Raw genomic sequence first — 230686 nt, forward strand, 5'->3', positions numbered from 1 at the left:
AACTCGAGTTCCGCTTGTTCGCGTTGCGTACAATTGCCGGCACCCTCGTCGGCGGCACACTCGGCATCGTCCTGGCAATAGCCGGTTTCGGCGTGTGGAGCATGGTTTGGATGCACCTTGCAAAAGCGGTTGTGGAAACCGCTGTTCTTCTCCTTGGCAGTTCCTGGCGGCCCGGCCTTACCTTCTCCTATGCAAAGGTTCGTGACCTGTTAGGATTTGGCGGCCCGCTTATCGTCCAGACGTTTTGGAATTTTTTGAACGAGGAGATCCCAAAGGTCCTGCTCGGTACGTTCCTCGGCCCCCATGCGGTCGGAATCTATGCTCTGGCCCGTCGTCCGCTCGACCTTCTGGTGCAAGTATTCCTCAGTCCGCTGATGGCTGTCACCATGCCCACCGTGGCACGGATTCAAGATCAACCCGAAAAGATCGACCGTTTCTTCAACACGACCGTCCGCATGGCCGGGATAGCGGGATTTCCTGCATTCATCGGGTTTGCCGCGATCGCACCGATCGCGGTTCCCTTTATCTTCGGCCCGCAATGGGCCAGCGGGGTCGTCGCTGTCCAGATTCTCATGCTGCTTGGCCTGCAACGCACCATTGACAGCCTCTGCGCGTTTACGATCCTTGCAATGGGTCACTCCAGGTTGATCCTGGTGTTGAACATAGCCTACACTGTTGTCGCAACGATGCTGTTGTCCATCACTGCGCAGATCAGCCTTGAGATGACAATGGTGGCGCTCGTAGCCTGCAGCCTGGTCCTGCTACCAATTTTCCTCTTCTACGCTCAGCGCATCGCGCGTATCGACGTGCTGAGACCGCTTGAGATCTTCCCACGACTGGCACTCGCCGCCCTCCTGATGTTCGGCGCCGTCAGCGCGTGGCTACGCAACGCGCCTGAGCACGCCGCCGAAGAGACACTCCTTATTGGCGCAATTGTCCTTGGAGCCGCTGTCTATGGTACGGCTCTCTTCGTGCTGGTGCGCTCTGAGCTGTTCAATGCGCGAGACTTGTTCCTCAGGCTTCGCGGCTAGTTTGCCCTCGGGCGCGGCCTGCAGATGCGGGATTTCGAGGCCCTGCAGCCGCTCCATCGATCCACCGACCGGAACGGGAAGATTGTTCAAGGCAGGCGGCTGCGCTCCGCTTGCCTCAGACTTTCATGCGCGGATTTCAGCTGGGCCCGCGTGTACATCAACGCGTGCGACGCCAGGTCGTGGCCATCTTCCCAAAGGTTGCGCCAGATGCCCAGAATGCCTTCGAGCGGCTGACCGACAACGCGCGAGGAAAAGCTCTCGAAGGCGATCGGGCCTTCGTAGCCGGAGGCCACGATGGCGCGGAACACTTCGGCGAGGTTGATGCTTCCGGACCCCATATAGCCGCGATGCGAATCGCCGGTATGAAAGTAGCCGAGATAGTCGCCGGTCTCCTTGATTGCCGACGCGATATCGGATTCCTCGATATTCATATGGTAGACGTCGAGGTGAACCTTGACGTTGGGAGCGCCGATGCGCTTGCACAGTTCGACACCCTGGGACGCCGTGTTGAGCACATTGGATTCGTAGCGATTTACCACCTCAAGTCCGAGCGTGATGCCGCTCCTGGCGGCCGTTTCGGCGACCTGCGCCAGTATGTCGGCTGACATTGCGACGCCGGCGGCGGTGGTCGGCACCGCGTTCTTCTGAAAAGCCGAGTGGAGGATGCCGCAGACATGCGTCGCGCCGACATCGCGCGCGACGCTCAGCGCCTGTTCCAGCCTCGCCTTGCCGCGGGCGGCCTTGGCCTTGTCGCCGCTCGAGATGTCGGTATCGGCGTCCAGGCCCAGCGAGAGGTTGATGCCGATGCCGTTCTTCTCCAGCTGGCGACGCGTGAAGTCGACGTCGATGGAGCTCGGATCGAGCGCCGGCGCCTCGATGAAGTCAAACCCGACCTCCGCCGTTTTTGCAACGGCACGCGCGCACTCGTCATGGCTCCAGCCCGCCTCCCAGACCAGCGCATGAACTCCCAGCTTGTTCATCATCGTCCCTTTCAACGTTCGTACACGCATCTTTGAGGCTGACACCGCTTCGAGCCCATAGCGAGCCCACGGGAAAATGGGCTTCTGCTCGGTGTTGGAGATCATATTGCCCAAGCGATCGCGACAAGCAACGTACAGGAAGCGCGGGCGTATCGAGATCATCTTGGGCAGGCGCAAGGACTAGCGCCGCATTGCCAGGCGCTTCGGCTATTGGCCCTTCTCAATAAGGCCCGAGCCTGCTCGATAGCGCTCCATCGGCATCAGCGCGCGCCAATCGCGACGGACGCCTTCCATTTTAGGATTCCAGTGTTGTGTCGTCGGGGCGATCAGGATCCCGCTCACTGGATACGGTTCTGGGGCTGTTAAGAGTCTGAGTTAACTCATATGCATGAGTCATTGTAAACAAAGGATTATCCGGTGCTCTGCTTCAAATCTCCACCGCCCCGGCGACTGTTTTCAATCTCGAGTCTCCTCAAAAGCCGTCCGCAGGTTTCGTTGGAATTGCTCCCGAGCTATTCGAAAGAATAGGTGAAACCTCCTTCGGAGGCTCCGACAGTCACCTTCGTCATCTTTTGGCCCTCGAGCGACCTGTTCAGCACCCCCCGGCTCAATTCCGGCAGAAGCGTATTTGTCAGGATGGCATCGATCATGCGCCCGCCGGATTCGATCTCGGTGCAGCGGGCCTTGACCAGGTCCATGACGCCGTCGCCGATCACCAGCTCGGCATCGTTGCTTGAACGCAGCCGGCGGGCGATCTTGGCGAACTGGTGGCGGGTTATGGCTTCGATCATCGAATCCGACAGCGGGTAGTAGGGAATGGTCACCACCCGGCCAAGGAAGGCCGCCGGGAAGACCTTCAACAGCGGGGAGCGTAACGCTGTGTCCAGATCGTCGAGCCCCGCCCGCAGCGTGCCGTTTCTGGTCCGGTCCATGATGACCTCAGAGCCGACGTTCGAGGTGAGCAGGATCAGCGTGTTCTTGAAATCGATCCGCCGGCCCTCGCTGTCGTCCATCATCCCCTTGTCGAAAACCTGGAAGAAGATCTCGTGCACGTCCGGATGCGCCTTTTCGACCTCGTCGAGCAGGATCACTGAATAGGGCTTTCGCCGGACCGCCTCGGTCAGGATGCCGCCCTTGCCATAACCGACATATCCGGGCGGCGCGCCCTTCAAGGTAGAGACCGTATGCGCCTCCTGGAACTCGGACATGTTGATGGAGATGAGGTTCTGCTCGCCGCCGTAGAGCATCTCGGCCAAGGCGAGCGCGGTTTCGGTCTTACCCACGCCCGATGGACCGCAGAGCAGAAAAACCCCCACTGGTTTTTCGGGCGCGCCGAGCCCGGCGCGGCTGGTCTGCACGCGCTTGGCGATCATCTCCATGGCATGATCCTGGCCGACCACGCGTTCGGACAGAGTGGCGGCGAGCCGCAGCGCCTTTTCGGTCTGGCTCGACAGCATCCGTCCCGTCGGGATGCCGGTCCAATCCTGTACCACGGCAGCCACGGCATTGCGGTCGACTGACGGCAGGATCAGCGGCGTCTCACCCTGCGCCTCGGCCAGTTCGGCCATCAGTTCGCGCAGTCGCGCGAGATCAGCGGCCGGATCGGGTGGAGACGGACCCGCAGTGGCCATTGCCTCGGCATCGGTTTCAGGTGTTTCGGTTTCAGGTGTTTCGATGGCAGTTGTTTCGATCTCAGGCGCATCGGCGCCTGCTGTTTCGGCGACCGCCTCCGAAGTCTCCACAGCGTCGAGCGGCACACCCTCGCCGCGCAGCCTGGCGCGCAATTCGAGTATCTCGCCAACCAGCGCCTTTTCCCGATCCCAACGTTCCTGCGCGGTGGTGAGCGCGAGTTCGGTCTCGGCGAGCCCAGTTTCGACACGAGCCTGCCGGTCGGCCACGTCGATGCCGATCGCCGCCTCGCGGCCGATGATGCCGCGCTCGACCTCCAGCGCCTGGCGGCGGCGCATGATATCCTCGACCTCGGCCGGGGTGGCATGCTGCGAAATGGCGACACGGGCGCAGGCGGTGTCGAGAAGGCTCACGGCCTTGTCCGGCAGTTGCCGCGCCGGGATGTAGCGATGAGACAGGCTGACCGCCGCCTCGATCGCCTCATCGAGTATCTGCACCTTGTGGTGCTGCTCGAGGATACCGGCCACACCACGCAGCATGAGAACGGCGACCGCTTCGGACGGCTCATCTATCTTGACCACCTGGAAACGGCGGGTCAGCGCAGGGTCTTTCTCGATGTGCTGCTTGTATTCGGCCCAGGTCGTCGCGGCGATCGTGCGAAGCTCGCCGCGCGCCAGCGCCGGCTTCAGCAGATTGGCCGCGTCACCGGTTCCGGCCGCGCCGCCGGCGCCGATCAAGGTGTGCGCTTCGTCAATGAAGAGGATGACCGGCGTTTCGGAGGATTGAACCTCATCGATGACCGCCTTCAGCCTTTTTTCGAATTCACCCTTCACGCTTGCGCCGGCCTGCATCAAGCCGACATCGAGCATGCGCACGCTGACGCCCTGCAGCGTCGGCGGCACGTCGCCCTCGGCGATGCGCAATGCAAAACCCTCGACGACCGCGGTTTTGCCAACCCCGGCCTCGCCGGTCAGGATCGGATTGTTTTGCCGGCGCCGCATCAGGATATCGACGATCTGCCTGATCTCCGGATCGCGACCGACGACCGGATCGATCTTGCCGTCGCGGGCGCGCTGGGTCAGGTCGGTTGCATACTTGGCCAGCGCCGAATCCCCGCCTGGAGCGCGCCGCGGCGTTTCGACGGCGGGAACCGCAGCCGAGGCGCCAGCTTCGAGTGAGCCCTCCACCACATCGGCGAACCGCGCAATGACGGCGTCGGCATCGATCTTGTCGAATTCGCCGCTGATCTTTGACAGCAGGCCTTCCAGCACCGGCGTCTTCAGGCAGGCGAGCAGAATATGCGCACTGCGAACTTCCTCGACGCTGAATTCCAGCCCCGCCAGGCTCCAGGCCTCCTGGATGGCGTGAAAGATATGATCGGAAAATTCCTCGATCGAAGTGGCGCCATAGGGCAGCTTGTCGACGGCGCGGGTCATATCGGCCGTGAGCCGGCTCGCATCCACCCCGGCGTCCGCCAGTATCAGCTGAACATCAGAGCGCTCGGAAAGCACCAGTTGTTCGACGAAATGAACGAGTTCGACGTAGGGATTGCCGCGCAGTTTGGCGGTGTCGGCCGCAGCCTTGAAGGCGCGCAAACAGACGGGATTCAGCTTGCCGACCAGTTCCTTGCGTTTGAAGCTTTGCGACGACCGGCGCTGTTCCATCGAACTTGCTCCTGGGATCTGCCAGTCCATAAACTGCCACATAAGCAGCGACTTGACAAAGCGTGTGATTGACAGGCGCCCAAGTGTCCGATTGGACCGACTTTGTACGTCCCGGGCAAAAGCCCATGCCATCGGCCGCAAACAGCCATGGAATGCCCATCGCTTTTGCGGTGAATTCACATTCAGGATTCGACAATTATGACGCCGATATCGAGCGCCGGACTCGGCTGGCAAGCTTCCATTAAGATTGAGCAGCAACTGAATTGTGGTAAAGTGACGCAGTGTGATAACGTTGGGTCACGCACGGCACAGGGGCCGCTTGCTGGGGGTTGGTGTGATCGATCTCGCACTCTGGCTGAATCCGCTGGACGGTGAAAATCCGTCAGGGGAGGATTTGCGCAACGATCCAGCCTTTCATGAGCTGGAGCGCCTCACGGAACCGCAGGTCAAGGTCGTCCACGACGGCAACAACAAGGCCTCTTCGCAAAGCACCGTTCCGGTCGACTGGCCCGCCGTTCTCGACAAGGCGGAGCAATTGCGCGCGCATGGCCGGGACCTGCGCCTGCTTGTCATTGTCACACGGGCGCTGGCCAATGAGCAGGGGCTCGCCGGGCTCGCGCATGGTCTGACCCTTATTGCGCGGACCTTCGATCAGCATTGGGACACCATGCATCCGGCACTGCGGCCCAATGCTGCGCCACGCGACGCCGCCTTGCGCCGTATCAACGCCCTGCTCGACCTCCAAAATGGCCAGGACGGGTTACTGGCGAACTTGCGGCAAATGACGTTCTTTGCACCGCGCGCGATCGGACCGATCAGCGGACGCGATCTGGAGCAAGGCGCGCTCGACGAACGGGTCATGCTTCTGGAGGCGGCTTCAGGATTGAATGCGGCCGAAAAGGCGGCGCTGGTCAGCGCGCACAGTCAGCTTCTCAATCGGGTGCGCAGCGGATGCGCGGCGCAGGCTGATCAAGCCAATGCGGAGATGACGTCGCTCATCGCCGACGCGCAAGCGGCGATCACGGCTCTTGATGCGGTCGAGACGGCGCTCAACGTTCGTCTGGAGGACGGCGGCGCCGCCGTCCCGGAATTGAAACGCTTTCTGCAGCGTTTGCTGTCGACCCTCGAACGGAATTCAACAATCGGCGCGACGACGAACGGCGCGGCGAAGCCAGCCCCCACGACTGCAAGTCCGGAAATGCCTGTTCGAAACGGTCACGGAGCCGATCCTATGGCAAGCATGGCGAGTTACGCGGAACCGAGCACGGGGCTGCCTGACCGGATTTCCTCGCGCGACGACGTCGTCAAATGCCTCGACCTTGTCGTCGCCTTTTACGACCGCACCGAGCCGTCGAGCCCGATCCCGCACCTGGCGCGGCGCGTGCGCCGGATGGTGCATATGGATTTTGTTGAACTGATGGAAGATCTCGCCCCGTCGGGGCTGAAGGAATTCCGGCTTCTTGCCGGCGTTCCCGACGCCAAGAAGACGGCTCAGAAGGATGAAAGGTAACAAGCCATGCCAGCCGAAAGCAAAGCGAAGGTCATCGAACGAAATCGCGCACCGCGCGTGCAGATCGCCTATGACGTGGAGACCTATGGCAGCCCGACGACGATCGAACTGCCGTTTGTCATGGGCGTGTTGGCCGATCTTTCCGGCGCTTCACAGACCAAGGAAGCGTCGAAATCGGTGCTGGACCGCGCCTTTGTCGAGACCGACGCCAACCGCTTCCCCAAATTCATGGAGGCACTCGGGCCACGCGTCAAAGCCCGCGTGAAGAATACGCTGCCGCAGGCTGAAGGCGCCGAGCGGGACGAGGAACTGGCGCTTGACCTCACCTTCACCAAAATGGGTGATTTCGCGCCGGACAAGATCGCCGAGCAGGTTCCGCAATTGGCCGAAATCCTCAAGATGCGTCGTCAGCTCGAGGAACTTCTCGGCTTCATGGACGGCCGTGTCGACGCCGAAAAGCGCATCGCGCAGCTTCTGAACAACGAGCCGCTTCTCGGCAAGATCGCCAACCAGGCATTATCCGACGACGAAAAGGTTCAGGAGTAGATCATGGCCGAACAACAAAAAACCGCAGCCGTCGCCGCTGAGGCGGAAGCCATCGACCTGGGAGAATTCAGCGGGCTCCTCGAGAAGGATTTCAAGGTCAAGAAGGACGACAGCGAGAAGCTGCAGCAACTCGTGCGCAATCTTGCGCTCGCGGCGCAGTCCCGTTCCGACACCACGACCATCTCGTCCAACGCGATCAAGTCGATCAAGTCGCTGATCGCGGGCATCGACAAGATGCTGTCGGAGCAGGTCAACGAGATCCTGCACGCGCCGGAAGTGCGCGAAATGGAAGGCACATGGCGCGGCCTGTGGTATCTCGTCAACAACACCGAGACGGATCAGAAGCTGAAGATCCGGGTGATGAACATTTCCAAGGAGCAGCTCGCCGACACGCTTGAAGACTATGAAGGCCAGATGTGGGACCAGAGCCCGATCTTCAAGAAAGTCTATACGGACGAGTATTCGATGCTGGGCGGCGAGCCGATCGGCTGCCTGGTCGGCGCCTACGAATTCTCCAACCATCCGCGTGACGTCGGCCTGTTGCGCAACATTTCGGGCATCTGCGCCTCCGCCCACACGCCGTTCATCGCGGCCGCCTCGCCACGCCTGTTCCGCATGGACAGCTGGCAGGAACTGCCGAACCCGCAGGACCTGCAGATGATCGTCTCGAACCCGGCCTATGCTTCGTGGCAATCGCTGCGCGAGAGCGAGGACGCGCGCTACATCGGCCTGACCATGCCACGTGTTCTGGCGCGACTGCCGTATGGCTCGGAAACCGTTCCGGTGAAGGGCTTCACTTTCGAGGAAGAGGTGCAGGCCGATCACAACAAATATGTCTGGATGAACGCGGCCTTCCCGATGGGCGTCAACATAAACCGCAGTCACAAGCTCTACGGCTGGGGCACGCAGATCCGCGGCGTCGAGAACGGCGGCACAGTCATCAACCTGCCGGTGCACTCCTTCCCCACCGACGACGGATCGATCGCGATGAAATGTCCGACGGAGGTTGCCATCGACGACCGGCGCGAGGCGGAACTGGCCAAGCTCGGCCTGATGCCGATCCTGCACCGCAAGAACACCGATCTTGCAGCCTTCATCGGTGCGCATTCGCTGCAGGACGACGAGACACGCGCCGGGCGGCTGGTCGATCCCGACGCCCAGTCGAATGAACGGCTGAGCGCCAACCTGCCCTATCTTTTCCCGGTTTCGCGCTTTGCGCACTACCTCAAGGCCATTGCGCGCGACAAGATCGGATCGTTCAAGGAACGCTCCGACATGCAGATCTGGTTGACCGAGTGGATCAACCGCTACGTGCTGGCCAACCCGGCCTTCGCCGACGACAAGGCGCGCGCCAAGCGCCCGCTTGCCGCGGCCGAGGTCCAGGTCGACAGCGTGGAGGGGCGGCCGGGCTATTACAACGCCCGCTTCTATCTGCGTCCGCACTACCAGCTGGAAGGCATCAACGCCTCGCTCAGGCTGGTGTCGGAACTACCGTCCGTGAAGACTTGATTCGCAGCAACCACATCTTGTTCTGTTTTAAAAGCGGTGGAGAAAGACAATGCCAGTGAAAATTGATGGTTTTCTAAAGGTTCCGGATATCAAAGGTCCAAGCGTTCGAGACGGCCACGAGGATGAAATCGAAGTCCATGGGGTCGATTACAAGATAATCGCGCCGTACGATCCGAATTCGCTTTCACGCCGCGGTCGTGTGTCCCTGGGAATGATCAAGTTCACCAAGCACTATGACAAGTCCTCGCCCTATCTGAAAAAGGCGCTGTTCGACAACAAGGCGCTGGACGAAGTCGTGTTCTCCGCCCGCCGGACCATCGATGGGGAGACCAGCGACTATCTCGTCGTTACCCTGACCGACGCCTCGATCATGGAATACGACATGTCGCAGGCCGAGGACGAGGAAGACCTGATCGAGGAGGAGGTCAGCTTCGCCTACAAGAAGATCAAGTTCGTCTATGACAAGGATGACGAAATCGAAATGGATGTCTATGTCGGCAAGTGAGGCGCGGCGGCCCGGCGCCGACAAGCTACAGATCACCGGCAGTTCGCGAGCGAAGCGCGAGGCGGTCCAGCCCTCTCTTTGGGACCGCCTCGTCAATGACCTGCCGGGCGTGACCTCCGAGATCGACGGGCTGCGCCAGACCTTACAGGACGAACTTGGCGCGGAGCGTCTGGATACGCTGCTTGCGGGCAGCGCGCGGCTTATCGATGCCGACGCGGAGCTGACGTCCGATCAGAAGCGGCGCCTGCACCGCCTGGTCTTTCAGAGCCAGCACCGCGCCGAGATCGAAAGCCGCGGCGTGGTCGTATCGGCCCGAGTGCTCAGGGAAGCGGTGCGGCGCGACATCGAGGCCCTGTTCAACACCGAGCGTTTCGAAGCTGTTCCGCTTCTTTCCGATCTCGAGGGCGAACAGGCCACAGACAATCCGCCATCGCTAGCCGATTTTCCGGAGGTGCGCCGAAGTGTGGTCAACTACGGCGTGCCTTCCTTCTCGGGCCGTTCGTCCCGCGACTTTGATCGCGAGGCCCTGGCGCGCGAGATCCGCTCGGTCCTTGCCACGTTCGAGCCACGTCTCAAGGAGAGCGCAACAAAGGTAACGGTGACCCTTGGTGACAAGGTGGGCCTGAAGATCGAGATAGATGCTGTGCTGATCATGACGCCGACACCGGAACGCATGCGCCTGCGCACCACAATCAATCTCGACAACGGCTTGGCGCGGACCGAATTCAGGGAAAGCTGAGATGGATCGGGTCTTCGTAGAATATTACGAGGAGGAACTGACCCATATCCGCGGACTGGCGGCGGAATTTGCCGACATGCATCCGGCGGTGGCACGCAATCTTTCGCTGGATACCGTCCCCTGCCCGGATCCGTATGTCGAGCGGCTGCTTGACGGCGTCGCTTTCCTGGCTGCGCGTACCCGGTTGAAAGTCGATGCCGAGCGTTCGCGGTTTTCACGCAGCGTCCTGGATGTCCTTTATCCCGATCTGGTCACGCCGGCGCCGGCAACGGCGATGGCGGTGCTGAAACCCGGCCAGCAGGTCCAGTCGATGATTGCCGGCCATGTCGTCAAGCGGAACACGCGGCTGGTGTCCAGCCTGCAACCAGGCCTGTCGACGCGCTGCACATTCACCACCGCCCAGGACATGACGCTGTGGCCGATAACGATCACGTCGGTCAGCTACTTCCAGGATCGCAGCGGGTTGGCAGCGGCCGGCATAACACCGATCGGCGGCGTGAGCGGCGAGGCGGCGCTGCGTATTGCGCTGGCTCGGACCGGAAAAGGCAAGCTCGACGAACTGGCGCTTGACCGGCTTGATCTGCATTTTGCCGGGCGCACCAAGGCGCCATTGCTGTTTGACGCGATTTTCGGTGCCTGCTCGGCCGTTGGTGCACGGGCGGAGGGCAAGGCCAATCCGCTATCGCCTTTGCCGGGACCCGAAATGGTCGGCATCAGCGACGACGAGGCGTTGATGCCTCGTACCCGTCCGACATTCGAAGGCTACCGTCTGCTGCGCGAATATTTCATGATGCCCGAGCGCTTTCACTATGTGCGGGTTTCAGGACTGCAATCGGTCGTGCGCAGATGCCAGGCCGGCATCGAGATCATCTTCATGTTCCGGCGTCCGGTGCCTGAACTTGCCGATGTGACACCGGCGGATTTCGAACTTTTTGCAACGCCGATCATCAACCTCTTCGAGCGTGACTGCAACGTCATCGAACTCGATCCCCGCAGGACGCGGCAAGTGCTGCATGCCGACCGCACGCGGGCGCGGGATTTCGAAATCTATCGGGTGACCCGCGTCGAGGACGCCGACACGGAAGGCACCGACGCCGAAATTCCGGAGCTCTTCAGCCTGGGCCAGAACCGCAGCAGCGGCTGGGTCTATTCCACCGAACGGCGCCCTCGCCGGGCCACCGAAGATGAGCGGCGCGACGGCTTAACCCGCACCTCATACACCGGAGACGACGTTTTCCTGTCGATTTCACGGCCGGTGGGAAGCCCGGCCAACCGGCCGCTGAAGCGTGTCGACATCATGGCGCTTTGCACCAACCGCGATCTGCCGATCCTCGACGACACCCCTACCTTGACGCTGGAGACAGGCGACCCGGTCGAAGCGGTCCGGCTTCTCGGTGCGCTGCGCCCGCCGCAGCCGGCCATCCCGGCCGCCCTGCCCGCGGGCGCCGAAGGCGAATCCCGAGCCGACAATCTCGCCTGGCGGCTGGTGGCGCAGCTGGCGCTCAACTTTCTCAGCCTTGCCAAGGACGGTCGCGGTGTCGATCCGCTGCATGCGCTGCTTGATCTTTATGCCGACCGGGGAGATCCGAGCCTCGCCCGCAATGTGCACTCGATCGTTCGCATCGACTCGCGGTCTGTCATCGAACGGCTGCAGATTGATGGGCCGATGTGCTTCGGACGGGGCACGGAAGTGACGTTGCATGTGGACCAGTCGGTCCTGGCGGGGCAAAGCACATTGCTGCTTTCGGCCTTGCTTGCGCGGCTGTTTGCCCGTCATGCCGGAATAAACGGCTTCGTGCGGACCCGCACGCGGCTGCTGCAGAAGCAGGAGGATGTGCCATGGCCGATGACGCCCGGCAATCGCTACCTGATCTAGACAAACCCGACCTGGACCGGGTCGAAGGGCTGTCTGATGCATTCGACTTCTTCGAACTGTTGCGCCGGCTCGAACGGAGGGGCGGGCTGTTCGGCTATTCAGGCCAGGCGGATCGCGAGCCGGCAAGGCTGGGGCAGCATGTGCGTCTTAGCTTTTCGGCAAAGGACGTGGTTGAGTTCCGCGAAGCCAAGGACAAGACGCCGGGCAAGGACAAGTCATCGGGCAAGGACGGGGCACCGGCCCGGGTCACGGTCGCAAATCTCGGGCTGATGGGCCCGGAAGGTCCCATGCCGCTTCATTTGACACGCTGGGTGCTTGATCGTCTGTCGCAGCGCTGGTTCACCGGCGCTGACGCACAGCAGACCAGCGACACGACGTTCGTCGATTTCGTCAATATCCTTCAGCACCGCATGATCGCCCTGTACTATCGGGCCTGGGCGGATGCGCATCCGGCGGTACAGGTCGAACGTGCAGTCGGCGGCCGCGTAAGGGCCATGCTTGAAGCCATGGCGGGGATCGGACTTCCTGGCACCCACAATCCCGACCTCGACGCCGTAAAGCTGCGCCAGGCAGCATCGCTCGCCAGCCAGGTCGACGGTCCGGAGCGGCTGACGCTGTTCCTGGCGGAAGCGTTCAAGGTGCCGGTCCAGATCAAGGAGTTCGTTGCCACCTGGATGACCATACCGGCGACGCTGCAGACCCGCCTTGCCCAAGCTTACGCGGTGCTGGGCCGCGGGGCGACGATCGGCCCGCGCGTTTTCAGCCGCCAAAGCAGGATCGAACTCCGCGTCGGCCCGCTGGGGTATGAGGAGTTCAAGGCGTTCCTGCCGGGCAGTCAGCGTTTGAAAATGTTCAAACAGGCCGTTCGCGACATGGTCGGGGAATCGCTCGACGTCGACCTGCGGATCGTGCTCGCGCGAGACGCAGTGCCGCAGCCCCTTCTCGGGGCAGTACAGCTTGGCCGAACCACCTGGCTTGCGCGGCCCGCTGAAAGGGGCGATGCTGACGATATGCGGCTGCGGACAATTGTCGGATGGCGGCCGGAAATGGCGGGAGTCGCGGCATGAGTCTGCTGCTGACGCTGGAGCAAGGGCCACGCACCCAGGCGGTCCGGCAGACCCGGCTGGACGAGGGTGAGCTGGTGATCGGCCGCAGCGCGGACGCAGGCTGGCAGATCGACGATCCCGACATGTTCGTTTCACGCGCCCATTGCAGGATCAGCGGCGGGCGGGATGGATATTTCGTCACCGACACATCAAGCAGCGGATTGTTCATAGACGACTCCGACAGCCCGCTTGGCGCTGGCACGTCGGTGCGTCTTCAAAGCGGCATGCGGCTGAGGCTGGGCGACTACATCGTATGCGTCGACCTGCAGACGCCGGTCGCTCAAGCACCGGCTGCCAACCAATCGGTCCCGGAACGGTCGCCGCCGACGTCACGAGCGCCTCTCAGCATTGGCCGCGATGACTTCTTTTCAGCCACGGTCGAAGAAGAGCCGCGACGACCGCGTCCCGCCGATCTGCCGGACCCGTTCGAGCAGCCGGTCCCTGGGGCGTTCGAGCGGGCCAACCAGCGCAGTTCGCCTGCCTTCGACGACCCATTCAGCCTCGACCCGGTATCAACGCCCGCGCAGAAAGGCGCTTCCTATCCCGAACCACGTGGTGCGCCGGGCGCGGCGGACCCATTCGGCCTCGATCCGGTGCCTTTGCGCAACGGTGAAACCGAGGCCGCTCCAGGAAAATCATCCGAATTCGATGATTTCGGTTTCGGCCCGGCCGCATCGCCGGATTTGAGAAACGGCGCCGGCTCGACAGATCAGCGCCAACACATCGCCGGAAGACCACAGTCGGCCAATCCCTGGGATTTGCCGGCACAGGCGCCAGATATCCCTCCTCCGCCACGTGCGGGCGCTGCTCCCAAACCTGCCCCCTCCCCGGCTGCGGCGCAACAGGCGAACATGGCGCTTCGTACCGCGTTCTTGCGTGGCATGGGCATTGAGGAGGCCGATTTTCCCGGACGCGACAGCGTTGCGGAAATGGAGAAGTTCGGGCGCGAGTATCGGCTGATGATGGAAGGCCTGATGCAGCTGCTGCGCAAGCGGGCCGAGGAAAAGGGAAACGCTCGCGTCGCCCAGACGGTGGTCGGGGCCTCAGAAGTCAATCCGCTCAAGTTTCTGCCGACGGTCGACGACGCCATCGTGACCATCATCGCGGAGCGCAGCCCCGGATTTCTGGCCGGCGACGCGGCGATCGCGGACGCGGTCCGCGATCTTGCGCAACATCACGTGCGCGCCTGGCGAGGCGTGCAGTCCGCCTTGCGGCGGATGATCGACCGTTTTGACCCGGCAGCAATCGAGGAAGAGCTGAAATCGAGCTCCGCCATCGGCACACTGCTTTCGGGCGGGCGCAGCGCCAAGCTGTGGGAGCTATACCAGAAACGCCATCGTGAAATCGCCCAGAGTGCGGAATCGAGCTTCCTTGGCGAAATCGGCGCTGATTTTCGGGATGCATATGAGGAGGAGTGAAAAAATGATCGATCGGCGCGAATTTATCGTTGCCCTGGGCGCAACGGGGCTGCTTGCGGCCTGTCAAAGCGGTCCGCCAAAACCATCGGCGGTCACCGTCAACCTGACCGGCGCTGCCGGCATGAACCCGGGGCCAGGCGGCGGCGACCGGCCCGTGACGGTCCTTGTGATGCGGCTGCGCAGCACCGGCAAGTTCAATTCGGCAGACTATTTCGCGCTGCAGGGGGATGCCGGCTCCGCACTCGCAGGCGATCTCATCGGATCCGACCAGATCTCCGTCGGACCGGGAAAGACCGCATCCAAAACCATCACGGTCGAGCCGGACGCGGCTGCGCTGGGCTTTGTTGCCCTCATTCGCGAGCCTGGCGGCCGGACCTGGCGCACGACCAAGTCGGTGTCGGCGGGATCGAAGGTTACCGTCAACGTCACGCTTGGCGGCAGTGGCATTTCCGCCTAGCGGCCAGGACAAGAGGTGCTCGATGCAGAAAGTAGCGGCATGAGCGAAGCAAACAGGGTGCTGTGGTCCGAAGGCCTGTTTCTGCGGACCCAGCATTTTCAGCAGCAGGATCGGTTTTTCGAGGCGACCGTGCGCGGCGCGTTGCAGGCCGGGCAACTGCATACGTTCGGCTTTCAGCAACTGACGCTGGACCAGGCAATGCTCGATGCTGGCCAGGTCTCCATCCTGTCCGCACGGGGCATCTTTCCGGATGGTACCCCGTTCTCCATCCCAGACATGATGGATGCGCCACGGCCGCTGCCTGTCACCGCCGATACGGGCGCCGGACCGGTGCTGGTCGCATTGCCGCTCGAACCTGCCGGCGGTGTCGGCTTCGATCCGGCCCATGCCGCATCCACCGGAGCACGCTATCATGGGCGGATCGTTTCGGTCCGCGACGCCGTCCAGGGCGGTTCAGATCCTGAAGAAATCGAAGTCGCCCGCCCGCAGGCGCTGCTGCTTGCACCAGGAAAATCGGTGGGCGGCTACACCGCCCTGCCGATCGCCGACGTCAAAGGGGTCCGGGCCGATGGCGGCGTCTCCCTGGATGAGACGTTCCTGCCGCCGACCCTGGTTACCGGAGCAGTGGCCTGGTACCGGCAGTTGCTTTTGGAAGTTGTCACCGGCCTCGACCAGATCGCCGAGGCGCATGGCAAGATGGTCATGGGCGGGCCAGGGCGCAGCGTCGAAGACCTGCTGATGCTCAATCTCGCCAATGCGGCGCGTCCGCGACTGGCCCATATGCTGGCGCAGGATGTTTTCCATCCGGCCGAGCTTTACCTCGAGCTTGCCGGCCTTGCCGGTTCAATGGCGACCTATGGCTCGAGCGCGCGACGGCTGAGCGAATTGCCAGCCTACGATCACATGGCGCCCGGCCCGGCCTATTCGGCGCTGGCGGACGCCTTGCGCTCACTCATCCTGAGCCTGCGTTACATCGAGCCGAAATCACGCGCACTGCCCGTCATGCGGCATTCGACCAATGTCTGGAAAATCCGCATCGACAACCCGAAGCTGCTGGTGGCCAGCCGGATCGTCATCCGGGTCGGCTCCGAGCTGTCGGAAGACGCCTTGCGCAAGATTTTCGTCAACCAGGCGACTGTCGGTTCGGCCGATCAGTTCGAGGGCCTGTGGAAATCCCGTCTACCCGGCATTCCGCTGAAACCGCTTCATTCCCAGCCGCGCGAAATCCCCTACGATGGCGATCGGCTATGCCTTGAGCTGGATCAGAAGAGCGAGCACTGGGCTTCGCTGCTCGATGCCCCCGGCTTCGTCATTGGCGTGTCGGGAGTATTGCCGAGCGAGCCGCAGGTGGACTGCTATTCGGTAAACAGGTGAGACCATGAGCCGGGATGATCCTTTCGGACTGTCGGAGGATCGTGAACGTACTCGCATACGTCTGACCGGCGCGCCGATGCCGCGACCGATGACGCCACTCTTGTCGGGCGCACCGCTGAAACGGTCGCGTACGCATCCCAACACACTTGTCAACGCATTCGCGCCCCTGCTCGAGTTCGCGCCTGAGCTTGAAAGCGCGCTGCCGCCGGAAAACCCGGAGGCTCTGCGCACCCGGTTGCTCGACGAACTGGTTCGGGCACGCGATGCGGCAATGTCGGCGGGGTCCTCGCTGGAGCGCGCCGACCAGGCGGCCTGGGTGGTGGCGGCGTTGCTCGACGACCTGGCCTTGAACACGCCATGGGGTGGCGCCAGCGCATGGCCGCGCCAGCCGCTTGTGGTCATGCTTCGAGGCGATGTCGATGCCGGCACGCAGTTCTTCACGCGTCTCGACGAACTGGAGCGGCATCCGAACCGGGATCGCGAGCTGCTCGAACTGCAGTATCACTGCCTGGCGCTCGGCTTCCGCGGCAAATATCGTGTACCAGGCCGGTCGGGCGACCGCTCGCTCAATGCCGTTCGCGTTGCTGCGGCGCGCTTCCTGCGCGATGCCGACGCCGACGGCGCGCCGCTGTCGCCGAACTGGAAAGGCGTGATCGCATCCGACGAGCCGCAGCGCTTCATCGTTCCGATCTGGGTGATGGTGCTCGCCGCCGCTGTTCTTGCCACCGCAATCCATATCGGGCTTTCGATGGGGTTGAGCAGCCAGGCGGTCGAGCTTTCCACGCTCGTTCGCGCGCTGCCGCCGCCCACGCGCAGCGATATCAGCCGCGTCTCGCCACAGGTCGACGCACCGCCACCGGAGGCGGTGGATTTCGCGCTGTTGCCGGAGTTTCAGGCCGCAGCGCCGGCAAATCTCCAAGCCGCGCTCCGTGGCACCGAGAGCGTCTCGTTGGCCAAGCTGATCATCCAGGCCTCCAACCCCGAACTGTTCCAGTCGTCGCGGCCACAACTGACGGAAGGCTTCGAGCCACTGATCGGATCGATCGCCAAGGTGATCCTGGCCAACCAGGAACTGATCGGCAACATCACGGTGGTCGGCCATACGGACAGTGTTCCTCTGCAAAGGTCCAACCCGCTCTCCACCAACCAGCGGCTGTCGGAAGCGCGCGCAGCAACCATTGCCGAGATGCTGATCCAGAACGGCGTGCCGCAGGACCGCATTCGTTCCGAAGGCCGCGCAGCCACCGATCCAGTTGCCGACGACAGCACTCGCGAGGGCCGGGCCTTGAACCGCCGCGTCGAGGTGCTGGTCGAAAAGAGGCTGTGAGATGTTCATCCTGCGCTTCCTGTGGGCGGTTCTGACATCGCGCTGGCTGTGGACGCTGATCGGCATTGCGCTGCTGTCGCTGGTTATCTGGGTGTTCGGCCCGATCGTGAGGGTCGGTGCTTACGAACCCTTCGCCTCGGAAACTGTGCGCATCGTCATCATTGCGCTGCTGGTCATCTTCTGGCTGATCTGGCTGATCGTCGCGCAGCGCCGGGCGATCCGAGCCAATCGCATGTTCGTCGCCGAAATCGCAGCGCCGGCTATCGAAAAACCGCTGAGCCCCGGCGAAGAGAACGTCGCCGCCGTCGGTGCCAAATTCGCCGAGGTGATGGCCGAACTGAAGCGCCGCAAGCTGGGCGGACGCAAGTTCCTGCGCGAGATGCCGTGGTACGTGATCGTTGGACCGCCGGCCACCGGCAAGACGACGGCCTTGCGCCAGTCCGGCCTGAACTTTCCGATCGATCTCACCGACGACCTGCAGGGGATTGGCGGCACGCGCAACTGCGACTGGTTCTTCTCCGAGAACGCGGTTCTGATCGACACGGCGGGCCGCTATGTGCAGCAGGAGAGCCAGCCCGACGTCGATGCGGCGGAATGGCTGGGCTTCCTCGACCTCTTGAAAAAGCACCGCGGCCGCCGGGCGCTGAACGGCGTGATCGTTGCGTTGTCGATCGACGTGCTTTCCGAGGGCGACGAAGCCATCAAGGCTCATGGCCGCAAGATCCGTCGTCGGCTGGCGGAGCTCAACGACCGGCTCGAAATCCGCCTTCCGGTCTATCTGATGCTGACCAAGGCCGATCTGATCAAGGGGTTCGAGGCTTTCTTCGGCGGTCTGTCGACGGCCTCGCGCGAGCAGGTGTGGGGGACGACCTTTGCGCTGGATGCGCGTGTGGACGCAAAGACCATAGAGCGGGAAATCGCCACACTTGCGACGGAACTCGAGCGGCGGCTGGTGCCGCGCCTGGAGGACGAGGACAAGCTCGCCACCCGCGCCGAGATCTTCAGATTCCCCGCCCAGCTCACAAGCCTGTCCGAGCCGATCCAGGTGCTGATCGAGGCGATGTTCGGCGAAAGCCGGTACGAGGAAGCTGCCTGGCTGCGCGGCCTCTATCTGACGTCGGCAACCCAGGAAGGCGCGCCCATCGACCGGCTGACCGCGGCGCTGTCTTCATCCTTCGGTCTTCCGCCGCGGCGGGCCATGCCGGCGCCGCGCGTTGAAAAACGCAGCTTTTTCCTGAAGAACCTGCTGACCGAGGTCATCTTCAGGGAAGCGGGCCTGGGAACGTTCGACCCGCTGGCGCAGCGCCGTCGCGCCTGGATCTGGCGTGGGGCGGCCGCAGCATGTGCCGCCGTGGCCCTGTTGGCCGGTGCTGTGTTCACCTGGTCCTACATTGACAACCGAAATGCCATCACCGCGCAGGCGAGCCAGTTCGAGGCGCTGCAGGCGCCACTGACCGCGGCAGCGGCAAGTCCGGCATCGGTGGAGCAGCCCGCCATCGACGGCGCGCTCAATGCGATGGCCGAGGTCGTAAATGCGCGAACGGCACCGCCGAGCAGCGCCCAGGATGTGCTGGGGCCATCGGCCTCGGCGGAGCTGCTGCGGGCGCAGGCCGACACTTACGACCACGCCCTGCGCAACATTCTCGAGCCGCACATGGTGGCTCTGCTCGAGGCGACGATGTGGCGGCAGATCCGCGACCCGGATTTCATGCTGGGAGCGCTGAAAACCTATCGCATGATGACGGGCCTGTCGCAGATGGATGCCGATTTCGTCCAGAACTGGTGGGTCAACGACTTGCCCGAATTCGCACCGGCGGCGCCCTTTCCGACCACCGACGCGGAAGAGCACCAGCTTGCCGCGATCCGTCGAATGGCGGTCGACGACAGCTACACCGCCCCGGATCAGGCGCTGGTTGCCGAGGCGCTGAAAACCGTTTGCACGATTTCGTTGCCGGCACGCGCCTACAGGCAGTTGCTGGCCGACCCGGCGGTGGCCGAGCTCAAGGAATGGATCCCCGCGAATTTCGCCGGTCCCAACGGCGCCAAGGTTTTTGCACGGCGTTCCGACAAGACGCTGCGCGTCGGCATTTCGGGCGCATTCACCTATTCGGGCTTTCACGATGCCATTCTCGACCGGGTCGAGGACGTCGCGGCGCAGGCGGCGCTGGACCGGGCGGTCTTCGCCGGCGGCTGCTCGGAGAATGCGGAAACCTCCGTCTCGGCGCTGTCCGAGGATATTCTGAAGCTCTATTACGAGGACTATATCGCGCAATGGGACAGTTTCCTGCGCGATATGAGGCTCGCGCCGTTGTCCGACCTGAATGTCGCCAGCGAGAACCTCAAGGATCTTTCAAGCGCCGACTCCGCGCTGAAGCGCCTGCTTACGGCAGTCGTTCAGGAGACCGAGCTTACCCGATCCGATGAGGCGCCGGCCGATAACAAGGCAGCGGCCAAGGGCGGCTCGAAACTGCTCGGCAAGCTCGGCAAGCTTGGCAAGATCGTGAAAACGGGGGCAAAGCTGCTGCCGCGCGCAGGCTCGGCCAGCGAGGTGGATCTTACCGGTAGTCTGGTGGCCGAACACTTCAAGCCACTCAAGGGCGCCATCGCCGAGGTTGACGGCCAGCCGCCGGCACTCGACGCCGCGGTGGTGGCGCTGACGGCACTTTCGAACGTGCTGCAGACGGTCACGGCCAATCCCGACCCTCAGGACGCCATCAAGAAGCAGGGTGGCCTCGCCGAACTGACGGGAGCAGTCGCCAGACAAGCGCAGATCCTGCCCGATCCGATCGACGACTGGCTCGGCGGCATCGCCGGCGACACCAGCGGCCTGACACAGAAGGCAGTCACCTCGGAGCTCAACGCCATCTGGCGCGCCGATATCCTGCCGTTCTGCCAGGCGGCGCTGAACGACCGTTATCCTTTCAGCCCGGAAAGCGCGGTCGACGTCAATGTCCGCGATTTCGCCCGCCTGTTCGGGCCGGCCGGGATGATCGACGCCTTCATCAACGACCACCTGATCAGCTATGTCGATACCGCCAGCCAGCCGTGGAAATGGCGCGCCGACTTCGGCCTTGACCCGGCGGCCCTGGCGGCGTTCGAACAGGCGAGGCGCATCCGCGACGATCTCTTTCCAGGTGGTACGGGCCCGGTGATGAGCTTCACGCTCGAACCCAAGGATCTGTCTCCCAACGTCACGCGCGTGACGCTCAATCTCGATGGCCAGAACCTCGTCTACTATAACAACGCGACCCGGCCGCAGCCGATGACCTGGCCCGGCAAGGACGGCACCGGCGTCATCTCGCTCGCCTTCCAGCCGATCGACGGCTCGCCAGAAATCATGCTCAACGAGACCGGCAGCTGGGCGTGGCTGAGGATGCTGCGCAGCGGCCGTTTCACCGGCACTTCGCTGACGGATGTCTACAGCCTGCGATTGGGAACGAAAGGCATGTACGCCGATTTCGAGCTCAAGGCGGCCAGCGTCGAAAATCCCTACAATCTGGAGATGTTCAAGAAATTCTCATGTCCACCGCAGATATGATCCTGCCCGGCTTTTACGGCAAAATGCCCGCCACCGGCGATTTCGTCACGCGGCGGCTGCCGGGGGATTTTGTCCGCGCCTGGGACCGCTGGCTCGCGCAGCATCTCGTGCCGCTGATCGGCTCGGAATCTTGGCCGGGCAATATGGCGTTGCGCTTCCTGGCCGGCCCGGCTTCTTTCGGCTCCTCGGCAGGCATTATTCTGCAGAGCGCCGACAGGGTCGGCAGGCAGTTCCCGCTGAGTGTCGTCGCGCAGCTTCCTGACGCATCCGTTCAGCTGGCTCGCGCCGACGGATGGTTTTCCAGGATCGAAGAGGCTGCCATCGCCGCCCAGCAGGGCGAACTGACGCCTGACGAACTGGATACCGCTTTGGCCGCATTGCCGTTGCCGCCGGTCGAGCAGGACGGAGACACTATCGACGAAATGGTGATGTGGACTGCCCGCTCCGACATTTTCGACATCGATCCGCAATCTCCGCAAGCGACTTTGGAGCAGATCTTCGCCACAAGCTGGGAGACCAGCTGATGCGAACGAATTTTGACGACATGTAATTTTGAAGGCCCGCTGTTTCACCATCGCGTAAGGATGCGTGTTTTCAAATGTGGATCCTGTCCAATCAGACACCATTCGCCGCCCAGGAAAGCTGAACGCGTGACGAACGCGGCCACGAGGTCTGGCTGGTCGCAATCAAGGCGCCTTCCAGCTTCCGGGAAAGGCCTTCCGCAATCATCCACACCACGCGCGCGTAGACCTTCGCGCGCCCTTTGTCGTGGAGGTCCTTGGCACGTCCGAGAAGCATGTCGAGCGTCAGGTGGCTGGCGCGGATATGCTTGATGCAGGTAGAAATAAGCTTGTGATAGTGTTTGATCACGACAGGCTCCAGAGCCATGGTGATCTCATCGTAACTTTTGCCGTCGTTGAGCAGATCCTCTCGGATCTCGAACTCACGGCCGACATGATGGTCACTTCTTCTTCCTTTTGGGCGCTATCTGTTCGAGCGCATCCTCTTGGGAGACCGCGAGGTTGCCGCTCATCTCGACCGACGACAGGCGCGGGTGGACGAGGGAGCCGCAGCCTTTGCCGCCTCGAACCGCGCTGCTACGTGGCCATCAGTGTCGCGGAGGATTGTCAGCATGGACTCGAGCGGCGTCAGGCCACTCTCTCGAATTACCTTGCGCTGGGCCGCCGTGTTCTTGTTCAGAGAACCGGCAAGTACATTGCCGCCACCACGCCGAATGCTGAAGTCGTCGTCGTTCGCGGTTTCCCGATTCCGATTGACCAGCAGCGACAGGATGGTTTCGACAAGGGTATTGCCGGTTCCGGCGTCAAGATCCTCGACCGCCAGTTGGGCAATTGAAGCCGCGACGACGCGTTCAAGGTGATGCAGGACTTCCTGACCAAGTATCCGAAGATCGACGTCGTCTGGTGCCAGGACAACGACATGGCAGTCGGCGTGCTGACATCCAGTATGTCATCGCCGGCGTCGGCTCCAAGGACATGGTCAAGAAAGCCATGGACGGCGACAAGATGATCCCGGTCGACGTGCTGTATCCGCCGGCGATGGTCGGCACCGCGATGGAACTCACCGCTGCCGCGCTCCTCGATCAGGTTCCGGTCAACGGATCCTCGATGCCACCCTGGTCACCAAGGACAACGCCAAGAACTTCTCCTTCCCGGATTCGCTGTTCTGATCCGGCGCACACGCACGATCTGAAGATCTAAAGTCTCCGATGTCGGTGATGGAGCGAAGGCGACTTCGCTCCATCAGCATTTGTCACCGGCTCACATCGCTCGAACATGCTGATTTATGTCGAACGACAGCAAGAGCGCGCCTGTATGCACGAGTTCAATTGCAACGGGGCGAGGTCGTGCGATAGGGTGTGACGTCCAATCGGGTAGACGTCGCGATGTCGGGTAACTCACCGCATAGTTGGCAGAGCGAAAAGAGACCCGCGATACCGGAAATCGTACGCGGTCATATCGAAAACGGGGCAAGTCTCTGGGTCCAATATCAGGAACTACGCGAAGCGCTTCCCGAAGATGACATCATCGTTCAGCGCGCCTGGCGCCGGTTGTCCGCGAACCTGCGTGGCGCCGAACTGTCCGGTGATCTTGGATGGGAACTGTCGCTCGCCCAAGCCGAAGATTTTTCGGAGGCTGGCGAATTCTTCATTCTCACATGGCTGGCCCTGGTGGTTTCCGACCGTCAGCGGCTCGGCAAGGTAATCGATCTGGTCTCCGACAATCCCGAATCGATTGTCGGTGTGAATGGTGCGGTCACCCTCGCACCGGCAAAATGGCTTTCGCCTTTCGTGCAGGGTTGGCTGGAATCGCCGCAATGGCCTGCGCGAGTGGCGGCGCTTGCCGCATGCGCACGGCATGAGCAAGATTTGGGCTCCAGACTTCCTGTTCTGCTTTCGGACCGGCATCCGGAAGTCAGGATGCATGCAGTACGTCTTCTCGCCCGAACAGGCGCTTTCGAGCCGCAGTTGCTAGCCGAGTTGAAGATCGACAAAAATCTGAACGTTCGGCTGGAGGCAGCTCTTTTGCTCGCTGAGTCCGGTGATCGCGAAGGGGCGCTGGAGGTCCTCAAGGCATTGGTCGAAGATCCGAAGACTGTGGACGCTTTGGCGCAACGGGCTCTCGACCGGGCGGCAACGCTGGCTGACGATGACGAAATCCAGGAATGGGTGCGCACGATGCTCGCGAAAGGCGATCTGGATGCGCAGGCCATTCGTGCCGTCGGGATCCATGGCGATGCCGCGTCATGGCCGTGGCTGATCAGCCAGATGGAGAACGGGGCGACAGCCGAAATCGCGGGATTCGCCGCCTGCGACATGCTGGGTTGCGAGTTGACCATCGGCACGTTTTTCACGGACGATCCTATGCGGGTCTCCGATGAAGTCGCCGCGCAATGTGATCTGGATTTCGCCATCCTTCCGGACGTCCAGCAGTTTCGGATCGCGCTGGCCACCGAACGATTGTCGCCTCTGCTTGGCGAGGAGCGATCGCTGCGGGCGCGGACCCTCGATCGCTACCGCGCCGAAGCGCGTAGCGCTCCCGCCTGAGCGCCTGACGTCATGTGGATCCTTAACAACAATACTCCGTTCGCCGCCAACCATACTTTCCTTGCCGGCCGCGAGGGCGCGGACAATTATGTGCTCTGCGTCAAGGCGACCTACGACGTCGACGATGATGGCCTGTGCCAGCCTTCAGGGGTGCAGGTGCCGCCCGACTATGCTCCGCGACACCTCGACCCGTCGAAGCCTTCAACTATGCTTGCCGACACCGACTTCGACTTCATGAAACCCGGAACCGACATCCTGGTGATCGGAAATGCGGTCAATCCCGACCCGGAGTCCCGCCGGGAGGTTGATATCGGCTTCAGCGTCGGGTCGGTCAGCAAGCGGCTGCGGGTTGTTGGCGAGCGTATCTGGCTTCACGGCGCGGTTTCTCCCGTCCTGTCTTCGCCAGCGCCATTCAGGGAATTGCCTGTAGTTTGGGAAAACACCTTTGGCGGCATCGCATGGCCGGAGGACGGTAGCCATGTCGATTCACGGAACCCGATTGGCACTGGACTCGCAAGCGGAACCAAGGGAATTGAAGGCCTGAAGGCGCCGTCGGTTTTCGTTCCAGGCGAAGCTTACTCGAGTTGGAACCATCGGCCGCGGCCTGCTTCCTTCTGTGCCGTCGAAAGACATTGGATGCCCCGCCGTCAGTATGCGGGCACATACGACGATGACTGGGTCAAAAATCGCGCGCCGCTTTGGGCAAGAGATCTCGATGACCGCTACTTCATGGCAGCACCCGCGGACCAACAATGCTACCCCTACCTCAACGGCAACGAAGAGGTCCGGGTCATCAACATGACCACCTCCGGCTTCCTGGGCTTCAAACTTCCAGTTTTCCGCCCCTATGCCGACCTCACCATCAACAGATCCACCAAGCAGATGAGGCTGCATATCTCGACGCTTACGATATTCCCCACGCAGCGGCGATTTTCCGTCAGTTGGTCAGGATCGCTGGACTGTCAGGGATACCGCGAACGCATCTTGAGCATTGACGTCTGGGATAAGCCCGTCGTTCGTGCAATCTCCGTTTCCGGGAGCCGTTCTTGAGCGAAATCGTCGCCATGGGAGCCTGCACTCCTATCGGTCTTTGGGCAGAGGCCGCCGCCGCTGCGTATTTCAGCGAGATTTCCGGTATCCAGCTTCACCCTCGCTTCATCGATGCTGGTGGAGAGCGCGTCAGCATGGCCTTCGTCGAGGCAGTCGAAAGCACACGCGAGGCGGATAGAATGGCGGAACTCGCCCTGGCCGCCATTCGCGACATGCTCACCCAACCGGATGCGGGAGGTCAGGAAGCGGACCTGCTTTTGTCTCTGCCTGCCTACCGGCCCGGATTCGGTCCCGAAGACGCGCGTGCGCTCGTGGAGAAAATCCGAGGCTCGGTCGAATCTGCATTCTCGCTCGGAGAAGTGGTGACGGGCCAATACGATCAGGCTGGCGGCGTCATGGCGATCGCCACGGCAATGAACCGGATCGCCAACGGCGGCCGGCGCCATTGCATCGTCGTCGCCACAGACAGCTACATCGGCGCCGACGCGCTGGACTGGATCGAGGCGCACCAGCGTCTCAAGACGGATACCAACCCCTTCGGTTTGATACCAGGCGAAGCGGCGGCCGCGATGCTTGTGGGACCCGCGACATCGCGGAACCGCGTGCAGGTAATCGGCGGCGGGCTGACACGGGAGATCGCAGATGAGTCGCCGGGACCCTATCTCGGCCGGGCATTGTCGCGCGCCTTGCTTGATGCGACAGCCCCCCTTGCCCAGCGTGAAACGCCGATCCGACATCTGTTTGTGGATTTGAACGGCGAGATCTGGCGTACGGACAGTTTCGGCAACGCTCTTATGAGAGCTTCTTCGCGGTTTGCACTGGACGAAAGCTTTAATGTCACGGCAAATCGCGTTGGCGAGACCGGTGCGGCCTTCGGAGTGCTGGCAGGGATCCTAGCTGCAGTCGGCCGCAGGACCGGTATGCTTGAGGGACGTTTCGCCTGCATTTGCGGATCTGCAACGTCCGGCGGCGCAAGAGCCGCTGTTCTGCTGGACCTGGGAGAAGGACCAACACAATGAGCGTGACAGTCGCGATCAACAATCTCAGCCTTGCGCATAAGGGCTCGAACGGCATTGCGATGGCCACGGCGCCCGATGTCTGTAAGACCCCCGCGCCTCCGGCACCTCCCGTTCCCCTGCCCTATCCGAATATTGCTCGGTCGGACTCGCTCAGCGGCGGCACGACGACCGTGAAGGCGGATGGCGGCAACATGTGTGCGCATCAGCCGTCGAAGTATGCAAGCAGCAATGGTGATGAGGCCGGCACCCTCGGTGGGGTTGTATCCAACGTCAACATGAAGGCCGCCGAATGGATATCCTTCTCGTTCGACGTGAACCTCCAAGGCAAGGGCGCGTGCAGGCTTTCGGACAAGATGACCAGCAACAACAAGAACACGGTCTGCCTCTAGGACGCTTCGATGCCAAACATACAGATTCCTCTTGCAGGCATGACCGGGGAACAGATGATAGCATGCGTTATCTCATGCTGCGACGAGAAGGCATATCCGTTCAAAGCAAAACGGGACGCCGCAGCAAGCTGCCAGCGAATGGCGAACAGAAAGCATTCCTGCGTTGCTCACCAGCTGCGCGAAAAGACGGAGTCCGGCAAGCTGACGACCAAAAATCGCGCCGAGGACAAGGTGCGCGCCTCGCCCCGGCAGAAAATCAAAGGGAAAATGCGCATCCCCGACACCGCGGTGAAGAATCCCAAGACCGGAAAATGGGACATCGTCGACGCCAAATTCCCGTGCGACTCTAAAGCGCTCAACAAGAAACTGGATCCACAAGGCACCGGTCAGGCAGGCCGCGCTACAAAGTTGTCAATGAAATCCATCGGCAAATCGGGAAAATCGATGATGACCGCAAAAGAAAAAGGCGACTACAATGACTTCAAGGTCGACGGCACGAAAGTAGACAAGGTGCGTTGTATGACGCCGCAGGATGCGCAAGCCAAAAAGGGCAATTGTGACTGCACCAATGTATAGTCTTTGCGGAAGGACGTAGGCGTGGAACCGTCAAGTTTGGAACTTCAATCCGAAGGGCTGCACGAAGTGCGCCACGTATTGGCTATGAATTTTTTCATTGCCGGTCCGTTGCGGGAACAGGCCTCCGCGTTCCTCGCCGCCTACCGGCGCTGGATTTCGGTCGTCGGCGAGAAACGCTTTCGGTTTTACGCGACCGAGACGATGAGCAAGCATGCCAAGGTTAACGCCAAGACCCTAGAAATGCTGCCTTCCTGGCTAGCGGAAGCCGGCGCCACGCGAGAATTCATATCGATCGAACTGAAGGATGGCGAAGCCTACAATGATACGCCGCGCTGGATGTTCAAGGTGCACTCGGAGGAAGCGCAATTTGCCGACCCGGAATTCGACCGGCTTGCGCTTCTTCAACTGACCGTGCCAGCTGATGAAGGGCTGCATGAAGTCATACAGGATTATTTTTTCGACACGTGCCATTCGCTGCCGGTTCGATATGCCGCTGCTGGACATGCTCTGCAGACGTCGCCTTATTTCGAAGAGGAGAGCCAGTCCTTCGCGTGGGCCAAATCGATACGCCATCCTGGTCTCGATCTGCTAGTGGGAATCAACGATCTCTGGGCAGTTGGCCGCGATGGCGTCAAAACTGTGAACTGGCTGACCATGATCGACACGGAGTTGGCCGGTGAGCTTGGGGGTACTCCCACGCTCGCCCGATCCGTTTCCAATCCGGTATCCGTGACCGAGCTTCCAACGGGGCTGGTGTTTCGAGCCGACAAGCTGCCGCAACTGGGCGACGTCAATCGGGGTGACACTCTTCCCGGCTACAAACAGGTGGATCAGCTGCTGCGTCCGCTCATCGAGCGCGCTGAGTCACTTGCGAAGAGCTTCGACGTGGAAACCGACGACGGCACCGCCACAGAGCGCTGGTATAACCGGTTCAACACGGCAAGCTGATGCGCGCCATTCTCCCCGGTCAGCCCGTATTGGACGGACGTTTCCTGTTTCAGGCAACCGCCGCTGAAGCCGTCGATGGCGCCGAGATCCTTGAGATGTTGAGCGCCGTTGCCGACATCGGCGCTCGGGGTGGTTTCACTGCGGGAGCGATTGCGCCAAAGTTCGTCGTCCACAGGACGAATTTCGATACGCACACGTTTCGAGCCGATCTCGAAATGGCCGCCATCGACGGTCGTTTCCTGGAGTGCCTGCGTTCGAGCTTGGTGGCGTCCGGAAAAACCGATGCGTATATCGCTCTGGAATTACTGGCCGCTGCGAATGGCAACCGCCACGAATTGCCGTATCCCGACGAGGTTGACGGTCGCCCGGTTTACCCCGCGCGTCGGATTAGGCTCCAGTTCGTGTTGACGATCGACGCTACGATAACGTCGCGAATGCGCCGTCTCGTGCTGACAATGAGAGGCCCTCAGTCCCCTACCGACATAGCGGCCGTCGAAGACTGGATAACTCCATGGGCCAACGCTTTAGTAGACGGAGCGTTTGTACTGCCGCATATTGATCCGGAGATTGCCGCCAATGTGTTCGGCGGCGTCCAGCTCTTCGAAGAAGACTCAATTGAAATCGTCGTAGACAGGTTCGACTCCTCCAAGGAGGCCTTCGATGTGCTGATCAATATGCTCGATCGCTTCGCGAGGGATCACGCGGCCATTCGGCGCGTTGATCTATACTGACGTTGCGTAATGCCGAGATTGAGCGGCTATGTCTTCATGGTGGCGTGGCATGATGGAGTTTTTTACCCTTTTGGAGGAGCGATTGGCATGATCGGACCTGCCTTTTTTCTCCGCGCTCCATCAGATTGGCACATCTTCAACAGGGGTCACACCTGTTTTCCAATAAGCCAAGGGCTGCGGCCATCGGCCTCGCAGCCACTCTGATGGCAGGCGCGTCAGTGCATGCCGAGCCGGTCAAGATCGGCAGCAAGAACTTTACCGAGCAGTTCATCGTCGCCGATATCTACGCGCAGGCGCTGGAAAGGCCGGCATCGAGGTGGAGAAACGCCTCAACCCAGGCGCAACGCAGATTGCCCATACCGCGCGGACCAGCGGCGAGATCGATCTTTATCCGGAGTACACCGGCACCGCGCTCGCCGGGTGAAGGGCGAGCTGACCAGCGATGACGACCAGATCTACAGCACCGTCAAGAAGTACTATGAGGACAGCCTGCAGCTGACGCTGCTGAAGCCGACCGCGATCAACAACGGTTACGCGATCATCCTGCTGCCGGAGAAGGCCGAGGAGTTCAAGCTCAAGACGCTGAGCGATCTCGGACCCGCCTCCAATCAACCCTTCGGATGCGCGTGAGTGCAACGAATTTGTCGCCGCCTATAAAGCTTAGTTAAAAGCGTGTCGCGATTAATTTGCCTCATATCCGGCAGCTTTGAAGAAGTTTCTGCATTCGGCCGGCTCGAACAGGAGGCAGATATCGCCGAGAGCCTCGCAGAGTGCGTCGAAGGTTCTGGCCGCCTTCAGGCGCCCGATATTTGAGCGGTGCACGCTCACACCACGCACTTCAAGCTCAACGCAAAGCTCATCCAGCGTTAGTTCGCCAGTCTCGGCCAACCGCAAGCGGACAAACTCGGCATGCGGCTCAAGCTAGCCGCCGCCCACATGACCCTGCCGGCGCGCTTCAAGCGAGCCGGTCTGCCTGCGCAGCTTGATCAGATTGTTCACAAAGCGAGGCGAAACGCGGAAATGGCGTGCAGCCTCGCGGTGGCCATGTCGCTCTTCGACACACGCAGCAACACGCCTACGCAACTCAAGCGATAGCGGCTTGCCCATCGCGGTCTCCCTTCAACCGCAATGAATCACGAACTCAAATCAAGGGGAATCTGAATTCTCTAAATCGCGACACGCTTTAGACGAGCTTCACGATAGGTACCGTTCCTGTCTCGCAATAGTTCATCTGTGCCTGTAAATCAGTGGGTTCGTGGATTTCAGTGCACGGTCGTCGCCGCGGTGAATGTTCCGCCTGCCTGCGTCATATCCAGTAACGACTGGGACTGTCCAGGTGCTGAGTACGGAGAGCCTTCGAACCAATGTTACCACCTTGCTAGTGATAATGAGCGTCGGCGCTTAGAGGCAGACAGCGCTCAGATGTACGACTCGCCCCAAGGCGTAATGAAGGATACTGCCGCTGGTGTGCCTGGAGCGGCGGGTTTTGCGGGTCGCAAATTGGCCGATTGGTGGGCAAGGCAGAGTAGCTCGTCGGCAAGGCACTAATCCAATCCGGTCGGCAAAGGTGTTTGGGTACGGTAGCAAAGCATCTGCAAGAATGTATTAGACACGTCAAAAGACCCCAACGAACGTGCTGAGCTACTGGCGCTGCTATTTAACACGAATGGGAACTTGATATCACGGCAGATGACAGCGGTAGCAGTGCGAGGGGTGTCACAAGCGGGCCGAGAGTTAAGTTAACATACTAGACAATGAGCTGCATCGGTTCTCCACCGCGCTTCCGCTACGATGAACGGCCAAGCGGCAGGTCCAGCGATCCACAGGCCAGGTCGGGTACTATTTGCCGCCCCGGCGCGCCTTCCGTATTCGGCTTCTTGGCTGCGGCCAACATCAGTTGAGGTCGATCGATCCGCCACGGATACGATTGGCGGCGCTCGCCTGGCTGGTGACAAAGGTGCCACGAATGGTGATGCGACCGCCCTTTTCCATGAGGATCGTCGCCTTGCCGCAACGCAATTCGATGCGCTCCTCGCCGATGATGCGAATGCGCTCGCCGTCGCGCACGACCTGCGGCGAGGACGCCTTGCGAGCCGGCTCTACGATGCGGCCGACGATCAGCGGTTTGATGGGGTCGCCCTCCTGAAACAGCAAAGCCACCTCTGAGCCGACCATCTCGGACGTCAGTTCGGTTAGACTGCGCGCAGGCAAGGCTGTCTCCTCAGGGTTGCCGGGGAATACCACCATCGGCAACGCGGCGTCGTCGAAACCAAGAAAGATGCCGATCACCACACCGTCAATGCGTTCGCGAACGTCACTCATAGCTGCACCTCAATTCTCGCTGATCTTCGAGCCCTTCATCGCGATATCGCTCGACGCCTTGATGCTGATCTTGCCCGACGCCTTGACCGAAATATCCTTGCCCTCGATCGCGATCGTGCCGTCTTTCTTCATCATGATCTTTGCCGATCCAGTCTGGATCAGGATCTCGTCCCCTGCGTCTATGACCAGCTTCTTGCCTACCTTGATCGAGCTATTCCCGCTGACGCTGATCGAACTGTCCTTTGCGACACTGAGGGAATGAGCACCCCCTACGCTTGTGGAATCGTCGGCCGCGATGCTGGCGCTACGGGCGGCGCCGACGCTGAAAGTCTGGGCGCTGCCAACGGTAACACTCTGGTCGGCTGCGACGTTGACCGTTTGCCCCGCACCGATCGCCCAGCTGTCAGCGGCGGCGATGTTGTGGGACTGTGCCGCGCCCACCGTCACCGAGCGCGAGCCGCCGATAGTGTTGGTCTGCACCGCCCCAACGCTTCGGGTTTCAGAAGCGCCCACTGAATCGATGCGCGCCGCACCAACCGTGATCGTCTGGACGATCGCAACGGTCTGCATGTGGTTGGCGCCGATGGTCTCAGTAGAGTTCGCGCCAATGCCGATCGTCTCGTTTGAACCTACCGTCAGAGAGCGATTGACACCCACCGTCTCGGTGTCGTTGTTGCCGATATCCGTGGTCTGGTCGACCCCGACCTTGACCGTCTTGTTGTTGCCGACGTCCTCGTCGAGATTGTGGCCGACGGAGTGCTTGGCGTCGTTGTCGATGCGGTCCGACTGGTCGTGCTGCACCAGCTTGGTGCGGTCGTTCTTGATCAGAAGGTTATGATCCTTCTGCGCCTGGAAATTGACCAGTTCGGATCCGGCCTTGTCCTCGAACATCAGCTCGTTGTAACCGCCGCCGCCTTTCGACGAGTCCGACTTCCAGCCGGATTGCGTGGCGCTCCCAGGCAGCCCGTAAGGCGGCATCTGGGAGGCGTTGTAGACGCGGCCCGTGATGATCGGCAGATCCGGGTCGCCCTCGATGAAATCGACAATCACCTCCTGGCCGATGCGCGGGATTTGGATGAAGCCCCAGCCGCTGCCGGCCCAGGTCTGCGAGACCCGCACGAAGCATGAGCTGTTCTGGTCCTTCTTGCCCAGACGGTCCCAGTGGAACTGGACCTTCACCCGGGCATATTTGTCGGTGAATATCTCCTCACCTGAGGGGCCGACCACCGTCGCCGTCTGTGGGCCGCGCATGATCGGCCGCGGGGTGATCCGCGGCGGACGGTAGGGCAAGGCGGTCGGGGCCACGCCCAGGATCACCTTGAAGTTCTCGCTTTCGACGTCGGCAAGGGCCCTGTAACCCGGATCGAACAGCCGGTATTCGGCGCTGACCACCAGATACTCCTGGTTCTGGTCCTCGCGCGGAAAGCCGTCCAGGTTGAACGTGCAGCCCGAATACAGGCCACGCACGGTTCCGACTGCGGCGATGCGCTGGTGCACGGCTTGAATTTCCTCGCGCCGGATTGCCGCCAGGCTGTCGCCGCGTCCCACTTCGAGATGCGCGCCGGGCTGGCGGTAATTCTCGCCCGCCGCCAGTTTGTGGCCGAACGGCTGGGCGGACTTGGCCATGAGGTCGGCGCCCGGCTTCTCGAAATCATAGTCGGTATGGACATAGGCACCTGGCCGCACCGTACTGCCTGGAATCCATTCGGTGATGTATTCGACATCGCGCCGCGAGCCCTGCCCTTCAAAGTGATAAGGCACCTTCTCATAGCCGGGCGCCGGCTTGAGTTTGCTCATGGCATCGGCGAGCACAAGCGTGTGCTTGCCCTCGTCATGCTCGAAGAAATACAGGATGCCTTCGTGCTCGAGCAGCCGCTGCACGAAATCGAGGTCGGTTTCGTCATACTGGACGCAGTACTCGCGCGGCGGGTAAGACCCTTGCAGGCGTTTCTCGAATTTTGCCGTGCTGTATTTCGAGAAGACCTCCTCGATGATTTCGATGACGCTCATGTTCTGGAAAATGCGGCAGTCTGTCGTATTTCCGAGAAACCAGAGCCACGGCCTGACGATTGCTTCGTAATATGCCAGACGGTCCTCGATCCGGGTCAGCCGAAACTCGGACACCAGGCCACTGAACCAACGTTTCGGATCGGATTCACCTTCGATCGAAACAGCACCGCCCAGCATCTTCAGCGGATCGACATCGGGGCTGCTGCTCACGAAGCCGACCGTATAGGCCAGGCAACGGCTGATCTCATCACGCCCGACAAGGTGCGTGAAGGTCAACAGGTCAGAGCCAACCGGCGTCTGCACAACCGTGGCACGTTCGTTCGGCATGGGTCGTGCCCCTCCCGCCGCTCGTTTCTGACTGAGCCTAGCACATGTCTTGCAACGACCAAAGGGGACCGCTTGGTGGGCTGCAGCGTGGTTAACTTTAGAATCATCGGCTTGAATGCCTCTGTGCCGCGCGCTCGCAAATTGCTGGTATAATGGAGTATCTTGGGCGAGGTTGCCCGACAGGCGATCGACGGCGATTTGAATGTTCATCAGGCTGCAGATCAACAATGTCGACTCGGTGCCCGCCGGTATGTCGACCGGCTACTCAGCTCGTGATCGCAGCTTCGAAATCGGCCGCGAGGCCTGTGACTGGACGTTGCCCGACCCGGACAAGTTCATCTCCGGCCGACACTGCGACGTTCGCTACGAGGCAGGCGCGTTCTGGCTGCACGATGTCTCGCGCAATGGGACCTTCATCAACGGATCGACCCATCGCATCGCCGGCCCGCACCGGCTCGGCCATGGCGACCGCCTGCTGATCGGCCGCTACGTCATCCTGGTATCGATCGACGACGAGCGCGCCACGACAGGCGCTCAAAACAGGCACGGTTCGACGCAACGAGAAATGCCGGTCACGACAGGCCGCCCGCTGGACTTCGGAGACGAGCCCTTCTTCAATCCGCTAGAGCAGCGGCCCGGGCAGCGACAACCGGCACCGACGTCTTCGCCGCCCACGCCCCTCCCGAGGGACGAGGTGCTGCGGGAAATCGCGATCGCAGCCGGCATCCCGCCGGAAATGCTTCAATCGCGTGATCCGAATGAAGTCGCTGCCGAAATCGGCGCGGTGCTGCGGACGGTGGTCGAGGAACTGGCCTTGCTGCTGAAGGCACGTGCGGCTGCGAAAATACTGGCCAAGAGCACGCACCGGACGATGATCAGTGCTGCGGATAACAATCCCCTGAAGTTCGTCCCGGGAACCGACGACATCCTTGAAATCATGTTCGCACGGCGCAGGGCCGGCTATCTCGATGCCAGGCACAGTATCGAAGATGCCTTCCGCGACCTCAAGACCCACGAATTCGCCACCTACGCAGCCATGCAGGCTGCGCTCTCCCGGCTGCTTGACGACCTGTCGCCCGAGGCGATCGGCAGAAAACTCCCACCCACGTCATTCACCTCGAAGAAGAGCCTGGCTTGGGACGCCTTTGTCGCCAAATGGCGAACCATGGAGGAAGCGCACGAAAACGGAATGCTGGACATATTCCTGGCCTATTTCAGTGAAGCCTATGCCAAAGCCGACAAGCAAAAATAGGCCGGGAAGACAGAACCTGGCGCATGCCTTGGAAATCGGACCGGTTTGCCGGACTGACCTGGGGCTGCGGAACGGATCATTTACCAAGTGGAAAGTATTAGAGCGTCCTTTGCGAGCCCAGGCGACGCAGCGCTGTAATTGGCGAAGAAAAATCCTTTCGCCGCCCGGCATCTGGTTCCAATCGACCGTTTCTGAGCTTAGGATTACATACGACAGTTCGCCAGCGGGTTAGGCTGATTGACCTGGGGGTCTGCGGCACATGTCATGTTACGGCGGGATAGTTTTTTGTAGCCGACCTTCCTCCAGACACTGCCCTCGTCAGCAGCGCCTGCGTTTCATGCGCGTGGCCAGGGATCGTTTTGCTTGCCTGTGGCGCAAACGCAGGAACCGGGCGTGGACGGACGTTTGGCGATGAGCTCGAAGGACGATCCTTTCGGCCCGGCGGGCAAGACCGTCATTCGCGCACCGCGCCGCGCGGAAAAATCGGCGCCAGCTCCTCAGGGGCCTGTTCCTGACAGCGGACAGCGTCCCTCGCCGGTCAAGGATTCAACGGTTTTCGATCCGGGTGTCGGTCAGCATATGCCGCCGGGCTGGACATCCGGAACCGTAATTTATCAGGGTGCCCAGCCCGGCGCAGTGACGGAAAACGGCTCCTTCGCGGCGACACCGAAGCCAGGCATTGAGCAGGAGATCCTGCTCAATGCCACGGACAGCGTCAGCTATTGCGCAGCAAACCCGATCCTTGCCGCAGCCGCACCTTTGCTGATGCTGTTTGGCCAGCTCAGGCTCATGCCTGTCGAAAGACAAGCGTTACAACTGTCGGAGCATGTGGCCGAGGCGATTGAAAAACTGGACCGGACAATGGCGAAGTCAGGCGTTCCCGAAGAAGATGCGCGGATCGCAAAATTTGCCCTTTGCGAAACCGCTGACGATCTCATCGGCAACCTGCCTTGGCCCAAGAAAGACGCCTGGGCGCAGCACAGCATGCTGTCGCAGTTCTTTCATCTCGCGCCCACCGGAACGGGCTTCTTCGAAGCGCTGAACAAGATACTGGCCAGCCCGGAAACACACTACGATTTGCTCGAACTGATGCATGCCTGCCTGTCTCTGGGATTCGAGGGCCAGTATCGGGGCCTGGCGCGCGAAGACAACAATCTCGAACGCGTTCGGCGCGACGTCTACGAGACGCTTCGCTACTTCAGGGCGCGCGCCGACGAAGACATCTCGCCCCACTGGCAAAGCCTGGCGGTGTCAAGCGCACAGTCGCCGGCCCGGCTGCCGCTGTGGGTCGTTGCGGCCGCAGCGTCGGCGCTGCTGACGGCGGCATTCTTCGCTTTGCGGGCCTTCATCACCAACGAGGGCGAGGCGCTTGCCCGCGGGTTGCTGGCGCTCGATCCTTCGACACCGATCGCTATCGAACGCGCCAGCGTGGTGCCGCTGGCTGAGCCGATGAAGGTTGCCCCGCCCGCCACCACCACCCAGATCGATCGTATCCGTACAGCACTGGCCAAGGATATCGCGCGCGGTGGGCTGGCCGTCGGCACGCAGGGCAGGTTCATTGTGGTTGAGATCAACAACGTCCTGTTGTTCCAGTCCGGCAGGGCCGAGGTGAACCCGGAGTTTCAGCCGATTGCCGCAGACATCGCCGCCGCGCTGGAGCCCGAGCCCGGACCGATCTCGATCGTTGGCCATACGGATAATGTGAAGCCGCGAAAATCGAGCGCATTCAAATCCAATTTCGACCTTTCCGTCGCCCGAGCGAAAGCGGTCGAAGCAATGATGGCGCCGCGGTTCAGCGACCCCTCGCGAATAATGGTCGAGGGCAAGGGCGAAGACGAACCGATCGCCGACAATGCGACACCGGAAGGCCGCGCCCAGAATCGCCGTGTCGACGTGATGATCCCCAAGGAGGAGACGTTGTGAGCACGGCCATTTGGGAGCGCCCATGACGCGCTGGCTGCTGCGGATTTTAAGCGCCATCGCCTTGGCCGGTTTCGCGGCAGCCGTCTGGTTTGCCGGCCCATTGATCCGTTTTGCCGACAGCCGCCCGCTCGGCCCCGTCTGGCTGCGCGCGACGATCATCGGGGTGATCGTGGCGATCGTGGTGCTGTTTTACGGCGTGCGTTTCTGGCAAATACGAAAAGCGCAAAAGGCGCTTGAAACGGCCGTCGCCCACAGTGACGGGAACGGTGGCGATGCGCAGGTGCTCGAGGCGCGTATGAGTGAAGCCATCGCGGCACTCAAGCGATCGAGCGGCAGGCGCAACTTCCTTTATGAGATTCCCTGGTACATCGTCATCGGCCCGCCTGGTGCCGGCAAGACGACGGCGCTGGTCAATTCGGGCCTGAAATTTCCGCTTGCCGGTTCGGGCAGCGCGCAGCCGGTGGCCGGCGTTGGCGGCACACGCTCCTGCGACTGGTGGTTCACCGACGAAGCCGTGCTGATCGACACAGCCGGGCGTTACACGACACAGGATTCCCATGCAAAGAGCGACAGCAAGAGCTGGCTTGCCTTCTTGTCGCTGCTCAAGAAATACCGCACCAGGCAAGCGATAAACGGCGTCATTCTGGCCATCAGCCTTGCCGATCTGATGAGCCTCGATGATCAGCAGCTTGACGCCCATGTCGTTGAAATACGCAGCCGCCTGCGCGAAATTCACGAAACGCTGAAAATCCAGTTCCCGGTGTATCTGCTCTTCACCAAGGCCGACCTTGTCTGCGGCTTCATGGATTATTTTGGCGATTTCGATGAGCAGCGCCGCCGCAAAGTATGGGGCGCGACATTCCAGACCGCCGATCGCAGCAAGAACATGGCCGGTGAGGCGCCGGCCGAATTCGACGCGCTGGTAAAGCGCCTGTCGGAGGAGATGGCCGACCGCCTGCAGGAAGAGGCCGATCCGCTCGCGCGCATATCCATCTTTGGCTTTCCAGCCCAGTTTGGCGCGCTGAAGGGGCGTATCGCCAGCTTCATCGCCGGCATATTCGATCCGGCCCGCAGCCAAGTGAAGGTCAGCCTGCGTGGGCTCTATTTTTCGTCAGGCACGCAGGAGGGCACGCCGATCGACCAGGTGCTGGGCGCGATCGGTCGCAGTTTCGGCAGCGCTTCCCACGCCCATTTCTCCGGTACGGGCAAAAGCTTCTTCTTGCATGATCTTCTGACCGGCGTCATTTTCGCGGAATCGGGGTGGGTGTCATACGACAGATCGGCTGAAAGGCGTGCAGCGATCGCAAGATATGGCGGCCTTGGCGCAATAGCTTTGATCACTGCCGCAGCTCTGGGCACCTTGGCCCTGAGCTTTACAGCCAACAGGTCGCTGATCGCTTCTACAACGCAAGCTGTAGGCCACTATCGCGAGGCGGCGGACCCGCTGCTCAAAAGCACGACGGTCGCCGATGTCGATCTCGAAAACGTCATTGGCCCGCTCGACCAGCTGCGCAACCTGCCGGCCGGGTTCGAGACCAGTGACTTGCCGACACCGATCGAGGAGACGTTCGGCCTCAGTCAGCGGGAAAGACTTCTCTCGGCATCCAAAACGGCTTACCGGCAAGCGCTGGAACGAACATTCCGCTCGCGCCTGCTGCTACAGGCCGAACGGACGATCCAGGCCAAGATGGCTGATCCGGCCGCGCTCTACGAACCGCTGAAAATCTACCTGATGCTTGGCGGCAAGGCACCGAAGGTCGATGACGAGTTGATCGTTTCCTGGATGAGGCAGGATTGGGAGCAGAACCGGTATCCGGGCGAAAACAACCGCGCGGGACGGGCGCAACTCGAAAAGCACCTGCGGGCCATGCTTGCGTTGGACGACGCCTATGATCCGGTTTTCGAACTCAACCAGCCACTCGTCGAATCCGCTCAACGCTCGCTTGGACGCATGAGCCTTGCCGATCGTGCCTCCGCACTGGTCAAGTCGGCGGTCTATGCGGCAGCGCTGGATGATTTTTCCGTATCCGTGAAAGCCGGCCCGGAAGCGCAGCTGTTGTTCGAGCGGGTCGATGGCGGCGAGCTGTCGGGCTTACGCGTTCCCGGTATCTACACCTATAACGGCTTCAACAACTTCTATCTCGGACAACTCTCGCGCATTGCGCAGATGCTTGTCGATGACCATTGGGTTCTCGGCGGCGGCGGTGAGCAAGGTGGCATCGATCAGGAGTTGCTCAAGCTTGGTCCCGAACTTGTCGAGCGCTATGCAAGGGAATTCTCCTCGGCGTGGAACGGCGTTCTCGACAAGTTGAAATTCAAGGCGATGCTGAAGGACAAGCCGCACTATATCGCTCTGTCCGCCGCTGCCTCCCCGACCTCGCCAATCGACCAGCTTTTTACGGCGATCGCCGACGAAACAGCCCTGACGCGAGAAGCTGGTTCCGACAAAGGCTATGGCTCCGAGGCCGATTCCGGCACGCTTCAAAGCCAGCCACAGAAGGCTGAAGATGTCGCCAGGGGGTTGGCGCGTATCGGCATTCAAATCGCCACTGGCAAATCGCAAAACCGGGCCGGCATAGGGTCCGCCGGCGCGCAAAACGCGACTCCTGGGGCGAACATCGAAGCGCAGTTCAGGCCGTTCCAGGCTCTGGTGAACGGTCCTGCCGGACGCCGCCCGATGGATGCATTGACCCAGAATTTCCGCGACATCTACCAGAGCCTGCAACTGGCGGCCGACGTCCCGTCGCAAACGGAACGCGTCAACATGAATCTGCAGCTGCAGATATCCACCCTTCGCGCCAATGTCTCACGTTTGCCCAAGCAACTCGCCCGAATGGTCACCGCGACCGCCGACGAGTTTGAGGGCAACGTCGCAGCAACCTCGCTAGCGAATTTGAACCAGATGCTCGACCAGACGGTCACGCGCGCCTGCCAGGAGGTGGTTGACGGCCGTTATCCCTTCGCCAGCAATGGCGCCGAGGATGTTGCGATGGCGGATTTCGCGAAACTGTTCGCTCCAGGCGGACTGATGGACCGGTTCTTTGCACAAAACCTCGCATCGATGATCGACATGACCGGCCAGGACTGGAGCTGGAAACAGGATGTCCGCTTCGGGCGCGACCTGTCGAAATCGACCCTGAAAAGCTTCCAGATGGCTGCGGAAATCCGCAACGCCTTCTTTCCCTCGGGTGGTTCGGTGCCGTCGGTCAACGTCACCTTCACACCGTTTTCACTGCATGGCGATGCCGATGCGGCGGTACTCGACGTCGATGGTCAGATTGTCCAAAGCAACCAGGCGGGCAACGCGCCGAGTACGCTGACCTGGCCGAGCGGCATGGCTTCCGCGTCCGCGAGCCTGAGCCTCATGCCGGAAATGCCGGGCCGTGAGTCCGCGCTCAAGTTCGACGGCCCGTGGGCGCTGAAACGGCTGCTGGACAAGGCCGCCATCAACGGCACCGGCGGCACCACTGAAGCCCGCTTCGTGATCGGCGGCCGCGATGTCGCCTACACGATCCAGGCCAGTTCGGATCCCAACCCCCTCTTTCTTCCTGCGCTTTCGGGGTTCAGCTGTCCAAAGGCGTTTTGAGATGACCTTTTTGCTTTCCAGCACGGCGAGGCCGTCCATCGGCAGCAGGCGCACGCACGTTGATTTCGATACTCTAATGTTCGAGCCTGTGGCAAACTGGCGCGAGCGAGCGGTGACAGTGCCGCAGAGGACGCTTGAGAAGCGCTTGGTGGCAAATTGAACAATGTCGCCCTTTCCTTTGAGAGCTTCGGCGTCAGCCACAGAGGCTGTGTCCGTGAGCTCAATGAAGACAGCTATCTGGTCGAGCCGGAAACTGGCCTGTGGGCGGTGGCCGACGGGATGGGTGGCCATGATGCTGGAGAAGTCGCCTCGGCCAGCATCATCGATCATCTGGCAACGATCGGCATTGCAAGCTCTGCGCCGGATCTTCGCGCGCGCTTCGAGGACCGGCTCAGCCGGGCCAATGCCGAAATCCGCAGGATAGCGGAATCCCGCGGCGTAACCATCGGCTCCACTGTCGCCGCCCTTCTGGCGATGGACGGGCGGTTTGCCTGCCTGTGGGCGGGTGACAGCCGCGTCTATCTGATCCGCAACGGATCGATCTCGCAGGTTTCGAAGGACCACACCGAAGTTCAGGAACTCCTCGACCGAGGCATGATCAGCGCAGCCGAAGCGCTCACCTGGCCGCGCCGCAATGTCATTACGCATGCGGTCGGTGTCAGCGACGACATCGTCATCGACTTCCAGCAAGGCGAAATCCTGCCGGGAGACGTTTTCGTGTTAAGCACCGATGGGCTGACAGCGCACGTCACCGACGCCGAGATCGAGGCAGCGGTGGTGTCGGCGACACCGCAGGCGGCAGGCGAAGACCTGCTGCAAACGGTGCTGGCGCGCGGTGGCACAGACAATGTCACGATTGTGCTCGTCAAGATCGGGGACGGGCGCAACGGGCAATCGCTCCGTCCGGATCTGTCGAGAGCGGAGGGTTGAGGCCGATGAGCGCCGACGACAAGACGCGAATATCGCCGAACTTCGCCAACACGGCCGTGGGCACGCAGCTCAGCGGCATCTACGAACTCGACGAGCGGATCGCCTTCGGCGGCATGGGTGAGGTCTACCGTGGCCACAATATCCAGACCGGCGACCACGTCGCGATCAAGATCGTCCTACCCGAGTTCGCCCGCGATCAGACGATCCTGTCCTTGTTCCGCAAGGAGGCGTCGATCCTCAATCACCTGTCGCACGACGCGGTCGTGCGATATCACGTCTTCACAATAGATCCCGGGATCGGCCGTCCCTATCTCGCCATGGAATTCGTCGACGGCCAATCGCTGTTTGATGTCATGCGACGCGGCCCGATGCCGACGGAAGACGTGCGTAAGCTCTGCCACCGCCTCGCTTCCGGCTTGAGCGCCGTGCATCAGGCTGGCGCAATTCACCGCGATCTCTCCCCCGACAACATCATCCTGCCAGGAGGCCGGGTCGAACGCGCAAAGATCATCGATTTCGGCATCGCGCGGTCGGCGACCATCGGCGGAGAGACCCTGATCGGCGGCAAGTTCGCGGGCAAGTACAACTACGTTTCTCCCGAACAACTCGGGCTGTACGGTGGCGATGTCAGCGAGCAATCCGACATGTACAGCCTGGGGTTGGTGCTGGCCGCTGCTTTGCGCGGGAAGCCGATCGACATGAGTGGCTCCCAGTTCGAGATTGTGGAAAAACGCCGAACCGTTCCGGACCTGTCCGACATCGACGCCGATTTTCGCGGAATTGTCGAAGCCATGCTGCAGCCGGATCCACAAGACCGGCCGATCAGCATGGCGGACATCGCCAGGATGACACGTGACGACACGGACAGCGAGGGGACAGCGCCGCCACCGTCGACCATCCCCCGCGAGCGGACGGGTTTACCGCGGGCGGGGGGGACGCTGGCGCCTGGCCCCGGAAGCCAGCCTCCGGCGGCTCCCGGTGATCGGGTCTTCGTCCCGCATGTCCGCCCGGCGCACCTGTCCGAACCGAGGCCTTCGGCAGTTGCCGGTCCTCCTCGGGCGGTTTTGCCAAACGTCCCTGGAAAGTCCGCCAAGACCCGATCCATCGCGATCGCTGCCTTGGCGACATTAGCTGTCACGGCCGGTGCAGGGATTTATCTGAGCGGCGTGATGACGCCTTCCACGCCGCCCGCCGGAGAGACAAAGCTCTCGCCATCAAAGCCGGCCCCGACGGACAGTGTTGTAAATTCGCCGGGTGATGAGCCAGCAAAGGCGGTTCCACCGCAGCAGCCACAACGAGAGGCCACTGCACCGCCAGTTGAAGATCAGGCAGGTGCCGCGGCCGATCAATTGTCGGAGCCGACAGAGCCTCCCGAAGTCGCCTCACCAACCGAGAAGATTTTGGAGCAGTCGGTAACCGAGACGCAGCCGCCAGCTGAAAATCAGGCGGATGCCAAGGCGAAGGCTGAAGCCGAGGCAAGAGCTGAGGCCGAAGCGGAAGCGGAGGCGCGGGCGCGGGCTGAAGCCGAGGCGCGGGCCGAGGCGGCGAAGACCGAAGACGAGGAACGCCAGAAGGAAGCGGCGATGCGGACCGCTTCGGAAGAAAAGGCAAGGCTCGACGCCGAACGCAGGGCGGCCGCGGCGCAGGCGCAGAAGGTGGAGCCCACGCCTCAGCAGTCGGCCGCAAAAGCCTCGCCGACGCCAGCGGTCCAGCCCGACGTCATCGAGAGCCAGGAACCCGAGCAATTGGCGAGCCAGCCGGCAGCACCCAAGGCGGCCGTGCAGATGCCCGAACCCGCTGCAGGCCAGACGGATGACGCGAACGCAAAGGGGCAACAGGACGAACCGGCGGCAGGCAAACAGCCGGACGAAGCCACCGTCGCCTTGAACGTGCCGAGACCGGAATTACCGCCGGAAATTGCTGTCGACGGCGCTGCACAACGGGTCTCCTGGGTGCGCGACTTCAACGGCGGCGACTGTTTCTATGCGGCGTTGACACCGGCATCCGGCAAGGCTGCCGCGATCGAGGGATTTGGAACGGAGGTCCCGCCGTTCGAACGAATGATGTACGATTTCCAGGCAAGATTCCAAGTCGAGCCAGACATCAGCCTCCGCCTCATTGAACCAGCCCAATGCGAAGTCACCAAGTTCCTTCGCTTTCTGGACCGGACAGCGGCCGACAAGCCGCAGCTTGTTCTCGATCAAACGACGGTGCCGAGCGGTTCGCCGATCGGCGGCACGCTGGTGACGCATGGCGGCCTGATCTCCAGCTTGCTGTTGATCGACCACAGGGGCATGGCATTCAACCTCGACGATCGTATCTCGGTGCAATCGGACAAGGCCACTTTCAACATTCCGATCGATCTCGGCGCAGCCGACAAGGCGGCCGGCAAGGTCTTGCCGCAGATCATACTGGTCATCACGGGGCCACGGGAAATTCAGGCTGCGGCGTTTCCTGTGCCAGCACCAGCCTCGCAACTGTTGCCCAAGATTCTCGAAGAGATCGAAACCAACGGATCTGAGTTCTCCGCGACTGCAAAGTACTTCCGGCTCGGCGGGTAGCATGGACGCCGATGAACCGCCGCCGCTCGCGTTTTTGCTTCGTGACCACTGTCCCGCCCAAAAATCGGCGTGACGGGCTTCGCACGCCGCCTGTCCTGAGAGGCGGTATCAAACTTGCGGCTATGTTGGGCGCGACATTGCTGGCTCTCCTGTCGTCCCACGAAGCGCGCGCTGAGTTCACCGTCTGCAATCAGACGCTCGACGTCGTCAATCTTGCCGTCGGCCAAAAGGTCGACAATGCGGACCAGACCGATGGCTGGTGGACCATCGGCGCAAATCAGTGCGTGAACGTCATCCGCGAGGAACTCACGAACCGCTACATCTACATCTATGCGACGGACGTTTTTGGTCATGCGACGCTGAGCGGTTCGACCGAAATGTGCATCGACCGGCGGCGCTTCTCGATACGCGGCATCGATGAATGCTGGCAGCGCGGCCATATCGCGGCACGGTTTCTCGAAGTCGATACGCTTGAACAGGTGCGGTGGACCTTTTTCCTGACCGGTAGCAACCCGTGACGCACAGTATCGACACAAGCTTCAGGCTGAAAAAGCAGGCGCGGGCCGCCCTGCGCAGACGCAGGCTCTGGCGCGGGCTGCTTGCCGGTCTTGCCGTGATCGTCCTGTCGTCGATCGCCGCCGGCTTCTATCTCACCGCGGACCATTGGTCGTTTGGCGACGAAGACGAGGAGTTGCAGGCGGTCGAGGGAACCGACGACGTGCCGGCCGATGCATCGGTCTATGTGCCAGCCATCATCGACCTCGCAGGGGACCCGATGTGGATCACCCTTTCGCCCGACGCCGGCGCCGCAATAAAAAGCCAAGCGATCGCGCGCCCGGCAGAACTCGATCAGGCCGGCGTTTCGCCCCAGATCGAGGTTCTTTCCGACGTGATGCTTAGCGCCAGCGAAAAGTTCATGACAACGATACCGTCCACGCAAGAAGATTTCGCATTCTTCCAGGCACAGCGACAGACCGCGGCGGTGCCATCCAGCGATCTGCAAAACGATCTTGAGCCACCAGCCGTTGCAAACGAGGCTCCGGCTGCTTCGGACCTGCAGGCGGACGCCGAGGATTCCGAAGCAGGTTGGGGCGAGACGATCGATGCGGGCGAGGCAGCCCTTCCCGCCTTCCGCAAGACCCAGATCGAAAACAACACGAGCGTTGCAGTTGTCACGAGCGAGCATCAAAGATTCGAGGCTACCGAAGACACGTTCGTAAAGATTCTCAACGATCGCAGCCTGGACAGCGTCGCCCTGGATGCGCATTTCTCCGCCGAGGATGCCAAGCTGGCAGGTGAAGCCCTCAAGGCGCTTTTCAGCCGGGAAAGCCTCGAGCCGGGTTATGTCGTTGCCATGCGCGGTTTCAGGCCGGCGCGGGCGACGACAACCATGTCCCTCATGCAGGTTTCGATCTACGCCAAGAACGTATTTGTCGGTACGCTGACGCGCAATGCCGCCGGTGCGTTTGTGTCTGGTGTCGACCCCTGGGTGCGTGAAGATCTGTTCAACTACTCAGGCGCGCAGGCGCAGGGCACCCACAAAAGGCAATACCGGCTCCTCGACGCAATCTACTCGACAGCGGCACGCAACAAGGTTCCGACCGGCGTGATCGGGGAAGCGATCATGTATCTGTCGCGAGGACAGGACCTGGATGCGTTCGCCAGCGAAGACCAGCGTCTGGTGCTGATCTATTCGCAAACGCCGCGCGGCAAGCAGGAGACGGCCGGACGAGTGCTCTATGTGGGCGTCCAGGGTGCCGAAAAAAGCCTCGACTGTTTCGTCTTCCAGCAGACCGACGGCCAGTTCGCATGCGTTGGCGGCGACGATCAGGTTCGATCGCTGACGGTCACCAACGGCATGGTCACTCCGGTCAACGGGGTCATGACGTCCACCTTCGGCCCGCGCAAGCACCCAATCCTGGGAACTGTTCGCATCCACAAGGGCGTCGATTGGGCAGCACCTTTGGGCACGCCGATAGCGGCCGCCTTCGACGGCGAAATCGTCTTTCAGGGCGATGGAGGCGGATACGGCAATCTGGTGAAGCTTTCGCACGAAAACGCACAGGAGACGCGCTATGCGCATATGCAGAAATTCGCGATCAAGGGCGGTGTCGGCGCGAAGGTGAAGGCAGGCGATATCATCGGCTATATCGGCACCACCGGCCTTTCGACTGGGCCGCACCTGCATTTCGAGCTCTATCGGAATGGGCAGGCGATCAATCCCCTGGGCACGGTTACGGCGATCGCAACGGATGCTTCCGCTGTCGCAACGCTGACCGACCGTATCGTTCAAGTCGAAAGTGGCGGCAGCGCGCGCGCCAAGAACCCAAATTCTTCGGCGACGGGCGCTGGTCAGTTCATAACGAAGACGTGGATCAGGATGATGAACACCTACCGCCCCGAACTTGCGCGGACACTGTCAACCGCCGACCTGCTGGCTTTGCGATACGACGCCACCATATCGCGCGAGATGGTCAGCAATCTGGCGCGCGAAGGCGAAGCCTATCTTCGGGCGCGCGGCCACCAGATCACAGCCGGCCGACTCTATCTCTGTCACTTCCTGGGAATGGAAGGCGCCCATCAGGTACTGTCGTCGCCGGGTTCGGCGCAATTGAGCGCCGTGCTCGGGTCGGCCGTCATTCAAGCCAATCCGTTCCTCACCGGCAAGACCGCCAGTTATGTCGTGGGGTGGGCCGAAAGGAAAATGGGTCGGAAGCTGAGTTCTACAACGACTGAGGTAAGCCAGCAGACAACGACGACACAAGTCCGCCAGACATCGCCGGAGTTCGAAAAGTACAAGCAGGCAATCACGGCCCTCATAGGCACGATGCAGACTACGCTTTGAACCTGCTTCTCGCGGCGTGCGAGTTCTGCCGTGAGACCATTGGTGTTCCTGCTGCCAAAGTGTTACTATAGGCAACTTTTTTTGGGCGCCTTGTGAACCATAATAGTGGTCGAGATCACATACACCCAAGAGCCATTTTGGCGGAAGCGACCATGTCGCTGATGAAACTTAGCATGCGCAGGCATCAATAGTGCGCCCATCGGGGCGGAGGGCTGGTCCATGAAAGCGTTTGCCGTCTTTCTGAGCGGGTTTATCCTGTTTTTCATCGCCTCGCTTGGCGCCGAGGCTGCCGCGCCTGACGCCAAACGCGTGGCGCTGGTCATCGGCAACAGCAAATATGCCCATGCCGTTGCCTTGCCCAATCCTGCCAACGATGCGCGCCTCATCGCATCCACACTGCGCAATGCCGGCTTCCAGGTGATCGAGGGGATCGATCAAGACAATGCAGGCATGCATAGCCTCATCAGTCGGTTTACAGAGCAATCCTACGATGCCGACCTCGCCGTCATTTTCTACGCCGGCCACGGCATGCAGGTCGACGGCAGGAATTTCCTGATTCCGGTGGACGCCGAGCTGACATCGCCCGTTTATCTCAAGACCCGCACCGTTCAGATCGACGACTTCATGGCAGCGTTACCGGCCGAGCCGGCGATCGGTGTCATTATCCTCGATGCCTGCCGCGACAATCCGCTGGCCAGGACGTTGGCCGCCTCGATGCCGAAAAGCCGTTCGGCCTCGTTTGGCACCGGTCTGGCACCGATCGAGGCAAAATCGGACGGTGTTGGAACCGGCGGAATCTTGATTGCGTATGCAACCGATCCCGGCGCCATCGCTTTCGACGGCAATGGCGTCAACAGTCCCTACTCCGCGGCGCTCGCCAGGCACCTGACTGAACCCGGCGTTGAAATCCAGAGCGCGCTGACGCGTGTGCGGGGCCAGGTGACCGAAACGACACAAGGTCGTCAGAGACCCTGGCACAACGCATCACTGGGACGCGAGGTCTTCCTGGGACAGGCCGTAGCGGAAGCGGCGCCTGCCACAAGACCTGTCGTTGTTGGCGCATCCGGCGCGGCGACATCGGCCCCTGCCCCGGTAACCAACGAACCTCCTTCCTGGGAGGTGGAGCAGCGCCTGTGGGATGAGGCTTCCAAGCGCAATTCCATTCCATTCTACGATGCCTATCTCGAACAGTTCCCAACCGGCCGCTTCGCCACGGTGGCGCGGCTGAACATCGACCAGTTGAACGAACCGAACGCCGACAGTCGGCAGGTCGCGGCAGTCGATGAGGACGAGGCGAACGCAAGTTCCGGCTCAGCCGTTCGCACCTCGATTGGCGTTTCGGACGAGGTCAAGCAGACCCCCGGCACAGAGTTGACGGAAAGTGCGATCGGTCTCGATCGCCAGGGCCGTATCGATCTGCAGTTGCGCATCGAAGCCTTGGGCAACGAGCTTGGTCGCATCGATGGAAACATAGGTCCAAAGACCCGCCAGGCGATCGGCATCTGGCAAGCGAAGAACGGCCTGCCGCAGACCAGCTTTTTGACGCGCGAGCAACTGACGTTCCTGGTGATCCAGACCGATCCCATGATGGAATCGGTGCGCGCCAGATATGCTGCCGATCAGGCTCGTGCGGCAGCACAATCGAAAAAACAGGTGCAGAAGGCCCGCACAAAAAAGCCGGTGGTGGCACAGCAGCCCCGCAGGCAGCAGGTCGTTCAACAAAAGCGCACCCGCGAGGTGGTTCGGCGAGACGACCCGCCGCCGAACAACAACGACTTCCTGACCAAGGCGCTGATCTTCGGCACCGGCGTGGCCGTGGGGGGCGTGCTCAACAACGACAACTGACAAGCGTTTGAAGCCTGTCGACGCGAGACGTGCCTGGACGCCGAGGCCCTACTCAGTCCTTATCCGCATCTCCACCCGGCGGTTTTCCGGATCGTATGGGTCGGGGGTGCGCGGTTTCGTTTCGCCCAGGCCCGTCGCTTTGATGCGGGCAGGGTCGATGCCGTTAGAGGTCAGGAAGGTTGTTACCGATCGGGCTCTTCGTTCCGACAGTCCATCGTTGTACTGAGCCGGGCCGGAAGCATCGGTGTAACCTTCAACGACGAAGTTGAGAGCGCTCAGTCGGCTGTCCTTCAGCGCTTTGGCGAACTCGTCGAGTTCTGCGCGCGCAGTCGCGTCGAGTTCCGCGGAATCCAGGCCGAAACTGATCAGCATATCGAGGCTGGTCTTGTCGGCCGGCGCGTCTTTCTGCTTGCTGTTGCATTCGTCTTCGGTGCCGACGCAAATTCCGCGCGAAGCGCCGAATTCGCTTACCCCGGCAAAAAACTTCACGATGTCTTCTGACTTCTGAGTTGGGTCGGCGAAAGCGTGAGTTGGAAAAAACGCGACCGTCAACACGAAGGCTAAACTGCCCAACTTCATAGCGGCACTCCTGTTTTGAGCATCCGATTTCGGCGGCTGCGGATTATACCAAATCCCGAAGCGATTGTCTGTCAATAAACGTCGAGCATATGAAGAGTATACGGCAGTTTCATCTTGCCATGGCCTGAGACTTGACCAGCGCCTCGTCCAGGGCTTCAGTGTCGATTGTTCCCTGGGTGAAAGCGTGGCGGCCATGGCCAATGAGCTTCGATTCAAAACGGCGCGGGATCTTTTCATGGCCTGCCCTGCTGTCTCCAGGCACATGGTGGCACTTCCGACCGAACAGCCCTCAATCGAATTTTGCCGCGCCCTCCTTGCAGGACGGGTGCCCGAGGAGGCGGTCACATTCTGTGCCTATCTGCTTCCCGAGCGGGCAGCGGTGTGGTGGGCGCATGAGTGCCTGCGCCATCTGACCGACCTGCTCGACAGCAGGGATCAGGAGTTGCTCGCGCTTGTTCGTGACTGGGTCGGCGAACCGGACAGTCCTCATCATAGCGCGGCAGTGAGCAAGGCCGCTGCAATGCCGCCGGCAACGCCGGCTGCCTGGATTGCCCTGGCTGCGGGATCGCGCGGCACCGGTTCGGCCATGGAGGCGTCAGCATTACCGGCCCTGCAGCCACTACCTGCCGCCCACGCTGTGAGTGCGGGAGTTCTGGCCGGACTGGCACGTGTTGCACTGGCGGACCGCTTTTCGGTGCTTTGCGCGTTTGTCGAGATGGGGATCCAGATGGCAGAGATCGAGGCGCTGCATCAATCAGCGGACGCAGATTAGAGCGTCGTCTGTGCCGTTGACCGAGTTTTGGTAAAGGCGAAACGGAAATTGGCTCACCGGCGGCCAAGATATGGTCGCTTACAACCCGCCGCTTTTTATTTGGTCAACTTCATCCCCAGCCGCCTCCGCCTCCGCCGTTCCCGCCCAAAGGAGGTTTGATCACAGGAGGTGCGGTAGCAGGCTCTTCCTCAACCGGCTGAATCACTTTCTTGGCGGCCGCTGGTTTGGCAGCGGGCTTAACGATCTTTTGCGGCGGAGGGGCTCTGCGAACGACCTTCGGCGCCGGCTTCGGCGCGGGCGTCGCCAGCAGCGGCGTCGGTCGCAATTCGGGTGGCCAGGAGGACGTACAGCCTACGAGCCCCGGCAGGGCGACGGACAGAGTTATTCCGATGATTGCCTGCTTCCAGTTCCTGCTCACCATCACCTCCCGCTTGATCAAAACACGTCCCGACGTGGATTAGCTTCTTCCCAGACCCGTCTGGCCGCGTTGACCAGTTGATCGTCGAGCGAACCGGACGCAGGAACCTTCGACTTGAGTTCCCGTCGCAGCTGCTTCATCGCTGTCGTTTTCACCTTCGCGCCGAAATTTGCGAGGTTCGTCCGAGCTTCGGGCAGTTGGTTGCGAAAATCCAGCGCGGCTGCAAATGCAAGAAAACGGACGGCGATGGCTTGGTCGGCCTTTTCGCCCTTTTCCATTTCGAGAACCGCGCGATCGAATGCGCCGTACTCATCGCCGCGCATGGCTGCCATCTCGAACAGCCTTTGCGCCTCCGCCGGGTTGCGCTCCACGCCCACGCCGTCGCGATACATGCGCGCCAGATTGCTTGGAGCGTAGGGTTGGCCAAGCTCGGTGGCCTTCTCAAACAGCGCCAATGCCGTCTTCGGATTTTTCTCGACGCCCGCACCGCTCAGATAGTTGCGGCCAAGCAGGTTCATCGAATACATGTCCTGCCGCTGGACGCCGGCCTCCAGGAAGGCAACGGCGCGGGCCTGATCGGCGGTCACGCCGTTGCGGCCTTCCGTGAAGATCGCGCCGAGATCGTTCATGGCATATGTGTGCCCCATCGCTGCCGCCTGGAGCAGCAGGTCCAGCCCCTTGGCCGTATCGCGCTCGACGCCGGTTCCATGGAACAAGGCTCGGCCCCACGAGGTCATCCCGTAAGGATCGCCCTTGTCGGCCGCAGCCGCGTAGAAGGTGTTGGCTTTTTTCCGGTCGACCGCCACGCCCGTTCCCGTCGCGTGGAGGTAGCCGAGTTCGAACACGGCGCGCACGTGTCCCCTGTCGGCAGCCTGTTGTATGGCTTTCCTGGCCTGGTCCACCTTTCCGGCTGCAAGCAGCGCGCGCCCCAGTTCGTAGCGGAAGCGGGCGACATCGGGATACGCCTTCACCGCAGCCTCGCAGAGCCTCACCGCGTCGGCGCCGATTTCATTTGGCAGCAGGCCGGGGACGACGCCTTGAAGATCGAGAGGTTCGCCGGCAGCCGAGTCGCACGGATTGACGATTGGCGACAGTTTCATCGTGGCAGGTTTGGATACTCCGCTGTCCGCCCGAATTTCGAAGGCGACCTCGACCGGTGCGCTGGCTCCGATCTGGGGTTCATAGCGCAGCACCTCGACTTCACCGACTATCAAGCTCGATTCGGGCGACAGCGTTCGATCCGGCAGAGAAAGAATTCCCGTTCCGGGATAGTCCGAAACTTTCAAGCTGATCGCCGAATCATCGGTGGGGAGATCCAGGTTCAGCGCAACCGGGCCTACGCCAACCGGAACGTCGATCTCGCGGCTCTCGATGGCCTCGGCGGCACCAGTGACATGAATGCCGCGCTGCAGCACCTGCTGCTTCTGCTCGGCTTCGAGCGAGGCCATGATCTGTTCGCCCTGGGGTCCTTCAGCGCTTTTGACCCGGAACACCAGCATGCCCCTGGCTTCGCCGCCCCAGTCGTCGCGTGCGGCGTAAGCCAGCATATCCATCTCTTCCGGCTCGCCTATCCCCTTGGGGACATCCATCTGCAAACGCGGCAGATCCTTGCCTTGGATCTGTTCTCCCGCCTCGATGACCTTGCCGTCCAGCATCAGGCGTCCGAGCGTGGGCGGTCTTTCGATGCTGACGGTGATTGTCCCGCCGTCGACGTCGACGGGTTCCGGGAGATCCAGATCGACGGGGCCTGTCCCCGACAGCACGACCTTCTCCAGCACCGGCGGCAGCGATGGCCGGCTGCTGCGCCGCATCAGAACGACTTCGTCGATCAGCGAAGAGTTCTCCCAGGGGACCTGCAGCCCCTTGGTTGCCTCAACTACGTCCCTGCGCACGGCCGACATGACCGTGCGGATCTCCTGGTTCGGGGCGAGCGCGCGACGAGAAAACGCCAACGAAAAAGGACTGAGGTCGCCGGCGCCGTCATAGGCAACCGCGCCGGGTTCGGTGGCAAAGGCGATCAGCGTGTTCAGCGAGCTTTTTACTTGCGCAAGGCCGGTGCCGGTGGCAGCCAAAAGCTGGTCTCTGAGCCAATAGTCCTTGCGAGGGAATGGATTATTGCGGCAGGCGTCGAGGATGATCACCTGGATCTTCGATTTCGAACGCATCTGCTGCAGCACATCGTTCAGCTTGATTGCCTGGACCTCGACGTCCGCCGCATCTTTCAACGAGGCATCGACCGGGATCAGGAAATTTTCGCCGCCGATCTGAAAGCCGTGACCGGAATAGTAGACGACAGCCACATCCGCGCCGTCCACGGCGGCAAGATAGTTGCGGAACTGGTCTTCAAACTGGAGCTTTGTTAGATCCCTCGCGACGAAAACGTCGAAACCAGCCGCTCGGAACGTGTTGGACACGTCCACCACGTCCTTGGCCGGGTTCTTGAGGGCCGAGATTTCCTGGTAATCGGAGTTGCCGATTACAAAGGCGACCCTTCGTTCGACGGCAAAAGCTTCGAAGCTCGTGAAGCTTGCGAGCAGGACGGCTGCTACGAATCCGCAACGTCGGAGCATGGCAAATCCCTTAACCGCTGTTACCTGGCAACCACAAGAACACAGCTTGCGGTGCAAGGTCCGTTAGAGAGCATGCAATCTGCCGAGACAGAAAAGAGAAAAAAGCCGTCGCGACAGCGGGCATATTCCTCATGTAATCGAGTTCTAAATTACATCAGAGGCCGGGTGTCCGCAATGATTGTCAAACGGTCTCTCAAACTGCGCCCGGTGTGGCGCATCGATGGCCGAGTGACGAGACCTGTCCTGGCTGGATCAGCTGCCGGTTCGCTATGAGGGGACTAGAGCGGCTCAGCGTGCGCGACGCGTCAGTGATGCCGTCAATCGTGAGCGGCCAACACCAAAATCAGCCAGAATCGTCATCCTGGATCGTTGGAATGGACGATATGCGAAAGGGGTACCGGATGACTGCAACGGCGATCGGCCTGCCCGAGCGCCGCCTCACTCGGTGCGTGGCACCCGGCGCAGGCACCCGGCTCGCGCGATCTCGAGGAGCTTTGTCGCGGGCTGCGGCGGCGAGCTTCGGTGGCAACGGTCCGTACCAGACGCTTGGTGCCGCCCGGCCAGTGGCCGCCCGCAGGGTCCGGGCGAGGCCAGGCAAAAACGTTGGCCTCGTTGCAGATGATCGAGGAGCGTTGGGCGTCAAGGCCGAGGCGCGTTGGAATCTCGATCGCCGTCAGCGGGTCGGCCGGCGGGCTATGGGTTACCGGCACCACGACCGCAACGATGCGATCGCCGTCGCGCCGCGTGGCCGCTACCAAGGCACACGGCCGGTTCTGATCCCCTCTTCGTCGCCGCGCCGATGATCCGCCCTTACTTCCGGAATAACTTGCCCAGGCAGGTGTAATGCGACGGTAGGAAACGTTCCATCCTGCCGCCTCGTCCTTGTTAAGCTGAGCTGTGATTGTTGCCTCGAATTCGTCTGCCGGCAGCTTTTCTCCCCCAAACGGTCAGAGTCGCATCGTCGTGCTTTCGAAACGAAGTTCCCATCCCGTTCTTCGCTGTCCCTTCAAGCGTAAAGTCAGGCGGCACATCGAAAACGAACCCTCCCTATCTTACCCCGAACAGCTGCCAGTTCTGTGGGTCGGGATGGTCCGCGAAACGAAGGTCATAACGATCAATGTGAACAATACGTGCATGGGCTGCACTCTAGTTGGCGGTTGGCTTTAAGACTGCGCGCCGGAGTGCCCGAGGCCCTTGCTCCGCTTTTCGCAGCATCGCTACAATTTCGTCTGCCGAGACCAGCAGCCGTTCAGCGATCTCAAGTTCAATCAATCCGGGAGCGGTGGGTTGTCGGTATTGCAGGCAAACGGGCGCGTTCGCGGGCCCGCCTGCCGCTTGCTGCTGAAACGGTTATCGGACGACGTAGACGATCTGCCTTGTCTTGGCGTCGACGAGCACAGGTTGGCCGTTCACGTAAACGTACCGATATTCGTAATCCGGTATCTCGCGCAGTTCGACTGTCTCCGGCAACCCGGCGCCGACCACGACTTCGCCTTCAAGATAGACCGGATCAACCTTGTTCGTGGTGATGTAGGTCCGCACTTTCTCCGGCGGATCAACGACCGTACCTGCCGCGCCGCCAGCAACAGCACCCGCTGCTCCACCGACTGCGGCCCCGGCTGGACCTGCAATCAAAGCTCCGGCGACGGCTCCTGTGACACCGCCAGCAAGGGCGCCTGCGTCTCCGCCACCCTTGTCCTTGAGCACCATCACGCCTGAGTCAGCGGGACGTTCGGTCAGGACAACTTGTTTACCCCCAAACTCTCCGGTGAGGTATTCCGAATACACCCAGCCCTCGCCACTCGATGTGGTGACCGAACACCACTTCGAACCCTCGAGGCAGCCGTTGAGGGTGGTTGTCTGGCCGGCGCCGATCACTCCGATCACCGCGTGCCCGGGACCAGGTCCAGCCCTCACATTGAGATCGGTTGTCGCGGCCACCGTGCCCTGCGCATCGGCTGCCCCTGCGAACATTGCGATTACAGTAGCGGCTACGGCCGCCCTTCCAAGTTGGTGGGCCATGATAAGCTCTCCGCTTAAATCCCTTCGCGCGATAAACGAAGGCGAAGCCTGGGGGTTCCAGCATCGAGCGATGCAGAGAATGCAGGTGGTGCGGTCGAAAACGGTTATTCCTGCCCACGGCCCGAAGCTGCCAAGTCCCCAACTTCTGCCTCCATGTCCGTCATGGAGATGGCCTGCTCTTTGGTTCCTTTAGGCAACGCGAGACCAGTTGCCTGGCCGCCGCAACGCTGAGTTCACCCAGCTGTTGGTTGACGACGTTGTCGTCCACCCATGTACGCCTCCGAGGAGGGCCGCCTTGCGGGCGAAGAGAGGATATGTCGGTATGGATACTGACAGTCGCCAAGTCACTCGTCTCGAGATTGTTGACAATGGCCGCCGGCGCCGCTGGTCGGAAGAGGGTCGAGGAGAGCTATTCGGCTCCGCGGCAAGCATCCGCGACAGCGCGGCGTCACGGGATTCCAACCCACTGCTGTTTGCTTGGCGGGGACAGGGATGTATTGCTCGCTGTCCTCGACGTCGTCAGGCAATTCTTCGAATCGTCCGCCCAATCGGAATGCCAGTAGATCTTGCCTGTCTCCTTGCGCAGATAGGCCGTGTTTTCGCCGCCTCCGCCGGAGTTCACGAATTGCGACGCTTCAAGAAGCTCGCGCAAGTTGACTGCCTCTCTCGCTGCGCATGAGCCTGTCGTCGCCCTATATACCCGACCTGATCGGGCGCGGCCACGCCCCGAACCGGCCGGCATCTGAATCCTTCCGCACGAAAAGACATCGCCATTTCAGATAGTTCCATCGGAACAAGAAAGCAGCACGGGACGTTTACTCGGGGTCGGGGATGCCGTCACGAGTAACATATGGCCGCAGCGGCGGACACGGCTGAGCACTTAAAGGAACGAACCACCGGCGAGCTCAGGTCGTTTGCCAAACGCAATTCGCAACGATGGAACCGCAGTTTGAACGCCAGCGTCCTCGGCCCCACCCCGAACACCAGATTGCCCGGCCGAACAAGAGGCTCCGAAACGGCTGGCGAGAACCCCTTGAAACTGGAAACCGGGGCTGCCGATTGGTGGACGGTTCATCGTGGCTTGTCGCCTGTCCTGGGTACGGCCATTCACAACGGTCATGGGGTCCGCAGCGCCGTCGAGGCGTTGCTGGCGATCTCCGACGACGACCGGTTGCGCGAGGAAGATCCGTTCACCGAGTTCGTTATTCGAGATGTCCCCAACCGTATCGTCTTCCACCGGTCGCGTTTCGAGGTCGACCTCAACCGCGCTCGCGAGGCGGCGGTCTACCTCTCGCCCGAACAGGCCTGGGGCATGGACATCTGGAGCGACAAGCCGGCGCCCGAAACGATCGAGGATTCGCTTCGTGTGCATGACGACTATTATTCAATGCTAAGACAGGTCTTACGCGGGCTTGAAGAACGCCATGGACGTTTCGTCGTGCTCGATGTTCACAGCTACAACCACCGTCGCGGCGGGCCAAACGCGGCGCCATCCGATCCGGAGACCGCGCCCGATATCAACATCGGCACCTTCTCCATGGACCGTGAACGATGGGCACATCTCGTTGAACCGTTCATTGCCACGTTGCGCACGTTCGAGTTCCGCGGGTACCGGATGGACGTGCGCGAGAATGTCGCCTTCGAAGGCAGAGGCGAGCAAACCCGGTTCATTCACGAAGCCTTCCCGGAGACCGGCTGTGCTATCGCCGTCGAGTTAAAGAAAATCTTCATGGACGAATGGACCGGATTGCCCGATCGGGCCGCGCTGGTGGCGATGCGTGCTATGATCCGTTCAACGCTGCCGATCCTGGAGGATGGACTGCAAGCGACGAAATGAGCAAAGCGCGAGCAAGCGACCGGCCGGCGAAAGCGCTCGACAAGGCGCTTGTAGAGGATGTTCTGGCCGATATCGACGCTGGGAAACCGGTTCGGCGAGATCTTGAAGATGGCGGGCGCCTTCACATCGATCGCGCGCTTCCCTTCCTTTGCGTCCATGTGAGCGACGAGGACGACGCGGCGCGGGATGTGGCATCGTCCAACGCGTCGTACCTCATCACCCCCGATCTGAATGCCGCCGTGCCGGTAATCGAAGCCCTAGGCACCGCCATGGCGAAACGCTTCGGCGCCTTCATGCTGCTGGACGTCGGCGAGTTGGAACGGGACAGGCTGCTCAGTGATGACGCCCCGTTTCTTCCGCCTTTCGAGATCACGCTTTCCGCTACCGATCAAGCAGCGGCCCGCGCCGCCCTCGACAGCTTTGTTTCGGCAGTCGAGAGCGTCGAGGTCAAGTTCCGCTCTCCGCGTCTCGATAAACGTCGTTCGGCGGACGACCCGCACGCGCGCCTTGCTGCGCGTCTCATTGGCCTTCCCTGTCTCACCGTGCGTTTCGCGCCGATCTATCGACAGCCCGACTCCGACGAGATTTATCCCGATCTGCGCGCAAGACTGATCGCCAATATCCTCGATGCCGGACTGCAGGCCGTTGCCGCCTTCGTCAAAGCCGCCGGCATTATGAGCCTGCCGACGCACCGCGCGCTCGGAAGGCAGGCCTTCGTCGACGCTGTCAGCCGCGCCGATCGGAGCATCGACGACATCGCGGCGACTTTCGACTTGCTTCTGGCTGTGACACCGATCAACGCCGACGCGGCGTGGCGGGAATTCGAGGCCAGCGCATTCCAGCATGCGCCAAGGTTCCTCTATCGGCCGCTGGCCGTTCAGGTGGATGTCGAGAAGAGCAAGCTCTTCTCGATCGACTTCGATCGCTTTGAGGACCCCGTTCTTTTCAACCTGTATCGCGAAAAACAGCAGGAACTCGATCTGCAACTTTCGATGCTTTCCGCCCGGGAGACGACACGTTTCGTCGAGTTAGGCCGCGCGCTCTACGGGCGTGTCGAGCCTGCATTGCTTGATGCTGCGAAAGATATTCTAAGGAAAACGGCGAATGCGGGGGAGAGCCAAGTGGAGGATGGCGAGCACGGCGAAAACGCCGATTGCCTTTTCGTGGCGCGCCGGGCGCAGTCGATGATCGAAATCTACCGCAGGCAGCATCCCGGATTCGAACCGATGATCGAATTGCGCGACGATCTGCCGGCTGGCCTGATGGTTTCAGGTTCCCGCCTGCTGATCTCGCGCAGTACAAACATGGCGCGCCACAGGGTCGAGGCGTTGCTCAGCCATGAGATCGGCGTCCATCTGCTGACCTACTTCAATGGCTCGGCTCAAGGACTGCGCCTCTTCCGAACGGGCCTCGCCGGATATGAAGGCGTGCAGGAAGGGCTCGCGGTCTTCGCCGAGTATCTGGCAGGCGGTATGACAAGAGGCCGTGTGCGTCTCATCGCCGCCCGCGTGGTTGCTTGCGCGGCCATGCTGGAGGGTGCATCGTTCGAGGAGACTTTCCTGGTTCTGGTTCGCGACTACGGCTTTACCGAGATTGGCGCTTTCAATGTGGCCCTCAGGCTATTTCGTGGTGGTGGACTCGCCAAGGACGCGATCTACCTGCGCGGCCTGTTCGAGGTGCTCGATCATCTCGGAAAGGGCGGCGCGCTCGATCCGTTCTGGATGGGGAAAATCTCGGCGTCGCATTTTGGTGTCATGCAGGAATTGAACATGCGCGGCCTGCTCAGGGCGCCAGAGATAACGCCCGCCTTCTTGTTGGATCCGCAGGCCGAGCGGCGCCTCGAAAGGGCACGATCGGGGCTCTCGCCGGTCGAAATGATCGCAACCTCAAGGGGCTCTTGATGCGCATTGCATTCTTTGTCAATTCGATCGAAACTGAAACACCCAACTATACGACCACCTTGCTCGCACTGGCGGCGCTCAACCGCGGTCACGAAATCTCCTATCTGACGCCCGACGATTTCGTGCTGCGTCCCGACGACAGCCTCATGGTCCGCGCGATCACTTTGCCGAGCTCGACTTACAAGAAGCCGGAGACGCTGTACAAGGATTTGCAGAGCGACAGGACCGAGATCAAGACGATCGACGTTCGCGAGATCGACATCATCTTTCTGCGGAACGACCCCTCGCTGGACGCCGCCGATCGCCCGTGGGCAGTGAATGTCGGCGCGATCTTCGGGCGCCTTGCCGCCGAGCGCGGCGCGCTCGTCGTCAACGATCCGGCTGGGCTGACCCTGGCTCAAAACAAGCTCTACTTCCAGGGCTTTCCCAAAGCCGTGCGACCGGACACGCTGATTTCCAAGAGCATCGAAGAGATACGCGCCTTCATCAAGCAGCAGCCCAAAGGCGCTATCGTCAAGCCACTGCAGGGTTCCGGCGGCAGGAACGTCTTCAAGATCGACTCGGCAAAGGACGCCAACCTCAACCAGATCTTCGAAGCGGTCAGCGGGGAAGGCTATCTGATCGCGCAGGGCTACCTGCCCGAAGCCAAGGCCGGCGATATCCGTCTCTTCATGATGAATGGAAAGCCGCTGGAGCGCGACGGCAAATATGCCGCCTTTCGCCGCGTGCCTGCAAAGGGCGAGGTTCGCTCCAACATCCACGTCGCGGGCACTGCCGAGAAGGTGGAGGTAACGAACACTATGCTTTCCGTCGCCGAGATGGTGCGACCGAAACTGGTTCAGGACGGGATGTTTCTCGTTGGGCTCGATATTGTCGGAGACAAGCTCCTGGAGATCAACGTGTTCACTCCGGGCGGGCTTTCGGGCATGTCGGAAATGTACAAGACAAATTTCGTCGAGAGCGTGATCATCTCGCTCGAAAACAAGCTTTCGATACGCGCCGCCTATCCCGCCTCGATGTCGAATCGAGAACTCGCGGCATTGTGAAATCATGACGCTTGAGTGACCTTCGTGCCATCCACCTGTCGCATATACGCAGCACCCTCCCGGGTGATACCGGACTTCGGGTCTGTTGGCCCCTCGCTCGGATGCGGTCGCTTCGCTGCCGTACCGAGCGATTCTCAGATCGCCTCCCCTAGGTGCCTTGCGACGCTGCAATGCCAACGCTTGACCTGCCAGGCAGGATTCTGCTGTTGCCAGCGGGCGATTTCGGCCTGGCTCGCGACAATACAAGTCATTAGCGATACGTCGCGGGCATCATAGGCCAGACGGCTTTCCTTGCATTCACCTGTCGCTAGGCAGGCGGCGATAACGAGCTCAATCACTGGCTTGCTCCATTTTTGCTCCGGCTCCGCCAAGATGACGGGCGGCCCGGCAATGAGCGTGAACCCGGCGTGATGTTCTTGTAACGAGAACGGCGCGATCGACGGACGAAATCAGACGAAATCTTCCCGATGTCCTCTAGAAATACTATCGGATGCTGGAACTGAGGCGGGGCCTGCGGTAGACTGTCTAAGAGACCTGACGGCCTTGCCTCGAGGGATCGTTCGCATGGACAGCCCGGCGTCGACGCCGCTTCGCCTGAACGACCGCACGGTCGACCTTCAGCGCGGGTTGGTGACGGATGCGTCCGGCCAAGCAGCGACGTTGCGGCCGCAGGCGGCGCAAGTCCTCACGCTGCTCGCTGCGACACCAGGCAAGCTTGTTACCAAGGATGAACTAGCGCAGGCCGTGTGGGGCTCGATAGCGGTCACGGACGACAGTCTGGTGCAGTGCGTTACCGAGATCCGCAAGGCGCTCGGCGACGCGAAACATGAGCTCGTCAAGACGGTGCTCAAGCGCGGATACGTGCTCGAAGTGGCACCTGCGGAAAAGGCCCGCACTCCTACATGGAGGCGCTGGGTTGGACTTGCGGCCGGCGCGTCGGGCTTGGCGGCGCTGGCGGTCGTCTCCTTGTGGCCGTTTGCGCAGTCTGGCGCAGAGCCGCCGGCGATTGCCGTGCTTCCGTTCCAAAACTTCAACGGTGACGAGAAGTGGGCGCGCTTCGCCAACGGTTTGACCGACGACATCATCACCGACCTCGCTCGCTTCCGGGACATTCCTGTGATCGCGCGAACCTCCGCAGAGGTCTATCGCGACAAGGCGCTAGACGTCCGCGAGATCGGCAAGGCGCTCAGCGTCAAATACGTTCTGGAAGGCAGCTTACAGGTCGACGGCCATCGCATGCGCGTGACGACACAGCTTATCAATGCCGAGACTGGCGCACATGTCTGGTCGCAAAACTACGATCGGCCCGCTGCCGAACTGCTTGAGGTGCAGGACGAGATTACGCAAAAGATCGCGGCAACGCTGACAGGCTGGCAAGGGCAGATGACGGAGGCGGAGCGTGCAACGGCGCGGCGAAAGAACTCGACCGACCTCAACGCCTATGACTACTGGTTGCTCGGCATCGAGGCGAAGCACCGAATGACGCCGCAGAGCCAGGTCGAGGCGCGCGCCTATTTCGATAAGGGGCTGAAGCTTGCGCCAGACTTCATGCCGCTGGTGCGCGACATGGCCGTCTCTTACGCCGTCGAAATAGATCTCGGCTCGGCCATCGATTATCCGGCAGCGGTCGATGCTCACTGGAAATACGCTGAAAGGGCCTTGGCGCTCGATCCGAACGACGCCACCGCGAACTTCATGATGGCGTTGGCTTATGCCAATCGAGGCGATGAGGAACAGGCCGAGCGCTACCAGCAGCGGGCGCTGCAGCTTGGCCCCAACAATGCCGATGTCCTGATGCAATTGGCCTGGTCTTGGGGTGGCTGGCAGACGGAACGTGCGATGGAACTGATAGAACGGACGCAGAAGCTTAATCCGCGCTATCCCTCATGGTGGAATTTTCCGGTCGCACAGGCCCATTTCGCTGCGCGACAGTTTGACAAGACCTATGCTGCTGCAAAGCAGATCGGGGAGTCGCCCAACCAGGCCGCCTATCTCGCCATGAGCGCATCCCAGATTGGAAAAAAGCAGAAAGCGGCCGAGGCCGCCGCCAAGGTGCTGGCGATGCATCCGGACTGGACAGCCGAGAGCATGTTCCCGTATCAGAATTTCAAGGACGAGACCCTCCTGACCGAGGGGGCAGCCGAGGCGGGGCTGCCGGTCTGTATGAGCGCGATGCAGGTCGCCACCAGTTCCAGCCGATACCGCTTCAAGCACTGCGAGGAACAGCGGGCGCGAGCGGCGGCGAACTAGCGCGCCTGCGAGTGCATGGATCGTCAACGGCTCCTGTTACAAGAGGCCGGATGCTTCAGTGCCAGGCGGGACTGCCGAAAGTTGGACGAGGCAAATTGGTTGCCTGTCATCGGCGGTCATGGCGATCGCGGTCCGGCCGAATGTCCGCAGCAGGCCTGTTTCTTACCGTCCCCTGGTGGAAGTGCGAACGCCGCTCTGGCGCGACCGAGTAGGCCGGCACATCGGCTCGGATCATACCGCCGATGGAGCGTTCTACGTTGCAATCAAGTGGTTTGTTGCCGAATGTCTCTTCCATCGAAACGAGCGCCGATTGCCGACCTTGCCAGCGACGCTGGGAAGGTCCAAGTCTCGGCCCCCGCGCTGGCGAAGGAACCCTCCCTGTGTTCTAATCTTCTGCCGCGTCTGATTGGCGCGTACCAGGGAAGTCCGGCGCGGTTTGAAGCGACCGTTCGGCCCGAAACACTTCAAGCAACACTGGCCGCGGCCGAAAGTTGCTTATTGGGGCTGCATTCGACTTCCCCAATTGGTGGCGGAACCGGAAGTCCATCCGCGCTGGCCATCAGTTCCAAATACCGCTGAGCCGACGCGGCCCACTGAAATCGGGCTGCCCTTGCGCGACCACGTGCGATCAATTTGGTTCTGAGGCCTTCCTCGTGGACCAGGCGCATGAAACAATCGAACCATGCATTCTCGTCACCAGGTGATGCGTACAAAACCGCATTCCCGCCGATTTCGGGCAGACTGGCGCGATCAGACATGACCACCGGACATCCCAGCGCCATGGCTTCGAGCGGCGGCAGTCCAAACCCCTCAACCAAGGAGGGGAAAGCGAGACACAAAGAATCGCGCAAGAGTGCGGCGAGTTCCGCGTCCGACCTTCTTCCCAGCCAGATGACGTTCGGCGACGTCTTGTTGCCGACGCTGCCGAAGACACGCGGCGTTGATGCGCCGACGACAACAACCTGCAGCCCCGCCGCGGCAAGTCGGTCGTGCATGCCGATGATCAAACCGACATTTTTGTGCGGGATAGAACTGCCAAGCACGACGATCGTACCAGGACCGGCGACTGCCAGGGTTTGTTGCGAATGGCACAGGGTCCATCGCAGCGCATGTTCATGGCCGTTGCTTACAACCTCGACCTTTGCCGCCGCACACACGCCATGACGCGTCAGCTCGCCTGCCGAGTATTGCGACACCGTTGCAATCCTAAGCGCGGTCCTGCCCAGGGCCGGGACCAAGGTGCGGTAAAGAAGCCGAAACGGCAGTGAATAGCTCTGCGGGCATGTTCTGGTATTGACATCGTGAATGCACAGGACCTGCCGGCGTACGGTCAGTGGGCCCGTATTGCAGAGGCTGAGCAGGCCGCCGCGAAGATAGGCCGGAAGCACAGCTTGTTCCCACGCATGCCCGCCGAAGCTGCCGACAGTCCGGACACGGATTGCGGCCAAGGGCAAATTGTCAAGCGCGCCTGGCGGAACCAGCAGCTCGACGGCCAAATCCCGCGCCAGGGGAGCCTGGCCGACGATCAGGGCATCGAGCGCGGAAACGATCTCGCGTGCATAGCGCTGAACTCCGGTGGTCGGCTGCGCGAGAAAACGGCCGTTAATCGTCCAATGTCGTGTCATCGCGAACCCGCGTCCGGGCGACATTCGGTCGCCAGCGCCATGCATCAGTTCTGCGACTTTGGATGACCGGGACGGCTGGGTCATCTTGGTCTTTGGGACATTACCGGGCGTTTTTCCAAAAGGCTTTCCGGCAGCTCTCATCCGAATGGCGTGGCAAATGCTGGGCCCTTACGCCAAATGTTTGAGGTTCCGCTTGGCGCGGCAATGGTAGACTGCATTGGGCAGTGCGGCAGATCCAGAAATCGTCGTGCTTGGATGGATGTCAGGGCAGCAGCGGATGGAGTTAAGCCACATGATATCTGGTGCAAGACAAGCAAGTTCGAGCTAATGCAGTGGCAGGCCAATCGATCGCGACCAAGTCCAGTTGGACGGGTGGTCGCCGCGACCAGGTGTTTGTGGACAACCGTGGCATTTCTGCTGGGCATGACAGCCTCGGCCCCGGCAGACCTCCTCTGGGGGGTAAATGGCCACCCCTTCAACGCCTACCCCGGAATATCGATCGAACAGCAGCTCGACTACGTCCGCGACCTCGGCATGAAGTCGTATCGCGTCAACATTTCCAGCGCCGACAGCGCCGCCAAACTTGCCGAATTGGTGAAGGCGGGCAAGGAGCGCGGAGTCCAGATCCTGCCGGTCATCACGCCCGAACTGGACCTCGACAATGGAAGCGTCGATGACCTCTATGCGCAGGCCCATGAACTCGCAACCACACTCGTATCCCGCTTCAAGGACGACATCCGCGTCTGGGAGCTTGGCAACGAGATGGAGAACTTTGCGATCTTGATGCCCTGCGAGATGCAAGACAACGGCATACAGTACAACTGCTCCTGGGGACCTGCCGGCGGCACATTGACATCCGACTATTTCAGTCCGCGCTGGGCCAAGGTGAGCGCGGTGCTGCGCGGTCTATCGGATGCAACCATCGCGGTGGATCCGACCATCAGAAAAGCCATGGGGACGGCTGGCTGGGGTCACAGTGCAGCGTTCACCCGCATGCTCCAGGACGGCATCCGATGGGATATTTCGGTCTGGCATCTTTACGAGGGTGACCCGGAGGAAGCGTTCAAATTCCTGGCGACATTCGGCCAACCCATCTGGCTGACAGAGTTCAACTACAATGGCGGCAGCCAACGCGGGGAAAAGCAGCAGGCCGAAGGCCTGGTCCAGACCATGACGCTCCTGCGCAGATATCAATCCCTATATGGATTGGAAGCTGCCCATATCTATGAACTGCTCGACGAGCCGTACTGGGCGCCAAGCTATGAGGCCTTCATGGGGCTCGTGCGCCTGAAGAAGCGCGACCATGGGCTATGGACGCCGAGCGGGCGAAAGCCGGCATATGATGCCGTAAGGAAGGTCATTGCCGACGGCAGCGCAGAACCCGGTTCGCCGCCGGTCCCCACAATGAACTCGCCGGCTCCGGACCAGGCGTCGGTGCCCCCCGTTGCCGATGCCGGCCCATTTCACCCCTGTTCGCTCGATGCGTTCGACAAGTCTGCCTTCAATCACGCCAATCAGGTTGCATATGCTTACTGTCTGGTCTTGCGTCGCATGCCGTCGCCGACCGAGCAGTGGCGCGAGGTCCTTGCGATGAAGAAGGATCCGGCCGTATTTCCGCTCCTGACGAAGCTGTTGCTTTCGGTTGAATTCAGGACTGAGAACCAGCCGGTTGGGCTTGGAAACAGGCGATACGTGACCCTTCTCTATCGGACGCTGCTGGGACGGGAGCCGGACAGTAACGGGCTTTCGGTCTACGTATCGAAACTGGAAATGGACGAGGCGAATGGCCAAGAGATCGTGGCGGAATTGATCCATTCGTATGAGTTTCGCTCCAGACATGCGGTTCTGTTTCCCAGCGAGCCTCAGAAGGCGGTTCAATGAACGCTTTCGGCCGACAGGTCGTCGGCGGAACTGTTTGGTTGTCGAGAGGTGGGGCCGACAGATCGCCATGTTCGGCGTGTTTGTGATGCCGCCTCGCCACCTTGGCGCGGCAGTTTATGCGGCAGCTTCCTGCGTACTGGCGCGCCCCGACCTGCTCAACGCAGGCAATTTTGTATCGAGGCTGACGGCTCGATGAAGATCGTAATCCTGAGCCAGCCTTTTGATACGGTCACGCCCCCGATCCAGAACTCGATCGGTATTTGGACGTATGAAGTCGCGCGGCGGCTGGCTGCAGATTGCGACATGACCATAGTCGCCCGGCGCCTGCGCGGGATGCCGGCCCAGATGGAAATCGACGGCATTCGTTTCGAGCTGCTCAAATGCGCGCCGGCTCGCGTCTGGAGCATGGCATCCCACCTCTGGAGCCGTGTCTGGCCGCGATCGCCGCTGGTCGCGCAAAGTCTCTATGCCTTCGACTATCTCGCCCAGGCCATTCGCACGATACGCCGTCTCTCGCCCGACGTGGTCCACATCCAGAATTTTCCGCAATACGTGCCGGCCATTCGACGGGCGGCGCCGCAAGCAGCAATCGTGCTGCACATGCATTGTGACTGGCTTGCCGAACTCGACCGCAATGCGATGAAACAAGCGCTCGCCGCCACCGATCTCGCCGTCGGGTGCTCTGAGCATGTCGTGGCCTCGGCGCGCGCGCGCTTTGCTGAGATGGCCACAAATTTCGCAGTCCTGCCGAACGGAGCGCCCGCGAACCAGGACGTCACTGCCGTCGCACGAATACCGGGAAAGGTTTTGTTCGTCGGCCGTGTGTCATCCGAAAAAGGCATCCACACGCTGATCGAAGCCTGGCAGAGCGTTGTTGCTGCCTGTCCTGAAGCCCGCCTCGAGATTGTCGGCCCGTCGGCAACTCTGCCTCGTGAGTTCCTGATTGACCTGAGCACGGACCGTGACGTCCGGGATCTCGCTCGCTTCTACCGGGGCGGTAGCGCATACGTTGGTTCCTACGAGGCCGCGCTGCGTGCGATGATCACACCAGCGATCGCTCCCACCGTCAGTTTCGCTGGCACGCAACCCTACAAGAAACTGGTCGAGCGATATGCCGAAGCATCGCTTGTCGTAAATCCCTCGCTCAGCGAGTCCTTCGGAATGAGCCTGATCGAGGCGCTGTCCAATGGCACTCCTGTCGTAGCCACGCGCGTAGGTGGCATGACGGAGATCATGGAAGCCACAGGCGGCGGCGTTTTGGTTGAGAAGAACGACCCCAATGCACTAGCAGCCCAGATCATCGGCCTTCTTGGAGATCCAGCGCGAGCGGCGAAACTGGGACGCCGGGGAGCCGCGCGGGTCGCCGATCTTTATGCGTGGGAAAAAATAGCCCAGTCGACCCGGAACCTCTATGACAAGGCCATCGCCACCCACAGTTCACGGCTTGGAAAGCGAAACCGCTCTTTCGCTCAGCGCCTGGCCTTGAACGAGGTGAACACCGAGCCCGTGTCATCTCCCCATTCCCAGTTGACGGCGAGCCCGACCCGCAGGATTTGAAGGGCAGCATCGTCGGGATAGATGTCGGTCAGGCTTCGCTGCATCACCAGTTCGTCGTCGATCAGGATTGCAAATCGATTTCCGTCGAATGCAGCGCGCATGCGAAAGCATTTTCCCCAAACCACTTTGTCCGCCACATTGGTCCAGACCGCGTCATAAAGTTCCTCAAAGCCGAGCCGCTTGATGAACACCGAAATCGAGGCCCCCTGGTAGACATCGTCGAGCCAGGTCGTGACACAGACGTAGTTGTCGCTGTCTTGCCAGAAAAGCAGTCCTGCCCGGCCGCGCTGATCTTGGCCTCGACGCTCCCCAGGAGGCTCGATTGTAACCTCAAGATCGCTGAAACCCGGTAGATCCCAAGGCAGCGAATAAAATGTCCGACCAGGGTTCGGTCTGGCCACGCTCGCGCGCACATGGGCGCTGCCCAGCCCATCGACGTCAATGACCCCGGTTCCCAGTGTTCTTGCCCATTGTCCACCGCCGAGCTCCGTCGTGCGGCGATCCAATTCGCCGGCGCTGCCGGTAAAATCGTCGGCGTAGGACAGGCTTGTCCCGAGTTGGTTCCAGCATGCCTCCAGAGGCGCCATCAACGGGATGGGGACTTCGCAAGGGTGAGCCTCGAAACCATGCCAACGCGGCTCACTGTCGGCGCTTGTCCATACACCTACCCCGGTAGCATCCTCGGCTGAACCCGCCGCAGCGGGCAGGTCGAAAAGACGAGCCCCATCCAGAAAGCAGCTCACCTGACCGTCCCAGTCGAGAATCTGGACCGAATGGGTGGAACGCTCGCGCAAGGCATGTGCCGGATCCGTCGCGATCGTCGTTTCTTGGCCCGATTGCCTGCTGACCAAAGTGCATCCGAGCGTCGAGAGTTTCAGCAGCCAGAAATTGTGCTTGTCCCGAAAGCGCCAGACGAGACCACATACATCCGAGTCCGCGCTGATCTCCAGCAGCGCATGGATCAATCCCGAAGGGCCGCCGGGATCGACGACGGACAGATTGTCGCCAGCGTCCTGCAAGAAGCGCCACCGCCCTCCGGTTTCGGCAGTCTGCCCCGGCAAGCCTTCCATAAGTGCATCGGCAGCGTGGGCGGTGCCAAACCTCTTAGAAAATTCAGGCAGCCGCCCGACATGAACTGCCTGGACGCGTGTGTCGACGCGAAACCCGATCTGGCCAAGCGCTGACTGGTGAACGCCCGCAAACAGCTTTTCGTCCTTGTTGAAAGGATCGATCGCAATCGGACGCATCATCGGAAAAGCAGCGAGCCCATGGGCTCTCTGGTCGGCGGCCGCATAATAGACAGCGCCCTGCTCCCGCAACGCCACGACATAGTAGACATGAAGGTTCTTTAGACGCCGGAACGCACTCAGGCATTGCTTTCCCACACGAGCCCACAGCTCGCCATTTTCACCTTCGGCGGCGTGCACGACAAAGCCGCACCCCTCTTCCACGGGATTGACCGGCGCCTCGCTGGGGAACCAACCGACAGCCAGGTTCTCGTTGATGTTCGGCCCGCGGTAGGTCCTGGAGGTGCTAAGCACCCACCACCAAAATCGGCGAAGGGTAAGCCTCTTGCGTGGCGCACGCATCAACGAAACCAGACGGCCGGGCCATGGGTCGATGCCCGGTCCCCGCAGCCAACGGTAGACCCGCCTGGCGAGATCTTCAGGCAGTGGCGATCCCTGTGATGTGTTGTGACCGTTGGTGATAGAGACCAACATCACCAGACCAGCCTCTCGCTGAAAGGGACCATAGGAAATCCCTTGCCGGCCCCAGCCTGGCCTGACGAGCGGCTGGAAACGAAGTGCGCCGTGATCGATCGCGATCTGGCGTTCGATGTCGCGTCCTCGCCTGACCCCTCCCTTTGTCGCCAAGGTCCCTATCACCGTGCCGGGGGTGCGATCGTCCTGAAAACTATCTGCGACGAGAATCTCCGGTCCGACAACGCCGGACTCGGTCTGTTCAGCAGGTGCTGCCCAGTCATGACGGTGCAACAATTAAGACCTCCTCACGTCGTCATTGGCTGCGCGAAAATCGAGCGAGACTTGCCAAGGCATCGATGACGTATCGCCGGCCCAGCAGAAGTCGCGCACCGCCTCTCTTGTCCGTCTTGATCGCGCTTGCTGTGCCTTTGCATGGGATCGCTGTGATGGCTCCACCGAGATCACTCTCAAGTGTCCATCGGTTGTGCGAGGACGTGTTCGACCTGCCATTCCCGATTGTCATAGGAGGCTGGCAGCGATTCCAATGCGTAGCCTGCGGCAGCCAGGAATTCCGCGATCCTTCGGGCCTTGCGGTCAAGCCCCTCGCGCGTTGCGTCGTCGACCTCGTAAATCAGCTTCGGGCGGTGCCTGCGCAGCGTTTGCGTCATACCGCCCAGGACGTCGATTTCGGCACCCTCCACGTCGATCTTGACCAGTGAGGGCGGCCTGAGACCTCGGCGGGCGATGGCATCGTCGATAGCGACTATGCCGACTTCCAGGCGGCCACTCATATCCGGCGGCGCTCCCGCCGTGGCAAGCGTGGCGCCGCCGATGTGATCGGCAAGGAGAAGCTGGCCACGGCCGGTTGTCGCCCCGGCGGCTTCGGCGAACACCCGTATCGTGTCGAACCCGCTGAGCCGCGCACTTTCTGCGACAGCTTCGGCGTTACGGGGGACCGGTTCGAACGCATAGACTTGACCGCGCGGCCCGACACGGCGCGCGGCGATGAGACAGAAGAACCCGATATTCGCGCCAATGTCGAAAAAGGCATCCCCCGGCGCCAGGTTGGCCACGATCGCCTGCTGGATGGGCGGCTCGTACGTGCCGCGAACAAAGTTCGGGTCGGCGTTGCGCGTCATGAGCTTGAGGCCGGCGGCCTCTCCCTTGGCTATGACGCGCGCATCGCAGAACATGCCGAGGAACTTGGCCGTCGATCTCACACGCTCTTCCCCATTCTGTGACGCCCTCGGACGCCGGCCAGCTGTGCCGCTCGCCGCAAGGGTGGCAGATTGTGCGCCCGGGATCGACCCCGACAACGGTGGCCGCCTGCTACTTCCTCCGGCTAATCGCTACTCCGATTGTCTCATTCTTGGGTACCTGCCCGGCCTGTCAGCGCGATGGGGCAGCGGCATCGTTGCGCCAGACATGGATCGCCTCGGCAGCATCCCACCCGATCGAAACGATGTCGCGATCGCCATCGAGGTCGACCGCGCAGGCGCCGAGATGGTTCTCGAAACCGACCAGCTGCTCGACAGATTGCGCCAGATCGAAAGGCGCAATGCGCCGTGGTGCTCGCCCATGAGCAGGTCCGGCCGGCGATCGTCATTCAAATCGGCCACCGAAAAACTGTCGAGAGGTGATTTCCTGCTGCTGCCCGTTTGACCTGATGTCGCCGGGGTTGCGCTTGCGTCGCCGGTGGTGGCCGCAAGGTCAAGCAGGCCGTTGCCGTCGATGTCGCCGACAGCTTCACATCCCCGGAATGATCGGCGATCTCCCGGCGATCAAACGGTGAGACCGTTCTGAGACTTTGGCTCCTTGCCGCCAGCGGGATCGCGACGAGTTGGCGTCACAGGTCGAACATCGGCTTCGTATCGTGCGAGCATCTCGTCGTCGGCCAGCAGACGCGCGACGGTGCGGGTCACGGGCAAACTTTGCGATCGCCACCGGTTTGTTATCTCACGAGCCTTTGGACTGTCTTGGATGGGACGACGGCGCCTCCAAAAATGGACCGTAACAAAGGTTTAGCCCCGCCACCGCCGCCGCGTTCCTCGACGAGACGGTTCAGGCCCGACGCTTGCGCGGAGATGGCCTATTAAAGAGAGTCAGCTTTCGCGTTAAGCTCGTATCGCGTGAACATCTCGTGGTCACCTCAGCAACCGCTTCAGAAAATCGCCGCCACCTATGTCCGCCAGGGCAGGCCAGTCTTCTTGTCCCGCCGGCCGCTCCATCTGCGACCGGAGCGCTGCCACCGACGTTTCACATCGACAACGTCGCCGACATAGGCATTGGAATTGAACATCCTGACGCCGCGCAAGCCGGCAAGAGTCCGGACCGTTTGCCGCAATGCGGTGCGATTGAGCCCAAGCGCGTCGTCGTGCAGACGAAGGCACGGCCCCTGACACCAATACCAGACGGGATATTCGAACACGGTCACGCGCCGGCCATACTGTTGAACCGCGCCTCGAACGCCAAGATTGGTGGCAACGTGGTCTGCAGGCGGCTCCTTTGCATGCCGACATGATGCTTCGCCATGCAATCGGGAACTCGCAGAACCTCACCTGGTCGGCCGACCCGCCCAACCGGCAAACCGCCTCGATCGCTTCGCCCTCACGGGTGATCCCGCAGTGCCTCCATATCAACCCGATTTGAATGGGATGCCGAAACATCGGCAACGAAAATAAACCGGACGTCGGCGCGCAAGTTGAGCTTCTTGCTGGCGCCCCCCCCACATCCCAATGTCTCATCATCGGGATGGGGTGCGATGATGACCGCCGGCGCCTGCCAGTCGGCTACGTCGAATGGATAAGACCCCTTACGATCGCTTTATCGAGCATAGCGCCAATCGTATGCCTGACGTCGCGCATCGATGGTTGCGATCATCCGTTCTTCGGTGTGGTCCAGCCCCACCACGCATGCTAGCAAAAACGGTACGTGGTTGGGGTGAGAACAATGAAAGTAGGAATTCTTGCCGGTGGATTGGGAACGCGGCTAGCGGAAGAAACCGAGATCCGGCCGAAACCAATGGTCGAGATCGGAGCAAAGCCGATCCTTTGGCATATCATGATGCATTACTATGCCTACGGCCACCGCGATTTCGCCATCGCGTTGGGGTACAAGGGCGAATACATCAAACGCTGGTTCAGCGACTATGTCGCATTCGATGGCAGCCTGACCGTCAACGCCGCATCGGGAAGCGTCAAGCGCCACTCAAGCTCGCTGCCTGATTGGTCCGTCGACCTTGTCGAGACAGGACTGAATACGCTCACCGGCGGCCGCATCAAGCGCCTGATCGACTGGATGGGCGACGAGACGTTCATGCTCACCTGGGGCGACGGCGTTTCGGACGTCAACCTTGATGACCTGATCGCCTTTCACAAATCGCATGGCAAGCTCGCAACGATGACGGCGGTGCGTCCGCCGGCACGCTATGGGCACATCGAATTCGACGGCAATCGCGTCGTCGACTTCACCGAGAAGCCGCAGGCCTCGGAGGGTTGGATCAATGGTGCCTTCTTCGTGCTCGAGCCGGGCATAAAGGACTATATCGACGGCGACGATGTCATGTTCGAGCATGCGCCTATGCAGCGGCTCGCGGCTGACGGCCAGCTGATGGCATATCGCCACGAATCCTTCTGGCAATGCATGGACACCATCCGCGAGAAGCATCTCCTTCAGAAATTATGGGACAGCGGGCAGGCGCCCTGGAAAACATGGGATTTGATTGATGAAAGTTCTGGTTACAGGCCACCTCGGCTACATCGGTTCCGTCCTAACTCCGATGCTGCTTGAACGCGGCCATGATGTCACAGGTCTAGACAGCGACATCTTCCGGTCATGCACCTTCGTGGGAACGTTGGCCGAAGTGCCGACGATCGAAAAAGACATCCGTGACATCGAAGTCGACGATGTCGCCGGCTTCGACGCGATCATCCATCTCGCCGGACTTTCGAACGATCCCTTGGGGGACTATCGGCCCCTGCTTACCGAAGAGATCAACTGCGGCGCTTCGGTAAGGCTTGCGCAGCTCGCCAAGACCGCCGGTGTCCAGCGGTTCCTGTACGCCTCCTCTTGCAGCAATTACGGCGCGGCAGGCGACAGCTTTCTGACTGAGGATGCTCCCTTCAACCCGGTTACGCCATACGGCGTCTCAAAGGCGAATGTGGAGCGAGCGGTCGCGCCGATGGCCGATCAATCGTTCAGCCCGACATTCCTGCGTGCCTCCACTGCCTACGGCCTCTCGCCTCGCATCCGTTTCGATCTGGTGGTCAACAACCTGACCGCCTGGGCTTACACAACCGGTCTGGTCTACCTCAAGAGCGACGGCTCGCCATGGCGCCCGATCGTCCATGTGGAGGACATTGCGCTGGCCTATACCGCCGTCCTCGAAGCCGAGCGGGATTTGGTCCACAACGAGGCATTCAATGTCGGCTTGACCACGGAAAACTATCAGATCCGCGAGATCGCGGCCTTGGTCCAGGCGATCGTTCCCGGCAGCCGCGTGGAGTTTGCGCCCGACGCCGGGCCAGACAAGCGGTGCTATCGTGTCGACTGCGCCTATATCGGTCGCCGCCTGCACGGATTTAAGCCGCAATGGACGGCGCGGCGCGGCATCGAACAGCTCTATTCCACATTTCGCACAGCAGGCCTCACAGTCGAGGATTTCGAGGGCGAGCGGTTCAAGCGCATCGCCCATGTGCAAAAGCTGATCCGGAACGGCGAACTGGATGCCGATCTGCGCCGCACGCCGCAATTGGCGATGGCGATTTGAGCAAACACAGTCAGGAGCCAAGGCCATGATGATCGCTGGTGCGGCGTCGGTAACCGAGCAGGTCTGCCGATCTTGTGGCGGAAGCCACATCGATACGTTCCTGAAGCTCGGCACGACGCCGCTTGCCGATCGGCTTCCATCGAGCATCGACGATGGCGAGGAGGAGCCGGTCTTCCCGCTCAATGTCGCCTTCTGTGGCGATTGCAGCCTGGTGCAGATCACGGAAACCGTGAACCCCAGGATCCTGTTTGCCGATGCCTATCCCTACTACTCCTCGTTCTCGCAAGCGCTGCTGCGGCATTCTCGAGACAACGTGCTCGATCTGATCGAACGCCGCGGCTTGAACACTGGCAGTTTCGTGATCGAGCTGGCAAGCAACGACGGTTATCTGCTGAAGAACTATGTCGAGGCGGGCATACAAGTGCTCGGTATCGACCCCGCCGACGGGCCTGCCGCCGCCGCCACGAAGGTCGGGGTGCCGACACGCCTAACGTTCTTCACGCGCGAACTGGCCGAGTCGCTTCGCCAGGAGGGCATAAGGGCCGACGTGATCCACGCCAACAATGTGCTTGCCCATGTGGCCGACACCAATGGTTTTGTTTCAGGCATTGCACGGTTGCTCAAGGACGACGGCGTTGCGGTGCTCGAAGCGCCGTATGTCGAACCGATGATCGACCATTGCGAGTTCGATACGATCTACCACGAACACCTGTGCTATTTTTCAGTGACGGCATTGGACAAGCTGTTTCGCAGACATGGTCTTTATCTCAACGAGATAAAACACTTGTCGATCCATGGCGGTTCTATTCGCCTGTATGTCGAAAGGCAGGAACGTGTCGGCGAGAGCGTCACGAACCAGATCGCGCATGAAAAAGCCCGAGGGATCGATTCCATCGACTACTACCGCGATTTTTCCGCGACGGTCGACACGTTGAAAGTCGAGCTCTCCGCACTGCTGCACCAGCTCAAAGCGACCGGCGCCTCGATCGCCGCCTACGGGGCGGCGGCCAAAGGCGCCACCTTGATCAACACGGTCGGCATCGGACGCGATCTCATTGATTTCGTCGTCGACCGCAACACCCACAAGCAGGGCAAGTACATGCCCGGTCAGAAAATTCCTATCCGCTCCACGGAGGCTCTGTTGGAGGCGCAGCCGGACTACGTGCTGGTGCTTGCCTGGAATTTCCTCGATGAGATCATGGCGCAGCAAACAGAATATCGGGCCAGGGGCGGAAAATTCATCGTTCCCGTGCCGACCCCGCGGATCGTGTGACCGTGCTGGTCGAAAGCGCTGCCCGCGCCGAAGCGCGTGACCCGCTGACGAATTCGATGCGGCTTCGCGTCGATTGTCCGGTCTGCCGGCAGCAGGATTTGCTGCATTCCGTTTCCTTCGACGCCCTGCCGGTGTCGTGCAACTCGCTGCACCCTGACGCGAACTCGGCCGTCGCCGCACAGAGCGGCAAATTCGCGCTGGCGTTTTGCCGCAGTTGCGAACATTTTTTCAACGCCGCCTTCGAAGACGACCGGATCGGCTATACGCAAGATTACGAGAACTCGCTGCATTTTTCGCCGCGCTTCGCCGCCTTCGCGCAGGACCTCGCGGAACGCCTGTCCACTGCTTACGCCCTTAAGGGAAAATTGGCCGTGGACGTCGGTTGCGGCAAGGGTGATTTCCTCAAGCGGCTCTGCGCGGCCAGCGGCGCCAGGGGGATCGGCTTCGACAGGAGCTTCGAAGACAATCGTGGTGAGAACGTCGCCGGCGTGGAATTCATCAATGACTGGTTCGGCGATGCCTATCCGGACGTCAGGCCCGACTTCGTTTCCTGCCGTCACGTCCTGGAGCACATAGCTGAGCCGATCGCCTTCCTGCAGGGGCTTCGGTCCCATCCAGGCGTTGAGCCCAGCACCGTCTTTTACATCGAGGTGCCCAATGCGCTCTATACATTGCGCGACATGGGAATCTGGGACCTGATCTACGAGCACATTTCCTACTTTACGCCGCACTCGCTGCGCGCGGCGATGGAGGCAGCAGGCTTCGAGGTGCTGGACGAAGGCGCGTCGTTCGGCGACCAGTACCTTTTCATCGAAGCAAAACCTCGCGAAACCGGGATGACGGCCGACTTTTCAGAAACGGGGAAGATCGAGGCGTTGGTCCGCCGCTTCGATCAAACCTATCGCGACAAGGTCGCCTGGTGGCACAATTACCTCCTGGAACGGGATCCGGAGCAGACTGTTGTGTGGGGCGCGGGATCAAAGGGGGTCACGTTCGTCAACGTCGTTGCCGGAGGCGCGCGGATAAGCGCTCTGGTCGACGTCAATCCGCACAAGCAAGGGCGATTTGCTCCAGGCACCGGGACAGCTGTGGTTGGGCCGGAGAGCCTGCGCGGCAGGCCCTTGCGGTCGATCATCGTGATGAATCCGCTCTATCGGGACGAAGTTGCCCTGGCGGCGAACAAGCTTGGATTGACGCCCGACATCATCGTGGCATGAGCTGGCGAACTGCCCCTTGCGGCTGACGGCCTGGCTTTCCGGGACCATCGACGTCGATCCGCTGCAGGTTGAGCGGCCTCAGCCAGCAATGTCGCGTATAATCGGTCGCCCGACGCATAAACTGTCGCCAATCGATTGGCGTCCTGAACAGCGCCCGCCAAAGCAACAGCGAGTTAAGCCCGATCAAGAAACGGGACCGTATGAGCTGCCCGCTCCGGTTGACTGCCGCATAGGTTACAAACCCGCGAAACGTAGCGCCGAACCTCTTCAACACTGCCTCGACCTGAACGTCGTAGCGCTCGTTGGCTGCGAAGCCCTGAAGCGACTTCGTCGTCCCGACCGGGCGTGTGTGTCTAACAACGACGTCGTCAACTATGGCGTAACGCAGCCAAGGCATGTCAGTCAGGCGGGTCCACAAAAGATCTATTCCCGTCTCGTAGCCGAGCCCGAACAATGTCAACGCGGCCTGCAGGGACCTGGCGCTGAACACCGGACACATCATTTCGACCGTGTTGGTGTATCGCAACACGTATCGCCTGCCGCTGACAAGCGTCGCGGCATAGGAGAAATAGCTATCCAATGAAAGTGCTGGCTGAAAAAGATCGAGTTTATATCGTCGACCGATTGCGAACAGACGATTCAAATCCAGTTTCGTGGTCTCGATGTCATCGTCGATCAACGCGATGAGATCATATCTCGTCACAATGTCAGGGTAACTTTGAAACAGGGCATGATACCCCGCGATCTTGCGCCCGGGCAGAAATACGCTCAAATCGTTCTGGCCATGGGAAACGCCAGGCTCGTAGGCGGCGACGAGAAGATCGAAATCGGCTTCGCCCGCCCCCTCGGTCCAGCCGGCATGCAAAGAGCCACGCCCCGCCCGCACGATCACCAGATTTCTCTTGCCCGAGCCCTGCGGCAACGGCTGGGAGGCGGACGCTTCCACGGCTGCGGGCGCGGCTTGGCGACGGTTCATTCAAAGGCCTCCGGCCGATCCTCGCACCAGATCACTCGTTTCTAGCTTGGAGAGCGGCCCGAGACGGCATGAATGCGTCTTAGGGCTCCCAGGCCGGCGCCGCGCAGCTTGCTACGAAGCTGCGGAGAAACAACGCCCACAGCTTCCAGGCAAAATCTCGCGACGAGCAGTGGATCCAGTATCCATGCAAGCAGATGAAACAGTGTGCTGGCGAGCGGTGCTGTGCGCCTGTGCCGATAGGCGATCGCGGCGAGGTGTTTTACCCGCGTCGACAATTCGAAAGCGTTCGCGGTGGAGCCATCCGGATTTTGCCAGGCCAACCGTTCGGAGCTTGGCAATCGCACCGAACGCGTCGGATGGTCACGGCTGTAGAGTATCGCGTTGGGCGCCTGGACAAACGGCCCGAGAATGGCCATCTCGGCCAGAAGTGCACAATCAGAGCCGTAGTAGGGCTCATGCAATGTCGTTTTGAGCAGAGCATCTCGGCGCCAAAGGCCAAACATCGCCGCATCCCATCCGTGCGCGGCAACCATCAGCCGAAAGCGGGACGCGGGCGAAGATCCTCCCATATCCGGCAGCACCCGTTCGATATAGGAAGTCTGCTGTCCGGTCTCGTCGATTCCCAGCAAGCGCGGATAGGCAATGACGTGGCTGGCGTTACCGTCGAGCGCACGCACGCAGTCCGTCAGGAAACCACGGTCCAAGACGTCGTCGTGCGCGCACCATTTGAAATAGGCGCCAGAGCTCAATTCGAAAGCTCGATTGAAATTGGCCGCGGCGCCCAGGTTGCGCTCGTTTCGAACATAGCGGATGCGCTTGTCCCGCAGCGCGAATTCCAAGCATATATCGGCTGTCGTGTCTGTCGAAGCATTGTCGGTGATGACGAGTTCAAAATCATCGAAATCCTGCTCGAGGATCGACTGGATCGCCTCGGAGACGAAATTTTCGCCATTGTAAACGGGCAGACCAAGGGATACTCGGGGCGACTTGGAATGTTCCATTTTCCGGCTTCTTCTTGACGAGAGTGCGATCAGACCGCGATGATTTCCGGTCGCAGGCCCAGCGCATTCAAGGATTGCGTCACTTCATTGACGTATATCGGGTTCATGACGATGACGAGGTCGGGCGGAGTGTCCAAGAGGTCGCTTGGCGCGATGACCGGATGTCCGGTTCCGGGCGTAAACTTGCCTTGCTTGTAAGGGTTGATGTCGACTGCTGCCCAAACTTCGTCTCCAAGCTGCAAGGTCGTCAGGAACGACACCGCTTTGCTCCCGCCGCCCCACAGGACGACCCGCCGGCCGGCGACGTATGCGGCGCGGATGCGCTCCTGCCAGAAATCCTGAACCGCACGCACGCGGGCGGGGAAACTTTCCGCCAAACGGCGCATCTCTTCCAGATCGTGCTCGAGCGGTAGGCTCGGTGTCGTTGGGCCTGCCGACGGCCGGGCGTACTGAACAATGTACTGGTCGTCATAGACGAGTTCCAGATCGGTAACGTCAAACCCTTCCTGGCGAAACAGTCGTGCGTGCGTGCCGGGGCTGAAATAGGAACAATGCTCGTAGTAAATATCCCAGAATGCACTCTCCACCAGCACGCGTTTTGCATCCGGCGTTTCGAAGACGACCCAATCTTCTCTCCGTTCACCGATCATCTTTCGGATCAGCCGCACGAAATTCGACACTGACCCTATGTGTTCGAGCGTGTGGCGACAAAGGACTGTGTCGGCTTGGAGATGCTGGTAATCCGGTCCGAAAAAATCGACGATCATCTGAATGTCGCCGTAGTCTTCATTGCGTCCTTTGTCGGCTCGATAACCTGGATCGATGCCGAGCCCGGTGGCGCCGCCCACCAGGCAAAGCTCGCGGAGAAATTCGCCCTTGCCGCAGCCGATCTCCAACACGTGCTTGCCGGCTATCGCACATTTCTGTGCAATTTCACGTGCAAGCCCCTTGGCGAAATTGTTGAAAGTGCTGGAAAAATGCTGCGATTCCTCAAAATTGGTCGAGTAGCCCATGACCGTTTCGTCAAAGGCCCTGTTGAATATGAACCCGCATGCTTCACAGAATGCCAGGTCAAGGTCGCGGCGAGGAAAAGCATGCGCTTCCTGGGCCGAGCTGAGCAGGACGCAGCTATGCACCGGGATGGATTCGACCCTGTAGATCGACCGGCTGACGGGCGCCGAGCAGCATGGACACGAGGTCGATTGAAGCGCTTTGGCGTTGCTGGCCATATGAAGGTCGATCGAATTCATGGGAGAGCTGGCTCGGCAAGGGAATCGGTTATCTCGCGCCTTCCTGTTCCAAAGAATTCCCTGTGCCCGGTTTCGCGAGCAAGCTGGGCAGATTGGGCGAGGCCAAGGGCGTCGAGGATCGCAAGGTCGAACCTCTCCTCGGAGAACCTGGACGCGTTCATACGACAGGCGTGCGGCGCTATCGACACTGCATTTTCCTCGAACAGGTCAATTGCCTCGGCTATCGATTCGATGGACTGACGGTCGAAGAGCACACCTGTCGGATGGCTGCTCTCGCCAAGCGGCCGGACAATGTCGCGGGCACCGCCACGGCCAAAGGCGATCAACGGAGTGCCGCAAGCCTGGGCCTCGGCAAGCGCTATCCCGAAATCCTCGCATCCGGCGAACACCATCGCACGGGCGTTGGCGATTTTTTCGACGTATTCATGCCGCGGCAGATAGCCGGTGAAGATGATGTTGGGACCGGCAAGCGATCGCAGATGCTTGGACTGTACCTCGTCGCCCACGACGATCAGGCGGCGCGACGGCGTTTTGCTGAACGCCTCGATAATCAGATCCGTACGTTTATACGGGGCGTGGAAGGCGGCCGTTACGTAGTAGTCATCCTTGTTGGCGACGAGCTTAAGTTCCCCGGTGGCCACGGGCGGATGGACTACCCGGGCATCGCGGCCGTAAATCCGTTCAATTCGGGAGCGGACATAGTTCGAATTTGCCAGCATCAAATCAGGACCATGCGCGGTGCGGGTGTCCCAGGTCCGCAGCCTGTGGAGCAAATAGCGAAAGGCAAGGCCCTTCGGACCAAATCCCAAATGGGCTTGCTGCAAATAGGAGAATTGTTCGTCCCAGGCATAGCGCACGGGACTGTGCACGTAGCAAAGGTGTGGTTGGTCTGGGCGCGTGAGAACGCCTCGAGAGAATGCAGCCGAAGAAGAAATTACCGCGTCATATCCAGTGACATCAAATTGCTCGATCATAAACGGGCAAAGAAAAAATAGAGACCTGTAGTATTTTTTCACCAATGGGAGCCGATTCATCGCAGAAACGTGAAAAACCACGCCCGGAAAATGCTCGTCCTTGACCTCCTTCGGAAGAAAATCAAAAAGGGTGAAGACCTCGGCTTTTGGAAAGAGCCTGCAGATCCGGGCAAGCACCTGCTCCCCTCCGCGAAAATTCGGGCACCAGTCATGCACGACAGCGATACGCGCGTTGCGGTCGATAGCAGCAAATGGCGCCTTGCCGATGGTTCGCACATGTTTGGTATCATGGACAACCATGGTGGTTGCTTTCGACTGTCGCACATGGCGCATGCATTGCCCTCCAGGAACCCTTGGCATCCTTCGGGGATTTTGTTTTTTTCCAGGATGCTCAACGACTGTGTGTCGTCCGTCCCGTCCAAACAAGCTGTCTATCGGGTTAAGCTGCGCCCCCGCTCGAAGCCGATTGCACTCCAACGAGGTACGGCTTCTACTCCGATGGGCCTAAGCACGCAGCAACGCTAAACTTATGCGCAGGCTGCATCGGCGCGACCGGCGGATTAGGATGGCAGCGCACTCACTTCATTGGCCGTGCGGAGGGTTGGTTGTCGATAAAACTGGTCGTGATCGTCGCAACGTTCGGTCGCACGGAACATGTGGCGCGGCTTCTCGCGCGGCTTGAGCGACAGACCAGGTTGCCCGACGCGGTGATCATTTCGGCTCCCGACGCAAGCCATGTTCCCAACACCATGGCCTGCCGGTTTCCGGTATCGAGCGTATTCGGAAAAAGGGGCCTGGCGGCACAGCGCAACAACGCCCTCGATGCCGCGGGCGACCGTTTCGACATAATCACCTTCTTCGACGACGACTTCATTCCTGCAGACGACTATCTCGATGGCATATCACGGGCATTCCTGCAGCAGCCGGACTGGGCCGTGGTGACTGGAAACGTGCTGAAAGACGGTGCAACGACTGCAGGGCTCACGTGGCAAGAAGGTATCGAGGCGCTTCGCGAGGCCGGCACGGCGACTGAAACGCATGGGGTGGATCAACTCAGCGCCTACGGGTGCAACATGTCGATCCGGGCGGCTTTCATCGACGGCTTGCGCTTCGATGAACGGCTTGTGCTCTACGGGTGGCAGGAAGACGTTGACTTCACCAGCCGGCTGCGGGCCAGGGGGCGGGTCGTCGCCTTGAAATCGATCCGCGGCGTTCATCTCGGCGTCAAGAGCGGTCGCGTAAGCGGCGTCCGTTTCGGCTATTCGCAGGTGGCGAACCCGGTCTATCTCATCCGCAAAGGGTCCGTTCCATTGCCTGTCGGACTAAAGTTGATGGGCAAAAATCTACTCGCCAATCTCGCACGCAGTCTCTGGCCGGAATCCTACATCGACCGGAGAGGACGTCTGCGCGGCAATCTTCTGGCGCTTTCACACATCGCAAGAGGCCGGGTGGAGCCTGAATATATTCTGGAGATTTAGATGGTTGATGACCCGTTCTTTTCGATCGACAGAGGCACTCGCCCAAATCGCCGAGCTCGAGGCCTCGACAGGCTGTCGTATCGGCGCGCGGCTCGGCGCCTGCTCCAGGTCGTGGTGTCGGCGGGGGTGACGTTGGCCTGCATGTCGGGCATTTCGGCCGCAAGCGCCAAGGAGTATGTGCTCGGCCCACAGGATAAGCTGCGCATCAAGGTCTACGAATGGCGTGCGTCGCGCGACACGATTTTTGCCTGGAGTGCTGTCAACGACGAATACACGGTCGGTCCCGACGGCTCCATTTCACTGCCGCTGGTTGGCGAAATTAAGGCTGCCGGCCTCACCACCAGCGAGATTGCGAACTCCATCGGCAACGGCCTGATGAAAAGTGTTGGGCTTGTGCGCGTACCGCGCACCGCGGTGGAAATCATCCAGTTCCGACCGTTCTATGTCGTCGGCAAGGTGACGCAATCGGGCGAATTCGCATATCGGCCGGGGCTGACCGTCTTGCAGGCCTTGAGCATTGCTGGCGGGCTGCGGACGCGGGAGGACGGGGACGCCAGGTTCGAGCGCGAAGTGATCCAGGGTCGAGGAGATGTGAGCCTGCTTAGGCTGAGCGAGGCCAATCTCCTCGCGCGCAAGGCGAGGCTCGAGGCGGAACTCTCGCATGCCAGCGACATTCAGTTTCCGCCCCAGTTGACGCCACGCACTCAGGACGACGTCATCGCCATGCTCATGAAGCAGGAGCAATTGATCTTCCAGGCGCGCAAGGAGGGGTTAGACACCCAGGTCAAGGCGCTTCAGAGTCTGCGTGAGTTCCTGCAGAAGGAACTCACCTCGCTGGAAGCGCAGCTCGTTTTCCTCGACAAGCAGATTGCCTCTATCCAGAAAGAGTTGACGTCGGTCTCGGCGCTTGTGGCAAAAGGGCTGGCGGCGGCGCCGCGGGAATTTGCCTTGGAGCGAACCCTCGCCCAGGCGCAGAGCGAGAGGCTGTCGGCGGAAACCAGTCTGCTGCGGGGCCGTCAGGAAATCAGCAGAACCGACATATCGATACTCGAACTCCAGGACGGACGGAGAAATGAGGTAACGATCGATCTGCGTCAAACGCAAGCCGAACTCGATGCTCTCGACAGCAAGACGGAAACCGCGAGGCGGCTGTTGTACGACTCCGAGATATCTGCCCCGGCACTTCTTGCCCACCGAGCCCAGTCGGATCTGGCTGCGCCGATCTACACGATCTTCCGACCGTCAGCGGATGGCACGACGGCGCAGATACAAGCTAACGAAACCAGCGTCGTCGAGCCCGGAGACACCATCAAGATTGAAATACCACCGGCTCCGGATGAATTGGGCGCGCTGGAATCGAAGTCGACCGAGCGGCGCAAGGCGCCGGGAATAGAACTCAAAGCCGAAACCGTCGGCGGTACCGTAGGCATTCCGTAGCCACCTGGCGGATTTTGCAAGCCGGATGAGGTAGAAGCGCGCGACTGGTCGATGGAAGCCAGGGAACTTCCTTGGTCAGTACGCGCACCAGCCATCGCGCTCTTTTCCTGGGGAAAGAGACCCGCTGTGCAATCGACGGCACTACCGGACATCTTCTTGACAACTACGTTCATGAATGGATTCAACTGAAACCGTCCAGGTCTCAGGCGGTTCGCCTTGCCAACAAGGTTCTCCGAAAACTTGGAATAACCCTTGTCCTCGCGTGCTTGCACCACCTGTTCGCAGGGGCTGGATGACCAGCGTCGAACAGAGATTGGACATGTATCCCCTGGCAAGCGCGGCACTTTCCAACGCATATTTCAGCACGACGACCCAAGCAGGAACCTTCACTTTTCTGACAGCTTCGAAGGTCTCCCGAACGCCAGTGCCGAAGACGGCCACGACAACGCTCACAGGGGCGACATGGCCACGACCAAGGCCGCGCTCATCGCAAACTTCAAGCGCTTGAATTGCTTTGCGCATCTGGATGGCGGACTATACGTCGCTCAAGGTCAGCTTGGAGTATGCGTATCCTCGCCTATCAAACGGCGCGTTGCTTAGCGGTAAGCCCGAAAAGGTTGCGCTTTTGTATGGTGGATTCGATAGCACCATGGGTTTCGGAGGTCATGGATACTTCCGAACTCTGTGAGCCTATATCGCTTTAGGCGCGGCCGGGAACGGCGCCGACCTGCGATTGGATCCCGTATGCGCTGGAATCGCGCGAATGCTGGAGCGTCCTGACAGCGGCCTCTGCAACACGGTCGTCTTCAACAGGCAAGAGCCGGCTGACCAGAACGACAGCGAGAGGAATCAAGAACACGATACCGGGGTCGGCGCTACCACTTGCCAGCGACGCGGCCACGAGCCCGGCCAAGGCACAAGCGCGCACGCTCGACGCTATCGCGTCGACCTCGGGATTGATCCGACGGGCGCCCCGCAGGCCCCGCACCAGCATTGCCAACAGAATCATCATCATCGCGGTGCCGAACAGCCCCAACTGAGAAAGCAGCGCTATCGGCCAACTCGAGGCCCGCGAGCTTCCCAACCCGACCCCCAGTCCACCTGTATCGAAGAAGGACTGCAGGCTTTTGTAGTTCCAGTAGCTGCGCTCCTGGCCGGACACTGATGTCACTTTGTTGACGACCGTGGAGTCGACAAGCTGCAAAACCGGATCAAAGAAATGCGGATAGAACAGACCAGCGGCCATGGCGCAGAGGAGCAAGGGTGGTAGCAGCCCGGCAAGCATCGCCTCCCCCGACCTCAGCCGGCCCGAAGCGAGCGACTTCACGATGGAAAAGACAACGGGCACGCTTACGATTGCAAGACCGACATAGGCGGTCGACGATGTCGACAGCAGCAGGAGAACAAACAGGGCCGCTCCCAACCCGAATGCGAATTTGGATCCGGTCTTGCGCCAATAGGTGTAGGTGAACGCCAGCCCTGCCAGCGAGGCCCCGCCGAACGCAGATGCCTCCGAAAACGCCCCCGCGATCCGCCAGAACCCAGCTTCCCTCACTTGCGTCAGCATCGCGTAGTTGGCGCTACGAATGGGGGCGAGAATGTCGCCGGCGCCGCTCACCTTGCCCAACAAATCCAGGATGCCCATAGCCACGTGCAAGGTGAACCATAGGAAGAAGCCCCGCCTGATATCGGCCAAGGTGCCGCTGCGCTGAAGCAGCAGACAGACCGCCAGGAACGTCAGCCCTGCCAGAATAAAGTACCCCGCCTGAGAGATATTGGCCGACACCGGCGCCAAGGCGGCTTCGTAGACGCCTTTGCCGGTGCGAGAAGAGACGAAGGCGCTTGTCTGCCCGGCAAAGAGCCTGGGAAACAACAGCGCTCCGATGCATACATAGATCATGAGCGCACACACGATCCATGTTGCACCTATACGAGCAAAGACGGATCCTATCTCCCTCCAGATTCCCCGTCGAGCCACTGCTGCCACTATCAGCAGCATATCAAAGACAGTGAAGATAAGCGGCGATGAGCCGCCAAGCGAGGTTATCGTCCCGATTGCCGTCGCGCCAAAGGCCAAGGAAGCAATCAGCGCAGCGATGATCGACCAGCGCATACAAACGACGAGGGCCAGAATTCCCGCGCAGATCAGCACCCCAGCCACGGAAATCTGCATTTCACTCCTCCGCCGATCGCTGATCGTGGCTGTGCATAATTAAGCGAATGGCTTCACAGGAAGGTGCGACTCTGATTTGCTTGCGAGGGCGTTGGTCTTGCGCCAAGAAAATTGACCCCTGGGAGGTCGCCGTGTTGCTTGCCATTGTCGGCGTTGCGGGTCTTGCACTGGTGGCAGGGCTTACGCTGCGCGCGCCGGCGCTGATAGCGGCGACATTGGCGGTGATCGCCGGCAGCATCGCTGCGGGCAATTTTCTCCACCTGTCTGTTGAAACCACCATCCGCTCGACACTCTATCTCGTTGCCGTCACCCAAATTGCCTACTTGGCCGGCCTGGCACTTGCCGTACTGTGGCACCGCCCGAGGCCGGCGGCTATAATCGCCCAGACCGTTTCTGCTCCCCTGGACGTTTCCAATTCAGGAGGTCTGATCAAATTTCATCATGGCCGGTATCGTCCGCATCAGGATCGAGAAGTCGCGCAATAGAGACCATGTTTGAACGTATTGCGTATCCAGCAGCACGCGGTGCGAATATTCGGTCATGTTTCTCCCGCTTATCTGCCAGAGGCCGGTCAGCCCTGGCCGCGTCTTCAAATATTCGTGCGCTGCGGCGCCATAGCGTTGCAATTCGTCGGCAACGACAGGTCGTGGACCGACGCAACTCATGTCGCCGCGTAAGACGTTGAACAGCTGCGGCAGCTCATCCAGGCTCGATTTGCGGAGCATCTTTCCGAAAAACAGGATACGCGGATCGCACTTAAGCTTCTGGTTGGCTGCCCACTCCTGGGCGGCTTGTGAATCGCTGCTCAGATGCCGTTGCAGCACCTCCTCGGCATTAGGCACCATGGTGCGGAACTTGTAGCAGTCAAAGAGCTTTCCGTTGAATCCGATACGGCGGTGAACAAACAGTACCGGACCGCCTGTGGTGGCCTTGATCAGCAGCGGGATAAGAACCAGGATCGGACTGGCCACGATGAGCGCGGTCGAGGCTACCAACAGATCCAGCAGCCTCTTGGCCCAACCGCCCAGAGGCTGTCTGTGGTCGCCCCCTACATCGTCTTGAACGCTTGCCGTCAGCATGTCCGGCCCAAGCGCCGTGGTAGCGCTGTCAGGGCTTGCGTCGAGTTGGGGCAGTGCGAGGCCTGGCGTATTCGATGTCGCGGCCGCGCCGCTTTCTTGTCGAAGAAACAATGTCGCCGCAGGCCTGGCCCCGATCAGAACGGCCAAGTCTTTGTACGGCAGCGCGTGGCTTTCGGTCACGTTGGACATTTCTGATCACGCTCGATTTCTGCTGTTTTCCCTTGCATTTTGTCAATGACAACTGACTGCGGGCAAGCAGAGAAAAGGTGGTAGTTGGGGGATGATTGGTAGCGGCGGGTTACCCCTAAGATGCTAGATCAGGTACGGACGAATGGCTGCTCCGACCAATGGCAGGCACAATGTCGGAACCAGACGTTCGACGCGCCGTTGTTTGCGCCGCCCTGCCTTGTTGGCGGCGCAGTAACACTTGGCAGGCAGGTGGCGAATTGACGCCAGTGCCCGAGACTTGCCGCCGAGCCTGCGCTCGATTGACCTGCCGCCGGGAAGTCCAGGGTCGATGTCAGCGCGGTGCTTGGGTTGCGTGCTTGCGGTAACGATGAGCCGAACCAGAACGAACACGGGTCATCAACACCCCAACGACCGGCGAATTTATATTCTTGAGGGTCTGCGTCAGATCTTCAAGTTGATCAAGAGACGTCACGCCCCACTGCGCCACGACAATCACACCATCAAGAAGCGGGCAGACAGCGAGCCCTTCGGCGCCTGAACTAAACGGCGGAAGCTCGACAATGACGACACTGTAGTCGTCGACATCGCTCAGCAATCTGTCCATATTGTCGGGAACAAGGAGGTTTGCGGAATTAGACTCATCATTCTTCAAGTAATAAAACGATGTCTTTTCAATAAACTGGATCTGCTTGACGAGATCCTTCGGACTTCCGCAATCCCGATCGATCACGTTGACATCTGAGGAACTGACAAGTTCCTTGGCCAGTGCCGACCTGTGGTCGGCGTTGATGACGAGGGTTGGCGTACCCGACATCGCGCAGAGGGCCGCCAGATTGCTTACAACGGTGCTCTTTCCATCACCGGGGGAAACGGAAGTGACTCCGATGCGGCGCCTCGGATGGGAGGTTCCGGCCAGGCTCATGACTGCCTTGACGCTCTGAAGGCTCCCGCTGAATGAGGAATCCGGATTCTTCAGCACCTCGTCAAGCCGGCCGAAACCACCGCGCCTGAAGCTGACCGGCGGCAATTCGCCAATACAGGCCAAGCCCAGTTCGCGGCGGATCTGATGCGGCGTCCTGACGTTCCGATCGAGGCCGCGCCGCGCCACTGCAAACCCGATGCCAGCCACCAGTCCGGCAAGCGCACCAAAGGCGAGGATCAGCTTGTTGCGCGGCCGACTTGCCGTCTTCGGGCTCGTTGCGGATGTAATAACACGCGCATTGGCGATGAGATAGGGCTGTTGGTCGACCGAGTTCGTATAGGCTCCGAGCAGGCTTTCATACATCTTTCGATACGTCTCGGCGGTAACTTCCAACTGCTCCAGTGTCGTCTGGTTTTTTGGTTGTTCTTCGTTGACGGGGAGGTCCTGGCCGTCGACGGGTGTCTCGCCCTGGCCTATGCTGTAGTCGTGTTTCGCGCGAAACTCCTGGGCGATCCTGGTCGCCTTGTTCATCTGGTCGCCGACCTCCCGCATACGCCTTTCCAACCATACGATGCCTTCGCTGGCCGCTACTTTTGTCGTTTGCACTTGCTCGCGTACGAAGGCCTCTGCTGTGGCGTTTGCGATGCGTGCCGCCAATGCCGGGTCCAAAGACTGGAATGTAATGTCTATTGCGTACGAGACACCGACACGCTGAACATCCAGGCCATCGCTGAACACCTCCACCGCAGCACGCTCGCGCTCGGCTTCCGACTGAGGAGTATTCGGTTGTTCCCGGCCCGACCAAGGCAGCACTGTTTGGAAGAAACCCGCTGGCGCGGCGTTGCTGGTGTTGTCCCCGTCAGCCTGAAAGACACCGATCCAGGCCCTGTGAAACCTCTCGCCGATCGTCGGACCGTGCATATCCCTGAACGTTGGATTGTCCATCAGTCCAAGGTCATCGATCACCATTATCGCGATCTTCTGGGAGCGCAGAACTGCGAGTTGGCTCTCGATCTGGGCGGTGTCGAGCGACAGATTCACCTCGGAGGGCTGCTGCTGAAGGTTTCTGGGGATCTTTGGCTCGATCAGTATCTGCGTTCGCGCCACATAGATCGAATCCGAGGTAGCAAAGTAAAATGTGGCGCAAGCGATTCCGGCGACCATAAAGGCAAGTATCGAAAGGAGATACTGCCGGACAAAAGAAACAATGTCAGCAAGGCTGATAAAATCCTGCGGAGCATCGGCCGCCCCAAGCCATGGCTTGTGGGCAATGGTCGCCAACGGACGGTCTAGCATGGCTTCAATCCATATCTGCAACGAAAGGGGCGGCGAACTGCAGGCCGAGCAGGGTCTCAATAGACGAGCCCCATTGCGAACGTGCAGCCGTGGCCACCGTTATGTCCATGATCGATCGCAAGTAACCGCTGTCAGGTTAACTTGATCGGCCCGACATGAGCGTGCCGGGGAACATCTCATTGAGCTTGTAGACGACCTCGGTCCTGTTCGTCGCCTTCAACTTCTTCATGATGTTGCGGATGTGGACCTTGACCGTGCTCTCACGCAGATTGAGCTCGTGGGCGATTATCTTGTTCGCCTTCCCACGCCTCAGGGCCTGGACGACCTCTTCCTGCCGTTCCGTGAACACGCTGGCCATGGCTCTTGTCGAATCGACGCCGGTGTCAATTGCCTTGTGCAGGGCAAAGACACTGCTTGCAGGCACAAATGTTCCGCCGGCAAGGACAAGATTTACGGCTTCAACGCAGATCTCGAAACGGATCGAGGAAGGGATGTAGGCCTTTGCGCCATAGTTCAACGCCTTCAGAATCTGCTCCAAGTCGTCGGTATCGGCTAAAATCACCACTGGAATCGGGTGAGCCTCATTCACGAGATCGGCGATTTCGCTGCCGGTCTTCGCGTCGGTCACCTTTCGGCTGCCCACGTTCAGCAGAATGGCTGATGCCGACAGTGCGTTTTCCTGATGCCGCCATTCTTCGATCGACCCGAACGACAGGATTTCCTTCCCGACGCCATAGGCAGTCAAGCATTGTGCAAGACATTGTCTGTCAAGCACCCGCTCATCCAACAGAGCCAGGCAGGATTCAGCCAAGCCGTTTCTATGAAGATGAATTCCATTCGCAAGATTACCCGATAAGAATTCCAATGCACCGGGTGATTTGGCGTCTAATTGAATTGTCGGTACCATGAACTTACTCCCCAAACATTACTCACGTTTCGAGACCAGTACGAGCGGGATTTTAGACAATACTATCCTGCGAGCAAAAATGTTCTGCTCGCACCAACTTCCTTCAAACTGTGAGATTGCCAGGCCCCCGCCATGGTCTCAGCACTATTGCGTAGAACAGGTTATCGGCCAAAAGGCGGGCCTTCACTAATTTAGGTTAACAAACTCTAAAAAAAATTTCGGCTACTTCAATTGGCAGAGGAAGAGGCTAGTGAAGGCTGCGCCGAACGGAAGCTCGACTTCGCATTGTCGCCAGATGCGAGCGCTCGCCGTCCAATGGGATAGTGGGCTTCGCCTATCGGGATGGCCTTGAGGCGCATCCCGCCGCCTTGGCGTGGCATGCCAACAGAGCGTCAATTATAGACGTATCTATTATGGACATATCTGTCGTCGAACTCGGCAAATTTCGTGGCCCCCGCTTGATCGAGCACGCGGACATGACCTTGGCGGAACTCGAGAAGCCCGCGTTCGCGCAATTCCCGCAACATTCGATTCACATGAATCGGAGTCAGGCCGAGCGCGTCGGCGAGGTCGTACTGGGTGAGCGGGCATGCATAGCCAGTACGGGTGACAGCGCCTACACGCTCCAAGCGCGCTCTCAGTTCGAGCAGCAAGTGCGCTGTCCGCGCCAAGGCGCTGCGTCGACCTATATTGGTGAGATGTTGAGCGACAAGCGCTCTTTGATGCACGAGAGGTTCGAGAAAAAGGGTAGCTGTACGGGACGACTTTGCCGCGCCAAGAGCAAGCGCCTTGGTCGAGGCCTCCAATACCGCGAGCTCGGTCTGGGCCACAAATGTCTCAAGAGCCGTGCCCATATACGACTGTGGCAGGACAATGTCGCCCTTGAGGGCAAAGTCCAAAATCTGCCTCTGTCCACCGGCAAGATCATGGGAAATGCATCCCCAGCCTGACTCGACTATGAAGACGCGATCACAGTCCTCTCCCTGATTGACGATTGCGGTTTCTGCCGCATATCGCTTCGAGACGAATCCTAGCGCCTTGATATACGCCTTATCGTCACTTTTCAGTCCGCCCGAAGACGGATCATTTTCATTTCCATTCCAAAAAGGGCGTGAAGCGTACGTCATTTGAACCCCGCCAATCCTCCCCAAGGTACCCTCCTAGCTAAAAATGTACTTCAGCTTTGACGTGTTGAGTATCCTACCCAGGCTACACCAATTGGATGATGTTGCCCTGATGCACTCCCCAAGAAGCAAGGATCATGCCTGATCAAGGCCGAACTAAGACCCGAATTCCTTATCAGGTCGACGGACCGCGCCAACGGCTTCAGCGAAATCGCACGAAACAATCGCGCCGATTTCGAGCAGTTGTATGTGTTCGCAGGGAGGGGTCGAGGTCGCTTCAGCTCGATCCAGGTAAACGCCGACTTTCAGCGGAAACGGCACAGCTGCGGCTGTCCGACTGATCCGTGGCGTTCCGCACCTCTTGAGGCAACGCACTGATTTCACTTGCCAATAACGTCTCGGATGCCGCCAGCCCGATTAGCACCGCTTCACTCAAGCGCCACGCCTGCAACGCAATCGTGGCAGGTCAGCTGCCTCACAGCGCGAGCAAGTCAGCACCAGGCCCGGCATGAGATTTTTTCCTGCCATGACGAGGTCTCAATGGAACGGAGCGTTCGCTCGTAAGGCTCGGACTGCCCACCGCTGGATGAGCAACCCTCGCCCAAGTTCCAGGGCCGGAATGGTCAGGCGACGACACTCTTGGTTCCATGCTGTCCCCGTTTGAGACACCACACGGTGGGCATACCTCATTCGCAGTAGCTATGATGCCCCGATTAGGTGCAATGCGCAGAGAGGTCCGCCGCCACCCGCCCGGAAAAAGGGGTACGTCTGGGGTGCCGATGCGGCCGACCAAAGCCCCGGGCCACATCGACTTATCCGCAAATGGATCCGGCGCATGGCCGAGCGGCGTCTCGACCGCCTTATTGTCTCCGGAATTGTCTCCGGAGCCTAAACCGCCATTTTGAGTTGATTTGGCGCCGGAGGTTTAGGAAACCATCCTTTGACGGCGTTTTGAATCCTCTTCTCCAGCCACATAATGGCCGCGCTCAAACCGAAAACGAACAGCAAGGAGAGTGCAAAGACGACAGGCATCGGAAGACCAAGGGAAAACAACCACCAAACCATGACCATGCCAACCGAATAGTGGTTCAAATAGATTGGGTAGCTTAAGCCTCCGATATATTTTATCAGCACCTGACGTTCAAAAAGTTTGCTCTTTACAAGATCGCCGTACCTTATTCCGGTGGCCATTGCATACATGCAGACCAGCCAAATTATCACGGCTGACGCTTTGTACGCGTAGCCGCGTTCAACTGAAATGAAAATCTCCGCTGTGCTCATAACGCCGAAAAGCAATAACAACGCTGTCTTCCACCCGTGTTTCCCCACCGTGCCGTGCTCTTGGCCACGGTCCCTGACAAGAAAGAAGATCATACCTGCAGCGAAGAAAACGCCGTGCTGCAGCAGAAGCAGTTTGAAGGGGAACCGCGACAGCACTGAAATCGCCTCCTCCAACCGCGTGGATGGCGGCAGCATATGCAGCCCAGAGACAACAAGAAGGTATACCGAGCTGGAAAACCCTATCATCTTAGCCAGGTCGTAGAGTGACAAACGAAACCTGGACAAAATGGCCACGACCACCAGGAAATAAAACACCGCCTCGACGACGAGAGACCATACGACCCCGTCGATATAGGGGCCTTTCGGAGACAATATTACCGATCGACCAAAATCCATCAGGAGAAGGGGCAAATCCTCTCCATAAAGGGCCCGTGCGGCCAAGCTGACAAGCGCCGACAGCCACAAGGCCGGCAATATACGCGTAGCGCGAATGCGCGCGAAACGCAGCGCTTGCGACACTCCCCCTTCGCCTGAGGCGCTCATGGCGATGACAAAGCCGGAAATTACGAAAAAAATCTCGACCCCTACGGCACCCAAACCTGCGAACGCCGACAGAAAACCGAAGGCGACATCGCTCCCCTCGGTGACTGACGCACTGTTCCAGGCGAATGTCGCGAAGTGGTTCAGCAACACCAAAATCGCTGCAAAAATGCGTAGGAAATCTATCACGAGATAGTGGGCATTGCGTTCCATAGTAACGTTCCGGACTTTGCGCCAAGCCAAGCTCGATGTTAGCGTGAAAGGGTCAGTGCACCTGCTGATACGTTCGGATATAGGCTAATTGGATGAAGCATCGGGCATTGGACTGCGTCCTGCAGCGCAGATACACCGTAGTGTGGCGCCTGATCTTCTCTGGGCGGGGTTGGGGAACTGGTGGATTGTTCCGGCCTCAATACCTGGAGTAGCGTTGCATCCCAATCATTTCCATGGATGGAAGAATGCTTCGCTCTGTCTTCCGGCTGGCGGCATGGCTGCTGGTCTTGGCCATCGTGGCCGTGACGATTGTTCCGATTGGAATGCGCCCCCACTCAGGCCTTGGCCCAGAGCCGGAACGCGTTGCCGCGTTCCTTGTTCTTGGCCTGTTGCTTGGTCTCGCCTGCGACCGCAACTGGATGCTGGCGCTTAGCCTGGTGGCCGTGGCGGGTCTCGGGATCGAGGCATTGCAGATGTTTAGCCCAAGCCGGCACCCTAGCGTTGAAGACGCCGTGATCAAAGCGCTCGCCGGCTGCGTCGGAGTCCTGGCTGGCTGCATCCTCGTCAAGAAGGGCTGGTCGGGACGGTAGAAGGTCCGTTTGGACCGGCGCCTCGGTCGATCTGTATCCCCTAAATGGTGTGTCGTGCACCTGGCTGATGCCGTGCTAATATTCTCGCGGGCTTGGGAGGTTCAGATCGACCTCATCGCGAATGTATTGGCCGGAGCATGGGCTGCCGGCGTACTTGCCGCCATCTGGTATGTCTGGAGGTGGCCCTCGCCGCCCATTGCCGAAAGTGAGGGAGACCGCGATTTGCGGGAGTGGCTGGACGGGCAACTATAAGCGGCCGACGATTTCGCCAGGCGCTACCCGCTCACGAAGTAGCCGCCACCATTGTGCTCGGTTTGCGGGATCATGAAGGCGAGGAACACTGGGCCGACGCGGTCGCCTGACCGGGCGTTAACACCGCGCTCGGTAACAGCATGATCGGGAATTTTCTCGACACCAAGTCTGGAATCCCTCCTGTGCGCACATGCTATAGGCTTTATAACCGAAGCCGTTCAGCCAACTCTATGAAGTTCCCGGCCACCAGGTCCCAGTTCCGATCGGCGTGCAAGTCCGTGGTCTGCTCCGCGCCGTGCTCGGTTGGACGTGGAACAAAGGCCGTTCGCAGGCCGCATGCCCGCGCAGCGGCCAGGTCTCCATTGTGCGCAGCCACAAGACAAATCTCTTGTGGCTTCATTGCCAGAACGTCAGCGGTGCGAAGATAGGCTTGCGGCATCGGTTTGTACGCTTGCACGACTTCCGCGCCGAGGATTGTGTCCCAGGGGATGCCGCTGCGCTTCGCCATGTCGAGCATGAGGATGATGTTGCCGTTCGAGAGCGGCGCGATGATGTATCGGGCCTTCAGTCGTGTGAGGCCGACCACCACGTCCGGCCAGGGATCCAATCGGTGCCAGGCCAGGTTCAGTTCGGTCAGTTCGGAAGCCGGCACCGCAGCCGGGTCGATCCCGAATTCCGGCAGGACTGCTTCCAGATTCTCCCGGTGCAGCACATCGAGCCGGGTAAAGGGCCGCCGGCTGCTTCGAACCTCCTCCATCGCCGGGGAGTAGCGGCGGCGCCACGCATCGGCGAACGCGGTGGGAATGGCCGTTCCGGCACCATGCCGCTTCAGGAACGGTTCAGCCTCGCGCGCCACGCCGCTGCGCCAGTCGACGACGGTGCCGAAGACGTCGAATACCAGGGCACGCACACCATCCAGCGCCATTACGCTCGGCTCCTTGACATCAGGCAATCCCGAAGTCGATGACTAACGACCTGCGGCGGCGAAGAAAACTGTCAACGGTTATTTTCTCATCGCCGAATTCGGTTGGGAATCGGGGGGACCACGCAGCGTTCAAATCTGGTCGCCGATCCAGTCGCGTCCCTCTTGACCGTCGCGGCTGGGTCCGGCCTGGCTTGATTGGCCGCATCGACAAAAAGAAGCCCGCTGCCGGAGGGGCAGCGGGCTCAGCACCACGATGGATCAGGGAGGAAGATCCATCGCTCGCCCATGCCAAGGGGAAAAGCATGGGGCAGATCATAAGTAGGAATATGATCCTAGAAATCAAGAGCAACAAGACCCTTTGAGATGCGTCCTGTTCCTTCCAATGAGCCACCGTACGTTGGGCTTTTTGCGGACCAAAAAGCGGGCCGTCATCTCTCGGAGACTGCCGTGATCGAATTCCCGACGGCAGCCGCTGTCATGGCGCAAATCGATGCGGCTCGGCCAACGAACGTCAAGGTGCGTGCCAGCCAGGACCACAACAGCTGGCAGCCTCCGACAGCCCCGCCTGGTCGAGGTCTAAGTAGTTTCCCGTAGGGACATAACCGAATTTCGCGATCCGCCGATTCACGCGATTGCTGTGTCACGGACCAACCGGGAGAACAGCCATGCACGCCTACACGAGCTCAAGGATTGCCCTGCCCTCGCACGCCGCCCAGCCGAGCCGGCCGGCGGCGTTCGACACCGCACCGCTGCAACCGCTCAGCTTCTTTCCCGCCGGCGCCGAAATCTATGCCCAGGGCGAAAAGGCCGGCGCCTTCTACCAGGTCGAGTTCGGCGCCGTCCGCGTCTACCGCCTGCTTGCCGACGGCCGCCGGCAGATAAGCGCTTTCCATCTGGCTGGAGAGACCTTCGGCTTCGAAGCCGGCGCCACGCATCATTTCTTCGCCGAAGCGATCAATGCCACCGGCGTGCGCGTCTTCCGCTTCGCCGCCGGGGCTGACATGTCGCATCAGTTGCTGCCCCTGGCGCTAAAGGGATTGACACGGGCCCAGCAACACCTCCTGGTGCTCGGCCGCCAGAACGCCATCGAACGCATCGCCGCCTTCCTGGTCGACATGACGGAGCGGCAAGGTGGATTGCGGCAGGTCGAACTGCCGATGTCGCGCATGGATATCGGCGACTATCTCGGCCTCACCATCGAAACCGTATCGCGGGTCTTCACCCGGCTGAAGGACAAGGGCGTCATCCGCCTGCCCAACCTGCGCAGCATCGAAATCCTCAAGCACGACGCGCTTCGCTATATGAGCGAATGACGGAACTTCGCCCGATTACCCGAACGGCTGGAAACGGCCAGGGCTCGTCACCAGGCCACCCAGGCGACGGCTAGGAAGCAGAGCACCGGACTAAGGGTCAGGGCCCATTAAATTGTTGAGTTGAAGGGGCGGTAGTGATTCAAGGTGGCTTGAGGTGACCACCATGGGTGATTGGTTACTGCTGTCGCCGACGCAGATGCGGCGGATCGAGCCATTCTTTTCCACACACGGGGTACCTCGGGTCGATGACCTACGGGTGCTGAGCGGGATCCTGTTCGTGATCCGTAACGGGCTGCGCTGGCCGGATGTGCCGGCCGCCTTGGTCCGCACAAGACGATCGACAACCGATTCATTCGCTGGAGCCGGCTGGGTGTGTTCAACCGCATTCTAGCCGAACTCTCGGCCCGGGGCGGCGGCACCGACAAGCTGATGATCGATGCCACCCATCTCAAGGCGCATCGCACGGCAGCCAGCCCGCTCAATGAGGGCCCCGATGTATCGGACGGACCACAGGCGGTCTGACCACCAAGCTGCAGGTGGTTTGCGACGACCAGGGACGTCCGTTGCTGCTGCACCTGAGCGAAGGCCAGGCCAACGATCACAGAACCGCCGCCGCCGTGCTCGACGAACTGCCGCCTGCCCGCCATCTGCTGGCCGATCGGGCCTACAGTTCCACTGGCTTCCGCGAGGCGCTCATCGGCAAGGGCATCACACCCAGCATCCCGCCTCATGCCAAGCACCGTGTCCATCACAGCTATGATCCGCTGCTCTACAGGCAGCGCCACAGGATCGAGAACATGTTCGCCCGCCTCAAGGACTGGCGACGCATCCACACTCGATACAACCGATGCGCGCACACATTCCTGTCAGCAATCGCCTTCGCCGCTGCCTTCATCTTCTGGGTCAATCAGTCCTGACCCTAGTTAGGGCTTCCGAATTCAAGTACATGTGTTTCATGGTCGAACAACCGTCGAACCGTCGGCTCGCAGCCATCATGGTGGCCGACGTGGTTGGCTATTCGCGAATGATGGGCACCGACGAGGCGGGCACGCTCACGGCGCTGAAACGACATCGCGAACATCTTTTCGACCCGGCGGTCGCAGCCCATCATGGCCGTGTGGTGAAGCTCGTCGGTGACGGTGCCCTGGTCGAATTTGGAAGCGTGGTCGATGCCGTCAATTGCGCACTCGTGATCCAGCGCGCTATCAATGCGCGAACGCAGCCGAACGAAGAGCGCATCTCCCTAAGGATCGGCATCAATCTCGGCGACGTCATTATCGACAGTGACGACATCTATGGTGATGGTGTCAATGTAGCGGCAAGGCTCGAGGCGCTGGCCGAACCAGGCGGCATTTGCCTTTCCTCGATTGTCAATGAGAGCATTGGAAGCCGGGTCGATGTCACTTTCAGCAATGGCGGCGAGGTGACTGTCAAGAACATCGACCGGCCGATCAGGGTATGGAAATGGCACCCCGGCTGCGGGGACGCAACCGCTACCGAAACGCCGCTGACGCAGATCGATAAATCGGCTGCGTCGCATCCCGAACAGGCATCGATCGCTGTGTTGCCATTCGACAACATGTCCGGCGACCCCGAACAGGAATATTTCTCCGACGGTATCAGCGAAGACATCATCACAGACCTTTCGAAGGTTGGGGGACTCTTGGTCATAGCCCGCAACTCCAGCTTCACCTACAAGGGCAAGAGCGTGGATATTCGGACGGTCGGACGAGAACTGGGTGTCGCTGCGGTGCTTGAGGGATCGATCCGACGCGCCGGAAACAGAGTGCGGGTCAATGCACAGCTCATTGACACTGCCAGGGGCGCGCATTTGTGGGCTGATCGCTATGACCGGGAACTCACCGATATATTCGCCGTGCAGGACGAGGTAACATGCCAGATCGTTGAAGCACTGAAAGTAACCCTGACGCCGGCGGAATCGGCTCGTATTACGAAAGCCCCTACGCGAAGCATCGAGGCTCATGATCTGTTCCTACGCGGGCGCGAGACGCTATTCGCTACTCGAAAAACCAAGGAGACGTTCGAGCAGGCGATCGCCTGTTTCACCGAGGCGATCGAGATCGATCCGGACTATGCCGAGCCCTATGTGGGCCTCGCCCACGCCTACAATCACGATTTCCAGAACCACTGGAGTGGGCGCACCGACAGCCAGGAGCGCTCGGGGTACTACAGCAGGCTGGCACTCGAGAAGGATCCGAATCTCCCTTATGCGCATTACATGGCCGCTCTCGTAAGGTTCTGGGAGCGCGACCTTGGTGGTACGACCAGAGAGATAGATATTGCTCTGGCACTCAACCCCAATTTCGCGCTGGCTATGGCAATGCGCGGCGTCGGAAAAATCTATGGTGGCGCGCCGCTCGATGCTGTCCCAGACCTCGAACGTGCACTGCGACTTGATCCGCTGATGGACAACCAATATTGGCACTTCACGGGGTCGGCCTATCTCATTGCAGGGCGATATGAGAAAGCCGCCGAAGCCTTCCGAGCGCGCATCCGATTGTCACCTGATACGGATTTGTCCCGTGGACTACTGATTTCGGCGTTCGGTCACTTGGGCGAGATCGACGAGGCGCGGCGCGTATGGGCAGAGCTGAAGGAAATTAACCCCAAATATTCGTTTTCCGAACATATCGGGCGACTTCCGTTCAACAATCCCGCTGATGCTGACAAGATCCGGGAAGGTTACGCAAAAACGGGTCTGGTGGAATAACCTCTCATTTTCAATTGTGAAAGCCGCACGGACCAGCCGGCGTCCGCAATTGGCACAAAGTGCCGATTGGCCGGATGTCGCAAACGGAATTGGATGATCGCGGCGCAGGGCGTTGGGGTGAGCGCTATTCCGAGTTCGGCCAGCCGGGCTTCTGTGCGGTAATCGAGGGCCGATGTCGCCTTGCCGTCGATGGAGAAGACCCCATCAGCCTTGAGGAAGGCGACTTACTACGGCCTGTCCCAGGAAGACCTCGCGTCCCAGTGATGCGTTGTGCCAGGGTCTCTGACGACCTTGCGTCGTTTCGGTCACCTGGCCCCGCACACACGCCAGCGCGCTCTGGATTTCAACGCCGGGTTCGCCGCACGTCGGGATGCGCAATGGCTTGTCGGATCCGCCTTGGCTCGAGCGCATGGCGATGCCTACGCAGAGGATAAACGCTAGATATGCGTTCGCGCTCCCGGTTAGCCGCTTCCCTGTCGAGGATGGTGATATTCGATGTTTGATCTATAGCAAGCTGTCGGTTGTGGTGATCAGTTCAAAATGATTGATTTGTGCAGCACACCCGCTACCTTTTACGGACCCGCATGTAGGGCCGCTTACGAGGGGTAACCATGGTTCACACTGCACACCTCCGATACGAGTCTCTGGCCGCCTCCTCAAGCAGAAACGTCGCTGCAAAATGGCTTGCCGCCGCGGCCTTCGCGGCGATCGGCTTGATCGCGGCCCCGGTCGCACAGGCCCAGGAAGCGCCTCCCGCGCCCGTCGTCACGGTAGCCAAGCCGGTGGTGCGCGATATCGTCGAGGACGATGAGTTCGTCGGCCGTTTCGAAGCCGTCGACCAGGTTTCGCTGCGCTCCCGCGTCGGCGGCTATCTCGACCAGGTCCATTTCCAGGACGGTACGCTGGTCAAGCAGGGCGACCTCCTGTTTACCATCGACCAGCGGCCGTTCAAGGCGGCGCTGAACCAGGCGCAGGCGCAGGTCGACTCGGCCAAGACCCTGGTCGAATTCAGCAAGATGCAGTTCGAGCGCGCCGAGACCCTGTCGCGCGAAGGCAACATACCGGTTTCGACACTGGACGACCGCCGCCGCGAATATCTCGCCGCCCAAGCGCAACTGGACGGCGCGGAGGCGGCACTTGAAAACGCAAGTCTCGATCTCGAATTCACCGAGATCAAGGCGCCGTTTTCCGGCCGGGTCGACCGCCGGCTCGTCTCGCCGGGCAATCTGGTGCAGGCCGACCAGACCGTGCTGACCACCATCGTCTCGATCGACCCGATCGACTTCTATTTCGACATCGATGAGCGGTCCTACTTCGCTTATGCGCGCGACGCCCGCGCGCGCGGTGGCGTCATGCAGGAGGGCGCCGGCGGCGTCGATGTTGTCGTCCGTGTCGCCGACCGTGATGAAGCGACATTCAAGGGCAAGCTCGACTTCGCCGAGAACCGCCTGGACGAAGCTACCGGCACGATGCGGGCCAGGGCGCGCTTCGACAACAAGGACGGCGTGCTGCAGCCGGGCATGTTCGGCCGCATCAACGTGCCCGGCTCGCTGCCGCATCCGGGCGTGCTTCTGCCTGACGAGGCGATCGGCGCCGATCAGAACCGCCGCATCGTCTTCATTGTCGACGAGGCAGGGCTGATCTCGGCCAAGCCGGTCCGCACCGGCCCGCGCATCGACGGCTATCGCGTTATCCGCGAGGGCCTCACCGGCGAAGAGACCGTGGTAGTCAACGGGCTGGTGCGAGTGCGGCCGGGCGTCACCGTCAAGCCCGAGATGACCACGTTGCCGCCCAAGGCTGAAGCTGAAGGGCAGACGCAATGAACTTCGCCCATTTCTTCGTCAACCGCCCGATCTTCGCGGCGGTGCTGTCGATCGTGCTCGTGCTCGTCGGCGGCATCGCCTATACGCAGCTTCCGGTCGCGCAATATCCCGAAATCGCGCCACCGACCATCGTGGTGCGCGCCTCCTATCCGGGCGCCGACGCCGAGACAGTCGCCGCCACCGTGGCGACGCCGATCGAACAGGAAATCAACGGCGTCGAGCACATGCTCTACATGTCGTCCTATTCCTCCGGCGAAGGCTCGATGTCGCTCACCATCACCTTTCGCCCCGGCACCGATCTCGACGCGGCGCAGGTGCTAGTCCAGAACCGCGTCTCGATCGCCGAAGCGCGCCTGCCGGAAGAGGTGCGCCGGCTCGGCATCACCACGGCGAAAAGTTCGCCCGACCTGATGATGGTCATCCATATGCTGTCGCCCGACGACACATATGATCAGCTCTACGTCTCGAATTATGCGCGTTCGCGTGTGCGCGACGTCCTGCTGAGACTGGACGGCGTCGGCGACGTGCAGATCTTCGGCGAGCGCGAATATTCGCTGCGCGTCTGGCTCGACCCGGCAAAGCTGTCCGCCTACGGCATGACCGCAGGCGACGTCGTCCAGGCGCTGCGCGACCAGAACGTCCAGGTGTCGGGCGGCTCGATCGGCGCGCCGCCGATTGGCGACGGCTCGGCCTTCCAGTATACGGTCACCACGCAAGGGCGCTTCGAAGACGCGCGCGACTTCCGCTACGTCATAGTCAAGTCGACCGAGGACGGCCGCTTGATCTCCCTGCAGGACGTGGCGCGCATAGAGCTCGGCGCCAGGGACTACGTCACCAATTCCTATCTCAACAACAAGGCGGCGGTGGCGCTCGGCATCTTCCAGCGGCCGGGCACCAATGCCTTGGCCTCGGCGGAAGAAATCCAGCAGACCATCGCGGAGCTTTCGGGGGATTTCCCGAAGGGGCTGGCCTACGAGATCATCTACAATCCGACCGAGTTCATCGCTGAATCCATCAACGAGGTCTATGTCACCATCGCCGAGGCGATCCTGCTGGTGGTAATCGTCATCGTCGTGTTCCTGCAGTCGTGGCGCATGGCGATCGTGCCGATCGTGGCGATACCGGTCTCGCTGATCGGCACGCTTGCCGTGCTGCTCGCCTCCGGCTTCTCGCTCAACATGCTCACTCTGTTCGGGCTGGTGCTGGCGGTCGGCATCGTAGTCGACGACGCCATCGTGGTTGTGGAAAATATCGAGCGCAACATCCGGCTTGGCCTCGCCCCGCGCGCCGCCGCGCACAAGACCATGGATGAAGTGGGAAACGCGGTCCTCGCGATCTCGCTGGTGCTGATCTCCGTCTTCGTTCCGGCGGCTTTCATTCCCGGGATTTCCGGCCAGTTCTACTTGCAGTTCGCCATCACCATCGCGGTCTCCACCGCGATCTCCGCATTCAACTCGCTGACGCTTTCGCCGGCTCTCGCTGGCGTGCTTTTCAAGCCGCACATCGAGCAACATTCGAACTTCTTCCTGGCAAGGTTCGGCCGCGCTCTGGCGAACGGGTTCAACAACGGGTTCGACAAGATGGCGCACGGCTATGCGTGGCTGGTGCACAGACTTGTCGGCACGACTGTGGCGCTTGCCGCCATGCTGCTCGTCTTCGCAGGCCTGCTCTACGCGACCTATCACATGCTGCAGACGGTGCCGCGCGGCTTCATCCCGAACATGGACCAGGGTTATGCGATCGTCGTCGTGCAATTACCGGAGGGCTCTTCGCTCGCCCGAACCGACGCAGTCATCCAGAAGGCGTCGGATATCATCCGCGAGACGCCGGGTGTCGCCAACGCCGTCGCCTTTGCAGGATTCAACGGCGCGACTTTCACCAACGCCAGCAATTCCGGCGTGATCTTCGCGCCATTCAAGAGCTTCGAGGAACGGCTCGAGAGCGGCGATACTTCCGACAAGATCATCGGCACGCTGTTTGGCGGCCTGCAAAGCATCCAGGAGGCCTTCATCATCGCGCTGCCGCCGCCGCCGGTGCGGGGCATCGGCAACTCCGGCGGCTTCAAGATGATGCTCCAGGAGCGCAACAGCGCCGACATGCGGCCGGTTCTGGCGCTGGCCAACGAAATCGCCGGCAAGGCCAACCAGACGCCCGGGTTGATGGGCGTCTTCACCACCTTCTCGGCCTCCAGCCCGCAATTCTTCCTGGCGATCGACCGCGACAAGGCGCGCATGCTGAACGTGCCGATCCCCAACATCTTCGAGACGCTGTCGATCAATCTAGGCACCGCCTATGTCAACGATTTCAACGCGTTCGGTCGCGTCTACCAGGTGCGGGCGCAAGCCGACCAGGCTTTCCGCATCGAGCGCGACGACATATTGAAGCTGAAGGTGCGCTCGGCGGCCGGTGACCTGGTGCCGCTCGGCACGCTGGTCGACATCCGCGACGTCACCGGTCCCTCGCTCGTGCAACGCTACAACATGTATGTCTCCGTGCCGCTTCAGGGCAATGCAGCGCCGGGTGTCGCCACGGGCACGGCGCTCGACCTGATGGAGGGGATCGCAGCCGAATCGCTGCCGCAGGGCACTTCCTTCGAATGGACTGAACTCGCCTTCCAGGAGCGGCAGACCGGCAACACGGCGGTCTTCATCTTCGGCCTGTCGGTCCTGTTCGTCTTTCTGGCACTCGCGGCGCTGTACGAAAGCTGGATAACGCCCTTCGCCATCGTGCTTATCGTCCCGCTCAGCGTGCTGGGCGCCCTCCTGGGCGTCGCCTTCCGCGGTCTCGACAACAACATCCTCGTGCAGATCGGGCTGATCGTGCTCATCGGCCTGGCGGCGAAGAACGCGATCCTGATCGTCGAGTTCGCGCGCCAAGGTGAGGAGCGCGGCCTTGACGCCGTCGAGGCGGCTGTCGAGGCCTGCCGGCTGCGGCTGCGGCCGATCCTGATGACGGCATTCGCCTTCATCCTGGGCGTGGTGCCGCTGGTGATCGCCAGCGGGCCTGGTGCGGAAATGCGCCAATCGCTCGGCACGGCCGTGTTCTCCGGCATGCTGGGCGTGACCTTGTTCGGCCTGTTCCTGACGCCGGTCTTCTACGTTGCTCTGCGCAAGACATTCCGGCGCAGGCGGCCTGAAGCCGGCCCGACCCTGGCTTCCGAGAGCGGCGCAGCCGAGTAGACGCCGAGCCGATGAGGCGCCGGGTTCAGGCTGAAGCCGGACCGGCGGGTTCCTGGATCTGGCGCAGCGATGGAGCGGAGTTCTTTACCCAAGTGACGCAGGACGATCTGCGATTTCGCTTTCTCGGCGGCGTGAAGGCCGTCTCGCACGAGCGGCTCGCCGCAATGACGCGTTCCCGATGATGCCGGCATACTCCCGCGTACGCCCGCGCGACCTGCGACGCGACGGACGAAGTTGGTGCGATAATCCATGAAGTCTGATCGCGCGGGTGGGTTCGTTGACATGATGCTCTCCTCGCCATGGAGCGATGATCACGTTCGACGATAAAATAGCGCCCGCCCGGTCGGGATTAGTTGAAGAAGATAATCGAAGTCGCCGATGTTCCCAGTAAGGACCGTAAACCCCAGCTTCTGCGCCTGCAGGAACAAAACACAATCCTGAAGGGCACGAAGCCGGGCATCTTTCCGGTAACCCTGAAGGCGACATAGGATGCCTGACAATAGAGCAGCTTTTCCAAGCACGTCGGGATCTGGTGCGAACACACGATGCGGGTGCATGCCGCCAACGGTCGCGCCAATCTGCCTGACTGCCGTCTTTGTACCGGGATGCTTGGGGTCTAGCATGCCGACGGCATGCATAAGTTCTTGGATAGCAATCGTCGAATGATTGCTGAGCCTGAGATCGAGCAGATCGGCCACAACATCTGGGGCGCGTCCCTGCAGACCGTCGATATAGACACAGCTATCAAGCATAAGCTCCTGTCCCGCCTCGGCGGTATCGCCGAGGAAAGGCAGTTCTACATCCTTGCGGCGCGACAGCGTCTTTTGCGGATCGAGCCGTGCCCAGCGGACAGACCCGGCGAAATCGAAATCCGTCATTCAGAACCCAAGCTTAAGGGACGGATCGACCGTTCCCCTCGTCTTTGTGAATGTCTTTCCGAAATTATCGTCGAGCGCGACACTGGCGAGAGCGAATTCGATCAAGTCGGTATCAGTCTCAATTCCAGTCTGCTCCTTTGCTTTTGCAATCAGCGCCGGGCTGATGCGACCGCCGATCCTTGTGCTCTTTGCGCCCAGGAGACCAGAAAGTTCCGCCGCCCTCATGACAGCTTCGAAACGGGTTGCGCTGATCGGGACAGAGGCACCAGTCTTCTTTACCCGACCGACCTTCGAAAGCGGCTCACCCACCTTCGAAGCCATGTCAGCCATACCTGCGCTAGCTGTGGGTTTCTTCGTCGCTGCCTTGACCATGACGCAGACCCCGATGTCGGACATTTCGCGATTTCGTCCAACGTAACAGAGACACAGCGATTTTCAAGAACCCGGATGCTGCATCCTTGCGGCGGTGCGGGGCTCATGCTCGTTGGGCTTGGCGCGGGCGGTGTCGTGGACATTGCGGCCGCCGAAACACTCGAACGGGTTGACCGGAGAGACGCTGCAGCGCCTCATAATAGCCGTACATTGGCTGCCGGCACTGGAGTGAGGCCCATGGGCCAGACGCATGATTTCGACATCCTGTCACCGAGTTTCCATGCAAACCCCTTCCCCACGGCTGACCGGATGCGAGCCGAAGGCGCGGTTATCCGCATGAAGCTGCCGATTGTCGGCCACACATGGCTCGCGGTCACACATGACGCCTGCGCAATGCTGTTGAAAGACCATGACAACTTCGCGCGCGACCCCGCCAACGCAGGGAGCAGGACGCAGGCGCGGATATTGAGTGTCCTGCCGAGGACGATCAGCCTTCTTGCGCTGAACATGCTCGGCCACGACGACCCAGAGCACCGCCGCCTGCGCGGCCTGGTCGATCAGGCGTTCCAGCGCCGAACGATCGAGGCCATGAAGCCGATGATCACCGAAATTGCCGATCGGCTTCTCGACAAGCTGGAGGGAAGAACCGAGGTCGATCTCATGGCCGAACTTTGCCGCGATCTGCCGCTTGCGGTCATCTGTGCAATGCTCGGCCTGCCGGAGCAGGATCACAATCGATTCAAGAACTGGCTGGGAGGGCTGAAGGACACGGCCAATATCGGAGCGGTCATCCGCGCCGTTCCCGGCGTGATCCGGGTTGTGCGGTATCTTCGCCGCGTCTCGCGACCGGGAGGCGGTGCGCTGCCTGCCGGATTGATCACCGCGCTCCGCGATGCCGAAACCGACGGGCAGAAACTCAGCCAGGACGAGCTGGTCTCGATGATTTTCCTGCTCTTCGGCGCCGGGCAGGAAACCACGACCCATCTGATTTCCGGCGGACTGCTCGCACTATTATCGCATGAGGACCAACGCGCCAGGCTGCAGGGCGAACCCAAGCTGATGCCCACCTGCATCGAGGAGTGTCTGCGCTACGTATCACCGGTTCAAATGACCAAGCCGCGCTTTGCGACCCGCGACATGGTCTGGCAGGAACGGCAATTTCGCCGCGGCGACATGTTCGCGGCATTCCTCACGGCGGCAAACAGCGACCCGGCCAAGTTTGAAGATCCGCACCGTTTCGACATTACGCGCCACCCGAACCCGCATCTCTCCTTCGGCACGGGCGCACATTTCTGCCTCGGCTTCCAACTCGCCCGGGCGGAGGCCGCGGTCGCTTTCGAACGCCTTTTCACGCGCTTTCCAAACATGCGCCTGGACGACAAGGCGCGGAAAATCGAATGGCGCAAGCGCCCAGGCATCCGCGCTCTCGCAAAGTTGCCTGTGCGACTTGTGGCATGAGGTCTGTGCTCGACTGCAACCCCCTCCTGGCACAGAGCTTTAGCGCCGACCGGAGACCGTCCAAGCCAGCCACGCCAATCGCGTTCACACGACCTGTGTCGAAGCTTGACATTGCGGACATGGCGCGGGAGCGCCAAGCGTCGTCCAGTCGCAAATTCGAAAGGTTCAGTCGACTGCCCCGACCAGAACATCGGGATGTCCACGTATCGCGACCCAGCGCCCGGTATCCGTGGACGATTGCCTTTTCAGAAACCTGTATCCAGTTTCCGACCAAAGCTTCACGTCGTTGTTGAGGTTGTCGAGCACGTAGTCGCCCTGGTCGGTCTTGACCGTCAACACTGCGTGTCCCTCGCCGTCCTTCTTTTTGACGACGGTGATCAGCAGGTTCGAAAGCGATATGCCCTGCAGCTCGAGCATCTGGCGCTTAAGCAGGACGTAGTCCTCGCAGTCGCCCTGCGCGTTGTCAGGATAGGACCAGAATTCCATCGTTCCATGAACGGCAAGATCGCTCGCGGGCTTGATCGATATGTTCACGAGCCTGGTGACGGACGCGAGCTGATCTTCCAGTCCTGCGCTCATAACCACTGGAGGAACATTGCCTGATCGTATCCTGCATTCCGCGGCACGCCTTCGGCAGAATTCAATGTAGCCGACAGGGGCGGAGGTCCGCTGCCCGATGGCCATGGCGCCAAGCACTCCGTCGGCCGAAGCTTTCTCCATCGGCGTCACGGACAACATCAAGCCTGTCAGCAGGCCAGCACACAACCACGCCCGCGGTATCCCAAGTCCCATTCGCCCCGCCCCAGGTAACGTCCCGAAACATTCTTTAATGTCGCGTTACCATCTTTTCATGAGCACATCAACGCAGCCGACGCACAATTTAAGGCTATGGTGGCGAGGACACTGTGCGGCTGTCATCACCCGAATGAAGGCCCCCAATCCAACAAGCGGCTGCTTTAGAAGCCCCGATCACCGCCGGATCGGCGATCCAGGGAACGTTCCCGTGCAGAGGCAGTTATCGAAAGGTCAGCGCCAGTGGGTCGAAGCACAAGGAACGCGGTTGAAATGGCTATTCTTTTGGGACAACCGGGAAGCTGCTGGACGCCAGCAGCCATGGCTACGAGCTATCCTCCGCTCGAAGGCTCGGTCCATGCTGACGCGGTTGTCGTGGGTGCAGGTATTGTCGGGCTCACCACCGCGCTTCGCCTTTGCGAGGCCGGTCGGTCGGTGATTGTCATCGAAGGCCTGCGGACGGGCGGCCAGGTGACCGGCCGCTCGACAGCCAAGATCACGACGCAGCACGCTCTGATTTATCGTCATCTTATCGACACCATCGGCCGGGAACTGGCGCAAGCCTACGCCGATGCGAATTCCGCCGGCGCCGTCCAGATCCGGGAATGGGTTCGCAATTATGCCATCCCCTGCGATTTCGAGACCAAGGACGCCTACACCTACACCTGCGATACCGGCCGGCGCGCGGAGATCGTGGCCGAGGCAGACGCCGCGCGTCAGGTCGGCTTGAATGCCGATATTCTCGACCGGGCGCCGCTCCCTTTCGAGACGGCCGCCGCTCTGCGCTTTTCCGACCAGGCCCAGTTCAACCCGGCGATGTATCTGGTTGGGCTGGCTCAAGCGGTTACGGCCCGTGGCGGACGGATTTTCGAGAACAGCCGTGCCACCTCGATCGGCGAGGCGAGCCGCTGGCGCGTCGTCACCGACAGCGGCACCGTTCATGCCGAGCATGTGGTCGTCGCCACCAACTTGACTGTGAAGAGCCCCATCGGCATGGCGAACCGGACCCAGCCGCGCTGCCACACCGCCATGGCATTTCGGATCGAGGACCCCCTCGCCGTCGACGGCATGTTCATCGGCATCGACGATCCCACGCATTCCATTCGCACAGGCCGCGACACCGAGGGTCCGCTGCTGGTCACGCTCGGTCCCAAATTCGATACCGGCCAAGACGGGGACGTGGCAAAGCGGTTCATCAAGCTGGAAAAATGGGCAAGAAGGAACCTTCCGATCGGCGACGTTGCGTGGCGCTGGTGTAACGAGGACTACGATACGGCAGACCGGGTGCCGTATGCCGGCGAACCCGATCCCGCCAAGGCCGCCGGCTTCCACATTGCCACGGGGTTCAACGCCTGGGGCATTACCAACGGAACGGCCGCTGGCACGATGATTGCGGATTTGATCTGTGCCCGGCCAAGCCCATGGCAAGAGCTCTACGATCCGGCGCGCTCTTATCCCGAGGACTTCCACAAAAACGGCCGCAGCCAATCGATCGTCTCAAGCGCCGACGACATTGCACCCGGAGCAGGCGGCGTGATCGTCAGGGGCGACGAAAAGATCGCGGCGTGGAGAGACGCTGAGGGCGAGCTCCACTCCGTCTCGGCGACATGCACCCACAAGGGCTGCACCGTGACCTGGAACAATGCCGACAACACTTGGGATTGCCCTTGCCACGGGTCGATCTTCGCCGCCGACGGGTCGGTCATCCACGGTCCGGCTCGAACACCGCTTGCGCCGGCAATACTGTAGAAAAGAAAAACGGTGACCGACACGGCCCGGCATCAACCCGGTCTTGCGCGGAGTTGCGACCAACTCCGTATCAGGGTTGACAAGGGTTAGTGGCATTTGCACTTCCCAGGGAGCGTTACGGCCGAAACCGCCTAGGTTCCTGCGCCATTTCACGCCGCTTGCTGAGCTTCCGCGACGCGGCAATTGCGAGCCGAGGTGGGCTGCAAGATCCGGCTGCATGCGGTCTTGCAGGGCGTGGAGCACTGCTCCCAGAACGTGCCATGCGACCTGCCGATCCGGTCCCTTCTCGGCCATGATCTCGTCGAGCCAGACGTTGGTGGTCTGCAGCGTCTTGTCGAATAGGTCGAGGCCGGTGGCGCTCATGGAATCCTCCTTTTCTGCCACCTCTTGATCGACTCATTTGACGAACGACCGCGACCGGCTGTTGTTCCGCTGCCAGAACCGGTCTCTGGCGGCAGCAGGCGGCCAACCCGACGAAGGGCTTACACGCACGCCCTGCCGTCAAGATCTGGCAACGGCAACGAAAAGCGATTGCCCTTGCCTGTCTATGCGAAACAGTAGCGGCTTGTTCTGCCGGCGTGATTTCGCCCACTCCTCTTGGATATCCGATGGCTGTGTCACATTCCGATTGTTGGCCGAAACGATCACGTCGCCAGGCCGCAGGCCGTTTGTGGCGGCGAGGCTGTTGGGAGCCACGTCTTGCACGAACACGCCTGTAGTGTCCGGCTGTAGTCGCAGTTGCTGCCGCGCTTCGTCGGGAATCGGGCTCAGCGACAGTCCGAGGCGTGCGTCCGCTGCTTGCGGGTTTGGAACGGCGCCGGTCTGTACCTCCTCATCGTCGCGCTGACCGATGGTCAGGGCTATCTCCTGTTGGCTGCCCCCACGGTTCCTGGTGAGCGTCGTCTTTGTCCCCGGCTTTTGGCTCGCGGCCGCGAGCGTCAGGTCGTGGACGCTGCGAATATCCTTGCCGTTAAAGCGCGTAATCACGTCGCCTGCCTGTATGCCCGCCTTCTGTGCCGGACTGCCCGGTTCGACCGACGCGACCAGCGCTCCCTTGCTACCGGATACGCCAAGCGCCTCGCCAATCGACGGGGTTATCTCCTGAAGACGCACCCCGATGAAGCCACGCTCGATCCTGCCGGTGCGGATCAGCTGGTCGACGACGTTTCGGGCGGTGCGGGATGGTATCGCAAACCCGATCCCTATGCTGCCGCCTGAGGGAGATACGATGGCCGTATTGACCCCGATCACTTCGCCGCGCGCATTGAACAGCGGACCGCCGGAATTGCCCCGATTGATCGAGGCATCCGTCTGGAGAAAGTCGTCGTAGGGGCCGGCCTGAATGTCGCGCGAACGGGCAGAAAGAACGCCGACGGTAACGCTCCCACCGAGTCCGAACGGACTGCCGATCGCGATCGTCCATGCGCCGGGTTGGACTGCGTCGGAGTCGCCCCAGGCGGTCGTCGTCATGTTGGGCCGCGGATCGACCTTAAGCACGGCGATGTCGGTTCCCGGATCGCGGCCAACCAGCCGGGCGGGTGACGTTTCCTTGTCCGAAAAGACAACGTGGATCTCGGTCGCGTCGGCAACAACATGGTTGTTGGTGACGATATAGCCGTCTGGGCTGATGACGAATCCGGAGCCAAGAGCCTCGCGCACCTGTGGTTGCGCCGGTCCGGGGTTAGCGAAAGGACTGAAAAAATCGTCCAACGTCGTCTGGCCCTGGATAATCTGTCGGGAGGTTATCGCGACCACGGCCGGGATTTTCTGGCGCACGATCGCGGTGAAATCGTTCGGGACTTCCTGGGCTGCTAGCGGAGCAAGGCCGCCGGCCGGGAAGATCAGAATTCCGGCGATCAGGCCGGCGCAGAGTTTTTTGTTCAACACCGGAGACATGGTCTGCAAATCCTTCAGCGTTCAGTGACCAACATACAACCGTTCCGGCATGAGCAGCCGGCTCACCAGCGGATTACGACAACCTTCTGGTTTCCGTTGGCGAGTTCGACAGCTTCGGTGCCGTCCGGTTTGCGGCTTTCGATCCGGGCATTTGCCATGGTTTCTATGCGGGCAATGTTGGCCGCATAGGCCTCATCCACCTCGGCGGTACAGACCAGAGTATCCGGCGGCAGGTCCTTCACCTGGTCCAGCAATTCGCGCAGCTTCATGGCGAACCTCCTTGGCATGGCAGGCCCCGAATCCTTTGGCCGCACACCCTCCAACCATGTCCCGCAAGAAAGGTTCCCGACGAGATTTGCGAGGACGTCGCCAAGGCCGAGGAGCGACTGGCGAGGGAGCATGCGCGCGGCAATCACGGGTCTCCTTTTGCGCCACTGATACTGTCGAAAATTGACGCCACCAGTGCGCCGGCAGCAGCCCGTTTCTACACGAGGCGGTTCAACGGCCACGGCGCGCCTGACGGGTGTGCCTACCGGCAACGCTAGACAGCTACCCCGACAGCCTTATTCCAGGTGCATCAAGCTGAGTGGCAGGTGCCATCACGACACGTCATACTGCTGCGCCAGCGAGGCGGAAAGCTGGTCGGCGAAACGGGCAGCGGCCACCGGTAGGGTGCGGCCCTTGAGTTGGCCGACATAGAGCATGCCAGCGGGCACGTCACGCGGGTCGAGCGGCCGGGAGATCATGTCACCGGTCATCGCCTGGTGGGAAAGGCCAATTGGGAAATGGAACGTGATGATATCCTCCGAGATAGCGTGGTTGCGCAGGAATTCGAAGCTGTCCGACTGAATCACCGGCTCCAGCTGCAGCGATGACGATTGCGCCCCGATGTCGAGCAGGTAGCGCACGCCGTAACCTGATGTGGGAAGCGCGATTGGATAGTCGAGGCAAGCGCGCAACCGCACCGTCTCGTGAGAAGCCAGCGGATGATCGGGCCGCATAACCGCATGCACCGGCTGGTGCACCCGCATCAGCGTCATGAAAGCAGCTAGCCGGGCTGGCTCGTATACGATGGCGATGTCGGCCGTGTGATCGACCAAGGCACGCTCGGCCTCCTCCCGGTCGCGCAGGTGCACTCCGAAGGTCACATTCGGATGTTCTTTGCGGTAGAGCGAGATCTGCATCGGCAGATGGTAGGGCAATAGCGCCTGGCTGCAGGCGATCGCCACATGGCCGCGCCGGGCGCCAGCAAGGTCTGCAATCTGCGATTTCACGTGCTCCATATCGGATAACTGGTTGCGCATGTGATGCACTAGAAGCTGGCCCGGGCCGGACAATCGCACGCCGTGAGGCAGTCGCTCGAAAATCGCAACGCCGAGTTCGGCCTCCATCGCCAATATACGCCGGTTGAGCGCCGTCGAGGTTATGGCGAGCAATTCCGCAGCGGCGCGGATCGAACCGGTCTTGGCCACCACATCTATATAGTGAGCGGAGTTCAGATAACGCATCGGCAGCCTCCGGCATCACCGCTGCAATTATTGCAGCAGGCTGAACAAAACATAGCACAAGACAGCAGCACCGCCATCGAGATAATTAATCCGTCGACATATGAGTTAAGGAGTATCTTCAATCGACAATGATTTTTTTAAAAACAACGAAAGATTAGATAATAATTAAAGAGGAGCAACCATGCGCCGCGTATCAATTCTAAGCTTAGTTTCTCTCGGTTTTATTGTCTTTGTAAATGTATCGGCGATTGGCGCCGAACAATGCAGCGACATCACCGCGTCATCGGGCCTACCAGGTTATACTCATCAATGTAGTGTGACTTCCATGGCCAATATCGATGAAAGCGTCCTAGCGGACGCCGGCGAGCATAAAAGCTGCGGTTCGGATTGTGCGCAAGTCTACAGTCTGTGTAAGACCAGCAGGGGTAGAGACTGTCGCCAAGAATACAAAACCTGTTCTTGGAAATGCGTCTTTGGTGCGGCAATTACGATTCGCTAGTAAAGAAAACCCGACATTTGAATCTGTTGCGCGGAGTTCTTGTCGGGCGTTTAGTGCGCGGGTCGGGCGTATGCACGCCGAAATTACCCTAATGCGGGAAAATAGCCGGCGATATCTCGCGCCGTGGCGACAATCAGTTGCGCGGACTGCTATACGAAGCGGCCGCGGTCATCCTGAACCGGTCGACGGATACCAGCACCCTGCGAACCTGGGCGTTGGAGCTGAAAGAACGGCTCGGCTTCAAACGAGCCGCCGTGGCCCTGGCGCGCAAGCTGGCAGTGATCATGCATACGATGCTCCGGACGGGCGAGCTGTTCGATCCGCACGGAGGAACGCCCGCCGCTGCCTGATCCTGCAGACGCTCGCCTGCGACGATTCTGTCAGGCCATTCCACCAACAGCGTTCTTACAGCACGCACCGAGCCGTCCCTGCCGGGACGTGGCTGAGATCATTCCGCGAATCCCTGCAAAGCGCCTACGATAGCAGGGCCAAAGGATATGATCCCCTGCGAGGCTGAGTTCAGCCGGCCTGCGATCTACTGCGGCGCGATGCCAATCTCATGCTCGTCCGGCGGATGCGCGACACGGTAGCCGCCGATCCGCGTCAGGTGAGCGCAAAGACCGATCGGGAACCCTGTTTCGATCGAAACGGCATGCAGATTTCGAGCTCAGGCCATAACGAGGACGATGCCTGCCTCGGCGCGTCTTCTTGCGCGATCGAGGCCGGACTTGGGCAGCGATCCCATGCTGCCTGGCAAGCCCGGCGCCCCCTTTCGAGAGCATGGCTTATCGCCATGCTGCGCGGGGTCAATGCGCTAGCGCCGCCCTTAGCCAACCAAGAAATCTGTTCCCGTCGATTGTCCGGCGGACCCTGGCGGCGGCCCATCGCGCCTGCATCGTGGCACCGACATGGCAATGGCAGACGATGTCGTGCAATTGCCAGTCACTCACTTCGAAGAAGCGCTTCGCCTCCCCGTAGGTGTCGTCTTTCAGGCCCTGAGTGCGCAGCACGGGGTCCTCGAAAGCAACGGTGATCGGCGATCCCGCACCGCGCGCCACGGCACGGGCTTCGGGAGTGAGATATTCGGTGCCTGTAAGCGCTCCGAGGCAGCGCTGCGGATTTTGTTCGAGAAGCTCTGCCCAACGCTCGATCCGCTGCCTTCGGGTCATGGTCGGATATGTCGCCGAGGGCTTGACCTCCGCGATTGCCTGCAGTTGGTCGAGTGTCTGGTGTTTCATGGTCGGCTCCTTTTCATCGATCAAGTGCCCACGCCCTCAGAAAAAATTATCGCGTCGTGGCGGGCCGACAAGGCCGGAAGTGGCAATATGAAGCGCTCGCCCGGCTCGTCGTCCGTCACCTTGGCGGCGCACAATTGCGGCTACGCCTCGAGCAGGCGGGACGACCCGTTCTTCGGCCGCGCGCCACATCGCGCGCAGCTTTACCGGCAATGTGGCCTGGACCTTCGCGACCTGACCGCGCGAGACATGCCGGGACAGCGTCGCGAAAACCAAACGGATAGCGTCACTGGCGTCGATGGACCGCGTATCGGACAGGCGGTCCGCGACTTCGGCGACAAATTCGTCCCGATCCGAGTCGCCTGGCTGCTTTGCCGGCTCGAACTGATCGTAATAGGCGCCCCGCACCAGAAGCGGAAATTCAGCGCCGAGATGCACGGCAAGTCCCAGAGGCAACCAGTCACGCAGCGTTTGCAGCACGACCGAGAGCACCCTCCAGGAGAGCTGCCGATCAGGGCCGAGTTCCTCCATCAACTCGTCGAGCCAGGTATGGGTTGTCAGAAGCGTCTTGTCGAAGACATCGAGGCCTGTCGCGTTCATGCGTCGTCCTCCGATTCACGCGGCCTTGCAGCATGAACGGACGACAAGCGCATGAGTTCCTCTCGCGGTTTCAAATCCGCGATCTCGCAATCACCCTGAGCGCAGCGACGTCACTTCAGCCAAACCCGGAGCCTCCATTGCGACGACGCACACCTTGTGCCGCTGGAGCCCCGCCGCCTGCCAAAGTAACGGGCCTTTCAGCGGCGACGGTCACCGAATGATTTTGACGATCTTACGTGTGCCTGGATCAACGACAACGGTCTGGTTGTCGACGACTACGTAGCGGTATTCGAGGTCGGGGACCTCATGAAGCTCGACCGTGTCGGGCAGCGTTGAGCCGATATTGAGCTCCACCCCAGGGATTTCCACCGATGCGAGCGGCTGCTTTTCCACATATTCCCGGATGACGGTCTCCTGTTCAGGCGCGATGATCACGTCCTGAGCGGCAGCGGCGCCGACGCCTGCGAGCAGCAGAAATCCGGCAGCTGCAGTGGAAAGATACATTCTCATGATTGTCTCCTTTTCACGATAGATTACCTCTGACGCTACCCTGACCCACGCCATGCGCAGCGGGATCGCCTAGTCGGTTAACGCCATCGGGTGTGGCTTGTTCCAAGAAAACCGCTGGCATGCCGGTTGCTCATTGTGCTGGAGACAAAGTTTCGGTCGAAAGCCCGAGCCGGGCCGCGGATCCGGCCAATCGATGCGACATACGCTCATTCCTTGGGACGGGAAGGCAGCATGTCTGCTTCGAAGGTGTCGGGCAGGCACGGCACGGGGGCGCAAGTCTTGCGTGTCGATGCGGTCGTGACGGCATCCAGTTCCGGCACCCGCACCATGTTTGCGTGCCGCTGTGGCCATAGCGGTTCGCCGAACAGAAGGAAGATGGTGCCAACCGTCAGGGCCAACAGCAGGAGCGCCGCAAGATTGGCAAACATCTCTCCATACCGCATCTAAATCTCCGCCTGGTGAGTGGCTTACGCGTGAATGGCGTGGGCGACCGCGTAACCACCGAAGAAGGGACTGAACTCGAATAAGCAACGGGGTCTTGGTCTCTTGGTTCCCCAAGCCCGGGTCGACTTCCGGTTCGCCAGGGCGCCCTGCCGGTGGAACAGGAACGGCCTCTTGCGAGTTCATGTTCATCGCCGGGCGCATGGACGTGCCCTTGTAAATGGCGTGTGTGCGCAAACAGGGAGAACCACCATGAGCCTTGGCACCATTCTCATCATCATTTTGATCATTGCCTTGCTTGGCGGGTTGAGCGGCCTGGGTGGCGGGCCGTTCTATGGCACGGGCTACTATGGCGGCGGCGGCCTAGGCCTTGTGCTGCTCATTGTCATCATCCTGGTCCTGCTCGGGCGCATCTAGCGCCACCCGGCGTGCGGCCCTGTTGCCGCGTCGAGCATTGTCGCGGCAAGAGGGCGGCGGAAGGCGGTGCCACGCAATGAGGCGGCGGGAACCGAAATCGCTCTGCCGCATTCTATGTCCGCACAATCACCAGAATGGCGCAGCAGTAGGTGGACTTCGTTCAAACAGGCCTCGGAGTTCCGGGTGTTCCCTCTGCCGATCTGCTGCAGTCGCTGCCCGTTGCCATCTACACCGTCGACAAGCAGGGCCGCATCACCTTCTTCAACGAAGCCGCAGCCGAGATGTGGGGCCGTCGTCCCGTCATCGGTCAGGATCAGTGGTGCGGCGCGTGGAAGCTTCGCCAGCTCGATGGCCGGCCAATGGCGCATGGCGAATGTCCGATGGCCGTGGCGCTGCGCGAACGACGTGATGTTTCGTGGGACCAGGCGATCGCGGAGCGGCCGGATGGCGAACTCGTTCCGTTCAGGGCTCACCCACGCCTGCTTCGCGACGCAGCGGGCAATGTTGTCGGCGCCATCAACACGCTGCTCGACCTGCGCACGCAGACGCTGGGCGACGAAGCCCGCATGCGTCTCGCCGCCATTGTCGAGTCATCGATGGACGCCATCGTCTCGAAGGACATGAACGGCATCATCACCAGTTGGAACGATGCGGCAGAACGCTTGTTCGGCTACGCCCCCGCCGAGGCGATCGGCCGCCCGGTGACCATCCTCATTCCACCCGACCGTCTCGGCGAGGAAGCCTCGATCATCAGTCGCATCCGCCTCGGCGAGCGCGTCCCGACCTATGAGACGATGCGCCTGCGCAAGGACGGCACCCTCGTCCCGGTTTCGCTCACCATCTCCCCGATCCGCGACGCCATCGGGCGGGTCGTCGGCGCCTCCAAGATCGCGCGCGACATCAGTTCCCACAAGGAGAGCGAACGGCGCATCAGGCTGCTCATGCGCGAGGTCAACCATCGCGTGAAGAACCAATATTCGGTGATCATTTCGATGATCCGCGAGACCAGCAAGCTGACCAGCACGCCCGAGGCTTTCCTGGGGCAGGTTCGCGAGCGCATCACGGCGCTTTCGGAATCCCATGATCTTCTGGTCAATGCCGACTGGCGCGGCGCGACCGTCGGCGATCTGGCCCAGGCACAGCTCAAGCCCTTCGCAGCGCAGCAGCGCGTGTCGATGGTCGGGCCGATGGTGCTGCTGCAGCCAAATGCCGTGCAATATCTCGGCATCGCCTTCCACGAGCTCGCCACCAATTCGGCAAAGCATGGAGCGCTGTCTTGCGGCGACGGACGCGTCGAAATCGATTGGGATGTGGTCCCTGCCGGCGACGGCGCCGATGTCTTTCGACTGGTCTGGCGTGAGGTGGGCGGGCCGATCCTGGACGCTGTCAGGCGGCGCGGATTCGGATCCGTCGTCCTTGAGAGAGTGGCGCCGCAGGCACTCAGCGGCAGCGGGCGGCTGGAGTTCCACGAGCAAGGCGTCACTTGGACGCTCGAGGCGCCGCTGTACTTCGTCCAGGCTTCAATGACTGATATCGTGGTCGATTGAAGGAATTTCGTCGCAGCCGTGAAGCTGAGCCCTTTGCCGCCCTTGCGACCGTGCTGACGCTGGTCAGACCTAGTGCGTTTGGTAAGCAAAGGGCGAAACGGCACTTTCCTCCAGAACACTGGGATTGCCGCCCCCAGACAGAGCGTAGCAATTGCCTGAGAGTCGAGCGATGTTGCCTGATTCAAAAATGGCGTGGCTGTCGAATTCCATGGCCGCCCCGCAGAACTGGGCCGCATGCAGCACAAGGCACTCGATATCTTCAAGCGCAACGTTTTCCGCGAGGTTTCGCAGCCGAACCGCCTCCGCCACCGCAGTGACATTGACTATGCCCTCGGACCGGGCGGTGGCCCGAACCTGCAGGTCGACGTCGTGACATAAATGAGCTGAATAACGGTATCTCATGGAAAACCCTCTCTCGCAGGAGCGGTTTGTCCCTCATGACCAGCATGTGCCATATCGGCCCGAATAGCAAGCGAAAACCATAAAATCGTATGTAAAATCAAATAGTTAGAATATCTCGTAGATTGCACCATCGACGCTTTGCGATCACTGTGAACGTTCCACGCCGATGGCGCATGAACCGGCCTTGACGTTTGGTGAGCGTTTTCCTAACTCTACGTCTAACTAGGTAAATACTAACTTTGCGGCTGGAGGCAGAAATGGCCGAACTGGAAAGACCCGAACGACTGCAGATCATGCTGACTGCCGACGAATTGGCGGCATTGGAAAACTGGCGCTTCGAAAGGCGCATGCCAAGCCGTTCGGCGGCCGTGAGAGAATTGCTACGGCGCGGTCTCCACGCAGACGGATTTTTGACGGCAGCACAAGGCGCCAAGTCACAGGATTTTGGAATTCTGCCGACCTCCGGGATTGTCGATGGACCGGTCAGCGACTAGGTCGTGCGGACACTTACCTTAGCCAGAGCACAGTTGCGGCGATGGTGACGACGGCGAGGTAGTTTCTGGCTGTCTTGTCGAATCGTGTCGCGACGCGTCTGAACTGCTTGAGCTTAGGGAAGCTGCATTCGATCAGATGATGCTGGCATAAAGGTGCTTGTCGATTGGGTATTTGCGCGCGCGTGACGGGTTGTTGGAAATGACGGCGATGGCGCCCTTGTCTGCGATTTCCCGGCGCAAGGGATCGGCGTCGTAGGCGGCGTCGCCCATAACGACCTTTGCGGGCAATCCCTCGATCAAGGTCTATGCTTGCGGGCAGTCGCCGCGTTGGCCGGCCGTTAGGGTGAAGCGCACCGAGCACCCAAGGCCTCGGACGGCCATGTGGATCTTGATGCTCAGGCCACCGCGCGAACGGCCAAGGGCCTGATCTTCAGACCCCCTTTTTTGGCACCCGAAGCGTGCTGGTGGGCGCGGATGATAGTGGAATCGACGATCAGATATTCGAAGTCGGGATCGTCCGACATCGCCGAAGATGCGCCACCAGACGCCCTTGTGGCTCCAGCGGCTGAAACGGCGGAAGACGCTGTTCCAATCCCCGAACGCATCGGGCAGGTCGCGCCAGGGCGAGCCCGTGCGCACGATCCAAAGCACCGCTTCCACGAACACGCGATTGTCGCAGCCCGACGAACCCCGCGTCCGCTGGTCGCCGATGATGTGCGCCGACATGTGCTCCCACTGGTCGTCACGAAAAATCAGACGGTCGAGAACACCCATGGCTGTCTCCAAAAGACAGCCTTCAATCTGATTTGCTCACTCTTGGGAATCCCAAGAGTCCACACGACCTAGGGCGGAAGCACTGCCAGCTCCCAAGCATCCGCAATGCCTCAATCGGGTACGGACGACTTTGGAAGTGTACGCTTTATTGTGAATTTTGCGAATCCGGCCTGTCAGCTCCCCCGCGCGCTCGCCCGCACACACCCCCTTTGGGGATGGAGTCGCCTCGATGCTCATCCGATTTGACGGCCAGGGGAACGGAACACGACAATTTTACTAAATTAGTAACAACGAATATACAGCCTACAATTCGCCGGCCGGTGCTCCCCCGCCTTTGAACCCGCGCCGGTCAGGCCCGACGGTCTCTCGTGATCCTGAGCGGCCGTCGGGCCGCTCAATGTGGCGCGGACTCCTGCAGGCGTTCCATCGACGCGGTAGTGATAGTTTGAAGCTTAAGCTTTGAATATCTCAGCCAGGCGTTCGATAGCTCGCTCCGGAGACAAATCCAGGTCCCATGGATCAGCTTCAGAGATCGCCTCATGCTGGCGTTCGTCAATCTTGGGTACCAAAACCTGATAATATACATCGCGAAGAATTGGGAGGAATTTGGCACGGAATTGATCGAGTTCGGCCCTGTCCCGCTTTTCATGGAGAAAACTGAAAGTGTGAGCCAGTAGGAACTCCAACTTGGCTAACTTGGTAGGGTCGAAATTGTAGGTTTTCATTCCGCGAACCACCGTGAGTCAAACGAGAGAAGCTCGCGCCTCTGGCGGAGCGCGCGGAGGGGGCGTGCCCGCTGGTCACAGACAATCATTAGGAGTTACTAAAGTTCCACCGACAGCTGCCCTGGGTGCCCTCGCCCGGCCGTCGGGCCCGCTCAATGTGGCACGGAATTCAACCCTCTTCGCGAAAATCCTGCAACGACGCATGCCGCAAATCGTCCTCGCCGCGTAGGTGCTTGACTCGGCCGATCAGCCCCGGCCTGACCCATTACTACGGTGCATTTTGCTTCCCTGTGTTGCGCCGCAGTTACAGTTCACCCTCAACTTCTGTGTTACTTATCCTTGGTGAATTCCTTTAACACAGGCATCGGTCCATGAAGAAAATCGTGTTTGCCACTACCTTCCTTTTGAGCGGTACGGCTTTTGCCTTGCTTGCGGGTCCGGCGTTCGCGGCCGATGCAGTTGTTTATGAGCCCGCTGCGGCACCCGTCGCTGTTGCCTACGACTGGAGCGGCTTTTATGTCGGTGTTCAGGGCGGCTATCTCTGGGGGCAAGCAGATCACAGCTTCTCCAACGGTGCGCCAAGTGACGATTCCGATCACGATGGCTTTATCGGTGGCGTCCATGTCGGGTACAATTGGCAATCCGGCTCTTTTGTCTACGGCATCGAAGGCGATTTCGAAGGCGGTAGCGTGGATGGCAGCTTCGAAAACGCAACCGGAGCGACATCTGTTGGAACTAGCGAATTGAACTGGCAGGGTTCGCTCCGTGCAAGGCTCGGCTACGCGTACGACCAGGCACTTGTCTACGTTACTGGCGGCTGGGCGATTGGCGATTTCGACTTCGGTGGCGGCCCGTTCCCGCTTCCTGTCAGCGGGGGCTATTCGGATACGCTCAACGGCTGGACAATCGGAGCCGGCGGCGAATGGGCCTTCAACGAACATTGGAGGGGGCGGCTGGAGTATCGGTATACAGACTTCGGAGAAGCCTCAGGCAACTTGGCTCCGGGATTCCCGGACGTCGATATGCCTGTTGACGTAACCACGCACGCGGTGAGGGTCGGCGTCAGCTACAAGTTCTGATTCTGATCGATGGGGACGCAAGGAAAACCCCGGCCTCGGCAGGCCGGGGTTTTCGTTTGGGGCTCGATTAGTCATCACCGCCATTCCTCGACTAGTCGGGTGCTCGCTTACATTTCGATGGGCAGCCAAGCGGGAGCGATTGGTGGCAGTCCACATCGTGGCCTCGCCAATTGCCTGGGTTGGTTCGGATTGGACTGCCACCCTGGCGCCCCGCGCGGCACCGCCGGGCCGCCCGCACTGAAATCGCCGTTGACTCTCAGATAGCAAGAGCACATTTTTACCCGGCTACGTTGAGCTGCTCTTTGGGGGAGCGCTTGATGTTGAACGGCTTACGACAGGGCTGTTTCTACCCCTCTGAGCTGCAAAGGTGCCAACGTGTCTTCGATCGGCTTTGCCAGGAGATGCGCCTGGAACGCACCTCAGACGATGCAGCGGACCTCGCCAGCCAGGTGCTGATAGCATTCCAATATGGCCATTCCGAAGAGGCTGACCTTTATGCAGCCGTCACTCATAGGTCCACAGCGGCATGATCACGCGCACCGCGAGGATGCTTGCATCAATGGAACAGGACGGGGCCTAGGCACGGTGGTATAGGAATCAACTTTCATCTCGGAAATCCTGCAGCGAGGCGTGCCGCAGGTCGTCCTCGCCGCGCAGATGCTTGACACGGCCGATCAGCCCCGGCCTGACCCACTGCGTTGCCGGCCGCTTCATGCCCTTTGGCGCGGCTCCTGCACGCGTTTCCAGAGTCGTTCGCGCAACTCCCGGTTCAAGGTGATGAAAGCCGAGCCGACATAGCGTCCGGTGCCGCGCTCGGCCATGAGCGCGAATGCCGGCTTGCCTGCCTCGCGCTCGACGCCAAGCAGTTCGTATTCGTCGATCGAATAGGCCTTGGTCTTCAGCCAGGCCGTGGAGTTGCCGCTGCGATATTTGCTGTCCTTGCGCTTCGAGACCATGCCCTCGAGCCCGGCCTGGTCAATGAGGTGATAAATCGCCTTTGCCTCGCCCGGCCGCGCCTCGCTAAACTGGATGCGGCCGCCGGGTTCGATCATGCCGGCCAGGATCTCGCGCCGGTCCTCCGCCGGCATGTCGCGAAGATCGTGGCCATTGAGGTGCAAGAGATCGAAGGCGACGAAATAGCGATCGTGAGGCTGGCCTGTCGGACTTCGCTGAGCTCGCCTTTCGGCTACCAGTCTGGGTGGTCCTTCGCCATTATATTGAAAAGCAAAAGGCAGGCCAATAATGCCACGCATCCGCCCATCAGGTCATCGACCGTCAGACCGAAAAAATAGACTAAAACAGACGCCAACGTGGCCATTTGCTCCACCCTGAATCGGGAAGCCTCCAGCCAAGATAGAACCGTTGGATAGCTCTAATGTTCCGCACCTTTGGGCTTGCCGGCCAGGCTTCTGGACTCTCGCCCACAATAGAAGCACTCTTTCCTCCACGGCCCGACCGACGGCGAGCCAACCGCAAGGTTCATTAACCGTCCGCAAGTAGCGCAAAGTTATCCCTGCCAGCCGCGGCGAACCTGCTCTTGGATCAGCTCTTGCGATGACGGCCAATGGTATCTCAGCATCTGCTCTTGGGGTCGAAAGCTGGACCGCAACGGCGACGGAATAGGCGTGCGAGACGCCTCTGCCAGTGGACGAGAATGGGGCTGCGGCCCACGGGGGACATATTGATGGACGAGAAATTTTACAATCGCGTCGGCGGCGACCGTATCTCGTCGCGCCAGGTCGACGAACTCATCGGGCTAGCACGTGGCCTAAGGCGCCTCGCGCCTGAAAGGTTCAGGCGACGCGCTTAAAGTTATTGTTTTTATGCAGTCTCAAAAAGTCGGACGGCCAGGAGAAAACATCAAGAAGCCGGCAGCCGACTTCGGGTCGGTTGGGCGATTTCCACTTGCCGGGCAAGCGCGCCCGCCTCAAGTCCAGGATGACAGGATGGTCTCCATTTCGACTGTTTCGACTTGCTGGGCGAAGCGTTGGTGATAGACCGTCAGGAGCGCATCATGCGTCGTGTCGGAGGAACTGCACAGCGCGTCAGTGACCAGAACGACGCGATAGCCGAGGTCGATAGCCCCCAACACGGTGGCCAACACGCAGACGTCGGTTTCCCCACCGGTAACAACCAGCGTGTCGACGTGTTGCCTGGACAGGAAAGCCTGGAGCCTGCCCTCCAGCCACGGTGAATAGATGTGCTTGTCGATGACGGCTGCCGGCGGACAATGTCGTGCCAGGGTCGGCAGGAGGTCGATCATTTCGGGATCGAGATTGGCCATCGTCATCGACGCCCAGCGCTGGTAGTAGCGCTTCCACGCACCAATCCCCTGCCCTGGTTCTCGTGCGGGCAAGAACCGGGTGAAGACAGTTTGCCGGGCCCGCCTTTCGACAAGGCTTTCGATGAGAGGCAGGACGCGCTCAATCCACGGCGTTGCCCAAGGCGAAGGGGATGCGAACAAGCGTTGCATATCGACGCACAAGTGCACGCAGGCGTCGCCCAATGGTCCATACGCCAGTCCGGGCGTCGACATCAGGATCTCGAGGCTTGCGGGGGCATCGCCCACACGGATTTGACGCCATGGGTCAACAAGAAGGATCCCTTGTGCATGTGTTTAGCATGTGTTTCGACCTGCCAGAACGCCCTGCCAGGCAAACGCGAAGCGCCATATCTCGTTCCCCGAGCTGTCTGGAGTCGACGATAATCATCAATCATCGCCGCCTGCGGCATGACCGGCCGATGTGAAAATTCAAGAGCTTTCTATTCGGGGATGTGAGGCGTATGTCGCTTATCCTCGGCGGGATCGGCATCGATCCGCGCCTTCTCGGGATCGAAGGCGCCATGGCGGGCGATAGCCAATGCGGGGGTGTCGGGCGTTTCATATGCCCACATGAAGTCGTCAGCCGCTGCGCCGACCGCTTGAACCCGCCAGTAACTCGCGGTGCCCTTCAACGGGCTGCGCGTCGTGGTGTTCGTCTTCTTCAGAAACTCGAAATAGATGTCGTCGAAGGGGATATAGAAAACAGGTTCATGTCCTTCTTCGTAAAGCACTTTTGCCCGCTCGGTCGAGGCAATGATCGCGTCGGAGAATCTGACTGTCACGGCTCCAGCGAACGGAGTAATGGTAAGAGCGCCCGGACGGCCGGCGGAACTTACGGCTAAGGGCTGCATTCGACTTCTCCGTTGGCTGCGTTATCCCCCATGAACGTCGTATCGCCCATCAGGGTTCCAGGCTTGGCCAGCCTCATTGGCATTTCGACAAATGCATCGGTGCATAACCAAGTTGCGTCAAACGGAGGACCCTATGGTCGCCTCCATGCCCTCCGCTCCGGCCGGGAAAAGGCGGAACCCTTCGCCCGCCGGTCTGGTCGGGCTTTCCCACCTGCGCCGCAGGAAGCGTCCCGAACTCGGGATCGCCTGGATCGATCTGGGCGCCATCCCCTTGTGCATGAATTCAACCTGCCAGAACGCCTGCCAAGCAAATGCGAAGCGGCATTATCTCGTTGCCCGAGTCGTCCGGAACCGACGATAATCATCGCGCGTTTGCCGGCAGCCAACGCCGCAAGCCGACCATTGCTCCTTCTCGAGCGCGTCGCCGGACTGAAGAATGACGCCGTCGCGTAAACTTTTTCGCCCGACATGCGTTGTTCATTCTCCAAGCCAAGGAGACAGCTATGCAGATGATTATCAGCGGCTACTGAGGGGGGCCCTGCGCCATAGATCGCAACGCTTGTTGCCCGCGCATCTCGCTCACGCCTTGTGAAACGGCATGTGCCGTTCGTTCGGCTTTCCCGTGCGGCGGTTTAGCGGCGACGCCAGATAGAAATGGTCGATAGATGTATTTTATAGCCTTGGCGACGGATTATGACGGCACGCTGGCGCACGACGGGATCGTAGCTGAAAAGACTCTCGCAGCCCTCGAACGGCTCAAGAAAACCGGCCGCAAGCTCATCCTCGTCACCGGTCGCGAACTGCCCGACCTCAAGCGCGTCTTTCCCGAGCTCGGTGTATTCGACAAGGTTGTCGCCGAAAACGGGGCACTGATCTACACGCCTGCCAGCGAGGAAGAACGTGCGATTTCACCTGCACCGGCAGCCAAATTCGTCGCCAAGCTGAAGAAACACGGCGTCAAGCCGCTTTCAGTCGGACGATCGATCGTGGCGACCCGGGAACCACACGAGACAACAGCCCTCGAGGTCATCAAGGAAATGGGGCTGGAACTGGAAATTATCTTCAACAAGGGCGCGGTGATGATTCTGCCGAGCGGCATCAACAAGGCAACCGGCCTGGCCGCTGCACTTGAGGACCTGCGGCTGTCACCACACAATGTGGTCGGCGTTGGCGATGCTGAGAACGATCATGCCTTCCTGCAGGCCTGCGGCTGCAGCGTTGCCGTCGACAATGCCCTTGCGGCGGTCAAGGACACAGCGGACCTTGTGACCCGCGGCGCGCGTGGAAAAGGCGTCGAGCAACTGATCGAAAAACTGGTAAAGCACGACGCGAAATTTGTCCAAAAACGCCGTGACGGCATCCTCCTCGGCTCGGTCAGCGGCGACGAGGTCTATCTGGCGCCGACCGACACGGTTCTGATCGCCGGGAGTTCCGGCATCGGCAAATCCACCTTGGCCACTGCGTTGACGGAACGCTTCGTCGAGACCGGATTTCAGTTCTGCGTTTTCGACCCCGAAGGCGACTATGATGGCCTCGAAGGTGCCGTCCGGATAGGCGATGGCTCTACCGCGCCGACAAAGCCACAAGTGCTCGACCTGATCGGGAAGCCGGACACGAACGTGGTCGTCAATGGGCTGGCGTTGCAGGTCAATGAGCGACCCGACTTCTTTGCCGATCTGCTCCCCGGCCTGGGCAGTTTCCGCTTCCATACAGCGAGGCCACATTGGCTGGTCATCGACGAGGCCCATCATCTCCTGCCCAAGAGGCGCGACGACACGCGCGCCGTCCTATCGTTGGAATTGCCAGGCACTGTCCTGATCACCGTTCATCCCGAAGCGATCTCGACCGACGCCTTGCGACTGGTCACCGCCGTCATCGCGCTCGGTCCCAAGGCCAAGAATGTCATCAAGGCCTTTTGTCGAGAGACGGATACAAAGCCGCCGAAGGATATTCCCTCGCCCAAAGGAGAGCGCGTGTTGTTCTGGCGACCGCAAGCTCGCAAGAAAATTGCCATGGTCAAAGCGATCGAGCCGCGCCAGTCGCTCAAGCGTCACAGCCGCAAATATGCAGAAGGTCATCTCGACGAGGCCGGTAGCTTTTATTTCAGAGGCCCCGACAAAGCGATGAACCTGCGGGCCCACAACCTGATGATTTTCACCCAGATCGCTGAGGGCATCGACGACGGGACCTGGGAACATCACCTGCGCGCCGGCGACTATTCCGAATGGTTTCGCCATCAGATCAGGGACAAGGAGCTGGCGCGCGAAACCGCTGAGGCCGAAAAGGACGAAACGCTCTCGGCGCGCGAAAGCCGCAAGCACGTTCTGGATGCGGTACGCCGCCGGTACACGGCTCCCGCGACGGCCCCGCAGGAGTAGCGGCAAGACCCCTTCGGACAGCCCACGCAGTGCTGAATTCGAGGGGACGTCAGGCGATCAGATCGTCGATCCTGATCGGCAGGTCCCGGATACGCCTGCCCGTGGCGTGATATACCGCGCTTGCCGCGGCGGCTGCCGTTCCGACATTGCCGAGTTCGCCCAAGCCCTTGACGTCGGCTGGGTTGACCTCGCGATCGACCTCCGGGACGAGGAGCACCTCAAGCTGTTTTATGTCGGCATTGACCGGCACCAGATAGTCCTGCAGGTCGCGATTGACGTAGCGGGCGTGGCGCCGGTCGCTTCGTGCAGGGCCTGGCCTCGTCGGCCGCGGTCGACGAGCGCTATGTGCAAAAGCAGCTCAGCCACGCCTCGGCCGAGATGACGCGGAAATATCAGCGCCGCCGTGACCGGTTCCGCGTCAATCTCAGCAAGGCGAGTGGGCTGTAGGCGGGCGAAGAGTCCCCTCCCCTGTCGCTCTTGAAGAGACTTCCATCCTTTCTGGCTGACCGGTCCGATCATGCGTCTGGCGTAATCAGCTTCAGCGAGGGAAAATACGTGCGGTACCGGCCGACGTCCCGGGTGAGCAGCGGCAGTTCGTTGACGGCCGCTTGGGCGCCAATGAAGAAGTCGGGCAGCACACCGGTGCGCGATCCACCCGACCTGCGATACTGCGTGAACACTTTTCCTGCCAGGAAGAGTGCCGCTCGTGGCATCGGAGCCATCGCGAGGCCGGCCTCATCGACAAACACCTCCAGATCCTCGACGCGGTCGTACCGAACAGCAAGCTCGGCGTAGACAACATCGTTGATCAACAACGGCCCATTGAGGCTTGCCGCCTCAAGTTGGGCAATCGACCAATCCGCCCAGTTTGGATCGTCAGTGACAAGGTCGAGCAGAACGTTGGTATCGACGAGAGTCACGTTTCGCCACGCGTCAGCGCCATGATCGCGTCGGTGTCGAGGCCCTTGCCGGCATGGCCGCGCAACTTCGCGAAGCGGGTCGCTGGCTGATTTTTATCAGTGCGCGCAAGCACCACGCTGCCATCGGCGGCGCGGCGGAAATCGACCTTGCTTCCCGGACCGATCCCCAGCAGATCGCGGACCGGCTTCGGTATGGTCACTTGTCCCTTTGCCGTGACGGTGGTGGTCATGTTCGCTCCACGGTAATACCTATCTTCTGCAAGGTATTACCGACGCGCTTCAATTACAATCCCTGGATGGTCAAATGCGCCGTTAAAACGCCGACAGACGATTGTTTGTTGATATCCTCGGTGTTTGTACAAACGCCCCTTTCCCATGCTGAGAGACGCCGCAAATGGCCGTGAAGCGCAAGATCGACGCTCCGGGCGACCACAGGGCCGGCAAATCGGCTACGCGCGTGTCGACGGGCAAGCAAGCGACGGAAGCACACGAAATTGAGCTGCGCTCGGCCGGCTGCGACGTCGTCGTTCAGGAACATGGATCCGGTGCGTCGAGAGCTCGGCCTGCCTGCTGCGGTTGAGCGGACCAAGGCCGGCATCATCGCTGCGCGATCGAACGGGCGGCTGCCAGGCAATCCTGGCATCCGGGAGCGCAGGCCCGAAGCCCTGGCGAAAATGACCGCGGTGCAAAAGGCATTCTATGGCCGGCGGCTACAATCAATGATGAAGCAGTGGCTTCCGACGGTCCGCCGGATGCGTCCAGACCACAACTGGGACGAAATCGCAAAGCAGCGCGGCCTCCGAGTGGACGTCTGAACGACTACGACGGGCAGTGAGGTGCCTCGTCACCGAGCACCTGAGCGAATCCACATTGCTAAAGCGGGCGTCTCCTCTGCCTCTTGAAGATCGCCTGATGACTCTTGTGGCAAGAATTTCGCAGTCTAACCCAGTCCTATCGCTCCGCGACATCGCAGGGCCAGCTCGAGCGTCTGCATGAGCGAACCCCACGAGAAGCGCAAAATGGTCCGCCTCCTCAGTCAAGAACCTGCTCGATCGAAGCGCACCACCTGCCACGGAATAAAATTATCGCACAGCTGTTTGCGTTTTATTCAGCCCAACTGGAGAGCTTCGATGAAAACATTCCCAATCATTCGTGGCGTCCTGGCGGTTCTGCCTGCCGTTGGAACGGCCCATGGGTAAGGCGGTTTGGTCGCGCGTGTTGCGGAAGGTGAGTGTCTCGCGCGCCGGCTCCTGGAAGAGCTCGCGTCGCCAGTAATAGCGCAGCTCGTCCTGCGCGAAGGAGACGGCGAAATCCGTGGAGGTATCGCGCCAGGCCCCGCGCTCGATCGCGAGCACCTCCAGGCCTTCCTCGGTCAGTTCCTGACCGAGTATCGCGGCAGTCCAGCCGAACCCGACCAGCACGACATCCTTGCGCGGCAGTTTCTTGGCCATGGCAGTTCCTATTCGTGCGGGTTCCAGCCCGGCCGGCCCATTATGGCGACCGGTTCGAGATCGAGCTTCTGGTTGTGCTTCCCGACATAGGGTCGATAGTCATACCTGGCGCCCGGAGCCGATCAGCTTCCATCCGACCATGTCGCGATTTCCGCCGTAGATCGGATTGCACCAGAATCCCTCCTGCGTGTTCTGTATGAGTCGGTCGAAGAAGGTCTTGGCTGAAACGCCCTCGAGCTTGAGCTTGTCGTGCTGCATCTGCTCGAGAAGCTTTTCCTGGTCGCCGCTCGAAAGCTCGGCGAAGGGCTTGCCGTCGTGGTTGTCGCGGCAGTAGGCATCGATCGCCTTAATAGCGACACGGTACAACTCTGCTGGAGTGTAGCGGCTCTGATAGCCTTGCGAGTCAGTTCCTTCCGGCCATGTCCCTGCATGTGCCACCGCTAGGCACGGCCATAGGAGCCGCCGAGCTGCCGGTCGAGAAAATACGTTACGCCCGGCCTCCAAAGCGCCGGGGCCGAGGTCGTCGTTCGGGATCAGGCGAGAAACGGCCGCTTCGATGAAGGAGGTTTCTTCATCAGTAAAGAACCGATAGATCGCCGGCGTCGGCGCCGGGTCCGGGGCGTCTGCTTGCCCGGACGCCCATGGGACCTCGCCCGAGATGGTTCTTCCGTCAGCTGTTCCCACTCCCACGGCCAAAGCCGAACCTGCCGCCGCTCCGGCCGATATGAACTGTCCCGGCTCACCTTCCTGTGCATAGACCAACTCCCAAACAGCTACAGCCCTAACAACTTTCCGGCGGCTGAGTTCCCGAAGTTGATTTCATTCAAACAATGAGTGTGAGAGGATCACGGCTCATCGGCTAACGCGCGTGGTTGCGTTTGGCCGAGGATGAACCGCTCATCCGGTTCGACATCGCGGATGAGCTTGGACAATTGGGTGCCGGGTGATCGAGGCGGGGAACGCGGACGAGCCAATCGACCTCCTGGATTCCACGGTTCGCATGGGCCTCGTTGTGATGTGCGATTGCCCTGCGACCACAATGGCCTCTGTAGCGCGCGCCCTGAGAAAGAGAGACGGCCGGGCGTGAGGACCACGGCGGATCAGCCGAGGTTCCAGAATTGCGATCCGGGCCCGATTATCGTTTTTGTTTGAGTTGTTTGACTTGTGTGACGACCGCGGGCGCCTCGGCTGCGGGCTCCCAGCCGAACACGCTGCGACCGGCGAGCAGATGCGATTGATCGAACTCTCCGGCGACGATTTCCTTCAGGCTGGGGCCGGTGACATAGCGTTCGACCTGCCGTGACTGGTCGTCCAGCCGCTTCAAGGCACCGATTTCTTCGTCGCGGCCAAGCCTGGCCTTGTGGACGGCCGACTTCAAGACACCGATCGTTTCGTCATAGACCTTGAGCGGCACGGGGAATGGATGCCTGTCCTTGCCGCCATGCGCCAGCGAGAAGCGGCCGGGATCGGAAAAACGGCATGGCGCGCCGTGCAGCACCTCGGCAACCAGCGCCAGCGCCCGCACGGTGCGGGCGCCGACGCCGGGGACCAGAAGAAGTTCGGAGAAATCGGCGGGGCCACGCTCGGCGGCCGCCGCCATGTTGCCGTGAAGACGGCGCATGACGACATCGCTTTCGCGAACGTCGTGGTGCGCCGGCATGATCAAATGCGGCAGCATCGGCTGCGGGTCGGGCGCCTGCTCTGAAGTCTCGGCCCCGCCGCGTTCCAGGGCGGCGAATTCCCTCACAATGCGATCCGGCCCAAGCTCCTGCAGGAGTTCCAGTTGTCCCTTGCGCGACGCGTCGGCGCGACGGTCGGTCAGGTTGACGATCTCGCCCTGGTTGGCGCCCTCGATGGCGGCATGCGGCTGGTCGACGAAGCTCTTCAGGCCCTCGGACAGCCAATGGTAGCGGCGCGCCACCTTGCTGTCGCCGTTCATGCCCTGCTGCACCACGACCCAGTCGCCATCGTCGGTCACGATGAAGCCATGCAGATAGAGATCGAAGCCGTCCTGAACGGCGGCGCTGTCAACCTTGGCGACGAGCCGGCTGGCAGTTGCCAGGCCGGTTCCGTCGAAGCCGACGCGCTCGCCGATGACGGCAAGCTCGTGCGGGGTCTTGCGTGAATGCGCGCCGCGGCCACCGCACACGTGAATACCGAGTTCGCCGGAAAGCGGAGCCAGCCCGCGCTTCAAGGCGCCGATGACGCTGGTCGTAATGCCGGATGAATGCCAGTCCATTCCCATGACGGCGCCAAACGACTGGAACCAGAAGGGATGCGCCAGCCGGCGCAGCAGCTCCTCGCGACCGTAATGGTGAATGATCGCCTCGCACATGACCGCGCCAAGACGCGTCATGCGGTCGCCGAGCCATTTCGGCACCCGTCCGCCATGAAGTGGAAGATCAGCACTTCCCGCTCTCTGCGCCAAAATCTCGCTGCCTGTTCCGATGCATGCCGTGCGTTCGATAGATAGGTATCGAATGCGGCTTGAAGAAGTGATGACACCCGTTTCGAGCTGCCGGTGCTCGATCCGAATCCCCATTTGCCGGCGCCCGGCCCGCCGGGCAATCACCCGTGGTGGCTATCGGCAGGATTCAGCGCGGAGTTCAAATTTCTCGATCTCGCAATGCTGGCCCACCAATGTCAACAAATCCGTCTGCGGCGGAGCTCCTTCAGACCGCCTCCAACTGATCTCGAACGACACCACGGGGCTGTCGCGATCCGGGCGCCGCTCTATTCCAACCAGCCGTGCTCGATAAGCGGAAGGCCCGATGATCGCGTCGAGGTCCTCGTGATCCGCCGCCTTCCAGGTGAGCGCCAGCACGGCGTGGCGTTCGCGCGGTATCGTCAGCGCCGTCCCGGCCGCGCCAAGGACGTATCGGCCACCGCCGAACGCCAACCCGATCATCGTCATCATCCACAAGGTCGCCGCCGTGGTGACGCCGCTGACAAGACTGCCCCGGCGAAGAATGGCGCCACCACCGATGAAGCCGACGCCCGTCAACACGCCCAGGGGAAAGCGCAAAACGTCCATCCGGGCAAAGGAATCGGGACTCTTGCCTCTGACACCCAGCAGTATAGTGGCCTGCGTCATCGCGATCGCGGCGGCCAGCCCGACCAGGATGGTCGTCCTGAGGCCTGCCGCGTGTCCGCGCGCCTCCCGGTCGAGGCCGATCAACGAACCGGCGAGCACTGTCAGAAGCAGGCGTGCCGCGATGTCCTGCCAAACCGGGAGGAGATACATCGGCAAACCCTGACCGCTGGCGTTTGGATACGAACGGGTGGCAACTCAATTCAGCCAAGGCCATTCGGGTTCCATCGGCGGCGGTTTGCCGGGTTACCGATCGGCTGGATTTCCGACCGCCGGATCGCGCCGTCTCGAGTATTTTCGACAAGCGGTAGATCGTCGCGAAATTCCACCCAAGGCAGCTTCATGTCCCAATAGCATGCGCCTGCGGCGCCAAGCGTTCGGGGCGGTCGAAGAAACCGATCGTCACATAAATTTCTTCGGGAAGCCCCTGGTCGAGATAGGCTATGGATGTCCCGCAATCGCCACAGAAGGTGCGAAGCACGCCTCGGGTCCTTGAGAAGGTTTCGGCGTGCCGGTCAGCAATCTGAATTGGGCCGGTCGACAGCCGACCCAGACGGTCAGCGGGCTCCCTATGGCCTTGCGGCAATCATCGTCGAGATCGGAGCAAATCCAGAACGGGTCGCCATGCATCTCGGCCGTTACGGAACCGCAAAAGCAGGAGCCGGTCTCGATCCTGGTCATCGAGCCACCAGTTTTGACGGCCGCAGGGTCCGCAGGGTGATCGAATAGCGGTGCGCGGCAACCGGGGGAATGCTGTGCTCCCATTCGTCGCGCGCCGGGCCTTTCATCAGGTAGGCCGATCTTGGCTCGATGACGATGGTCTTGCGATCCCACCTCGTGCCGTTCTTCCGGCGGAGCCGGAAGCTGCATGGCGCACGAAGAGAGACGCCGGCCACGGCATCGAAATGCGGCTTGTCGCGATGCCAGCCGATACCCGCGCCGGGTCGGTACTCGTTGATCAAAACCTGCAGGAAAGCGTCGGCAGGCAGTTGCGCAAATGCCGCCACCTTCTCCCTGAGCGGCATCAGAAAAGCAGGGATAGGCGGCGCCTCGACGACTTTGCGCTGGTCGAAATCATAGCGCAGGCCAAAACCGGCGACGCGCCGGTTTGCCAGATGGCCATGGAAGTCGAAGGGCTGGAAGGCTAGACTTTCGAGCTCCCGCACCAGCTCATCTTCTTCCTGCGCCGTGATCAGCTCCGGCTGGTAATGAAATCCTTCCGGCAGATCGTCGAGTACGCGAAATTTGGGCACGCGAAAATCGGGCGCACAAAACAGGTCGCCTTGGCCGGCGAATTCCGGCAGCCTGGTTTTGATCGATGACATCAACCCTAATTGGTGAAGCCGGCCGGCAGCGGCAAGGCCTTGGAGGCGCGAAGCCGCCGGATCAGCACATCCATATCCGCACGAGGCGGAACCTGGCTCGCCGGGATGGGTAGGGTTACTTGCCAGGCGGCTCGAGTGCTGGGAAATACCTTCAGCCACCAGCGGACATCGCTATGATTACGACGAGGTGCCACCGCAGACCTTTGCCGCATTCCGCAACGCCTCGTCAAAGCGTTCGTCGGAAATCGGTTCAGCTACCATGGGGTCGAGCAGAGCCAGCCGTGATCAGACCCGGCGCCCCTGTCGGCAGCAAAGAATCCGAGAGACTTCGGTCGGCCAGCCGATCATTCATAGGCGCCAGGGCCAATCTGTGCTCATAGATTTTTCAGATTCTTTCTTAAAATCAAGTCGTTAGAACCTGCCCAGTGCACACGACTTACGCCAGAATACACGGAGCGCACACAAAAAATGGCCGCCTACACAAAACTGTCGTCCGGTACCTGGCGTGTTCAAATCCGCCGTAAGGGTCGCTAGTCAGCGAGACTTTCCTGCGCCGAAACGACGCTCGGCGGTTGACCCGAGCAGCGAGGGCAGCGTAGTTCGCGCATATTAGCTTGGTCATCAGCAACCACCACCATCTCAAGCGGCTAAGGAGGCGCATCCGATCCATTGCTGGGTTACCATCGTGCCGCTTTGGACGCAGCCCGACCGTCGAGTACGTGTTCGTTGATGACGCCATCCGCGCGCTATGGAGCTTGGTGTTATGATGTCGAGGTGTTCCGATCGGAGTTCGCGGCCCAAGGCTATAATCCCGCCGAGCAAACTAATTTCGGAGAGGCTGAGCTCCTCTGGGCAACTACGACTGAATTTTTTCCTATGCGCTCTTGAACGCGTAAGCTGCGACTCTAAATCGATGCTTGCCGGTCGCCCAGGAGCGGGGCCGGCACAAACCGAGGAGGCGTCAAGCTCCTTGGTGCCTGCTTATATCCATGTTGCTCAATGGAGGATGTGGCTATGAGAACCACTTACGACCATACTCCCCTGTTCCGGTCGTAGCATCGGCTTTGACCGCATCGTGGAGCTGCTCCAGAAAGCGAGCCGCGTCGCGACTGCTGACAATTGGCCTCCCTGCGACATCAGGACGTGAGTTCCAAGAGTTACGGCCGCTGGAATTACATGCGCGAGAAGCGCGCGGCGATGAAGAAATGGGACGCCTTCGTCACCAAGCTCTTGATGCGGACGGCATTCAAGCGTGACGCCTAGGTCTGTATGGTCACGCGTCCGGCAACCATGTGCAACAGCTGGAAGACGGTGGCAGGCATGTTCAATGTGTTGACCGCATGGATCGACACGCGCCGCAAGGTCAGGCGGCGATGGCAAGTCGATGCACGCAGGTTAATCCGCACAGACGAGCGAGACGCCTACTATGCCGCGCAACGCCTTGCCGCGCGCCATCGGGTGCGCAGTGATAGCGCAATTCTGGCACTGGGCGAAGGTCGCCTCCGAGGTCGCTCGGCTTTCTCCTGTTGCGGAAATGCACCGCGATATCGTCGAGGGCATCATCGATGAGGAATCGCAGCGCTTTCACGCTGCCTCCAACCCGGATGTCTAGCCTGCCGCCGCCAGCCTGCGCACGGCATATTGGATTGGTTTCACTGCGCGATCGCGATCAGAAGTGTATTGTAAATTGCACTACGATACGCTATGTCAAGTCGTAGGAGAACGTCATGGCCAAAATTGCAGAACGCAAAGAACACCCGATCTCGATGCGCCTCCCGGAGGCTGACATCGCAATGATCGATCGCGCTGCTGGCCTTCGGGGTCGGTCGCGTACGGACTTTGTGCGTGACGCGGCCGTTCGCGCCGCCGAGGATGTGCTGATGGAAAACCGGCTGATCCGCATGAGCCCGGAAGGTTTTGCCGATTTCATGGCGGTCTTGTCGGGGCCAGCCACACCGGTTCCCGAAATGGTGGAACTGGCGAAGCGCCCTGCCCCTTGGGAATCAGGTTACGTCGCGAAGAACTGATCCTTGCCTCTCTCAGCTCCTGAACCGCTGACCGCGGCCCATGACGTTTCCGAGTTTACCTGCGGAAAGCCAACGCTCGACCACTGGCTCAAGACCCGGGCCCTCTCCAATCAGGAGAAGGGCTTCACTGCCGTCCTGGTTGTTCACGAGGCGCGTCGTGTCGTTGGCTACTACGGCCTCGCGCCAACGGCCGTGGTCCCGAACGTGCTGCCTCGGTCCATCCGTACAGGACAACCGCCAGATCCGGTACCTTGCCTGCTGCTGGGACAGCTTGCGACCGATGTCGCATGGAATGGACGCGGCATCGGTACCGGCTTGTTGAAGCACGCCCTGGAACGCTGCGTAACTGCGGCGGGCCTCATCGGCGGCCGCGCGCTCATGGTCAATGCCGTCGACGCAGAAGCCTCCGCGTTCTGGCAGCGGCGTGGCTTCCTTCCGTCAAAGGACGATCCGCTGGTCCTTTTCCGCCCAATTGCCGCGATCGCCGCATCGCTCGGTCGCTAAGTACCGACTCTCTCTATCCAAGGCCGTAGTTTTTGCACAGGTTGACGCGGCGCTCCACCAGGGCCAAATCATGAACCGTTAACCTGCGATGACGGCTTCGCGGTAGGCCGGGCTCATGAGGGCTTGAGCGACTTCTTGGAAGGTTCGCGCCGGAGCATGTTGAGCACGGCGCGACGTATCATGGCGAGGTTACGCGCAGAATGGTCCTTGCGGGCGCGGCATTCGTCTTCACGGAAGGCCACGTCCAAGACCCCAGTGCAGATTGTTCTCGACGCTCCAGTGGGCACGCACGGCGGCGGCGAGGCGGACGGGGTCGGGTGGCAAGGAAGAGATGAAGAGGCGCGTCTCGGTCAAGGTCGCGCCGGTCTTCTCGGTCGTGCGCCGCACCGTGACTGCCGCGATGCTCGCCAAATCCAGCCGAGATGGCGCTCGGCGAGCCAGGCGGCGTCGGCGGCGCGGACGGTGCGCTCCTCGATCCGGCAGTGGCCACCGGTCGTCCCTTCACGACACGGACAATCGGCCGCCAGCACGGGATCGGCGAAGAACAGGACGTCCTCTTGCAGGCTCTGCGTAGGTTCGGTTTCGTTGCTGCAACCTCCCCTAAGCCAGACCCGCCAGGGCAGGCAAAAATGACAGTGTCGTCGATCGCAGTCTCGTCATGGCAACCGCTCCTTCCTGCTCGGCAAACGGCGGGTCGTGAATTTGGTTGCAGCGGGATGGTTGGTCCGCAAGCCCGGACAAATGTCCGTCCAAGGTCGGCTCTTGCAACTGGGGTGCCTCACCAGCGCAATGCTCGCGAAGATCGATCGCAACCCGGTCTCGGACGCCCGTATACCCGCAGAGAGGACCGTTCAGCGTTGCAATCTGCGCGACGTCCGGGCGGACGCCGGTCCTGCCGACAGGGCAACGGACCGGCGTTAAGATTAAGTCCAATCCAAGAAGCTTCGGACAAGAAGACGGCACCAAGGTTCTTCGTGAAGAATAAGTCCAAGTCTCGACGCCCACTGAAGGATTTCTAAAGACCTTGCTGCAACGATTGCCGCCGAGAGGCTCAGACATGCCACCTTCAAAAACTATGGCTGAGACGCCGGCCGCGACATTTCCGACGGAAGATATTGATGCTCTGCGGCGTGTGCTCGACGCTGTGCCGCATCCGATATTCATCAAGGACGATCAGCACCGTTTTGTCATGCTCAATCAAAGCATGTGCGAACTCATGGGGCGTCGACACGAGCAACTGGTCGGCAAGACAGATCACGACTTCCTGCCAAGAGAGAACGCGGACGTCTTTCGGCGGATCGACCGGCTGGTGCTGGAGACAGACGACATCAACGAAAACGAGGAGTTCATTCCCGGCAATCACGGAGAGCTTCGCACCATCCTGACCCGAAAGAAACGGGCCTGCCTTGCCAACGGCACCCGCCTCGTCATCGGCTCTCTATCCGACATCACCGAACTGAAACAGCGTGAGGCCTCGTCGCGACTTCTATTCGACAGCAATCCTATCCCGATGTGGGTATACGAGAGAGACAGCTTGGGGTTTCTGGCCGTCAACGATGCCGCGGTCGAGAGTTACGGCTACACTCGAGAGCAGTTCCTGGCGATGACATTGCTCGACATCAGGCCGCCCGAGGATGCCGACGCAGTCCGAAAGATGGCCGGAACGAAAAGGGACCGTTATGACACTGGCCAGACATGGCGTCACCTGAAGGCGGACGGAAGCCTTATCGACGTCATCGTCTACTCCCAGAGGCTCCAGTACGAAGGCCGCGCGGCGGCAATGGTGGCGGTCGTCGATGTCACTGAACGCAAGCGGGCAAATGACGAACTCCGCCGCACCCGTGAGTTTCTCGACACGATCATTGAAAATGTCCCCGCCATGCTGTTCGTCAAGGAAGCTCGCAATCACCGCTACATCCTGATGAACCGCGCGGGCGAGGAATTGCTCGGCATTCCCCGTGATGAACTGATCGGCAAGACGGATTACGACCTGTTTCCAAGAGATGAGGCGGATTCGTTCTTCATGCGCGACCAGCAAGTGTTGCGCGCCGATCGTCTGCAGATCGCAGAGGAGGAGACTGTCCGCACGCGCGCCAACGGGATGCGCGACCTCATGATGAAGAGACTGGCAATCGACAGCGACGACGGAAAAAACAAATACCTGCTCGGCGTTGCCGAGGACATTACCGAACGCAAGCGCGCCGTGGCGCGCATTGCCCATCTGGCAAACCACGACGCGCTTACCGATCTTCCAAACCGTCCCGCCTTTGCGGAGCGTCTGAATTTCACCCTAGAGCGGGCGTCATCGAACAGCGAGCGCTTCGCAGTCCTGTGTCTCGACCTGGATGGATTCAAGGATATCAACGACGTGTTCGGCCACTCGGCGGGAGACGAACTTCTGCGTAAAATCTCGAACCGTCTAGCCGCTGCGGCAAACGGCGCATTCCTGGCCCGCATTGGCGGCGACGAATTCACCATCATTGCCACCGACGACCCGCAGCCTGCGAGCGCGGTTGCGCTTGCCGATCGGCTACTGGAAACAGTGGTGGAAGATTTCGAGATCGAGGGCCATAACCTGCGCGTCGGCCTGAGCATCGGGATCGCCTTCTTCCCTATCGACGGCACGACCGCGGCCGCGCTCCTCAGCAATGCCGACGCCGCGCTTTATCGTGCAAAGGCTGCGGGTCGCGGCGTCTTTCGCGTGTTCGAAGCCGATATGGACAGGCGATTGCGTGAACGACGCGTCCTTCAGCAGGATCTCCGGTCGGCGATCCTGCGCAAGGAGCTGATGTTGCACTACCAGCCGCAGGCGCTGGTCTCCGGCGAGATCATCGGCTTTGAGGCCTTGGCTCGCTGGCGACATTCAGTGCACGGCATGATTTCACCATCCAGGTTCATTCCACTGGCTGAAGAAAGCGGGCTGATCATTCCGATTGGCGAATGGATTCTGCGTGAAGCCTGTCGGGAGGCTGCATCCTGGGCCAATCCCCTCCAGATCGCGGTCAATCTCTCGCCGGTCCAGTTCCGTCACGGCAATCTTCCGGCTCTGGTGCACGAAATCCTGCTCGAAACCGGACTTAATCCTGGCCGGCTGGAGCTCGAAATTACCGAGGGCGTTCTGTTCGACGACTTCTCGCGCGCGAGTTCGATCCTCAGGCGGCTGAAAACGCTTGGCGTGAAAATAGCGATGGACGATTTCGGCACCGGTTACTCGTCTCTTTCCTACCTGCAATCCTTCCCGTTCGATAAGATCAAGATCGATCAGTCGTTCGTCGCCAAGCTCAAGAACACGCCTCAATCCAGCGCCATCATCCGCGCCATCGTTGGATTGGGACGCGGGCTTTCCATGAACATCGTCGCGGAAGGCGTGGAAACAACGGCGCAACTCGATTTCCTGCGCGCAGAAGATTGCAATGCGGTGCAGGGTTTCCTGGTCGGCCGGCCGCACCCCATCGAGCAATATGCCAGGCAGGTCGGCCGGTATCAGATTGCAGCCACCCGCTAAGAAATCGCGGGTCGCTGACCTCGACGGGCGTTTAACGACAAAGAAGCGCCAAAGGAACAAATCTTGGCGCCGCCACGTTGCATTTCCAGTGCAATGCTTGTGACAGTGAGGCTGTTGTCTTGGCGGCGAGAGCAAATTGGAAGGGCTTCCTGAAAATTGGAGAGTTCAGCTGTCCGGTGGCGCTCTATACGGCGGCCTCGACCTCCGAGCGGATCGCCTTCCACACGATAAACCGCGCCACGGGACACAGGGTGCATCGCGCTTTCGTCGACAGCGATACCGGCAAACCCGTCGAAAAGGACGATCAGGTCAAAGGCTATGAGGTCAGCTCGGGTGACTATGTCATGCTCGAACCCGACGAGGTCGCAGAGGCTATCCCCGAAAGCGACAAGACGCTGTCGGTCTCGGCCTTCATCGGCTGTTCCGATGTCGACGACGTGTATTTCGACAAGCCGTATTACCTCGCCCCGCCGGACAAACACGCGGAGGAAGCGTTTGGGCTGATCCGCGAAGGCATGCGCAGAAAGAAAGTCGCCGCGATCGCCCAGGCCGTCCTGTTCCGGCGTGTGCGGACACTGCTCATCCGGGCCTATGACGAAGGGCTGGTCGCGACGACGCTGAACTTCGACTACGAGGTGCGCTCGGCGGACAAGGCCTTCGACGACGTGCCGGACCTGAAGATCAAGGGCGAGATGCTTGAACTGGCCGAACACATCATCAACACCAAGAAAGGCAAGTTCGATCCAACCAAATTCGACGACCGCTATGAGACGGCGCTTGCCGAGCTTGTGAAGGCAAAGCTCGAAGGCAAAAAGATTGCAGTTCCGAAGCAGCCCAAGCGGGAGAAGGTCGTCGATCTTATGGACGCGCTGCGCCAAAGTGCGGGCGTTGGCGGCAAGAAGCCCTCGACAAGAAAGCCTCCGGCAAAGTCAAAGCCGGCGCGCCGCGCAAAGGCGAAAGAGACCGCGTCGCGCCGGAAGGCCGGCTGACAGACGGCGCTCAAGATCTGCCGCAAGCAGCGCAGCTTTCTTGCCTGCGCTCGAATCGAACTCTAGAATCCATCTCTATCCATTTGTTTTTAGCTAGTTTCTCGACGTGAAGCGAGTCTGCCCGTCAGTAAATCTTCTAGGCGATCTGCGCAAACGTGCATTGTCCCGGAGCCTTGTCCGGCCGCCAGCGCAGGAACTTGGTGCCATGCCGGAAACGATCGCCGGTGACGTGATCGAACCGCACTTCGACCACCAGTTCGGGCCGAACCGGCTCCCATTGGCCGCTGCGCTCGGTGCTCCAGCGGCTCGGTCCGCCCGGTGCCTTTCCGGTAAAACCCGGCGGCTCGCGGATCGCTTCAAGCTTGCGGGTAAGCGCGCCCCTGTCATCCTTGGCGATGGTCGAGGTGAAGCCGACGTGATCGAGCTTGCCGGCATCGTTATAGAGGCCCAGCAACAGTGAGCCGACCTGCCGGCTGTTGCTGAGATAGCGAAAGCCGCCGACAACGCAATCGGCCGACCGCAGCCGCTTCACCTTCACCATTGCGCGCGCGCCCGGCTGGTATGGATCGTCCAGCCGCTTGGCGACCACCCCGTCCGTGGCCCCATGTCCGGAATCACCTAGCCAGGAGCGGGCTTCCTTCACGTCGCGCGTGCAGTGCGAGAGCACGATGTTGCTGCGGTTTGCCGCAGCGACGAACATCTCGAGGACCGCTCGCCGTTCTTTCAGCGTCCGTTCCAGCAGGACGGTTCCGTGGTCGCACAGCATGTCGAAGAGGACGATGTGCGCCGGGGTTTCGGCGGACAGCTTGCGGATCCTGCTCTCGGCGGGATGAAGCCGCATCTGGAGGGCGTCGAACGACAGCTTGCCGTCGAGCGAGATGACGATTTCGCCGTCGACGATAAATGACGGCGACGGCAGTTCCTTCAGTGTCGCGACGAGTTCGGGAAAATATCGTCCGAGCGGCTTGCCCGATTTCGCGCGCAGTTCCACCGCGTCGTCTTGCCGAAACGCCAGGCAGCGAAAACCATCCCATTTGCGCTCGTATTGCCACCCGTCGCCTTCGGGAATCGCTTCAGCCGCCCTGGCTTCCATCGGCGGCGTGTCGAGCGGCAGGGGGAAGCCGCCGTTCATCGGCCAGTCCCGGCGGCGGCGCGGCGGACGTTGCGCATTCGCAAGCCCTGTTCAGGGAGCGCCGGCATGCGTGACAGGTTCAGCGCCGATTTCTGGTCGGGGATCTCATAGCTCATCGATCCGGTCAGCAGGCGGATCGCCTCTTCCATCAAGGCGACTGTGACCGCCTCGCCTGGGCAACGATGTGTCACGGAAGCGTCGCCGCCGCCATGCGGCACGAAATCGTAGCCTTGCGGGGAATGACTTTCATGTGCGTTGCCTTTGGTCCCCAACCGGTCGCTTCCAGGCGCCTACTTTCGCTTTCGAGCCTCCGAGTTGATGCTCTTGCGCAGCGCATCCATGATGTTGATGACATTGCTGGGCGGCTGCTCGGCCGTGGCCTTCGCCTTGGGCGGACGCTTCCTGCCCTTCTTCTTCGAGGCAATGATCTCCAGCAGCCGTGCCTGGACGGGATCTCCGGTCATGCCTGGATCCCACTGCCTTGTTCGCTCATCGATCAAGGTCGAGATCATGTCCATCATTTTCGGGTCGGGTTTGGCATCGTCGATCTTGCCGAAATAATCCTCGGGATCGCGAACCTCGTCGCCATAGCGCAGTGTCCACAGCACGATGCCCTTGCCTCGCGGCTCAAGCATGACGGCGCGCTCGCGGCGATACATGACCAGTCGCGATATTCCGACTGTCCCTGTCGACTGCATGGCGTCGCGAATGACCGAGAATGCCTCTTCCCCGACCGGATCGTCCGGGGTGAGGTAATGGGGCTTGTCGTACCAGATCCAGCCGATGCTGTCGGCATCGACGAACATATCGATGTCGATGGTACGCGCGCTCTCAAGCGCGACCGCCTCGAGTTCATCGTCCTCGAGCAGGACGTATTCGTCCTCGCCGCGCTGATATCCCTTCACCTCGTCATGGTCAGCAACGGGCTTGCCGCTGACAGCATCGACATATTGGCTGACGACGCGATGTCCGCTCTTGCGATTGAGCGTATGGAACCGGACCTTTTCCTTCTCGGTGGTAGCGGGCGTCATTGCGACCGGACAGGTCACGAGTGAAAGTTTCAGATAGCCTTTCCAGAAGGGTCGTGGCGCCATCAGGGAACCCCTGCAGATGTACAACAGCCGAACGCACCAGGGTATCGATTGTTCCAGCTGGGTTTCGGCGCGCCCAAGGCACGCGAGCAAGATCGCTCGTCCTGCAGCGCCGGCCTGTCGGCTGAATTCACCATTTTCGAGTTAAAGAAGGAACCGATGAGCGCAAGCGCAGGTCGGGACGGACAACCAGGTCAGCGCAGCAAGGACCATTTCAATGTCGGATGTCAGCGTAAGGAAGAATGCTACTGACGTACAAGGAATCGCCATCCTGCATCCGCCTTGGGGCAGCTTGCGATGAATGCGCTGCCTGAAGCGATCCGGATCGCAATCGGCGCTCCATTGTCGGGAAGTGCGGCAGCGCCTGGCGCCGAAATGAAGCAGGCGATCGAACTCGCGGTCGAGGAGCAGAACGCGGACGGTGGCATTGCGGGGCTTCCCATCTTGCTTGAGGCCGCGGACGATAAGGGAAAGGTCGAGACCGGACGGCAAATCGCGGACGCGTTTTGCGATCGGCCGGACCTGCTTGGCATCGTTGGCCCCTACAACCGCAATGTCACCATCGCTGCGGCGGAGATCTATGCCGCCCACGACCTCGCGATGATTACGCCGATCGCTTCCCACCCGGCGCATCGGGTGAAGGCGTTCTTGAGTTGTCCGCTACGCCCGGGTCACAGGTTGATCCTGGATCACATTAAGCGGCTGCGTGCGAGATAGGCCGCGGGGTGTTTCCTGCCCCTGCGGGAACGGACCCCGCGTAACCCTACGCGTGGCTCTGCGTTGAGTTATTCGAGAGGCGGGGAGACGGATTTGCCATAGCTGTCGAGCACCGCGGCCACGTCTCTAAGCATGCTCGACAATGCGTGGGTTACCTGAGCCTCAAGGCGAACATCTGCTCTTTCAAAGATCGCGAAACAGATCTCGCTGGAGTCATGGCGCGACTGGTAGGCTAATCCATCCGGACGGTCTGGGTGATCCCAGAGGGCGTCTGACCAACGGCCGCAAGGCTCATAGGGTCCCGTTGAAATCGAGTTGTCCGTCCCGACCGTCTGCAGTCCCGCTCCATACAGGCGCACAATCCGCAAGGGTCGGTTAGAGGCGAGCCCGGATATGGAGCGCCCAACCATATCTGTCATGGCCACCATAAGACGCTGCGGATTGCGCACGAGGGTTTCGGCCAAGGCGCCACGAAGGGTGAGACCGGCATAAAGGACTCCGAAGCGTCCGCTGGCACTGTCAAAGCGGTTCGTCGGCGGAGCGTTGGGGCCCGGGCCGAAGAAGATCGGTTCGAGCGACGAACGGTGGACACGGTGCAACACCTGTGCGGCCTGTATCTCGTCGATCGGCAGCGATATGTCAGAGAGCCATTCGGGAGGAGGAGGCGCCTGTCCGGAAGGGCCGCGGTGGGCGGCCCACTTTCTTGGCGTCATGCAAACCCGTCCTGCGCCTCACTGCGAAGGAGGCGCAGGACCGCGTCCCTATCGCCGGACATCAGCGCTTCAAGGGCCGATTGCCCTCCAAGCGCCGAGTCGGGGGCGAGCAGGAAATCGAGCGCCACCCATGGCCCGGCCGAAGCGTAGGCTCGAATGACATCCGCGATACCGGTAACGACTTCCGTCTCATCGAATTGACAGGCGGGATAGCGCCAGTCGCTTCCCTCGCGAACAGCAAGCAATGCACCGGCCCGCCGGCGTTTGTCGACAGCCTGGCGCGAGATGCCGAGAAGCCGGCCGGCATCCTCGGCCGATAAAGTGCCACCAGCGCGCTCAAGCAGGCGCTTGCGGTGTTCGACGTTCCTTGCCAAGGCGGGAACGAGCGGGTCGAGTTCGATGACGGCCGGGCCTACAACTTCGGATCGGCTGAGGAGCCATGCAAGCGAGCCTGCATCGGTCGGGGCAGCCAAAGCGTCGGACAGAGTCTTGGGCGAGGCAGTGGCCGCCATGCGCTCAAGCGCTGATGTTGCGCGCCGAAGAAAAGCCGCCTGCAGGGAATGCGTGCTGCTCGGGTTTGGCGCGGTGCGAACCATGATAACCTCGCTGGTTGTCTTAGGGATTATATAGATACTCATGCGCCAACGTCAACCATCACGCACGCTGTAGTTGCCATGGCCCGGACAAATCCTTTGCCATGCCAGAAAGGATTCGAAGCAGAACCAGATCGATCGCCTTGCTCGGCGATTTCCAAGGGGCGATGAAACAATTGCCTGTGACCGCCGTTTCGCCAGCAAGCGCATTTTTGGTTCGAGTGGCGGCGGTGAGTGCGACCCGCCTGGATTTTTTTCGATAAGACGCCGCAGACCGCGACAATCCGGGACGCCAGCAGCCAAGCACCGATGCCAGTCTTTGGAAAGGCGAAGACGATGATCCTCGACGTGCGGAGATTCAAAGATCGAACGGACGCGGGGCGCCAGCTTGCCGCCGCATTGACCGGGTTCGCAGCGGCCGATCCGTTGGTGCTGGCGCTGCCGCGTGGCGGGGTACCGGTTGGCTTCGAAGTGGCGAAGGCGCTCCGCGCCCGCCTGGCCCTGCTGCTTGTGCGCAAGATCGGCGCGCCGGGCCATTCCGAATATGGCATCGGCGCGGTCGTCGACGGGGAAAACCCACAGCTCGTCCTCAACGAGAAGGCGGTGGCTTTGGTGCAGCCGTCAGACGATTACGTCGAAGCAGAAAAACGGCGGCAACTCGTCGAAATCGAGCGACGCAGAAAACTCTATCTCGGCAGCAGGCCAGCGGCTTCGGTGCTGGGCCGGACCGTCATCGCGTCGATGACGGCATAGCGACCGGAGGAACGGTCAGAGTGGCGCTCAAGGCGCTGAGGAAGGATCGGGCCGCGCAAATTGTCTTGGCCGTCCCGGTGGCGCCCCGGGATACGCTGGACCTGATAAATGCCGATGTGGACGACGTGGTCTGCCTCGCCACGCCCGAGCCGTTCGAAGCCGTGAGCCGGTATTACGAGAATTTCGCGCAGACCACGGATACGCAGGTGATCCGGCTGCTGCGGCAGGCAGAGCGGTTCGAGAACAAATCATCGATCAAATCTGCCGGTTAGCTCGCAGCGGACAACCGACGAAGAGTGCCCTCCCCTTGAACTCATCAGCATGCTGAAAAGACAGGCCGAAAAAGTCGGACGACTGCCCCAGCGGCCAGTCAGCTGTCAGTCCCGCAAACGATTGGCAGCGTGATCCTGGCGCTGCTCAGTCGCGACCTGCTTGGAATCCAGACCGCGTTGGCGCGTATGCTGGGCCTTGTCCCGGTTGGACAGGATCTGGTTTTCTCCCATCTTGTCCTTGGGGGTCGTGGTCATGGCACCTGTACCAGAACCCTTTCCCCGTGAACCCGCTCCGATGTGCTTCTTGCTACCTTGTGCCATAGGCTTGCTCCAATTCGTGTCGGACGACGCATCGTCTGGCCGTTGGACCTAATCCTCGGGCCTAGTCGTCGGGACGGTTCTTGTGGTGAACGCTCTCCTGATTTTCTCCGCGAAGGATGTTGCGGTCGTCAGGATCGACAAGATCGGGTGTCTCGGACCTGATTTCCGATTCCTTGCGCAGCGCTTCACGTTCGGCTGCTGATCGCTTCAGGTCCGCCTCTGCGTCGAAATCCCTGCCGGCGTTCTTCGTATTCTCCCGCTTTTCAATGATGCGCATTTGCTGCTCATGGGTTTTGTGTCCGGTCATGGTTCCTCCAAGGTGCCTTGCATTCGATTGATGCCGGGATCGCTGGCGGCAATCGTCGAGTTGTCGCGCTACGGTCCTTGCCGAAGCGGACAAATCGTGGACCATCGCGATCCGAGCTGTCCTTTTGTCGATAATGGCAAGGCGGCGGGATCGTTCCGAAAAGGCGGTCGAATAACCCCCCCGTCGCCCATCCAGGCAGGCCGGATTTTGCCTTGGTCAAGCGAATGGGTCATCGAGACTTCGGCTGCTTATGGGGGTGCACCTTGCTCATCCGCGTCTGCCGTGAACCGTCAGTCCTTCTCTTCGCGATACAAGCGCTCGGTCGCCAGTTTGCTCTCCCTGCGTTCCGCGGGACCGCGACGGCGTCGTGTGAGAAGCGCGTAGGCGATCAGGACTGCCAGTACCAGCGGGCCGCCTGCAACGACGAGCAACCACATGCTGTTCTCAAACATGGACCATCTCCTTTCCCTCACAACCGAGAACCCGCCGAAACCGTTCCTTGTTTGGCTGCGCACGTTCGGCGCTCGACAGGCGCAAGTTGACAATTTGCGCTCGGCCAGCGGTGAGGAGCAGGCTCAAACCCGACGCTTTCCTAGGTTGCGAGTGGCGATCCAGGCATGGTGCTGATTTGCGCCAACGACCTGCCGCAGAAGCGGGTTTTTTGTTTCGACCATTCCCTCGCAGGACCGCGAGTGACGATTGACGGCGCGATTTGACCTCGCCGAGCCCCTTCCCGGGAATCCGAGCCCTGGCTTGAAGTCCAAACGCGACCTCCGGCGGCGTTTTGCCGAGCAGAGGCCGGGGCCCGTCTCTCAGTTTCAGCTGCCTGGGTCGCAACGGTTGCCGTTCCGATGGAACATCAGGGCATCTCCGCCGTTCGACGACTGATCGCCGATGTCACGTCCGGCGCCCCACGCCACGGCGAGCGCACAAAGCTGCAGGCCCTGGACAAAGCATAACCAGACATACAGGAGGCAACCATGCCCAATACTGCCGAGATCCTTGTCGACACATTGATCGCCTGGGACGTGCGCGTGATCTTCGGCCTGCCGGGCGACGGCATAAACGGCATCATGGAGGCGCTGCGCACAAGGCAGGACAAGATCCGCTTCGTGCAGGTGCGCCACGAGGAATCCGCGGCCTTCATGGCGACGGCCTATGCCAAATGGACGGGCAAGCTCGGCGTCTGCCTCGCCACTTCAGGACCAGGGGGCACTCACCTGCTCACCGGCCTCTATGATGCAAAACTCGACCAGGCGCCGGTCCTTGCCATAACCGGCATGCAATTCCACGACCTGATCGAGACATTCACGCAGCAGGATGTCGATCTCACCCGCGTTTTCAACGACGTCACCGTCTTCAACACTCAAGTGACCGACGCAGCCCATATGGAAAACGTTGCCGGCCTGGCCTGCCGTTCCGCGCTTGCGGGACGCGGCGTTTCCCATCTGTCGATCGCCAGCGACGTGCAGGAGCAGACGGCGGCAAAGCGCTCGCGCCGCAACCTTCCAGAGCATACGCCCGAGCGGTGGTTCGAAGGAAGCAAGCTGCCCGACGACGCGCAGCTCGCTCTTGCAGCAGACATCCTCAACACAGCCTCGAAAGTGGCGATACTCGTCGGGCGCGGCGCGCTGCATGCGAAGGCCGAACTTGAGAGAACGGCGGACCTTCTCGCCGCGCCAATTGCCAAGGCCCTGCTTGGCAAAGCCGTCCTGCCCGATGACCATCCGCACGTCATGGGCGGAATTGGAATACTGGGCTCGCTGGCCTCACAGGAGATCATGGAGGAATGCGAGGCGCTGCTGATCGTCGGCTCAACCTTTCCCTATATTGAATACTACCCCAAGCCCGGCAAGGCGCGCGGCGTACAGATCGACCGCAATGCGCAGCGCATCGGCCTGCGCCATCCTGTCGAGGCCGGTCTTGTCGGCGATGCCGCCATCACGCTGCGACTGCTCAATGAAAGGCTGAGGCCGAAGGAGGACAGATCGTTTCTCGAGAACGCGCAGCAGAGCGTGCGGCGCTGGCGCAAGATGATGGCCGAGGCGGAAAGCCGGGGCGACGTGCCGCTCAAGCCGCAACGTGTCGTCAAGGCGTTCGGCGATCGCATGCCGGCCAACGCCATCCTCGCCACCGATTCGGGCCAGAACACCGAGCTTGCCGCCCGTCATATCGATATCAAGGCAGGGCAGGACTTCGCCGTCTCCGGCTCGCTGGCATCCATGGCTTGCGGACTGCCCTACGCGATCGCCGGCGGGATTGCCTTTCCGGGCCGGCCGGTTTTCGCGGTGGTGGGCGACGGCGGGCTGGCGATGCAGCTCGGCGAATTTTCTACGGCGGTGCGCTACAGGATTCCGCTCAAGCTTCTGGTGATCAAGAACAACATGCTCAACCAGATCGCCTGGGAGCAGATGATGTTCCTCGGCAACCCGCAATTTGCCTGCGAACTCCAGCCGATCGATTTCGCCATGGCCGCCCAAGCCATGGGTGGCATCGGCTACAGCGTCACCCGGCCTGAGGAAATAGAGGGGGTCCTCGATGCCGCCTTCGCCGCGGAGGGTCCGGTGATCATAGAGGCGGTCGTCGACGCGTATGAACCTATGTTGCCGCCGCGCATGCCGGATGAATATCGCAAGAACATGCGCACCGCGCTGCAAAAAACGCCGGGCGGCAAGGAGATCGAGGCGAACCTCGCTCAAGAGCCGCTGAAGACGATGATGGGCTGAGGGTGCCCGCCGCCGACCAGAGGGAGTTGGTCGATGATTTCCCCGGGTCGGTCACTCCTTGACGTAGGCGCCCGGCTGGCGGCCGCTCTTCGGAGCCTTGGCGTCCTTGGAATGCTCGGCGATCGCGGGTCCTGCGCCGGACGTCTTTTCAGGCGCGGCGCTTGGGGTGGGTTGCCTTTTCGGGTTCTGTCCTTCGGACTGACGGGTCTTGTCCTCCACCTCATCCCTTGACCGTGTCAGGCCCATCCCACCGGCTGGCTTCTTGTTGCCGGCCGCCGCTTGAGAGAACTGATCCGATGCGTCCGCATCGGTTTTGGCCGGATACTTGGTCGCGCCATGTTCGTAACGGGTCTTGGTCATAGAATTTCTCCGATTGCATGGCGGTAGAACATTCCCGGATCGTTCTGGTTCCAACTGCCGTTAGCATCGGTACGCGACGCGTGCGCCACCGCGGTGTGAAGCCGACGCGCCCCGCTGGCGCGGCGGCTGCCGATGTTCCCGCAACCCTCACCCGTCCCTTCGCCAGTCAGGCCTCTTGGGATGGCACGTGTATGATATCGGCGCCCGGTTGCTCGTCGAACAGGATTGCGCAGCCGCGCGCCAGCGCCACAGGCGACAGGGCGTTGGCCACAGTTTCGTCCGGCGAGATGAAGTCGCCGGTGAGCACTCGCCACTCTTCCACGGCCTTGGCCATCGACACCAATCGCCCTGCGGCGCGGCCGGTCGTACAGGCGTTTATGACGGACACGAGATCGATTATCTGGAATTGGCCCATGACAGGCCTCCCGCAAACAGCGTCCCTTCTGGCTATGAACGTCGCGACAATCGACAATGTTCCCTGCTTGGCCGAAAAGAGCGAGCGTTGCAAACCTGCCCATCAATCTTGAGCGCTATCGCAGTCGTTGGGCGGCACCTCCCTTGTCCCAACTGCCCGTTTCGGTGTCGATCACGACAAGGCGGCCGGTAGCGGACTCCGCGCCGACCTCGCCGGGGGCGGTCGGACGGGAAGGTCCGCGAAGGTCTCCGTCGCCGGGTCGAAACGGACGACGGCATTGGCCGCTGAATTCGGTGAGCCGGACCTTGTCGATCTCATCGACATAGAGGCGCAGGCCGGGCTCGTCTGCAGGCAGCTTCCAGCGCCGCCAAGGCTGCGTCGCATTTCCCGCCATCTTTGCCTCGTGGGGCTCGGCTTCTTCGTTCACGGAACCGAAACGATCAACCCTGCTCGGACGTCCAGCCCCTGCGTTCCGGCACCGAGCAGGGATTGTACAGCCTCAATAGCATCGGGCATCGGCGCTCTGAATCCACGATGATGCAACCACCGTCCTGTCTTTGCGTTAAACCGCCTTCAATCTCCGGCGAGCGACAAAAATGACGGCGTTCCTTCCAATTACAATCTCACTGAATGGCACATCGATGGTGATCGGGTCGATAGCCGACGCTGCGAAAGCGCTTCAGCAACCATGGCCATCCATGGACAGGCCGTCCCGGCTTGAAGCAATCCGCATGATCGAGGAATGCCTGGCGGGACATTGCACGCACCAAGCTGCGTTCGACGCCTTCGAGGCGGCCGCAACTGAGCAGGGACTTCATAAACAGCAGCCGCCAAGCGTAGGGCTCAGGCAATTCGACGGGGTTGCTGAAGATATGATGTGAGTGTCCGCTCTCGCGTTGAACCGCTGCAAGCCTCATCTGGCGGATTGGTCGGCCGATATTGCGGACCACCCGCCAAATCGAGGAATGGCGGGTGGTCCCCTTATCAGCGCAGGAAGGGACGTAGCTGCGCAGATCTCAACTATTGGTGGGCCTAGCTGATGGCCATTCCAATCGCCAGAAACAAAATCGAGACGGCGAAGACCGGGGCGAGTAACCAGCGGGCTTGACGGACGCTATTTTCCATTGGCTCCTCCCGTAAACTCACAGCGAGCAACAACTAGGAGCAGTCACGGTTCCGGGCTGCGCCCCATCTTCGTCCTTTGCGACAGCAAGGTCAGACCTAGGTCCGACCCTATGAGGCGACTGAAGTCCAATCAGGGAACATTTGCGCGCGGCTGAGGTTGGGTGGGGCTGGCGCGAAGATAATACCGTTCAGCGCAACGGAAGGAGGCATTTATGAGAATGCAGTCAACTTTGGCCGGGGGGTTTCTGCTGCTGGCAGGCATCGGTGCCGCTGCCGCGCAGGACGTGATCATCGAGCCTGAGCAGGAAACTGTCATCAGGGAGTACGTCAAGAAGCAGCCGCTCGCATCGGTGAAGATACCTGGAGTGGAGCTCAACATCGGCTCGACCTTGCCCGATACGGTCGAGCTTCATGAAGTCCCCGACACCAAATACAGTTACGTGGTGGTCGACGACCGGACCGTTGTGGTTGAGCCAGGCACGCGCAAGATCATCAAAGTCATCGAATGACCTGTGCGACTGGGAGGACGTCCCGCCGTGCCGAAAGGTACGGCGGGAAGCCATCAAGGGAGGAATGTGATCGTCATGTCAAACCGTGAGGTTGGAGCGTCCCAGGCGCTCCGAATGCGCGTGGCTGACCTCAACAAGAGGATGCGCGACGCCCAGATTACCGAGGGTGAACTCAACACCTTCCGAAAGGTCGCGGCCGTCATGGAGGGCGGCAAGGGCAGAATCGAAGCCGACGATCTGATTGCCGCATCCTTCGTCGCCGAGACACTGGACTGACCACCCCGCCAGGATGCCGGAAGCGCGCTGGATGCGGGCAGCCCTGCGGCGACCCAAGGCCTCGGTCAGCGTCCTGGCAAGGCCTGCGCGGCCTCGATCAGGGTTGCCCGATCGCAGCCTTGCGGATCAGTTCGCGTACCTGCTTGCGGCGTGATGTTGTGCTGCGGAGCGAAAAGGTTCACCTCACAATCATCGTCCGCCGATACCTTGTTGCGATCGCGTAAGTCGCGCTGCTCTTGTCGTCGGCCATGTCGGATCAATGGCAACGGCGGCAAACAGAACTGGTCGTCGCCAGCGCAGCTTTTGACTCGCGTCCGCAATGGAAGCATTCTTCCTTCGGGGAACTGTAATGGGCAAGATCGTTCATGCAGGGAGGACGTGCAGACGAACGCCGGGTGGCGTCCGCTTCTCCGCAGCCGGGTTTTGTTGCGATCTCTTCGGCAGCCCATGTCGCTGTTGATGCGCGGCACGAACTGCCTCGCGTTCACCGTTCGTCGATCAGCAACGCTGCCTTTCATAGGACAGGCTGCGGCATCAAGGGGAACATCAACGAAAGGCGAGCACATCTTTCACGCGCCAAGCCAGGAGAATCATCTGGCCACGCGCATCGATCCGGCTCGAGGCGAGCGCTGGTTCTGCTCGCAGTGGGAGGTCTGGTGGGCGGGCTGGCGCAAGGTGAAGGTGTGAAGGTCTCGGGCCAGGAATCCCGAGTGTTCATTCGTTAAAATTGATTGGGAATTTTTTACTATCCGTAAGACAAGCTGCAAACAAACTTTCGGGCAGCAGTTCAAAAACCCTCCTAGTTCGTTGTCGCTCAGTAACAGGCTTTGAAACTGCTACTGAAGTAACTACCAAAGGAGAGTGTCATGGCAAATGTCGTTAAGAATTTCGCCACAGCCTTAGCCGGCGGTGCACTTATTTTATCTCTGTCTTTGCCCTCAGGCGCAGACGGCATTAGCGTCGGCGCCGGCGCATCGGTTAGCGACAGTGGCGGCGTAAGCGCCGGTCTTGGCGCCTCGATCGGCGGCAGTGGCGGCATCAACGCGGGAGCCGGAGCCTCGATCGGCGGTAGCAACGGGGTGAATGCAGGCGCCGGTGCATCGGTTGGCGGCAGCAAGCGGATTATCGCTGGTGCAAGGGCTAAGGTGGGCGGCAGTGGTGGAGTCGCCGCTGGTCTGGGTGCCAGTGTCGGTGGAACCAGCGGTGTCACTGCCGGCGCTGGCGCAAATGTGGGCGGTTCCGGCGGCATTACCGCGGATGTGGAAGTCAATGTGGTGCGAACAGGTAGCGTCGGCGTGGAGGCCGGTGTCGGCGTTGGAGGCGCAAGCCTTCCTGGTACACCGGGCTCTCTTGGAACGTTGGGGACTCTTGCAACAGCCGGGACGCCGAGGATTCCCAGCGTGCCGAGCGCGGTCGCGCGGTTGTCCAGCAGCCAACTGACGCGCATGAAGAAGCGCTGTGTCGATGTGCTCAGCAGCGAAGGCACCTATGACCGGGACCTGCGGCAGCTATGCATGCTTGTCGCTCGCCGCTGAGGAAACGAAACGGGAGTGTCGATCGGCCGTGGAGGCTTTGACAAACACTCTCCTGGTCTCGCGGCCGGGCCCGCCACTCGCAAGGTGGCGGGCTTCTCTCGCGGCGGGGGCCGGTGCGGTGAGCAGCCCCGACGATCGATCTCGCTACTCCCGAAAAATGCCTTTCATTCAAGGAGCATGCCGGGACGCCGCCGACGGGCATGCCAAAAGCAGCCGGCGACACAGTGGGTCAAGCCGGGATCAAGGTGCGCATCAAGCATCTCAGGGGCGAGGAAAACCTATGCCACGCACCGCTGCAGGTCTTCTGGGACTATGACTAAGCTCAGATTCCATACACCAGGGCAATGAAGATCACCGGTGCAAAGATCAGGAAGATCGCCATTGCTATAATCACGGCAAGGGCCAGGCGCTCTGTTCGCCTGACCATGTCAATGACCTCGTCGTCGCTCGAGGAAACGAGATCAACGACCGAAAAATCGGTCGGGATCGGAGTTTGATTGTCGTTTGCGGGTCGCCCTGCGACCTCATCGACGTTTAGTCTGCTCTGGAAAAGGGTCACAGTTCTCTCCGCTGCCATGGAGTGATTCCGGATGCCCGCTATTCGGGGGCAAACAGCGGACACCCGGTGAACCACCGATGAAGGGACTTTGCTCGGCGGCCCAATATCAATGCAATGATCATGTCTTCGTTGCCGGCCCTCAGCCCTCTGTCCTTGATGCATGGACTTCAGTCTCACCAAATGTCGGACCATAGCCCAGCGGCGGAACCGAGTGCTGCCCGTCCCGTTTGCCGGCGAATGATTATTCAGAGGTAGGAGAGGCAGCATGGCTGGCGGTCCAACCGTTCTCAACCCAGGCGGAAATGGCGGCGGCACCCTTATCGGTATCCATTGGTTTCACCCTCCGGTCTACATCAGAACCGACCGGCCCTGGCTCACCTACGTCTGTACCAACGTCGAGGGTGCCGCAGCGCAACTCATGAAGTGGCCCAAGCGGGGACCTAAGTGGAAGGAGGCCATCGACGCCTGCACAGCTCTCATTAAAGGCGAGCGTACGCCCGACGACGTAAGGAAAGCCTTCGAGGCCGCTGCCGAGGAGGAGGGGTTGCTACGCTCCTCTAAAAATGGGCCGGCCGCGGCTGAAGCTGCGCGTCAGCATCTTCGTGGCGATCATAGCCATATCCGACATCGGTCCTTGCTAAGTTTCAGCGATGTGTGAGCCGTGAGGCTCGGGGCCATAAAGCAGCAACACCGCTTCCTCGCTCGGCAGCGCGTCAGCGGGGCAGGTTTCTTGGATGGCCATGCGCACCAGCTTGAGGCTGCCCAGGGGTCACGGATATTCTCATCCATACTTCGCGTCTGGCGCCATCCCGCCAATCGTCAAGGGCTTGGGTCAAACCCAATCACGCGGAACGACCGGTGTCGACCCAGGCGGACGCTCGTTTGCCCCTGCCGAATTTACGCCCGTGCCCTAGCCGTTCGGTCACGCCACAAGATCCGCAACGGCTGGGCGGCCGGTCTTTTTTGCCTGTCCGCGATTGGATCTGGTTCGTAGTTACGGGCTGGCTAGAGGTGGGCAATACCGGCTTTCAGCAGTCCTTCGCGGACGTGCTGCACTTCAGACTCCTGGGCATAGTGCAGGGTGTCGATAAATGAATCGAGGTCGAATTGGGGATCGAGCGTTCTGATCTTGCCCAGATGCGCCGCGGCCGCGATTTCGTCGCCGAGCCAGCCGTAGCAGGCAGCGATGAAAGCGTGCTGAACCGAGTCCATGGTTGACAGATGCATGAAAGCTTCGATCGCCTCGCCATACTGGCGCGCGGCGAAATGCGCCTTTCCCAGATGGCTCCAGAACCTCTCAGGGTGGTGCGGGTTCAGCTGCATTGCCTTGCGGATCCATTCAATTCCCTCTTGCGGCCTCCCCAGCCACGTCAACAACTCGCCTTGCTGCACCACCACGAGGTCGTAATTGGGATTGAGGGCGAGCGCGCGCTCTTGATGGTAACGCGCTGTTGTCAGCTCATTGTTGTTCACGTTCACTGCGGCGAGGATACGGTGGACATCGGCATCGTTGTTGTCCAGCGCCAACGCACTGTCCAGCGCAGCCATGATGTCGTTCCAGACGGCATTCCTGTCTTCGCACCAGTTGTGGACCCAGGCCTGGCCAAGAATGCAGGCCCGCCAGGCATGGGCATGGGCATAATCGGGGTCGAGCGCGACGGCCCTGCCTATCAAGGTTTGTGCACGTTCGTTGTCCGCACTCGTGCTTCGGTGATGCAGCACCTTGGCAGCAAGCACACATTCATACGCGGCCATGTTTGCAGGTTTCGCCCGCGCGAGCTGGTCCCGCTGAGCCGCCTCGACGCGACCGGGCAGCGTGGCTGCGATCGCCGCGGTCACCTCGTCCTGAATCGCGAATATGTCGTCCAGCTTGCGGTCATATTTGTCTGCCCAAATATGAGCGTCGTTCGCGGTGTCGATGAGCTGAACCGTCACGCGCACCCTGTCACCGATCTTGCGGACGCTTCCCTCCACCAGGTATTGGACGTCGAGTTTGTCGGCCACCTCGCGCACATTCACGGCGCGGTTCTTGTAGACGAAGCTGGAATTGCGAGAGATGACGAACAGCTCATGGTGGCGGGACAGTTCGGTGATGATGTCCTCGGTCAGTCCGTCCGCAAAAAAAAAATTCCTGCTCGGGGTCGCCGCTCATGTTGTTGAATGGCAGCACCACGATCGACGGTTTCGAGATGGATTGCTTGGCCTCGACTTCCGGCAGGACAGGACTGTCAAACCCAATGCGATAGAGGCGAACCGGGCGGCTGATGTTCTTTAACGTCTTTTCGCCCAGGTCCTCCATGGCAATTTCGAGACGGTCGGCAATTTGGGTCGCCACCGCTGCGGTCACGCAGATACCGCCGACGTCGGCGAGTTGCTCGATGCGCGAGGCAATATTGACGCCGTCGCCGAAAATGTCCTCGTCGTCGAAAATGATGTCACCGAGATTTATGCCGATCCTGAATTCGATACGCCGTTCTTGTGGCACATCCGAATTGCGCCGTTTCATGCGCTGTTGGATTTCCACGGCGCATTTGACGGCATCGGTCACGCTCTGGAACTCAACGAGCATGCCGTCTCCGGTGGTCTTGATGATCCGGCCCTTGTTCTTCGCGATGGCGGGATCGATCAGTTCTATGCGATGTGTGCGAAGGCGTGCGAGCGTGCCGGTTTCGTCGGCCTCCATTAGCCGACTGTAGCCCGCCATATCGGCAGCCAGAATTGCGGCTAGTCTCTGTTCCATCGCGGAACCAAGCCTATCCTTCCCTGGCTGCCAAATCCAGCAGTTTGGGCTGCTGACTGAATCAAGAAATCTTCCCTACCGCAGCAGCAAGAAAGGGCGGATCAGAACCTTCCGCCTGCCGCCAGATGGCTGCAAATTTGATCGCATCAATGGCGCGAGACGCCCCGATCCGCGCAGTGTCAAGACCCCCGATATCGACACGAGTTGGGACCATAGCGGCTTGCACTCGTTGACGTCTGTAAATGGCGCAATCGAGGCGCGTGCTTTTAACCGCTCTGCACGCGGAAGAAGCCGTTGGAGGCCAGGTTGGTGGAAGCTTGCCGTATGCGCGCCTGTCGGAACGACATTGATTGCGGCAAGGAGCGGACAGCGCCCCTTTGCGGCTTGCTCACTCGAGCGTCGGGGCGGCCCGCAGATCGTTGAATCGAAATCGCTGCGAAGCCCGCGGGCTGACCTTAGGGCTGAGCATTTCGACGATTGTTAAGTCCAAAGAATCACCACAGGACAATGGCCATCGAGCGAGGTTTCAGCTGCCCATTCCGCAGCAATTAATGTGCAACTTGGGAAACTGCCGACATCAATTCCTCGGGATTCGGCGCTCTGAAGGTGTTGAGGCCATTCTCCAGAACTTCAGTGAAGTTCCAGCGTACGATACCCGCCCGGTCGATTAGGAACTGACCGACAAGCTGCGCCTGGCCGGAAGCCATCGCCTGCTGATCGGCTTCCGTAATCTCATATCCTTCCTTCTTGTTGAGAAATTCGTTCATTGCCATGACGTCCATGGGCTCGGGCAACTCGCCCGGGAGATGGGAACGGTAAAGCCATGACCGTATCCATCTCGACTTCGCGCAAGCCGAAAGCACGGTGCGAGGCCCGCTCCGGGTCGGATGCGGCGAGAAGATCGGGTGCCGGGTGGTACCGGAAATACAGCCGCGCCCGCTCGACCGGCGTATTGACTACCGCCAGGCATTCGACGCCTTTCTCACGCAGGGCCGGCTTGAGTTGCGCCATCGCCGCGACATGGCGCCGGCAGAACGGACAGTGCAGGCCTCGGAACAAACCGATCAACAACGGGCTACGGCCTCGAAAATCATCGAGCGCGATCTTGCCTTCGCGTGAGATCGCATTGAGCACAACATTCGGTGCCGGGTGGCCCGGCTGCAGCGGGCGGTCAACACTGCTCGTGGACATGGACAACCTCCTCGCCCCGGGTCATTCAGGGAAAGCACCACACCCAGCGTCTCGGAGGCGATCAAGTGCTGGGGCGAAAGCTTCCTGTGCCAAGGCAATAGCTTTCGACCTCTGCCACATTGCCGCCGAGGTCGATTACGGGGGCGTTGCAAGCTATCATAACACGAAAAGCATCTGCGGGTCGGTCAAATGTGGTGAATGACCTCACGCGAGCGCAGTACCGAATGCACGCTGAAGATGAAGGCCCGACCTCGATTTGGAGGGTCAAGCCTGTAACGCACAAGGTCGTCAACGGGACCGGTTCGGGACGAGACGCGAAGGGCCGCTGCTGAAAAGCGTCGGGAATGATCCTAGAGCGGCCGTCCGGCGCGGATCATGGCGCGGGCGATTGCAAGCTGCGCCTCGACCTTGGCGTTTTCCTTTTGCGTCATGTTGTCGGCCGCGACGAGACGCCTCAAGGACCGCATGATTTCGCCGCGCATCCAGCCTGCCTCCAGCATGCAATCGACGAACGCCTGAAAACCGGGCTCCATGGCCTCCTGGCAATCGATCTCACGGTCTGGGTATTCGCGTTGTCGTCTTGGCGGCCTGATCATCCAGGTTCCCTTACAGATGTCGCTCACCGTCTTCGCGGTGCTCGAAACAAAACCAGTGTGGCGTCTGCCTCGGCTTGGCAAAGCCCCATCCGGCGTGCTTTCGGCAGGAGGGATGCTCGCAGGCATGATGCTGAACGCCAGGCGCAGTGCCCTGCTCAGGTCTGGGAAGGCGAATTTCATCGCTAAAGTGCGCACCTCCAGCTGGTCGGATTGATGGATAGATTCCACAGCAGGTCTTGAGGATCAAGGAAAATGTTCCTTGTCTGTTCTCATGGCGCACGGCCCGATCGACACGCTTGGCAAGGCGAACTGGGCAGAACCGTGATCGCGGGCCAGACTGCACCCCATCCCGGCCAACCCGCCGTGCCCGATGAACGACTTATTTCACGCTTGCCCGGAAGTTACGGCGGTTTTTTTGCTTTACGAAAATTGCGAAGTTGGATTAGCTCCGCAGGTTCATCAGCTGTGGGGGGCACATGCCAATTCATCGAAAAGCTACCGAGGCTGGCGTCTTCAGTTCGTCTGAAGTCGCCTTGCTGGGCCGCGTGTTCGATCGGCTCAAGGTCGATACCCAATCTGAGCAGCGACGCGAAGCGCTCGCATCCAGGATCATTGCCAACTACTCGGCTGGGATTACGGACGAGGAAGAGCTCGCCTCGGCTTCCAAACTACCCCTAGGCCGCTAGAGGTCGAAACCCAATCAGGCTGTTGAAGGTATCTAGCAAATCAGATTCCCTGCCGTCGTTTTGCAACGGCGGCGATGAGCAGCTTTTTTGGGTGAACGACGGGCGTGGACGGCGATCGAGCCACACCTTCCGAAGAACCCGCCCGGCGCGCGCCGGGTCGACGATCGCCGCGTCATCAGCGGCATCCTTCACGTACTGAAGACAGGCTGCCGCTGGAAGGACTGCCCGGCCGAATACGCTCCTTCGACGACGATCTACAACCGCTAGTCCCGCCGGCAGCTCTGGAGCCGCATCCTTGACTCGTGGCCAAGGGCGTTCTCGCGCTGTCGGCCTCGATCGACTCCAGCTGCGTGAAGGCGCACCGCTCCGCCATGGCGGAAAGCGGGGCGAAGGCGGAGGCCATCGGGCCCTCGCGCGGCGGCCAAACCACCAAGATCCATGGCGGGATGTGATCCTGCGAGTTGAAGGACCTCAGGCAAGTGCCGACACGAGATGGTGGCCCGAAATCTCTTGTTCGCCACAGCCTACCGCATCCGTCATGTTCTGGCTTCTAATCCGGCCCGACGCCTAACCGGCAACGCGTCCCTTTGCCGCCCAAGCCCGCGCAGCGAGAAGGATTTCGCCGTCGGGGCCTGTCGGAAGTCGGTGGCGGAGTGCTTCCCGAAGGTGCTGACGCGCCTCTTCGTCGAGTGAGACGCAATACTTCGGCGCCGAGCCGGTTCCGCCCAGGAATGGCGCCCAGTACTCATCGAAGTTCGCAAACGCCGTCGGGATGTCGATCGCCTGCACCTCAACATCGGCCAGGCCGGCGCGCACGAGCAGCTCCGTCAGCGGACCCGGGCGGCAGACGGGCGCCTTCACGCCGTCGTCAAACTCGCGTGCCCTCGGGTCCAGCATGGTTGCGACATCAAAGAAATGGCGCATCAACTGCATGTGCCCAGCGTAGTCCCAGACATAGAGCGCCACTGTGCCGCCTGGTTTGGCGACGCGGACCATCTCCTGGATCATTGCGTCCTTGTCTGGAACGAAGTTGAGGACAAGCCCGGAAGCTACAATGTCAAAGGTATTGTCAGCTTCCGGGATCGCCTGTGCATCCCCCTGCTTGAAGCAGACGCGGGGGTCGCGGACCTGGGTTTCGGCCGCATCCAGAAAGTTTGCCGCACTGTCGATGCCGGTGACGCGCGACGGCGCGCAGGTGTCGAGCACGACTGAGGTCAGCACGCCGGTTCCGCAGCCGATATCCATCCAGTCGGCCCCGGGCGATACGCCGATCCAATCGGTGAAAATCGGGGCAACCTTCCGGCTCCAGCGGCCCATATAACGCTCGTAGGCGTCGCCCCCACCCCAGACATTCGGCTGTGCTGCCGGCATCAGAGAAGCCCTCCGTTCCAGGCGGAGCGTACCGCGCGTTATGTCGAGACGCTACCTGGAATTCGCCCTGAGCAATCCAGCCCAACGTCACGAGGTTAGCTCGGGCGTGTTGCTGATTCCAGTCCTGACCCCAGCGTCCGCTACCCGGCGCATCCTTCTCGTTGGGCGCAAGCTTCTCGAACGGACAACAGCGCTCTGAATTCACGATGATGCAGCCACCGTCCTGTCTTTCGGGTTAACCGCCTGCACGGCGTTCTTTGACCATACGCACCACTGGACCTAAGAAGACCTTCAGCGTGCCTCGTTGCAGGATTTCCGGAAAAGAGGAGTGATCCGCCGGCGCATGCCGGGTTCGACAGACAGTTTGTGCAAATGGGAGTAGTCGGCACCACCCATTGAGCGAGCGCGAGCGGCCCGACAGCCGCTCGAGGATCACGAGAAGCTGCCGGGCCTGACCGGCTGTGGGGTTTGGGGGGCGCACGCCGGCCAGGTTAGTCTAGGTCCTTTCTGCATGGTTGCTAATTTAGTAAAATTGTCATGATCCAGCCGTTCTGGCCGTCAAATCGGATGAGCCTGGACTCGATTCCATGCTTACAATGGATGTGAGTGGCGGCGTTGGCGACGGCGGCGCGAACGAACTCGTCTGGTCAGGTGCTTCCTGCCCAAGGACGTTTCCCCAAATTTTTCAAATGAGCCGGAATATTTTATTTTGCTAACCGCCCCAGCCTGGGCTCCACCACCCACTGCGCCGTTAGGCCCTTTGCAGGGGGCGTTCTCAGTCTTTGCGCCGCTTGGACACACCTTCTTCCGCCATGGGCTTTCCATGTCCGGTGTTCTCGCCAATCCCGGACTTGGCTGCAAAACTATAAAGAAGGCCTGCCACGACAAGCACCAAAAGCGTGCCGAGCGCTGCCACCTGCCACAGACCGAGCCCGCACGCCACTCCAATTGCGCCAGACAGCCACATGCCTGCACCGGTCGTCAGCCCGTGGATCTCGCCTCTTGAAAACAAAATCGATCCGGCAGCAAGGAACGCAACGCCAGCGGTAACCGCTTCGACAACACGAATCGGATCGACTTTCACGGATTCCTGCAGAAACATCGGCGCGTGAACGATTTCAATCGTCAGGATGCCGAAAGTGGCCGCTGCTACGCAGACCAGAATATGGGTGCGAAGCCCGGCGGGCCGATTTCGCCATTCGCGCTCGAAACCGATCGCAGCGCCGAAGATCGTCGCCAGTAGAAGCCTCGCCGCAACAACCGGAAACGGGATATATGTCGGATGGCCGAATTCTTCGAAAAGCTGTTGCATGAGTAACCCAGGGCTGACGGGCCACAACGTGCTCGGGCCGGCCAGGTTCCCCAAGGCTTGCCGGAGGGAGCGCCGGTCGCCGATAGTGACATGCTCGACCTTGCCCGTCTCAGGATCGAGCCGGCCAAGCGCGCCTTGCCCCTGGGCAGTTTACCCGACGGATCCATCAGCGGGCCCAGCCACGGCAAGTTCCCTCAGTTCCACAATGACGACAATGGCGCTGCGGCCAGCCTGTTGCCGAAGGGAACGAGTTCGGTGCTGTCATGGAGTACGACGCCGTAGGCAAACCGATCCTTGCACGCCTCGGCCAAGGTGCGCAGCCCAGCGAAATCGCTGGACTTCACCGTCGCTGCCGCCTTGATTTCGATCCCGGCGATCATGCCGTCGTCGCGTTCCAGCACGATGTCCACCTCGTGCATCTGCTGGTCGCGGAAATGGTAAGGCGTCAGTCGCAGGTCCGACGCCGTCATGAGCTTCAGAACTTCAGAGAATACGAAGCTTTCCAGAAGCGCGCCAAACACGCCGCGGTCCGCCTTCACCCGATCGAAGCTCAATCCTCGCGCCGTGGCGAGCAAGCCGGAATCGAGAAAATGCAGCTTTGGTGTCTTGGCGATCCGCTTCAGTGCGTTCGTGTACCAAGGCTGCAATGTCGAGACGAGGAACACTTGCTCCAACAACGCGACATAGCGCTGTCCCGTTTTGTGGCTGACATTGATGCTAGAACCGAACTGCGAATAGTTGACCAACTGCCCCGAATGCTCCGCCAAAAGCCGGACGAATTTCGGCAGCTCGGTAAGTTTCTCGATCTCGGCAATGTCTCGCAGGTCGCGGGTCAGAACCGATGTCAGATAGGACCGCGCCCAATCCCGGCGTCGCCGTTCGCTCTCGCGGCTGATCGCCTCGGGGAAGCCGCCAAGCAGCGCGAGGCGGACGAGTTCGTCGCCAACGACCGCCTGCCGGTCGCCCTGAAGCTTCCCCGCAAACAGGCGCTCCAGGAAGGTGGGCGCTCTGCCCGCTATTTCAGCGCGCGCCAGCGGCAACATCTGGATGGTTTCGATCCGGCCGGCCAGGCTGTCGGCGACCCGGGGCAAGGTGAGTACATTGGCGGAACCGGTTAGCAGGAAGCGGCCGGGGCGATAGTCCTCGTCTACCGTCTTCTTGATCGCCAGCAGCAGGTCGGGCGCGCGCTGGATCTCGTCGATGATGGCCCTATCCAGGCCACGAATGAAGCCGGCCGGATCAGACTGCGCGGCATCGAGGACCGTCTGATCGTCGAGCGTAATGTAGGTCCGGCCCACTTCCCTCATCTTCCGGACAAGCGTTGTCTTGCCGGCCCGGCGCGGGCCCACAATCAGGACCACCGGGGTATCTGAAAGGGCTTCCTCCGCCCGACGCTCCACGAACCGCTCGTACATGCCCCTTCCAATTCCTTGACGATTGGAACTATGAGGCCTGACAATTGGAAGTCAACTGCCTGCAGATTGGGAGTCTTAGCACCGCGACCTGGAAATGGGAGGCAGCAAAAGCTTTCCCCTGCAGTTCGGCTTCGGTTTGACCAACAGCTTGGCGGGGGCTGGTTCCGGGTTCGCTATGATTGCTGCCTGTCCGAGGTCGGACGAACGCCTTGGCCGGATTCACGCAGGCAGCGTCTGGGGCGCCGTGTCATTTGGGTGAAGCCCGGCCAGCAACAGCGCAAGATGTATAGACAACCGGCCGCAACTGGTGTTCGTTTCCAATCCGACCGCATGCAATTTTGGAAAATGCAGGAACCGTAACGGCATGGACGCGGCTCGCTTGTTCGACCTGACGGGAAAGAAGGCGCTGGTGACGGGCGCCAGCCGCGGCATTGGCCAGGCCATGGCGGAGGCGCTCTCCGCGGCCGGTGCCGACGTCGCGGTGACCGCTCGCGACGAGACATCCCTTCGTGAGACGGCGGACCGGATTGGCGCTGTCGGGCGAAGGTCGCTTTGCCGGTCGCTCGACGTGCTCGACACCGACCGGATCCGCGTTGTGGTCGACGAGGTCGCGGAAGCCCTTGGCGGGCTCGACATCCTGGTCAACAACGCCGGCTACGAGGAAGTCCGGCCCTCGCTCGACGTGGACGAGGCGGTGTGGGACCGCATCATGTCGACCAATCTGAAGGGCGCTTTCTTCTGCGCGCAGGCTGCGGCGCGACGGATGGCCGTCGGCAAGAGCGGCGGTGCGATCATCAATCTTTGCTCGCTGACCTCCTATGTCGGCATTCCGACCGCCGTACCCTACGGCTCTTCCAAATCCGGACTTTTGGGCATGACGCGGGCGCTCGCCGCGGAATGGGCATCGCTCGGCATCCGCGTCAACGCCATCGCTCCAGGGTATTTTCATACGGCGATGACGGATGCCTTCTATGAGGACCCCGACTGGCAAGCGGCGATGCTGGCCAAGATCCCGCAGCGGCGCTTCGGCACGATGCAGGATCTGGCCGGAGCCGTCGTGTTCCTGGCGAGCGGGGCATCCGCCTATGTGACCGGGCACTGCCTCCCCGTCGACGGCGGCTACCTCGCATCGATCTGAGCGACATGGGTGCGGTGCAACAACAAGCGTGTAGACCCGACTTGTATATGGTTGTATATACCACCTCACACGCTGGGCGTTCTTGCATGCGACCGGCGGGGAAAGGGGAACCACAATGCAGGAGCCTTTCCGGGCCGTAGCTTCGCACGAAGCGGAAGGCGGCAGGGAGATCGCGGTCGCGGTACGCAACGTCGGGATGAATTTCGACGGGGTTCATGCCGTCAAGAATGCGTCCTTCGATCTGCCGAAGGGCCGGTTCCTAACCATTCTGGGGCCTTCGGGATCCGGCAAGACGACCCTCCTGCGAATGATCGCCGGGTTCCAGACGCCGAGCAGCGGCGAGATCTTCATCAATGGCCAAGCGGTGAGCGCAGTGCCGCCGCACAAGCGGTCGATCGGCATGGTCTTTCAGAGGCTTGCGCTATTTCCACATATGACGGCGGCCGAGAATGTCGCCTTCCCGCTGAAGATGCGCCGGCGCGACGCACGCACCATTGCGGACCGCGTCGAGCGCTATCTCGCGCTGGTCCGGCTCGGAGGCTATGGCGGCAGGCGCATTCACGAACTTTCCGGCGGCCAGCAGCAGCGCGTCGCGATCGCACGCGCATTGGTGTTCGAGCCCGACCTGCTGCTTCTCGACGAGCCGCTGGCCGCGCTCGACCGAAAGCTGCGCGAGGAAATGCAGCTCGAATTCCGCCGCATCCAGCGCGAGCTCGGCGTCACCACGATCAACGTCACCCACGACCAGCGCGAGGCGTTGGTGGTCTCCGACGACATTGTCGTCATGGATCAGGGCGAGATCCAGCAGAAGGCGCGGCCGATCCACGCCTACCGCCAGCCCCGCAACGCCTTCGTCGCCAACTTCATCGGCGTCACCAACTTCATTGCCGGCACGGTACGGTCCATCTCGGAAGCGGGCGACGTCTCCATCCTTCGCGGTGATCTGTTGCTTGCCGGAAAGGTCGGCGATCCGGTCAATCCACCCGCCGAGGGCGACAAGGCGTCGGGAGCGATCCGCGCCGAACAGATCCGACTGGCCGGCGACGCTGCTCAGCTGTCGAAGCTCGATTGCGTGCTGGCCGGGACCGTCACCGACACCATCTTCGAAGGCGAGCGCATGGTCTACGAGGTGGCCTGCGCGGCGATCGGCGACGAGGTCATTCGGGTTTTCGACCACGATCCCGCCGCGCACACGCAGTTCGACATAGGCGAAAGCGTGTTCCTGGGGTGGAATGCCAGGGACATGCTTGTTTTTCGATAGAACCGGAAACCGGTCAAACCCAGAGGAGAATGCAGATGAAGCGTTTCAGACCGACATTATCCCATCTTTCCCGCAGAACCTTTCTTCAGGCCACGGCCGCGCTCGGCGGGGCCTCGGCGCTGGGCCTGCGCAGCGCCCATGCGCAGGAGCCGGAAAAGCCGGCGGAGATCATCGTGCGCGCCTGGGGCGGCAGCTGGGTGGACAGCCTCAAGGCCGGCGTGTCCGACAGCTTCACCAAAATGACGGGGATTGCCGTCCGTCACGACCTGACCGAAGACAACGAGATCCAGCCCAAGGTCTGGGCTGCCGTGGCGCAGAACCGGGTCCCGCCGATCCACATCAACTGGGACACCACCACCAATGCGACGAAATCGGCATTGCGCGGCGTCACCGAAGACCTCTCCGACCTGCCGAACCTCGCCCATGTGACGGACCTTGCCAAGCCGGCCGGCCTGGAAGGTTTCCCGATCGTCAATACGTACGGCTATGTCTATGTGCTCGCCTATCGGCCTGCGGCGTTCCCGGACGGACCGCCCAAGTCCTGGAAGGATCTTCTCGACCCGAAGTTCAAGGGTCGGCTTGCCTTCTACAATGACGGCATCGGTTTCCATTTCCCCGCGCAGGTCGCCGGTGGCGGCAAGCTGGAAGACATACCCTCCAACATGCAGCCGGCCTGGGATTTCATCACCAAGATGAAGGCGCAGCAGCCGCTGCTCGGCGAGGATCCCGACTTCACCACCTGGTTCCAGAACGGCGAGATCGACGCCGCCTGCACCATCTCGACCAATGCGCGGGAGGCGCGCAAGAACGGTGTGGAGATCGAATGGGTCGTGCCGGAAGAGGGTGCGAAGTTCGATACGGACGGTCTGTGGATTCCCAAGGGCCTGCCGGAAAACGAACTCTACTGGGCCAAGCAGTACATCAACCATGCGCTGACCAAGGAAGCCCAGCAGGTCTGGCTGGACGGCCTCGGCTTGCCGGGCGTGGTGCCGGGCCTCACACCGCCCAAGGATCTGGTGGACGATCCGTCCTATCCGACCAGCGAAGAGGATTTCAAGCACCTCATCCGCATCTCGTCGAAGGTCCAGGTCGAGAATGAGAGCGAGTGGTTTTCCAAGTTCAAGGCGATCATGCAGGGCTGACGCGGGCCCCGGCCGGCCGGCGCCGCGCCAGCGCGGGGCCGGCTTCGTCACCACGTCGGATACGGGATGTTTCATGCGGGCAGCCAGCACAGCCTATCCCCTGAAATGGCGCATCATGGATGCGCTGGAAGGCGTTGCCGCCGCCATCTGGCCGGCGCGGTTCAGGCGCGCCACGCCCTATCTGATGCTGCTTCCGGCGGTGCTGCTCGTCGGGCTGCTGGTGCTCGGCCTCATCCAGATCGCGGATGCGAGCCTGCGCACGCTCGACACCACCACCTTCCAGTTCTCGGACGACTATTCCATCGCCAATTTCCGGCGGGCGCTGACCGAGCCGCTGTTCCTCGTCGTCGCCCGGCGCAGCCTCGTCGCCGCCCTGATCGTCACGGCGGTGACGCTCGTCTTCGCCTTTCCCTACGCCTATCTCATGGTGCGCACCGCTTCGCCAGGACTGCGCAAGTTCCTGCTGATTGCGCTGTTCCTGCCCTTCTTCATCGGCCAGGTGGTGCGCGCCTATGGCTGGCTGATCATCCTCGGCAACCAGGGCATGGTGAACGAGGCGCTCGGCCTTGTCGGGGTCGCCCCGATGCGGCTCATCTACAACTATCCCGCCGTGCTGTTCGGCCTCGTCCAGTACATGCTGCCCTTCGCCGTACTGATGCTTGCGCCGGCTCTCACAGCCATTCCCGAAGAGCTGGAGGCGGCCGCCGGATCGCTCGGCGCGAACTGGGTCCGCACGTTCATCCATGTCGTGTTGCCGCTCGCTCGCCCGGGCTTCATCGGCGCCGGCGTGGTGGTGCTGACGCTTTCGCTCACCGATTTCGCGGTGCCTGCGATCCTCGGCGGCGGCTCGCAGGACTTCATCGCCAATGCCATCTACGACCAGTTCTTCCGAACGTCCGACCAGGGTCTCGGCGCGACGCTGGCGCTCATGCTGGTCGCCCTCGGGTCGATCCTTGTCGGCCTCGTGTTCGCGCTGTTTGGAGCGGGAACGCTCGCCATGGGGAGGTCGCGGGCGTGAGCGGCTCGCGCAGCAAGTCCGTTGTCCTGTGGACGCTGGTGACGATCGCCCTGGTGACGCTGTCGGCGCCGACGATCGTGGTGCTCGGCGCATCGTTTACCGGCGGCAACATCATCACCTTTCCGCCAGACGGGCTGTCGCTGCGGTGGTACGCGAGCATCTCGCAAGCCTCCGACCTGCGCAACGCTTTGCTGCGCACGCTGCAGGTCGCGACGGTCTGTACGATCGTTGCCATTCCCGTGGGCACGCTGGCCGGCATCGCGCTGGCGAAATATGCGGTGCGTTTCGAGAAGGCGATCCAGATCTATCTGCTCTTGCCCTTCACCATCCCGCTGATCGGATCGGGTATCGGCCTCATGCTGGTCTTCGGCAAGGCCGGCTTTCTCGGCCAGCTCTGGCCGGTAGGCATCGCCTGCTGCGTCATCAACCTGCCCTTCATGATCTGGGCGGTCACGGCGAGTGCCACCGGGCTCGACCCGGACCTGGAACTGGCCGCCGCCAATTGCGGCGCGCCGCCGCTCCAGGTGTTCTTCTCCGTCACCTTGCCGGCGGTGATGCCGGGGGTGATCACCGGCTCGCTGCTGATGTTCATCCTTGCGCTCAACGAGTTCCTGGTCAGCCTGCTGCTCGTCGATGCGCGCATCGTGACGCTGCCGGTGCTGATCTACAATTCCATCCGCTCGATCATCACGCCGGACCTTGCCGCGATCTCGGTGGTCTTCATCGCCTGTTCGGCTGTCGCCATCTTTCTGCTCGACAAGCTGGTCGGGCTCGACATCTTCCTGAAATCGAAATGAGGAATGCCGGCCTGCCGGGCCGGAAAGGGAAAGCCTATGCCAAACGTATCGTTCCATGACCTGAGCCAGCTCGATGCCGCCGGTCGCGCGGCCTTGATGCGACGCTCCGAGACCGACCTCTCCGGCTTTATGGAGAAGGCCGCACCGATCGTCGAGGCGGTCCGCACCGAAGGCGACGCTGCGCTCGTCCGCTTCGCCCGTGATCTGGACAAGGCGGATATCGATGCCTCGCGGCTCAAGGTCAGCCCCGCTGAATTCGACGCCGCCTTCGGCATGGTGGACGAAGACGTGATCGCCGCCATTGGCTTCGGCATCGACAACATCCGGCGCTTCCACGAAGAGCAGAAACCGCAAGCCATGTGGCTCAAGGAAATGCGGCCCGGCGCCTATGCCGGGGACCGCTTCACGCCGATCCGCTCGGTGGCGCTCTATGTCCCGCGCGGCAAAGGGGCTTTCCCTTCGGTCACGATGATGACCGCGGTGCCCGCCGTGGTGGCGGGCGTCCCGGAGCTCGCCATCATCACGCCGCCGGCGCCCGACGGTTCGGTGGACGCAGCCACGCTGGTCGCGGCGCGCCTCGCCGGCGTCGATACGGTCTACAAAAGCGGCGGCGCGCAGGCGGTCGCCGCGGTCGCCTACGGCACGGAGACGGTCAAGGCCGCACTCAAGATCGTCGGTCCAGGCAGCCCCTGGGTCGTTGCGGCCAAGCGGCTGCTTGCCGGAGTGATCGATCCAGGCCTTCCCGCCGGCCCGTCCGAAGCGATCATCCTCGCCGACGACAGCGTGCATGGCGGGCTGGCCGCGCTCGACCTCCTCATCGAGGCGGAGCACGGGCCGGACTCATCGGCCTATCTGGTGACCCACAGTCGCCGCGTGGCGCAGGAGGCACTGGCGGCCTTGCCCGAGCACTGGGCGCGCATGAGCGAGCAGCGGGTCGCGTTCTCCACCGCGGTGCTGACCGGCGCCTGTGGCGGCATCGTGCTGACGGGCTCGATCGAGGAGAGCTACCGCTTCATCAACGACTACGCACCGGAGCATCTGGAGATCCTCTCCGCCGATCCCTTCGCGCACCTTGGCCACATCAGAGAAGCCGCCGAGATCCTGATGGGGCCGCACACGCCGGTTTCGATCGGCAATTTCGGGCTAGGCCCCAACGCCGTCCTGCCGACCAGCCGCTGGGCGCGTACCTGCGGGCCGCTCTCGGTCACGGACTTCGTCAAGCGCTCTTCCATCGGCTATGTGACGGCCGCGGCCTATCCGGAATTCGCGCGCCATGCCCGTACCCTTGCCCGTTACGAAGGCTTCTCCTCGCACGAACACGCCGTCTCCGACGTGCGCGACCAATATCTGGTGCGGTAGCGGATGATGAAGGCAGCCAGACTCCATGCGGCGGGCGATCTGCGGGTTGAGGATGTGCCCTCTCCCGGCGAACCCGCGCCTGGCTGGGTGCGGCTCAGGGTGACGGCCGCCGGCATCTGCGGCTCCGACCTTCACAACTTCCGCACCGGGCAGTGGATCAGCCGCGCGCCGAGCGTCGCCGGGCACGAGTTCGCCGGCGAAGTGACTGCCGTGGGGGCCGGCGTGTCCGAGTTGACCATCGGAGATCGGGTCGTCGCCGATTCGCGTTTCTGGTGCGGCGAATGTCCTGCCTGCCGAACCGGCCTGCATCATGTCTGCGCCAGGCTGGGCTTTGTGGGCGAGGTCTGCGACGGCGGCTTCGCGGAAGAGACGGAGCTGCCGGCACGGCTGCTCCTGCGCCACGACCGCACGCTCGATCCCGCAATCGCCGCCATGGCCGAGCCGCTGGCGGTCGCCCTGCACGCTGTGCGGCGGCTGTCGGCGCCGGCCGGGGCGCCGGTGCTCATCGCAGGCTGCGGCCCGATCGGCGGGCTGGCTGCGCTCATCCTGTCGCGGGCAGGAGAGAGATCGGTCCTCGTCGCCGACCGCAATGCGGAGCGTGCGGATCTTGTGGCCGAGGTGACGGGCGCGACGATCGTCGACTTGGGCGCCCTGGCCGGCGATCCCACCCTGCGCCATGCCATCGACGCGACGGGAAGCGTGGCGGTGATGGCGCGGCTGCTCGATCTTCTGGCCGGCGGTGGCACGCTGGCGCTGGTCGGCATTTCGCACGGACGCCTCGACCTCGATCCCAACCTGCTGGTCGAGCGCGAGATCGCGCTGGTCGGCTGCCACGCCTTCGCCGACGAGCTTGCGCCGGCCGTCGCGATGCTTGGCGATCTCGCCCCCGCACTGTCGCGCTTCGTGGCCGAGGAGATCGCGATCGGCGAAATTCCCGCCGCCTACCAGCGTCTGATCGCGGGCGCGAGCGGCGGCCTGAAGACCATCGTCCGAATGGAGACAGGACGATGATCAAGCTTCCCGAGACCGCCGGGCCGCTCTACGAAAAGGTCAAGGACTACGTGCTCGGCAACATCGGCAGCGGCAAATGGCCGAAGGACCGGAGACTGCCTTCCGAAAACGAGCTGGTCGCCACGCTCGGCGTCTCGCGGATGACCGTGCACCGGGCGCTGAGGGAACTGACCTCGGAAGGCCACCTCCTGCGCATCCAGGGCGTAGGCACCTTCGTGGCGCCGCCGAAACCGCAATCCGCCCTCATCGAAATCAGGAACATCGCCGGCGAGATTGCCGCGCGCGGCGGACGCCACCGGGCCGAGGTCGTCATCGTCGAGAAGATCCGCAACCCGGCGCTGGACCTCGTCGTCGCCTTCGAGTTCATGCGCCGCAGACCAGTCGCCCATTCGATCATCGTGCATTTCGAGGACGAGGTGCCCGTCCAGCTCGAGGAGCGCTTCGTCAATCCGGCCCTCGCACCGGACTATCACCGGCAAGATTTCGTCGAGACCACCACCTACGACTACCTGCAGCGGGCCACGCCGCTGACGGAAGTGGAGCACGTAATCTCGGCCGTCGCCGCCGACGAGATGGCCGCGCGCCGTTTGATGATCCGGCCCGGCGACCCCTGCCTGCTGCTGCATCGGCGGACCTGGTCGGGCGCGGTGGTCGCCACCGTCAACAAGCTCACCTATGTCGGCAGCCGCTATTCGCTCGGCAGCCGCTACGCGCCCTCGCCCGCCGCATAAGCAAGGACACGCAGCGAAGCCGGGCGGGTGAGCCGGCAGCCGTCCGGTGCCGCCAACTGGCCAAGCTTTGGAACTGGCCGTCGCAACGAGATGGCTCCTCGGGCCGATAGTGTCCTGAAGGTTCTGCAAAAAGCTTTGGAGAGAGAACAGCCCTTGCTCTGAGGCGAGGGGCGGCCATGGCACGCTGGTGACGTTACGACCACCGATTCCCGTGGAAGGGGAGTGCCATGACCAAGCCAGACGTTAGACTGAGCAGAGGCGAGTTGAAAGCGTTGCTGTTGTCGGATGAGGACGGCTTCCGCAGAGTTTTGCAGACTGTGGTGCAGGAGGCTTTGGAAGCCGAGATGACGGAGGCGATCGGGGCCGAGAAAGGCGAGCGGAGGGCGGAGCGGGTTGGCTACCGGTCCGGCTATTATGAGCGCAAGCTTGTGACGCGGGTTGGCGTGCTGGAGCTTCGGGTTCCGCAGGATCGGGCCGGCCGGTTCTCGACGGAGTTGTTCGAGCGTTATCAGCGCTCGGAGAAGGCATTGGTGTCGGCGCTGGTCGAGATGTACGTGCAAGGCGTGTCGACGCGCAAGGTCAAGGCGATCACCGAGGAGCTGTGCGGCCATTCCTTCTCGGCCTCGACGGTGAGCGAGGCGACGGCGCGGCTGGATGAAGCGCTGAAGGCGTTCTTTGAGCAGCGGCTTGCCGAACCTTACCCGTACCTCATCCTGGACGCGCGCTATGAGCGGGCGCGCGAGGCCGGCGTGATCGCCAGCCAGGCGGTCTTGGTGGCGATCGGGGTCGACTGGGAGGGCCGGCGCCAGGTGCTCGGTGTCGAACTGGCCAACCGGGAAAGCCATTCGAGCTGGCGCGCGTTCGTGGCAGGGCTCAAGCAGCGCGGGCTCGCCGGCGTCGAGTTCGTCGTCTCCGACGACCATCCGGGGCTCAGGGCAGCGATCCGCGAAGTCCTGCCCGAGGCAGTCTGGCAGCGCTGTTACGTGCACTTCCTCAGAAACGCGCTCGATTATGTGCCGCGCAAGGTCGATGACGATTGCCTGATGGAGCTCAGATGGTTCTATGACCGGCGCGACCTCGCCGAGGTCAAGCGCGACCTGGCGCAGTGGATCGCCAAATGGCAGGCCAAATACCCGAAGCTGGTGGATTGGGTGGAGAACAACATCGAGGAGACGCTGAGCTTCTACCGGCTGCCGCTGCCGCATCACAAGCACATGAAGTCGACGAACATGCTGGAGCGGCTAAACCAGGAGATCAAGCGGCGCACCCTGGTCGTCCGCATCTTCCCCAACCCGCAGAGCTGTCTGCGGCTGGTTCGGGCACTGGCGGTGGAGATCCACGAGAACTGGCTCGAGGCGACCCGCTACCTCAACATGGATCATCTGCGCGAGCACAAGAAGGAGAACTTGAGGGCACTGGCCGCCTGAGACGCGGCCCGCCATGTCCGCCGCTCCGCTAAACACGGGGGCTGCGCGGCGGACACGCCAACGTCACCGCTGAATGCCACGCCATTTTGCAGAACTTGACGCACACAACTCTCGGGCCTCCAGATTATGATATTTGTCGCATACTTCGAAGTATGCTACTTACGTCATAAAATTGATTATGCTATATACGTCATGAATGCTTGTTGTCGGAATCTGAAAATGCGTGTCTTCAACCTTACCGAGCTAGGCGCTGCAATACGAAGCGCGAGAGGCGCGAAAGGCCTTAGCCAGTCAGATCTCGCCCAAGCCATTGGCGCGACGCAAGAGTGGATCTCCCGCCTGGAGAACGGCCGCCTGCCAAATCCAGGGTTCGGCAACGTCATGCAAGCCTGCTCTGTCGTCGGTCTTGGAATCTCAGTGGGAGTCGATGATTCAGCCCGAAATTGATGTGGCCGACGAGCAGCCCAGCGACCTAGCAGTCAGCACTCCATCCTTTTTGAAACGGCCGTAAAAGGCTCCAAATGAAATCTCTTCACGTCCTCATGGGCGGCATTCCGATGAGGCGGATGACCCGAACCCGAACCGGAAGGCCGACGCTCGAATATCTCGGGAGTGGAGACACTCGCCACGGCTTTCCTCTTTCGTTTTCCCTTCCTCTCACAGGCGCGCGAGGGCATAGGCCAGAGCGCATTTGTGCCTGTCCAGGCCCGAAGAACCTGCCATCTGGATTAGAGTCCTAGTAGGTTATCTTCGGGTACCAGTCCGTCCCGCGACCGTCCGGCGCCAGGTCCAGGACGTTCCACAGCACCATCAGGTCCGGCTCGGTTGTCGGGTCCTTGCCCGGATCGGCCGACTCGAAACCCAGCTCCGCGCCCCAGAAGTGCCGGATGGTCCCGTCGCGCCGGGTGAAGACATTCTCGGCGGCGGTGTCGGTCCCGTCGTCCATGATGGCGTGGTAATCCCGGCTGAAATTCCCGTTGACGTCGGCATAGAGCGGCAGGTTCTTCCAGCCACGTTCCACCTTGAATGCGATTTGCCGCTCGATGGGCGAGAGGCCGACGACGGCGAGGGCAATCCGCTGGCGGATGTGGTCAGCGTTGCCGTCCAGGCAGCTGAGGAGCGCGGTGCACATGGGGCAAGGGCGCTGGCGCTTGGGCCCGTACATCCAGTTGTAGACGAACAGCGTGTCCTTATCTCCGAAGAGCGCCTCGAAGCCGACGGGATTGGCGCCGGCCACGCTGCTGGCTTCGCCCATGAACTGATAGTCGCCTTTTACCTCGCCGCCAGGCGGCAAGGCGCGACGCTGGGCGGCGACGCGCGCGATGTGGCGGTTGAGCTCGATCTCCTCGACCAGCAAGGCCTCGCGGGCCTTGCGATATTCGGCGCTCTCGTGCGGCTGGCGGGAGCGGTTCTTCTCAGCGATCGCTGCGGCGGGTTGCAGGCCGGAATCCTCAGCCATAACGTTGTCTCCCAGTTCAAACCCCTTTAACGGGCCACGCGCCTTAGGGTTGCGCCTGCTGCGAGGAGGTCCGGGTCGAACTCGTCCTGCCGACGTGCCGCCCATGCCGTCCTACGATCGGCCGCAGTAATTTTGGCGAGTTGTCGGATACTCGGCAAATTCTGGAATCGCGCCTAAACTCAGTGAACGCTTCACCTCGTGCTCGCCGCCTCACTGGCTACGGCGCAAGCCGCGGAGCGCCGGACGCCGGTGACGGCGCCAAACTCTTCCGAGCGCGCCGTCGCGTCACGAAACTTAAAAGCGCCCTTAGCGTTTCCCAAAATGAGCAGGCGCGGCGCGCGGCCTTGAACGGCGTTCTGACGCTTTTGTCCGCGTTGACCGCGACCGGCGTCATATTGGCCAGGAGATGCGTCACATGAGCGGAAGATTAGAGAGCAAGATTGCCATCGTGACCGGTGGCGGAACCGGTATTGGCGAGGCGATTTGCTTAAAATTCGCGCGCGAAGGCGCAAAGGTCGTCGTCAACGGGCTGCCGTGCGATCCGATTGAGGAGGTGGTGCAAGCCATACGAGAAGATGGTGGAGAGGCGATCGCGTTTGCCGCAGACGTTTCGGATGAACGCCAAGCACGCGATTGCGTCGATGAAGCGGTCGCGCGCTTTGGTAAGCTTGACGTGCTAGTCAACAACGCCGGCGTGCTCTTGGTCAACGCCGAGACGGACGACTTCCCGATCGAGCAGTTTGACGAGCACATCCGCTGCAATGTGCGCTCAGCGTTCCTGATGACGAAATTCGCGCTACCACATCTGAGGACGACGCGCGGCTCGATCATCAGCGCAGGTTCCGAAGGCGGCGTCAACGGTCAGCCACGGAACACAGCCTATGGCGGCACAAAGGGCTTCCTGCATTCCTTCATGATGGGCGTGGCGGTCGAGCAAGCGGCTTACGGCGTGCGCGCCAATTGCGTGTGCCCCGGGCCGATAGACACCGCCTGGACGCACAAAGAAACAGGCGCGGTCGATGAGAAGATCGAAGAAGCGCTTGTCAGCGCCGTTCCATTCGGCCGCCGCGGCACGCCGGAAGAGGTGGCCAACGTCTATGCCTTCCTGGCCTCGGATGAAGCGAGCTTCGTCACTGGCGCTCTGTGGCTTGTCGACGGCGGAATAACGCCGGCGAAGGGCGCAGTGGGCGCATTGGCGAACCCCGCGGTCAAAACGGCGCCCACTGGTGTCCTGCATGTGCAGCATATGCAGGACGGCAATCGCCACAAGGACATCGTCAAAATCCAATAGGTGAGAACCTCTATGCTTGATGCAGAATTCGAAGCGTCCCTTGTGCAGAGAACCAAGGCCGCAGAAGCCTATGTGACGAGCGACGGTGCCCCACTTGATGGACCTGGTCCCAAAGACGGGAGAGGCGAGCTTCCATGGCCCTGGCGGAGACACGGTGACGGGCGCAGCGGGCGTCGCAGCGCGCTACCGGCGCCACGCCAAGGCCTTCAAGCCGAACGTCGATACTGGCTTAAGCTCGGAGGAAACAAAGTCCGAGAAGCCGGCGTCGGAAAAGTCCATCACGAAGCCGGGCCTCGAACGAAGTCGACGAGGTCATCCACGAGGCGCAGATCTATGGACCGTATTGAGCTAGTAAACTCCCCTCCCCGCCCAGCAGCATTGAGCTAGCTATTTATTGTTTCTTGCAGCGTCTCGATTTTGGCAAGTATGTCATCGAAAGTGGGCGGCCTCTCATCGAACATCATCGGCGCCATTGCGCGATAGTCGGTGCGAAGGTCCTTGATCCGCACCTCGCTTGGCATCAGCCGCAGCGTGCCTGGCCGCGCGGTATCGTAGCTGGCCCAGCCCGAGCGAAAAAACGTGGCCTTGTGCTTTGCTACTGTTGCCAGCAGATCGAGATCCGGTGGCAGCGGCCTTGCCGTCGTCCGATTCAAGCAACATGGCGAGATCATAGTAGTGGCGAGAGAAATACTGTGGGGTCGCCGAGTTTGCCGGACGGTGGGCCTCGGCGTGCAAGGCGGTAGCCTTTTCCCAGAACGTGCGCCGTGCCGATAGCACTGTGACCTTCGTGTCGGGATCCTCGAAGAAGTCGGGAAAGTCTTCGGCGGCGTAGGGACGGATGACCTTCTCTTCGGCAGGCCAGGGATCGCCGCGGGCGCCGAACTCCAGCTTCACTCGAGGCGTGATGTAGGCCATGCCTTGGTACTCGCCTGCGGGGAGAGCAGGCGGATAGTGGAAGTTCACAGTCTGGGGGTCGTCGGCATCGATCGAAAGCAACCATTCGTCGTTCTTCGGCTCGCCGAGCTGCTCGACGATCGCGGCCCGAAGGGCGGGAAGGAGTTTGTCGGCGATGTGCCCCTCTACGTCTGCAACAAGGTCAACAATGAGCTGCCCGGCTTTCTTTCGGCTGAGGCCCTCCTGCTCCGGGTCGCGATCGCCAGTGTATCCGAGATCGGCGCGGTCGAAAGATAGGTCTATGTCCTCCGAAAAACGCCGAATGATGCCGTAGGCCTTGGAGAGAGACGTCCCGCCCTTGAACACCAGACTTGCCACGGCGTCTTCCGGAAGACCGAACAGGCGCTTCAAGGTCCAGCAGACCCAGAAGTCTTTCTCGATGATCGTGTCGGCGACGCCGCGGCCAGCGCCGGTCTCGCCGAAGAGCGCTGCCCGGTCGCTCGGCGGAAGAAGCGCGACTTTATCCATCCACTGCGTCCGCGGCTGAGGTGCCGATCGAGATCAACGTCGGGCGCATCCAGGCGGGCGCCTGGATGGCATTGGAGGCGAGTACCCTCTTGTCGCTGGCCGACAGCCGGCGCGTGGCAATCTGGGCCACGTCCGCGGCCCGCACGAGGCCGACGTGGCGGAGGGCCTGGACAACCGTTCCGGCAGGACTGCCCGGCGCGATCAGGTGCTTGGGGGAAGCGTGGCGCAGATCGACTACGCGCTTGCCCAGCACGATCCGGCGCGAAGGACCGTCTGTCAGGTAGAGGCTCCTTGCGGGAACCTGCATCGAGAGACCAAGAGCATTGGCGGCGTGGGCGCCGGCAATCTGCGCCTGCGAGCCGGTCTCCCGCGCCAGCGCACGGGCAACATCGTCTGGGGCGGGTGAAAGCGGCCCCAGCTTCGAATGAACCTTCGGATAGTCGTAAAGGCCTCGCGTCAGACGGCGCAGCTTCCCGCTCTTGACCAGACGGGAAAGGGCCTGATCGACTGCAGGGCGCGCCGCTACATCGAGAAAGTCGGTGGGCGTGAAGACACCGCCGCGCCCTGCCGCGCGGGCACGTCGCATGATCCGATCGGGAACCGATGTCGTAGCTGTTTTCATATGTCAGAAAATAGGGCATGTTTTTCTGACATGCAAGAGCAATAGATGCCGCTGGGAGGCTGGCTGGGTATGCTAGCCGTCGACTCACTGGACCTTGGAGACGACACATGGCGCTCAAACGGATGGACAACATGGGAATCGTCGTCGACGACCTCGATGCGACGGTTGAATTCTTTGTTGAGCTCGGGCTCGAACTCGAAGGACGGGCCACGATCGAGGGAGAATGGGCCGGACGTGTCACCGCCCTCGGCGATCAGCACGTGGAGATTGCCATGATGCGCACCCCGGACGGCCACAGCCGATTAGAGTTTTCCCGCTTTCTCAGGCCGTCGGTCGTCGCGGATCACCGCGACGCCCCGGTCAACGCCTTGGGCTACCTCCGCGTCATGTTCGCCGTGGACGACCTCGACGACACGCTTGAAAGGCTCGGCAAGCGCGGCGCGAAACTCGTGGGGGATGTCGTCAAATATGAGGACGTGTCTCGGCTCTGCTACATCCGCGGGCCTGGAGGATGTTTGAAAAGTCAGAAAAATTAGCCAGTTTGAAATCGGTGGGACAGCGAAGCATTCAAATCTGTTCCAATGTTTTTCAATGTTTTTGTCCCCACCTACCCGTCGCTTGCATGGGGTTGTTTCATGCGTCAATCTTAAGTGCTTGGGTGCCCTGCGGCAAATGGCGTGAGTCACCCTGGCCGGATGTCGGTAAGTCGGGTCAGGACGTCGGCGAGTCAGGATTTCGGGGCGACGTCGCTGAGCTTGGCGTTTCGATTAGCCTGTGCATGGCGGTGGCGCGGCCAGGGGGCTTGTCAAATGGCCTGGGATTCCCAAGCCGCGCTGTGCGGATGCGGGTCACTATGTTGCGGCATTTGATAACGGCGGCTCGCTTGCTGGCAACTTCGCCCGATCATCCCGCGTTATCTCCCCGTATCTCGGAGGTATTCATGAGGAACGGCAACGGGAACGCGCGGAAAGCTCCTGCACCCCGCAAGGGCATGCCAAGTCCGCGCCTTGACGAGGCGGAATTCAAGCGCCGGTATCGGCAGCATTTCTTCGATCCCGCTTTTTCGTCCCTGACTGGGGAAATCGATCGGATCACCTCAGTCGCCTGGGACGCATATTCGAATTCTCGAAAGGCCCCGGTGACCAGGAAGGCCGGCGACGGATTCCACGACCCGACGTATGAACTGTCGGTCGAGTGGCTTGCCGCTCGCGAGGCTATTTGCGCAGCCCAGGCCCGATACGAAGATTCTGCCAGGCCGCCCTCGATCTTGATCATCAACGGCTCATCACGCAGCGAACATACCTGCCCCGGCGAGATGTCCAAGAGTTTTCGCCTTGCCGAGGAAGCGGTGGATGCCATCAACAAGAACTTCGGACTGGACGCGACGATTCTTGACCTGTCTCGGGTGACGTCGGAGTTCGGCCGGCATATCCATCCGTGCAAGGCTTGCTTTTCGACTGCGGCGCCACTCTGCCACTGGCCCTGTTCCTGCTACCCCAACCACTCTCTGGGACAGATCCAGGATTGGATGAATGACATCTATCCGATGTGGGTCGAAGCCGCCGGCATCATGATTATCACGCCGGTGAACTGGTACGCGACAAGCTCCCCGGTAAAGCTGATGATGGACCGACTGGTCTGCGCCGACGGCGGCAACCCCGATCCGACGCTCACGCACGGCAAAGACGCTGCGCGCGCCAAGCAGGTCGAGCTCGACGGGTGGGACTATCCACGCCACCTCGCAGGTAGGTTGTTCTCTGTCGTTGTCCACGGCGACGTCGAGGGCGCTGAGAATGTTCGGCGATCATTGTCGGACTGGTTGCGCTTCATGCGACTGACGCCCGCTGGACCTCAGGCGGAGCTCGACCGCTACATCGGCTATTGGAAGCCCTACGCTACGAGCCACCAGGAACTCGACCAGGACCCGGCCGTCATCGAGGAGGTGCGGAATGCTGCCTGCAGCCTGGCGGAAGGTGTCATCTCCATCCGTGCTGGTCGCCTGCAGATCCCCGGCGCGCATCTGGCGGAAGCCCGTAGCAAGTAGGAGAGATCATCCGAGCCGCCCGCGCCGGGTTCCGCCGCTTCGATACAGCGTCTAACCGCTTGAGAGGAAAAATGAGAGGGAGACGTCGAGCTTGACTGTCAAGCAACGATCTCGATCAGGATGCCTTCGGGCGTGTTGGCTACGGCCTTGTAGTAACCGTCGCCGGTCGTACGTGGTGCCAAAACGAGCAGCCCGGCAAGTTCGAAGGGTCGCGCCGCCGCTTCGACCGCTTGCTTGCCACCGACCGACAACGCGATATGCGCCCATCCGACATCCTCGCGGTCTGCAGACGTCTCGACCTAGCGACCTTGCATCAATTCGAGCTGCAAGCCGCTATCGCCAAGAGTGACAAAGCCGGACACGAAGCCGATCCGGTTCCGGCTTTCGTAGCGTGCGCCGATCTCGGCATCGAAAAACGCGCTCCCTTTTATGAACTCTGCAGCGCGTCCCGCTGGATGGAGCGATGCGTGTGCCGTCTGCAGGCAGAACTGCCTGGTCTGGTTACGGGATTTCATGGGCGGAGACGGCACCCTGTAGCAGTCACCTGCTACCAACGGCACGACCTTTGGCGCTATCCAATATGGAATGGCGGATTTGACTGAGGCGGTGTAGGCTTCGCCTTACAAGAAGAAGAATGAGCCGTATCAACGGCAACGGTGAGCGAATCTGGGAGGATTCATGGTCGAAATCATCTCCAAGCGGGATGGCCCGCGGCGCGAGGACCTACAGGTCAAAAGACTGATCGAGCAGAACCGCTCGACCATCGTTCGCCTTGCCGACCAGATCAGCGGCGGCGGTTATTCGGCTTCCAGGAAGCCACGCCAGCAACCGAAGGCGGAAGGCCTCATCATCCATGTTGGCGGCAGCACGGCGCCTGCGGCCGACGCCAAGCCATCCATCCAGGTCACCATGAACGGCCGGGTGATTTCAAAGGACCAGAACACCGGCCGCCAGCTTCACCATATCGGCGACATCCGCTATCGAGGCGAGGACCAGATCTTCGTCCTGGCGACGAAGCAGAACGGCTTCTTCTCGCCGGTCGACGAAACAATCGGCGAGGCGCTCGCCGACCTGGACGGGTCCCGCCTCACCGTCACCTATACCGAAGAACAGCTTGCCTGCGACATCGGGGCGAAACTCGGCATCAAGTGACGAGCAGACGCTCGCACGTGCACGTCCAATCCGCGATGGCATTCGAATAAACAGCATACAGCATTGGCATACCTCAAAGGTTCTGTGATGACGGGATGAAACGCGAGATAGGCCCCAATCAGATGAAGATCGATGCTCTTTCGGCGCGTGCGTCGCCAGCCGCTGGGCACATGGTTTTAGGCAACATCGACTATGATGAGCGCGCCACCATGCGCGCTTGGGAAAATTTTTTGGCCGACGAGCCCAAATGTGCTCGCGATCCCATCCAGCCAAGCCCCGTCCGCTCTCTCATTCATGATTCCTGGTACCGCAGCGCCACGGGCGGCATCAACGCTGAGGGTATCGAAGCGCCGCTCAGCAGTGATCGCGATGAGATCGAATATCTGACGCGGGCCAATGCCGAATTGCTCTCGGCGGCGCGGCGATCCTTCGCCTCGCTTGGCCAGTTGCTGGACGGGACAGGCGCGATGCTGGTTCTGGCCGACAGCGACGGCGTACTGATCGACGCCATCGGCGACAAGAAGACCTTGCATAACGGCATGGATATCCACCTGGCCATCGGCGGCAAATGGAACGAGGATGCCGTCGGAACCAATGGCATCGGTACGGCGCTGTGGACCGGCGAGCCTACTTTTGTCCATGCGGCCGAGCATTTCTGCGCCGGCATCAAATCCTGGACTTGCGCCGGCGCGCCGATCCGCGATCCCCTGGACGGCAGGATCATCGGCGTCGTCGACCTGTCCGGCTATTCGCCGATCTTCCGGCCGCACAACACCGCGCTTGTCGCCGCCACAGCTCGGCAGATCGAGAAGGCATTGGCCGAACAGCAGCAGGAACAGCGCACGCGCCTGCTCGAAGCCTTCATTTCGTCTGCCCCCAGCTACCGTCGAAAAGACGGGCTGGTGATCGTCGACCATCGCGGCCGTGCCATCTTCTGCAACAATGTCCCCGATGGCGACACGACTGAGATGATGGACGGGCCGATGGAGCCGGGCCGTGGCCGCTGGCTGATGAACCTTCCTTCGTCTGGGGACGAAGGAGATCTGGCCAGGGCGCTTCCGGCCCATCTGCGATCCTGCCACATCACACCGCTCAAGCTGGACGGCGATCTCCGCGGCGCGGCGCTGGTGTTCCCATCGGCGCCAGCAGTCTCCAGCATGACGGTGGTCCACGGGCAAGCAGACAGGCATCTTCGGGATACTGTCGCCATGATCGTTGGCGAAAGCGAGGCGTTGCTGGCCGCCGTCGACGTGGCTTGCCGTGTCGCACGGTCGAACAGCGTCGCATCGCTGTTGGTCGAAGGCGAGACGGGTGTCGGGAAAGAGCTGTTTGCGCGGCTTGTTCATGCCGGCAGCCGACGCACGGCGAATGACCCGTTCATTGCGATGAATTGCGGAGCGATCACCAGGGACCTGTTTGGCAGCGAATTGTTCGGCCATGTCGCCGGCGCATTTACGGGCGCCTCGCGTGAAGGCAAGCCGGGCGTTTTCGAGCTGGCCAGCGGTGGCGTGCTCAGTCTCGACGAGATTGGTGAATTGCCACTCGAGATCCAGCCGTTTCTGCTGCGTGTCCTGGAAGAGCGCGTGGTCCACCGGATCGGCGACAGCCGCGGGCGACCTGTCGACGTGCGACTGGTCGCCTCGACCAATCGCGACCTCAAGCAGGAGGTTGCTGCCGGTCGCTTCCGCCGCGACCTCTACTATCGAATTGGCGCCGTCGCGATCACGGTGCCACCGCTGCGCGAGCGCGGCGAGGACGTGCTTTTGCTGACCGAACATTTCAACCGGCAGATTGCGGCCGCGGCTGACGGGGAGCCGCTGGAATTCTCGCACGAAGCGCTGGACGCGCTGCTTGCTTACCGGTGGCCGGGCAATGTGCGCGAACTGAAGAATCTCATCGGCCGGCTGTATGTTCTGGCGCGCGGCCGCAATATCGGATTTCATGACCTTCCCGAGGAGATCACCGCGCCCAGCTCTGAATCGGACGCCATTTCGCACAGCGATACCGCCATCTCACCGGAAATTCCTTCAGGCACACTCGTTGAGGCGGAGCGCCAGGCGATGAAAAGCGCATTGGAAGCCGAAGGCGGCAATCTCAGCCGGGTCGCACGACGGCTCGGCATCTCGCGGCCGACGCTCTATCGCAAACTCGACCAGTACGGCATCCGCCGTCGTTTTTCCTGACAGCAACGAAACCCATGGCATTTGCGCCATGGGTGGGAGGACTTCTGGCGTCCGGCGCGAGCTCGCCCGCAGCGGGTCTGGACCATCTTATGGTACGATGACGCCACGGCCGGTGAACCGCCGGTTCTTGAAGTCGTCGAGCGCGGTATTGATGTTGGCGAGATTGTATTCGGTGTAGTGCATCTTCACCTTGCCGTCGGCGTTCAGCTCCATCAGTTCGACAAGTTCGGTGAAATTGCCGACCAGGCTGCCGCCGATGTTGATCTCCTCGATGACCAGATGCGCGGTCGGCACGTTGACGGTGCCGCCATAGCCGACGACGAACAATTGGCCGCCTTTGCGCACCATCTTCCAGCAGATGTTCTCGACACCGAGTTCGCCGACGAAATCGATGACCACATGAGCGCCGCCGCCGGTGATCTGGCTGACCTCCTCGACGACATTCGGCCCGCCATCGAGAACGAAGTCGGCGCCGAGATCCTTGGCGAGCAGCCGCGCCGCCGGCTCGCGATCGACGGCGATGATGCGGCAGCCCGAGATCGCGTGCAGCGATTGCAGCGCGATATGGCCAAGCCCGCCTATGCCGAGCAGGACGCAGTAACTTCCTGGCCTCAACAGCTTGGCCGCCCGCTTGGCGGCGCGGTAGGCGGTGATGCCGGCGTCGGCCAGCGGCGCCACTTCGATCGGCGTGACATTGGCGTTCAGCTTGATCAGCGAGCGCTCCCCGGTGATGAAATATTCGGCGAAGCCGCCATTCATGCCAAGCCCGGGAAACTGGCCGTTGTCGCAGTACATATCCTCGCCGTGTCGGCAGTTGAGGCAGATGCCGCACGAGCGGAAGGGATGACAGATCACGGCGTCGCCGCGTTTGACCGATCTGACGCCGCTGCCGATCTCCTCCACCCAACCCGCGTTCTCGTGGCCCATAATGTAAGGCAGGAGCGTACCTTCAGGGTCCATGGTCGGCTTCCAAACCCCCTCGATGATGTGCAGGTCGGTGCGGCAGAGGCCGGCGGCACCGACCCGCACGATCACCTCGTCGGGGGCGGTGATCGTCGGCGCCGCGACCTCCTCGATCTTGAGCTGGACGTTCATGCGCTGGTCGTATTCGTAAAGTCTGGCAGCTTTCATCGTCGTATCCTTTCAACGTCGAGATGTTGGGACTTCTTCAGGCGCGGCCGAGCTTTTCAGAACCGCCGCCGCGCGCCGGTCCGGCCGTCGGATCCTCGTCCTCGGCGAGATGGCCAATCAGCGTTTCGGTGGTCAGGATCAGCGTTGCCACCGAAGCGGCGTTGGCGAGTGCTGTGTAGGTGACGCGCACCGGATCGATGATCCCGGCCTCGAACATGTTCTGGTAGCTGCCGGCAGACGCGTTGTAGCCGTAGCCGCCATTGATGCGCGTGACTTCCGCCACGACTGCTTCAGGATCGGCGCCGGCATTGGCGGCGATGCGCCAGAGCGGCCTCGACAGCACCGAGCGCACCAGGCGCACGCCTTCGGCGACATCTCCCTCGACGCCCGCCGCCACCTTGTCGAGCAGCGGCGCGATCTGGGCGAGCGCGGAGCCGCCGCCGGCGACCACGCCCTCTTGTGAAGCGGCGCGCACCGCATTCAATGAATCCTCGATGAGCTGGATGGTTCGCTTCTGCTCGACCGGCGTGACACCGCCGGCATAGAGGATCGCGGTGCCGCCAGAGAGCTTGGCCAAGCGTTCGCGCAGCTTGTCCTGATCGATGTTCGGCGGCGAGGCTTCATATTGCCGCTGCACCTGGGCGCGGCGCGATGCGATGGCCGCATGGTCGCCGCCGCCGCGAATGATCGAGGTGTAGGACGAACTGGTCTTCACCCGGTCAGCCGTTCCAAGATCGTCGGCGGTGATGTCCTCCAGCCGGCCGCCGAGATCGCGGGCGATCACCTTGCCGCCGGTGATGATTGCCAGGTCCTCCATCATCGCCTTGCGCCAATGGCCGTATTCCGGCGGATGGACGACGAGGTATTTTCCAGGCCCCTGCTTGCCGAGCAGCGTCACCACCACTTCCGGCGACATTTCCTCGGACACGATCAGCAGTGGCCGACCGTCCTCGTCGGCAATGCGGCGCGCCGCATCCAGCGCTTCGGGCTCCTTGATCTTGAGGTCGGTCATCAGGATGTAGGGCCGTTCGAGGACCGCCTCCATCTTCTCCTGATCGGTCACCATGTGGTGCGAGAGATAGCCGCGTTCGAAGGACATGCCCTCGACCACGTCAAGCGTGGTTTCGGTGGTCACACTGAAGTCGGTGGTGATGACGCCTTCGGCCCCTACCCGCTGATGCGCTTCCGCCACCAGCGCGCCAAGCCTGGCATCGGTGGCCGCGATGTTGGCGACCGAAGCGAGAATGCCGTTGCCCTTGGCCGGCCTGGCCGAAGCCTTGAGCGCCGCCACCACCGCCGTCACGGCAAGGTCGATACCCTTGCACAGGTCGACGGATTTCGCGCCGCGCTCATTGGCTTCGATGCCGCCCTGGATGAGCGCGTTGGCGAGCACGATGGCAGTCGTGGTGCCGTCGCCGGCGACCTCGTTGGTCTGCATCGACACTTCGCGCACGACCTGCGCGCCCATGTTTTCGAAACGGTCATGCAGTTCGATCTCGGAAGCGATGCTGACGCCGTCGCGGGTCACCATCGGGGTGCCGATCGGCCGGTCGATCATGGCGTTCATGCCTTTGGGGCCGAGCGTCGGCTCGACGGCGGCGGCCAACCGAAAGACGCCGCGAGCAAGAGCACGACGCGCGTCGGAGTTGTGGAGCATTATCTTGGGCATGATTCCTCCTTCCGCCTTACGGGCGGGTTGTTGGTTAGGGGCCTCGTGCGAGGGAGGCCGTTGCTGTCAGCTCTGCTTCAGGCGGTTGGCGCAGCAAGCGCCGGCACGCGATCCATGATGAAATCGACCAGCGTCGGTTCGCCGTCGACCACACCCAGTTGCTTGTATCTGGTCTGTTTGAGCCCACGGCAAAGCGCGCCGTTGAACTCCATGTTGATACGCACACCGCGCAATTCGGCGAGATGGGCACTGAGTGTTGCGGGCGGTATGGGCTGCCCTTCCCATGTCACGAAGACAGCGGCATCGGTCCGGCGGTCGGGAAAGCGCTCAAGCAGGGCGGCCCGGTACCTCGGCTTCTGGTTGGCCGCTTCGCCCGTTTCGAACCGTGCGACGTCGTATGCCGGCAGGTCCATGCCGAGGATTTCCCGGTCGGTCAGGCCGTGTTGCCGAAAGCCGCGCAGCACGGCCTCCTGGCGCCGCTTGAATGCCTTCATCGTGAAGGTTTCGCGCAACGCGCCGAGATCCTGATCCTCGGCAAGTTCGGCGAATATGTCGCCGAAAGTCTTGCCGGCCTCCATGCCGCGATTGACCTCCTCGGCGAACATATGGTCGTGCAGCTTGACGCGACAGGCCGGCGACCATGAGAGCTGGTCGAGCGCCTTGCGGACGCCGTCCAGCATCAGGAACGCGAAGTTGGGCGAGCACCAGTAGGTCGGCAGGCGGAAATCGATCTCCACGCTGCCATCGCCCGTCATCTCGGCCCGCTCGACGAAGCCCATCTCGGTGATCGGTTCATCGAGCTCCGGGTCGTTGACTTCACCAAGGCGCCGCCAGAGTTCGTTCTCGCGGCTGCCGGAAACGCTGGCCGTTGCCATGGCCCTACTCCGCCGCGACGCTGAAGGGCGAACTGGCGAGCGCCGCCTTCTTGGCTTCGATGTCGATGTCGTAGAGACGCGCGGCATTGAGGCCGAGGATCTTCTCCTTGATCTCGTCGGTCAGCTGCACGCCACGTTCCGCCGCGATGTCCTGCGGGATCTGGTAGGCCCAGAACTTCTCGACCAGCCAGCGCGGCGTCCAGATCGCGTAGTCGGAACCGAACAGGATTTTGTCCGGTCCGATCCAGAACAGCAGCTCGGCGATGACCTCGCCGAAATAGCGCGGGCGCGAATGGATGAACGGCAGCGCCACCGCCAGCCCGCCATAGACGTTGGTCTCCTGCGTCGCGATCCAGCAGAAATCGTCGAGGCGCGGCAGGCCGCAATGCTCGACAATCCAGTTGAGGTTCTGGAAATCGGTCGCTGCATGGTCGACGTCATGCACGTCGAAAGCGTCCTTGCTGAGCGGGATGATGGTCGGCCCCTTGTGGACATGGATGTTCCTGATGCCGAGCTTGTCGCAGAGTTCGAAGCATTTGTAGGCATCGGGATCGGTGAGCTTCCAGCCCTTGGAGGCGCCGTTCCATTCGGCCGTGTACATCTTCACGCCCTTGACGTCGTAGGTCTCCTTGAGGAAGTGGATGTACTCGAGCGCCTTCTCACCGTCGCGCGGATCGAAGGCGCCGTTGACGATGAAACGCTCCGGATAGCGCTTGGCCACCTCGGCATTGCGCTCGATCGTGTTGAAGCCGTTTTTGTAGAAATCCTTCAGGTAGGTAGACTGCACGATCGCCACGTCATCGGGACCATTGACGAACAGGTCGCGATAGAGATCGTCGGCGCTGTACTTTTCAAACTTGCTCTTCTCCCACAGCTGTTCCTTGGGGCTCAGGCCCGTATGATAGGCGTAGAAGCACTCGATGAACTGCTTGCCATGGATGTTCTTCTGGTTCTCGGGGCTGCCGTCCCAGAAATGGGTGTGGCCGTCGACCACGAAGATTTCCTTGCCTTCCGGTGTGATAAACATGGTTCCCTCAGCACTGATTGCGTTGATCGGGGAGCCGCGCCGCAACCAGGCGGCGCGCCTGATTTTGGCGTCTATTCGATGTATTCGAACATCTCGTCCATGTTGCCGAACAGGATCACGGTGTTGTCGTCGACGCGGACCATGCGGCCGTAGTGTGTGGAGGTGTTGACCTCGAAGGTCTCGGCCGAAATCTCGCGGCCGAGATATTCACCGATGGCATCCATCTTGAAGATCAGCTTGCCGTCACCGTCGATACGGATCAGTGCCGGCTGGTAGGTGATGGTCACCCCCGGCTTCTGGCCCATGAATTCAGCGATGGCCCTGGCTTCCACGGAGTCGTTCATGGTGACACCGCACTGATGCGAAATCGTCTGTTCGAAGGTGATGTCCTTCATCGACCTGAAGATGTTGGATTGCGATGCGTCGCGTGCTGCAGTTGACATGACGATTTCTCCCTTTGTCAGCGCTTGAGGCCGAGTTCGCCGAGTATCTGGCCAATCCGCTCTTCGGATTTGGCGCGGACATCGGCGAACGCGACCGGCTTGGAATGCGGCATTGACCAGATCGGCTGAAGGCCGATGGCTGCCTTGTCGGCGAGCGCGCTGTGCTTCTTGACCCAGCCCTGGAAAAGCTTCTTGTTCGCCACGCCGTGCTTCTCGTCATTGGCGAGCAAGTACATGAGGTCGATCGTGTTGGCGAGATTGCGCTCATAGTCGGCTTCGGCTGCCGAGATTACTGCAGGCGTGATGAAGTCATGATTGGCGGCGGCGATCTGCATCAGGAAGCCTGAACGGAATACTTCCCCGACCAGCGGCTCGAAGATGATGTTGATGGCGAAATACTGTTCGAGATAGTCGGTCGCGCCCATGATGGTCTCGACCGCTTCGCGGGTGCCTTGCCAGTTCGCGTCCTCCAGCCATGCCTTCTTGCCAAGTTCGTCGTCCCAGCCGGGCAAGTCCATGCCGATTTCGGCAAGATAGAGGGTGATGTCCTGGGCAAGCCGCAGCTTGTAGGACGAATTGGTCAGCGTCGCGTTGTTGATCATCTGGGTGTAGCCGTAGCGCTGCGCCTGCATCAGCGAGGTGCCGAGCCCGAATTCAGCGTGTTTCCAGGCGCCGAGCTGCGTCTGCAGGATCTTGACCCAGGCCGTGTCGAAGGTCTTGGGCGCCCCCGACTTGCGGGCATTGTTAATGACGCTCTGCACCATCGTCTCGATTTTCGACTGGCGCTGGTAATGCGTGCGTTCCCACTCCTGATCGGGGGCGCGGAAGGCATGCCAGTTGGAGCTCTGCGCGGCGGTGTTCTGCTTGACATAAGCGCCCTTGCCGTCGGCAAAGGAGATGATCCAGTCCTGGATCAGGTAACGCTCCGGGTCAGGCTGTACGTCGACCGTCATGTCTTCGTAATGCGTGGCGCGCTGGCCCTTCGGGTCGAAATACCGGTATTTCCGGCTGTCGGAGTCGGCAAAGATCGCCGCGCCGGCGGCTCCGGATCCGACTGAACTCGAGGTAGCTGGCATAGTCTTCACTCCCTTGTTGCAGTTGTGTTTGCAGCTGCGTGGCCGCCCCCCTCAGTGGGTCGGCGCAGCACCTGTCGATGTGGTGAACTTGTCGAAGAAGATCCGCTCCGTCTCGAAGCCGTTCATGAACAGAACCGGCTGAAGCGCATCGATCATCGGTGGCGGGCCACAGGCATGGACATCGCCCTGCCCGTCGACCGCCAATTGCTTGAGCTTGGCGTCGACACTCTGGTGTACGAAGCCGCGCTCGCCTTGCCATTCGGCGTCGTCAGCCGCGTGCGACAGCACGGGAATGAAGGTGACGTCGGAATGGTTGCCGACCAGCTCGGCGATCCTGTCGAGATAGAACAGGTCGTTGCGGGTGCGGGCGCCGTAGAAGAAATAGACCGGACGTTTCTCGCCGCTCTTCAGGTGGTCGTTGAGGATCGACCAGATCGGCGACATACCCGAGCCGGCGCCGACCAGGATCAGGGGTCCTTGCCGGTCGTCCCGGCGGAAACAGGTTCCGTAGGGTCCGACGACGGTGACTTCGGCTCCAACCTTGATTCCTCCGGAATCGAGTTCTCCGGAGAACTTTCCCTCAGGGTATTTTTTAATGATGAAGCAGAGTATTTGGGTTTGGTCCGGCGTATTTGCCATGGAGAACGAGCGCGTAATCGTCTCCCCTTTTTGCGTGGTAACCGTGATGTCGACATATTGCCCCGCCCAGAACTTTATCGGCGAGCCGAGTTCGATCTCGATGCCGCGAATGTCGTGGGTCAGGTGCTCGATCCGAGCGATCCGGCCCTTGAACGTCTTCACGGCGATCGCTTTCGCCAAAATCTCCTCGTCGTAGTTGAGAAGCTCGACTTCCAGATCGGAGTAGGCGATGCAGCGGCACAAAAGCACGTGGCCGCTCTCCTTCTCCATGTCGTTCAGCGCGAAGGTCGAGTATTTGAGCATGTCGACTTCGCCTTCGAGCAACACGCTCTTGCAGGCGGAGCATTGCCCTTCCTTGCAGCCGTGCGGCAGGGCGATGCCCTGGCGGAAAGCGGCGTTGAGCACCGTTTCGCCATGGTCGACGTCGAATTCGACGCCGACCGGGCTGAGCCTGACCGTGTGGGTTTCCGACATACGGGGCCTCCAGTGAAAGGAAGGGGCGGGACGAACCCGCCCCCCTTTGGCCTGATCAGTTGCAGGGGTTGATGGTGAAGCCGGCCCGGTATTCCGCCAGGTGCTTCTCACGGTCCGCGGACGACATTGCTCGCAGCGCGTTGAGCGGCGACCCGAGCGTGTTGCCGCGTACGTCGTCGAGCGTCCACATCTCCTTGTCGTCGAAGCGCATATGCGGCTGCGGGACGAGCGTCTTGCCGTCGGAGCGGACGAAGTTCAGGTCCTTGATGGCATCGGCCAGATCCCAGCCGTCATAGAGCGTCTCCCACTCGCGCTTGCCGCTGAAGCGGCCCATCGCGGGCGTCGGGCGCCCCTGATACTCGTCGGCGAAGGCCACGGTCGCGGTCCACTTGTCGAGCTCGTGGGCGAAAGTGTGCAACTGGCCGTCGATCTCGCCGACAACCATGTCCTCACGGATCAGGCACGGTACGAGGCAGGACCAGCAGCGGTGCGGGTAGACGTAGCCGACGTCGCTGTTGAACAGCAGCACCTTCTCGCCCTTGTGGCTGAGCTTGGCGTACCATTTCCAGAAGTCGCCGAACTCGGCATACCAGCCCGGATACTTATGCTCGAACCATTCGAAGTCCTTGTCGGTCTGGGCTTCGATGCGCCAGAAATTGACCGGCCAGCCGACCGCGAAGAACTGTCCGACCTTGTGGACGTAGTTCTTCTTGGTGATGCGTTCCCAGGCCGCCTGGACGTCGTCGTGATGGACCTTGATGCCGTATTTCTCAAGCGGCAGCATGTAGGTGCGGTAGTAATCCTCGTAGATCCAGCGGTGCCACATTTCCGCGTAGGATTCCTTGTTCTTGTCGCGGTTGGTGGTGCCATATTCGATGAAGGTGCCGATGGCCGCGTCGACGATGGCGTGGTTCTGCCAGAAGGCGTAGCGCAGGTCGCGCTCGAGCAGCAGGTGGTTTTCCGGCTCCTTGAGCGCCGCCATCAGCAGCGAGTGGCCGTTGCCGATGTGCCGGCTCTCGTCGGATTGCACCGACAAAAAGACGGTCGGCAGCGCGTAGTCGCCATTGCGGGCGGCCTCAGAGGGCATGGCGACGAACAGCGTGTTGGTGAAGGCGGTTTCGGCCACCACGGTCAGGTACATGCAGGCAGCGGTCATCGTATCGCCGGTGATGAAGCCTTCGGCGAACTGCCGGCCGATGGTCGTGGCGTAGCATTTTCCGAAGGCCTCCTCGGTGATGTCGAAGCCGGCCGGATCGATGTAGTTTTCCATGTACCATTTCTTCAGGTTCATCTGGATCGTCGAGTGACGGAACTCGTCGATCATCTGCATGGTGAAGCCGGTCCTGAGCTCCTCGCCGGGCGCGATACGGGCGACCATCGCCATCGAGCGGGCGGCAGAAATTTCCGGGAACGGAATGATCGCGAGGAAGAGTTTCATCCACTCGACCCAGCGCGGTTCCACATTGCGGAACATGTCGCCGCGCAACGCCGCATCCAGCGCGCCGTAGACACGATTGTCCTTCTCTTCCTGCATCGGAAAATAAGACCGCAGAACCTGCTTCATCGGGTCGCGCGGCGTCTTGTTGATCTTGTAGTCCGTCGGAAACGTCATCGCTTCCTGGACGTAGGAAGGATTCCAGCCGAGATCGGCAATCTTCTTGGTTGCCTCGCCGACGGAGATGCCGCGTTGCGAGGTAATCTTGTTGAGCGTCAGAGACGTCATGGTCATAAGCCTCCACCAGGTTTGAGCCGCAGGTCCCTCGACCCCGGCATGAGGCGGCGCACAGCACCGCCAGTGAAAGTGCGAACGGCACGACAAAGGGTTGCGCATTCAGGCGCGACTCATGGTCCGGCCATTCAAGTGGATCGTGGCAAAGGTTCTCGAGGGCAGGGACTTCGGCGCCAACCGCGCTTGCGATGGGCGTATCGAAGCGGACGCGACTTGTCCCTGCTTCCTCCGTTCCTTCGTTCTTTTGGCACCGCGTCAAAGCGCGATGGGCTTCTTGTGGAAATCAACAAAGCAAGCGCCGTGCCAGATTGGAAACAGGGCCCACCGTCGGCATTCAAACAGAAACAAAGCTATTTTCGATATCCGAAAGGATAGCCCATTGTAACGTTCTTTTACAATTGTAAGTTACATCTGTAATATTTACATCTATCTCGCAATTGCAACATGTTGCTTAGCACCTGCAGCATATTCAAAAATACATTCTATCTATTCAATTCATCGTCTTCCTATACTATTTAGAAGCAACAGCCCATGAACGGGGCCTGGTTCTGAAGAGAGACAATGCCCAACGACAAGGACAGCCGTCGGCCACCGCAGCCACTGTCGAGCCAGGCCGACGGCATCACCGGCGATCTTGTCAGGCTGATGTCCCGCGACCTGGTCTTCGTCATGCGCTTCATGGGCGAGAGCCAGTACCGCCTGCAAAGCCACTTCCAGGACTTCATCCGGGCCGAGCTTGCCGCCAGCGGCATCACGACGGAGACGCATCCGATGATCCATCTGTTCATCGAAAACCATGCGATCCTGCTGCGCGAGTTCGTGTTTTCCGGTGTTTCGCTGTCGCGCCAGTTCCGCATCGACGAGATCGAGCGCCTCACCGGCGACACGACATCGATGATCCGGGTCGACATTTGGGATCAGCTCAAGAGCCACATCGAAACAGCCGAAAAGCAATTCCAATCGCAGGCCGGCACGTTGCCAAACTTGCTGTCGGCCTTCGAAAAACCGCCGGTACCGACACCTGGAGGCAAAGAATGACTGAGGATCCGAAGCGTCAAACTGCCGAGCGTGACGCGCTGCTCGGTCAGCGGCTGGCACTCGTCGCCGACGTTTGCGCGCTCACAGCCGAGGCGCTGCGGCTCAATCAGAAACGTGCCGGTGTCGAGATGGATGTGCTGCGCCTGGAGCTCGAAATCGGCAGGAGCGGCGCCAGCGCGCAACTGGTGCAGGATTTGCATGAGGCGCAGGAGAGGGCCGCGGCGGCCATGCAGGCATGCGCGGCGTGCGAGCAGCGCATCGTCGCCGCGGAGCGCGATGTCGAGGATGTCGACCGCAGCCTCGCGGCGACGGAGGTGTAACTGACGAAGGGAATGGTCATGAACCAGCACGCGATACAGAACCTGACCTTGTTCGACCTTCTGGCGCGAAGCTGGCATCGCACTTCGGCGATCGCCGATCTGCGCTTCAGCACCGATGGCTCGGCTGTTGCATTCACCTGTGTGGACGGAACGGTCGCCATCGCTGCGGTAGCCGACCAGGAGCCGCCCGAGTCGCGGATCAGGGTGAGCGGCGATCTCGGCCAGACGACGATCCGCCCGCGCGAGAAGCCACCAGCACCATTGGTCGCCACCGTTGCGTTGGGGGAAGGAGACGTCCCGCTCGCCAGCTATCTTCGCTCCGGCTTCCTTGTCGGAACGGCGGGCGGCGAAGCCGTGCATCTGACTGCGGGCGCAGATGTTGTCGAGGCGCTGGTCAAGATCGATGGACCGATCGTCGCCATCGACCATAGTGCCAAGGCGGCGGCGACGGCCGTCAGCAACGGCCAGGATGTCTTCCTGTCGCGCAACCGAGGCGATGCGACAAGATTGCGACATGGAGCAGCACCGCCCACCGAGGCTCTCGCCTTTTCGCCAGACGGCCAGCGCCTGGCCAGCGGCCGCGACAATGGACTTTCGATCTGGGCGGTCGACGGCGACGCCAGCGCGATCCGCGAGGTGTCTTTTTCGGCGCGCCCGGTATCGATCCGCTGGAGTGGCGACGGTGCATGGCTGGCCTGCGGGCTCGAAGCCGGAGGCTTTGCCCTGGTCAGCATGACCAATGGCCGGACTGACATTGTCGCTGGATTTCCATCGCCGGTCCGGACGGTGTGCTGGAGCCTGCCAGACAATGCGCTGTTCGCATCGGGCGCATTCCGGATCGCCGGCTGGTCGATGACCGCCCCTCCCCTTGGCGACAAAAAGTCTGGCGCACTGGAGACGGGTCGCACCGGGCTGGTTTTGATCGAAACAGTGGCGGCGCACCCGGAGAAGAAACTCATCGCGGCCGGCTATGCCAACGGCCGGATCAGCATCGCCCAGATCGGCGAGCCGGGCGAACTCCTCGTCAGGCCCTTGGGCGGCGCGGTGACCGCGCTTGCCTGGTCCGGCGATGGACGGCATCTGGCGATGGGCGCCGTCGACGGCACCGCCGCGATCGTCACCTTTCCCGCGCAAATGTTCAAATAACGCAAGCAGACCGGCAAGAGACAGGAGGAAAAGATGCAAACCCCACCCACTCCCGAGGACGAGAGCAAGGACGAGTTTTTCGAACGGCTCGCCAGACTGTCGGAAGAAATGGTGGCCAAGCACGGCAAGGATTTCAGCATGGGCGCGCTGGTGCTCGCCGCGCGCTGGATCGCCGAAAATCGCATTGGTCAATTGAAGACCAACTAACGTTCGGACCCGATAGGGGAAACTGACTCCCCTAGGCGTGGCAGGGCGTTCGGATGCGCCATGTTGCCTTGCCGTTCTTTGAGGCGCCCGGCTGGCGCCCGGCGAAGAACTTCAGGCAGCGGCGTGCTCGGCGACCGCGCGGCCCGACGGGAGCACACAACTCACTCTTCTCTGAATGCCCGCTGGATCTGATCGGTCAGAGGTTTTACGAGATAGGACAACATCGTGCGGCTGCCGGTCGAAAAGAAGACTTCGACAGGCATGCCCGGCGCCAGAACCAGGCCTTTGAGCCTGGTAAGTTCGGTGCGTGGCAGGCTGAGACGCACAGTATAGAAGCTGTCGCCGCTTTGCTCATCGATACTGAGATCCGGCGAGATCTCACGCACCACACCATCCAGCTCTGGCGTTATCCGCTGGTTGAAGGCCGAAAGCCGCAAGGTTGCGGTCTGCCTTGGCGCCAGCTGATCGATATCCTGCGGAGCCACACGCGCCTCGACGGTGAGATCGTCGGTGACCGGCACAATGAGCATGATGAGCTCTCCGGGAGAAATAACGCCACCGACCGTGTGCACATCGAGCTGATGAACGACGCCGGTCTGCGGACTGCGTATATCGATCCGCTTGAGCTGATCTTGGGCCGAAACCTTGCGCTCGACGAATTCAGAGAGCTTTGCCTGGACTTCACGCAGTTCGGTCGCAACCTCGCTTCGCAACTCCTGATCGATCTGGATGATCTGCAAACGGATTTCGGACGTACGGCCCTTCGATTGCGCTATCGACGCAGTGAGCTGCCCATGTTCGCCTTCCAGCCGGACGGCATCGCGTTCGAGCGCGGTTATGCGGTCAATTGAGACCAGCTTGCGTTGCCAGAGTGTGCGCATCCCCTCAAGCTCAGACCCGATCAACTCGATTTCACGGCTTTTGGCATCTCTTTGCTCGGTCAGGCCGGAAACTTCTTCGGCGAGCTGAGCGATACGCTCCCTCAGCTGAGCCTTCTGACCGGCGCGCGCTTGCCGGCGAAATTCGAACAACGATTTTTCGCCGGCCATCGCACGCTCGATATCAGGATTGTCTTGGCGAGAGGTCAGCGAAGATGGAAAAGCGATGGTGTCGGTGCCGCCGCGCTCGGCCTCGAGGCGCGCCAAACGGGCCTCGAATTCGTCCAGGCTCTTGGTGACGATCGCCAGATTGGCGCGCGTGACGGTCTCATCGAGGCGGATCAAAACCTGGCCTGCCTGTACGGAATCGCCTTCTCGTACCAGGATTTCACCGACAACGCCGCCCGTCGGATGCTGTACCTTCTTGACGCTGGAATCGACGACCAGCTTTCCCGAAGCAATGACTGCCCCTGAGATCTCGGTGACCGCGGCCAGGCTTCCCGCGCCGCCAAGCAGAAGGATGCACACTGCCACCCCACCAAGCAGATAGCGCCGAATGGTCCGGTCAATCGCGGATGCGGTGCGTTGTGCCATCAGGATGCAGATCCTTCAGGACCAGAGACGACCTTCAGAGGAACGCCTCCCGGACGGGTCACCTTGTTCAAGACATCATTCTTGGGGCCAAACACCTGGATGCGGCCATTTGCCATGACCAGGATTTGATCCAGGCTTGCAAGCGCGCTCGGCCGATGTGCCACCACGACGGCGATGCCGCCGCGTGCACGCACACCCTGGATTGCTTCCGTCAAGGCGGCTTCGCCTTCCGTGTCAAGGTTGGAATTCGGCTCATCGAGGATGACCAGGAACGGATCGCCATAGAGCGCCCGGGCGAGCGCAACCCGCTGCCTCTGGCCAGCCGAAAGCGCCGACCCGGCCTCGCCAATCCGCGTCTCGTAGCCTTCCGGCAGATGGGTGACGAGATCATGAACGCCGGCTGCTCGCGCAGCCTCGAGTATCTTGTCCGATGGCGCTTGCGGTTCGAAGCGCGCGATATTCTCGGCAATGGTGCCGTCGAACAGTTGCACGTCCTGCGGCAGATAGCCGACATGATTGCCCAGTTCTTCCGGCGACCATTGATCGAGCGTTGCGCCATCCAGCCTGACGGTTCCGCGGACTGGGAGCCATATGCCGGCAATCGCACGCACGAGCGATGATTTGCCCGAAGCGCTCGGTCCGACGATGCCGAGGCCGGCGCCTTTCTCCAGTGCGAAGGTGACGTCTTGCACGATCATACGGGGCACGCCCGGCGGCATGACGCTGAGGCCTTCGACCGAAAGGGCGGATATCGGCGCCGGCAGCGAGACGCTTGTCGTGGTTTTGGGCAGCTGCGCCAAAAGCTGCGTCAGCCGGGCCCATGCCTGGCGCGCGGTGACGAAGCCCTTCCAGTGGGCGATAGCCAGTTCGATCGGTGCGAGCGCCCGGCTCATCATGATCGAACTGGCGATCATGATCCCGGCCGTGGCTTCCTGATGAATGACCAGGTAAGCGCCAATCGCCAGGATGCCCGACTGCAGCATCATGCGCAGCACCTTCGAGACCGTTCCCAGCGTCCCGGCCAGATCGCTGGCCTTCGCGTTCGTGTCCAGATAATCGGCGTTGACGCCGGACCAGCGCTCGGCGATGCGCGTGCCAAAGCCCATGGCCTGCAGCACCTCGGCATTGCGACGCGTCGCCTCGGCAAGCGTGTTGCGCGCTGCGGCCTGGCCGTTGGCCCTTCTCGCAGGCTCTCTTGTACGCGCTTCGGCAAACAAGGTCAGGCTGAAGAGTATGACAGCGCCGGCCAGTGCCGTCATCCCGATCCAGAAGTGGAACAGGAAGCAGATTGCGAGATAAAGCGGCATCCAGGGCAGGTCGAAAAGCGCGATCGGGCCAGCGCCCGACAGAAACGAGCGCACCTGGTCCAGATCGCGTAATGACTGAAGGCCATCGCCCGCAAGCTTGGTGCGCAGCGGCAAATGCATAAGGGCGGTATAGACCTGTCCGCTCAATTTCGCGTCCAGGGCCATTCCAATACGCACGAGCAGCCGCGACCGGATGAGCTCAAGAACGCCCTGAAAAACAAACAGAGTGCCGGCAAACACCGCAAGCCCGATAAGCGTCGGCACACTGCGGCCAGGGATGACGCGATCATAGACCTGAAGCATGAAGAACGAGCCGGTCAGTGCCAGAACATTGACGACGCCGCTCATCAAAGCAATTCCCGCCAGCGCTCGCCGGAAGGAAGCCAGAACCGCCGCGAGGGTTGTTCGCGGCGGCGCGGATGGGTGGGGATGCGACATCGCCTTCACATCAGTCCCAGTTCAGTCTCAGGCCGCGATGATTGCGCCCGAGGCCTGCCGAGCGTGTCCGTGCCGAACCCACCGTAGTGTATTGCGCCTAGATAATCCAATCGTTCAACGCATAGGCATGGATGTAGTCGATCTGCATTTCTGCAGGCGTCGCAAGCCCGTCGGCGGGCGCTCCCGCGAGGCCACCAACCCCCATATTCACGACCATATACATCGGATCGTGCATGTCGGCAGGCGTTGCGGCGCGTGCAACTTCGACGTCGTCGAAATACCAGACGAGTTCGTCTTCTGTCCACAGCACCCCGTAGGTGTGGAAGCCTTCGGTATCCGCGGTATAGGCCGTCGCGCCGACTTTCGTGTGAGTTCCCGTCGCGTTCGAGTGGGCCGTCAGAATGAGACTGTTCGGATTCTGGCCGAACCTCTCTATGACATCCAGTTCCGGTGGCCAGGAGCCGTCCGCCGGGAGAAGCCAGAAGGCCGGCCATGCACCTTGTTTTTCGGGCATGTCGGCGCGAATTTCGAAATAGCCGTAGGTCTGCGTGAAGGATTCGTAGGTCGTCAGCACACCTGACGTGTATTTGTAATTGTTTATATAGGGCCGGATCGCCGCTGGAGCCTGGGCGGCGGTAATCGTGAGAACACCGTCCTCGACGCTGAATGGGTTGACGGAACTCGTCGGGGCGTAGTCGGTATCAATGTACCATTGAAGCTCATTGGTGGTCGTGATCGAGCTGCCGTTGGCGGCTCCCCACGGGAAGTTCGAGTCCCAGGTGCCGCTCGTGCCATTCCACAGGTTCAGCGTGTCGAACTCATCCGAAAATGTAAGTTCCAGAGCCGACCTGTCGACGGCCAGCTTGAACTGACTTGCGCTGAACTCGCCGATGGTCTTGTTGGCGAAGACGAGAAACTCGGTATCGGACAGATTAAGTCGAACGTTGGCCCCCGACTGAACCATGTTGGCGCGCACCTCGTCGAAGGAGGTGAAGCCGTAGCTCCCGACGCGCACAGAATCTTCGGCGCGAAAGTCAAGGATCAGGTCACTGCCGTTACCTTCGGTGACGACGAAAATGTCCGCCCCGGATCCCCCCTTGAGCACGTCGTTGCCCTTTAGGCCGTCGATCGTCTGTTGGCCGGAGCCGCCGGTAATGATGTTGTCCAGCGCGTTTCCGAAAGCATAGCGTTTGTCGCCCGTGACCGTCAGGTTCTCGAAATTGGCTGGAAGCCTATAGCTCATCCAGGTCGAGATGGTATCGATACCCTCGTTGGGCAGCTCGACCGCCTTGTTTTTCGAGGAATACAGATAATAGATGTCATCGCCCTTGCGGCCATACATTGTGACGGTGAAGTTGCCATCGGCGTACATCGAGTCATTGTATAGGCTGCCGTAAAGGGTTGAGCTGGAACTCGTCGCCGAGTACCACTTTACGGAGGACCCGCTGTAGGGGAGTGGAACGCCCTTGGCGTTCAATACACTGGCCATCCCGGTAACTTTCTCCTTTGTCTTGCTCCAGTATCAGCCCTAACATTTATCGGGGCTAAATGAGCCACCGCTTTCTCGACTTTCGAGTTCGGGGGTTACCAGACGGTTAAAACATTGCGGACATCCCATGATCCTGAAATTGGCAAACGGAGTCTAGACGAGGCCGGGCTCGAACACTGCGATGCATGTCAATAGCGAGCGCGGCGTGAAAGTATCGGCAAAGGTTTTTCAGAAACGTTCGCAGCAATCGACGCATGGCCGTCATGGCCGGTCGGCACGCCACCCGAGTCGCGACCCGATGCGGCGAGCGGACCATTGTTATCAAATCGGGCTTTTCCTGCTTCAACTTCACGTCAGGGACGACGATCGAGATCGTCGCACGACAGGCCCCCTGGTTGTCACGATGGGAGCCGCGATGCAGGCAACGGAGAATTCCGATTTCGCCGGCCTGGAGCCCCGTCGCGGCCGCCCGTGCGAGCGTGCGCTTCGGTATTCCAACATTCGCGTCATAGTCGCTGACGCGGTCTTCGCAGTTCGGCCGAACGTACTCGCGGCCTGGATTTACGGCAGCGTGGCGAGGGGCGAGGACCGTCCAGACAGCGATCTCGACATTGCTGTGGTTTCATCGTCCGAGAAGCTGGAAAGCGCGCTCCAAGAAATCCGTGAGACGCTGGTGACCCACGGTGAAGAGCTTGGCTTCAATCCTTCGGTGGTGGGACTCACTCCGGAGGATGTGGCAAGGCTGTCGAGCATGGGAGACCCGTGGTGGAAGGGGGTCGAAGCTGATGCCCTTGCCTCTTCGGTTCACGCCCGGACGAACTCGCAACTAAAACTCGCCAGAAGGCATCGGCATGACCAGAAAAGCCACGACGAAAGCAGTCGAAAAGGGCTTCGGAGACGGGCGGTTGCGGATCGCTCGCTCATTTTTGAAGGCTGCTCGTAATCGAGGTGGCGATGTCTGAAACGGGTGACATCGCAAATCCGGCTATGTCGCAGATCGTGAATACGGCAATCGCATACGCCGATGCGCTAGCTGCCCGATTTGCAGGAAAGATCAACCGCGTCTCTGGTGGCTTTTGCTACCTTATGCCGTAGGCGAAAGTCCGAGCTCCAGCAGGCTGTCAACGGCATATTCGGACTCAACCCCGCGCTGGGCGCGTCGCGGATAAGATTAGGATATCAAGCCTGACTGCTGTCAATTGAGCCTGATTGGATGCGACTTTAACCGAAGCGTTTCGCGAAGTTCAACGCCTCTGAGAAATTGCAGCCTTGACGCGATGTGCATTAGGTCGTTTGTTTGCGGGCGGGAAAGCCACGGGAGGAAACCATGGAAGTCACCCTGGGGGCGGACAGCCTCGCAGCGCGTTTCCACGTTTTCACGCCGATGTACGTCTTCACGCCGATGACGGGCAAAGGCCGCCGCGCATGAATTCCGGAGCAATCCTCCAAGCAGCGGGATTAACTAAGGAATTTAAGGGTTTTGTCGCTGTCAACAATGTAGACCTGACGGTCGAGCGTGGATCGATCCACGCGCTGATCGGTCCCAACGGCGCAGGCAAGACGACCCTCTTCAACCTGCTGACCAAATTCCTGCAGCCGACGCGCGGCGCGATCCGCTACCAAGGCCGGGACATCACCAGGATGCAGCCGGCCGACATCGCGCGGCTGGGCCTTGTGCGCTCCTTCCAGATATCGGCAGTGTTTCCGCACATGACGGCCCTCGAGAATGTCCGCATCGCGCTGCAGCGCCGGCGCGGCGACAGTTTCGATTTCTGGCGCTCCGAGAAAGTGCTCGCCAAATTCAATAGCGAGGCCGCGGACCTTCTCGCCGATGTCGGCCTGACCGAGTTTTCAGATATTCGCGCCAGCGATCTGCCCTACGGCCGCAAGCGCGCGCTCGAGATCGCGACGACGCTGGCGCTGAACCCCGAAATGCTGCTCCTCGATGAGCCCATGGCCGGCATGGCGCAACAGGACATCGAGCGCATCTCGGCGCTGATCCAGCGCATCTCCAAGAACCGCACCATCTTGATGGTCGAGCACAATCTTTCGGTCGTCGCCTCGCTGTCGAACCGCATCACCGTGCTCGCTCGCGGCAAAGTCCTTGCTGAAGGCGACTACGCTGCCGTTTCCAAGGATCCGCGCGTTATCGAAGCCTATATCGGGGCCGGACATGACTGAAGTTGAACTTGCGAGCAGGCCGGCTGTTGCCGTTTCGGCAAGACCTCTGCTGCGCGTCGATGGCCTGCAGGGCTGGTACGGCGAGAGCCATGTGCTTCACGGCGTGAGTTTCGAGGTTGGCCAAGGCGAAGTGGTGACGCTGCTCGGCCGCAACGGCGCCGGCAAGACGACGACGCTGAAGGCCGTCATGGGCATCCTTTCCAGGCGCTCGGGCTCGGTCACCTATGACGGCCGGGAGACGATCAAGCTGCCGTCGCGGTTGATCGCGCAGCTGGGCATCGCCTACTGCCCAGAGGAGCGCGCCATCTTCTCCAGCCTCTCGGTCGAGGAGAATTTGATGCTGCCGCCGCAGGTGCGCCCCGGCGGGCTCACCGTCGAGCAGATTTTCGAGCTCTTCCCAAACCTGAAGGAGCGGCTTTCGAGCCAAGGCACCAAGCTTTCGGGCGGCGAACAGCAGATGCTCGCCATCGGCCGAATCTTGCGGACGGGCGCGAAGCTCTTGCTGCTCGACGAGCCGACCGAGGGGCTTGCGCCCGTCATCGTGCAGCAGATCGGCCGCACCATTGCCCGGCTGAAGGACGAGGGATTCACGATCGTGCTCGTCGAACAGAATTTTCATTTCGCCGCGTTGGTCGCGGACCGGCACTACGTGGTGGAACAGGGGCGCGTGATCGACACGATCCCCAACGGCGAACTCGACGCCAACATCGACAAGCTGCACGCCTATCTCGGTGTCTGAGGCAATCATCAACGGCGCGTTGCGCCGCAACTTGGAGGGAAGTAGCGATGAAGAAAATGGGTTTCATTCTGGCTTCAACGGCGAGCCTGCTGATGGCCGGCGCGGCCTATGCGACGGACGTCAAGATCGGCGTTTTGAATGACCGCTCCGGCATCTATGCAGACATCGCCGGCGAAGGCTCCGTCATCGCGGCCCAGATGGCGGCGGAAGACTTCAAGGCAGCGGACAAGGGCATCAATGTGTCGGTCATCTCCGCCGACCACCAGAACAAGCCGGACATCGGCTCGAATATCGCCCGCCAATGGTACGACACCGAAAATGTCGATGTCATCGCCGACGTGCCCACCTCGTCGGTGGCGCTCGCCGTCAATGAGATCACCAAGGAGAAGAACAAGATCTTCCTCGCCTCGGGTCCGGCCTCCTCCGACCTGACCGGCAAGGCCTGTTCGCCCAACACCGTCCACTGGACCTACGACACCTGGGCGCTTGCCAATGGCACGGGCTCGGCCATGGTCGCGCAGGGCGGTGATAGCTGGTTCTTCGTCACAGCGGACTATGCCTTCGGGCACGCGCTCGAGCGCGATACGTCGGCGGTCGTGGAAGCATCGGGCGGCAAGGTGCTCGGCGCCGTCCGCCATCCTTTCCCCGGTCAGGATTTCTCCTCCTTCCTGCTGCAGGCGCAAGGGTCAGGTGCCAAGGTCGTCGGCCTTGCCAATGCCGGCGGCGACACGATCAACGCGGTCAAGCAGGCGTCGGAATTCGGCATCACGCAGGGCGGCCAATCGCTCGCCGCCCTGCTGATGTTCATCAACGACGTGCATGCGCTTAGCCTGGAAGTGGCGCAAGGCCTGGTGCTCACCGGCGCGTTCTATTGGGACATGAACGATCAAACGCGTGAATTCGCTGCCCGCTTCCAGGAGCGGAATGCCGGACAGAAGCCTTCGATGATCGAGGCCGGGGTCTACGCTTCGGTCCTGCATTATCTCAAGGCCGTCGAGGCCGTCGGCGACAAGGATGCGGCCAAGGTCATGGCCAAGATGAAGGAAATGCCGACGGACGATCCGCTGTTCGGCAAGGGCACGATCCGCGCGGACGGGCGCAAGCTGCACGACATGTATCTGTTCCGCGTCAAGAAGCCGGACCAATCGAAAGGGGCGTGGGATTATTTCGAGACCGTGGCCACCATTCCGGCCGACAAGGCGTTCCGCCCGCTGGCCGACGGCGACTGTCCGCTCGTCAAATAAGCGAACCTCGCCAACGACGCGCCGAGCCGCTCGGCGCGTCCATTCGTCGACAAGTCAACTGGAGCGACCATGTTCGAACTCCTTGGAATTCCGCCGCAAGTCCTGTTCGGCCAGTTGCTGCTCGGACTGATCAACGGGTCCTTCTATGCGGTTCTGAGCCTTGGGCTGGCGGTCATCTTCGGTCTCTTGAACATCATCAACTTCACGCATGGCGCGCAGTACATGCTGGGCGCCTTCGGCGCCTGGATTCTGCTCAACTATCTCGGCGTCGGTTACTGGTGGGCTGTGCTCATCGTCCCGCCGATCGTCGGCGTCACCGGCATCGTCCTCGAGCGCGTCCTGATCCGACGGCTCTACCATCTCGACCATCTCTACGGGCTGCTTCTCACTTTCGGCCTGGCGCTGATCATCGTCGGCTTCTTCCGCCAGTTTTTCGGCGTATCCGGCCTGCCCTACCCGCCGCCGCCGCTTCTGACCGGCGGCCACAATCTCGGCTTCATGTATCTGCCCAATTCGCGCGCCTGGGTGATTGTAGCTTCGCTGATCGTGTGCCTGGCAACCTGGTTCGTCATCGAAAAGACCCGGCTTGGCGCCTATCTCAGGGCAGCGACGGAGAACCCGACCATGGTCGGCGCGTTCGGCATCAACGTGCCGCTGCTGGTCACGCTGACATATGGTTTCGGCGTCGCACTCGCGGGTTTCGCCGGCGTGCTCGCCGCGCCGATATACGCAGTCAATCCGAACATGGGGGCAGACCTGATCATTGTCGTCTTCGCCGTCGTCGTCATCGGCGGCATGGGTTCGATCCTGGGCTCGATCCTAACCGGCTTCGGGCTTGGTCTGATCGAGGGGCTGACCCGCGTGTTCTATCCGGAAGGTTCGGCCGTGGTGATCTTTGTCATCATGGCACTCGTGCTGCTGGTCAAGCCAGCCGGCCTGTTCGGGCGGAGCGCGTGATGGCAATCGACACCAGCCCAATCGCTATCGCCGCCATCACGTCCGTTGGCACCGCCGGCATGCCGCGCCATCATCTTGCGATCTTCGCCGCGCTGTTCGTCTTCCTCATTGTCGCGCCATTTGTGCTTTATCCAGTCTTTGTCATGAAGGTGCTGTGCTTTGCGCTGTTTGCCTGCGCCTTCAACCTGTTGCTCGGCTTTGGCGGGCTCCTCTCCTTCGGCCATGCTGCCTATTTCGGCATGGCGAGCTACGTTTCGGCCCATGCGGCAAAGGTGTGGGGCTTGACGCCGGAACTCGCCATTGTCGCCGGCACGCTGGTGGCAGCCGTGCTCGGTCTCGCCATCGGCTCGCTCGCCATTCGCCGCCACGGCATCTATTTCGCCATGGTGACGCTCGCGTTTGCGCAGATGATCTATTTCTTCTCGCTGCAGGCGGCGTTTACCGGCGGCGAGGACGGTATCCAGGCCGTGCCGCGCGGCTATCTGTTCGGGCTGATCGACCTGCGCTCAAGCCAAGTGCTCTATTTCTTCGTGCTCGCCATCTTCTTTGCCGGCATATTGCTGATCTACCGGATCATCCATTCGCCGTTTGGGCAGGTGTTGAAGGCGATCCGCGAGAACGAGCCCCGCGCGATCTCGCTGGGCTATCGGGTCAACCGCTACAAGCTCGCCGTATTCGTGCTGTCGGCCGCGCTAGCCGGCGTCGCCGGCGCAACCAAGGCGATCGTGTTCCAGCTGGCGTCGCTTACCGACGTCTACTGGACCATGTCCGGCGAGGTCGTGCTGATGACGCTGCTGGGCGGCATGGGCACGGTGTTCGGACCGATTGTCGGTGCGGCAGTCATCGTCACGATGCAGAACTACCTCGCCACATTCGGCGACTGGGTCACCATCGGCCAGGGCACCATCTTCGTCGTCGCGGTGCTGTTGTTCCGGGAAGGCGTCGTTGGCGTTTTGGCAAAATGGATCCGCAAACCGCTCTGAGCAGGGCACGAGACCGGAGGCCCGGTTGCCGGCCAGGCCAGGCAGCGCCACGGGGAAGACCGGCGTCAGGAACGGGGTCGCTGGCATCCATCCCATCTACACAGGAGCCGACTCGGCAGTTCGATGCCGCGCGCGAGAAGGTGCGCCTTGCAACGCTTCACCTATCGCCGACAGCGCGCAAGATTTCCGAGCCATCTGCTGCGAAGGCGTCTAATCGATCGGAAATCTCGCAAACAGCCTTGTCAGGCCCCTTCGCGTGACTGATGCGTCGCGCTATTGGATTTTCGCGGCACGGGTTACCTTGACGTCGTTCAACCCCTTTTAGGGCAATCGCGATTTCCGGTGCCTGCCGCGGCGCGGAAGACCTGTTGGGCATCGCCAAACCCGCGAAATGCTCCCGTACGGGCGCAAATCCGAATGCGCTCCCGAGCGGGAACAAGCAGCCTTGAAAGTCCCCCGTAGATAGACTATGTACCCGCTCGGGAGCAGTCGATGGTCGAAAAAGCGTCTAAATCTCGGTCTGAATTGAATACCCCCGGCGCTGGGGACTTGGCGCGCGCGATAGCGCAAGCCGGAGCGACCCAAGATTTGGCCAAATACATCGCCCAGATCAACACGCCAACTGATGCGCTCAGCGCGGGTCTCTCTCTAAGCAACGAACTCACAAGGACAAACCAAACAGCGGCTGACATCGCCAAGGCCCTGTCACACTATAACGTTTTGAGCGATCCGACCAAGAATATAGCTCTTCCTTTGAAGGTGAATCTCGATTTACCGGACATGTCTCGGACGATACAGGCATCCTTACCGAGGCTGCTTCCGGAGCCAGGTGGTTTGCGTCCGCGAGAGGAAAGCGCAAAGGTTGTCCACGATCCGAAAACGGTGCCGGGGACGAATGTCTCTACAGTCGATATAGCCGGTGTCGAGATCACTTCGCCCGAGGATCTAGGACTGTTGATCCGCCGAGCCCGCGAAAAAAGAAATCTGTCGCAACAACGATTCGCCGACCTGGCAGGTGTGGGACGCCGGTTCGTCTCAGAACTGGAGAACGGCAAGGCGACGCTGGAATTGGGCAAGGTCCTGAAAGTCATGCGCGCCGCCGGCGTGTCGATATTTGTCCGGAATCGCCGATAAGATGGAAGCGCTTGCCCTCGACGTTCGCCTTGACGGCTACGACGATCCTGTCGGCGTCCTCGTCCGCGACGACAGAGGAGCGGTAGCGTTCGCCTACAAAGCAGAATATGTGTCTGACCCGGACGCCACGGCGCTGTCGCTGTCTTTGCCTCTCAGCCCTGAGCCCTACGAAGACGTCGTCACCCGTCCATTCTTCGACAATCTCCTTCAGGAGCACTATTCAGCGCTCGCGGACATCATGGCACGAGAGGGGCTCGCACGCGACGACATAGCTGGCTTGCTTCTCCATCTTGGAAAGGACTGCGCTGGAGCCCTGTCTGTCCTGCCTATGGGGGCTCCACCCGTAAAACTACCTGGAGACTACCACCACGACTACTCACCGATAGCGCCGGGGCGGCTGGAAGCGATTGTCGACTCGCTTCACAAACGTCGGCGCCTGCCAGAGGGTACGGAAGACCCGTCGCCTCTGGCAGGCGTGCAAAGCAAGATCGCGTTAACAGTCCTGCCGGACGGCAGACTCGCTGAGCCTAATCCGGGCACCGGCGCCCCAACCACGCATATCCTGAAGGTTCCCGACCAGGAGCACCTTCAAGACGCACGCCTCGAAGCCGAGGCAATGGATCTCTCCCGAGCCTTGGGATTTGAGACGGCCGAAGCTGTTGTGACGCCTGTTGCCAACATAAACGCGCTGCTTGTCACGCGCTTTGACCGGGGTCTCGACAGGCAGGGAAAGATCGTTCGAATCCATCAGGAGGACTTTGCACAGGCGCTCGGTTTGCCCGCGTCACTAAAGTACGAACGACGTGGTGTGGAAGGCCGCCGTTACGACGTCTCTGGCATCCGTAGAGTTCTCGAAGCGACCAACGATCCGGTCGGCGAAAAGGACAGGTTCATCCGGGCAACCCTCTTCGATCTGCTAATTGGAAACGCAGATGGGCACGCAAAAAACTTCGCGCTCTTGTTCGAGAGGGGGCAGCGACCACGCGTGGCACCACGATACGACATCCTGCCGACACGGCTAGATGACAGCCTGACCGACGAGCTCGCATACAGCATTGGCCCTGCCCGCAGAATTGAGGAAATATCAGCTCAGGACTTCGAAGAATTTCTTCGCGTGATGGGAGTTGACGGCTCCGCAGCACGGCGTCGCGTCAGAACGCGTTACAGCGATGAAATCGCGTCTGCCTTGGCTGCTCAGCTAGACGGACTCGATCAACACGGCATGAAGAGGTTCGCCGACCTGATTGCTTCAAACATCAGGACCCTGCTTGGCAATTTCGAACTCGATGTCCCAGGCGCGGCAAAGGAGCGCGACGCATTCATGGGTCGCGCTGGAGGCTGGCTTCTCAGCTGACATTCTCTTGCTGACAAGGGCTTTGGATCGAGCGGCTTGCTGGTACCGATGCCGGAAGGTTAGAGCGCGACGAGAAGGCGAAGACGTCCATGGCGGCATAAACGTCGGCCAGATCGGCGCCTTCGACCACGCTCAGCACATGGCGTCTATCCTGAAGACCAGCCTCGTCCAGCATCCGGCGCGCGCATCCAGCGGCCTGACGAGACCGGGAATCCCGACTTCGCCGGACGCCGCTGGTGCTCGCTGGGTGTCCGGACTGCGGAAGATCAAATTTCGATCCTCCGAGAGCGTGACAAACCGGACCTTCAGATCCCTTTCTCGCGGCCGCGCCGATTCAGGATGCTCGCGTATGTGTGAATCTTCGCGATGTGGGCAAGCACCTCGGCCTTGCTTGGCCCGCGAACTATGACTGCCCAGTCGGTCGAGGACGGGCGGGTATCTATTCCAAATGAACGTGACATGGTCTGATCTCCTGTGGGTTCGGTTGTGACGCCTTCTCGGCGCTATGGGAGATCGCAGCATCGCGGTGAAGCAAGCGTTTGAAGGCCCGTCGTTTCGCCGATCGCAGATCTGGTGCTGTTCACCACTGGCTGACGCAAAAAACCTCTCGTTTTTCCACTGTCGTTCCCACTGCACGTCAAACGCAGCCAGCCGAGGTTTCGCCGTCCGGGGTCAATCCCGGTCGCGCAACATCCCAACCCAGGAGTGTATGACATGCAGGACGATACAATGGTCATGGAAAAGTCTTCCGTTAAGAAGGCGCCGCGGGAGCCGAGGAACGGCGTTGACACGCCCACCCTTCTGGCCACCATCAACGCCGTCGCAGGGCAGCCGGAGCTGGCCAAGTTCCAGTTTCGTGCCAAGAGCCGCTGGATTGCCGGCACGCATAGCAGCAGCACGATGGCCAACTTCTTCGGCGCCGGCGCCGAGCAGTCCCACATGACGGCCCACCAGGCCGACAGCGACCATCCAGCGGTCCTGTGTGGCACAGACAACGGCCCGACCCCGGTCGAATATCTTCTCCACGCGCTTGCTTCCTGCCTCACAGCCGGCATCGCGAACATCGCGGCCGCGCGCGGGGTGACGCTGCATGAGGTGGAATCGACCGTTGAAGGCGACATCGACCTTCGGGGCATCCTCGGCATCTCCAACGAAGTCCGCAACGGCTACCAAGGCGTCCGGATCTCCTTCAAGATCAAGGGCGATGCTCCGGCTGAGAAGCTTGAGGAAATCGTGATGCAGTCGCGCGCCCGTTCCGCGGTGTTCGACGTGCTGACCAACGGCGTGCCGGTCTCGGTTGCCGTGAAAGGCTGATCTCACACCTGGAAGAGCAATATCGCCGGCCTCGTCCATACGATGGCGCCGGCGATCTGGTGCCCCTGGTTACAAGGCGCAGATTCATGCAGCGTACAGACGTGGCCGTTATCGGCGCCGGACAGGCGGGGCTAGCCATGAGCCGATGCCTGAGCGAGCGCGGGCTAGACCACGTCGTGCTGGAGCGTGGCCGGATCGCGGAACGCTGGCGCAGCGAACGGTGGGATTCGCTCCGCCTGCTGACGCCCAACTGGATGACGCGCCTGCCCGGCGGCGGCTATCGCGGGGCCAATCCCGACGGTTTCATGACAATGGCCGAGACCGTCGGGTTCCTAGAGGATTACGCGTGCTCGATCACCGCGCCCGTAGAGGACGGTGTTGAGGTGCTCTCGACCGAAACCATTGACGGAGGCTTCCGGCTGCTGACCGATCGCGGCCAATGGAGCGCGCGTGCGGTCGTGGTCGCGACCGGATACAGCGACAGGCCGCACATTCCGCCGATGGCAAAGGAGATCTCCTGCCGTATCAGGCAGATCGTGCCGCGCGACTACCGCAATCCTCGGCAACTGCCTCGGGGCGGCGTTCTCGTGGCCGGGGCCTCCGCGACCGGAATACAACTTGCCGAGGAGATCCATCGCTCCGGGCGCCCGGTAACCCTGTCGGTCGGCAGTCATACCCGCCTGCCGAGGCTTTACCGCGGGCATGACATTCTGTGGTGGCTCGAGCGGCTGGGAACACTTGCCAAGCCCGTCGCCGAAGTTCCGGATCTGGCCGCGGCACGGCGGCAGCCGTCCCTGCAGCTGATTGGTACACCCGAGCGCAGGTCGCTCGATCTGGCCGGCCTTCGGGAGCAAGGCGTTCGTCTCGTCGGTCGCGCCGTTGCCGCTTGCGAAACACGCATTCGGTTCAATGGCGATCTCGCCGACACGACCGCCGCGGCGGAACGCAGACTGAGGCGCATGCTGGCCAACATAGACCGCGCGGCCGCCGGCGAGGGCCGCTACTCAGTCGATCCCGGCCCAATTCCGAGCCTGATTGTGAGCGCCGAACCAACCGAAATCGACCTCATCGACCAGGGTATCGAGACCGTCATATGGGCCACCGGCCATCGCCGGGAATATTCATGGCTGAAGCTGGATGTGTTCGACGCCGGGGGCGAAATCCTGAACGATGGCGGCGTCTGCGACTATCCGGGACTTTATGTGCTCGGCCTCAATTTCATGCGTCATCGAAACTCCAGCTTCCTCGATGGCGTCGGCCGCGATGCCGAGGCGCTGGCGACGCACGTGGCAATGTTTCTCGGCGCCTCCCGCCGGGCCGCGGCCTGACCGCTGAATACAACGCTGGCGCGGCAAAAATCGACGCTGCCTTCAACGATGACGCTCACGACCGACCACGACAAGGGCTCCACTGGCGCTGGAGTCAGCGCCCGCAACCATGGAGAAATCAAGATGACTACAATGTTGAACCCATCCCTGTCGCCCACCACAACGCGCGGTTTGCGTTGGGCTGGCGGAACAATGTTGGCCGCGCTCTGGCGTTTCATTCGCATCCGGCGGGACCGTCGACAGCTTTGTGAGTTGCCGGACCACATTCTGCGCGACGTCGGCATCACCCGCTCCGAGATTGACTCGATCACCTTGTTTACCTGGCGTGATCCCAGCCGCCGCTCGCGGTCTTGATGCGGAGGAAAAAGGTCGTGCGATGACCACTGCATCGACATTCTACGTCTCGCGCAAGGCGTGCCATGCACCACTCGTCATCGCCCTGCACTGCTCCGGCGGCAGCGGACGGCAATGGCGCAGCCTGGCGGAGCGACTCGATGACAGCTACCGGTTCATCGCGCCCGATCTGATCGGGGCGCCGGGCGGCGGTACCTGGACCGGTGCCGGCGCTTTCCGTCTGGCCGACGAATCCGCCGGGATCCTGCAGACGATCGACCATCATGATGGGCCTGTGCATCTTATTGGCCATTCCTATGGTGGTGGATTGGCCCTGCATATCGCAGCGATGCGTCCACACCGGCTGGCCAGGCTCTCGCTCTATGAACCGTCTGCCTTTCACCTGCTGCGCGAGCTGGGATCTGAGGGCCACGAGGCGCTCGGCGAAATCTCGGCGATCGCAAGCGCGATACACGACGGCCTGATCGACGGTAGCTATCTCTCCGCGACAGCTCGTTTCATCGATTACTGGAGCGGAGCCGGCGCCCTCGCCGCGATGAAGCCGGAACTTCAGGCGGCACTCGTGCGGTTTCTGCCGAAGGCCAGCCTCGACTTCCACGCGTTGATCCATGAGTCCATGCCAATAAGCGAGTATGCCCGATTTGGCTTTCCGGTGTTGGTTTTGCGCGGCGAATTTGCACCAATTCCGACGCGGCTCATCGCCCGGGAACTTATTTCCCGCGTTCCGGCCGCGATCGGGGCGATTGTTCCTGGCGCCGGACATATGGGGCCGCTGACCCACGCAGGCGTAGTGGCGGATCGTTTGGTGCGGCAGATACTGTTCCATGACACAACGGGATGGCGAGCTGCGTGACCGCGGCTCGTCCTTTCGCTCAGGGAACGCAACCTGTCGCCAACCTCGCCAGCTTCCCTCCATAGAAGCGCGGAAGTTCGCAATGGGCTGGGTGGGCCGAACGTCGACGGCCGAACCTCGGCTTATCTCGGCAAGATTCTCGCCAGGTTGAGCTCGACGGGGCTGAGCAAGTGGATCCTTGCTGCGGCGGGATCACACCATAGCGGCGATGGGAACGCGAACGGGCAGCACACTACCGATCGGCTCGTCCGCGCCGAAGACATCCTCCCGCATCTGCATTTCGGCGTAGAGCTTTTCCGCTTGCGCGAGAGTGGCATCCGCACCAGCGATTTTGCCGCGCCGCTGCGCGAGCCCCAGAGCTAGCAAGGAGCGGGCAAGCTCCGGCCGTAATTCAACCCGCCTGGCAAGGCTGCAAGCCTTTTCGAGCCAGCTGACGGCCGATCCGGGAGACTTCAGCTCCGCAATGCCGCGCAGTACGATGATCTCGCTCCACGGGTCGCCGAGTTCCCGCGCAAGTTCGAGCGCATGGTCGAGATTGGCCGCAGCTTCCGGCTCACAGAGGCGCGCACTCACGCAGGCGAGCACCGCGCGCGCGTGACATTCGAACTGGGCAAGATCGAGCCTCTGAGACTCGCTCACCGCCCTTTCCAAGGTGGCGCCCGCGTCGTGGTTGCGGCCGAGCAGGAATTGCGCATGCCCGAGCCCCGTCAACAGCCATGGCCTCAGTAGGATGGACGCGCTGGTCGCGGCTTCGGAGGACCACAACTGCAGCGCCTCGACAAGCGCCGGCTCGGGCCCGCGCAGGACGCCCACCACGCCGGTGAAATAGGCGGCCGCGCAGTTGTCGATCGGGCGCGCCACTTCGGCGACGACCTTCCGCAGCTCGGCAAGGGAACGCTCAGCATCGTCGAACCGGCCAAGGCGCGCTTCCGCCTGCGCGCGGTGCCCCAGGTACCAAACCGCACGCGCACCGAGCTGTCCGAAGCGCTCCAGGCGCCAAGCTTTGGTGAACCTCTCCTCATGCGGAACAAGCCGCTCCAGCACCTGCCGCGCCTCACTGCGGATCAGAAGGGCCTGCGAGGCGGCCAGATCCGACTCGCTTATGCAGCGCTGCACGCCGTTTGCCAACGCACCGCGCTTGAGTGTGTCGGCCGGTTCCAGCGCCTCCTCGTAGCGGCCGTGGGAACTGTTGAGATAGCTCAGGTGGAGCAACACATCGGAGATGAGTTGCGGATCGCCCAGTTCCATGGCCAGTTCGCGCGCTTCCAACAGCTGCGGCAGCGCCTTCCGGTAGGCCCCAAGGGCGCCGTAGGCGGGTCGCATCCGCACCCGCAGATTGATCGCCTGGGCGAGAGTTTTCGGATTTCGGGGCAGCGCGGCGACTGCCTTGCGAGCGCTTTCGAGGAACTGGACCGCGGCGGAATAGGCCGAGCGTTCCTCGGCCCGACCCGCCGCTTGCAGCAGATAGTCCGCGGCAGCTTCCCACGCCTCGGCACGAAGCGCGTGTTCGGCCAGTTCCTCGATGTGGTGGTTCAGCGATCCGCCATAGAGTCTGTCCATGGCAAGCAATGCTGCCCCATGCAGCCTTTTTCGGTCCTCCGCCAGCAGGGATTCGTAGGTCACCTTGAGCGTCAACGCGTGCTTGAACGTATATTCCACGTGAGGGTAGCTCTGGACCTCGAACAGGAATTCCAAACTCTGCAGTTTGGCCAGGCACGCCTCCAGCTCCGCCTCCGGCAGCGGCGAGAGCGCCCTTAGCAGCGGATAAGGAACATTCTTGCCGATAACCGAAGCGACCTGGAGTACCTGCCTTTCCCAGTCACCCAGCTGCTGGATGCGCGCAGCGATGAGCGATTGAACCGTTGACGGGATGGTGATGGATTCCACCGGTCTCGTGAGCTCGTAGCGGCCGGACCGGCCGGCAAGAGCACCGTCCGCAACCAGTCCGCGCACCATTTCTTCGAGAAATAGCGGCGTGCCATCGGCCCGCTCGGCAAGTGATTTCCGCAGGTCCCCCAGGCTGAGATCAGATCCCAGCAATCCGGTGAGGAACTGCTCCATTTCGTCCCGCGCGAACCGCTCCAGCCTTATCTGCTGGAAACAGCCGCGGCGGTTCCAGTCGTGCCGGTACTGCGGCCTGTAGGTGGCGAGCAGCATGATGCGATTGGCACCCATGACTTCGACCAGCCTGTTCACCACGGCCTCGCTCTCGGCATCGATCCAGTGCAGGTCCTCGATGAGCACGGCTACAGGCGCGGCTCGGCTCAAGGCAACGAGAAAAGCGCTCATCGCCTCGGATACCCGACAGGTCCGCTCCCGCGCATCGAGATGCCGCCAGGAAGAATCGTTGACCGGCAGGTCCGCCAGGAAGGAAAGCGGGACGGTATGACGTGGATCCAGTCCCAGTTCCGCCTGCTTGAAGGCAAACAGGCGCTGGGCTTCCGCCAACCCGTCTTCGCCGCGAATGCCACAAGCCGAGAGCAACAGCTTCTTTACAGCGCCCAGAGTGACTGACGCGTCAAACTCCAAACCGCCGCATTCGAGCACAGTAAAACCGGCCACCGCGTCGAGAGAGAGAAATTCATGGGCAAGTCTCGATTTGCCGATGCCGGGGTCGGCGACGATTCCGACGACCTGGCCGTGGCCCTCCCTGACCCGGCGCCACGTTGCAAGAAGGATTTTGAGCTCAAGCTCGCGCGCCACCAGTCCGGTGAGGCCGCGGTTGGCCCTCAGGTGCCAGCGCGACAGTGCGTGGTTTTCGCCCAACAGCTCGTAAATGCGTTCGTCGCGACCAAGTTGCGGATGCTCCGCGTGCGCCAGCCGGTGCATCTGCACATAGCCCCCGGCGGCTGCGCGCGCGCGCGCCGTCGCGGCGATCGTCGCGCGGTGCAAGGCACGCATCAGCCGGTTGGCCGCACGAGGCGCGGCTCCGGCCAGTTCGACCTTGCTGGCTTCGGTCGTCGATTGCTGCCGCACGATCACCTCGCCGGTGTCTATTCCGGCCCTCAACTGGATCCCGCCCCGGGAAAGCTCCTCCACTGCCAGCTTGGCCGCAAGCGCCGCGCGACAAGCGAGATAAGCGTGATCCTCGGTCGCGCGAGCGAGGCCGAACGCTGCAGTGATTGTCCCGTCAGCTGCCGACGTCACGACGCCGCCATGGCTCTCCACCACTTGTATCACCCGATCCTCGACGGGCTGGAGTTCACGGATTGCCTCTTCCGGATCCTCCGCTTCGAGGAGATGCATTGGACTGACCACTTCCGCGGCAAGTACGGTTATGCACTGCCGAGAGCGGTTGATCCCCAAGGACGCTGGAGGGCCTGCCAGTTGCTGCGTCTGTTCGGGGTCGGCAAGAAAACGACGCGTTTCGTCCACGAAGGTCGCGAATGCCGGTTCATGGCCAAGCAGCACGTGGTTGACGCTGTCGAGCGCAACGAAACGCGCGCCGGGAATTTTGCCGGCCATCGCCTGGCCGTGATTGAACGGAATGACTGCGTCCCCGGTGGCATGCATCACCAGGGTCGGAACACGAACCTGGGGTAACAGCTCGTCCACGTCGATGACGGCGCCTTCCTCGAAGATGCGCTGGGCAATCTCAGGCGAGACGGTATGGCGTTGCAGCTCGTTGTACCAACTCCTCTGTTCCGGCGTTGCTTGCGGAATGAAGAGGGAGGTGAACATCTGGCGAAACACCGGGTCGTCTTGGCCCCAGCCTTCTCGAATCAGCGCTCCCATGGCTTCGCGGCGCGCTATCTCGCGCTGATTGCCCCGCTTGCGCCAGCCTTTGGTAAACCCGCCATACAGCACCATTCCAGCCACCCGCTCGGGATGCCGGACGGCATAGGCTATCGAAACGGCGCACCCTTGGGAAATGCCAAGCAGGGAAACGCGGCGCAGACCGGCCGCATCGATGATGCTCTCCAGGTCGGCGACCATGGCCTCGAAGGATAGGTCGGCGGGATGCCGGTCCGATAGGCCGTTACCGCGCTGGTCGTAGCGTATCAGCTGGTAGTGCGCTGAAAGGCCCTCGATCCAATGCTTCCACACCGGACTGTCCCATTCGAGCTCGAGATGGGACATCCAGTGGGCGGCCCTTACCAAAGGCGGGCCTTGACCACTCAAGGAATAGGCCAGACGCGCGCCGTCGGGCGTTGTGCACCGGCGGATCTCTTGCGCAAGGACCCGCTCCGGCGGAGGGCGGAGCTGTATCTCCGCTGCAGGCCAAACCTGCGCAGTGACCGCCTCACCGGTGGGAGCGGCCTCTGTGTCGGCTCTCGAGGCGCGGCTCTGGACCATGGCGGATTGCCGTGCTGCCTCGCTCAGCCGGCGGATGTCCGCTCGAAGTGCCACGTCCCCGGGCTCCAACCCGTGCAGGACATGGGCGTGCGGAAGCGCACGCACCGGCTCATCGGCAAGCCGGTCGACCAGCACCCGAAGGATGCGCAGATGCGTCACGTGCAGTTCGTCGGCGGTCGCAACGCGCCAGGCTTCGAATTCCGGACACCGCGGCAGTGAGAGGTCATCCAGGAAACGTCCGCGGAACGCTCCGGCGAGGGCCTCCAGCTTCTCGGGTTCGAGAGCCTCAATGTCGCGAACGCCAAGGCCGCGAAGCGGCGCGATGTCCAGCACGACTTCGCTGGTGTTCAGGCGAACTGCGTTGCGGTCGGCTTCCAGGATCCCGCCGTCCCCGAGGTCGACAACTTGTCGTATCTTCGAGAGACTCCAGCGCAGGGCGCCGCGAGGATCGTCCGGTACCTCCCAGAACATTTCGCAAAGGCGCTCGCGCCGCTGCGGGCGCTCCACAAGCGCAAGATAGGCCAGCAGCGCCCGCGTCTTTTTCGAAGGCGGCAAGGAAACGACCTCGCCACGGCGAAGGACGGTCAGATCTCCGAGAACGCGAATTTCGAGCGACACTTTGCCAATCCCAGTGCGCTTACTTAATTAGCGCTGGATTGTATCCAGTCCGTGCCGCTGCCGAAAGCGTTCGTTTCCGGAAGCGTGAGTTTCCGCCTACGGTCTGATTTGCTCTTTTGTTTGTGGGAAAGCCGACAGGGACAGGTGCAGATGAAAGCCGATCCGGGACGGGATCACGCCCGTTCCGGCTTGCTCTGATAGTGGCGACGGCACTCTGAACAGCCCGGAGGCGGGATCTCACGCTGCCGCGCGCACCCATCGGGGCAGCAGGCTCTCGGGGTTTGCGCATGCGCCGGGCGTGTAGTTTGCGCCGACGACCTCCAACCGGGCTGCGAGCGTGCCGTTCCGCCAGGCCGCAAGCGTATCCATGCAGCCACCGATATGCTCGCCGCCGACAAAGACCTGCGGAATTGTAGGCGAACCGATTCGGGCCCTCAGGGCCTTGCGGATTTCCCCGTCCAGGCCGTTCTTCTGGAATTCCGGACTATCGATTTCGATGGACCTGTAGGCGATTCCGGCACGCTCGAAGAGCTTTCTTACCGTCCAGCAGAATTCGCACCACGTCAGAGCGAACATGACCACCGGATGCTGCGGATCACGGATCGCCTCACCGACAAACGCATGCGCCGACCGGTCGATTTGGATTTCGTTTAGGGGTGCCGATGAAAGGGCGAAGGACGGCGGCCGGTCGAAGCGGTAGCCGGGTGTGGAGCGAGAGAGCGCCTCTTCGGCGGGCGACATTTCCTCGCCGATGTGATCGAACAGGATCGTGCTGAGATACCGCTCACCCGTATCTGGCAACATGCACAGCACGTTCCGGTCCGGGCCGACGCGTCGAGCAATTTCCAGAGCCCCGCTCAAGGTTGCCCCGCCTGAGATGCCCGCCAGTATTCCTTCTTCCGTCGCAAGCCGGCGTGCGGCTTCCAGAGCGTTGGCGCCTGAAACGGGTAGGATCTCGTCCACAAGATCGTCAGCCATGGCGTTGCCGACGATCTGCGGAATGAAATCAGGGCTCCACCCCTGCATCGGGTGTGGCCGGAAGCGAGTGTGCGCCCGAGTCGGCAGTCCGTGTTCGTCGAAAGTCTGGGGAATGCCACTCGACAGCAGCGCCGAATTGTCAGGCTCGCAGACTATGATCCGCGTTTGCGGCCGCTCGCGCTTGAGCACTCGCGCCACACCGGCAAGCGTTCCGCCGGTCCCGGTGCCGGTGACCCAGTAGTCGAGTGGACGGTCCTGGAACGCCGTGAGGATTTCGTGTGCTGTGGTGCGGGCATGAATATCGGCGTTGACGGGCGTCTCGAATTGCCGGCAGAGGAACCAGCCGTGCGCTGCGGCCAGCTCGACGGCCTTGGCGAGCATGCCGCTGCCGCGTTCGACGGCAGGGGTCAGCACGACCTTTGCACCGAAAAAGCGCATCAGCTTGCGGCGTTCCAGGCTGGCGTTTTCCGGCATGACGATGACGAGAGGGTAGCCTTTCCTCGCGCAAACCATGGCAAGTCCTATGCCGGTGTTGCCGCTCGTCGCCTCGATCACCGTCTGGCCAGCCCGAAGTGCACCGGAACCCTCCGCCTCTTCGATGACCGCGGCGGCAAAACGGTCCTTGATCGAGCCGCCAGGATTGAACGCCTCAATCTTGGCATAGAGCGAAGCGCCGCCGTTGTTGATGCGGGAAAGGCGAACAACCGGCGTATCGCCGATCGTGTCGAGAATGCTGTCGTAGATACTGCTCATTTCAGCTGCCCTTGCTTGGTGGCGACGCCACTCCGTCGACCCCTTCGATCTCTGAAAATGGTAGGAAAGCCGTGGTTTGCAGCGTTCGAACCAACGTGGAATTATGCGGATTGACGTTTGAATCAGCGGCTCATCGCGGGTTGCGGAAGGCGGCCGCATGGGACCTTCGCTGTCGCGCTGGATGACGCCGCCAATACGCCCAGGACGACGAGGTTGGCTGTGCCAGCGGCAAATGACACCAGAAAAGCGGGCCCATAGCTGCCGAAGCTGTCATAGACGAAACCGCCGAAATAGCCGGCCACGCCCATGCCGACCCAGGCGACCAGCATGACGATGCCGAGTGACTGGCCAAAGCGTTCGGCTGGTGCAAACTGGCGCACGCAAAGGATCAGGCACGTCATGTTTCCGGCAAAGCCAAAGCCGAAAACCGCCGATAGCGCCAGTAGGCTCAGCTGCTGGTCGAGCGCGGGAAAAATCGCAACGCATGCTGTCTGGATGAAAGATGCAAAGGCATAGGCAGCAAGATTGCCTGCCCGGTCAGCGAGGAGCCCGAATGCGATACGCCCGACGGCGCCGAACAGCATGGCGACCAGGAGGCTGAGCGAGCCGACATCCGAAGATCCGCACACGGCCGTGACGAAGCTCGTGAGGTGCACAAGCGGGACGCCCATGCAGGCGCAGCAAAGGAAGGCTGCGGCAGATAGCAGCGTCACCGGCGAAAGACGGCCATTCTGGAAACCTGGCTTTGCTGAAAGATGCACCGGTGCGGCAACGACGCGATCGACAGGCGGCGCCTGAACCGCCGGCATGAAGATCGCCAGCAAGGCCATCATCGCCACAGCCATGATCGCGTATGCGAGGCGCCAGCCGACACCGTCGATCAGAGCATTTGCGGCGTAGGGCATTATGCCTTGGCCTAGGGCTCCGCCTGCAGTGACGATGCCTATCGCCAGGCCGCGGCGGCGGTTAAACCAGAGCCCGGTTACGGCAAGTACTGGTGCGTAGAGACAGGCAAAGCCGAGCCCGCCCAAGGCGAAGTTGGCGGCGTAGATCTGCCAGAGTGACGTGGCGAACGAAAGCGCGGTAAGCGCGATCACCATGCCAGCCGAGCCGATGAATAGCAGGCTTCTGACATTCAATCGATCCGACAGCCGGCCCCAGAGCAGCCCGCCCGTGGCCATCCCGACGGTTGACAGCGTGTAGGCAAGGCTGATGTCGGCTCGCGACCAGCCAAACTCCGCCTCAAGCGGTCTGATGAAGACGGATGTCAGCGCCAGGCTGCCAAATCCGAGTGCCATGGCGTTCGTGGCGCCGGCCGCAGCCAGAATCCCGCGCAGCCGCATTGTGTTGTGCTGAAGCTGCCTGGCTCCAGATGGTGGTGATTGGTTCGACATACTCCTGCCCTCCAAGGACCGCTTCGGGGTTGTCATCGGCCAGGGGTGTGGAAGCAGGCGTGTGCGTCAGCGTGGAAAGCTGTAATGCGGACCATGGGAACATCCTGGTGAGGCAATACGGCTTCTCATCCAGGTCGTCGCGCTACAGCCGACGCTGATCCATTCATGCTGCATCTTGGCAGAGAAGGAGCGGCGATTGATCTCGGAGCGCACCAAAGCCGCCCTCGCCTCTCGCAAGCCTACTGGAATGAAGCTCGGTAATCCGACCCAAAACAGTGGATGCTGCTGGCCTTACGGTTGCGTTTGGCGGGATGTTGGCCCACGCGCCTCGCTCCGCGACAAACGCCCTGATCCAGTCCGCATCGTAGCCACGATCCGCGAGCAGCCGTCCATCTTGCGTCAGATTGCCAAGCAGGATTGAGCACAGCCGATTGTCGTGTGCCTGGCCGCCGGTGAGGCAAAGGCGAACTGGCAAGCCGTTGGCATCGACTATGACATGGATCTTGCTGGTCAGTCGGCCGCGCGAGTGGCCCATGTGTAGCCGGCCACTATTGGCGATGTAGGCTGCATGTTGATGGACGCGGACAATGGACGTGTCGATCATCTGGACGGTGGTGATGGGCACTTGCCAGTGCATTCATGATCCGCTCGCCTCGCGGTCGAAAGCGACCCAAACCAAGCAATTGTATGCTAGGCTCGCGAGCCATCAATCGGACTGCGGGGGATCGCAATGTTGGAAACGGACAAGGTGTTTGCTGGCTCGATTCCGGAAAACTACGACCGCTATATGGTGCCGTTGATTTTCGAGCCGTTCGCCGCAGACCTTGCACAACGAGCAGCGTCCTTGTCGCCCAGGGCCGTTTTGGAAACAGCCGCAGGAACCGGGGTTGCCACCCGCGCATTGGCGCCAAAACTGTCCCCCGGCGCAAGCTATATCGTAACCGACCTTAACCAGCCGATGCTCGACTACGCCGCTTCGCGACAAGCTCCTGACAGCCGCATCAGATGGCGCCAGGCGGATGCCCTGGCGCTGCCGTTTGAAGATGCGGTCTTCGATCTCGTTTGCTGTCAGTTCGGCGCGATGTTCTTTCCCGACCGCTCGTCGGGCTACCGCGAAGCAAAGCGCGTTCTGAAGCCCGGAGGACGTTTTTTGTTCAATGTATGGGATCGCATCGAGGAGAATGTATTTGCGGATGATGTAACGAATGCTCTCGCAAAGTTTTTTCCCAACGACCCGCCGCGCTTTCTGGCACGAACGCCGCACGGTTATCACGATAAGGACCTGATCCGTCGCGAGCTGGAGGACGCGGGTTTCTCCGATGTGGTGATCGAGACGAGAGCCGAACAGAGCCGTGCCTCCTCGCCGCGCATTCCAGCCGTAGCTTATTGCCGGGGAACTGTCCTTCGCACCGAAATCGAGGCCAGAGGCGCGGGAGAACTGGAAGCTGCAACCGACTATGCCGCAACCGCGATTGCAGACAGACATGGCAGCGGCGAGGTTGCTGCCAAAATTCAGGCCCACGTAATTGTGGCTGTGGTCTAGGTGTTGGAATATCCCGTTCCGGCATTTCGTAACATTCCGCTGCTACACAGCAATTGCCCTGCTTTCGGACTGAAACGGACATGAACCGAATTTATGAGTACGGGTCCTAGCAGGTGCGTTCGTTGGCTGACCCCGGAGCTGTAAGTTAATTGCGTGGCCACAACTGCAGGAAAACCGTGCGAACCGGGCCCGATCGACTCCCCGTCGCTGGAGACCAAAAGCCACGAGCGGGCACTACAGGCCCAATTTCTCCCGCAGTGCATCAATGCGTTTAGAGGCTTCCGCCTTGTTGAGGCCGTCAGCATAGGCGTCAGGGTCGTCGGCCTGTTCGGCCAAAGTTTTCAAATAGGAGGCTTGTGCGGGGGTCATGGGGTCATCTCCGCTGATCCAATCTTCCGGGTCCTTTTCGACATTTGCCGGTGCATCGATTTTTGGGTTGTGCCGGTCGCCCATGTCAAATCTCCCTTGATGATCACCAAAATGAGAATGATCATGAGTTGTTCCGCCAGCATGTTAGCTTAGTGGTAGACGACCTATGCCTGGCTGGAGATTACAAACTGGGCCCAACGCAAGATGTCTCCGAGTTGCGCCTCCGCCGTCTCCGGAGGGCACTACCGCGACGTCCAACGTGGCGGCTCCATTTACCACACCACAGCCCAGCAGGCTCCACGACAACAGGCGCCGGCCGGAATTCGATCGCCCTATTGATCAAGGAAGCGTCCGGGTTCATGTCTTCGACACGCATATGCGAAGGCCGAACTCGACCATCGAGCGACCAAGCCAAAGCATCCATGGACATCTCGTCTGGTCCACCAGCAGATAACCCTTATGACCGGCTCGGCGCTGCCTTTTAGAGCGCCTGTTTGTATCGCTCGGCAAAGGCCCGCGTCGCCTTAATCCGCGAGGGCGGCTGAAAGCCCGGTCTTCCATTCACTGCATACTTACCTGCGGCTGGCGCTCAGACCTCGCATGGTTCAAGCGCGACCTCGAGGTTCATCTTCGTCGGGTGTCGGCGGGACGGCATTTACCTCAAGCGGTTCGATCACCAGGGACAGGCTAAGCCTCAAAACCTTTCTGCCACTCTCGTCCCTGATATCCATAATGAGTTGCTGCCCATGGGGTCCCTTCAGTTCGTCCTTCGCCAACTCAGTCAATCCTTCGACGGCTGCATTGCGCGCTGCCTCAATCCCCTCGCATTCCAGACCCGTGCTGTCTTCCACGAGGTGCTGGCGATCGCCGCTATCAAAGAAATATCTCGGCATGTCGGTTTCCGTCATCAGAACGCCACTTCAGGATCCTTCTGGTGCAGGTAGGTCGGATCGAAGTCTCCTGCCTGCACCAAACCCGGCCAATCGAGAGCACGCAACGTTGCACCAGACGTGGCGATCAGCCCGTCACCTCGTAGCGCCTGAAGCGTGCGGTTCACGTGAACCGCGGACAAACCCACCGCATCACCAAGTGATGCCTGGCTTATCGGCAGACTCGCGACGTGGTCTTCAATGCGACCTGCAAACCGCAGCCGCACAATGAGTTCGCATAACATGTGGGCCATACGCGCGTAGGCGTCCCGCCTCCCGACGTTGGTGACCCACTCCCGGTAGATCGCAGCGTCAATCAGGGTCGATCGCCAGAACGCGGTTGCAATACGCGGCCGCTGTTCGCAAATTCGACGAAGTGCGCTGTGCGGGATAAAGCCCAATCTACCGGGCGTCAGACTAGAAAAGCTGCAGTCCATGACTGCGAGATGCATGCCGTGCAGGTCGGGGAGATCGCCTCCGACAAAGAAGCTGGTGATCTGCCGCTTTCCCCCACCTGTGTGCTTGTAGGAACATACCAGGCCGTCCAAGACGACAAACGAGTGGGTTGGTCGATCGCCTTCCAAGACAAGATCCTGGTTAGCCGGAATACGCTTCTCCTGAATTGTGAGGCCCACTAAGGCTGCGGCGTCATCATCGCTAATCTCAGCGATGCCACGCAGCTTGCGCATGAGCACGTCCGAGGAGAGAGCTGAACACAAGGACTTGGTTACCTCCATAGGCTTTACAGCCGAACTTGCATTCGCCGCAAATGTTCCACGCTGCTGATGCCGGATGCTAGGCGTTAAGCATCTCGCGGCGATCATAGCCACGCCACGGATCGCTGCTGGTGACTGCCAATATTCAGGCGCCGCGTGCGTTATTCGGGGAAGACGACGCTCCAGCCTTTTGGGGAGCCTAGTGATACGACTGACTGCTTTCGCTCATTTAACAAATGATCGTGCGCTGTGATCCAGACAGGTTTACGATATACGGTGGTGTCAGCGCACGTGGTGCTCCTGCCCAGCAAGGAGAAGCGCGTGAGAAAGCCTCTAGCACTTATCGTTGAGGACGAGCCCATGATCGTCGTTGATATCGAGGCGTCCCTTAAACAGGCTGGTTTTGCGGTAGCCTCAGAGCCAAGTTGCGCTCGCGCAAGGCAAATTCTGGCCCTTGTTGAGCCGGACGTCGTCATCCTGGACGTGCTCTTGCAGGACGGCGTCAGCTCTTCGGTTGCTGAAGAACTCGTTGCCCGCAACATCCCCTTTGTGGTTTATAGTGCCACGGAAATCGAGGACCGAGGTGAGGCCTTCAAGGCCGGGATTTATGTCGAGAAACCTGCCGACGATTCCGTGCTCGTAGCTTTGGCGATTTCGATGGCTAAGGCATCCACGGCTGGGTAGTCTCAGTTTGAAATTTGACGGCGACTAATCGTAATTTTCAAGCAAGGATCGGACGTAGCGCGAACGTCGACCATTCCACCCGCAAAGCTTGCAACGGGTGCCATCGAACTCATGATGGCAGTTTTCATATCCATAGAGAACATGAGCGCACTCGGGACAAAGATATGCCATTGCGGAGGTCGAAGCACGATACTTGCTGCGGCACTCGTCGCAGCGCTTCCATTCCCCATCGTTAACTTCCTGCGTCGGCATTACCCGTTGACCACTCGCTTTTGGTAAGGCCCGCGCTTGCCGGCTTGTGCGCAACGGCGTCCATCTTCTCGCAAAGGTCTTCCATGGACCAAAGCGTCTGCGAAACGCCAGCGGCCATTGCCGGCGTCATCTTCAGCGTCTTGTGCATTTTTATGAAGTTGTACCAGACGGTGTAAATCGCGACCATGTGGACATGATTTTCGAACTTCTTTGAGAACGCATTGGTGAGGCGCGTGAAGCGACGATTGGTCATACGCATGGTGAGGTTGGCGCGCTCAATATGCGACGTGCTGACATGCACAGGGTCGGGATTGATCGCAAAACACTCAGCCGAGACATTCGCCACCGTCGATGACGAGCGCCTGGCCAGTCATGAAGGAAGAGCGATCGGATGCGAGGAACAGCACCGACTCGGCGATTTCCTTGGTTGTGGCGAAACGGCCCATGGGAATTTTTTGGCTGACATAGCTTTCGAGCGCAGTGCGTCCGCCCATCTGCCGCATGAAAGGTTCGTTGAACGGCGTGTCGACCCAGCCCGGGCACAGCGCGTTGGCCCGTATGTTGTAGCGGGCATAATCAAGCGCGATCTGTTTTGTCATGGCCACGACCGCGTGCTTTGTCGTGGCATAGGCGATCATCTGCCGGTCGTACAACACACCGGAGTTCGAGGCCGTGACGATGATCGAGCCGCCGCCCTGCGCCTTCATGTGCGGGACCACCAGTTGCGCCAGGCGGAAGTGCTGTCGCACGTTCAGCCGCCACGACCTGTCCATTCCCTCTGAATCCGCCTGCTCCAGCGAACCTTCGACCTGAATGCCGACATGAGAGTGGAGAATGTCGATCCGGCCGAACGTGTCAATGCAGTGCGCGGCCAGCGCGTCAAGTTGCAGATCGTCTGAGACGTCGATGGCGGTCGCCAGCGCATGCGCACCCAGCCGCTCGATCACGTTGGCCGTTTCGGCCACCTTCTCGCCATCGCGGTCGGCGACCAGCACGTTGGCACCCTCGCGCCCGAGGATTTCGGCGCTGGCGCGGCCGATGCCGGAACCCGCCCCGGTTACAATCGCCACTTTGTCCTTCAGGATCATCGAGCGTTTCCTTATGCAGTGGCGTCGCGCCGAGACGAGACCGCGACGCCCATCGTGAACCTCGTCCAGGTCTGTCCTAGGCCTTCCCGCTCCGGCCGATCACGCTGCCCAACACCTTGTCGATGCTGTCGCGAGCGCTTTCGCATTGTGCGCGCGTGCCGGCAAGAAACACCCTACCACTGGCGCCGATCATCTGGACATCGACGAGGGTAATGCCGGGAGCCGCGCGTTCGGCTTCGTTTGCGGCGACGGTGGCAAACAGCGCCGGCTCCAGCTCATAGACCAGCAGTGATTTCCCCGGCAGCAGCATTGACGCCTCGCGCGTCCTATTGAGGATAATTGCATGCTGGTCCGACACGTTTTCGATGATGTCGCAGTACAGCGTACGCGGCTTCAGCTGATCCTCTGGCCTGCAGCCGATGCCCTGGAGAATCGCCTTGCCGGCCTGGCCGAGCTCAGCAAGATCGGACGAATGCAGTTCGAGGATGCCATACTGCCGCTCCGTGTAAAGCAGACCCGGCTCCATGTCCGGCATCTGCTTGAGAGCGAGATCGCAGATGCGGTGAATGGCGAGCGCCGGCGCGACCTCGATGATGAGCGAGTGTTCTCCCGCCATTGGAGGGTAGCCGCGCGCGCGGGTCGGCGTCGACATGTACGCCGCGAACTGGCGGCCCAGATCCTTCACCAACAGATAGACGCGAAGCTCGGTCATGATGCCTACCAGCGCCGATCGCCGTCGTCGCCACCGCAAACCGCAGCTGGTCGGCACGGCTGCGCCGCCCGCGGGCGATTGCACGACGAAGCGATCCCCGCCCGCAAGCAGGAGAATCCTTCCGGGACGAAGATGGCTGTCACTTGCCGGTCGCTGAGGCGAAATGCTTGCCGAGATCAGGATGCGGGCGCGGAATGACGTGCACCGAGACCAGCGTGCCGACGCTGGAGGCCGCCTCGGCACCGGCTTCGGTAGCAGCCTTCACCGCGCCGACATCGCCATTGATGATGATGGCCACGAGACCGTCACCGACTTCCTCACGTCCGACCACCGTCACATTCGCTGCCTTCACCATGGCGTCGGCCGCGGCCAGCGCCGCGACGAACCCTCTGGTCTCGATCATTCCAATTGCGTTCGACATAGTGCTCTCCCTGGTTGCGAAACGTTATTTGGATTTCGGTTTTGGCGTCTCGTCGAGCGAGCCGATGATCAATGCATCGATCGGAATCTTGCCACCACCGAGCCATGAGGCGGCGGTGGAACCAGTGACGATGAGGACTTCCTCGCCTTCGCCACAGCCCAGGACATCAAAAGCAACCATAAGCCCGCCGCTGGCGCCTTGCACTTCGAGGAACGCCCCGGACGGAATGTGCTCGATGCGCTTTGATGCCCAGTAGCGGCCCACCACGCGACCACGTATCATTGTCTGATCCTCTCTACGCTGATGTTGCGCACGGTCGCCTTGTCGCGAGCCAATGGAGTAATGCTGACGCCAGGGCCGAGTTGGAGACGCGTGACGTGCGTCGGCAGCTTGCCGATCACCGCCTCGGTGACGACCCCCACATCGATGCGACGGCTCGGGCTCGTGGCCGGGGCGGTTGCGACAACGCCATCCGCCTCGAGGCGAAACGGATGTCGCCCGGCCTCGATCGCGTCGCGGATCTTCGGGTCGTCGGCGAGCCGCAGGACCTCACGGGCGAAGCTGGCGAGATCGGCGTTACTTGTGATTCGGACGGGTTGAGGACCGGCCGGTGCTTGGCCTTGCCCAAGATGCTTCACTTCCTCGGCGATCACATCGCGAATGAGGCTGCGGATGGCGTCCTTGTCCAACATGCCAGTCACCCCTTCAGCGCAGCAAGTGCTGCTTGCGCGCCCATACGTACGTCGGACTCCGCTCCGGACAGATAGACCCTTCCGGTGGAGCCGAACATGCGGTAGTCGATCACCTTGATGTCGGCGGTCTTCTCGGCTTCGTTGGTGGCGAGCACCGCGTAGGATGCGGGTTGCATCTCGAGAACGAAAAGTGATTCTCCCGGCAGGATCATCGATCCCGATTTGTTGCGATTGATGAGGAATGCGTGGCCGTGATCGATCCGGGTAACGATCTTGGAGGCCAGTATCTGCGGCTTGATGGCCGCTCCGGTGCCAGCCTCGAGCATGTCTCGCACGGCGCCAGCCGCCGATTTCACCGCCGCGACGGAGCGCGAATGGAATTCGAGATAGCCGAACTGACGTTCCACCACCAGCATGCCGCCGCTGACATCGGCATGCTTCAACGCCACATCCGTCAGCCCCTCGACGTCGAGACCCGGCGCGACCTCAATGATCTGTGCTGCCATATTGGTGCGCGGCAGACGCCCGCGCATGCCGCTTGCCATGTAGCACAGCGTCTGCGGCTGCAACTGGTCGATGAAGATGAAGGAGCGCAACTCGGCCATGCTGTCAGGTCGCCTTGTTCATGGCTGCAACGCATCGCGGAGTTCTTCGAGCACCATGCGGCGAATCTCTTCGCGCAGTTGGGCGATGTCATCCATATCCGCCGTCGCGCGTAGCTTCGGCGGCGCGGTCCGCATCTGGTCCGCACCCTCCTGCAGGCGTCCAAGAGAAATCGGCGCTTCTCGTCCGAGCGCCAGGGGCGACCCTCCCGCCCAGGCATCCACTTGCGCGAAATCGCCGAACGCCTCCTTGGCATCGTCGTTGTAGGCGATGCGGGTCCAGTTGACGAGATGCTGCGGCCCGACATTCTCGCCGACCGATGACGAGCCGAAAAAACCGGTGCCGATGGTGAAGGCGGGCGCGAGATGGGTGCCATAACCTGCCGCGCCCAGGCTGCAGGGCGCATTGACGACGACGCGCAACGCCTTCACCGCCGCGCCGTAGGCGAGGATCGTGGCGGTGTCATTGCTATGGATTGCGGCAGAATGGCCGGGCCCGGAGAGGCGGATCAGCGAGCACGCCCGGGCAATGCCGGCTTGCGCATGCGGCACGCGCAAAAAGCCAAGCACCGGACAGAGCTTTTCCTTCGACAGCGGCTCATCGATCCCCACGCGGTCGATCTCGGCAATGATGATCTTGATGTTGGTGCTCAGGCGCAGGCCAATCATCGCGCCGATCTCGACAGCCGACTTGCCAAGCACCTCAACGTTGAAGCTGCCGAGGCCAAACAGCAATTCGCGCAGCGCCGCAACCTCTTCGGGCTTCGCCACGTGCGCGCCAGCGGATTTCATACGCTGAAGCAACTGGTCGGCGATGGCCTCCACTGCTACAACGACGCTTTCATTGGTACAGAGGATCGAATTGTCGAAGCTCTTCGAGGCGACAATTCGTTTGGCTGCCTCCGCCAGATCGGCGCTTTCGTCGACCAGGGCAGGTGCGTTGCCCGGCCCGACCCCGATCGCAGGGTTGCCCGAACCGTAGGCAGCGCGGACCATTGGCGTGCCGCCGGTTGCCAGGATCACGGCGATGGCCGGCGATTTCATGACGTGGTCGATCAGCGGCAGGTTGGGCTGCTCGATCACCTGGATAATGCCGGCAGGCGCGCCCGCTGCTTCCGCCGCTTCAGCCATCAGCTTCGCGGCACGGGCCGAACACGCCTTGGCCTTGGGATGCGGCGAGACCACGATGGCGTTGCGGGTCGCCAGCGTCATCATCACCTTGTAATACGTCGTACAGACGGGATTTGTGGACGGCGTCAACGCGAAGACGATGCCCGCCGGACGCGGCAGTTCCACCATCTTCTGGTCCGGCAAGACCCGGGGCGAGCAGAAATCCTGCTTGGAATAAAGTTCGTAGAGCCCTCGCGAGGTGAGCTCGTTCTTGATCTTCTTGTGCTCGACGACACCGAAACCGGTTTCCTTAACGGCTGCCTCGGCAAGTTCGCCCGCATGCGCGTGAGCGATATCGGCGGCTGCCCGTGCGATCTTGTCCACGCGGGCGCGATCGAACCGGGCGAAAGCGGTTGCGGCCCACTCCGCTGTCTGCAGCATGAGGTCCGCGGTTCCGCTCGCGCGCTGGTCTCCGGCAAGGATTTCCTCGACGATCGCGGTCATCGCATCGTGTCCTTACGCGGCACGGTACTGGCCTCGTCCACGACCCAGGGTTTCAGCATAAGCGAGGCCAATGCTGCGCTCGACGCGCTCGAGCACCTCCGCGCACAGATCGGCGGTCATCAGCACGCCGGGCTTGAACTGCAGCACCCGCGGATCGAGAGTCGAGAAGATCGCCCAGACGCCATTCTCGTAGAGGTGCTTCATGACCGGCTTGGCGCCTTGTGGAAAATCGAATTCAAGCCCCATGACGACGCCGCATTGGCGAATCCCGACAAAGAAGTCCGGGTAGAGCTTCATGACCTGGTGGAGGCCATTGCGAAACGTTTCCGAGATATAGTTGACCATGGGTCTGACGGTCGGTCGCTGCAGGATCTCCAGCGTTTTCATAGCGACCAGGCAACCCAGTTCGGCCCCGCCCATGGTTGACATATGCGCGAAGCCGTCCTGAGTGAGCCAACCGGCAAAGGGCTCGCGAACAATGACACAGGCGATCGGATACATGCCCCCGGAGATGCCCTTGCCGGTGACCACCATGTCCGGCGTGATGCCATAACGCTGGTAACCCCACATCTCACCGCAACGCATCAGGCCAGTCTGGACCTCGTCGGCGATGTAGAGGGCGCCGTAGCGCTCGCACAGCACTTTCACCTCCTGGAGGTAACCGGGCAGCGGCATTGGAAAGCCGTAGGTGGCTGGGATCGTCTCCATGATCAGGGCCGCCACATCCCTGCCCCTGAGCGCGTCTTCCATGGCGGTGAGATCGTTGAACGGCACATGGACGAAGTCGTCCGGCTGGTCGGACAGGAAGATCTTCTTGAACCGGTCGGCGCCGGCGGCGACCGCCAGTCCCGTGTGGCCGTGATAGGCGTTGACGATCGAAACGATCTTGCGCCGCTGCGTGGCATGGCGCGCCGTCTTCAGCGCGATGTC

200 protein-coding genes and 17 pseudogenes (2 of these 217 running past the window's edge) are annotated in these 230686 nt (G+C 61.1%); 112 read left to right on the forward strand and 105 right to left on the reverse strand.

The window, feature by feature from the left end:
* Positions 1-1031, forward strand: the 3' portion of a protein-coding gene (locus tag AC0NID_RS28550; RefSeq protein ID WP_473455795.1) for a lipopolysaccharide biosynthesis protein. Its footprint begins 415 nt before the window's first position; 1031 of the gene's 1446 nt are visible here — the last part of the coding sequence; its start codon lies off the left edge, out of view; its stop codon occupies positions 1029-1031.
* Between the two features lie 86 nt (positions 1032-1117).
* Here AC0NID_RS28550 and AC0NID_RS28555 read toward each other — a convergent pair whose 3' ends face one another.
* Both AC0NID_RS28555 and tssH read right to left on the reverse strand, forming a co-directional pair.
* On the reverse strand, positions 1118-2014 hold the full coding sequence (locus AC0NID_RS28555; RefSeq protein WP_473455796.1) for a sugar phosphate isomerase/epimerase family protein: 897 nt from the start codon (positions 2012-2014) through the stop codon (positions 1118-1120).
* A gap of 509 nt (positions 2015-2523) precedes the next feature.
* A complete protein-coding gene (gene tssH, locus AC0NID_RS28560) occupies positions 2524-5304 on the reverse strand; it encodes a type VI secretion system ATPase TssH (RefSeq protein WP_473455798.1) in 2781 nt (926 codons plus the stop codon).
* 334 nt (positions 5305-5638) lie between these two features.
* Between tssH and tssA the strand changes: the two genes are divergently transcribed.
* Genes tssA through tagF form a run of 13 tightly spaced genes read left to right on the forward strand, consistent with a single transcriptional unit; the run spans position 5639 to position 21733 of the window.
* On the forward strand, positions 5639-6814 hold the full coding sequence (tssA, locus tag AC0NID_RS28565) for a type VI secretion system protein TssA (protein WP_473455799.1): 1176 nt from the start codon (positions 5639-5641) through the stop codon (positions 6812-6814).
* Between the two features lie 6 nt (positions 6815-6820).
* Positions 6821-7360: a type VI secretion system contractile sheath small subunit gene (gene tssB, locus AC0NID_RS28570; protein ID WP_473455800.1), complete on the forward strand. Its 540-nt coding sequence runs from the start codon at positions 6821-6823 to the stop codon at positions 7358-7360.
* A 3-nt stretch (positions 7361-7363) separates the two neighbouring features.
* Entirely contained in the window at positions 7364-8869 is a 1506-nt protein-coding gene (gene tssC / locus AC0NID_RS28575; protein ID WP_145722233.1) for a type VI secretion system contractile sheath large subunit, read from the forward strand.
* Positions 8870-8918: 49 nt separating this feature from the next.
* Positions 8919-9374, forward strand: a complete 456-nt coding sequence (locus tag AC0NID_RS28580; protein WP_023801311.1) for an Hcp family type VI secretion system effector — start codon at positions 8919-8921, stop codon at positions 9372-9374.
* Positions 9361-10113, forward strand: a complete 753-nt coding sequence (tssE, locus tag AC0NID_RS28585; RefSeq protein ID WP_473455876.1) for a type VI secretion system baseplate subunit TssE — start codon at positions 9361-9363, stop codon at positions 10111-10113. The genes AC0NID_RS28580 and tssE overlap by 14 nt, the downstream gene beginning before the upstream one ends.
* Before the next feature lies 1 nt (position 10114).
* The gene (tssF, locus tag AC0NID_RS28590) at positions 10115-11989 is read left to right on the forward strand and encodes a type VI secretion system baseplate subunit TssF (protein ID WP_473455801.1); all 1875 of its coding nucleotides are present in this window, start codon (positions 10115-10117) and stop codon (positions 11987-11989) included.
* Entirely contained in the window at positions 11953-13056 is a 1104-nt protein-coding gene (tssG, locus tag AC0NID_RS28595; protein WP_473455803.1) for a type VI secretion system baseplate subunit TssG, read from the forward strand. Before tssF ends, tssG begins: the two co-directional genes overlap by 37 nt.
* Positions 13053-14513 carry a type VI secretion system-associated FHA domain protein TagH gene (tagH, locus tag AC0NID_RS28600; protein ID WP_473455804.1) on the forward strand — a complete coding sequence of 487 codons (1461 nt, stop codon included), beginning with the start codon at positions 13053-13055 and terminating at the stop codon, positions 14511-14513. Before tssG ends, tagH (AC0NID_RS28600) begins: the two co-directional genes overlap by 4 nt.
* 4 nt (positions 14514-14517) lie before the next feature.
* Positions 14518-14970 carry a type VI secretion system lipoprotein TssJ gene (tssJ, locus tag AC0NID_RS28605; protein ID WP_473455805.1) on the forward strand — a complete coding sequence of 151 codons (453 nt, stop codon included), beginning with the start codon at positions 14518-14520 and terminating at the stop codon, positions 14968-14970.
* 39 nt (positions 14971-15009) lie between these two features.
* Positions 15010-16344, forward strand: coding sequence for a type VI secretion system baseplate subunit TssK (tssK, locus tag AC0NID_RS28610; protein WP_473455806.1), 1335 nt, complete (start codon positions 15010-15012; stop codon positions 16342-16344).
* 4 nt (positions 16345-16348) lie between these two features.
* A complete protein-coding gene (gene icmH, locus AC0NID_RS28615) occupies positions 16349-17671 on the forward strand; it encodes a type IVB secretion system protein IcmH/DotU (protein ID WP_473455807.1) in 1323 nt (440 codons plus the stop codon).
* A 1-nt stretch (position 17672) separates the two neighbouring features.
* A complete protein-coding gene (tssM, locus tag AC0NID_RS28620) occupies positions 17673-21209 on the forward strand; it encodes a type VI secretion system membrane subunit TssM (protein ID WP_473455808.1) in 3537 nt (1178 codons plus the stop codon).
* Positions 21191-21733, forward strand: a complete 543-nt coding sequence (tagF, locus tag AC0NID_RS28625) for a type VI secretion system-associated protein TagF (RefSeq protein ID WP_473455809.1) — start codon at positions 21191-21193, stop codon at positions 21731-21733. Before tssM (AC0NID_RS28620) ends, tagF begins: the two co-directional genes overlap by 19 nt.
* A 91-nt stretch (positions 21734-21824) precedes the next feature.
* Here tagF and AC0NID_RS28630 read toward each other — a convergent pair whose 3' ends face one another.
* Positions 21825-22079, reverse strand: coding sequence for a hypothetical protein (locus tag AC0NID_RS28630; protein WP_474033354.1), 255 nt, complete (start codon positions 22077-22079; stop codon positions 21825-21827).
* A 330-nt stretch (positions 22080-22409) separates the two neighbouring features.
* On the opposite strand from AC0NID_RS28630, the pseudogene AC0NID_RS28635 reads away from it, so the two are divergent.
* From AC0NID_RS28635 to AC0NID_RS28680, 10 genes and pseudogenes are all read left to right on the forward strand, one after another.
* Positions 22410-22899: pseudogene (locus AC0NID_RS28635) on the forward strand (substrate-binding domain-containing protein); the annotation flags it as partial.
* Between the two features lie 216 nt (positions 22900-23115).
* Complete coding sequence (locus AC0NID_RS28640) at positions 23116-24276, forward strand: HEAT repeat domain-containing protein (protein WP_473455810.1); 1161 nt, start codon at positions 23116-23118, stop codon at positions 24274-24276.
* Positions 24277-24288: 12 nt separating this feature from the next.
* Positions 24289-25326 (forward strand): DUF2169 family type VI secretion system accessory protein, encoded by a 1038-nt coding sequence (locus AC0NID_RS28645; RefSeq protein ID WP_473455812.1) that lies wholly within the window; start codon positions 24289-24291, stop codon positions 25324-25326.
* A gap of 134 nt (positions 25327-25460) precedes the next feature.
* Positions 25461-26345, forward strand: coding sequence for a hypothetical protein (locus AC0NID_RS28650; protein ID WP_473455813.1), 885 nt, complete (start codon positions 25461-25463; stop codon positions 26343-26345).
* A complete protein-coding gene (locus AC0NID_RS28655; protein WP_473455814.1) occupies positions 26342-26734 on the forward strand; it encodes a DUF4150 domain-containing protein in 393 nt (130 codons plus the stop codon). Before AC0NID_RS28650 ends, AC0NID_RS28655 begins: the two co-directional genes overlap by 4 nt.
* 9 nt (positions 26735-26743) lie before the next feature.
* The gene (locus AC0NID_RS28660; protein ID WP_473455815.1) at positions 26744-27310 is read left to right on the forward strand and encodes a hypothetical protein; all 567 of its coding nucleotides are present in this window, start codon (positions 26744-26746) and stop codon (positions 27308-27310) included.
* A 21-nt stretch (positions 27311-27331) separates the two neighbouring features.
* Positions 27332-28258, forward strand: coding sequence for a type VI immunity family protein (locus AC0NID_RS28665; protein ID WP_474033355.1), 927 nt, complete (start codon positions 27332-27334; stop codon positions 28256-28258).
* Entirely contained in the window at positions 28258-28989 is a 732-nt protein-coding gene (locus AC0NID_RS28670; RefSeq protein ID WP_473455818.1) for a hypothetical protein, read from the forward strand. Before AC0NID_RS28665 ends, AC0NID_RS28670 begins: the two co-directional genes overlap by 1 nt.
* Positions 28990-29305: 316 nt before the next feature.
* Positions 29306-29413 (forward strand): glycine betaine ABC transporter substrate-binding protein, encoded by a 108-nt coding sequence (locus AC0NID_RS28675; RefSeq protein ID WP_473455819.1) that lies wholly within the window; start codon positions 29306-29308, stop codon positions 29411-29413.
* On the forward strand, positions 29410-29619 hold the full coding sequence (locus AC0NID_RS28680; RefSeq protein ID WP_473455820.1) for a glycine betaine ABC transporter substrate-binding protein: 210 nt from the start codon (positions 29410-29412) through the stop codon (positions 29617-29619). Before AC0NID_RS28675 ends, AC0NID_RS28680 begins: the two co-directional genes overlap by 4 nt.
* A gap of 51 nt (positions 29620-29670) precedes the next feature.
* Here AC0NID_RS28680 and AC0NID_RS28685 read toward each other — a convergent pair.
* From AC0NID_RS28685 to AC0NID_RS28700, 4 genes and pseudogenes are all read right to left on the reverse strand, one after another.
* Positions 29671-29790 (reverse strand): annotated as a pseudogene (locus AC0NID_RS28685) (IS630 family transposase); the annotation flags it as partial.
* 120 nt (positions 29791-29910) lie between these two features.
* Positions 29911-30096, reverse strand: coding sequence for a hypothetical protein (locus tag AC0NID_RS28690; protein ID WP_473455821.1), 186 nt, complete (start codon positions 30094-30096; stop codon positions 29911-29913).
* A gap of 786 nt (positions 30097-30882) precedes the next feature.
* Positions 30883-31311, reverse strand: coding sequence for a DUF6484 domain-containing protein (locus tag AC0NID_RS28695; protein WP_473455822.1), 429 nt, complete (start codon positions 31309-31311; stop codon positions 30883-30885).
* A 9-nt stretch (positions 31312-31320) separates the two neighbouring features.
* A complete protein-coding gene (locus tag AC0NID_RS28700; protein WP_473455823.1) occupies positions 31321-33648 on the reverse strand; it encodes a type VI secretion system Vgr family protein in 2328 nt (775 codons plus the stop codon).
* Between the two features lie 202 nt (positions 33649-33850).
* Between AC0NID_RS28700 and tagH (AC0NID_RS28705) the strand changes: the two genes are divergently transcribed.
* The 8 genes from tagH (AC0NID_RS28705) (at position 33851) to AC0NID_RS28740 (ending at position 48590) form a co-directional block, all read left to right on the forward strand.
* Positions 33851-34900: a type VI secretion system-associated FHA domain protein TagH gene (tagH, locus tag AC0NID_RS28705; RefSeq protein ID WP_473455825.1), complete on the forward strand. Its 1050-nt coding sequence runs from the start codon at positions 33851-33853 to the stop codon at positions 34898-34900.
* A 411-nt stretch (positions 34901-35311) separates the two neighbouring features.
* Complete coding sequence (tssL, locus tag AC0NID_RS28710) at positions 35312-36823, forward strand: type VI secretion system protein TssL, long form (protein WP_473455877.1); 1512 nt, start codon at positions 35312-35314, stop codon at positions 36821-36823.
* Between the two features lie 22 nt (positions 36824-36845).
* Positions 36846-40409 carry a type VI secretion system membrane subunit TssM gene (gene tssM, locus AC0NID_RS28715; protein ID WP_473455826.1) on the forward strand — a complete coding sequence of 1188 codons (3564 nt, stop codon included), beginning with the start codon at positions 36846-36848 and terminating at the stop codon, positions 40407-40409.
* Between the two features lie 156 nt (positions 40410-40565).
* Positions 40566-41339 carry a PP2C family protein-serine/threonine phosphatase gene (locus AC0NID_RS28720; RefSeq protein WP_473455827.1) on the forward strand — a complete coding sequence of 258 codons (774 nt, stop codon included), beginning with the start codon at positions 40566-40568 and terminating at the stop codon, positions 41337-41339.
* A gap of 5 nt (positions 41340-41344) precedes the next feature.
* Complete coding sequence (locus tag AC0NID_RS28725; RefSeq protein ID WP_473455828.1) at positions 41345-43900, forward strand: serine/threonine-protein kinase; 2556 nt, start codon at positions 41345-41347, stop codon at positions 43898-43900.
* Between the two features lie 137 nt (positions 43901-44037).
* Positions 44038-44418, forward strand: coding sequence for a DUF1036 domain-containing protein (locus tag AC0NID_RS28730; protein ID WP_240547320.1), 381 nt, complete (start codon positions 44038-44040; stop codon positions 44416-44418).
* Positions 44415-46745: a M23 family metallopeptidase gene (locus AC0NID_RS28735; RefSeq protein ID WP_473455829.1), complete on the forward strand. Its 2331-nt coding sequence runs from the start codon at positions 44415-44417 to the stop codon at positions 46743-46745. Before AC0NID_RS28730 ends, AC0NID_RS28735 begins: the two co-directional genes overlap by 4 nt.
* A 219-nt stretch (positions 46746-46964) precedes the next feature.
* Positions 46965-48590 (forward strand): caspase family protein, encoded by a 1626-nt coding sequence (locus tag AC0NID_RS28740; protein WP_473455830.1) that lies wholly within the window; start codon positions 46965-46967, stop codon positions 48588-48590.
* Positions 48591-48638: 48 nt separating this feature from the next.
* Here the strand turns inward: AC0NID_RS28740 and AC0NID_RS28745 are convergent, their stop codons facing one another.
* Entirely contained in the window at positions 48639-49169 is a 531-nt protein-coding gene (locus AC0NID_RS28745) for an OmpA family protein (RefSeq protein ID WP_473455831.1), read from the reverse strand.
* Between the two features lie 193 nt (positions 49170-49362).
* Here AC0NID_RS28745 and AC0NID_RS28750 point away from each other — a divergent pair, with 193 nt between their 5' ends.
* Entirely contained in the window at positions 49363-49941 is a 579-nt protein-coding gene (locus AC0NID_RS28750) for a DUF6931 family protein (protein WP_473455833.1), read from the forward strand.
* Positions 49942-50376: 435 nt separating this feature from the next.
* Here AC0NID_RS28750 and AC0NID_RS28755 read toward each other — a convergent pair whose 3' ends face one another.
* The 3 genes from AC0NID_RS28755 to AC0NID_RS28765 form a co-directional block, all read right to left on the reverse strand.
* The gene (locus tag AC0NID_RS28755) at positions 50377-52929 is read right to left on the reverse strand and encodes a caspase family protein (protein ID WP_473455834.1); all 2553 of its coding nucleotides are present in this window, start codon (positions 52927-52929) and stop codon (positions 50377-50379) included.
* A 356-nt stretch (positions 52930-53285) separates the two neighbouring features.
* Positions 53286-53687 carry a hypothetical protein gene (locus tag AC0NID_RS28760; RefSeq protein ID WP_473562965.1) on the reverse strand — a complete coding sequence of 134 codons (402 nt, stop codon included), beginning with the start codon at positions 53685-53687 and terminating at the stop codon, positions 53286-53288.
* Between the two features lie 592 nt (positions 53688-54279).
* Positions 54280-54951, reverse strand: coding sequence for a DUF1236 domain-containing protein (locus AC0NID_RS28765; protein WP_473455835.1), 672 nt, complete (start codon positions 54949-54951; stop codon positions 54280-54282).
* Between the two features lie 850 nt (positions 54952-55801).
* On the opposite strand from AC0NID_RS28765, the gene AC0NID_RS28770 reads away from it, so the two are divergent.
* Genes AC0NID_RS28770 through AC0NID_RS28780 form a run of 3 tightly spaced genes read left to right on the forward strand, consistent with a single transcriptional unit; the run spans position 55802 to position 59735 of the window.
* Positions 55802-56788: an N-formylglutamate amidohydrolase gene (locus AC0NID_RS28770; RefSeq protein ID WP_473455836.1), complete on the forward strand. Its 987-nt coding sequence runs from the start codon at positions 55802-55804 to the stop codon at positions 56786-56788.
* The gene (locus AC0NID_RS28775) at positions 56785-58689 is read left to right on the forward strand and encodes a flavohemoglobin expression-modulating QEGLA motif protein (RefSeq protein WP_473455837.1); all 1905 of its coding nucleotides are present in this window, start codon (positions 56785-56787) and stop codon (positions 58687-58689) included. The genes AC0NID_RS28770 and AC0NID_RS28775 overlap by 4 nt, the downstream gene beginning before the upstream one ends.
* Positions 58689-59735, forward strand: coding sequence for a glutathione synthetase (locus tag AC0NID_RS28780; RefSeq protein ID WP_473455838.1), 1047 nt, complete (start codon positions 58689-58691; stop codon positions 59733-59735). Before AC0NID_RS28775 ends, AC0NID_RS28780 begins: the two co-directional genes overlap by 1 nt.
* Positions 59736-59869: 134 nt before the next feature.
* Here the strand turns inward: AC0NID_RS28780 and AC0NID_RS28785 are convergent, their stop codons facing one another.
* On the reverse strand, positions 59870-60073 hold the full coding sequence (locus AC0NID_RS28785; RefSeq protein WP_473455839.1) for a hypothetical protein: 204 nt from the start codon (positions 60071-60073) through the stop codon (positions 59870-59872).
* 226 nt (positions 60074-60299) lie between these two features.
* Here AC0NID_RS28785 and AC0NID_RS28790 point away from each other — a divergent pair, with 226 nt between their 5' ends.
* A complete protein-coding gene (locus AC0NID_RS28790; protein WP_473455840.1) occupies positions 60300-61985 on the forward strand; it encodes a winged helix-turn-helix domain-containing tetratricopeptide repeat protein in 1686 nt (561 codons plus the stop codon).
* 464 nt (positions 61986-62449) lie between these two features.
* On the opposite strand, the gene AC0NID_RS28795 is transcribed toward AC0NID_RS28790, so the two are convergent.
* The gene (locus AC0NID_RS28795) at positions 62450-63610 is read right to left on the reverse strand and encodes a glycosyltransferase family 4 protein (protein WP_473455878.1); all 1161 of its coding nucleotides are present in this window, start codon (positions 63608-63610) and stop codon (positions 62450-62452) included.
* A 405-nt stretch (positions 63611-64015) separates the two neighbouring features.
* On the opposite strand from AC0NID_RS28795, the gene AC0NID_RS28800 reads away from it, so the two are divergent.
* Together AC0NID_RS28800 and AC0NID_RS28805 are read left to right on the forward strand one after the other, a co-directional pair.
* Complete coding sequence (locus AC0NID_RS28800; RefSeq protein ID WP_473455841.1) at positions 64016-65491, forward strand: DUF4214 domain-containing protein; 1476 nt, start codon at positions 64016-64018, stop codon at positions 65489-65491.
* Positions 65492-65683: 192 nt separating this feature from the next.
* Complete coding sequence (locus AC0NID_RS28805) at positions 65684-67048, forward strand: glycosyltransferase family 4 protein (protein WP_473455842.1); 1365 nt, start codon at positions 65684-65686, stop codon at positions 67046-67048.
* Here AC0NID_RS28805 and AC0NID_RS28810 read toward each other — a convergent pair.
* Positions 66961-68475: an oxidoreductase gene (locus AC0NID_RS28810; protein WP_473455843.1), complete on the reverse strand. Its 1515-nt coding sequence runs from the start codon at positions 68473-68475 to the stop codon at positions 66961-66963. The two genes, AC0NID_RS28805 and AC0NID_RS28810, sit on opposite strands and share 88 nt — an antisense overlap.
* Before the next feature lie 743 nt (positions 68476-69218).
* Positions 69219-69971 carry an FkbM family methyltransferase gene (locus AC0NID_RS28815; RefSeq protein WP_473455844.1) on the reverse strand — a complete coding sequence of 251 codons (753 nt, stop codon included), beginning with the start codon at positions 69969-69971 and terminating at the stop codon, positions 69219-69221.
* A 43-nt stretch (positions 69972-70014) separates the two neighbouring features.
* On the opposite strand from AC0NID_RS28815, the gene AC0NID_RS28820 reads away from it, so the two are divergent.
* Entirely contained in the window at positions 70015-70413 is a 399-nt protein-coding gene (locus AC0NID_RS28820; RefSeq protein WP_473455846.1) for a hypothetical protein, read from the forward strand.
* 945 nt (positions 70414-71358) lie between these two features.
* Here AC0NID_RS28820 and AC0NID_RS28825 read toward each other — a convergent pair.
* Positions 71359-71487, reverse strand: coding sequence for a hypothetical protein (locus tag AC0NID_RS28825; protein ID WP_473455848.1), 129 nt, complete (start codon positions 71485-71487; stop codon positions 71359-71361).
* Between the two features lie 213 nt (positions 71488-71700).
* Here AC0NID_RS28825 and rfbF point away from each other — a divergent pair, with 213 nt between their 5' ends.
* From rfbF to AC0NID_RS28845, 4 genes are read left to right on the forward strand one after another with little or no spacing between them, the layout of a single operon-like run.
* A complete protein-coding gene (gene rfbF / locus AC0NID_RS28830) occupies positions 71701-72540 on the forward strand; it encodes a glucose-1-phosphate cytidylyltransferase (protein WP_473455849.1) in 840 nt (279 codons plus the stop codon).
* On the forward strand, positions 72476-73519 hold the full coding sequence (locus AC0NID_RS28835) for an NAD-dependent epimerase/dehydratase family protein (protein ID WP_473455850.1): 1044 nt from the start codon (positions 72476-72478) through the stop codon (positions 73517-73519). The genes rfbF and AC0NID_RS28835 overlap by 65 nt, the downstream gene beginning before the upstream one ends.
* Before the next feature lie 25 nt (positions 73520-73544).
* Positions 73545-74792, forward strand: coding sequence for a class I SAM-dependent methyltransferase (locus tag AC0NID_RS28840; protein ID WP_473455851.1), 1248 nt, complete (start codon positions 73545-73547; stop codon positions 74790-74792).
* 2 nt (positions 74793-74794) lie between these two features.
* Positions 74795-76009, forward strand: a complete 1215-nt coding sequence (locus AC0NID_RS28845) for a class I SAM-dependent methyltransferase (RefSeq protein ID WP_473455852.1) — start codon at positions 74795-74797, stop codon at positions 76007-76009.
* Here AC0NID_RS28845 and AC0NID_RS28850 read toward each other — a convergent pair.
* The 4 genes from AC0NID_RS28850 to AC0NID_RS28865 form a co-directional block, all read right to left on the reverse strand.
* On the reverse strand, positions 75996-76985 hold the full coding sequence (locus AC0NID_RS28850) for a DUF707 domain-containing protein (protein WP_473455853.1): 990 nt from the start codon (positions 76983-76985) through the stop codon (positions 75996-75998). The two genes, AC0NID_RS28845 and AC0NID_RS28850, sit on opposite strands and share 14 nt — an antisense overlap.
* Before the next feature lie 41 nt (positions 76986-77026).
* Positions 77027-77986 carry a glycosyltransferase family 2 protein gene (locus AC0NID_RS28855; RefSeq protein ID WP_473455855.1) on the reverse strand — a complete coding sequence of 320 codons (960 nt, stop codon included), beginning with the start codon at positions 77984-77986 and terminating at the stop codon, positions 77027-77029.
* A 29-nt stretch (positions 77987-78015) separates the two neighbouring features.
* The gene (locus AC0NID_RS28860; protein ID WP_473455879.1) at positions 78016-78999 is read right to left on the reverse strand and encodes a class I SAM-dependent methyltransferase; all 984 of its coding nucleotides are present in this window, start codon (positions 78997-78999) and stop codon (positions 78016-78018) included.
* Positions 79000-79232: 233 nt separating this feature from the next.
* On the reverse strand, positions 79233-80543 hold the full coding sequence (locus AC0NID_RS28865) for a glycosyltransferase (RefSeq protein ID WP_473455857.1): 1311 nt from the start codon (positions 80541-80543) through the stop codon (positions 79233-79235).
* Between the two features lie 278 nt (positions 80544-80821).
* On the opposite strand from AC0NID_RS28865, the gene AC0NID_RS28870 reads away from it, so the two are divergent.
* Entirely contained in the window at positions 80822-81688 is an 867-nt protein-coding gene (locus AC0NID_RS28870; protein WP_473455881.1) for a glycosyltransferase family 2 protein, read from the forward strand.
* Positions 81689-83125 (forward strand): polysaccharide biosynthesis/export family protein, encoded by a 1437-nt coding sequence (locus AC0NID_RS28875; protein WP_473455858.1) that lies wholly within the window; start codon positions 81689-81691, stop codon positions 83123-83125.
* A 141-nt stretch (positions 83126-83266) separates the two neighbouring features.
* On the opposite strand, the gene AC0NID_RS28880 is transcribed toward AC0NID_RS28875, so the two are convergent.
* Together AC0NID_RS28880 and AC0NID_RS28885 are read right to left on the reverse strand one after the other, a co-directional pair.
* Positions 83267-83647, reverse strand: coding sequence for a hypothetical protein (locus tag AC0NID_RS28880; protein WP_473455859.1), 381 nt, complete (start codon positions 83645-83647; stop codon positions 83267-83269).
* A 178-nt stretch (positions 83648-83825) separates the two neighbouring features.
* The gene (locus tag AC0NID_RS28885) at positions 83826-85298 is read right to left on the reverse strand and encodes a hypothetical protein (RefSeq protein ID WP_473455860.1); all 1473 of its coding nucleotides are present in this window, start codon (positions 85296-85298) and stop codon (positions 83826-83828) included.
* Between the two features lie 47 nt (positions 85299-85345).
* On the opposite strand from AC0NID_RS28885, the gene AC0NID_RS28890 reads away from it, so the two are divergent.
* The gene (locus tag AC0NID_RS28890) at positions 85346-85783 is read left to right on the forward strand and encodes a hypothetical protein (protein ID WP_473455861.1); all 438 of its coding nucleotides are present in this window, start codon (positions 85346-85348) and stop codon (positions 85781-85783) included.
* On the opposite strand, the gene AC0NID_RS28895 is transcribed toward AC0NID_RS28890, so the two are convergent.
* From AC0NID_RS28895 to AC0NID_RS28915, 5 genes are all read right to left on the reverse strand, one after another.
* Positions 85715-86566, reverse strand: coding sequence for a sugar transferase (locus AC0NID_RS28895; RefSeq protein ID WP_473455863.1), 852 nt, complete (start codon positions 86564-86566; stop codon positions 85715-85717). The genes AC0NID_RS28890 and AC0NID_RS28895 overlap by 69 nt on opposite strands.
* Positions 86567-86897: 331 nt before the next feature.
* Positions 86898-88784 carry a GNVR domain-containing protein gene (locus AC0NID_RS28900; protein ID WP_473455864.1) on the reverse strand — a complete coding sequence of 629 codons (1887 nt, stop codon included), beginning with the start codon at positions 88782-88784 and terminating at the stop codon, positions 86898-86900.
* A 136-nt stretch (positions 88785-88920) separates the two neighbouring features.
* Positions 88921-89691: a response regulator transcription factor gene (locus AC0NID_RS28905; protein ID WP_473455865.1), complete on the reverse strand. Its 771-nt coding sequence runs from the start codon at positions 89689-89691 to the stop codon at positions 88921-88923.
* Between the two features lie 392 nt (positions 89692-90083).
* On the reverse strand, positions 90084-90818 hold the full coding sequence (locus AC0NID_RS28910; protein WP_473455866.1) for a Crp/Fnr family transcriptional regulator: 735 nt from the start codon (positions 90816-90818) through the stop codon (positions 90084-90086).
* Between the two features lie 885 nt (positions 90819-91703).
* A complete protein-coding gene (locus tag AC0NID_RS28915) occupies positions 91704-92849 on the reverse strand; it encodes an acyltransferase family protein (protein WP_473455867.1) in 1146 nt (381 codons plus the stop codon).
* A 245-nt stretch (positions 92850-93094) separates the two neighbouring features.
* Between AC0NID_RS28915 and AC0NID_RS28920 the strand changes: the two genes are divergently transcribed.
* The gene (locus tag AC0NID_RS28920; protein WP_473455868.1) at positions 93095-93439 is read left to right on the forward strand and encodes a VanZ family protein; all 345 of its coding nucleotides are present in this window, start codon (positions 93095-93097) and stop codon (positions 93437-93439) included.
* 454 nt (positions 93440-93893) lie between these two features.
* Here the strand turns inward: AC0NID_RS28920 and AC0NID_RS28925 are convergent, their stop codons facing one another.
* A complete protein-coding gene (locus AC0NID_RS28925) occupies positions 93894-94616 on the reverse strand; it encodes a haloacid dehalogenase type II (protein WP_473455869.1) in 723 nt (240 codons plus the stop codon).
* 665 nt (positions 94617-95281) lie between these two features.
* Between AC0NID_RS28925 and AC0NID_RS28930 the strand changes: the two genes are divergently transcribed.
* The 6 genes and pseudogenes from AC0NID_RS28930 (at position 95282) to AC0NID_RS28955 (ending at position 103662) form a co-directional block, all read left to right on the forward strand.
* On the forward strand, positions 95282-95929 hold the full coding sequence (locus tag AC0NID_RS28930) for a helix-turn-helix domain-containing protein (protein ID WP_474033356.1): 648 nt from the start codon (positions 95282-95284) through the stop codon (positions 95927-95929).
* 163 nt (positions 95930-96092) lie between these two features.
* Positions 96093-96846, forward strand: a pseudogene (locus tag AC0NID_RS28935) (IS5 family transposase).
* Between the two features lie 38 nt (positions 96847-96884).
* Complete coding sequence (locus tag AC0NID_RS28940) at positions 96885-98660, forward strand: adenylate/guanylate cyclase domain-containing protein (protein WP_473457930.1); 1776 nt, start codon at positions 96885-96887, stop codon at positions 98658-98660.
* 101 nt (positions 98661-98761) lie between these two features.
* A pseudogene (locus tag AC0NID_RS28945) lies at positions 98762-98992 on the forward strand (cupin domain-containing protein); the annotation flags it as partial.
* Between the two features lie 279 nt (positions 98993-99271).
* Positions 99272-100483 carry an efflux RND transporter periplasmic adaptor subunit gene (locus AC0NID_RS28950; protein WP_473457928.1) on the forward strand — a complete coding sequence of 404 codons (1212 nt, stop codon included), beginning with the start codon at positions 99272-99274 and terminating at the stop codon, positions 100481-100483.
* Positions 100480-103662: an efflux RND transporter permease subunit gene (locus AC0NID_RS28955; RefSeq protein WP_473457927.1), complete on the forward strand. Its 3183-nt coding sequence runs from the start codon at positions 100480-100482 to the stop codon at positions 103660-103662. Before AC0NID_RS28950 ends, AC0NID_RS28955 begins: the two co-directional genes overlap by 4 nt.
* A gap of 311 nt (positions 103663-103973) precedes the next feature.
* On the opposite strand, the gene AC0NID_RS28960 is transcribed toward AC0NID_RS28955, so the two are convergent.
* Together AC0NID_RS28960 and AC0NID_RS28965 are read right to left on the reverse strand one after the other, a co-directional pair.
* Positions 103974-104540, reverse strand: coding sequence for a type II toxin-antitoxin system VapC family toxin (locus AC0NID_RS28960; protein WP_473522368.1), 567 nt, complete (start codon positions 104538-104540; stop codon positions 103974-103976).
* Positions 104541-104936, reverse strand: a complete 396-nt coding sequence (locus AC0NID_RS28965; RefSeq protein WP_473522367.1) for a hypothetical protein — start codon at positions 104934-104936, stop codon at positions 104541-104543.
* Positions 104937-105149: 213 nt separating this feature from the next.
* On the opposite strand from AC0NID_RS28965, the gene AC0NID_RS28970 reads away from it, so the two are divergent.
* Positions 105150-106370, forward strand: coding sequence for a cytochrome P450 family protein (locus tag AC0NID_RS28970; protein ID WP_473522366.1), 1221 nt, complete (start codon positions 105150-105152; stop codon positions 106368-106370).
* A gap of 165 nt (positions 106371-106535) precedes the next feature.
* Here the strand turns inward: AC0NID_RS28970 and AC0NID_RS28975 are convergent, their stop codons facing one another.
* Positions 106536-107054, reverse strand: a complete 519-nt coding sequence (locus tag AC0NID_RS28975; RefSeq protein WP_473457925.1) for a transglutaminase-like cysteine peptidase — start codon at positions 107052-107054, stop codon at positions 106536-106538.
* Positions 107055-107435: 381 nt separating this feature from the next.
* Here AC0NID_RS28975 and AC0NID_RS28980 point away from each other — a divergent pair, with 381 nt between their 5' ends.
* The gene (locus AC0NID_RS28980; RefSeq protein ID WP_473457923.1) at positions 107436-108911 is read left to right on the forward strand and encodes an FAD-dependent oxidoreductase; all 1476 of its coding nucleotides are present in this window, start codon (positions 107436-107438) and stop codon (positions 108909-108911) included.
* 177 nt (positions 108912-109088) lie between these two features.
* Here the strand turns inward: AC0NID_RS28980 and AC0NID_RS28985 are convergent.
* The 4 genes and pseudogenes from AC0NID_RS28985 to AC0NID_RS29000 form a co-directional block, all read right to left on the reverse strand.
* Positions 109089-109274: pseudogene (locus AC0NID_RS28985) on the reverse strand (DUF2267 domain-containing protein); the annotation flags it as partial.
* A gap of 138 nt (positions 109275-109412) precedes the next feature.
* Positions 109413-110807, reverse strand: coding sequence for a Do family serine endopeptidase (locus AC0NID_RS28990; RefSeq protein WP_473457922.1), 1395 nt, complete (start codon positions 110805-110807; stop codon positions 109413-109415).
* A gap of 62 nt (positions 110808-110869) precedes the next feature.
* Positions 110870-111076 carry a sugar phosphorylase gene (locus AC0NID_RS28995; RefSeq protein ID WP_473457921.1) on the reverse strand — a complete coding sequence of 69 codons (207 nt, stop codon included), beginning with the start codon at positions 111074-111076 and terminating at the stop codon, positions 110870-110872.
* A gap of 330 nt (positions 111077-111406) precedes the next feature.
* Positions 111407-112315, reverse strand: a complete 909-nt coding sequence (locus AC0NID_RS29000) for a LysR family transcriptional regulator (protein ID WP_473457919.1) — start codon at positions 112313-112315, stop codon at positions 111407-111409.
* A 606-nt stretch (positions 112316-112921) separates the two neighbouring features.
* Between AC0NID_RS29000 and AC0NID_RS29005 the strand changes: the two are divergent.
* Positions 112922-113164 (forward strand): annotated as a pseudogene (locus tag AC0NID_RS29005) (IS110 family transposase); the annotation flags it as partial.
* A 456-nt stretch (positions 113165-113620) separates the two neighbouring features.
* Here the strand turns inward: AC0NID_RS29005 and AC0NID_RS29010 are convergent.
* The 4 genes and pseudogenes from AC0NID_RS29010 to AC0NID_RS29025 form a co-directional block, all read right to left on the reverse strand.
* Complete coding sequence (locus AC0NID_RS29010) at positions 113621-114052, reverse strand: hypothetical protein (protein ID WP_473457918.1); 432 nt, start codon at positions 114050-114052, stop codon at positions 113621-113623.
* A 183-nt stretch (positions 114053-114235) separates the two neighbouring features.
* A pseudogene (locus AC0NID_RS29015) lies at positions 114236-114649 on the reverse strand (DUF2267 domain-containing protein); the annotation flags it as partial.
* Positions 114650-114859: 210 nt separating this feature from the next.
* A complete protein-coding gene (locus AC0NID_RS29020) occupies positions 114860-115159 on the reverse strand; it encodes a DUF1236 domain-containing protein (protein WP_473457916.1) in 300 nt (99 codons plus the stop codon).
* Between the two features lie 206 nt (positions 115160-115365).
* Positions 115366-115602: a polymerase gene (locus AC0NID_RS29025; RefSeq protein ID WP_473457915.1), complete on the reverse strand. Its 237-nt coding sequence runs from the start codon at positions 115600-115602 to the stop codon at positions 115366-115368.
* A gap of 250 nt (positions 115603-115852) precedes the next feature.
* Between AC0NID_RS29025 and AC0NID_RS29030 the strand changes: the two genes are divergently transcribed.
* Together AC0NID_RS29030 and AC0NID_RS29035 are read left to right on the forward strand one after the other, a co-directional pair.
* Positions 115853-116017, forward strand: a complete 165-nt coding sequence (locus AC0NID_RS29030; RefSeq protein WP_473457914.1) for a DUF3309 family protein — start codon at positions 115853-115855, stop codon at positions 116015-116017.
* A 149-nt stretch (positions 116018-116166) separates the two neighbouring features.
* On the forward strand, positions 116167-117564 hold the full coding sequence (locus AC0NID_RS29035; protein WP_473457913.1) for a PAS domain S-box protein: 1398 nt from the start codon (positions 116167-116169) through the stop codon (positions 117562-117564).
* A gap of 69 nt (positions 117565-117633) precedes the next feature.
* Here AC0NID_RS29035 and AC0NID_RS29040 read toward each other — a convergent pair whose 3' ends face one another.
* A complete protein-coding gene (locus tag AC0NID_RS29040; protein WP_473457911.1) occupies positions 117634-117966 on the reverse strand; it encodes a hypothetical protein in 333 nt (110 codons plus the stop codon).
* A 257-nt stretch (positions 117967-118223) separates the two neighbouring features.
* Between AC0NID_RS29040 and AC0NID_RS29045 the strand changes: the two genes are divergently transcribed.
* Positions 118224-118460: a hypothetical protein gene (locus AC0NID_RS29045; RefSeq protein ID WP_473457910.1), complete on the forward strand. Its 237-nt coding sequence runs from the start codon at positions 118224-118226 to the stop codon at positions 118458-118460.
* 132 nt (positions 118461-118592) lie between these two features.
* On the opposite strand, the gene AC0NID_RS29050 is transcribed toward AC0NID_RS29045, so the two are convergent.
* The 3 genes from AC0NID_RS29050 to AC0NID_RS29060 form a co-directional block, all read right to left on the reverse strand.
* The gene (locus tag AC0NID_RS29050; RefSeq protein WP_474033357.1) at positions 118593-118730 is read right to left on the reverse strand and encodes a hypothetical protein; all 138 of its coding nucleotides are present in this window, start codon (positions 118728-118730) and stop codon (positions 118593-118595) included.
* A 33-nt stretch (positions 118731-118763) separates the two neighbouring features.
* Positions 118764-119234 (reverse strand): IS5 family transposase, encoded by a 471-nt coding sequence (locus AC0NID_RS29055; RefSeq protein WP_474033358.1) that lies wholly within the window; start codon positions 119232-119234, stop codon positions 118764-118766.
* 452 nt (positions 119235-119686) lie between these two features.
* Positions 119687-119959 (reverse strand): hypothetical protein, encoded by a 273-nt coding sequence (locus AC0NID_RS29060; RefSeq protein ID WP_473457909.1) that lies wholly within the window; start codon positions 119957-119959, stop codon positions 119687-119689.
* A gap of 371 nt (positions 119960-120330) precedes the next feature.
* Here AC0NID_RS29060 and AC0NID_RS29065 point away from each other — a divergent pair, with 371 nt between their 5' ends.
* A complete protein-coding gene (locus tag AC0NID_RS29065) occupies positions 120331-121038 on the forward strand; it encodes an outer membrane protein (protein WP_473457908.1) in 708 nt (235 codons plus the stop codon).
* A 710-nt stretch (positions 121039-121748) separates the two neighbouring features.
* Here the strand turns inward: AC0NID_RS29065 and AC0NID_RS29070 are convergent.
* The 3 genes from AC0NID_RS29070 to AC0NID_RS29080 all read right to left on the reverse strand — a co-directional run bounded on the left by AC0NID_RS29070 (position 121749) and on the right by AC0NID_RS29080 (position 124212).
* Positions 121749-122291, reverse strand: coding sequence for an ATP-dependent DNA ligase (locus AC0NID_RS29070; protein WP_473457906.1), 543 nt, complete (start codon positions 122289-122291; stop codon positions 121749-121751).
* Between the two features lie 674 nt (positions 122292-122965).
* A complete protein-coding gene (locus tag AC0NID_RS29075; RefSeq protein ID WP_473457905.1) occupies positions 122966-123574 on the reverse strand; it encodes a cysteine hydrolase family protein in 609 nt (202 codons plus the stop codon).
* 227 nt (positions 123575-123801) lie between these two features.
* Positions 123802-124212, reverse strand: coding sequence for a DUF427 domain-containing protein (locus AC0NID_RS29080; RefSeq protein WP_473457904.1), 411 nt, complete (start codon positions 124210-124212; stop codon positions 123802-123804).
* A 665-nt stretch (positions 124213-124877) separates the two neighbouring features.
* On the opposite strand from AC0NID_RS29080, the gene AC0NID_RS29085 reads away from it, so the two are divergent.
* Positions 124878-126590, forward strand: coding sequence for an HAD family hydrolase (locus tag AC0NID_RS29085; protein ID WP_473457902.1), 1713 nt, complete (start codon positions 124878-124880; stop codon positions 126588-126590).
* Between the two features lie 49 nt (positions 126591-126639).
* Here the strand turns inward: AC0NID_RS29085 and AC0NID_RS29090 are convergent.
* A pseudogene (locus AC0NID_RS29090) lies at positions 126640-126888 on the reverse strand (xanthine dehydrogenase family protein molybdopterin-binding subunit); the annotation flags it as partial.
* A gap of 11 nt (positions 126889-126899) precedes the next feature.
* On the opposite strand from AC0NID_RS29090, the pseudogene AC0NID_RS29095 reads away from it, so the two are divergent.
* Positions 126900-127037 (forward strand): annotated as a pseudogene (locus tag AC0NID_RS29095) (integrase); the annotation flags it as partial.
* Positions 127038-127105: 68 nt separating this feature from the next.
* On the opposite strand, the gene AC0NID_RS29100 reads toward AC0NID_RS29095, so the two are convergent.
* Together AC0NID_RS29100 and AC0NID_RS29105 are read right to left on the reverse strand one after the other, a co-directional pair.
* On the reverse strand, positions 127106-127510 hold the full coding sequence (locus AC0NID_RS29100) for a type II toxin-antitoxin system VapC family toxin (RefSeq protein WP_473457901.1): 405 nt from the start codon (positions 127508-127510) through the stop codon (positions 127106-127108).
* The gene (locus AC0NID_RS29105) at positions 127507-127740 is read right to left on the reverse strand and encodes an AbrB/MazE/SpoVT family DNA-binding domain-containing protein (RefSeq protein ID WP_473457900.1); all 234 of its coding nucleotides are present in this window, start codon (positions 127738-127740) and stop codon (positions 127507-127509) included. The genes AC0NID_RS29100 and AC0NID_RS29105 overlap by 4 nt, the downstream gene beginning before the upstream one ends.
* Before the next feature lie 145 nt (positions 127741-127885).
* On the opposite strand from AC0NID_RS29105, the pseudogene AC0NID_RS29110 reads away from it, so the two are divergent.
* Positions 127886-128590: pseudogene (locus AC0NID_RS29110) on the forward strand (recombinase family protein).
* Positions 128591-128592: 2 nt separating this feature from the next.
* Here AC0NID_RS29110 and AC0NID_RS29115 read toward each other — a convergent pair.
* From AC0NID_RS29115 to AC0NID_RS29140, 6 genes and pseudogenes are all read right to left on the reverse strand, one after another.
* On the reverse strand, positions 128593-128961 hold the full coding sequence (locus AC0NID_RS29115) for a hypothetical protein (RefSeq protein ID WP_473457899.1): 369 nt from the start codon (positions 128959-128961) through the stop codon (positions 128593-128595).
* 99 nt (positions 128962-129060) lie between these two features.
* Positions 129061-129723 carry a gluconate 2-dehydrogenase subunit 3 family protein gene (locus tag AC0NID_RS29120; protein ID WP_473457898.1) on the reverse strand — a complete coding sequence of 221 codons (663 nt, stop codon included), beginning with the start codon at positions 129721-129723 and terminating at the stop codon, positions 129061-129063.
* A 373-nt stretch (positions 129724-130096) separates the two neighbouring features.
* A complete protein-coding gene (locus AC0NID_RS29125) occupies positions 130097-131389 on the reverse strand; it encodes a DUF763 domain-containing protein (protein ID WP_473457897.1) in 1293 nt (430 codons plus the stop codon).
* Positions 131390-131542: 153 nt separating this feature from the next.
* Positions 131543-132205: an MgtC/SapB family protein gene (locus AC0NID_RS29130; protein ID WP_473457896.1), complete on the reverse strand. Its 663-nt coding sequence runs from the start codon at positions 132203-132205 to the stop codon at positions 131543-131545.
* Between the two features lie 187 nt (positions 132206-132392).
* Positions 132393-132817: pseudogene (locus AC0NID_RS29135) on the reverse strand (GFA family protein).
* Positions 132730-133377, reverse strand: coding sequence for an alpha-ketoglutarate-dependent dioxygenase AlkB (locus AC0NID_RS29140; protein WP_473457895.1), 648 nt, complete (start codon positions 133375-133377; stop codon positions 132730-132732). Before AC0NID_RS29140 ends, AC0NID_RS29135 begins: the two are co-directional and overlap by 88 nt.
* 1426 nt (positions 133378-134803) lie before the next feature.
* Between AC0NID_RS29140 and AC0NID_RS29145 the strand changes: the two genes are divergently transcribed.
* The 5 genes from AC0NID_RS29145 to ku (AC0NID_RS29165) all read left to right on the forward strand — a co-directional run bounded on the left by AC0NID_RS29145 (position 134804) and on the right by ku (AC0NID_RS29165) (position 140402).
* On the forward strand, positions 134804-134989 hold the full coding sequence (locus AC0NID_RS29145; RefSeq protein ID WP_473457894.1) for a hypothetical protein: 186 nt from the start codon (positions 134804-134806) through the stop codon (positions 134987-134989).
* A 115-nt stretch (positions 134990-135104) separates the two neighbouring features.
* Entirely contained in the window at positions 135105-135404 is a 300-nt protein-coding gene (locus AC0NID_RS29150) for a type II toxin-antitoxin system TacA family antitoxin (protein WP_473457893.1), read from the forward strand.
* Positions 135405-135407: 3 nt separating this feature from the next.
* Positions 135408-135908: a GNAT family N-acetyltransferase gene (locus tag AC0NID_RS29155; RefSeq protein ID WP_473457891.1), complete on the forward strand. Its 501-nt coding sequence runs from the start codon at positions 135408-135410 to the stop codon at positions 135906-135908.
* Between the two features lie 1057 nt (positions 135909-136965).
* A complete protein-coding gene (locus tag AC0NID_RS29160) occupies positions 136966-139413 on the forward strand; it encodes a sensor domain-containing protein (RefSeq protein WP_473457889.1) in 2448 nt (815 codons plus the stop codon).
* 119 nt (positions 139414-139532) lie between these two features.
* Positions 139533-140402 (forward strand): non-homologous end joining protein Ku, encoded by an 870-nt coding sequence (gene ku, locus AC0NID_RS29165; RefSeq protein ID WP_473457887.1) that lies wholly within the window; start codon positions 139533-139535, stop codon positions 140400-140402.
* Positions 140403-140538: 136 nt separating this feature from the next.
* Here ku (AC0NID_RS29165) and AC0NID_RS29170 read toward each other — a convergent pair whose 3' ends face one another.
* From AC0NID_RS29170 to ku (AC0NID_RS29180), 3 genes are read right to left on the reverse strand one after another with little or no spacing between them, the layout of a single operon-like run.
* The gene (locus AC0NID_RS29170) at positions 140539-141534 is read right to left on the reverse strand and encodes an ATP-dependent DNA ligase (protein WP_473457885.1); all 996 of its coding nucleotides are present in this window, start codon (positions 141532-141534) and stop codon (positions 140539-140541) included.
* Entirely contained in the window at positions 141531-141806 is a 276-nt protein-coding gene (locus AC0NID_RS29175) for a hypothetical protein (protein ID WP_473457883.1), read from the reverse strand. Before AC0NID_RS29175 ends, AC0NID_RS29170 begins: the two co-directional genes overlap by 4 nt.
* An 18-nt stretch (positions 141807-141824) precedes the next feature.
* The gene (gene ku / locus AC0NID_RS29180; RefSeq protein ID WP_473457881.1) at positions 141825-142628 is read right to left on the reverse strand and encodes a non-homologous end joining protein Ku; all 804 of its coding nucleotides are present in this window, start codon (positions 142626-142628) and stop codon (positions 141825-141827) included.
* Positions 142629-143000: 372 nt separating this feature from the next.
* Between ku (AC0NID_RS29180) and AC0NID_RS29185 the strand changes: the two genes are divergently transcribed.
* Positions 143001-143342, forward strand: a complete 342-nt coding sequence (locus AC0NID_RS29185; RefSeq protein ID WP_474033360.1) for an ABC transporter substrate-binding protein — start codon at positions 143001-143003, stop codon at positions 143340-143342.
* Positions 143343-143410: 68 nt separating this feature from the next.
* On the opposite strand, the gene AC0NID_RS29190 is transcribed toward AC0NID_RS29185, so the two are convergent.
* Both AC0NID_RS29190 and AC0NID_RS29195 read right to left on the reverse strand, forming a co-directional pair.
* The gene (locus AC0NID_RS29190; RefSeq protein WP_473457877.1) at positions 143411-144055 is read right to left on the reverse strand and encodes an RES family NAD+ phosphorylase; all 645 of its coding nucleotides are present in this window, start codon (positions 144053-144055) and stop codon (positions 143411-143413) included.
* Positions 144052-144651 (reverse strand): helix-turn-helix domain-containing protein, encoded by a 600-nt coding sequence (locus AC0NID_RS29195; RefSeq protein ID WP_473457876.1) that lies wholly within the window; start codon positions 144649-144651, stop codon positions 144052-144054. The genes AC0NID_RS29190 and AC0NID_RS29195 overlap by 4 nt, the downstream gene beginning before the upstream one ends.
* 333 nt (positions 144652-144984) lie before the next feature.
* On the opposite strand from AC0NID_RS29195, the pseudogene AC0NID_RS29200 reads away from it, so the two are divergent.
* Positions 144985-145673 (forward strand): annotated as a pseudogene (locus AC0NID_RS29200) (phosphoribosyltransferase).
* A 105-nt stretch (positions 145674-145778) separates the two neighbouring features.
* On the opposite strand, the gene AC0NID_RS29205 reads toward AC0NID_RS29200, so the two are convergent.
* From AC0NID_RS29205 to AC0NID_RS29215, 3 genes are all read right to left on the reverse strand, one after another.
* A complete protein-coding gene (locus tag AC0NID_RS29205; protein ID WP_473457875.1) occupies positions 145779-145928 on the reverse strand; it encodes a hypothetical protein in 150 nt (49 codons plus the stop codon).
* 127 nt (positions 145929-146055) lie between these two features.
* Positions 146056-146301 carry a hypothetical protein gene (locus AC0NID_RS29210; protein WP_473457873.1) on the reverse strand — a complete coding sequence of 82 codons (246 nt, stop codon included), beginning with the start codon at positions 146299-146301 and terminating at the stop codon, positions 146056-146058.
* Positions 146302-146591: 290 nt separating this feature from the next.
* Positions 146592-146753, reverse strand: a complete 162-nt coding sequence (locus AC0NID_RS29215; protein ID WP_473457871.1) for a hypothetical protein — start codon at positions 146751-146753, stop codon at positions 146592-146594.
* Positions 146754-147281: 528 nt separating this feature from the next.
* Between AC0NID_RS29215 and AC0NID_RS29220 the strand changes: the two genes are divergently transcribed.
* Positions 147282-149027 (forward strand): thiamine pyrophosphate-dependent enzyme, encoded by a 1746-nt coding sequence (locus tag AC0NID_RS29220; protein ID WP_473457869.1) that lies wholly within the window; start codon positions 147282-147284, stop codon positions 149025-149027.
* A gap of 51 nt (positions 149028-149078) precedes the next feature.
* Here the strand turns inward: AC0NID_RS29220 and AC0NID_RS29225 are convergent, their stop codons facing one another.
* From AC0NID_RS29225 to AC0NID_RS29235, 3 genes are all read right to left on the reverse strand, one after another.
* Positions 149079-149387, reverse strand: a complete 309-nt coding sequence (locus tag AC0NID_RS29225; protein ID WP_473457867.1) for a hypothetical protein — start codon at positions 149385-149387, stop codon at positions 149079-149081.
* A 166-nt stretch (positions 149388-149553) separates the two neighbouring features.
* Complete coding sequence (locus AC0NID_RS29230; protein ID WP_473457865.1) at positions 149554-149802, reverse strand: hypothetical protein; 249 nt, start codon at positions 149800-149802, stop codon at positions 149554-149556.
* Between the two features lie 115 nt (positions 149803-149917).
* Complete coding sequence (locus tag AC0NID_RS29235; protein WP_474033362.1) at positions 149918-150196, reverse strand: hypothetical protein; 279 nt, start codon at positions 150194-150196, stop codon at positions 149918-149920.
* A gap of 202 nt (positions 150197-150398) precedes the next feature.
* Between AC0NID_RS29235 and AC0NID_RS29240 the strand changes: the two genes are divergently transcribed.
* The 5 genes from AC0NID_RS29240 to AC0NID_RS29260 all read left to right on the forward strand — a co-directional run bounded on the left by AC0NID_RS29240 (position 150399) and on the right by AC0NID_RS29260 (position 153247).
* The gene (locus AC0NID_RS29240) at positions 150399-150683 is read left to right on the forward strand and encodes a DUF982 domain-containing protein (protein WP_473457861.1); all 285 of its coding nucleotides are present in this window, start codon (positions 150399-150401) and stop codon (positions 150681-150683) included.
* A gap of 456 nt (positions 150684-151139) precedes the next feature.
* Positions 151140-151436: a DUF1236 domain-containing protein gene (locus AC0NID_RS29245; protein ID WP_473457859.1), complete on the forward strand. Its 297-nt coding sequence runs from the start codon at positions 151140-151142 to the stop codon at positions 151434-151436.
* Between the two features lie 114 nt (positions 151437-151550).
* Entirely contained in the window at positions 151551-151712 is a 162-nt protein-coding gene (locus tag AC0NID_RS29250) for a hypothetical protein (RefSeq protein WP_473457857.1), read from the forward strand.
* A 378-nt stretch (positions 151713-152090) separates the two neighbouring features.
* A complete protein-coding gene (locus AC0NID_RS29255) occupies positions 152091-152399 on the forward strand; it encodes a hypothetical protein (RefSeq protein ID WP_473522347.1) in 309 nt (102 codons plus the stop codon).
* A gap of 179 nt (positions 152400-152578) precedes the next feature.
* On the forward strand, positions 152579-153247 hold the full coding sequence (locus tag AC0NID_RS29260) for a hypothetical protein (RefSeq protein WP_473457853.1): 669 nt from the start codon (positions 152579-152581) through the stop codon (positions 153245-153247).
* Positions 153248-153569: 322 nt separating this feature from the next.
* Here the strand turns inward: AC0NID_RS29260 and AC0NID_RS29265 are convergent, their stop codons facing one another.
* A complete protein-coding gene (locus tag AC0NID_RS29265) occupies positions 153570-153806 on the reverse strand; it encodes a hypothetical protein (RefSeq protein ID WP_473457851.1) in 237 nt (78 codons plus the stop codon).
* 265 nt (positions 153807-154071) lie between these two features.
* On the opposite strand from AC0NID_RS29265, the gene AC0NID_RS29270 reads away from it, so the two are divergent.
* A complete protein-coding gene (locus tag AC0NID_RS29270) occupies positions 154072-154464 on the forward strand; it encodes a DUF982 domain-containing protein (RefSeq protein ID WP_473457849.1) in 393 nt (130 codons plus the stop codon).
* Between the two features lie 347 nt (positions 154465-154811).
* Here AC0NID_RS29270 and AC0NID_RS29275 read toward each other — a convergent pair.
* The 3 genes and pseudogenes from AC0NID_RS29275 to AC0NID_RS29285 all read right to left on the reverse strand — a co-directional run bounded on the left by AC0NID_RS29275 (position 154812) and on the right by AC0NID_RS29285 (position 158270).
* Positions 154812-156546 (reverse strand): annotated as a pseudogene (locus AC0NID_RS29275) (adenylate/guanylate cyclase domain-containing protein).
* A 548-nt stretch (positions 156547-157094) separates the two neighbouring features.
* Positions 157095-157737, reverse strand: a pseudogene (locus tag AC0NID_RS29280) (peroxiredoxin-like family protein).
* A gap of 350 nt (positions 157738-158087) precedes the next feature.
* On the reverse strand, positions 158088-158270 hold the full coding sequence (locus tag AC0NID_RS29285; protein WP_473457847.1) for a hypothetical protein: 183 nt from the start codon (positions 158268-158270) through the stop codon (positions 158088-158090).
* Between the two features lie 798 nt (positions 158271-159068).
* On the opposite strand from AC0NID_RS29285, the pseudogene AC0NID_RS29290 reads away from it, so the two are divergent.
* A pseudogene (locus AC0NID_RS29290) lies at positions 159069-159459 on the forward strand (transposase); the annotation flags it as partial.
* A 127-nt stretch (positions 159460-159586) separates the two neighbouring features.
* Here AC0NID_RS29290 and AC0NID_RS29295 read toward each other — a convergent pair.
* The 3 genes from AC0NID_RS29295 to AC0NID_RS29305 form a co-directional block, all read right to left on the reverse strand.
* On the reverse strand, positions 159587-160390 hold the full coding sequence (locus AC0NID_RS29295; protein ID WP_473457845.1) for a class I SAM-dependent methyltransferase: 804 nt from the start codon (positions 160388-160390) through the stop codon (positions 159587-159589).
* A 775-nt stretch (positions 160391-161165) separates the two neighbouring features.
* Positions 161166-161702 carry an MgtC/SapB family protein gene (locus AC0NID_RS29300; RefSeq protein ID WP_473457843.1) on the reverse strand — a complete coding sequence of 179 codons (537 nt, stop codon included), beginning with the start codon at positions 161700-161702 and terminating at the stop codon, positions 161166-161168.
* 194 nt (positions 161703-161896) lie between these two features.
* Complete coding sequence (locus AC0NID_RS29305) at positions 161897-163117, reverse strand: ATP-binding protein (RefSeq protein WP_473457841.1); 1221 nt, start codon at positions 163115-163117, stop codon at positions 161897-161899.
* 364 nt (positions 163118-163481) lie between these two features.
* Here AC0NID_RS29305 and AC0NID_RS29310 point away from each other — a divergent pair, with 364 nt between their 5' ends.
* From AC0NID_RS29310 to AC0NID_RS29355, 10 genes are all read left to right on the forward strand, one after another.
* The gene (locus AC0NID_RS29310; protein ID WP_473457840.1) at positions 163482-164255 is read left to right on the forward strand and encodes an SDR family NAD(P)-dependent oxidoreductase; all 774 of its coding nucleotides are present in this window, start codon (positions 163482-163484) and stop codon (positions 164253-164255) included.
* A 115-nt stretch (positions 164256-164370) separates the two neighbouring features.
* Positions 164371-165516 carry an ABC transporter ATP-binding protein gene (locus AC0NID_RS29315; RefSeq protein ID WP_473457838.1) on the forward strand — a complete coding sequence of 382 codons (1146 nt, stop codon included), beginning with the start codon at positions 164371-164373 and terminating at the stop codon, positions 165514-165516.
* A gap of 35 nt (positions 165517-165551) precedes the next feature.
* Complete coding sequence (locus tag AC0NID_RS29320; protein ID WP_473457836.1) at positions 165552-166658, forward strand: ABC transporter substrate-binding protein; 1107 nt, start codon at positions 165552-165554, stop codon at positions 166656-166658.
* A 73-nt stretch (positions 166659-166731) separates the two neighbouring features.
* Positions 166732-167676: an ABC transporter permease gene (locus AC0NID_RS29325; protein WP_473457834.1), complete on the forward strand. Its 945-nt coding sequence runs from the start codon at positions 166732-166734 to the stop codon at positions 167674-167676.
* On the forward strand, positions 167673-168473 hold the full coding sequence (locus AC0NID_RS29330; protein ID WP_473457832.1) for an ABC transporter permease: 801 nt from the start codon (positions 167673-167675) through the stop codon (positions 168471-168473). Before AC0NID_RS29325 ends, AC0NID_RS29330 begins: the two co-directional genes overlap by 4 nt.
* Positions 168474-168509: 36 nt before the next feature.
* Complete coding sequence (hisD, locus tag AC0NID_RS29335) at positions 168510-169832, forward strand: histidinol dehydrogenase (protein WP_473457830.1); 1323 nt, start codon at positions 168510-168512, stop codon at positions 169830-169832.
* A 6-nt stretch (positions 169833-169838) separates the two neighbouring features.
* Positions 169839-170843: a zinc-dependent alcohol dehydrogenase gene (locus AC0NID_RS29340; RefSeq protein ID WP_473457931.1), complete on the forward strand. Its 1005-nt coding sequence runs from the start codon at positions 169839-169841 to the stop codon at positions 170841-170843.
* Entirely contained in the window at positions 170840-171574 is a 735-nt protein-coding gene (gene hutC / locus AC0NID_RS29345) for a histidine utilization repressor (RefSeq protein WP_473457828.1), read from the forward strand. The genes AC0NID_RS29340 and hutC overlap by 4 nt, the downstream gene beginning before the upstream one ends.
* A gap of 227 nt (positions 171575-171801) precedes the next feature.
* On the forward strand, positions 171802-173001 hold the full coding sequence (locus AC0NID_RS29350) for an IS256 family transposase (RefSeq protein ID WP_473459523.1): 1200 nt from the start codon (positions 171802-171804) through the stop codon (positions 172999-173001).
* 219 nt (positions 173002-173220) lie between these two features.
* Positions 173221-173448, forward strand: a complete 228-nt coding sequence (locus tag AC0NID_RS29355; protein WP_473522313.1) for a helix-turn-helix domain-containing protein — start codon at positions 173221-173223, stop codon at positions 173446-173448.
* 289 nt (positions 173449-173737) lie between these two features.
* Here AC0NID_RS29355 and AC0NID_RS29360 read toward each other — a convergent pair whose 3' ends face one another.
* Positions 173738-174460: a DUF899 family protein gene (locus AC0NID_RS29360; protein ID WP_473457085.1), complete on the reverse strand. Its 723-nt coding sequence runs from the start codon at positions 174458-174460 to the stop codon at positions 173738-173740.
* 406 nt (positions 174461-174866) lie between these two features.
* On the opposite strand from AC0NID_RS29360, the gene AC0NID_RS29365 reads away from it, so the two are divergent.
* Positions 174867-175751 (forward strand): glucose 1-dehydrogenase, encoded by an 885-nt coding sequence (locus AC0NID_RS29365; RefSeq protein ID WP_474033363.1) that lies wholly within the window; start codon positions 174867-174869, stop codon positions 175749-175751.
* A gap of 450 nt (positions 175752-176201) precedes the next feature.
* On the opposite strand, the gene AC0NID_RS29370 is transcribed toward AC0NID_RS29365, so the two are convergent.
* Together AC0NID_RS29370 and AC0NID_RS29375 are read right to left on the reverse strand one after the other, a co-directional pair.
* Positions 176202-177056: a nucleotidyl transferase AbiEii/AbiGii toxin family protein gene (locus tag AC0NID_RS29370; RefSeq protein WP_473457083.1), complete on the reverse strand. Its 855-nt coding sequence runs from the start codon at positions 177054-177056 to the stop codon at positions 176202-176204.
* Between the two features lie 109 nt (positions 177057-177165).
* Positions 177166-177759 carry a DUF6088 family protein gene (locus AC0NID_RS29375; RefSeq protein ID WP_473457082.1) on the reverse strand — a complete coding sequence of 198 codons (594 nt, stop codon included), beginning with the start codon at positions 177757-177759 and terminating at the stop codon, positions 177166-177168.
* Between the two features lie 143 nt (positions 177760-177902).
* Here AC0NID_RS29375 and AC0NID_RS29380 point away from each other — a divergent pair, with 143 nt between their 5' ends.
* Positions 177903-178331, forward strand: a complete 429-nt coding sequence (locus AC0NID_RS29380; RefSeq protein ID WP_473522314.1) for a VOC family protein — start codon at positions 177903-177905, stop codon at positions 178329-178331.
* Between the two features lie 455 nt (positions 178332-178786).
* Entirely contained in the window at positions 178787-179839 is a 1053-nt protein-coding gene (locus AC0NID_RS29385) for a flavodoxin family protein (RefSeq protein ID WP_473457092.1), read from the forward strand.
* A 98-nt stretch (positions 179840-179937) separates the two neighbouring features.
* On the opposite strand, the gene AC0NID_RS29390 is transcribed toward AC0NID_RS29385, so the two are convergent.
* A complete protein-coding gene (locus tag AC0NID_RS29390; RefSeq protein ID WP_473457079.1) occupies positions 179938-180090 on the reverse strand; it encodes a VOC family protein in 153 nt (50 codons plus the stop codon).
* Between the two features lie 427 nt (positions 180091-180517).
* On the opposite strand from AC0NID_RS29390, the gene AC0NID_RS29395 reads away from it, so the two are divergent.
* Both AC0NID_RS29395 and AC0NID_RS29400 read left to right on the forward strand, forming a co-directional pair.
* On the forward strand, positions 180518-180991 hold the full coding sequence (locus AC0NID_RS29395) for a hypothetical protein (RefSeq protein ID WP_473457078.1): 474 nt from the start codon (positions 180518-180520) through the stop codon (positions 180989-180991).
* A gap of 95 nt (positions 180992-181086) precedes the next feature.
* Complete coding sequence (locus tag AC0NID_RS29400) at positions 181087-183174, forward strand: sigma-54-dependent Fis family transcriptional regulator (protein WP_473457077.1); 2088 nt, start codon at positions 181087-181089, stop codon at positions 183172-183174.
* Between the two features lie 87 nt (positions 183175-183261).
* On the opposite strand, the gene AC0NID_RS29405 is transcribed toward AC0NID_RS29400, so the two are convergent.
* From AC0NID_RS29405 to AC0NID_RS29440, 8 genes are all read right to left on the reverse strand, one after another.
* The gene (locus AC0NID_RS29405) at positions 183262-184305 is read right to left on the reverse strand and encodes an NAD(P)-dependent alcohol dehydrogenase (protein ID WP_473457076.1); all 1044 of its coding nucleotides are present in this window, start codon (positions 184303-184305) and stop codon (positions 183262-183264) included.
* 37 nt (positions 184306-184342) lie between these two features.
* Entirely contained in the window at positions 184343-185974 is a 1632-nt protein-coding gene (gene groEL / locus AC0NID_RS29410) for a chaperonin GroEL (RefSeq protein ID WP_473457074.1), read from the reverse strand.
* A gap of 77 nt (positions 185975-186051) precedes the next feature.
* Positions 186052-186849, reverse strand: a complete 798-nt coding sequence (locus tag AC0NID_RS29415; RefSeq protein ID WP_473457072.1) for an iron-sulfur cluster assembly protein — start codon at positions 186847-186849, stop codon at positions 186052-186054.
* Between the two features lie 4 nt (positions 186850-186853).
* Positions 186854-187876, reverse strand: coding sequence for an amidohydrolase family protein (locus AC0NID_RS29420; RefSeq protein ID WP_473457071.1), 1023 nt, complete (start codon positions 187874-187876; stop codon positions 186854-186856).
* A gap of 71 nt (positions 187877-187947) precedes the next feature.
* On the reverse strand, positions 187948-188319 hold the full coding sequence (locus AC0NID_RS29425; protein WP_126039946.1) for an MmoB/DmpM family protein: 372 nt from the start codon (positions 188317-188319) through the stop codon (positions 187948-187950).
* A 17-nt stretch (positions 188320-188336) separates the two neighbouring features.
* Entirely contained in the window at positions 188337-189395 is a 1059-nt protein-coding gene (locus AC0NID_RS29430) for an aromatic/alkene monooxygenase hydroxylase subunit beta (RefSeq protein ID WP_473457069.1), read from the reverse strand.
* Between the two features lie 51 nt (positions 189396-189446).
* Entirely contained in the window at positions 189447-190508 is a 1062-nt protein-coding gene (locus AC0NID_RS29435; RefSeq protein WP_473457067.1) for a 2Fe-2S iron-sulfur cluster-binding protein, read from the reverse strand.
* Positions 190509-190563: 55 nt separating this feature from the next.
* Positions 190564-192237: an aromatic/alkene/methane monooxygenase hydroxylase/oxygenase subunit alpha gene (locus AC0NID_RS29440; protein ID WP_473457066.1), complete on the reverse strand. Its 1674-nt coding sequence runs from the start codon at positions 192235-192237 to the stop codon at positions 190564-190566.
* Between the two features lie 561 nt (positions 192238-192798).
* On the opposite strand from AC0NID_RS29440, the gene AC0NID_RS29445 reads away from it, so the two are divergent.
* The 4 genes from AC0NID_RS29445 to AC0NID_RS29460 are packed head-to-tail and all read left to right on the forward strand — an operon-like array spanning position 192799 to position 194948.
* Positions 192799-193275 carry a hypothetical protein gene (locus tag AC0NID_RS29445; protein ID WP_473457065.1) on the forward strand — a complete coding sequence of 159 codons (477 nt, stop codon included), beginning with the start codon at positions 192799-192801 and terminating at the stop codon, positions 193273-193275.
* On the forward strand, positions 193272-193595 hold the full coding sequence (locus tag AC0NID_RS29450; RefSeq protein WP_473457064.1) for a hypothetical protein: 324 nt from the start codon (positions 193272-193274) through the stop codon (positions 193593-193595). Before AC0NID_RS29445 ends, AC0NID_RS29450 begins: the two co-directional genes overlap by 4 nt.
* Before the next feature lie 18 nt (positions 193596-193613).
* A complete protein-coding gene (locus tag AC0NID_RS29455) occupies positions 193614-194741 on the forward strand; it encodes a WD40 repeat domain-containing protein (RefSeq protein WP_473457063.1) in 1128 nt (375 codons plus the stop codon).
* Between the two features lie 33 nt (positions 194742-194774).
* Positions 194775-194948: a hypothetical protein gene (locus AC0NID_RS29460; RefSeq protein WP_473457062.1), complete on the forward strand. Its 174-nt coding sequence runs from the start codon at positions 194775-194777 to the stop codon at positions 194946-194948.
* A gap of 161 nt (positions 194949-195109) precedes the next feature.
* On the opposite strand, the gene AC0NID_RS29465 is transcribed toward AC0NID_RS29460, so the two are convergent.
* The 3 genes from AC0NID_RS29465 to eglC all read right to left on the reverse strand — a co-directional run bounded on the left by AC0NID_RS29465 (position 195110) and on the right by eglC (position 199654).
* The gene (locus AC0NID_RS29465) at positions 195110-196420 is read right to left on the reverse strand and encodes an HlyD family type I secretion periplasmic adaptor subunit (RefSeq protein WP_473457061.1); all 1311 of its coding nucleotides are present in this window, start codon (positions 196418-196420) and stop codon (positions 195110-195112) included.
* Positions 196420-198165, reverse strand: coding sequence for a type I secretion system permease/ATPase (locus AC0NID_RS29470; protein ID WP_473457060.1), 1746 nt, complete (start codon positions 198163-198165; stop codon positions 196420-196422). Before AC0NID_RS29470 ends, AC0NID_RS29465 begins: the two co-directional genes overlap by 1 nt.
* Before the next feature lie 97 nt (positions 198166-198262).
* The gene (gene eglC, locus AC0NID_RS29475) at positions 198263-199654 is read right to left on the reverse strand and encodes an endo-1,3-1,4-beta-glycanase EglC (RefSeq protein ID WP_473457059.1); all 1392 of its coding nucleotides are present in this window, start codon (positions 199652-199654) and stop codon (positions 198263-198265) included.
* Between the two features lie 181 nt (positions 199655-199835).
* Here eglC and AC0NID_RS29480 point away from each other — a divergent pair, with 181 nt between their 5' ends.
* From AC0NID_RS29480 to AC0NID_RS29515, 8 genes are all read left to right on the forward strand, one after another.
* A complete protein-coding gene (locus AC0NID_RS29480; RefSeq protein ID WP_473457058.1) occupies positions 199836-200597 on the forward strand; it encodes a nucleotidyltransferase domain-containing protein in 762 nt (253 codons plus the stop codon).
* A gap of 482 nt (positions 200598-201079) precedes the next feature.
* Positions 201080-201835, forward strand: coding sequence for an ABC transporter ATP-binding protein (locus AC0NID_RS29485; protein WP_473457057.1), 756 nt, complete (start codon positions 201080-201082; stop codon positions 201833-201835).
* Positions 201828-202574 (forward strand): ABC transporter ATP-binding protein, encoded by a 747-nt coding sequence (locus tag AC0NID_RS29490; protein WP_473457056.1) that lies wholly within the window; start codon positions 201828-201830, stop codon positions 202572-202574. Before AC0NID_RS29485 ends, AC0NID_RS29490 begins: the two co-directional genes overlap by 8 nt.
* Positions 202575-202621: 47 nt before the next feature.
* On the forward strand, positions 202622-203818 hold the full coding sequence (locus AC0NID_RS29495; protein WP_473457055.1) for an ABC transporter substrate-binding protein: 1197 nt from the start codon (positions 202622-202624) through the stop codon (positions 203816-203818).
* A gap of 69 nt (positions 203819-203887) precedes the next feature.
* Positions 203888-204775, forward strand: coding sequence for a branched-chain amino acid ABC transporter permease (locus AC0NID_RS29500; RefSeq protein WP_473457053.1), 888 nt, complete (start codon positions 203888-203890; stop codon positions 204773-204775).
* Positions 204775-205758 (forward strand): branched-chain amino acid ABC transporter permease, encoded by a 984-nt coding sequence (locus AC0NID_RS29505; protein ID WP_473457051.1) that lies wholly within the window; start codon positions 204775-204777, stop codon positions 205756-205758. Before AC0NID_RS29500 ends, AC0NID_RS29505 begins: the two co-directional genes overlap by 1 nt.
* A gap of 492 nt (positions 205759-206250) precedes the next feature.
* Positions 206251-206892, forward strand: coding sequence for a helix-turn-helix transcriptional regulator (locus tag AC0NID_RS29510; protein WP_473457049.1), 642 nt, complete (start codon positions 206251-206253; stop codon positions 206890-206892).
* A 1-nt stretch (position 206893) separates the two neighbouring features.
* Complete coding sequence (locus tag AC0NID_RS29515; protein WP_473457048.1) at positions 206894-208246, forward strand: HipA domain-containing protein; 1353 nt, start codon at positions 206894-206896, stop codon at positions 208244-208246.
* Here AC0NID_RS29515 and AC0NID_RS29520 read toward each other — a convergent pair.
* Positions 208239-208421 carry a hypothetical protein gene (locus AC0NID_RS29520; RefSeq protein WP_473457047.1) on the reverse strand — a complete coding sequence of 61 codons (183 nt, stop codon included), beginning with the start codon at positions 208419-208421 and terminating at the stop codon, positions 208239-208241. The genes AC0NID_RS29515 and AC0NID_RS29520 overlap by 8 nt on opposite strands.
* A gap of 554 nt (positions 208422-208975) precedes the next feature.
* Here AC0NID_RS29520 and AC0NID_RS29525 point away from each other — a divergent pair.
* From AC0NID_RS29525 to AC0NID_RS29540, 4 genes are all read left to right on the forward strand, one after another.
* Entirely contained in the window at positions 208976-209560 is a 585-nt protein-coding gene (locus tag AC0NID_RS29525; protein ID WP_473457045.1) for an OsmC family protein, read from the forward strand.
* An 86-nt stretch (positions 209561-209646) separates the two neighbouring features.
* A complete protein-coding gene (locus AC0NID_RS29530; protein ID WP_473457044.1) occupies positions 209647-210888 on the forward strand; it encodes an NAD(P)-binding domain-containing protein in 1242 nt (413 codons plus the stop codon).
* Between the two features lie 192 nt (positions 210889-211080).
* Entirely contained in the window at positions 211081-211242 is a 162-nt protein-coding gene (locus tag AC0NID_RS29535) for a YjiS-like domain-containing protein (RefSeq protein WP_473522316.1), read from the forward strand.
* On the forward strand, positions 211214-212095 hold the full coding sequence (locus AC0NID_RS29540; RefSeq protein WP_473457042.1) for an alpha/beta fold hydrolase: 882 nt from the start codon (positions 211214-211216) through the stop codon (positions 212093-212095). The genes AC0NID_RS29535 and AC0NID_RS29540 overlap by 29 nt, the downstream gene beginning before the upstream one ends.
* 192 nt (positions 212096-212287) lie before the next feature.
* On the opposite strand, the gene AC0NID_RS29545 is transcribed toward AC0NID_RS29540, so the two are convergent.
* The 4 genes and pseudogenes from AC0NID_RS29545 to AC0NID_RS29560 form a co-directional block, all read right to left on the reverse strand.
* Entirely contained in the window at positions 212288-216898 is a 4611-nt protein-coding gene (locus tag AC0NID_RS29545; protein WP_473457041.1) for an alpha/beta fold hydrolase, read from the reverse strand.
* A 348-nt stretch (positions 216899-217246) separates the two neighbouring features.
* The gene (gene cysK, locus AC0NID_RS29550) at positions 217247-218740 is read right to left on the reverse strand and encodes a cysteine synthase A (RefSeq protein WP_473457040.1); all 1494 of its coding nucleotides are present in this window, start codon (positions 218738-218740) and stop codon (positions 217247-217249) included.
* 122 nt (positions 218741-218862) lie between these two features.
* Positions 218863-220134 (reverse strand): MFS transporter, encoded by a 1272-nt coding sequence (locus AC0NID_RS29555; RefSeq protein WP_473457038.1) that lies wholly within the window; start codon positions 220132-220134, stop codon positions 218863-218865.
* A gap of 298 nt (positions 220135-220432) precedes the next feature.
* Positions 220433-220781: pseudogene (locus tag AC0NID_RS29560) on the reverse strand (transposase); the annotation flags it as partial.
* A gap of 83 nt (positions 220782-220864) precedes the next feature.
* Here AC0NID_RS29560 and AC0NID_RS29565 point away from each other — a divergent pair.
* Positions 220865-221677 carry a class I SAM-dependent methyltransferase gene (locus AC0NID_RS29565; protein WP_473457037.1) on the forward strand — a complete coding sequence of 271 codons (813 nt, stop codon included), beginning with the start codon at positions 220865-220867 and terminating at the stop codon, positions 221675-221677.
* A 234-nt stretch (positions 221678-221911) separates the two neighbouring features.
* Here the strand turns inward: AC0NID_RS29565 and AC0NID_RS29570 are convergent, their stop codons facing one another.
* The 3 genes from AC0NID_RS29570 to AC0NID_RS29580 all read right to left on the reverse strand — a co-directional run bounded on the left by AC0NID_RS29570 (position 221912) and on the right by AC0NID_RS29580 (position 223664).
* The gene (locus tag AC0NID_RS29570; protein ID WP_473457035.1) at positions 221912-222130 is read right to left on the reverse strand and encodes a DUF3072 domain-containing protein; all 219 of its coding nucleotides are present in this window, start codon (positions 222128-222130) and stop codon (positions 221912-221914) included.
* A 521-nt stretch (positions 222131-222651) separates the two neighbouring features.
* Positions 222652-222954: a DUF6894 family protein gene (locus tag AC0NID_RS29575; protein ID WP_473457034.1), complete on the reverse strand. Its 303-nt coding sequence runs from the start codon at positions 222952-222954 to the stop codon at positions 222652-222654.
* A complete protein-coding gene (locus AC0NID_RS29580; protein WP_473457032.1) occupies positions 222954-223664 on the reverse strand; it encodes a Crp/Fnr family transcriptional regulator in 711 nt (236 codons plus the stop codon). Before AC0NID_RS29580 ends, AC0NID_RS29575 begins: the two co-directional genes overlap by 1 nt.
* A gap of 387 nt (positions 223665-224051) precedes the next feature.
* On the opposite strand from AC0NID_RS29580, the gene AC0NID_RS29585 reads away from it, so the two are divergent.
* Positions 224052-224375, forward strand: coding sequence for a response regulator (locus AC0NID_RS29585; protein WP_473457031.1), 324 nt, complete (start codon positions 224052-224054; stop codon positions 224373-224375).
* A 251-nt stretch (positions 224376-224626) separates the two neighbouring features.
* On the opposite strand, the pseudogene AC0NID_RS29590 reads toward AC0NID_RS29585, so the two are convergent.
* The 9 genes and pseudogenes from AC0NID_RS29590 to AC0NID_RS29630 form a co-directional block, all read right to left on the reverse strand.
* Positions 224627-224940, reverse strand: a pseudogene (locus AC0NID_RS29590) (IS1 family transposase); the annotation flags it as partial.
* A gap of 13 nt (positions 224941-224953) precedes the next feature.
* Positions 224954-225715 carry an SDR family NAD(P)-dependent oxidoreductase gene (locus AC0NID_RS29595; RefSeq protein ID WP_473457030.1) on the reverse strand — a complete coding sequence of 254 codons (762 nt, stop codon included), beginning with the start codon at positions 225713-225715 and terminating at the stop codon, positions 224954-224956.
* A 76-nt stretch (positions 225716-225791) separates the two neighbouring features.
* Positions 225792-226427: a hypothetical protein gene (locus AC0NID_RS29600; protein ID WP_473457029.1), complete on the reverse strand. Its 636-nt coding sequence runs from the start codon at positions 226425-226427 to the stop codon at positions 225792-225794.
* A 139-nt stretch (positions 226428-226566) separates the two neighbouring features.
* Positions 226567-226848: a BMC domain-containing protein gene (locus AC0NID_RS29605; protein ID WP_473457028.1), complete on the reverse strand. Its 282-nt coding sequence runs from the start codon at positions 226846-226848 to the stop codon at positions 226567-226569.
* 24 nt (positions 226849-226872) lie between these two features.
* Positions 226873-227115: a EutN/CcmL family microcompartment protein gene (locus AC0NID_RS29610; RefSeq protein ID WP_473457026.1), complete on the reverse strand. Its 243-nt coding sequence runs from the start codon at positions 227113-227115 to the stop codon at positions 226873-226875.
* Between the two features lie 11 nt (positions 227116-227126).
* The gene (locus AC0NID_RS29615) at positions 227127-227540 is read right to left on the reverse strand and encodes a hypothetical protein (protein WP_473457025.1); all 414 of its coding nucleotides are present in this window, start codon (positions 227538-227540) and stop codon (positions 227127-227129) included.
* Between the two features lie 5 nt (positions 227541-227545).
* On the reverse strand, positions 227546-228145 hold the full coding sequence (locus tag AC0NID_RS29620) for a hypothetical protein (protein ID WP_473457024.1): 600 nt from the start codon (positions 228143-228145) through the stop codon (positions 227546-227548).
* A gap of 18 nt (positions 228146-228163) precedes the next feature.
* Positions 228164-229756, reverse strand: a complete 1593-nt coding sequence (locus AC0NID_RS29625) for an aldehyde dehydrogenase family protein (protein ID WP_473457023.1) — start codon at positions 229754-229756, stop codon at positions 228164-228166.
* Positions 229757-229768: 12 nt separating this feature from the next.
* Positions 229769-230686, reverse strand: the 3' portion of a protein-coding gene (locus AC0NID_RS29630) for a class-III pyridoxal-phosphate-dependent aminotransferase (RefSeq protein WP_473457022.1). The gene runs 375 nt beyond the window's last position; only the last 918 of its 1293 coding nucleotides appear in the window; its start codon lies off the right edge, out of view — the gene reads right to left on this strand; its stop codon occupies positions 229769-229771.

The sequence above is a fragment of the Mesorhizobium sp. WSM4821 genome (assembly GCF_055901555.1).

Coding starts and splice junctions, on each gene's coding strand:
- AC0NID_RS29555 (WP_473457038.1), bottom strand. CDS start 220,134: ATGTCGAACCAATCACCACCATCTGGAGCCAGGCAGCTTCAGCACAAC.
- AC0NID_RS28915 (WP_473455867.1), bottom strand. CDS start 92,849: ATGGAACGCAATGCCCACTATCTCGTGATAGATTTCCTACGCATTTTT.
- AC0NID_RS29320 (WP_473457836.1), top strand. CDS start 165,552: ATGAAGCGTTTCAGACCGACATTATCCCATCTTTCCCGCAGAACCTTT.
- AC0NID_RS29170 (WP_473457885.1), bottom strand. CDS start 141,534: ATGAACGGCGGCTTCCCCCTGCCGCTCGACACGCCGCCGATGGAAGCC.
- AC0NID_RS28645 (WP_473455812.1), top strand. CDS start 24,289: ATGTGGATCCTTAACAACAATACTCCGTTCGCCGCCAACCATACTTTC.
- AC0NID_RS29450 (WP_473457064.1), top strand. CDS start 193,272: ATGACTGAGGATCCGAAGCGTCAAACTGCCGAGCGTGACGCGCTGCTC.
- AC0NID_RS29130 (WP_473457896.1), bottom strand. CDS start 132,205: ATGTATCTCCTCCCGGTTTGGCAGGACATCGCGGCACGCCTGCTTCTG.
- tssE (WP_473455876.1), top strand. CDS start 9,361: ATGTCGGCAAGTGAGGCGCGGCGGCCCGGCGCCGACAAGCTACAGATC.
- AC0NID_RS29020 (WP_473457916.1), bottom strand. CDS start 115,159: ATGAGAATGTATCTTTCCACTGCAGCTGCCGGATTTCTGCTGCTCGCA.
- AC0NID_RS28930 (WP_474033356.1), top strand. CDS start 95,282: ATGCACGCCTACACGAGCTCAAGGATTGCCCTGCCCTCGCACGCCGCC.
- AC0NID_RS29150 (WP_473457893.1), top strand. CDS start 135,105: ATGGCCAAAATTGCAGAACGCAAAGAACACCCGATCTCGATGCGCCTC.
- tssL (WP_473455877.1), top strand. CDS start 35,312: ATGAGCTCGAAGGACGATCCTTTCGGCCCGGCGGGCAAGACCGTCATT.
- ku (WP_473457881.1), bottom strand. CDS start 142,628: ATGGCGCCACGACCCTTCTGGAAAGGCTATCTGAAACTTTCACTCGTG.
- AC0NID_RS28880 (WP_473455859.1), bottom strand. CDS start 83,647: ATGCGCAAAGCAATTCAAGCGCTTGAAGTTTGCGATGAGCGCGGCCTT.
- AC0NID_RS29315 (WP_473457838.1), top strand. CDS start 164,371: ATGCAGGAGCCTTTCCGGGCCGTAGCTTCGCACGAAGCGGAAGGCGGC.
- AC0NID_RS29435 (WP_473457067.1), bottom strand. CDS start 190,508: ATGTCGGAAACCCACACGGTCAGGCTCAGCCCGGTCGGCGTCGAATTC.
- tssK (WP_473455806.1), top strand. CDS start 15,010: ATGAGCGAAGCAAACAGGGTGCTGTGGTCCGAAGGCCTGTTTCTGCGG.
- AC0NID_RS28700 (WP_473455823.1), bottom strand. CDS start 33,648: ATGCCGAACGAACGTGCCACGGTTGTGCAGACGCCGGTTGGCTCTGAC.
- AC0NID_RS28960 (WP_473522368.1), bottom strand. CDS start 104,540: ATGACGGATTTCGATTTCGCCGGGTCTGTCCGCTGGGCACGGCTCGAT.
- AC0NID_RS29595 (WP_473457030.1), bottom strand. CDS start 225,715: ATGATCCTGAAGGACAAAGTGGCGATTGTAACCGGGGCGGGTTCCGGC.
- AC0NID_RS29385 (WP_473457092.1), top strand. CDS start 178,787: ATGCCAAGTCCGCGCCTTGACGAGGCGGAATTCAAGCGCCGGTATCGG.
- AC0NID_RS28755 (WP_473455834.1), bottom strand. CDS start 52,929: ATGCTCCGACGTTGCGGATTCGTAGCAGCCGTCCTGCTCGCAAGCTTC.
- tssM (WP_473455826.1), top strand. CDS start 36,846: ATGACGCGCTGGCTGCTGCGGATTTTAAGCGCCATCGCCTTGGCCGGT.
- AC0NID_RS29520 (WP_473457047.1), bottom strand. CDS start 208,421: ATGCTGGACGAGGCTGGTCTTCAGGATAGACGCCATGTGCTGAGCGTG.
- AC0NID_RS29310 (WP_473457840.1), top strand. CDS start 163,482: ATGGACGCGGCTCGCTTGTTCGACCTGACGGGAAAGAAGGCGCTGGTG.
- AC0NID_RS28795 (WP_473455878.1), bottom strand. CDS start 63,610: ATGACACGACATTGGACGATTAACGGCCGTTTTCTCGCGCAGCCGACC.
- AC0NID_RS29395 (WP_473457078.1), top strand. CDS start 180,518: ATGGTCGAAATCATCTCCAAGCGGGATGGCCCGCGGCGCGAGGACCTA.
- AC0NID_RS28995 (WP_473457921.1), bottom strand. CDS start 111,076: ATGAAGCTGCGCGAATTGCTGGACCAGGTGAAGGACCTGCCGCCGGAT.
- AC0NID_RS29340 (WP_473457931.1), top strand. CDS start 169,839: ATGAAGGCAGCCAGACTCCATGCGGCGGGCGATCTGCGGGTTGAGGAT.
- AC0NID_RS28555 (WP_473455796.1), bottom strand. CDS start 2,014: ATGATGAACAAGCTGGGAGTTCATGCGCTGGTCTGGGAGGCGGGCTGG.
- AC0NID_RS28925 (WP_473455869.1), bottom strand. CDS start 94,616: ATGGCGCTGGATGGTGTGCGTGCCCTGGTATTCGACGTCTTCGGCACC.
- AC0NID_RS29455 (WP_473457063.1), top strand. CDS start 193,614: ATGAACCAGCACGCGATACAGAACCTGACCTTGTTCGACCTTCTGGCG.
- AC0NID_RS29325 (WP_473457834.1), top strand. CDS start 166,732: ATGCGGGCAGCCAGCACAGCCTATCCCCTGAAATGGCGCATCATGGAT.
- AC0NID_RS28975 (WP_473457925.1), bottom strand. CDS start 107,054: ATGGCCATCGGGCAGCGGACCTCCGCCCCTGTCGGCTACATTGAATTC.
- AC0NID_RS28670 (WP_473455818.1), top strand. CDS start 28,258: ATGCGCGCCATTCTCCCCGGTCAGCCCGTATTGGACGGACGTTTCCTG.
- cysK (WP_473457040.1), bottom strand. CDS start 218,740: ATGAGCAGTATCTACGACAGCATTCTCGACACGATCGGCGATACGCCG.
- icmH (WP_473455807.1), top strand. CDS start 16,349: ATGAGCCGGGATGATCCTTTCGGACTGTCGGAGGATCGTGAACGTACT.
- AC0NID_RS28970 (WP_473522366.1), top strand. CDS start 105,150: ATGGGCCAGACGCATGATTTCGACATCCTGTCACCGAGTTTCCATGCA.
- AC0NID_RS28750 (WP_473455833.1), top strand. CDS start 49,363: ATGGCCAATGAGCTTCGATTCAAAACGGCGCGGGATCTTTTCATGGCC.
- AC0NID_RS29415 (WP_473457072.1), bottom strand. CDS start 186,849: ATGGCAACGGCCAGCGTTTCCGGCAGCCGCGAGAACGAACTCTGGCGG.
- AC0NID_RS29215 (WP_473457871.1), bottom strand. CDS start 146,753: ATGTTTGAGAACAGCATGTGGTTGCTCGTCGTTGCAGGCGGCCCGCTG.
- AC0NID_RS29465 (WP_473457061.1), bottom strand. CDS start 196,420: ATGGCACAACGCACCGCATCCGCGATTGACCGGACCATTCGGCGCTAT.
- AC0NID_RS29515 (WP_473457048.1), top strand. CDS start 206,894: ATGGAAGCGCTTGCCCTCGACGTTCGCCTTGACGGCTACGACGATCCT.
- AC0NID_RS29145 (WP_473457894.1), top strand. CDS start 134,804: ATGCCGCGCAACGCCTTGCCGCGCGCCATCGGGTGCGCAGTGATAGCG.
- AC0NID_RS28775 (WP_473455837.1), top strand. CDS start 56,785: ATGAGCAAAGCGCGAGCAAGCGACCGGCCGGCGAAAGCGCTCGACAAG.
- AC0NID_RS29570 (WP_473457035.1), bottom strand. CDS start 222,130: ATGGGCGACCGGCACAACCCAAAAATCGATGCACCGGCAAATGTCGAA.
- AC0NID_RS28890 (WP_473455861.1), top strand. CDS start 85,346: ATGGCTTCACAGGAAGGTGCGACTCTGATTTGCTTGCGAGGGCGTTGG.
- AC0NID_RS29075 (WP_473457905.1), bottom strand. CDS start 123,574: ATGTCGACGCCCGGACTGGCGTATGGACCATTGGGCGACGCCTGCGTG.
- AC0NID_RS28940 (WP_473457930.1), top strand. CDS start 96,885: ATGGTCGAACAACCGTCGAACCGTCGGCTCGCAGCCATCATGGTGGCC.
- AC0NID_RS29365 (WP_474033363.1), top strand. CDS start 174,867: ATGCGTCACATGAGCGGAAGATTAGAGAGCAAGATTGCCATCGTGACC.
- AC0NID_RS29030 (WP_473457914.1), top strand. CDS start 115,853: ATGAGCCTTGGCACCATTCTCATCATCATTTTGATCATTGCCTTGCTT.
- AC0NID_RS29295 (WP_473457845.1), bottom strand. CDS start 160,390: ATGCCGGCAGCACAGCCGAATGTCTGGGGTGGGGGCGACGCCTACGAG.
- AC0NID_RS28855 (WP_473455855.1), bottom strand. CDS start 77,986: ATGGAACATTCCAAGTCGCCCCGAGTATCCCTTGGTCTGCCCGTTTAC.
- AC0NID_RS28980 (WP_473457923.1), top strand. CDS start 107,436: ATGGCTATTCTTTTGGGACAACCGGGAAGCTGCTGGACGCCAGCAGCC.
- AC0NID_RS29535 (WP_473522316.1), top strand. CDS start 211,081: ATGTTGGCCGCGCTCTGGCGTTTCATTCGCATCCGGCGGGACCGTCGA.
- AC0NID_RS28920 (WP_473455868.1), top strand. CDS start 93,095: ATGCTTCGCTCTGTCTTCCGGCTGGCGGCATGGCTGCTGGTCTTGGCC.
- AC0NID_RS29530 (WP_473457044.1), top strand. CDS start 209,647: ATGCAGCGTACAGACGTGGCCGTTATCGGCGCCGGACAGGCGGGGCTA.
- AC0NID_RS29525 (WP_473457045.1), top strand. CDS start 208,976: ATGGTCATGGAAAAGTCTTCCGTTAAGAAGGCGCCGCGGGAGCCGAGG.
- AC0NID_RS29440 (WP_473457066.1), bottom strand. CDS start 192,237: ATGACCATGACGTCTCTGACGCTCAACAAGATTACCTCGCAACGCGGC.
- tssJ (WP_473455805.1), top strand. CDS start 14,518: ATGATCGATCGGCGCGAATTTATCGTTGCCCTGGGCGCAACGGGGCTG.
- AC0NID_RS28865 (WP_473455857.1), bottom strand. CDS start 80,543: ATGCGCCATGTGCGACAGTCGAAAGCAACCACCATGGTTGTCCATGAT.
- AC0NID_RS29375 (WP_473457082.1), bottom strand. CDS start 177,759: ATGCGACGTGCCCGCGCGGCAGGGCGCGGCGGTGTCTTCACGCCCACC.
- AC0NID_RS29355 (WP_473522313.1), top strand. CDS start 173,221: ATGCGTGTCTTCAACCTTACCGAGCTAGGCGCTGCAATACGAAGCGCG.
- AC0NID_RS28875 (WP_473455858.1), top strand. CDS start 81,689: ATGGTTGATGACCCGTTCTTTTCGATCGACAGAGGCACTCGCCCAAAT.
- AC0NID_RS29305 (WP_473457841.1), bottom strand. CDS start 163,117: ATGTACGAGCGGTTCGTGGAGCGTCGGGCGGAGGAAGCCCTTTCAGAT.
- AC0NID_RS29505 (WP_473457051.1), top strand. CDS start 204,775: ATGGCAATCGACACCAGCCCAATCGCTATCGCCGCCATCACGTCCGTT.
- AC0NID_RS29495 (WP_473457055.1), top strand. CDS start 202,622: ATGAAGAAAATGGGTTTCATTCTGGCTTCAACGGCGAGCCTGCTGATG.
- groEL (WP_473457074.1), bottom strand. CDS start 185,974: ATGCCCAAGATAATGCTCCACAACTCCGACGCGCGTCGTGCTCTTGCT.
- hisD (WP_473457830.1), top strand. CDS start 168,510: ATGCCAAACGTATCGTTCCATGACCTGAGCCAGCTCGATGCCGCCGGT.
- AC0NID_RS29085 (WP_473457902.1), top strand. CDS start 124,878: ATGTATTTTATAGCCTTGGCGACGGATTATGACGGCACGCTGGCGCAC.
- AC0NID_RS29025 (WP_473457915.1), bottom strand. CDS start 115,602: ATGCGGTATGGAGAGATGTTTGCCAATCTTGCGGCGCTCCTGCTGTTG.
- AC0NID_RS29205 (WP_473457875.1), bottom strand. CDS start 145,928: ATGACCACGACCCCCAAGGACAAGATGGGAGAAAACCAGATCCTGTCC.
- AC0NID_RS28910 (WP_473455866.1), bottom strand. CDS start 90,818: ATGACGTACGCTTCACGCCCTTTTTGGAATGGAAATGAAAATGATCCG.
- AC0NID_RS28840 (WP_473455851.1), top strand. CDS start 73,545: ATGATGATCGCTGGTGCGGCGTCGGTAACCGAGCAGGTCTGCCGATCT.
- AC0NID_RS29260 (WP_473457853.1), top strand. CDS start 152,579: ATGGCAAATGTCGTTAAGAATTTCGCCACAGCCTTAGCCGGCGGTGCA.
- AC0NID_RS28725 (WP_473455828.1), top strand. CDS start 41,345: ATGAGCGCCGACGACAAGACGCGAATATCGCCGAACTTCGCCAACACG.
- AC0NID_RS28860 (WP_473455879.1), bottom strand. CDS start 78,999: ATGGGCTACTCGACCAATTTTGAGGAATCGCAGCATTTTTCCAGCACT.
- AC0NID_RS29000 (WP_473457919.1), bottom strand. CDS start 112,315: ATGCGTTATCTGAACTCCGCTCACTATATAGATGTGGTGGCCAAGACC.
- AC0NID_RS29350 (WP_473459523.1), top strand. CDS start 171,802: ATGACCAAGCCAGACGTTAGACTGAGCAGAGGCGAGTTGAAAGCGTTG.
- AC0NID_RS28640 (WP_473455810.1), top strand. CDS start 23,116: ATGTCGGGTAACTCACCGCATAGTTGGCAGAGCGAAAAGAGACCCGCG.
- AC0NID_RS29445 (WP_473457065.1), top strand. CDS start 192,799: ATGCCCAACGACAAGGACAGCCGTCGGCCACCGCAGCCACTGTCGAGC.
- AC0NID_RS28580 (WP_023801311.1), top strand. CDS start 8,919: ATGCCAGTGAAAATTGATGGTTTTCTAAAGGTTCCGGATATCAAAGGT.
- AC0NID_RS29430 (WP_473457069.1), bottom strand. CDS start 189,395: ATGCCAGCTACCTCGAGTTCAGTCGGATCCGGAGCCGCCGGCGCGGCG.
- tssM (WP_473455808.1), top strand. CDS start 17,673: ATGTTCATCCTGCGCTTCCTGTGGGCGGTTCTGACATCGCGCTGGCTG.
- AC0NID_RS29270 (WP_473457849.1), top strand. CDS start 154,072: ATGGCTGGCGGTCCAACCGTTCTCAACCCAGGCGGAAATGGCGGCGGC.
- AC0NID_RS28885 (WP_473455860.1), bottom strand. CDS start 85,298: ATGCAGATTTCCGTGGCTGGGGTGCTGATCTGCGCGGGAATTCTGGCC.
- AC0NID_RS28990 (WP_473457922.1), bottom strand. CDS start 110,807: ATGTCTCCGGTGTTGAACAAAAAACTCTGCGCCGGCCTGATCGCCGGA.
- AC0NID_RS28745 (WP_473455831.1), bottom strand. CDS start 49,169: ATGAAGTTGGGCAGTTTAGCCTTCGTGTTGACGGTCGCGTTTTTTCCA.
- AC0NID_RS29010 (WP_473457918.1), bottom strand. CDS start 114,052: ATGAAACACCAGACACTCGACCAACTGCAGGCAATCGCGGAGGTCAAG.
- AC0NID_RS29235 (WP_474033362.1), bottom strand. CDS start 150,196: ATGGCGGGAAATGCGACGCAGCCTTGGCGGCGCTGGAAGCTGCCTGCA.
- AC0NID_RS29625 (WP_473457023.1), bottom strand. CDS start 229,756: ATGACCGCGATCGTCGAGGAAATCCTTGCCGGAGACCAGCGCGCGAGC.
- AC0NID_RS29045 (WP_473457910.1), top strand. CDS start 118,224: ATGGCCGAACTGGAAAGACCCGAACGACTGCAGATCATGCTGACTGCC.
- AC0NID_RS29405 (WP_473457076.1), bottom strand. CDS start 184,305: ATGAAAGCTGCCAGACTTTACGAATACGACCAGCGCATGAACGTCCAG.
- AC0NID_RS29140 (WP_473457895.1), bottom strand. CDS start 133,377: ATGTCATCGATCAAAACCAGGCTGCCGGAATTCGCCGGCCAAGGCGAC.
- AC0NID_RS29220 (WP_473457869.1), top strand. CDS start 147,282: ATGCCCAATACTGCCGAGATCCTTGTCGACACATTGATCGCCTGGGAC.
- AC0NID_RS29115 (WP_473457899.1), bottom strand. CDS start 128,961: ATGGCCAAGAAACTGCCGCGCAAGGATGTCGTGCTGGTCGGGTTCGGC.
- AC0NID_RS28780 (WP_473455838.1), top strand. CDS start 58,689: ATGCGCATTGCATTCTTTGTCAATTCGATCGAAACTGAAACACCCAAC.
- AC0NID_RS29460 (WP_473457062.1), top strand. CDS start 194,775: ATGCAAACCCCACCCACTCCCGAGGACGAGAGCAAGGACGAGTTTTTC.
- AC0NID_RS29360 (WP_473457085.1), bottom strand. CDS start 174,460: ATGGCTGAGGATTCCGGCCTGCAACCCGCCGCAGCGATCGCTGAGAAG.
- AC0NID_RS28965 (WP_473522367.1), bottom strand. CDS start 104,936: ATGTCCGACATCGGGGTCTGCGTCATGGTCAAGGCAGCGACGAAGAAA.
- AC0NID_RS29055 (WP_474033358.1), bottom strand. CDS start 119,234: ATGGGTGTTCTCGACCGTCTGATTTTTCGTGACGACCAGTGGGAGCAC.
- AC0NID_RS29160 (WP_473457889.1), top strand. CDS start 136,966: ATGCCACCTTCAAAAACTATGGCTGAGACGCCGGCCGCGACATTTCCG.
- AC0NID_RS29565 (WP_473457037.1), top strand. CDS start 220,865: ATGTTGGAAACGGACAAGGTGTTTGCTGGCTCGATTCCGGAAAACTAC.
- tagH (WP_473455804.1), top strand. CDS start 13,053: ATGAGTCTGCTGCTGACGCTGGAGCAAGGGCCACGCACCCAGGCGGTC.
- AC0NID_RS29250 (WP_473457857.1), top strand. CDS start 151,551: ATGCGCGTGGCTGACCTCAACAAGAGGATGCGCGACGCCCAGATTACC.
- AC0NID_RS29510 (WP_473457049.1), top strand. CDS start 206,251: ATGGTCGAAAAAGCGTCTAAATCTCGGTCTGAATTGAATACCCCCGGC.
- AC0NID_RS29470 (WP_473457060.1), bottom strand. CDS start 198,165: ATGTCGCATCCCCACCCATCCGCGCCGCCGCGAACAACCCTCGCGGCG.
- AC0NID_RS29190 (WP_473457877.1), bottom strand. CDS start 144,055: ATGACGCCAAGAAAGTGGGCCGCCCACCGCGGCCCTTCCGGACAGGCG.
- AC0NID_RS29420 (WP_473457071.1), bottom strand. CDS start 187,876: ATGTTTATCACACCGGAAGGCAAGGAAATCTTCGTGGTCGACGGCCAC.
- AC0NID_RS29500 (WP_473457053.1), top strand. CDS start 203,888: ATGTTCGAACTCCTTGGAATTCCGCCGCAAGTCCTGTTCGGCCAGTTG.
- AC0NID_RS28955 (WP_473457927.1), top strand. CDS start 100,480: ATGAACTTCGCCCATTTCTTCGTCAACCGCCCGATCTTCGCGGCGGTG.
- rfbF (WP_473455849.1), top strand. CDS start 71,701: ATGAAAGTAGGAATTCTTGCCGGTGGATTGGGAACGCGGCTAGCGGAA.
- tssG (WP_473455803.1), top strand. CDS start 11,953: ATGGCCGATGACGCCCGGCAATCGCTACCTGATCTAGACAAACCCGAC.
- AC0NID_RS28690 (WP_473455821.1), bottom strand. CDS start 30,096: ATGGGCAAGCCGCTATCGCTTGAGTTGCGTAGGCGTGTTGCTGCGTGT.
- AC0NID_RS29485 (WP_473457057.1), top strand. CDS start 201,080: ATGAATTCCGGAGCAATCCTCCAAGCAGCGGGATTAACTAAGGAATTT.
- AC0NID_RS28695 (WP_473455822.1), bottom strand. CDS start 31,311: ATGAGTGACGTTCGCGAACGCATTGACGGTGTGGTGATCGGCATCTTT.
- AC0NID_RS29080 (WP_473457904.1), bottom strand. CDS start 124,212: ATGCAGCCCTTAGCCGTAAGTTCCGCCGGCCGTCCGGGCGCTCTTACC.
- AC0NID_RS28790 (WP_473455840.1), top strand. CDS start 60,300: ATGGACAGCCCGGCGTCGACGCCGCTTCGCCTGAACGACCGCACGGTC.
- AC0NID_RS29245 (WP_473457859.1), top strand. CDS start 151,140: ATGAGAATGCAGTCAACTTTGGCCGGGGGGTTTCTGCTGCTGGCAGGC.
- AC0NID_RS29050 (WP_474033357.1), bottom strand. CDS start 118,730: ATGGGCGACGCCGCCTACGACGCCGATCCCTTGCGCCGGGAAATCGCA.
- AC0NID_RS28770 (WP_473455836.1), top strand. CDS start 55,802: ATGGCCGCAGCGGCGGACACGGCTGAGCACTTAAAGGAACGAACCACC.
- AC0NID_RS29605 (WP_473457028.1), bottom strand. CDS start 226,848: ATGTCGAACGCAATTGGAATGATCGAGACCAGAGGGTTCGTCGCGGCG.
- AC0NID_RS29185 (WP_474033360.1), top strand. CDS start 143,001: ATGAAGCAGGCGATCGAACTCGCGGTCGAGGAGCAGAACGCGGACGGT.
- tagH (WP_473455825.1), top strand. CDS start 33,851: ATGTTCATCAGGCTGCAGATCAACAATGTCGACTCGGTGCCCGCCGGT.
- AC0NID_RS29105 (WP_473457900.1), bottom strand. CDS start 127,740: ATGACCACCACCGTCACGGCAAAGGGACAAGTGACCATACCGAAGCCG.
- AC0NID_RS29490 (WP_473457056.1), top strand. CDS start 201,828: ATGACTGAAGTTGAACTTGCGAGCAGGCCGGCTGTTGCCGTTTCGGCA.
- tssB (WP_473455800.1), top strand. CDS start 6,821: ATGCCAGCCGAAAGCAAAGCGAAGGTCATCGAACGAAATCGCGCACCG.
- AC0NID_RS29600 (WP_473457029.1), bottom strand. CDS start 226,427: ATGACCGAGCTTCGCGTCTATCTGTTGGTGAAGGATCTGGGCCGCCAG.
- AC0NID_RS29240 (WP_473457861.1), top strand. CDS start 150,399: ATGACGGCGTTCCTTCCAATTACAATCTCACTGAATGGCACATCGATG.
- AC0NID_RS29585 (WP_473457031.1), top strand. CDS start 224,052: ATGATCGTCGTTGATATCGAGGCGTCCCTTAAACAGGCTGGTTTTGCG.
- AC0NID_RS29225 (WP_473457867.1), bottom strand. CDS start 149,387: ATGACCAAGACCCGTTACGAACATGGCGCGACCAAGTATCCGGCCAAA.
- hutC (WP_473457828.1), top strand. CDS start 170,840: ATGATCAAGCTTCCCGAGACCGCCGGGCCGCTCTACGAAAAGGTCAAG.
- AC0NID_RS28835 (WP_473455850.1), top strand. CDS start 72,476: ATGAAAGTTCTGGTTACAGGCCACCTCGGCTACATCGGTTCCGTCCTA.
- AC0NID_RS29615 (WP_473457025.1), bottom strand. CDS start 227,540: ATGTTGGACAAGGACGCCATCCGCAGCCTCATTCGCGATGTGATCGCC.
- tssC (WP_145722233.1), top strand. CDS start 7,364: ATGGCCGAACAACAAAAAACCGCAGCCGTCGCCGCTGAGGCGGAAGCC.
- AC0NID_RS29195 (WP_473457876.1), bottom strand. CDS start 144,651: ATGGTTCGCACCGCGCCAAACCCGAGCAGCACGCATTCCCTGCAGGCG.
- AC0NID_RS29425 (WP_126039946.1), bottom strand. CDS start 188,319: ATGTCAACTGCAGCACGCGACGCATCGCAATCCAACATCTTCAGGTCG.
- tssF (WP_473455801.1), top strand. CDS start 10,115: ATGGATCGGGTCTTCGTAGAATATTACGAGGAGGAACTGACCCATATC.
- AC0NID_RS29060 (WP_473457909.1), bottom strand. CDS start 119,959: ATGAAAACCTACAATTTCGACCCTACCAAGTTAGCCAAGTTGGAGTTC.
- AC0NID_RS29480 (WP_473457058.1), top strand. CDS start 199,836: ATGCATGTCAATAGCGAGCGCGGCGTGAAAGTATCGGCAAAGGTTTTT.
- AC0NID_RS29400 (WP_473457077.1), top strand. CDS start 181,087: ATGAAACGCGAGATAGGCCCCAATCAGATGAAGATCGATGCTCTTTCG.
- AC0NID_RS29620 (WP_473457024.1), bottom strand. CDS start 228,145: ATGGCCGAGTTGCGCTCCTTCATCTTCATCGACCAGTTGCAGCCGCAG.
- AC0NID_RS29070 (WP_473457906.1), bottom strand. CDS start 122,291: ATGCGTGGCATTATTGGCCTGCCTTTTGCTTTTCAATATAATGGCGAA.
- AC0NID_RS28850 (WP_473455853.1), bottom strand. CDS start 76,985: ATGAACCGTCGCCAAGCCGCGCCCGCAGCCGTGGAAGCGTCCGCCTCC.
- AC0NID_RS28950 (WP_473457928.1), top strand. CDS start 99,272: ATGGTTCACACTGCACACCTCCGATACGAGTCTCTGGCCGCCTCCTCA.
- AC0NID_RS29300 (WP_473457843.1), bottom strand. CDS start 161,702: ATGCAACAGCTTTTCGAAGAATTCGGCCATCCGACATATATCCCGTTT.
- AC0NID_RS28805 (WP_473455842.1), top strand. CDS start 65,684: ATGAAGATCGTAATCCTGAGCCAGCCTTTTGATACGGTCACGCCCCCG.
- AC0NID_RS28905 (WP_473455865.1), bottom strand. CDS start 89,691: ATGGTACCGACAATTCAATTAGACGCCAAATCACCCGGTGCATTGGAA.
- AC0NID_RS28655 (WP_473455814.1), top strand. CDS start 26,342: ATGAGCGTGACAGTCGCGATCAACAATCTCAGCCTTGCGCATAAGGGC.
- AC0NID_RS29580 (WP_473457032.1), bottom strand. CDS start 223,664: ATGCGCAAGCTGCGTGGCATCGCTGAGATTAGCGATGATGACGCCGCA.
- AC0NID_RS28650 (WP_473455813.1), top strand. CDS start 25,461: ATGGCCTTCGTCGAGGCAGTCGAAAGCACACGCGAGGCGGATAGAATG.
- tssH (WP_473455798.1), bottom strand. CDS start 5,304: ATGGAACAGCGCCGGTCGTCGCAAAGCTTCAAACGCAAGGAACTGGTC.
- AC0NID_RS29040 (WP_473457911.1), bottom strand. CDS start 117,966: ATGAGATACCGTTATTCAGCTCATTTATGTCACGACGTCGACCTGCAG.
- tagF (WP_473455809.1), top strand. CDS start 21,191: ATGTCCACCGCAGATATGATCCTGCCCGGCTTTTACGGCAAAATGCCC.
- AC0NID_RS29210 (WP_473457873.1), bottom strand. CDS start 146,301: ATGACCGGACACAAAACCCATGAGCAGCAAATGCGCATCATTGAAAAG.
- AC0NID_RS29230 (WP_473457865.1), bottom strand. CDS start 149,802: ATGGGCCAATTCCAGATAATCGATCTCGTGTCCGTCATAAACGCCTGT.
- AC0NID_RS28895 (WP_473455863.1), bottom strand. CDS start 86,566: ATGTCCAACGTGACCGAAAGCCACGCGCTGCCGTACAAAGACTTGGCC.
- AC0NID_RS29065 (WP_473457908.1), top strand. CDS start 120,331: ATGAAGAAAATCGTGTTTGCCACTACCTTCCTTTTGAGCGGTACGGCT.
- AC0NID_RS28740 (WP_473455830.1), top strand. CDS start 46,965: ATGAAAGCGTTTGCCGTCTTTCTGAGCGGGTTTATCCTGTTTTTCATC.
- AC0NID_RS28900 (WP_473455864.1), bottom strand. CDS start 88,784: ATGCTAGACCGTCCGTTGGCGACCATTGCCCACAAGCCATGGCTTGGG.
- AC0NID_RS29575 (WP_473457034.1), bottom strand. CDS start 222,954: ATGACGGAAACCGACATGCCGAGATATTTCTTTGATAGCGGCGATCGC.
- AC0NID_RS28660 (WP_473455815.1), top strand. CDS start 26,744: ATGCCAAACATACAGATTCCTCTTGCAGGCATGACCGGGGAACAGATG.
- AC0NID_RS29380 (WP_473522314.1), top strand. CDS start 177,903: ATGGCGCTCAAACGGATGGACAACATGGGAATCGTCGTCGACGACCTC.
- AC0NID_RS28765 (WP_473455835.1), bottom strand. CDS start 54,951: ATGGCCCACCAACTTGGAAGGGCGGCCGTAGCCGCTACTGTAATCGCA.
- AC0NID_RS29285 (WP_473457847.1), bottom strand. CDS start 158,270: ATGGAGCCCGGTTTTCAGGCGTTCGTCGATTGCATGCTGGAGGCAGGC.
- eglC (WP_473457059.1), bottom strand. CDS start 199,654: ATGGCCAGTGTATTGAACGCCAAGGGCGTTCCACTCCCCTACAGCGGG.